This window comes from Companilactobacillus bobalius, from assembly GCF_009764355.1.
Window position 1 is genome coordinate 1 of record NZ_LNUA01000060.1, and the last position, 168,418, is coordinate 168,418.

Below are 168,418 nucleotides of genomic sequence, written 5' to 3' on the forward strand. Positions count from 1 at the left end.
GGCTCTTTGTCAAATCGTATTGATGAATAGTTTTTGTATAGAAGGCAACCTCATGTAGGTTGTCTTTTTTTATGCGCAAATGAGTCTTATTCTCTTAAGAAAATGGTCAAGATTTCTGAAGCCATAACTGATATGTTTGAGTTTTTTTATCTTTCCAATGGTCCCTTCAAGAGGACCATTGGAGTACGGCATTGTGCAACTATTCTTTACATAATTTAAATTCTTACGTAACGTTGAAATAGATGTATCCATAGCGGTATTATTCTTTTTATATCCATAGATGGTTTCTTTGAGTAATGATATATCGTGTTCATGTATCGCTTTCTGAATACCTTGATAAATATCATAAGTATTTTTAAAAACTGGTAGATTGTCAGTGGCTATATCAATAACGTTTCGCGTTGTAGTATATTCGTTGATTCCAAAAATATATTTTACTTTCTTGTCGTCTACATCTGCCTCAGGCAGATGATAGAGACGCCAATTAGACTTAAGTGCTTTATACAAACGGGAATGTTTATCATTTATTTTTTTAAGACAACTGATTCTAACTTGATCCAATGCCCGGCTACATAGCTGAACTATATGAAATCTATCAACTATTATTTGAGCATTGGGAAAAATTCTATGAATGACCGACTGATAATTAGCATTCAAATCAATAGAGACAGTCTTAACGGCTTGCCGTTCTGACAAGCTATAGTTATTTATAAAGTGTTCAATAACTGTTTTAGAGAGTCGATCATGAATCAGCTCAATTAGATGATGTGTTTGTGCATCAATAGCTATAAAAGTAAATATACCGTTAACTGAACGAAATTCATCAAAACACAGGTTTTTTGGAAGACAATCACATCTATTTGGTAATTTGGTATTGTCATATAAGACTCTGCTTACTGTATTTACTGATACTCCGATGATCTTAGCTATTGATGTTAAAGTAAAGGATTCCTTTGCCATAACGAATATTCTGTTTTGAACTTGTTTAGTCATAGTATGATTTTTGATTAATAAATCACTGTGGGCACCGCAGGTGCCACCACAGTTCTTACAAATATAACGTTGTTTATTGAGCATCAAATGATACTCAATACCGTTAAAACTGGCTAATCTAGCATTAGTTTTTCTTTTTCCATTTTTGACTAATGAATTTAAACCACATTGTGGACATCGATACAGTTTATAAGTTAAATCAGCGTTTACGATCTTTATATGCTTTATAACGCCACGATTTTTAATCGTAGCGTCCTTGACTGAAACATTACTTATATTATTGTCTTTTATATCGAGTGCACATAGTATAGAATTGTCTTGGGACATTATTGTTTTCTCCATGTTTGATTGGGTTTGGTCGCTTAAATCTTAACATGAGAACAGTGATGTTCTTTTTTTATTTTCTAGAGATTAAAAAACTGGTATTGATTATTCATCAATACCAGAAAGTATAGAACTATTAAAATATGCATATCGCCTATTAATTTAACTAATTACTTCTTTTTTTGTGATGCTTTCATAGTACTCATTAACTGGTTAAGTTTCTTTTGTGATGGTTTTTGTCCCATTTGAGCCATCATTTGCTTAATCATATCTGCACTGATTGGTGGATTGTCTTGGAAGTACTTCTTCATATACCATCTGGCAATAAAGAATCCACCAACTAAACCGATTAATAAGGCTAGAATACCAACGATTATTGTTGTTCCCATTTATGTTTCACCCTTTCCATACATCTATTAATATTACAAAAAAATCACTCTAATTGAAAGCACTAATCGTCACGTAAACCTTTTTTACGTTGAATTTCTCTAACTTTCTCCGGTGTGACTTCATTTCCTTGCTTATCAAACACTCGTGTCATTTCAAGTTGAGATCTAAAACTAGCACGGAAATTCTTCAAATATTCTTTTCTAAGTTCGGCTTGTTGATCTTCTTCTTCTTTGGTAATAGTTCCATCTTTAGCCTTATGAGCTAATTTATTAATTTTTTTGAGCAATTCTTCTTGTTCGTTCATAATTTTAACTCTCCCCATTATATCGAACACTTGTTTGAACTTGCATTCATATTTTGATACAATCTAATTAAGATATTAACAATGAGGTGTTCTAATGTCAAAAGCTGAAGGCTCTAAACAGTCACAAATTTTACAATGTATTTATGATTATTTAGACGAGCATGGATATCCGCCAACTGTCAGAGAAATCTGCGAAGCTGTAGACTTATCATCTACATCAACGGTACACGGTCATCTATCTCGTCTTGAGAAAAAAGGTTTCATTCAACGTGACCCTACTAAGCCTAGGGCAATCGAACTTACCGGTGCGGGTTTGAATTCCATCGGTATTAAGTCAAAACAAATTCCTATCCTCGGTACTGTTGCCGCTGGACAACCAATTACAGCTGAACGTAACCCTGATGGATATTTCCCAATTCCACCTGACTTAAATCGTGATTCTGGCGAATTATTTATGCTCGAAATTCACGGAGAAAGTATGATCAACTGTGGTATTTACGATGGCGACCATGTCATAGTACATGAACAAAACTTTGCTAACAATGGTGAGATCGTTATTGCCATGACTGAAGACATTGAAGCCACATGTAAGAGATTCTATCAAGAAAATGGACATTACCGCCTACAACCTGAAAACGATACAATGGATCCAATTATCTTAGATAACGTAGAGATACTTGGTAAAGTTGTTGGATTATATCGTTCACAAATTTTTTAAATCAATCACTCCTTTTGGGGTGATTTTTTTATTATTATCAGTAATTTCTTCTATAATAGAAAGTAATTTAACTACGAGGGAGAAATTATGACTGAATTCTATCTCATCCGCCATGGACAAACTAAAGCTAACGTGATGAAAATGAAACAAGGTAACATCAATACTGAAATGACTTACTTAAATGAACACGGTCAACAACAAGCCCAAACTTTGGCACAAAATTTTGACATTAGTTTTGCTGATCGTATTATCTGTAGTCCTTTAAAGCGTGCCCAACAGACAGCTGCCGTCTTAAATAAAGAAGCTAATCTACCAATCTCTTATGATAAAAGATTGGTGGAAATATCTTACGGTCAATGGGACGGACAAAAGAATGCCGACTTAAAAAAGATTCATCCTGATGCTTACAATAAATACTGGAATGACGTTCTACCTTTTTACACTAAGTATGCCACTGATGGAGAACGCTTTGAGGACGTTGTTAAACGGGTACACAGCTTTTTAGAAGACGCTCTAAGTAAATCCCCCAATGACAAGCTTATCTGCGTTACACACGGCTTTACTGTTAAAGCAGCAGCTTTAGACGTTCTGAAACCTCAAGATATGATGAGTATTCCCGAACCTCGAAATACTAGTGTCACTAAAATTGTCGCTACCCCAGAAGATCAGAAGTTTTATTTAGAATATTTTAACCAGATTTTTAACTAATTTGATTGCAAAAAAATAAACCATCATTGAATTATAAAATTCAACCTGATGGTTTATTTTTTGAAGTTTAGTTGCCATTAAATGTATTAAATTAGATGTCGCGACGACGTTCCTTAATACGAGCAGCCTTACCTGTACGAGCACGTAGGTAGTAAAGCTTGCTACGACGTACACGACCATGTCTGATAACTTCAACTTGTTCTACACGAGGTGTGTTCAATGGGAATGTTCTTTCAACACCAACACCATTACTCATCTTACGTACAGTGTATGTAGCACTGATACCTGAGCCATGTCTCTTAATTACAACACCTTCGAATAATTGAATACGTTCACGAGTACCTTCAACAACCTTAGCATGTACACGAATAGTGTCACCGCTACGGAAGTCAGGAATGTCAGAACGTAATTGTTCTTTTGTAATATCTTGAATTAATTCATTCATGAATAATTTCTCCCTAATTCGACACTCTTATATATCTCTGACATACAGCGGAATATCGTTAATATGTGTCCAAACACTCTTAATATGATACTTTATTTGGACGAACTTGTAAACTATATATTTTGACGAATTTTTCTGAGAATCTTCTCTTCCTCATCCGTCAGCTTTGCAGTTTCCAATAAATCTGGTCGACGTTCCAAGGTTTTTTTCAAGGCTTGAGTCAATCTCCAAAGACGAATCTTTTCGTGATCACCACTTGTCAAAACCTCTGGAACCTTCTTACCACGGAAATCAGCCGGTTTAGTATACTGTGGATACTCTAACAGACCATTTGAAAACGATTCTTCCTCAGCGGAGAATGAATTACCTAAAACTCCAGGTACAAAACGCAATGTTGCGTCAATCATACTCATAGTTGGTAATTCTCCACCGGTTAAAATATAGTCACCAATTGAAACTTCATCTGTAACTAGATCCTTAACACGCTCATCAAAACCTTCATAGTGTCCACAAATAAAAACTAATTGATCTTCTTTAGCAAAGTCACGTGCCATTTTTGTGTTGAAAGTTTTACCGGCTGGATCAAGTAAAACTACTCGTTTGCGACCCGGCTTTTTTGTTTCAACATAATTCATAGCATCATAAATTGGTTGAGCTTGTAAAAGCATACCTGCTCCACCACCGTAAGTTGTATCGTCAACATGATGTTGCTTATTTGTCGTATAATCACGAAAATCAACTACATCAATATTAACAAGTCCCTTTTCTTGAGCTTTACCAATCAAAGATTCATTTAAAGCCTGAAACATTCTTGGAAAAATGCTTAAAATTGTAATATCCATTAATCTATCAATCCATCCGGTATTTCGACTTCAACAACTTGTTTGTCGAGGTCAACATTCTTAACAACATCTTCAATATAAGGTAACAAGACTTCCTTATACTTAGTTCCTTTTACGACCCAAACATCATTTGGACCTAATTCCATAATCTCAGTAATCTTTCCAATTTCACCAAGGTCTTTGTCTACTACTTGCAAACCAATGATCTGCTTATAAAGAAATTCACCTTCATTTAATTCGGAAGTTAACTCACCACTAGCAAAAAGCTCTGATTTAACATACTTTTCAACATCGTTGATGTTGTCATATCCCTTTATTTTCAAAAGGATAAAATTCTTATGTTTACGAGCTGACTCTACCGTGAACTCTTCACTAGAATTATTCTTTTTAAAGACTAATTTTGAACCCGTTTTGAAACGATCTTCTGGAAAATCTGTAATTGGAACGACTTTTAATTCACCTTTAATACCATGCGTATTGACGATAGTACCAACTCGATATAATTTTTCGGTCATTTTTCCTCCGTGATAAATAAATAGGACCCTGACAAAACATCGTTTTATCTGGTCCCATCAAAATAACTATTTTGTAAACTTGCTTTCATGGAACTTTTGCATAATACCATGTTGTTTCAACAAGTGACGAACTGTATCTGAAGGTTGTGCACCTTTGTTCAACCATTCAACGATCTTGTCATCATCAAGTTTGATTTCTTCTGGTTGTGAGATTGGGTTGTAGTAACCAACTTGTTCGATAAAGCGGCCATCACGTGGTGAACGTGAATCTGCAACAACTAATCTATAAAATGGGCGTAACTTGCTACCCATACGTTTCATTCTAATTTTAACTGACATATGTTTGTTTCCTCCTAAATACTTAACTTTGTTAGTATACACAAAAAAGAGAGTGGTGTAAAGTTTTTTTCTTTACACCACTCTCTTTTTTATGTTTCTTACTTTTTTAATAACCAATGTTCTATGTTGAATAGTGGAAACGAGCTGCGTAGGCCAATTTCTTCCGGTTTGCTACAGTTCTGAAATTGCCCGCACAGTACGCGCGCGATTCCAGAGCTTAGGCAAATCCTCGGAAATTCCCAGGCCTACTGCGCTCTCTATGATTTGAATCGTTTAATCTTCTTTAAGCGTTTCTTCTTACGTTTCTTACTCTTACGGACCATTGAATGCATTGCCATCTTACCTAGACGTCCTTGCATACCATTGCCCATAAGTTGATCCATTCCGGCCATGTTACCTTTGCTCATTTTGTTCATCATGTCTCGTGACTGTTTGAACTGTTTGATCATTCGGTTAACATTTTGAATGCTTTGGCCTGATCCTTTAGCGATTCTTCTTCTTCTTGAAGGATTCAACAAATCGGGATCTTCTCGTTCTTTTGGTGTCATGGAATAAACTATTGCCTTTAAATGCGCAATATCTTTTTCACCAATATTGATATTGGCTAAAGCAGGATTATTGGCCATTCCTGGAATCATCTTCATGATTTCATCCAAAGGACCCATTTTTTGAATCTGATCCATTTGATCAATAAAATCGTTAAAGTCAAAACTATTCTCTCGAATCTTTTCGGCTACTTCTTTAGCTTGTTTCTCATCATAATCTGACTGAGCTTTCTCAATCAAGGTCAACATATCACCCATACCAAGGATACGGTTAGCCATACGATCAGGATGGAAAACATCTAATTGATCTAATTTTTCACCTTGTCCAATAAACTTAATTGGTTTACCAGTAACGGAACGAATTGAAAGTGCAGCACCACCACGGGTATCACCATCTAACTTAGTTAGAACAACACCAGTGATATCCAATTGCTCATCGAATCCGGCAGCTACTTTAGCAGCTACTTGACCAGTCATAGAATCGGCAACAAACAAAATTTCATCTGGATGAGCTAATTCTTTGATACGTGTCAATTCTTCCATCAATTGCTCATCGATTTCCAAACGTCCAGCTGTATCAATAATTACATAATCATTTTTGTTCTCGTCAGCAACTTTTAAACCATTACGAACAATATCAACAGGATCATGTTCTGTTCCTTCATCGTATACAGGCACATCCAATTGTTGTCCAATAGTCTTTAACTGTTCAACAGCGGCTGGACGATAAACATCCCCAGCAATAAAGAGTGGTCGAGCCTTTTTATCATTTTTAAGATAATTAGCTAATTTACCAGCTGTTGTAGTTTTACCAGCACCTTGCAAACCAACCATCATGATAATTGTTGGTATATGAGCCGATTTATTTAACGGAACAGCTTCTTGTCCCATTAACTTAGTTAACTCTTCATCAACAATTTTGATAACTTGTTGTGAAGGTGTCAAACTGTCCATTACTTCGGCACCTAAAGCACGTTCTCTGACTGTCTTAACGAAACTCTTAACAACGTCAAAGTTAACATCAGCTTCAAGTAAAGCCATACGTACTTCACGCATTACTTTACGAATATCTTCATCAGAAAGCTTTCCCTTACCCTTTAAGGTTGAGAAAACTTTTTGTAGACGTTCGCTTAATCCTTCAAAAGCCATATTCTTCTCCTATTAATTTTCATTTATTTTTAAAATTCTTTGTACTAAATCTAAAAGTTCTTTATCGTTGGAATATTTTTTTTCGACTAAGGTTTGCAAAGTATCAGCAATATCATCAATCTCAGTTGTCTTTTTAATTAATCCTAATTCCTGTTCAAAAGACTCCAATGAATTAACAGTACGATGTAAATTATCCAAAACTGCTTGTCGTGAAACTTCTAACTGTTCAGAAATTTCACTAAGTGAAAAATCTTCAACATAATAAAGTTCAACATAGCGGCTCTGTTTCTTAGTTAATAAAGAATGATAAAAATTATACAACAGATTCACGCGTGTGGTTTCATCTATCTTCATTTTATTTATTTGAAGCTCCAACAATTAGTTCCTTAAATAGTCCGTAAATGAACTTCTCAGGATCAAAGTCACGTAAATCGTCCATTTGTTCTCCCAAACCAACTAATTTCACAGGAATATGTAACTCATTACGGATAGCCAAAACAATTCCACCTTGAGAACTACCATCAAGTTTTGTCAAAACAATACCTGAAACAGCAGTGGTCTCATTAAACTGTTTAGCTTGACTTAAAGCATTTTGTCCAGTTGAACCATCCAACACCAACAATACCTCTTGTGGTGCATCTGGCAATTCACGAGTAATAACACGCTTGATTTTTTCCAACTCACGCATCAAGCCTTCTTTATTTTGCAAACGTCCAGCTGTATCAACTAATAAGATGTCAAAATCCTCTTCTACGGCCCTTTGGACAGCATCATAAACAACCGAAGCTGGATCAGTATGTGCTTTGCTTGCTTGAACAGGTACGTTAACACGTTTACCCCATTCTTGAAGTTGCTCAATCGCACCGGCTCTAAAAGTATCACCTGCAGCAAGTAAAACTTTTTTGCCTTCTTGTTGATATCTATGTGCTAATTTACCGATTGTAGTTGTTTTACCAGCACCATTAACACCAACGAATAGAAAGACAGTCGGTGTTTTATCAGTACTGAACTTCAAAGTATTATCTTCGTTCTTACCTTCTTCACCATACATATCAACTAATTTCTTAACAATAACGTTAGAAACATCAGAACGTTTCTTAGCATTCTCAAGTTTTACTTCTTCACGTAATTCGTCAGAAATACGCATTGCCGTTTCATAGCCAACATCTGATTCAATTAATAATTCTTCCAAATCATCGAAGAAATCTTCATCAACACTTCTAAAATTAGCTAAAAAACGATTAAAACGAGCACTGAAGGAATTACGACTCTTTTTCAAACCCTCATCATATTCTTTAACATCATCTTTTGGTTCGGATTCCGGTTCAGATTTATCTTCAGCATCTGATTCAACATCCTCTGATTCTTCAGATTTAGTCTCCTCTTCTACTTCAGTATCCTCAGAAATAGTTGCTTCCTCAGGTTGTGTCTCTTCTGTTTCAGGTTCTGACTCTACTTCTACTTCATTTTCAGTTGAGTCTACAGGTTCAGATTTCTTTGGTTCTACGGACTCCTTAACTTCTGGTATTTCTATTTGAGGCTCTTCTTGTTCAAGTTGAACTTCCTCAGGTTCTTTTTCAGCTTCCGTTTCCTTTGGTTCTGGCTCTAATTCTGAATCTGATTTTGGTTCAGGTTCTGATTCAGATTCTGGCTCTTGTTCTACCTTAACCTCTGGAGTGGATTCTTCAGTTTCCTTAGGTGTTTCCTCTGTTTTATCGGAATCATCAGAAGTTTTGCTGGATTCAACACTTTGGTCAGGTTCTTTTTCAGCTTCTGGAGCTTTTTCTTCTAATTTTTCATCTTTAGAATCGTCTTTTCCAGTAAAAGCTTTTTTAATACGATCAAATAATCCCATAATTAACTCCTTATTTTTTGACTTCGACAGACAACATACGTGATACACCAGATTCTTCCATGGTTACTCCATACAAACGGTTAACATTCATCATGGTTCCCTTACGGTGAGTAATCACAATAAATTCTGTATTGTCATCATATTGATTCAAGTAATTGGCAAAACGATAAACGTTAGCATCATCAAGTGAAGCTTCAACTTCATCCAAAATGCAGAATGGCACTGGTTTTACTTTGATAATGGCAAACAACAACGTAATAGCTGTTAGAGCCTTTTCACCACCGGATAACAAGCTTAAACGTTGGAACTTCTTCCCTGGTGGTTGAGCAATAATTTCAATTCCCGTTTCCAAAAGATTATCTGGCTCAGTTAGTACTAATTTAGCACGGCCACCAGCAAACATCTCTGGGAAAATGTCTTCAAAAGCATTTGCAACTTCATCAAACGTCTTTTTGAATCTAGTTGTTACTTCTTTATCCATTTCTGACATTGTATCTAATAATTGTGCTCGGGCCTTTAATAAATCGTTTTGTTGCTGTGTTAAAAATTCATATCTATCTTTTACTTTATCATATTCAGCGATGGCCGATAAATTAACAGTTCCTAACTCATCAATTCCCATCTTAAGTAAACGAGCTTCTTTTTGTAGTTGTTCTGGATCATAGTCGCCTTTATTCAATTCAACTAATGAAGCTTCATAGGTCAATTGATAATCTTGAGAGAGAATATCCAAGCGGCTATCAATTTCATTAGAAAGCTTTGTATTCTTGATTGCCAACGTCTCTTGTTGATCAGAGGCATTCTTTTGTAAGTCAAAATTACGTTGAGCCTTTGCATTCAACTGTGTAGACAATTCTTGTTGTTCCTGACGTTTAGCTTTCAAATCAGTCGCGTTATCTTGAAGTTCTGTGATTGTTTGTTTCAATTGATTGATCTTTTCTTTTACTTCTGAATTACTTAACTGTAATTTATCTTTTTCAGAATTCAAATCTTTCAATCGTTCTTCAACTTCTGTTACTTGTTGACTAAGACTAATAGTACTTTCTTTCAAATCGTTATTCTGAGCCAACTCACTCTCGTGTTTACTCTGAACAACCGCCAATTTAGTTTGCAAACTCTGTTCATTTTCATTGATTGAACTCAATTCACTATCAAAGTCAGCCAAGATTTGTTCTTTTTGTTTAATTTCATCCTGTACTTGAGAAATTTTATCCTTGATATCATTGGCTAATTGTACTTGTTTTTCCAAGTCAGAATTTAATTCTGATTCTTCAGTCCGATTCTTAGAAAGACTGTACTGCATAACATCCAAACGTTCTTTAAAATATTTCTCTTCATTTTGATAAGTTGACATTGAGTTTTCTAATTGATTCTTTTCCTGATTAAAGCTAGCTAATTTTTCATCAGCTGTCTTCTTTTCAGCATTTAAGCCAATCAATTTTTGACGTAAATCTTGAACAGTCTTTTGCTTTTGATCAAGTAAAATTTCCTTTTTAGACAATTCAGTCGTCAAGGCCGTCAAATCATCTTTTCTTGTCAAAATATTAGAATTAATTCTTCTTTGTTGACCACCAGTTAATGAACCACCCGCATTGACCACATTACCGTCTAAAGTAACGACACGATACTTACGACCTACCGCAGCTGAAATTCTAGTAGCTGCGTCAATATTCTCAGAAACTAATAGATTACCCAAAATATTCTTTACAATATTTTCAACTTTACCATCATATTCAATCAAGTCACTAGCGACCCCAACAAAACCTGCGATTGCTTGGGCTTTGTTCAAGTCATTAGCATAAATGCTGCGTGGTTTGATGATGTTTAAAGGCAAGAAAGTAGCTCGACCACCACGACTTTGACGTAGAAAGGCAATTGCTTGTTTAGCTGAGACTTCATCTTCAGTAACGATTGATTGCAATTGATTACTTACGACCGTCTCAACAGCCAATTGATATTCTTTAGGCACTGAAATCAACTCAGCGATGGCACCAACAATTCCGGTTAGCTTGGATTGATTGTTCAAGACATTTTTAGCACCTTCAAAGAAACCAGCATGTTCTTGTTCCATGTTCTCTAGAACTTTTTTACGTGCTTTGATTTCTTGAAGTCCTTCTAAGACATTTAGATAATTGCGATTCTCTTGCTTTCCAGTCTCAGTTACTTGGTCAATTTCCTTAGCTAAAGTCTGATCATGTTCAATTAAAGATTTATTATCGGTAACTAAAACCTTAACTTTAGCCTCTACTGCCTGACGTTTCTCTTTTGATTCAGTTAAATCATTATTAATCGACTGGATCTGTTGATTTTGATCACTGATTTGAGCTTGAATTCGATCCAACTGTTTCTGTGAGAAATTTTGTTCATTATTGTTAGAAACTTGTTCTTGCAATAAATCTACATATCGGTCACGAAGATCACTAATATTTTTTTCAATGTCAGCTGGCGTTTTCTGTTTTAATTGTTGAACATCTTCCAATTGCTTTTGAAAATCAGCAATCTGTGCTTCACAATCAGCTAACTTTTGATTAGAATCAGTTAATTTCTTCTCATTAATTTCTTTTTGTTTCTTTAAATCATCTAACTGTTTCTTTAAAGAAAGTTGGTTAGTCGAATTGAAACCACTACGTTCATCCGCTACGGCTACTTTACCGTTATACACTTCGAGTGTGCGGGTATTCTCAACCAATTTAGTCTGATTCTCATCAATTTTTTGCGTCAAATCATTGATAGCAGCATTGTTATCTTCAACTTGTTTATTCGCAATTTTTACTTCTTTAGCAATGTTTTGAGCACTTAACTTAACTTCACGCAATTCCTTATCAATTTGATGCTTTTGAGCCGACAAATTTCTAATTTCAATTGTTAAGATTTTTTGATAAATGCTGTCATACTTACTCTTTTGTTCTTGATAATCGCGAGCAATACTAGCTTGCTCTTTCAAGGGTTCAACTTGCTTAGATAGCTCAGAGACAATATCCGAAACACGATGTAAATTATCAGTTGTTTCGGACATTTTATTCTCAGCTTGTTGTTTCTTCTGTTTAAAAAGCGAAACACCCGCTGATTCTTCAATAATGGTTCTTCTTTCAACCGGTTTACTATTAAAAATAGCTTCAACACGACCTTGAGAAATAATGGAGAATGATTGTTTCCCCATCCCCGAATCCATAAATAATTCCGTAATATCACGTAAACGACACTGTTTATTGTTAATTAAAAATTCTGTATCACCATTTCTAAATAGACGACGACAAATAACAATTTCATCTTGTGACGATTTTAATTCGTGATTACGATTATCAAATTCTAAAACAACTTCCGCCCGATTCATTTGGGGACGTGTTGCACTACCAGCAAAAATCACATCGACCATTTTGTCTCCACGTAGGCTTTTTGCTGATTGTTCACCCATTACCCAACGAATGGCCTCTGTGATATTTGATTTTCCACTCCCGTTGGGTCCGACGATACCAGTGATTCCACTCGTAAAGTCAATCTTTGTCTTGTCAGCAAAAGATTTAAACCCATTGATCGTTAACGATTTTAATGGCATAAACTAAACTCCTACTATAATTCCTCTAATGCTCTTTTGGCTGCCATTTGTTCGGCGTGCTTCTTACTGTATCCAAGACCCTTGGACAAGATTTTACCATTAGCAATTAATTCTACTTTAAATTTCTTATCGTGATCTGGACCTTCTTCATCGATCACTTTATAATCAATTTCTACTTCACCAGATTGTTGTAATTTCTCCTGTAAATGAGTCTTAAAGTCTGTATCCTCGGAGAATTCACCTGAATCAATATGTGGATAAACAACTTTTTTCAAGAATTCATTTACAACTTCATTACCTTGGTCCAAATACAAGGCACCATTGAAGGCTTCAAAGATATCTTCCAACAATGTATGTCTTTGACGTGCGCCTTGTTTTTCTTCACCTTTACCAATCAAAAGGTACTTATCAATATTAATTTCTTTAGCAAAACGAGCAAAACTATCTGTTCTGACAATATCTGATCTTAATCTTGTTAATTTACCTTCAGGTAATTCAGGATACTTTTTGAACAAATAACGAGAAATATTAATTTCTAGAACGGCATCTCCTAAGAACTCCAAGCGTTCGTAGTCACCAATACCTAATTCCTTGTGTTCATTATCAAATGACGAATGTGTCATGGCTCTTTCAACGAGTCTTTTATCGTTAAACTTAATTCCGTATCTTTCATCTAAAAATTCTAAGAATTTCGGATCTAACATAACGTGTCCCCTTTCCAATAACATTAATTATACTAAACTTTTATCATAAATAATTATCTGGATAAAAAAATAAGACCACACGGCCTTATTTTTGATGTGAAGAAATGTAAGTAACTGCTTCACCGACTGTTGTAATCTTTTCAGCATCATCATCTGGAATTTCTGAACCAAAGGCATCTTCTAGTTCAAGTACAAATTCAACAAGGTCGATTGAATCAGCATCAAGATCCTTAGTAAAAGATGTTTCTTTAGTAATTGTTGATGGTTCAACTTCGAATTTATCAGTAATTAGTGAAACAATTTTGTCAAAAACTTCTTGTTCTGTCATGGAGTTTCTCCTTATTTTTCAGTACTCATTTTTTCAAAATACTTATTTGCTTTGTTAATTGTATCATTCTGTAGCATATCATTAATTTGCTTAACTGTATAAAAGACTGTCTTAGCATCTGCGGCACCGTGTGCTTTGATTACTGGTGACTTCAATCCAAGTAAGACTGCCCCACCAGCTTGAGATGTATCAAACATCTTCTTTAAACCCTTTAATGACGGCGAAACGATAGCTGCACCCATTTTAGTAAAAATACCATTGTTTAGCAAGGCATCTTTTAACTCGCTTAAAAGAATAGTAGCAGTTCCTTCAGTAGCCTTCAATGCAGCATTACCAGTAAAGCCATCAGTAACGATAACATCAGCTACACCAGCCAAAATATTGTTTGATTCAACATTACCAATAAAGTTAATACCTTCAGTATTCTTTAATAATTGATAAGCCTCTTTGTGTAAGGTATCGCCCTTATCGTATTCAGTACCATTATTTAACAAGGCAATTCTTGGTTTATCAATCTTTTTAACATCACGTGCATAGATTGAACCCATAACGGCCCATTGTTGTAAATAGCTAGGTTTTGCTTCGGCATTAGCACCAACATCAAGAATATTAACACCTAAAGAAGAATTAGTTACTGGTAAAGTTGGCATCAAGGCTGGACGATCAACTTGCTTGATTCTTCCAACAATAAAAATTCCTGCTGCCAACAATGCTCCGGTATTTCCTAGTGAAAATAGCGCATCATTCTCACCATCTTTAACTGACTTAGCAGCCAAAACCATTGAAGCATTCTTTTTAGAACGAATAGCTCTAACTGGTTCATCAGTTCCTAAAATTTCTTCATCCGTGTGAACAATAGAAATTCTTGTAGCATCTTTCAAATATTTCTTGATCTTTTCTTGATCACCATATAAAACGAATTCTAGATTATCCCATTCATCTCGTGCTTGTTCAATACCTTCAACAATTACTTGAGGAGCATTGTCCCCACCCATTGCATCTACAGCTATTTTCATTTTGTTTCCTCACTAATCAAAATTATTTAATTGGTCAAATTCATCATTTATAAATGATTTTAAAACCTTTGTTTCTGGACTATTCATCAGTTTTTCATCTTCAAAGAGACGCTTTGCCTCTTCTTGGGCCACTTCTAGAATATTGATGTCATTAACAGGATTACCAACTTTAAATTCTGGTAAACCTGACTGACGATTACCTAACATATCACCTGCGCCACGCATTTTCAAATCTTCTTCGGCTAGGACAAAACCGTCATTAGTTGAAGTTAGAATTTTCATCCGCTCTAAAGCTGTCTCGTTTTTAGGATCCGCAATCAAGATACAATACGATTGCTTCTCTCCACGACCAACACGACCACGAAGCTGATGCAACTGTGATAAACCAAAACGGTTAGCATCATAGATAACCATCACTGAAGCATTCGGCACATCGACTCCAACTTCAATAACCGTCGTTGAAACTAGAACATCAATTTTTTTATCACTGAAATCATTCATAACTGATTCCTTTTGATCATTGGGCATTTGTCCGTGTAACAGCCCGATCTTGTACTTCTTACCAAAGAGTTCTGTAAATTTATCATAAATCAACTCAGCATTTTTCAAGTCCATCTTCTCTGACTCAGAAATCAACGGAGTGACTACGTACACTTGGGCGCCTGTGGATAACTCTTTGTCGACAAATTGGTACATCTGTTCAATCTTCTGACTTCTGATCCAATAGGTTTCAATCTTTTTACGTCCAGCAGGCAATTGATCGATTCGTGAAACATCCATATCACCATATGTCGTAATTGCCAAGGTTCTTGGTATTGGTGTAGCTGTCATTGCCAAGACATCAGGATTTTCACCCTTTTGACGCATGGCCTTTCGTTGATTAACTCCAAAACGGTGTTGCTCATCAATTACGATTAAGCCCAAATTTTTATAATCAACGCCCTCTTGAATCAAAGCATGGGTTCCCACAATAATATTAGTTTTGCCATCAGCAATATCACTAGTAATAAAATCATGTTCTTTTTTTGTCTGTGACCCCGTCAATAAAGCTGTCCGAATCTTCAATGGTGCTAACAATTTACTAATTTTATCAAAATGTTGTTGAGCCAAAATTTCCGTTGGTGCCATGATGGCAGCTTGGTATCCCGCTGTTACTGAAGCCAGCATAGCAATAACCGAGACAATCGTCTTCCCAGATCCAACATCCCCTTGCAAAAGACGATTCATGTGATGATCTGAATCCATATCACTCAATATTTCTTTGACAACTCGATCTTGTGCTGACGTTAAAGTAAACGGTAAATCTTTAATAAATTTTTCAATAAATGTCTTATCATAACCTTCAATTATTCCGATATTTCTTTGGTTATCATTTAATTTGATGCTCTGCAAACCACATTGGAATAAGAAAAATTCACGAAATTTTGCGCTACGTCTGGCCTCATCACTCTGTTCTGCATCTTTAGGAAAATGAACTCCGGCTACAATCTGTTCATCATCCAACAGTTTATATTTTTCTCGCAAGAATTCTGGCACCACGGTATCAATCTGATCATGATATTTCTCAAAAGCTAATTTTATCAAATTAATCAATGTCTTCTGATGGATATTTTTATTTACTGAATAAACTGAGTCGATCGAATCATCATTATTCACATCAATCACTTTAACACCTGTCAAAGCGCGTCGATTCTGATTCCATTTACCATAAACTGCTACATCGCTACCAGTTTCAAATTTATCTTTTAACCATGGTTGATTAAAGAATGTTACCATAATCGATTCATTTTCAACCAAGAGCCGCACATTCAAACGATTTTTTTTGTAACCAAAGCGGAAGACAACCGGATCACTAGCAACAACACCTTTTAAAAGAATTTTCTCTTGATCCGTGGCTTCATCTAACGACTTGGCTTCCATATCCTCATATCGAAAAGGAAAATAAAATAACAAATCATAGACATTTTCGATTCCTAACGATTGTAAAGATTCTAAGCGTTTAGGACCTACGCCAGGTAATGTTGCCAACGATACTTTCCTAAGATCCATAAATTTCCCCTTTCTCTAACAGAATTAAAAGAGGCATGACAAAACAAACGTTTTATCAGTGCCTCCTTTATTTTTATTCAACCGAAATTAAATATGGATAAACTGGTTGGTCACCTTGGTGAATCTCGGTTTCAAGATCAGCGTACTTATCATCTAAGTAATCAGCGACTTTTTGAGCATCTTCAGTATTTCCATCTTTACCAACCAAAATAGTAATTACTTCACTATCTTCATCGATCATCTTGTCGAGCATCTTTTCAGTACCGGCAATAATATCAGCATCATCAACTAAAATCTTACCGTCAACAATTCCCATATAATGACCCTTGGTAATCTTTAAGCCATCAATCTCAGTATCACGAATAGCTTGAGTAATTTGACCACTCTTAACTGTATCTAAGGAGTCTTCCATGTTTTCTTTGTTATCTTCCAAATCAGATTCAGGATTAAACGATAGCATTGCTGTCATTCCTTGTGAAATCGTCTTTGTAGCAACAATGGCTACCGGAATATCCACTAGATCGACCGCTTGTTTGGCTGCCATAATGATATTTCCATTATTAGGCAAAACAAGTGCACGTTTAGCATTGGATTTATTGATTGCGTCAACAATATCATTTGTTGATGGATTCATTGTTTGTCCACCACTGATAATATTTGTTACACCCAAACTTTCAAATAATTTGGTCAAACCTTCACCTGAAGAAACAGCAATAACAGCATAATCAAGTTGCTTTACTTCTTCCTTAGGTGCTTCAGCATTTTCAAATGGTTCATCTTCCTCAACGATTGTTTCATGTTGAAGTCTCATGTTATCAATTTTGATTTTTGATAAAGAACCAAATTTACGACCAGCTTCCCAAACTTTATAAGGGTAGTTGGTATGAACATGGACTTTAATCACTTCATCATCAGATACACAAATTAGTGAATCACCAATTGTATCTAAATAGCTACGTAATTTTTCATTATCGAATTTTTCGTCAGAAGTAGGATTATCACCTAACTCGACCATCATTTCAGTACAATAACCATTTTCAATATCATCAGTGTTGAATTGACCTTGAGCTGTTTGATGATGACTAGCATTAACCATCTCGCTCATATCTTTTTCATCAGGGACATATTCTTCATCATTGCTTGTTTGACCGCTGAGGCCTTCTAAGAAGCCCTCATAGATGAATACTAGTCCTTGACCACCGGAATCAACCACACCAACTTCCTTCAATACAGGAAGCAATGATGGTGTCTTCTCTAGTCCGACCTTAGCACCCGCAACGACTGCTTGTAGAATTTCGATTGTATCATTAGTACTTTCGACTTTCTTCATAGCTGCTTCAGCACCATATCTGGCAACAGTCAAAATTGTTCCTTCAACTGGTTTCATAACAGCTTTATAGGCTGTCTTTACGCCATCATCGAAAGCCTTAGCTAAATCCATAGCCGTCAAAGAATCTTTATTTTCAATACTCTTTGAGAAACCACGGAAAATCTGTGAAGTAATAACACCGGAATTACCACGTGCACCCATCAAAAGACCCTTTGCAAGAGCTTTGCCGAGCACACCGACATTTTCACTCTCTGATTCATTAACAGCTTTAAAACCACTTTGAATTGTCAAACTCATATTAGTTCCGGTATCGCCATCAGGAACCGGAAAGACATTCAACGAATTTACAAACTTAGCATTTTTTTCAAGTCTGTGCGATGCAACACGCACCATATCTGAAAATTCTTTTTTTGTAATTAATTCTTTGCTCAAAAGTTTCCCCTCCAACCAGCTTTACCTATTCAATATCATCTAGAACTTTAATTCCTTGAACATAGATGTTAACAGTGCCGGCTGGTGTTCCTAGCATTGTTTCTAGGTTATATTTTACTTTTTCTTTTAAATTTCTTGCTACTTCGGATATTTTAATTCCATATCCAACGATTATATAGACATCAACGGCCAGTTTACCATCTTCTTGATGAATAACTATACCTCTAGAAAAATCTTCACGGTTTAAGATTGTATTCATACCATCACGCAATTGATTCTTGCTTGCCATACCTACGATACCGTAGATATCAGAAGCAGCTCCACCAACGATTGTTGCAACAGTATTTGTTGAAATTTCAATTTCACCATGTTTTGTTTTTATTGTAACTGCCATTTCTGGATCCTCCTATTCTTTGGACCTAAGCCATAATAAACATTAAAATTTTATCATAGCAACATTTCGAATTAAAGAAATAAACTATAATAAACTCTATTATTACACAATTAGTCTATTGATTTCATTTCTAGGTTATGGTAAATTAGTCAGGTGATATTTTAAAGAAAAACATGTAGCCAAAGGAGGTCGGTCCCATGGCAAAAGATATTATTACAGGCCGTAAAACAGTGTTCGGTAACAAACGTTCACACGCTCTTAACCAATCAAAACGTTCTTGGAAGCCAAACTTGCAAAAAGTTCGTATCATGGTTGATGGTAAGCCAAAACGTGTATGGGTTTCAGCTAGAGCATTGAAATCAGGAAAAGTTACTCGTGTATAATTATCACTTAATTATTTAAAAAGGACTAGCAATCTATATTGTTGGTCCTTTTTATTTTACTCTATTATAATAAATTTCTAAAATTCTTTTCTAAAGGGGGCCTATTAAAAATGAGTAAATTTATCATTGGCGATCAAGAAAATAAAGATGATCAATTGGCTCAAGCTATTGTGAACGCTAAGGACGGCGATGTAATTGAATTGCAACCTGGTACCTACTTTACAAGTGAGAGCCCCTTTATTTGTACAGTCAGACAAAATTTAACTTTTATCGGTAAATCTTCTAACAAAGATAATATTAAATTAAATTGTAGTTTTACCATTGGTGCTAAGAATATTATTATTTTTAAAAACTTAACCATTACTTTCCCTGCTGATGGTGAAAATACTTTATCTGCTTACGACGGTGCTGAAGTTTATACGGATAATGTCTGTATAAATCGTGAAACTTCTGATAATTGGGATACGATTTATGGTCAAAATGCTAGTTTCTCATTCAAAAACTCACAAATTTTGACTGGTATGAAGACAAAAGCAATTGGCCTATCACTCGATAATAGCCAAATTTTCGCTGACAATACTTCAATTCAATTTTTATTCCAAAGAAAATCAAAAGCATATTTGAGAAACTCAATCGTTACTCACGAATTTAAATTACGTCAACATTCAGAAACTTATTTCCGCAATTTAACTATGGTTTCGTACGTAGTTCCTCATAAAAATGACTTAACTGTCCATAGCGGATCTAAATTTCAAGGTCAAGATTTAGTTTTTACCAGCAATAAACCAAAGTTGCGAATCTTTAAAGGCGACTTTGAAGTTAATAATACTAACCCTGAGCCTGATCAATTGCATTTTAAATTTGATAACTCTTCTAAAGTATCAGTTGACGACAAAAAGCCATTCAATGAAGATCACCAAAACATTAAAAAAAAATAAATAAACATCTATGACTGAAAAAGTGATACGTAATTTGTATCATTTTTCTGACATAGATGTTTTTTATTGTAATTGATCCAAGCTATTGGCAAGATCTGCAATTAAATCCTTAGGATCCTCAATACCAACGGACAATCTGACTAATTGATGTGTTATACCCGCTTTTAATTGCTCCTCAGGCGATAATTCTGCATGTGTCATCTTATATGGCAATTCAATTAAACTCTCAACAGCGCCTAAACTAACGGCTAATTGAATCAATTTAGTCCCCTCAACGAATTTAGTAGAGTCCAAACCATCTTTCAATTCAAAAGAAACAATTCCACCAAAACCGTCTGCCTCGGCCTGAGCTATTTCGTGATCCTCACTACCTGCAATTCCTGGATAATAAATTTTAGCAATTTCTGAACGACTTTGTAAAAATTCAACAATCTTCTGAGCATTACTCAAATGACGATCCATTCTAACAGCTAAAGTTTGAATTCCTCGACGAACTAAATTGGAATCCTCTGGAGAAAGTGTCGAACCAATTGCATTCTGATTAAAATAAATTCTTTCTGCAATTTTGGCATTTTTTGCCACAACCATACCAGCAATAACATCTGAATGACCACTCAAATATTTAGTAGCTGAATGAATTACAATATCAGCCCCTAAATCTAATGGCCTTTGTAAGTATGGTGATAAGAACGTATTATCGACAATCGTTAAAAGATGGTGTCTCTTAGCAACTTCAGCCGTCTTCTTAACACTTGTTACATGTAATAACGGATTAGTAAAACTTTCAAAATAAATTGCTTTAGTATTTGACTTAATTGCGGCTTCAATTTCCTCAGGATTTTGAGTATCAACGGCAGTAAACTCTAAATTCCAACGCTTGAAAAATTCATTAATAATTCTAAAAGTCCCGCCATAGATTTCTTTGCCAATAATTAAATGATCCCCTGGTTTAAAAATTGCTAAAACTGCATGAATGGCAGCTGAACCCGAAGAAAAGGCAAACCCTCGATAACCATCTTCTAATTCTGCAACTTGCTGTTCTAAATAATTTCTGGTTGGATTTCCAGAACGAGCATAATCATATTTAACTTTAGCATCAACTGATGGATAAATATAAGTCGATGAATTGTAAACAGGTACATTAACAGCCCCTGTATTGTTATCTTTTTGTGGTGTTCCGTGAACTAATTTCGTATCAAATTCTGTCATAATTCCCCTCCAACATTTGATTTAGTCAGTGCAAAACAAGCCCTATCGTATCACTTCTAAGAAAATCTTTTAACTATAAATACTTTTATTATCAAAATATTTATTAAACTATAACAAAAGAGCAGACACTTACTAACAATAAGTGTCTGCTCTTTTGTTTAATCTTTACTTTGAATAATGGCAACGATGCCACTTTCAAAACCAAAATCAATGGTTTCATTCAAGAATTCATTGCTTGCCCAGCTAACCGGATGTCCGGCATTAAAATCTTTCAGCTTATATTTAGCATCATAGATATTTAAATGCGTTACAGGTCCTAAATTAACAAAGGCTATGTATTTCATTCCGTTCTCATGATAAATTTTGTAGCGGCCTGGTTTACAGAATCTGATCGTATTCGTAGCTGACTTGTAATACAACTTATCGTAAAAATCCAAAAATCTTGGATCGAATGGTAAAAACAAGTTAACTAAGAAATGATCAATTCGACCACCAGTTGCTCCATAAACATAATATTCTTGAGCATTATACTTCTCCCTAGCCGCTAAAAGACATAGCTCTGAATCCGTATCATCTTTTTCTGGTGGGAACTTTTTGAAATCAGCAATATTGTCTTTTAACAAGCGTTGTTCTTTCTTGTTAATCGAATCAAAATCACCAATGGCAATATCAGGAATAATGCCTTGTTCTAACAAATATAGACTACCGCGATCCGCTCCAACCCAAGGTCCAGGAATTCCTTTAATGCTCTTACTTAACTCATCTGGATACTCAGACTTGGGACCACCTAAAAGAATGTTTACTCGTTTCATTGTTTAGCATTCACTGCTAACGACTTCAAATTATCAACACGATCCTTGATGTCCTCATGACCATAAAGGTATGAGCCAGCAACAAAAATGTCGGCACCAGCATGGGCACATTGAGCAATAGTCTCATTATTGATCCCACCGTCAACTTCGATTAGAAAATCATCATCGGCAGCTGTTTGGCGTAGTTGATCCAAACGTTGAATCTTCTTAGTCATACCAGGAATGAATTTTTGACCACCAAACCCGGGGTTAACTGTCATAACCAAAATTTGATCAATAACTGGGAAAAGCTCTTTAACTGTTTCCAAAGGTGTTCCTGGATTAACAACTACTCCAGCTTTAACACCCAAGCTCTTAATCAAGTCAATTGAACGATAAATGTGTTGTGTACTTTCAGCATGAACCAGAATAGTATCAGCACCAGCATCAACGATTGGTTTGATATAAGCATCAGGATTATCGATCATCAAATGAACATCTAATGGCTTATCGGTTACTCTACGCATCCCTTCAACCACACTAGGGCTAAAGGACATATTAGGTACGAAGTGACCATCCATAATATCAATGTGGAACACATCTGCTCCAGCTTGTTCAGCTACTTTCACATCTCGTTCTAGATTCATAATATCTGCAGACAAAATTGAAGGTGCAATCTTTACTGTCATTTAAATCAACTCCTCAATATCTTTTTTTGTATGAATTAATTTCATTTAAAAAATACAGATAATTGTCATAACGACTCTGCATTATGTTACCTTCTGCCAACTCTTCCTTAACTTTACAGTTTGGTTCATTGACATGACGACAACCTCTGAATTGGCATTCAGGACTATATTCCAAGAACTCTGGGAATAAAGTAGGCAATTCTTCTGGAGCAATATTCATCAGATCAATTGATGAAAATCCAGGTGTATCAGCTACTAAACCATCAGCAATATCAAATAACGATACTTGTCTAGTTGTATGTTTTCCACGATTCAAAGTCTGAGAAATGGCAGCTGTTGCCAAACCTAATTCAGTATCGATATGATTCAGCAAAGTCGACTTACCAGCACCGGATTGGCCGGTAAAGACAGTCACCTTTCCAGCAAAAGTTGCCTCTAATTTAGCAACTTGTTGGTCATTGTAACTATCACGATCATCAAAAACCAAATAACCTGCTTGATGATAACCTTCCAAGGTTTTCTTTAGTGTTTGATACTGTTCATCACTTAAAAGATCCGATTTCGTCAAATAAATTACTGGTTCAATATCGTTATGTTCAATATTAACTAGAATTTTATCCAATAAGTTGCTTGAAAAATTTGGTTCTGCTGCTGAAGTAACCACAATAGCTTGGTCAATATTAGCTATTGGTGGTCGAACCAAACTATTTTCACGTGGCAAGATTTCCAGAATATAACCTAGATCACCTGTTGCATCAAAAGTTACTTTATCACCAACTAAAGGCTTGATCTTACGTTTACGAAAATTACCCCGTGCTCTAGTTCGAATTATCTCTTTACTTTCATCGTCAAAAACATCATAAAAACCACTGATTGATTTTATGATTCTTCCTGTTTTTTCCATAAATCACCTATTTAACTGAACCACCTAGAACGGTCTTGTTATCTCGTTCAACTACGTATGATCCAGTTTGTCCATCCTTTAAATTAAAACTCAATGTTACGGGAGTATCTTGTGTAATTGTCATTGTCTTATAGACTGTCCCAATACTGTGTGTGGCATCAGAAATATAAATTGTCACACTATTATTTCCGCCATTATCGTAAGGAATCGTAATATCCTTAGTTACAGTACTTGTTGACGATGAACTACTATCATTATCACTGTCACTACTGTCACTGTCATCCTTATCTGTACTTGTTGACTTATCAGGGTCTTTCCCTTTAGAGATAACAACTGCCAATGTACCACCTTGATTAATTGTACTATTAGCGGCTGGATTTTGACTAATCAAAAGACCGCTTTCAACATCATCTGAATACTGATAAGAAGTATTTAAACTCAGTCCGGTTTCACTGGCATAATCTTGAATGCTCTTCAAATTATATCCATCAAGATCACGTACTTTAACCATCTTAGGTTTAACCGTCTTAATTTTAGCTAAAGTCAAAGTTAAAGATTTATTCTTTGTAACAACTTTTTTACCTTTAGGAATGCTTTGCTTTAAAATCGTTCCAGCCACATATTCGTTTGTAGCCTTGTATTCAATCTTAACCTTGAAGCCTCGTTTCTTCAGATTATCAGAAACGTCTTCATACTGTTTACCCACCAATTTTGGCATCTTGTAGTACGTAGCTCCCAGGCTAACGACCAAATTGACTTGTGCGCCATTCTTCAATTTCAAACCCTTAGCTGGGATTGATTTGATGACATGCCCTGCTTCAACATCGTCATCATTTTCCCTAGATAGATCTCCAACTTGGAGATTAGAGCTCTTTAACATGACATTTGCCTGCTTAACGGTCAAATTATACAAATCTGGCACCGTTGTTTCTTGATTACTCTTGATGACCATTGCAATGATAAACAAAATCAAAATCAATGGAACAAGTGATGCTAACAAGATTATTTTTCTTTTTTTACTTAATTTTTTTGTCTGGTGTTTAGGGACCGGTGCATCGTCAGCAGTGTCATTCAAAGGTTCCATCACACGTGTTTCTTCTAAATTATTAATTGGGGTCGGTATAAATTTTGGTTCATCAGCACGTTCAGGCATCAAACAAGTATTCAGATCATCGCACATTTCTCTAACAGATTGATAACGTTGATCTGGATCCTTTGCTGTAGCTTTCAAAACGGCGTTCTCCAGTGGTTGCGGAATATCAGGGTCAATCTTACGTAAATCCGGCATATCTTCTTTAGAATGCTTCAGAGCGACCGTTACCGCTGTATCTCCTGTGAAGGGAACATGTTTAGTCAATAACTCGAACAAAATGATCCCTAAAGCGTAAATATCCGACAAAACTGTAGCTGAACGACCTTTTATCTGTTCCGGCGACATGTAATGTACTGAACCCAAGAGTGAATTAGTTCTGGTAATCGAACGTTCACTTAAAGCTAAGGCTATTCCAAAATCAGAAACTTTAACTTGTATTGGGTCCTTAGATTCATCAACCAAAATATTTTCTGGTTTTAAATCACGATGAATAATTCCATGTTCATGTGCATCTGAAACAGCCATACAGATCTGTTTCATAATATCGACAACTTCATGATAAGGAATTGGGAAATGTGTTCTTATATACTTCTTAAGATTCGGACCATCAACATACTCTATAACAATATATTGAACGCCCTTGTCATTTCCGACATCTAGGACATTTACGATATTAGGATTGGAGAGTCCACTAGTTGCTTTAGCTTCACGAGCAAATCTTCTTTTGACAGATTCATCATCTTGAAGATCATATCTCAAAGCTTTTACGGCAACCTTTCGATTTAAAAGCGTGTCATTAGCCAAATAAACATTGGCCATTCCACCTTCGCCAAGTGTACCTAGAATCTCATAACGACCATCTACTAGGTAACCCTTCTCCATTTAATGCTTACCTCCGTCTTCATTTGTAGAAAAGAGCAAGGCGGTAATGTTATCTCTTCCCCCGGCGGTATTAGCTTTATCAATTAAAAGATGACACTTAGCCTCTAAGCTTAATTCTTGAGCCAAAATATCCCTAATTTCATTCTCAGGAACCATATTAGTTAATCCATCTGTACACAACAAAATAATTGAATCAGGTACTAGATCAAAATCTTTCACCCGTGGTTGAACAGTCTGCGAAACACCCAAAGTTTGAGTAATGATGTTCTTCTGTGGATGATTCTCAGCCTCTTCAGGACTAATTTGACCAGTTTCTAACAATTCATGAACTAGTGAGTGATCTACACTCAATTGTTTTAATTCATCATTTGTATAAATATAACATCGTGAATCACCAACATTGACGACCATCATTTTCTTATCAATAAAGAAAACACCAACCATAGTTGTTCCCATACCATTCAAATCATCAAATTGATTAGAAACGGAAACAATTCGATCATTTTCCTTACTTAATTCCCTAATGATCCATTCACGTAATTCAGTAATATTATCGACTTCGGACTCTTCAAAATTATGTCCCAAATGTGAGACTGCCATATCTGAAGCGACATCACCGCCACGGTGTCCGCCCATACCATCAGCTACGATGCCAAAAACAATATTTTTTTTATTCTTGAAAACATTGACGTAATCTTGATTATTTTCTCTGAGTTTTCCAACATCAGTTAATAACGCATACTTCATTAGTCTCAACCTTACCTCTTTAGTTTTTTCTAACAAACGCTGCTATAAAGAATCCATCTGTGAAGTAATCACTTGGGAAGATTTTTAACATTCCATGAGTCATTGATCCATCCAAAGCGGGATCATGTTTAACTGGAATTAAATCAAAGTTCAAATGTTTATCGAGGAATTTCTTTACGACTAGTTCATTTTCTTCATCATCAAAAGTACAAGTACTGAAAACTAATTTCCCGTTAACTTCTAGTAAATCTACCATGCTATCGAGAATTTCTAATTGAACACGTTGCAAGTTATTTAAATCTTCTTCTTTACGGAAGTATCTTAACTCTGGTTTTCTACGGATCAAGCCAAGTCCAGAACATGGGGCATCAACTAAAATACGATCAAATTTAGTATTCAAAACATCCTTAGCTTTACGAGCATCAACTGCTCCAGTGCTGATAAGGTCGCCATAACCCATTCTTTCACCATTTTCACGAACTAATTTAGTCTTGTGTTTGTGAATATCTAAGGCAAAGACTTCCCCGTCTTTTAAGTAACTAGCAATATGAGTTGTTTTACCACCAGGAGCTGAACAAGCATCTAATACTTTACTGTCAGGTTGAACATCAAGTGCTGGAGCAACCAACATTGAACTTTCATCTTGGATAGTATACAAGCCATCACGGAATTCTTGTGTGTTAACTAAATTACCACTCTTACAGATTAAACCAACTGAAGAAATCTTGCTGGGATGAACATCGAAGCCTTGTTTATCCAAAGCTTCCTGCAAATCCTTAACCGTTGTCTTATTAGTATTCACACGAATAGAAACGTGTGATGGTTGATTAATTGAACTGAGGATTTCCTTAGTCTTATCAAGTCCTTGTTGATCAATGAAGAGGTCAACTAACCAACGAGGAATGCTGTTACGTAAACTCAAATCATAGACAGAATTACTCTTAGGCAATTCCTTATAACCATGTCGTTGATAATTTCTTAAAACCGCATTAACCAAATTACCGGCCCCACGACCAGCTTTTTGTTTAGCAATCTCGGTTGATTCGTTTAAAACAGCATGATCAGGAATTTTATCTAAAAAGTGCAATTGATACACGGCACTCATCAATAAAAGATCTAGCCACAATTCAACTTTTTTATCTTGCAAATATGGCTTCAATTCATATTCCAAAACATATTTATTTTGAATAACACCATAAACAATATTGGTCATTAAACGACTGTCAGCATCTGACATATCAGAATCTTTCAATAAATTACTGATTTCAATATTTGAGTATGCTTTATTTTGGAAAACTTTTGTTAAAGCAATTACTGCTAATTCACGTGGATTATTTTTCATCTATTACTTGTTGTCCTTTTTCTAGATCTTTGCCCAAACCATTCATATAGTTGGCAATATCCATAATTTTTTTACCGGCTGGTTGAATCTTTTTGATTGAAACGCCTTGTCCATCACCAGCAACAATAACCAAGCGTTTTTTACCTAAGTCATAAACACTACCTACAGGTAAATCAGAATTGATTTCTTCAACTTCTGTCTTATAAAGCTTAGTTCTTTGACCGTTAAGCATCATCCAAGCACCTGGATCGGGACTCAATGCTCTAATTTGATTAAAAACAGTCTCAGCTGGCTGTGTGAAGTCAATGTGTTCTTGTTCTTTAGAAATATTTGGTGAGAAAACTACCTTATCAGGGTCTTGTTGAATAGGTTGAATGTCGCCACTCAAAATCTTAGGAATAGTATCAAGCAATAACTCACGACCAACAATAGCTAATTTTTCAAACAAACTACCGTTATCATCGTCTCTTTCAATTGGTAACTTCTCTTGGCTGATGATATCACCAGCATCCATTCCTTTAACCATATACATGATGGTAATTCCTGTCTCTTTATCGCCATTAAGCAATGACCATTGAATTGGGGCACCACCACGATACTTAGGTAACAAGGAGCCATGTACATTAATAGCCGCTACTTTAGCTGAATTCAAGAAAGAAGTTGGTAAAAATTGACCATAAGCTGCTGTGATTATCAAATCAGCTTGCAATGCTTTTAATTCTTCAACTTCTGGACTTCCTGGTAACTTAGCTGGTTGATAGAGCTTAATATTCTCTTCTTCAGCAATTAACTTTACTGGGCTCTTTTGCAACTTTTGCTTACGACCAACTGGCTTATCCGGTTGAGTCACTGCAGCAATTACATCATAGCCTTCTTTTAGAAGTCCCTTTAAAACTGTTGCAGAAAATTCTGGTGTTCCTAAAAATATAACTTTTGTCATTCAATCACCTTTAATCTATATGTTGTGGTTCATTATCAATCGCAATCGTAAAACCCTTTTTTGCATCTGCCTGAGTCTCGTTTAAAATTTCTAATAATTTTTGATGCAATTGAGGTTCATGTTTATATTTTACAATAATTTGATAATAATATTTGTTTTGTTTACGTGAAATCATCGTTGGACTAGGTCCTAATAAGATAGCATCCTTTGATAACGACGTTTCTAGCTGTTTTTTGAGCCAATAACTTTGTTTTAAAGTTTGTCCTTCATCTTTGTTCGCGACACTGATTAGAGTCGTAAAGTAATATGGCGTGTAGTTAGATTGATGTCTGATGTACATCTCTTGTTTAAAGAAAGTTTCATAATCCTGCTCAGCTGCATCTTTAATTGCATAATGATCTGGATTAAAAGTTTGAATCACGACATGACCAGTTTTATCGGCTCGACCTGCACGACCACTAACTTGGGTTAATAATTGGAAAGTTCGTTCACTAGCCCTAAAATCAGCCAAGCTCAATGTTGTATCAGCATTGATTACCCCAACTAAAGTGACATCGGGAAAATCTAATCCTTTGGCAATCATCTGTGTTCCCAGTAATATATCAGCCTGATGTTGGCCAAATTTTTGCAAAATCTTGGCGTGTGAACCCTTACGACGTGTGGTATCAACATCCATTCTTAAAACACGTGCTTCGGGAAATAGTGTATTTAATTGTTGTTCAATATTTTGGGTTCCAGTTCCATAGAAGCCGATTTTCTTACTTTTACAATTAGGGCAATATTTTGGTACAGGTTCTTCATGTCCGCAATAATGACATTTCATCTTACCTAGATCTTTATGATATGTCAGTGAAACATCACAATTAGGACATTTCAAAACAAATCCACACTCCCGACACATCATGAAAGAGGAATAACCCCGACGATTCAATAGCACAATTGCTTGTTCATGTCTTTGAAGAGTCGTCTGTAAGCTTTCTTTTAAGGCTGGTGAAAAATCACCTTTAGTTGCGGAATTTTCCGCATCCCTCATATCCACAATTTGTACATGAGGTAAATTTTGATTATTAATTCGTTTTTTCATCCGAATCAGTCTATATACACCTTTTTCAGCCCGTGCACGTGATTCTAACGATGGAGTTGCACTTCCTAAAACAACTGGGCAATGATTCATTTGTGCCCGCCACAAAGCCACATCACGAGCATTATAACGAGGATTATCATCCTGTTTATAACTGGCTTCGTGTTCCTCATCAATAATGATTAAACCAATTTTATTTAACGGTGCAAAGACGGCACTTCTAGCTCCAACAACCACTTTAACATCATGATTTTCAATTCGAGTCCACTCGTCATATCGCTCACCACTCGATAAGCCACTATGTAACACAGCGACTTGATTACCAAAACGTCCAACCACTCGATTGACCATTTGTGGCGTCAAAGAAATTTCTGGTACAAGCATCAAAGCTGTTTTATTCTGTTGCAAAGCTTTCTCAATTGTCTGTAAATAAACTTCGGTCTTACCACTACCCGTGACACCTTCAACTAAAAAAGTTTGTGGCGTTTCGCTTTGAATAGCATCACCGATTTCAGACACTGCGACTTGTTGTTCTTCTGTTAATTTGAGTTTGGTTGTCTTTTCAGGATCTATTCCAACTGGTTTACGTAACTTAGTGACCTCAGTTATTTGTAATAATTGATTCTTTTCAGCTGTCTTAATAGCTGAACGAGAAATTCCAAATTCTTTTTGCAAAACATTCAACTCGACTGGCAGTTCTTCCAAATGATGTGCCAAAAAATCTAATAATTTGATCTGTGATTTAGCATTAGCACGTAATTTACTTTTAGCCTCATGTAATTGAATAACATTTAGACTTGTCGTCACTGCTTGACGTTTAATCTGTAGTGCCTGATTCTCAACAACATATTGAATATCAATCTTATTATTTTGACGTAATTTATTAATTAATCTAATTGTGGCATCATCTAGTTGGTTAGTAATTTCCAATGTTTCCTTACCATCTAAGAGTGTCTGAACCTCTGTATCCTCTTTATCTAAGGGAATAACATATTGCTTATACTTTGCTCTCATGACACTAGGAAGCATTGTTTGTAGACATGAAATTTGAAATGAGTATGTTCGATCGGCCAACCAGTATGATAATTGCAACATCTCATCTGATAAAACCGGCTTCAAATCAATCACTCTTGAAATGGGTTTTAATTTACCTTGAAAGTCACTTGTTGCCTTGACCTGCATAACAAAACCTTGAATTTTTCTTTTTCCACGACCAAAAGGTACTTCAACTCGCATTCCTGGTACAACAACTTCTGCCAAAGAATCAGGTATCAAATATTCAAATGGTCGATTAGTTTGCATAGTAGGTACATCCACAATTATCTCTGCTACTGCCATAAAAACCACCCAATAAATAGATTTTTAAAAAGATTTTTTAAATAAAAAAGCCTCCACTAATTCAACAATCAGTGAAGGAATGGTTTATTTGTCTTCTTCTTTTTTCTCTTCTTCAATCTTTTCAGCTTCTTTTTCAAGAAGAATTGAATTAGGATCAATTTCGATTTTGTCGTCAGCAATCTCTTCAAGTGCACGGCCAACAGTTCTTGGTGATTCATATTTGTTCAATAATTCAATATCACCATTCTCTAATTGGTGAGCACGCTTTGCGGCTAGAACTGCCAATGAGTATCGAGAATCAACTCGATCTAAAAGTTTATCAATTGATGGATAAATAATCATATTATCAATCTCCTATTATCTTTTTGTATTTATCAATTACGCGTGGCACTCTTAAGTGTTCGGCTCTAATTATACCTTCAATTTTTTCGACTGCATTAGGTATTTTATCATTTACGACGGCATAGTCATAGCTTGTCATCATTTCAATTTCCCTTTTAGCCTGAACCATACGTTTGTCAATTGTCTTCTCATCATCTGTACCACGATGAGTAATACGATCTCGTAAACTAGTTAAATCAGGTGGTGTAAGGAAGATAAAGACACCATCAGGCATCTTTTCACGAACCTGCATTGCACCATTCACTTCAATTTCCAACAAGACATCAATCCCAGCATCTAGCTTTTGATTAACGTACTTTAATGGTGTTCCATAGTAATGATCGACATACTTAGCATATTCAAGCATGCCACCATTGTTTATTTCTTCTTCAAATTCTTCATTTGTTCGGAAATAGTAATCGACTCCATCGACCTCTCCAGGACGCATTTGACGAGTAGTCATCGAAACAGAATAATCAAATTTGATTGATGAATTCTTAAGCATAGCTTTTCTAACAGTTCCTTTACCTACTCCAGATGGACCTGATAAAACGATTAACATTCCCCTTGTTGACATAATTAAGTTATCCCTACTATCTATATAATATGGTATCTATCATGCAATAAAATCATTCAATTTTCAAGGTTTTCCGACTTGTCAATATAAAAATTTCCAAAGAAATAAAAAAATAGAGTTGCTCTTTCGAACAAAGGTTCGTATAATAAAGACACAAACAAGTGTTCGGGGGTTTAAAAATGCAAGCAAAACAAGCATACAATCATTTCACTACAAATCTAATCAACCATACCGCTAATTTTATTAATAATAACTTTGATTTTAATATTGAAAGTAATCAGAATCTTCAAATTAAACAAATGCCTTTTATGCAAATAGAACTTTTCGCAGAACAGAGTTTTCAAAGACATTATTCTGTCGTTATTACAATGTTAAACGATGAACAGTTCCAAGGCAAATTTATTTCACAAGTTAATAAAAATAAATATGTATTTAAGATGAATTCAACCTTCTTTAAAATTGCAACGCTCGATCAAATCAAGTCAATCAACCTAGTCTAATCTTTGTTGCTCTCCTTGAGCCAATTCCAACAACTCTTGAGCATGCTTCCTAGTCAAATCAGTTACCTTAGTCCCAGCCAACATTAAAGAAATAGCTTCAATCCTTTGGAGATCGTTAAGTATAGAAACTTTTGTTTCTGTTTTATCCTTAACGGTCTCTTTTTTGATTTCAAATTGAATATCACTCATAGCTGCAACTTGTGGCAAGTGCGTAATACAGAGAACTTGCAAAAATTGTGAAACCTTATAAATTTTATCACCAATGGCCTGTGCAACTCGACCACTGACACCTGTATCAATTTCATCAAAAACAATTGTCTCTACATTCATTTTTTCAGCAATAATAGCTTCAAAAGCTAAAATAACACGAGATAATTCACCACCTGAAGCAACCTTAACCAGCGGTTTATAATCTTCACCGATATTTGTTTTCAAGTTGAATTGAATTTGATCAATTCCTTTAGGTGATAAATTATCATCATCCAATGATTTAAAAGCAACACCAAATTTAGCATTGGGCATATATAAATCTTTTAATTGACGATTGATTGATTTTTCCAAAGCTGTGGCAGTTTTGTGACGTTGCTTAGATAAATCCTTACCTAAATTAAGTAACTTGGTTTGATACTGAGTAATTTCATCTGCCAATTTGGCTTCAGTATCATCATCAATATCAATCTTAGACAATTCATCATGAGCACTCTTACCAAACTCAATAACTTCATCTAAGGTAGGACCATACTTCTTTTTTAAATTATCTAAAGTAATCAAACGTTTTTGAATTTCATCCAAACGATTCTCATCAAAATCAAGATTCTCCAACTGATCAGCAATCATGGCAGCATTGTCCTGTAATTGATAATAGGCTCCGTTGATAGAATCATAGAGTTCCTTATAAGAAGAATCATAGTCCATGATTTCCTCTAAATTATCACGTACATTTCCTAAAGTATCCACGACACCAACATTATTCTCAGATAAGCCTCGATAACTATCTTGAAGAGATGAACTGATTTTTTCAAAGTTAGATAATTGATTTTTCTCATCTTCTAACTTATCATCTTCACCTGCTTGTAATTGAGCACTATCAATATCCTCAATTTGAAACTTAAGCATATCAATTCTTTGCACTAAATTTTGAGAATTTTTTTGAATAGTTCTTAATCGACTACGTTTGGCTTGATATTCTTCAAATAGTTGAGCATATTTCACTAAATCACCTTGAAAGTCGTCATCGGCAAATCGATCCAAAATGTTGATGTGATTATCTTCATCTAATAGCTCTTGTTGTTGATTTTGACCGTGAATCTCAACTAAAAATTTACCAACTTGTCGTAAAACATTTGTTTTCACCAATTCATTGTTGATACGACAAACATTCCGTCCCTTACGGTTGATCTCTCGTTTAATAATAATTTGATTATCATCATGAGCAATTCCATATTCAGCCAGAATAGCAAAAATAGGACTACTTGCTTTTACCTCAAATAGTCCTTGCACATTTAATTGCTCTTGTCCCGTTCTAATAAAATCAATTGACGATCTACTTCCAACTAATAAACCTAAAGCATCAATAATAATTGACTTACCAGCTCCGGTTTCACCAGTTAAAGCAGTCATCCCACTTTTAAAATCAATCTGTAGCTTATTAATAATCGCAAAGTTATTGATTATTAGTTTTTTTAGCATTATCTCACCTATTTATTAAGATTTGCGTAAGCTGCTTCCATCGTATTCTCAACAGAAACATTATCTAAAATTTCACCAGGTTGTTCTTCTTGAGGCTTTTGAATGTGCATCAAGAATTCAATATTACCTTCTCCACCCTTGATAGGTGAATAATCTAAACCAGAAACAATGAATCCAGCCTCTTTAGCAAAATTAGTAATCTTCTCTAAGACCATCTTATGAACTTTGTGATCACGGACAATCCCATGCTTACCAACATTTTCGGGACCAGCTTCAAATTGTGGTTTGATTAAGCAAACTGCATCTGAACCTGGCAAAATGATGTTAAACATTGGTGGCAAAATTAATTCCAGAGAAATAAAGGAAACATCTGTCATTGCAAAACTAGGTAAACCTTCATGAAAATCTTCTGGCTTACTATAGCGGAAATTAACTCGCTCCATAACAACTACACGTTCATCTTTTCTCAGTTTCCAAGCCAATTGATTGTAACCAACATCTAGCGCGTAAACCTTTTGTGCGCCATTTTGTAAAGCTACGTCTGTGAAGCCACCTGTTGATGAACCGATATCCAAACAGATCCGATCGGTCAAATCAATGTCAAAAGACTTCAAAGCTTTTTCAAGCTTGTAGCCACCACGACTGACATATTTGCTATGAGCATTCTTAGCTAGATGGAAAACAGTATCTGGATCAACTTTTTCCCCCGGCTTATCAAAGCGCAAATTGTCTTGATTATAAACTTCCCCAGCCATAACCGAGCGTTTAGCTTGTTCTCTGGATTCAAATAAATTTTGTTCAACTAATAAAACATCAATTCTTTTTTTTGCCAATATGTGTCACCTATTCTTTGAAATAATCTAAGAAGCTTACCAATAAATTCTTGTCAAACTCGTTTTCTTTTAAAACTGCATTCAAAGCATCTTTAACTAAGTCTTTCAACTTAGCTTCTGTTGCTTCTTTGCCAATCAAATTAGGGAAAGTATTCTTATTACTATCCTCACCATCGTCAGCATCATTCAAATCATCTTTCAACTGAAAAGCCAAACCGATATCATTCGCATATTGAACTAAATTCTTCGATAGCTCATGACCGGCACAAAAGGCTCCAGTTGTTACAGCTGCAGTAATTAGATCAGCTGTTTTTTCTCTGTGTAGAGTTGTTAATTCATCTTCAGTTAAAATCTTACTTTCCATGGTGATATCAGTCATTTGACCAGCTACCATTCCCATAGGACCAGCATTATGAGCCAAAATTCTTACAGCAGCCATACGCTTATCGGTACTTAAACTTGATTTAGCAATCCAATAGAAGGCTTGCGTTAACAAACCATCCCCGGCCAAAACGGCAGGACCTACACCAAATTGCTTATGATTCGACAATTTACCACGACGGTAATCACTATCATCCATTTCAGGCAAATCATCATGAATCAACGAATAAGTATGTACTAATTCAATTGCACCAGCAATATCGTAAAATTGTGAAAGCTTGTCTAACTTGATACCGCTAGAATAAGCAACTGCCAAAAAAAGCATTGGACGAACCCTTTTACCACCGGCATCTAACGAATAAAGCATGGCATCTCTTAAAGTAGTTTGTTTTATTTCAGACTTTAATTTGTCATCTAAAAATTTATTAAAATCCGGCAAGACTTGATCGCAAAAATCAGAGAATTCTTTTATTTCCATAATTATTTTTGATCCTTATCTTGATCTTGTTTGATATTAATTTCCTCGCCATCTTTTGTCATGACTTTGGTTACAGTTTCTTCAGCATCACTCAAAGTTTTTTCAAGTTCCTTACTTAAAGTAACACCTGTCTTGAATTTTTCCATTGCCTCTTCTAGAGGAACGTTTCCTGCCTCAAGATTAGTTACAATTGCTTCTAAATCAGCAAGATTTTCTTCAAATGATTTTTTCTTTTCAGCCATTTCCGTCCTCGCTTACTTCTTTGGTTATTAACTTGACGTTACCATTTTTAACTTTTAGGTCAACCTCTTGATCCACTTGATAATCAGTCACATTTTTTAATACTTTACCTGATTTACTAGTAGGAATGGCATAACCACGGCTCAAAGTCTTCAGTGGACTCAACGAATCCAATGTAGCAACCTCACTATTAAATACATTACGGTTTTTATTGATAATTTTATTCACATTATTAATCAAAATTTGATACAACCGATTAACCTGATTGGCGTAACTATAGATTTGATCTCTAGGTGATGCTTGTACCAATCGATTAGCATATTGAATCAATTCTGTTTTTGACCTGCTCAATGAATTAGAGAAATTCTGATGTAATTTATCCTGCAGATAATCAACTTTTTGTAAATACACTTCGTAGATTCGCTCTGGATGTTGCAAAAAGACATTCTGAGACAAAGAATCAACCTTATCCTTGTAATTACCTATAATCTTAGTTTGTGCATTATACAGTCTTGTATTGAGATCTTGCAGATGCAATAAGACATCCCTCAACACAGGTGTGGCCAATTCAGCCGCAGCTGTTGGTGTAGCCGCTCTTAAATCAGCAACTAGATCAGCGATAGTTGTATCAGTTTCATGACCAACTGAACTAATCACAGGAATCTTACTTTGAACAATGGCTTGTGCAACCACTTCCTCATTGAATGGCCATAGATCTTCAATCGATCCACCACCACGCCCAATGATGATAGTGTCGTAGTTGCCATTTTCATTGATTCGTTTCAGTTGCTTAACAATCGTCGGAGCAGCTTCTTGACCTTGAACTTGAGCTGGATACAAAACTATTTGCACAATTGGGTACCTTCGAGCAACGGTTGTCATAATATCATGAATAACCGCACCTGATTGACTGGTTACCACTGCTATTCGTTTAGGAAATTGTGGTATAGGCTTTTTAGGTAAATCAAAGACACCTTGTGCCGCTAGCTTTTTCTTCAATTGCTCAAAAGCTAAGTACAAAGCTCCTAATCCATCGGGTTCCATCGATTCAACATAAATCTGATAAGAACCACTAGGTTCATAAAGTGAAATTCGACCTTTGACAAGAACTTTCATTCCTTCTTCTGGTTGAAATTTAACTTTACTAAAATTTGATTTAAACATGATAGCTGAAATCTTGGCTTTATCATCTTTCAAAGAAAAATATTGATGAGCATTGGGACGTATTCTAAAGTTAGAAATTTCTCCCATCAAATAGACGTGTCCCAAATAAGGGTCCACGTCAAATTTTCTTTTCAGATATTGAGTTAAAGCTGTTACAGTTAAATATTGCTCATTATCCATTTGCCCTGCCTTCGGCTAATTCAATCACTTGATCTACTAATGCAGTAATTGTCATTGGGCCAACCCCACCAGGTACTGGTGTGATCATTGAAACGTGATCTTTAACATCGTCAAAATCAACGTCCCCACAAAGCTTGCCATTCTCATCGCGGTCCATTCCGACATCGATAACAATTGCTTGGTCTTTGACATAATCTTTTTTAATAAATTTAGCTTGTCCAATGGCAACTACTAGCACATCAGCCTTACTTGTTATTTCTTTTAGGTTCTTAGTATGTGAATGCGTGATCGTTACAGTGGCATTACGATCCAACATCAAAGCAGCAGTAGGTTTACCCACAATATTGCTACGTCCAACGATAACAACATCTTTACCATCAAGGTCAACATTGTAATAGTCTAACATCATTAAAATACCGGAAGCTGTGGCTGGTTTTGTTAGTGGTGTACCAATCCATAAGTTTCCAACACTAATTGGTGTAAAACCATCAACATCCTTAGCTGGACTGATAGCTTCAATAACTTTATCTTCATCGATATGATCTGGAACTGGTAATTGAACGATAAATCCATCAATAGCTGGATCATTATTTAATTCATCAATTTTATTTAGCAACTCTTGTTCCGTAACGGTGGCATCGAAATGGATGAGTTGAAAATCAATTCCTAATTTTTCAGCACGACGTTTCTTATTACGAACATAAACTGCACTGGCACTGTTGTCACCAACTAAGATAACAGCTAGACCAGGAGTTACACCCTTTTCTTTCAAAACTTGAACACGCTTTATCATTGTTTCATCTAATGCTGTTGCTACTTTTTTACCTTCTAATAAATTCACACTAATCACCATAAAAAGGCTGGCAAAAAATCACCAGCCTTACCCTTCTACAAAATTAGATAAAATACCATTAACGAAGGACTTTGAGTCCTTGTCACCAAAATCGCCAGCCATTTCAATTGCTTCATCAATAGCTACTTTTCTGGGTACTTCTAAACTATTTTCCATTTCAAATAATCCCACACGTAAAATCGAGCGGTCAATTCTGGATAGACGCTGAACAGTCCACTTATTCTTTAAGTGTTCTGAAATTTCTTTGTCAAGATCATCTTGGTGTTCTACAACACCTGAAACTAGAAACGTCAAATAATCTGGCACTGCCTCTGATGTTAAATCGCATAATTGCATGGTAGAAGAAATAGCATCTTGAGGAGTATCCTGAGTCGTTTCAATAGAAAATAGTGATTGAACTGCGAGTTCTCTGATCTTATGTCTACTTATCACTAGTTTTATTCCTTTTTATCAGTTGTTACACGTTCTATTTCGCCGCTATCTTTTTTAGCGATCAAACCTACAACATGTACGTTAATTTCACTTAAGTCTAAATCGGTCATGAATTCGAGTTGTTCAATGGCTGATTTTTGGATCTCCAAGGATACTTTTGGAATCGATACGCCATATTCCAAATATACATAAACATCCGCAGATATTTGATCGTCATTGAACGACACATCAACGCCCTTACCATGATTGATTCTGCCAAAAAGTGAATCTATTCGACTAGAAATAGTGCCACGCATTTCGTAAACACCTTCAACTTGGTTTGTAGCAATCCCAAGAAGGATCTCAATAACTTGATGTGATATTTCAACATTACCGTTTATTTTTCCACTATCTTGTTGTAGAGAAACATATTTTTGTTCAGCCATAAACTTATCTCCATAATCAGTTATTAATTAGCACGTGAAATGTAAGTACCATCTTGTGTATTGATAGTTAGCATATCACCTTCGTTAACGAAGAATGGTACTTGCACAACTAAGCCTGTTTCCATAGTAGCTGGTTTTGAACCACCAGATTGTGTATCACCCTTAATTGAAGCCTCGGTTTCAACAACCTTAAGATCAACTGTATTAGGTACATCAACACCAAGTGTTTCACCATTATACATAACTACGCTGACTTCCATGTTTTCTTTCAAAAACTTAAGCTCATCTCTAATTTCGTCGCCTGGCAATGAAAGTTGTTCATAAGTTGTAGTATCCATGAAGACGTAGTTGTCACCTTCTGCATATAGATATTGCATCTTTTTGTTTTCGATGTTAGCTTTTTCAACCTTAGCAGTTGATCTGAATGTCATTTCTTGAACGGCACCAGTTCTTAAATTCTTTAACTTTGAACGAACAAAGGCACTACCCTTACCTGGCTTAACATGCTGAAATTCTACAACACGCCAGATACCATCTTTTACTTCGATTGTTAATCCATTTTTAAATTCATTTACTGAAATTGACATTTCTTTCTCCCTTGGTTCCTAAATTTTGCCAATAGAACACTATACATTATCTTACCAATATTTCGGTGTTAATGGCAATAACTCATACTTATTATATAAAAAAAAGAGGAACATTGTCCTCTTTTTTTCTCAATATATTAGTATACTGAAACTTTTCTCTTGTCTCTGCCAAGTCTTTCGAACTTAACAACGCCATCTTTAAGTGCGAACAATGTATCATCATTTCCACGGCCAACATTAGCACCTGGGTGAATCTTTGTTCCACGTTGTCTATAAATAATTGCACCAGCAGTGATAGCTTGACCATCAGCACGCTTTGCACCTAGTCTACGACCAGCTGAGTTACGGCCATTAGTTGTTGATCCACCACCCTTATGGTGAGAGAAAAATTGTAAATTCATCTTAAGCATGAAATTTACCTCCTAATCAAGATCTATATTATTTTTTTGCACTTGAACTTCAATATTTTTAGAATAACTACCTTCAATATCTTTCAATATCCAAAATAAATTATCTAATAATAAGGCAGTGTCATGTGAAACTGCTTTATCGAATTGGCAGCCAAGATGACCACCATTAACTTCATCCATGACGACCTGAGGACTGGCCCCAGTAAGTTTTTCCAGATTGTTGATTGTTCCAATTGTCACTGCTGAAACAGCAGCACAAACCAAATCTTGACCATAAGGTCCCGAATCAGCATGTCCTTTAATTAAAAAGGAATCAATCTGTTCATCTGAATTCTGGTGAAAACTCGCTCTTATCATGATTAAGCCTTGATACTATCGATAAGTACCTTTGTATATGGTTGACGGTGACCTGTCTTTTTGTGTGAATGCTTCTTAGGTTTGTACTTGTAAGTAACAACTTTCTTTTCCTTACCTTGTTTCTCAACCTTACCAGAAACACTAGCGCCTTCAACTACTGGGCTACCAACTTTAACAGTTTTGCCATCAGAAACTAAGATTACATCATCAAATGTAACTGCGTCTCCTTCTTTGACATCAAGCTTTTCAACATAAATTGAAGCATTTTCTTCAACTTTATATTGCTTACCACCAGTTTTAATAATTGCGTACATAAACGTACACTCCCTTCTAAGACTCGCCAACTAGGTGCACTAAGCTTAAACCTAGTTTTGAGCGGTTGTAGATGCAATAGTGATTGCAACTAATAAAATATAGCAAATTTCACATACTTTTTCAACTCTCTGCCACGATTTTTTTCTTCATTTTCCATTTATCACTGAAATAAATATAGCTCAAACCAATAAAACTAAATAAATTGATTAACAAAGAAATTATAGCCAAAACAGTATAGTGAGCATGGACTTCAATAATATTTTTATTTGGATCCGTCTGCAACAGTAATGTTTGACGATTGGAACGAGTGATTTTAGGTTGTTCATTATTAATAGTAACTTTATACCCATCGTACTTTTGAATCGGAATATCCATCGTTACTGATTTAGGATTGTAATATTGCAACCAATATTCATTTCCTTTGGCATTAAACTGCACCTGACTGCTACGACCATCAATCAAGAAATGATTTTTACTATCTGAAGCTTTATCATGATAATTCACAGCCAAATTCTTATAGTCAATTTTTTGAGCAAATTCAATTTTATTATGTGGATGTAATTGATTTGCTTGACTAAATGTTAGATAACCAAAATCGCCAATAGCTAATAGTAGAATCAGCAACTGTAAAATAGCTGGTCCTTCTTGGAAAAGCAATAAAACTACTCGAATTAAAATAATGATAGCAAACAGATCCAGAATCGTTATCATAGCAAACAGCAAACGACTTGTATCAAAAGCTAATCTTGGACGAATAACTAATAAAGTTGCTAAAGCAAAACTCTCCAAAATCATAATTTTATAACTGAAAGAACTCTTTAAGAAAATTATGATCAAAACTAGACCTAATAAAATTGCCAGAATTAAAACAAGATACCAATTATTTTTTGCTAGGAACTCTTGGTTGAGCCAAGACCAGTAATCAAATTGAGGACGCTTCTGTTGCACTATTTTCTCGGACCACTGATTCTCCAATAACGGTCCCCAATAACCAACCGTCAATAGTCCTGTTACTGATCCAGCTTTAATTAAATTCAACAGAGTTTTTCCCCAATATGTCCAATTATGTGAAAGCTTTGAAAAAATCATCAACGGTAATATTGGTAACAAAGTTAGAATAACTGCAACCGCCATATATGGACTTGTCCAGATAATTAACGTCATCCCTAAAGTTAATGTCAACCAATCTTGAAATTTACCATTAAAAATTTGAAATGCTCCATAATAGACCATCGGTAAAAAGATTAAGACTAAATAGTTTTCAATCCTCTGTTCATCAAAAACCAACAAGAAACGATTAAAAGACAATGTATAGATTACGGCAAACAGTAATGCTTCCAAGGTATCGTTAGAAAACTTTTTCATATAGTAATAAGAACTAGTTAAGGTCAGATAGGTAACCAATGCAAAAATAACTACAAAGCCAATAATGACGTTTTGATTTAAAAATAATAATCCTGGCAGTATTGTCAGCCAAGGACTATAAAAATTAATCAGACTGCCCGTATGACCCCAATAATCAAAATTGATTGGTGAAGTAAAAATATTAGACAGACTTTTAATATGCGCAATATTGAAAATCAATTCATTAGTCACTGATGCGTGTTTTAAAAATAGAAATGTATAAAAAATAGTTATTATTAGAAAAATAATTCCAATGATTATTCTTCTCCATGAACGACTCGACATAATTAGCCCCTTAAAAAATGACTTACCAAATAATTATACTAAAAAAGGACTGTGAAGACTCTATTCTTCACAATCCTTTTACAATATTCAGTTTTAATATATTGGCAATGTTGCCATGACTACATGCCCGATGACCAAAAAGAAAAATAGTGTTGCCAAAACTAGTTTACCTCTACTAAGTTTCAATCTTCTGATCAAGCTTGTTATTAGTATAAGAGCAATGATTAGCCCTACACCAATTAAAATCCCCATTAAATTACTAATAATCGCCTGCTGCGTTAAAAATGCTGCAACAACATCAATTAAAATGAAAGCAATTGTAATAACAAATGAAAACTTTCTTTTCAAATCGCCCACCTCTAAAATCCTAAGCACCGCAAAAAGATGCTTAAACTTAAGCACAACATCTATAGTATAAAAGTGAGATATATTAATTGCAATATATTTTTTATGATACAAATTACAATATTTATTTATAACTATAGTTTGTACGATTGCCAAGGCAAATCATTAGGGCTCCGACGGCTTATTACAGAGATACTTTTAAGATCATCTGGATCTAATTCAAGAACCAATCGATCATCATCATAAGCGGGCCATTCAAATTTAATTTCTTCATCGTAAGGTTTGCCATTATTAATAAATTCTTTCAACAAACGAAGCATGTGCAATTGATTCTTACGATAGTCAATTTTCAAATCAGCAGTTGGTGTATTCAAATAGCGTACAATTCCACCATGTTTTCCTTCATCAACTTTGGCATAATTACAATAAACTTCTGCATCACTATTCTTAATCAACAAATCTGCCAATTTCCTTGCAGGTAAAGCATACATTGCGTTGCCTAGCATTTGGATCAATTCCTCTTTAGAGTAATCCTTACCTAATAGTTCTTGTTTCAAGGCTTCAATATTCTCACCAAACAGATCTGGCAAAACATTTTCTTCAATCTGAGTCGAATCCATATCTTCAAAGAATTTCAATTCGTTGCTGCCAGCTGAAATAATCGTTTTAAAATTAGTTCTCTTTACACGTTGAATTAGTTTATCTTGCCAATCAGCAGAAATTAAATCGTCATCGATCACAGGACCAAACCAGTTAGTTGCAAAATGTCCTTGTAAAGCTGTCTTCTGAGCTAACTGTAAACCATCGTCAGTCAAATTGAATAAATCTTTACTTGTTTTAATTTTGTTAGTTCGACAAATATTATCTATTACTTTTTGAGCGGTCTCTAAATCGCGTATAGTCTGTACGCCACCAGAGAACATAATAACTTTCTTAATACGATCCAGCATTTTAGAATTGGATGCCATCAAAGCAGAAATTGATTTTGCTCCAGCAGACAATCCTATCAAATTAATATTATCGACATCGCCACCAAAACTGCGTGCATTATCTATAACCCATTGGATTGCCATTAATTGATCAGATAAGCCGACATTAGTGTCACCACCGTCAACTTTCCCCCAACCAAATAAACCTAATCGATAATTAGGAACAACATGCACTACTTCTTGATGATCCAGCCAGGACATCTGCTTTTGATAATTTCCACCTGTTGTAAATCCTCCGCCATATAATTCAATGACGATCGGATAATGCCCATCGACATCCGGTGTACAAATATCCAAATTCAAACAATTTTCACCAAAATTAATTTTACTATCATTTTGTTCCAAAGCCTCATCTTGCATTGGCTGTGTACCATTATGTACAGCATATTGGAGTTTATTGATTTCTTGTTTACCAAATTTGGCAATCGAAAATTCTTCAGCTCGCTTGAATCTTCGACCGTAACCAAAAGGAATTCCTAGAAAGTCCACATGCTGATGATCAGCGATTCCGTGGAAAGTACCAGTTGTTGTTTTTATAATCTTTTTCATCAAATAAACCCCCAGTGAACAAAATATCGGTTTAGTTAATATTCTAAACTAATAATATTAATGTACAAGAATTTCATGAAACCATTTTTACAAGAAAGTTATATAAATTTATTCATAATTTGCCTTGTTTAGTTAATAAAGCTTGTATATAATTTCAAGGATACGTTTTTAGAGGGAGAGTAATTTATGGTATTAACAGATGCACAAAAACGTGCCAATGAAAAATGGCATAAGAATCATCGTGAACGTGCAAACTATATTGCTATGCGTTCATCCGCAAGAAGTTTTATTCGTAAAAAGTCTACCTTGGAAGACTTAAAAGAACTCCAGGACATCATTGAGGGACGTCGTAAAGAGTTAGCTCAATCCCTAAATAATCAATTTTAAAAATTGTATGCCCTTGCATTTGAAAATTACAAAAATATTTTTCAAAATAAGGCATAAATTTATCTTAATTTTATTTTTTCTGATATAATTTGGCTAAGGACAAAGTTAAAGGAAGCCTTGTCCTATAAGCGTTCTGTCCAGATGCTGATGACATTAAAAGCTGTGATTATTTCGGAGATGAAAATCATGAAATTGATAACATGGATCAAGTCATTATTAAAAGCCGAAAAAAACGAAGCTTCTACTCAAGATAGAGAGGTACTCTCCGAACTTGAAGCTGAAAACAAACCCTTCTTGTTTGGTAAGTAATGTTATTCAGTAAATTATTATTAGGGATGGTTCACTTATTATTAAGTGGACCTTTTATTTTGCTCTTTTTTCGAATATTTAGTCAGAATTTTATTGACATCAAGACATCACTTTCACTATAATAGTACGAGTGATGTCACAGTGGCTCAGTTGGATAGAGCAACGGTCTTCTAAACCGTAGGTCGTGAGTTCGAATCTCACCTGTGACATTTTTTTATACATTAAAAGCTGTTAGGAGTAAAATCCTAATGGCTTTTTTAATATCTATTTACCAAATTAAACGATATTTTGTGATAAAAAAATTCAAATTAATTATTGCAACTCAAATCACTTTTCTCTATAATAGTATAAGTGATGTCACAGTGGCTCAGTTGGATAGAGCAACGGTCTTCTAAACCGTAGGTCGTGAGTTCGAATCTCACCTGTGACATTTTTTTATACGCTAAAAGCCGTTAGGAATAATCCTAGCGGCTTTTTTTATGCTGGAACGACCATTACATCTGTATCGACAATACCAAACTGACGCCGCATTTGGGCCTCAATCTCTTCGCCTAAACGGTAACTGTCTTTCACTTCCATATGAGCATCAACAGCAATAATCACATCCATAGTAACCATATTGCCACTATAATGAGCATTTATATCCTCTACCTTTTTTATCTGAGGATTATTCTCAATAACTTTCCGAAATTGCATTTCGGCTTTCGGATCAAAATAATCAGCCAAATTTAAACTGCTCTCTTTAAAAATCTTGATGCCAGCTACCAAAATAAAAATACCGACAATGATACTGGCCACGCCATCAAGCCATGATATCTTAAATAACAAGGCCCCACCGATCGCTACCATAGTTCCCAAACTGGTCAAAGCATCACTTAAACTATCTTGAGAGGCTGCTGTCAAAGCTGCATTCTGTAGTTTTAAACCAGCAGACCGATTCATCCACCAAACAACTATCATAATTACCATTGCAACACCCGCTCCTAATAGAGTGATTGGTTGAGGTACTTCTTGTAATTTCGGATGCATTAGACTCTTGAATCCACCATAAATAACGTTCAGCGAAATAGCAATCATAACTATTCCGGTAATCAGAGTAAAGACTGTTTCATAATGAAATCGTGTCAGTTGCAATCGTTGACCATTGTTTTGAATATCCTCTGGCAAAGGTTGTCCCATTAAATCGTCATCGTCAATATCTCGAGCAATAAAAATTCCTACTAATAATAAGACAGCTGATATAATTCCAGCTAAATTATTCAAAGCATCAGCACGTAAAGTCTGTGAATGTCCAATCTCTGCCAAATAAAATTCAATTATAGAAATTGCTAAATATGCCCCTACATTAAATAATAAATGATGTTGAGCACTGCGTAATTTATTCAATTCTCGATGTTGAATCTTATGCCATTCTTTCGTTTCTTTTTGAAGATGTTGTTTTTTTTCTTGCATGATAATGCCTCACTGAATAGACCCTTTTACTAAATAATCCTAGCGCTTTAACTTTAAAATCACAAAAAAAGAGCCCCTTCAATATCGAAGAGGCTCTCCCTTTTATCGTTGAGGATAGAATGCAACTTTCGTTGCTCATTTAATATATCATCTATCAACCAGAAATTCTCCATTTTAAAATTCCCGTAAAGAAATTGTATTATTAATTACAAATTCTGTAATAAATGATTCATATTAACTCAAAGCTATGCGCTCAACTTCAATAATTTGTTCATAGCTTCTTCAATTGACTTACCGCATGCAGAAACCCGAGTGTTTTTCTTATCAAATACGGTAAACAACTGATGCTTAGTATCTAAAGTAACTTTATATCTCATATTGCTTACCTCCAATTATTTGAATACTAATTATACACTCCTAAACAAAAAATACAATCAAAACGATTTAATTATTATAACCATACTTATTTTACTTAAAGAATAATTCTTTACATGCATTAGCAATAGCAATCTTAACATGTTCAAATGTTAAGCCACCTTGGATATAAATAATATAAGGTGCACGCATTGGTCCATCACAAGAGAATTCAATACTTGCTCCAGAAACAAAAGTTCCGGCGGCCATAACGACTTTATCCTCATAACCTGACATTTCACTAGGTACAGGCAAAACATTGGAATCGATTGGTGAGAATTTTTGAACCATTTCGGCAAATTTAACCATCTTATCCGGATCGTTAAATTCAATAGTTTGAATCAAATCTGTCCGGTCATCATTCCACTTAGGTGATACATTCAAACCTAATTTTTCAAAAATACCTGCTTCAAAAATGGCACCCTTAATAGCATTACCAGTTACTCTTGGAGCTAGGAAGAAACCTTGGAACATTTCTGACAAACGACCAACTGTAGGACCCTCAGAAGCGCCAATTCCAGGAGCTGTGAGACGATAACTTGCTAATTCAACTAAATCCTTTTTACCAACGATATAGCCACCAACTTTGGCCAAACCACCACCAGCATTCTTGATTAATGAACCAGCCATAATATCAGCACCTACTTCGGTAGGTTCAATTGTTTCGGAAAATTCACCATAGCAATTGTCAACAAAGATAATTGCATCAGAAACAGTCTTAACTTGCTTGATAATTTCAGCAATTTCTTTAACTGTCAAACTCTTACGTACGGAATACCCACGAGATCTTTGAATAGCAATAACTCTAGGATTTTGTTCTTTTATCTTCTTCTTCATCAAATCGAAGTTGACCTTGTCGCCATCCATTTCAACGTAATCGAAACCAATCTTATAATCAATCAATGAACCCTTTTTATTACCAGCAGTTCCAATAACCTCTTGCATAGTGTCATATGGTTCGCCTGTAACATAAAGTAAATTATCTCCTGGACGAAGCATACCAAAGAGTGCTGTTGCCAATGTATGTGTACCTGAAACAAATTGTGGACGTACTAAAGCCGCTTCAGTTTTAAAAACGTCACAATAAACAGCTTCTAATTGGTCACGACCACGATCGTCATCCCCATAACCAGTCGTACCTAGCAAACTACTTTCATCAATACTTTCTTTTCTAAAGGCCTCTAAAACTTTATTTTGATTATCCAAAACTTGCTCATCAATTTCAGCCAACTTTGGAGCAATCATCTCATCAGTCTCTTTGATAACCTCTTTTAATTTATCTGGAAATGCTGCGTTCCATTTAGTCATTGTGCCCTCCTACAAATTTTATGATATTTTTCTCGATTGTTTTTTGATAATTATTATCATCACTAATATTATACCAATCTACATCCATTTGATTGCGGAAATATGTAAATTGTCGCTTGGCAAAATGACGAGAATTCTTTTTAACTTCATCTAGACAACTATCTAAAGGAGTATTTTGTTCAAAATAGGGAAATAGCTCCTTGTAGCCAATAGCGTTCTTTGCCTGGACAAATGTCTCACGATGCTTAAAAACGTACTCAGCCTCATCTAATAGTCCCATTTCTACCATTTTATCAACACGCTGATTAATCCGTTCATATAACTTAGGACGATCATCGGTTAAACCTATTAAATAAAAGTTAGCCCATTTATTACCATTGTTTTGATCTGTTATTGATTTTCCAGTAGTACGAATTACTTCAATTGCTCGTATTAGTCTTCGAGAATTCTCAATATCAATTTTTCGATAAGCAATCGGATCTTCTGACTTCAAAATTGATTGCAACCTACCCACTCCATCATTCTTTTCGATTTCGAGTAACTCTTGACGTACTTTGTCGTCCCCCGTAGAATTTCCACCTAAATTAAGATTATTTATCAACGAACTCAAATAAAAACCTGTTCCGCCAACAACGAATGGAATTTTTCCTTGTTCATTCAAATCTGTAATTATCTTTTTGGCACGTTCTTGAAAATTTTTAACTGTATAACGTTGATCTGGATCACAAATATCAACCAAATGGTGTGGCACGGCTTTTAATTCGGCAGGCGAATCCTTGGCAGTACCAATATCCAAATGACGATATATTTGCATCGAATCACCAGAAATTATTTCACTATGAAACTCTTGAGCTAATTTTAGACCCAACGCACTTTTTCCCACAGCCGTTGGACCGACAATTGCTATAACTTTTTTCAAAAAATTACCCCACTTAATATAGTCTTTTATAGATATTTTAAAGGAAATAAGCCATAATGAGAACTAAAGACAGGAGGAATTATATTATGGCAAAAAATCAAAAACACTTTCGTTTTGTTAAAGGCTTTCTTGTTGGTTCATTAACAACAGCAACAGCCGTTTATGGTGCACTACATGCATTCAAGAAAAAGGTTATCGAACCTGAAAATGAAGAAAACGAACGAGTAGAAGAAAACCGCAGACGTGCTAACCGTAAGAGCCTTCAAGCACACCAAGGTTAATTATTAATTTCAAATAATAAAAAATGCTGTGTCAGAATTTTTTCTGCACAGCATTTTTTTATAGTTTAGTAGTCTTTTTAGTTTGACCTTCCCAATCGGAAAAGCGATCCTCTAACCACTTAACGTCAGTAAAGCCCCATTTTTTTGTTAACTTGATAGCAGCACGAACACAAATATTCTTACTATCTGCATATAAATATACAGGAAGATCTGGTCTCAATTCGCCCTCATTATATTTTAATTGTGTATAAGGAAGACTTCTAGCACCAAGGATATGTTTTGCATCGAATGCATTTTTTTCTCTCAAATCAACAATTTGAGCTTTTCTCATTGTCTTTTCAAAGGTTTTTTGATCAACTGAGCCACCCATTTGTCTGCCTTTATACCAATAATAAAGCCATGAGCCGACCCAATAGATGATAAATCCTATTACAATAACGTACAAAACTGCATTTAATACTTGCATTAACACAAACCCCTAACCAACTTTAATCAATGAAGCTGCACCGATAACACCTGCACCATTACCAAGACTAGCAAGTCTTAGTTCAGTTGAGTCCTTGATTGTAGCAAATTCATTCTTACGCATAGCTTTGTCCACTTTGTTTAGAAGGAATTCTCCAGCAGCAGAAACACCACCACCGATAACTACATACTTAGGATTCAAGGTGTTAGCAATATTACCTAGAACAAATCCAAGTGAATCACAAACATAATCAGCAACGATCAATGCTAGATCATCATCTTTTTTAGCCAAATCGAATACATCTTTAGCAGAGATATCTTGACCATCATCAAGCATAGCTTTCAATTCTGAATCTCCAGCATATTCTGAAGCACGATCTCTAGCAACACGAACGATACCAGTAGCAGAGGCAATTGTTTCCAAACAACCTCTCTTACCACATGTACACATGAAACCATTAGGATCAACAGTAACGTGACCGATTTCACCTGCTGCACCATTAGCACCTTGTAGTAATTGACCATTAGCGATGATACCACCACCAACACCAGTACCAAGTGTTACAAAAACAACATCTTTAGCGTTGTTACCAGCACCTTGCCATCTTTCACCAAGTGCTGCAACGTTAGCATCATTTTCAATAGTTACAGGAAGACCTGTTCCTTTTTCGATGTCACGTACTGGATAAACTTCATTAGTCCAGTTAAGGTTGTAAGCACCTTTGATTGTTCCTTTTTCATGATCAATAGTACCAGGTGAACCCAAACCAATTCCATCAAATTGGTCGGCACTCATACCGTACATATCAAGATGATGATTAATTGAATCAATAATATCAGGAATAATTAATTGTCCGTCAGATAGAATATTTGTTTCAATACTCCATTTTTGTTGAATCTCACCTTTTTCAGTAAGAATAGCAAATTTAATTGTTGTACCACCAAGGTCAACACCGATTAACTTTTTGTCTGTCACTTTGATCTGTCCTTTTCTTTTTCTTCTTCTATTCTATGCTCCCGTTTTAAGACCAATTGAGCATTGATGAAGGTCTTTTTGTCGATCATTTGACTCTCATATAAACGCTTAACCTCAATAAACATAAGCTCTATATCCCACATTCTTTTACCAACGTGAACAAAAGTGCCATATCTTTTCAGAAGTTGCTGAACGTCATAAAGAGTTCTAAAACTCATCTCATCCATAAACTATCATACCTTTTGTATACATAAAGTAAGAAATTACGACTAAAACAACCAGAGATAATATTCTAAAAATCATCTTAGGACGTTGTATACCAGGCAAACCTAAAGTATAACCTAAGAACAATCCCCCAAGTGCACCACCAAGGTGCCCCCAAATATTAATACTAGGCATTAATAAGTCCAAAAGTAAGTTAACGACAATCAAACCTAGAAAACTCTTACCAATTTCAGTCATAAATCTATTTTCACGATATATGAATCCCAAAGCTAGAAAAGCCGCAAAGAGACCAAAAATCGAAGTACTAGCACCCACTGAAATTGTATTATCGCTTCCAAAAGCAAAACTTGCTAAATTACCAGTGATACCACTCAAAAGGTAAATTGTTAAAAAGCGCCAATGACCTATCATGGGCTCTAATATTTGACCAACATATAATAGTGTAAACCCATTCATGAAAATATGGAAGACACTTAAGTGTAAAAATATTGGTGTAATCAAACGCCACCAGTCACCAGTTTGAATACTTACATTCGTCATGGCACCCATTGTCATCAAAGTATTGCTATTCTGTGAGCCTCCAGCTAGAACTTCAACCAGATAAACTCCAATAGTTAATACCAAGAGTGTCCATGTCACATACGCATTACTCTGTCGATTAAACATTTTGTTGATCCTTATCCGTCTTGGCTAAAATAATTTTATCTACTGGCTTATCTAGTACATAAATTGGCCATTGAGCCTCTTCATAATATTGCTGTGAAGATGCTAAAGAGATGGTTTTAGTTGGATACTTGGCTAGATATCTATCAAAATATCCTGCGCCGAATCCTAAACGATTATGCCTATCTTTTGAAAAGGCTAAACCTGGAACGATTAGAAGATCAGGAGGATCCATTAAATTATTTTCATAATTCTTTGGTTCACGAACTCCAAAAGGACTTTCTTCGATTTCAGTGTCTTTCGTATACTTAACAAAAGTCATTGAATGATCGGCAAAAGTCTTTGGAATATAAACTTCCTTGCCCATTTCCCAACATTGATTAATGATTGGGAACGTTGGAATTTCATCATTCATACTTAAAGTAATTCCAATACTTGGTGCATTTTGAAAATCTAAATCATTAAAAAGCTGAAAATAAATATTATTGATTTCTTTTTGTGCTTTGTCAGACTTCATGAAAGTACTAACTAAATCAATTTGCTTTTTTCTAAAGCTTACTTTATCCAACTAATCACTCCCAATCCTAGTAAAAAAAAACAACAGGGATTTTAACCTGTTGTTTATTTTGTTTCACGATGCAATGTAACAGTACGTTCGCGTGGACAATATTTCTTAAGTTCAAGGCGATCAGGGTTGTTACGTTTGCTCTTGTTTGTTAGATATGTACGTTCATGACATGAAGTACATTCCATTGTTATGTTTACTCTCATCTTTGGAACATCCTTTCATAAATACTTAACTAAATTCAACTAATTAAATATATCATTTTTCACGGTATTTTAAAAGGTCAAATCAGGATTTATTTCTGTCCTGTCATCTTATAGTAATCCGTATATATCTGTTTTGCAAGTAATTGTGGGTATGATCCACTTTCACTAGTTAAATTAGGGAACACAATAGCCATCGCAATATTAGGATCACTATAAGGTCCAAAACTAACTAAACTAGTAGTAATTGTTTCAGGGGGGTCACTGCTTGGATTATCAGGATCATAGTAGAATGACTGAGCAGTACCAGTTTTAGCAGCTACAGCTGGCTTAATATCGGCCAAACGAGTAGCAGTAGTCCAGTACCCACTACCATGAACAGCAGCGTACATACCTCTCTTAACAACGTCTAATTCATCATTAGTGAATCCGACTTTGTTCAAGACCTTAGGTTGTGTAACTGAAGTCAAAGCACCCTTAGTACCATCATCTTTAGTCTTTTGAATTGATTGTACAATGTATGGTTTCATTCTATATCCACCATTAGCAATAGTTGAAATGTACTGAGCCATTTCAATTAAAGTATAAGCATCGTAGTTTCCATAAGATAAATCCAGTGCAGAACCTGTCTTCAATTCGCCAGAGCTATTCAGTGTAGCACCTTCGATACCAGTTGTTTCACCTGAAATATCAATACCAGTTTTTACACCTAATCCGAATTGATTGAAATAACCTCTCAACTTAGAGAAGATATCTGAATCCATTTTAATATAGGAATTTGGCGTATATTTAGCATTAGCCTCTTTCATTGCCAAAGCCATCATGTACTCATTAGATGAGAATTGAAGGGCTTGTACGGCACTCAAGCTACTGAAAGTACCAATTGGGTAAACAGACTTCTTAACTGGAGTACCAGGCAAGTAAATTGGTTCATCGGCCAAAGTATTGTTAGATGGTGAAATAACTCCATCCATCATAGCACCCAAAACAGTTGCACCCTTAACAGCAGAACCCATTACGAAGGTACGATTGATGACACCTAGAGCATCTTCACTAGTTTTACCGGTCTTAGGATTATTGTGAACCCCAGCCATAGCCAAAATAGATCCAGTCTTAGGATTCATAGCAACAACATAAGCCCCATCAGAATATTGAGTAATACCGGCTGCCTTAGCAGCACTATATTGTGTATTTAAAGCATCCTGTACTTTCTTTTGGAAAGATGAATCAATAGTCAAATTAAGATTTCCACCTTTTTGACCTTTGTAAACAACTTTACTCTTCTTAATTTGGTTATTAGAGCCTACTTGTACTTCACGTTTACTCTTAGTACCAGAAAGAATTGATTCGTAACTCTTTTCCAAATAACTTGTACCAACACGGTCATTACGGGAATAACCAGATGCCAACATAGTATTTAACTCATCATCAGGAATACCTTGTTGTTCAGTCGAAACACCACCAATAATACTTTCGATAGATGTTCCCTGTGGATAATCACGTTCCCAGTTACTACCAATACTAATTCCAGGCAATTCTGTTAAATGTTCACTAACTTCCGCAATCTCTTTAGCAGTTAAATCTTTATCTTTTAAAAAGACTGTTGAAAGTGAATAAGCTGAACTCATTTTCTTAAATAAAGTGGCCCTTTGAAGGTCTTTATCATTCAAATGAATACCTTGTTGTTCAACGTATTTAACTTCATTTGCATAAATTTTAGTAGATGTTAATGCATCACCACTCGAATTAACACGGTATGATTTAGGCATTTGCTTAATAACCTTGGCTGATTTACCTGGTGCTGAAAGAATATAATCAGCTTTATCACGGCTAGTTAAATTAGTTTTCTCAACGGTTAAATATTTAGTTAGTCTGTTAACGATTTGATAGATATCCGTTGACTTAACGCTACCACTCTTTGTATAAGTAATAGCATTTTGTGTTGAGTTACCTACCAATAGTCTACCTTTAGAATCATAAATCATTCCTCGAGGTACACTGCCTGTCATTACTGTCTTGTCTGTTCGGTTAACTTCGGCTTGAAATTTACCACCATAAACGATTTGTAAATATGCAAGTTGTCCAACTAACATAGCAAATAGAACAAAGACAATAAAAAAAAGCAGGTTTAGACGAAATGGAATAGTAGACTTCGCTTGACTACCTGTTCTTTTCTTTAATATATCAAGTATTCTTCTCATATTATCCTTCAAAAAAGCGAATAGTTATTCATTAGATTTAAAAATATATTTAGGTCCATCCAGTTTAGGATCATATTCAACTAACAAATCATATCTGGCAAAAAACCAAGTATCACTGTCAGTAATAAAATATGTGATTCCATCAACTATAGTACTAGATTCCGGATCAACCGGTTTTTCTTTTCGCATAGCAATTGAAAAACCATCATGAACCATTGTCTTACCATACACTTTACCATAGAAATGGATTCCATCCCCAGGAACCAAATCAAGTTCCTCGCGGAACCACTTAGAAGCCTCATCAGTTATTTCAATTTTCATTATTGTCACCTCAATATTTTATAAGGTAAACATACCAGAAAACGTCTTCACTAAGCAACTTCTACGGACTTAACAGTCAAATCATAACTGCCAACAGGAGTATCAACAGTAACAACATCACCTGTATGCTTACCTAATAGGGCCTTAGCAATTGGTGAGTCATTTGAAATTTTACCACTGTCAGGATCTGATTCAGCAGCACCAACGATTGTGTAAACGTCAGGTTCTTCACCATCCTCTTGAACGGTAACTTTTTTACCAATAGAAATTTCATCACTAGCAACCTCATCAGTATCGATAACATTAGCATATTGTAGCATTTCGATAATTTGTGAAATACGTGATTCAACAACACTTTGTTCATCTTTAGCAGAAGTGTATTCAGAGTTTTCAGATAGATCACCAAAACTTCTAGCAATCTTAATTCTATTGATTACTTCTGGACGTTTAACTTTCTTTAAATTTTCCAATTCTTCTTCAAGCTTTTTCTTACCTTCAGCTGTCATAGGGTAACTTTTATCTGCCATTTTATAACTTCCTCATTTCTAAAAAATCATTTATTAATATTCTAATTTTAAAATGTCATCTAATCAACCATGATTAGATGACATTTTTTAATTCACTATAATACTACTGGTTAAGAGCAGCAACTTTACTATCGTGCTCTTCACGTGTACGTGAATAATATACCTTACCGCTCTTCAAATCTGCAACAAAGTAGAGATAATTTTGATCTCTGTCAGTTGGATTTAAAACAGCCTCTATTGATTGAATACTTGGAGTATTGAATGGTCCAGGACCATAACCAGTATTCTTGTACAAGTTATATGGTGAGTTCACTTTAACATCTTTATATGTAAGTTTTGTCTTATGTGTATTCAAAGCATACATAACAGAAATATCAGATTGTATAGGCATATCGACATCTAAACGGTTAAAGAAGACACCAGCAATCTTTCCACGATCTGTCTTTGTAACACCTTCACGTTCAACCAATGATGCTAAGGTTAGAACCTCTTGAACAGAATAACCCTTCTCTTTAATTGTTGAGAAGTATGGCTGTAGCATATCATTATCCTTTTCAACCATTTGACCAACTAACTGTTTCAAACTCAATCCTTTATAAACACTGTATGTAGCTGGGAACAAATAACCTTCAAGATGATATCTAACATTCTTTCTGGACATTGTTGAATTTAGCAATTGTGGATATTTCTTTTGAAGCTGTTTCATGAATTTTTCATCTTTCATCAACTTCAAGAAATCTTTTTTCGTAAAGCTAGTACTCTTTTGAATTTGATCACCAATTTGATCAATTGTAACACCTTCACGAACTAGCACACTATCTTTAGCTGTTCCAGTTGGTTGAGCACTTCCACCCTTTTGTAATTGCTTAACAATAGAATTCATATCCATTGATTGCTTGAACGTATAATATCCGGCTTGAAAATCATTATAGTTTTGAGCCTTTATATAAAAATTAAAGACCGTTGCACTCTTGATGATTTTGTCCTTTTCAAGTGTTTTTGCAATTTCTTTGCTTGATGAACCAACAGGAATATTAACGACAATATCATCTTTACTATTCGCATTGTATGGTTGCAATGAACTGTTTACATAATTGAAGCCAATAATGGCAACGACAACTGCTAAAACAGCAATCACGCCGACAATCCAATAAGCTATATGATTAGCTACAGATCGTTCCTCAGCACGAGTTTTCATTTTATCAGTTGATTCTTGATTTAATGCTTCTTTTTTTTCGTCCTTCTGGCTCAAGACACAGCCTCCCGAGTTAATTTATTAGAATTATACCATTAGTTTTGGAATAATTATCTAATTTCCACATTAAATTTTTCAACTAAACTATCTTTAACCAATGAAAATGCCTTTTCAACTTCTTCATCAGTCAAGGTGCCATTTGGATTCAAAAACTCTAGATGGTAAGCCAATGACTTATAGTTTGTCTTAATATTCTTGCCTTCATAAACATCAAAAATCGTTACATCATTCAAATATTTACCACCATTTTCATAAATATCTGAAATAATTTGAGCATTTTCAACATCGCTCTTAACTAAAATAGCTAAATCACGACTAACGCTTGGATATTTTGGAGCACTTTGAGATTTAATACTCTTCTCGTTTAGTTCAAAGAGAGCGTCAATATTCAATTCAAAAACAAATGTTTCATCAACATTATGGTCTTTTTGATACTTAGGATGTAATTTACCAATCAAACCTACTACTTGACCATTAGCCAAAATTTGGGCTGTTTGACCTGGATGCATATTTGAATAATCTGCGGTAGCTTCATATTCAAATTTAGCATCAGCATTAGTAAATGATAATACTTCGTCAACAATTCCTTTGAGATAATAGAAATCAACTTTTTGAGCCTTAGTATTCCAAGAATCATTTATCACATTGCCACTGATAGCACCTGAAAGGTATTCAATTTCATTAGGACGAGCTTGACCTTTTGGACGAGCAAAGATACGGGCCTGTTCAAAAATACTTAGATCATTATTATTTCTAGCTTGATTGTAGGCAATATTACGAACTAAACCAGGAATCAAACTATTTCTCAAATATTCATGATCTTCAGTCATTGGATGTAACAACTTAGTATATTCAGTATTTGCTGTATTAAAGTCATCAACTTCTTTTTTGCTTAGTAATGAGAAATTAATAACTTCGTCCATTCCCTCGCCAAGTAAAACGTCACGTAATTTATTACTGAATTCACGTTTTTGACTGTAGCCACCGCGTGTTTCCATACCGGCTGGTAAAGTATTAGGCAAGTTTTCATATCCGTAAATACGGTTAACTTCTTCTACAAGATCGGCTTCAATTGCCATATCCCAACGACGAGTTGGAATAGTAACAGTGATTTTGTCGCCATCAACTTTAACAGTAAAGCCTAAACGATTCAAAATACCTACCATTTCATCAGTTGATAATTCTAAGCCCATCAAATGATTGATATGAGAAACACTACCTTCAATAACAGTTGGTTTAGCTTCTGTATAATTACCAACAATCTCTTTAGAGATTTCTTCTGCGGCACTAGTTTCATCAACCAATTGTGTGGCACGAACTAAGGCTTCAGAAACAATACCATTATCAACACCCTTTTCGAAACGGTTTGAGGCATCATCACGTAGATCATGTCTTTGAGCTGTCTTACGAATGCTGGCTCCATCAAATACACCGGCCTCTAGTAAAATATTTTTAGAATTTTCATCTACTTGAGCAACTGTACCATTGACAATTCCAGCAACACCAAGAATATCTTCGCCAGCTGTAATGATCAAATCGTTGTGATTCAAAACTTTATCTTCATCAGCTAATTTTAGTTTGTCACCATCATGAGCCTTTTTGATAACCAATTTCTTTTCAGTCAATTTATCTAAATCATAAACTTGAATAGGTTGACCATATTCAATCATAACGTAATTAGCAGCATCAATTACACTGTTAACTGGACGAATACCTTGATTCCAAAGTCTTCTTTGCATCCAAAGTGGACTCTTGCCAACCTTAACGTCTTTTAACTCACGTAGTAAGTAATCAGGTACTAAAGATTTCTCTTCAACTTCTACATCGACATCATTTAAATCTTTGATCTTATCAGCATTCAATTCTGGCTTTTTGAAACTAGGCTTCTCATCATAAGTAGCACCAATTTCCCAAGCAGCCCCACGCATACCCAAAGTATCAGCACGGTTAGGTGTGATATCGATATCAACCATTTGATCTTTCAAGCCTAATAGATCATATACAGCAGTACCTGGTTTTTGTGGTTCATCGAAAACATAAATACCATTTTCAAATTCCTCAGGCATATATTTAGCAGGTACTCCTACTTCATCCAAACCACAGATCATCCCATTTGACTCTTGACCACGTAATTTACCACGTTTAATTCTGATACCATCTGGTAAGTGCGCACCGTGTGTTGCTACGATCACATATTGATCTACAGCTACATTAGGAGCACCACAGACAATTTGAATATCCTCATCTTCACCAACATCAACCATACAAACTTTCAAATGATCTGAATCAGGATGTGGTTTAACGCTTGTAACGTGACCTACAACTAAACCTGTTAGCTCTGTTCCCAATTCAACAGGACTTGATTCAATACCAGTTAGAGAAATTTTGTTAGCCATTTCTTCAACAGTATGTGTAACAGGAATATAATCTTTTAACCAATTAACAGAAATTTTCATTATCTTAATTTACTCCTTTGAATTGTTCTAGGAATCTAACATCGTTTAAATAGAAATCACGGATATCGTTAATTCCATATTTGAGCATAGCAAAACGTTCAGGTCCAAGACCAAAAGCCATACCACTGTACTCGTTAGGATCAATTCCAGACATCTTCAAAACATTAGGATGAGTTAGTCCGGCACCTAAGACTTCAATCCAGCCAGTATACTTACAGATACGACAACCTTTTCCATCACAGTTGAAACATGAAACATCAACCTCAACAGAAGGTTCCGTGAATGGGAAGTAACTTGGACGGAAACGAATTTCACGTTGTGCGCCGAAGACGTGACGACATAAAGCTTCCAAAGTACCCTTTAAATCGGCCATACTAATATTCTTATCAACTACTAAACCTTCAATTTGATGGAATTGATGTGAATGAGTAGCATCATCATCATCACGACGGTAAACAACGCCTGGTGAGATCATCTTCAAAGGACCCTTAGTAAAGTCATGAGCTTCCATGTCACGGCCTTCTTGAGCCGAAGTTTGAGTTCTCATTAATAGTTCATCTGACAAGTAGAATGTATCTTGCATATCACGAGCAGGATGATCCTTAGGGATGTTTAATCTTTCAAAATTATAGTGATCTTCTTCAACTTCATAACCGGGAGCAACTTCATAACCTAAACCAATGAAGAATTGTTCAATATCTTCAATTGTTTGATTCAAGATATGCTTAGTTCCCTGAACTTGTTTAGCAGCTGGTAAAGTAACATCAATTTTTTCTTCTTCAAGTTGATGTGCTACTAATTTTTCATTCAATTCAGTCATTTTTTCTTCAATGGCTTGTTGAATATCATTCTTAACATTGTTAGCTAATGTACCAATTTCAGGACGTTGTTCAGCTGGAACGTCTTTCATCCCACGTAAGGCTTTAGTGATTGGGCCTTTCTTTCCTAATAGGTTGACTCTTAGGTCATTTAACTCTTGAAGTCTTTGTGCACGCTTGGCTTCATCAATACCATTTTCTCTTAAGCTTTTGAGCTTATCATCTAATGACATAGTTTTCCTCCTGCATTACCCTTTTATTGTTATTTTAAATAATGTTTGTAATTTCTTTAATGAACTTTCTGCATAAAAAAAGTCCCCATCCCAAATAAGGGACGAGGACTCGCGGTACCACCCTAGTTCATGTCTAATACATGCACTCAAAGGTTATAAAGTAACCAACTCATAAACTCAGAAAGTGAATTCACTCTTTCATTCATCAAGTCTTCTCAGTCAACGACTCTTCCTGTTATGAAATTCCAAGCTACTATTTTTCATCAAAGTTTAAACTATTTTCATATGACTAATTATACAAAAACCAAAAAGTTTCGCAAGTCTTTAAAGTGTTTGTAATCCGTACATCAATACTCCAGCTGCTACAGCCACATTTAATGACTCGGCTTTTCCTAGGATTGGAATATAAATGTTCTCGTCACAGGCATTAAGGACATCTTGTGTTACTCCGTGAGCCTCATTACCCATAACCAAAGCATAATTATCAATTTTTTCTAGTTCATTGTAAGGCTTAGCTTGTTCATTAACTTCAGAACCATAAATTGTTAGTTCTGATTCTTTAGCTAAATCAATAGCCTTATGAATATCCATACGATAGATTGGCAAATGGAATTGGCTTCCTTGCATTGAGCGTTGAACTTTTGGTTGATAAAAATCAGCTGAGTCTAAGCTAGTGATAATACCATCATATCCGGCAGCATCAGCCGTTCTAACGATTGTTCCCACATTACCAGGATCTTGAACATCATCTAGCATAACCCATTGTCCAGTAAGTTCTGATAAAGATTCAGTATTATTTACTTTAAGGACAGCAAAAATTCCTTGTGGAGTCTTTGTTTCAGATAACTCTTTAGCTACATCCTCTGAAACAGTCACAGCGATATCATGGTATTTCTTAACCAAACGATCCTCTGCATACTTCTCGGTAACTAACACTTGAACAAAATCTTGTTCATATTCATCGGCTTCACGTACTAAGTGAAAACCTTCTACCATGTAAGTTCCTGTTTTTCTAATGTACTTTGTTGATGCTAATTTCTTTAGTTGCTTGATTTCATCATTTTTTTTAGATTCAATATATTTCATATGTGTCTCATCCCTCTTGTTCTATAATATAAATATTAACACATAAGATGATGTGAGGTGATTAGTTGTGAAACATCTTTCTATTAATGTTGACGGTTTAGTACAGGGCGTGGGCTTTCGCTACTCAACTTTACAGGTTGCAGTTGAACTAGGCGTAACTGGAACCGTTCGAAATGAACTTGACGGTTCTGTGTCTATTGAAGCCGAAGCACCACAAAAAGAACTTTATATTTTTTTAAATCGTGTTAAATCTTCACCATCACCCTTTGGAAAAGTTAGAAAATTGGACTATACTTTTTCTGACGACTTACAACATTACAAAAAATTTACTGTGATTGGTTGAAACGTCAAATGAGTTAACGTATATTACAGTATATACGACTAAAAGGGTGGTTTATTAATTGAATAAAAAATACGTCAAATATCTATCAGTACTTTCGTTAGTTTTAGTACTGACACTAGTTTTGACGGGGTGTGCTCAGCAAACAGCTGCGAACCTGCACGCTCCTACTAGTGGGCCCTACGGAATTGTTTACAAATGGATTGGAACTCCATTCCAAAAGTTAATCCTAAAGACGGCTCAAACTATTGGTGGTAAGAATGCCTATGCATGGGGTATCGTTATTATTTCCTTTATCGTTCGTCTAGTGTTGGTTCCTTTATCATTGAATCAACAATATAAGTCAACAACTCAACAGGAAAAAATGCGTGCCGTTCAACCTCAATTGAAGATGGTACAAGCTGCACAAAAGAAAGCTAAAGATCCAGCTGCACAACAAAAAATTAGTGCTTTAATGATGGATGTTTATAAACAAAATAATCTTAGTTTGACCGGTGGTATGGGTTGTTTGCCACTATTGCTTCAAATGCCTATCTTAATGGGTATTTATCAAGCTGTGCAATATTCTAAGGAAATTGCTTCAGCTACCTTCTTAAATATTCCACTTGGTAAACCAAGTATTGTCATTGCCATTATTGCTACATTGTTCTACGTTATCCAAAGTTGGATGTCATTACAAATTGTTCCACCAGAACAAAGAAAACAAATGCAAACAATGATGATGGTCAGTCCATTGATGACTTTCTTTTTCTCAATCTTCTTATCTGCTGCACTTGCTCTTTACTTCTTGGTCGGTGGTGTCGTTATTGTTATTCAACAATTGATTACTAACTACATCGTAACCCCAAGAATTAGAAAACAAACTGATGCTGATTTAGCCAAGCATCCAGTTAAAGTTGTGGTTACTCAAGAAATGCTTGATAGTATCTTAAACGGTGGAGCTGCTCCTAGTTCCCCTGCAGGTGGTGCTCAACAGGCTGAAGAAAAAGAATTACACAAAAACATCCGTGAATTAAATAAGGGTAAACAAAATCGTAATAAGAAATAGACAAAAAAGAGGTTGTAAATTCTAAATGAATTTACAACCTCTTTTTTTACTCTATAGATTTGGCTTAGCATGCATTACTGTTCCATTTGGATAAACTGTCCAATCATCACCAGATGATCCATCGTTATCGCTTGAATGAATCCAATAAACAGATTGACCATTGCTATCAGTATAAGTCTTTGCTGTACCGCCGTTTTGATCAACGACTACGGCATATTTCTTATCAGAATTACCATCGTGACTTTTAACCATATTCATTGCCTGATCAGAACTAACAGTTCCAACTGATGAAGAGTCATCATTACTGTCAGTTTTATTATCAGTACTATTGCTACTATCAGTATTTGTATTTGTTGAATCATTAGCATTCGTATTCGTAGTATTAGTATCGGTATCAGTACTGTTCTTCTTAGAATCTTCAGTTTCAGAACTAGTTGATTTCGTTACTCGGTTAGCTGCCTTAGCCGCTTTATTAGCCTGTTTATATGAATTTTCCAAACTACTATTAGTTAAATTAGATGAACGGGAACTTAACTTGGCTGTCTCACTATAAGCTAATTCATTATCTGAATTTTTATAAACAAACAAACCAACTGTCTGAAATTCACTCAATTCAACATCTTCAAATAAATTCTTTACAGTCTTAGTACTGTTAGAATCAATAGTGCTATCACCATCTTTGTCAGCTCTTACTTTATCGCTTTTCGTATGCATCAGGATAAAATCAGAATTGATAAAGCTTATATTCTTATTAGTACGATTAATAATTTTTAAATCCACTGATACTGGATCTTGACTACTTCTAGTAAATAAAAATGTTAATTCATTTCTCTCTGATTGAGATAAGCTTGTGTAGTCTACTGTCTTTTCTGTAGTTTCCGTGGCCTTGACGTCAGAAGTTGATTTATCTGCGTCAGCCTTATTCGCACAACCGGCACTAATTAGTAGTAAACACATCACGCCAATTAACAGTGCTTTCTTACTCAAAATATCTTCCTCCCCTTGGATGGTATCTTAATAATATACTTTTAGATCAAACTTGGGAAATAACCTGCAAAATGAAAACAGACATTTACTAAAGATTGTATTCTCTAGTAAATGTCTGTTTATTTATAATTACTCACCTTTAGATGTTTCATCTTCAGCAGGAGCTTCTTGAATAAGTGGCAATTCAATCTTGAAAACTGTTCCTGAACCGACAACACTTTCTACTTCCAAACTACCATGATAGATTTCAATCAATCTCTTGGCGATAGAAAGCCCTAATCCGTTCCCTCCACGTTTTCTAGAGCGAGCCTTGTCAACTCTATAGAATCTGTTAAAAATACGTTTAAGGTCTTTTTTTGCGATTCCTAAGCCATAATCTTGAACCACAACTTCTAGCAAAGCTGAGTTAGTTGAAGCTGCAAAATTTATTTCCTTCCGATCAGCGGAATATTTGAAAGCATTATCCAGTAAAATAACCAACACTTGCTCCAAATGATTACGATAAATTTTAACCTTGCTACCCTCACGAATATCGTCGTCAAAATTAATAACAAAATCGGGATGCAACATTTTAAAATCATTATAAACTTGGGTAAACAATGGTTTAACTTCTGTCGTTTGTTCCAAATAGGCACTATCGATTTGTTCAACTCTAGTTAAATCAAGCATCTCTTGAATTAAGGACTGCATACGTTTCAATTCCTGCAATGAAGAATTAATTGAGTCATTCAAAACTTGAGGATCATCTTTTCCCCAACGTTGCAACATACTCAAATGTCCCTCCAAAACAGCCACTGGTGTTCTCAATTCATGCGAAACATCTTCCACAAATTCCTTTTGTTGATTCGTGTAAGCTTGCATTCGATCTAACATCTTATTGATATTAACTGTTAAATCGTAAACTTCATCATTTCTTTTACGTAGCTTAATTCTGGAATCAGAATCAGGTTTTTTGTTTAAATCATCAATCGTTTTATTGATTCGCTTCAAGTCGTTCAAAACCATAGTTACTGCAAAATAGCTCAAAAGAACTCCAATAACGAAAACAACAATACCACCGATCAACAATTTATTTGTAAAAGAATGAATCTCATTTACAGATGCAACATTTTGGACAGTTCGCATAGCTAAGACACCTACAAAAATGTAGGCCATTAAAATAACTATCGAAATCAATGCTGTCCACTTGAATCTAATGGAAATCCTCATCGTCTCATCACGTATCCTTTACCACGAACGGTTGAAATATAACTTGGTGCACCTGAACGATCGATTTTATTACGTAGATACTTAATATAAACATCCACAACGTTAGTCTCAGTTGAAGAACCAGTTCCCCATACGCGCTCTAATAAGTCATCACGGCTCAAAACAGTTCCAACGTTTTCCATCAAAACACTCAACAAATCATATTCACGACGTGTTAAATCAATAACTTCACCATTACGCTTCAAAGTTTGTGTTGTCTTATCAATTACCAAATTCTTATACTTAAGAACTTGATCATTATTTCTAGTTACATCGATATCTAAATCGATACGTCTTAACAAAGCACGAATTCTTGCAAGTAATTCTTCAATAGCAAAAGGCTTAACGATATAATCATCGGCACCATGATCTAATCCTGATACACGATCAATAATTGAGTCTCTTGCTGTCATCATAATAATTGGTGTGTTCTTTTCTTGGCGAACACGACGACAAACTTCAATACCATTTAATTCAGGCAACATTAGATCTAGTAAGATCAAATCCCAGTCTTCAGACAATGCTGCTTCAAGGCCAGTTCTACCGTCACGTTCAACAGTTACTTCATAGTTTTCATGTTGAAGTTCGAGTTGAACAAATTTTGCCATGTTCTCTTCGTCTTCAATAACAAGTATTTTAGCCATATATTTCTCCCATACATAAATATTAAATTGTCTTTAATTATAGCTTAATCATTAATTTGAATATGCCAGATTCTTGGCAATGCACTAATGATTTTAACATATAGCAAAAATTAAAAGAAGACAAGCTTTTATTTTTATTTTTTTAGAAAAATAAAAAAGAGACAATAATTAGCCTCAATTTTAATAATTTAATTTACTAATCATAGAAATATAAATAATGAGAACAGGTTAAGATTGTGGATTTATTAAATGAGATTCCAACTTTCCCATTTCCTCCGATAAGTACTGACGATCAAGTATTTTTACAAAAGGATAATAAATAATCATTCCTAAAATAATTTCAAATAATTGTAATACTGATCCTCGCCAACTACCAGTCGTTAACCAACCAGAAATCAAAGGTGGCGTTGTCCACGGCAACATGACCCCATTAGTATATGGCACCAAATGCAATGAAAAGCAGAAACTAGAAATTAATACATTGGTAACTGGAGTTATAACGAAGGGAATCATTATTACTGGGTTCAACACTACCGGTAATCCATAAATAAATGGTTCCCCAATTCCAAACATGCTTGGTATGACAGTTAACCTGCTCAAACCTTTAATTCTCTTTGATTTACCAACGATCAGCATTATCAAAATCAATGACAAAATACTGCCTCCGCCACCATATGTAGAAAAATCTTCAATAAATTGCTCTGTATAGATGTGTGGCAAGGGATGTCCACTTTGAAAAGCCTTTAAGTTATCCTGTGTTAGCACAAAGAAAATTGGTGACCAAACACTGTTCACAACTGATGGACCATTGATACCCAAACACCACAAAATAGATGCTAAGAAAATATATAACAAAACTGAAAAAATAGAATTTCCAACATTTTTAAGTGGTAATTGTAATAGTGAATAAAAGAAATTATAAGCCGTTCCTAATTTAGTCAAACTAAAAATAATTCGTATAAGAAAGAAAAACAGAATTACAAAGCCACTTGGTAACAGTGCTTCAAATGATTGATTAACCATATCCGGAACACCTTGTGGCATTTTAATAGTCCAATTACGATTTTGAGCAAATCTAAATAATTCCACGCTAATGAGGGCGGTAAACATTCCTAAGAAGATACCGTTTGGGCCTAAATAAAGTGTTCTAACAGCACTAATTGAACTAGTAGCGCTAACTCTAACCGTCATTGGTGTCAAAATTAGAAAGGACACTAAACTAACCATACTTGCATGGATCGGAATCAAATTGCGGTTTTTACCATAAGCATATGATATTCCTAAACATGACAATAGTCCGGTAAAGTTAAAAACTGAACCGGTCGCAGCATCAAACCAGTTGGTCCATTGTGATCCAAATATTTTAATCCAAAAATCAGTCCATCCCGGTATTGGAAAGTTTCCAAATAATAAGAATAAAGACGTAATTAAGATTAATGGCGTTACAATCAAAAAACCATCCCGCAACGATTTCAAAACAACATTATTTGATAATTTATCAGCTAAAGGTAATAGCTTAGCTTCTATTCTTTTTGGCACAAAATCCTCTCCCCTTTAAAAATCCCCATTTTCAAAGTATAAGAAAGTATTTAAACTCTAGCAAGTTCAGTTTTTTTAAATAAAAAAGCCCTAGACAATTAATCGTTATTTACACAACGAATTATGTCTAAGGACATTTTTATATTAATTTAATTATTGTTCTTCATACCATGTGTAGTGGAATACGCCTGGCTTGTCATTTCTCTCATAAGTATGAGCACCGAAGTAATCTCTTTGAGCTTGGATCAAGTTTGCAGGAAGAACTTCTGAACGATATTGATCGTAGTATGAAATTGCGGCCATGAAACCTGAAACAGGAATTCCTGCTTGAACAGCAAAGCTTACAACGTCACGAACATCTGATTGATATTCTTCAACGATACCCTTGAAGTAATCGTCCAACAATAAGTTATCAAGTTTTGGTTCTTTATCGTAAGCATCAGTAATCTTTTGTAGGAATTGTGCACGAATGATACAACCAGCACGCCAGATTTGAGCAATCTTACCATATTGTAGATCCCATTCATAGTGATCTGAAGCAGCCTTCATTTGAGCAAATCCTTGAGCATAACTGATCAACTTACTGAAGTACAAAGCCTTACGGATCTTTTCAACTAATTCGTCCATATCTTTAACAATTGGCTTTGTAGCAGGTGCGGGAAGAACCTTACTTGCCTTAACACGTTCATCTTTGTAAGCAGAAACGTAACGTGAGTAAACTGATTCAGTAATCAATGATTGTGGAACACCTAATTCTAGAGCACTTTGTGAACTCCACTTACCAGTACCTTTGTTACCAGCTTTATCCATGATCTTGTTGACAATGTAGTCATCTGAGCCTTCATCATCTTTTCTAGTCAAGATTTGTGATGTGATATCGATCAAGTAACTTGAAAGTTCACCCTTGTTCCAGTCTTGGAAGACTTCGGCAATCTTATTAACATCATTGTTAAATAAGTGCTTCAACAAGTTGTAACTTTCTGAGATCAATTCCATATCACCATATTCGATACCATTATGAACCATCTTTACATAGTGACCAGCACCATTAGGTCCGATGTATGTAACACAAGGAGCACCATCTTCGTCAGCTTTAGCTGAAATTTGTTCCAAAATAGGAGCAACTAAATCATAAGCTTCTTTTTGGCCACCGGGCATCAATGAAGGTCCTTGAAGAGCACCCAATTCACCACCGGAAACACCCATTCCGATAAAGTTGATTCCTGATTTATCCAAAAGTTCATTACGTTTCATAGTATCTTCGAAGAATGTATTACCACCATCGATCAATACATCACCCTTATCTAGTAAAGGCAATAATTGATTGATAACAGCATCAGTACCAGCACCAGCCTTAACCATCATCAAAATACGACGTGGTTTTTCTAGTGAGTTTACAAAATCCTCGATTGTATAACTTGGTACCAATTTCTTTTCAGGATGTTCCTCAACAACTGCTTTTGTCTTTGAACCAGTACGGTTGTAGATAGCAACTTCATATCCACGGCTCTCAATGTTAAGGGCAAGATTCTTACCCATAACAGCCATACCAATAACACCAATTTGTGGTTTTGCCATTATAATAATTACCTCCGATTTTTGTTAACACATATTAATCTTAACAAAAAAACAAAAAAGGAGTATATAAAAGAACTTTTTTAGCGATTTTTTTGTAAAAAAACGTAATCAGATTTATATATGTTATTTTCAATTCCTAATAAAAGCAAATAAAAAAGAGCAGTAACAATACTACTCCTTCGTGTCATCATTAAATAAATTCTTTAATTTAGCGAATTCAGGGTTAACGTGTTCTTCTTCATGTTGTTTCTTATACTCTTCTTCAGAAATAACATTCCAATTTTTACCTGATGGCATAACATCCTCTTCTTCTTCCTTCTTAGTTAAAATCTTTGAAGGAATACTCAACAAGATATTATCTACGATTGACTCGTAAACGTTAATGGTAGGATTATCATCATCAATAGGAATAACGACATTGTAATCTTCCAATTCCTCTTCATCTACATCATCAATGTTGTAAGCTTCGTTAATTCGGATATTCACTGGTAAGTCTACTGGTAATAGACTTCTAGTTGAAGGAACCTTTAACGTTGTCTCCACTTTAATATCTGAAATAACTAGACCGTGGTCATTAAATAACTGACCCTCAACTTCTACGGGAGAAATTTCTAACACATCCTCTGAACGTGTTTGCATCTCCTTAGTTAAATCAAGTGTTTCTTTAAATGTAAAAGGTTTGTCCTTATAGCGACGAACTTCTTGCACATCCCAATTTAGCATTAATTTACCCCTTTCATATAAGGTATTTTTCCAAAATTTTGTTCTTCCTCAGTTATGAGCTGACGGATTTCATCTGCTCGTATCTCTAAGTTTAATTGCTTTTGTTCCTTTTTACCAACACGTGTAATCAGATCGACATTGCTCTTTTTTAAGCCTTTTAAATAGTTCCTACCACATTCATTAAATCCTAATATTCTCAAATAAGGATTATTATAAACATTATTAATTTCCGATTCTTTTACATTTAACAGCGTATACATCATTAGTCGTCTGATTCGAGCCATAGTATACCGTTTTGATTTCACACGTTCAACTAATTCTGTGAAATTATGACTCTGCTTTATTTCCTTCTTTAATTTATATTCCAACCCTTCAACCATTTGATAATTGGAGTGCAACTCCTCTACTGAATGACTGAGAATTTGAAATTTTAAATAAGGAAAATAATCATCCCAGCTCACGATCTTTTGTTCATCAAAAGCTTTTTCAGTTGCCGATGGAACTAATTCTGTGAATGATAGTTTTTGAGCCCTACGCCGTCTAATCTCCGTTGCACTAAACATACTTGAATCGCGTTGAATCGTATTGACATGTATTGGATAGCCTTGTTCAATCAATTGAGTTACGTAATTTATACCTAAAAGCTGGTTAGGCAATTTAGCAATATCAATCCCTAAAGTTTGATAATACTGAGTTAAATTTTCAGCTGAACTCAAATGATAATTCTGTTGAAACTCAGTCCTAGAATGAATTATCTTTTTCGCTAACTCGTCAAAATCTAATTTTTGTTCAGTACCAAAAACTAGTTCATTGACTCCTAACAGCTGCAATAATTTCATCGAACCCTGAGCAAAATATTGTGCTGGCTCCACTGCATATGCGAATGGCAACTCAACAACAAGATCAACACCATTATCGATGGCAATCTGGGCTCGACTCCATTTATCTAAAACAGCAAAATCACCCCGTTGGACGAAATTACCAGACATTACGGCAATTAAAACATCGGGGTGATATTCTTGTTTGATTTTATCTATAAATAATTTATGACCATTGTGAAACGGATTAAATTCCGCAACGAAACCATAGACTTTTGTCATAGAATCCTCTATTTTTCTGCAGCAAAGAACCAACGAGTTGAATTATCTTTGATCTCTGATTGACCAAATTCTGCCGTAACTTGGACGTTCTTAAAGCCGATGTCCTTAAGAATCATCTCAAAAGTCTCAACAGGATATGTTCTTTCCTTATGAAGTTCAGTGTTAACCGAATAGCCTTGAATCTTTTCATTCCAATTAAAGAATGTCAATTCATGTTCGATACTGTGAGGATATTCTCCTTCATAACTATTCCACATAAAAGCTGAATCTTCAGCTCGATGATTAAACATATAACCTGGAAAAACTTCATCCATTTGATATAAAGAATGGGCGTCAAACAAATACTTACCACCTTCATTAAGGTGTTCGTAAGCTTGATTAAAAGCTACTGCTAGTTCATCTTCATCTTTTAAATAACAAATTGAATCATCAAAACAAGTAATAACATCAAATTTATCAAAATCAAATAAATCCATCATATTGCTTTGAACAAATGGAATATTCTTTTTGGCTTTGGTTGCTTTTTCCGCTGCAATTTTTAACATTTCTTCAGATAGATCAGTTCCCGTAACTTGGAAACGATCAGCCAATTGGATTGTTAAATCACCTGTACCACAAGCAACATCTAGCAAAGATTTAGCTTTATCTGAGACTTGTTGTTCTACATATTGTGCCCACTTAGCATACAGTGAATCATCCATTAGTTCACTGTAAACACGTGCAAATGAGTTATAAATCATTATTCAGTTACCAAATTGGAAATATCTACTTCGGGAGCATCTGACCAAAGTTTTTCCAAATTGTAGAATTCACGTTTTTCGGCTGTGAAAACGTGAATAATAACATCATGAAGATCAATCAATACCCATTCAGAGTTACGATTTCCTTCAACGTGACTTACATTAATGTCATTTTCGCCAGCTTTGTCCAAAACTGATTGAACAATAGCATCAACTTGACGTTGAGAACCGGCATCCATAATAACAAAATAATCAGCCACAATACTTACACCACTGATATTCAAAACTTTAATATCGTTAGCGTGTTTTTCATCTGCTGCCTTAACAGCGATTTCCATTATATTCTTTGAGTCCAAACTATAATTCTCCTTTTGCGATCCAGTAGTTATAATTTACAAATGTTTCTGGGTATACTACTCTATTGCGGTCAATCAAGTATGCCAGTGAGTGCTTCAATTCAAAAGTTACTCCAGCATCTAATGATTTTTTAGCATATTGTCTAGCTTCATCGATTCCTGGGAAACTTCTCTTAGGTTCAATGAAATCACCAATAAATACACATTTATCAACTGTAGTCATGGTTGTATGACCAACTGTGTGTCTTCTGATAGCATTCAGGACATCTTCATCATAAATACCCAATTCATCTTTAACAATTTCAGCGCCAACGATTCCGTGCCAAATAGCATTGTTAAATTTTAATAACTCTGGATCCATATTCTTCTCTTTAATAACACTAATAAATTCTTCATCACTGCGCTCTTTAGCATAGTCATGTAACAAACCAGCTAAACCTGCACGTTCGACGTCGCCACCATTTTCAGCAGCTAGTCCGCGACTTACTTTTTCTACTCGTAAACAATGGTTATAGCGAAAGTCGCTTAAAGTATCACGCATTCGCTCCAGAATCTTGTCTCGATCGATTCCTGGCATAACTTCATCATAATTAAATTCAGTCATTATAAAGCCCCCTGTCATTTATATACCAAGCAACATCATCAGGTACCAAATACTTTATTGTTTGACCCTTTCTGACTCGCTCACGTATCATACTTGAACTAATTTCTAATTCAGGCGTGTTTACCCAAAGTATAGGGTACTTTGACTTTTTCTCAAAGCCTTTGCGACATACTCCTACAAAATGTACCATCTGTCTCAATTCTTCAATGTGAGACCACTTAGGCAAATTCTCCACCATATCTCCACCAATAATAAAGTAATACTCAGTATTAGGATTATATTCTTTCAATAGCTTAATGGTTTCATAAGTATAGCTCACTCCACCACGATGAATATCAGTTAAGTCTAGGTCAAAATGCATATTATCTCTAATAGCCAATTTGATCATATTGATACGATCATCACTATTGATGGTAGGAATGGTCTTTTGTACTCCACGATGAGGTGGAACTTTGTCAGGCAAAAATAACACTTTATCCAAACACAATTGTTCGTAAACTTGTTCGGCAATAACTAAATGTCCCAAATGAATGGGATTAAAAGTTCCACCTAAGATTCCAACATGCTTTTTGGGCAAATTACTATGAAATTCTAATTTTGCTTTAGTTAATAATTGTTTTTGAGTATCCATTTTCATCACTTAAATTACATATTTTCTAATTCAATAGAATATTTACGGTTTTTAATTTTAGGTGCTTTCTTGTAAAAGACTAATTTAGAACCAATTGTTTGTACATGAACGATTTGTTCGTCAAATTCATTCAAAGCATCAATCAAATCTTGGGGTTCCACCATTGTATTTTGTAGTAATGAAACTTTAATTATTTCATCTTTGTTAATCAAAAGTTCTAATTGATTTAAAAGATTTTCACTGATACCATCACGACCAACTTGAATAGCTGGTTTCATGGTAGCGGCTTGACTTCTTAAATAACGATTCTTTTTTCCTTTAATTATCATATGTTTCTCCTTAAATAATTGCATTCCGAATTGAGACACGGACACCATCTGGAACGTAGGCCTTAACCTTGCTTCCGGCAGGAATTGTAACCCAACCTAAACCATAGATAACAATATCAGATTTCTCATGTGCAGAGAAAATTTGTTGCTTCATTTTAGGGAAAGATTCAATTTCTGTAGGTGGAGCTAAAATATCACCTAAATGTTTTTGATAGAACTCATCCGCATTAATTGTCTTAGTTCTATGAAGTGGCAATCCTTGATTGACATAGAAAGTAACATTCGTCTTATAATCTAAGAAATCGAATCTAGCTAAGCCAGCCACAAAAATTGTTTGTCCATCACGAAGTTGGAAAGTAACTGGACGCAATGGCTTCTTTGGTGTGATAGTCTTTAAATCTTTGGCATTCAAATAATGTGCTAATTGATAATTGTGAATAATACCTGGTGTATCAACTAGATTGTGGCCATCATCCAAAGGAATATCAATTCTATCAAGCGTTGTACCTGGAAATCTTGATGTCGTGATCAAATTCTTAACGTCTGAATTAGAACTGATAATACGGTTAATCAAAGTTGATTTACCAGTATTGGTTGTTCCTACAACATAAACATCTTTGCCATCACGATATTTTTCAATCATATCCATCAATTCATCAATATTAATTCCCTTAACAGCTGAAACTAAAATTTGGTCAGTTGACTTGATTCCATTTTCCTTACTCTTTTGTTGTAACCAGTTCAATAGACGATTCTTATTAACTGATTTTGGCAATAGATCAACCTTATTACCAACGACAATAATTTTTTTATCACCAACAAATCTTTGTAAACCGGGAATGACACTACCCTCATAGTCAAAAATATCGACTACGTTTACTACTAGTGCATCTTTTTCTGAAATAGAGTCCAACAACTTCAAGAAATCATCGTCTGAGACATCAACATCCGTAATTTCATTATAATTACGTAGTCTAAAACATCTCTTACACAATAATTCTTTAGAATCGTCTTCTATATATTTCTTTAAAGTTGATTCTTGCACATAGCCAGGTTTGTCTTTATCTTCGGTCTGAAGTCTGGCACCACAACCTATACAATACAACTTATCATCAATTTCTGTCATTTAATGAATCCTTCCAGTATAAATTCTTATCACGCTTTTGCATAGCTTTTAAAATTGGACGTTCAAAAAATCTATTCACACGAGTCTTTTTAGCATCAGTCTTTACTAAAGGCTTTACTAAAACTGTTTTCAACCCGGCCATATTTCCTGCTAAAACGTCAGTCATCACCTGATCCCCGACAAATAAAACGTTGGCAGGATTAATTTTTTCACTTCTAATATGATTAATAATTACGAATGGTAATGGTTTAACCGCACGAGCAACAATACTTACAGGTAATTCATGAACAGCTTTTTCAACACGTTCATAGCTATTGTTCGAAACAATCATAACCTCAATATCATTTTTAGACATCTGATTGAGCCATTTTCGTAATGAGAGGTCATATTTATTACTATTCCATGGCAAAAGTGTGTTATCAAGATCTGTCATAATCGTAGTAATTCCTAATTGTTTAAGATCATCAATCTCAATATCAGTAATTTTATCAAGCATAATATATGGTTTAAACATTTTTAATCCTCATTATCTGCTAATTAGTAAAAAAACGTAATTTGGGTTATCCAAATTACGTTTGTTTTAACAATTAAGCTAAAGCTTTCTTAGCTGTATCTACTAAACTTGTGAATGCCTTTGGATCTTCAATAGCAACTTGGGCCAACATCTTACGGTTGATGTCGACATTAGCTAACTTCAAACCATGCATTAATTTGCTGTAGCTGATTTCATTCATTCTTGCAGCAGCATTGATTCTAGCAATCCATAACTTACGGAAGTCGCGCTTAACTTGGCGACGATCACGGAATGCATAACGGTATGAAACCATGATTTGAGTATGTGCTGCTTTAAAAGTGATATGTTTTGAACCACGATATCCCTTAGCTAATTTTAAAACCTTTTTACGACGTTTGCGAGTTACTGTTCCACCTTTTACACGTGGCATAATGACTCCTCCTTTAATTTACAAAAATAAATATTTAAGTGATTAGCTAATTAATATGTAGCTAACATTTGTTTGATACGTTTCATATCACTTGAACTAACCATACCTGGTTTAGCTAATTGACGACGTTGCTTCTTAGTCTTACCGTGGAAACGGTGACTTGTATAAGCATGCATTCTCTTCCAACCACCATTAGCAGTTTTCTTAAATCTCTTTGCTGATGCGCGGTGTGTCTTTTGTTTAGGCATTGAAAATCCCTCCACTATTTCTTCTTTTTGTTATCTTTTGCGTTAATTGGATCAAGCATTAAAAACATACTACGACCGTCCATCTTAGGTCTAGTTGTTACCGTAGAAACATCCTTAGTCTGTTCAGCGACACGGTCTAAGACTTCCTTACCTATCTCTTTATGAGTAATTGCTCTACCCTTAAAGCGAAGAGAAACTTTGACCTTATCACCTTTAGCTAAGAACTTGCGAGCGTTGTTAAGTTTTGTATTGAAGTCGTTTGCCTCAATAGTTGGACTTAAACGCACTTCTTTAAGACTAACAGTTTTTTGTTTTTTACGTGCTTCACGATCTTTCTTTTGAAGATCAAACTTATATTTACCATAATCCATAATTCTGGCAACGGGTGGTTTAGCACCTGGTGACATTAGAACTAGGTCCATATTAGCTGCTTCGGCTAATCTTCTAGCTTCTGCGGTTGGTTTAACACCAACTTGATCCCCATTTTCAGCGATCAATCTAACTTCTTTCGCACGTATTTGATCATTTAATAATAATTCTCTTGCTATGAGTAGTCACCTCCGGAGTAATTTGGCCCACAAAAAAAGCGGGCTGCACAAGCATGCCCACTATATTATCTACGTAATCGTATTAACCTAGAGGCGAATGCATAGGTGAGAAGCGGGCGCTTCTGCTTAATCTCAACAGTTATAAACTATAACAATATAAACGCGACATGTCAATAAACATCGATAAATTTGTTATAGAAAAGCTGAAAAAGTTCAATACAAGTAATTTATCACGTTATCTTAGCTAACACAAGTTTTTAAACTTATATTAGATCATATTTGACTAAGCTATCGACTGCTGACAAAACAGCTTGTTGGTTATCGGAAATTGGTGTCCAACCTAAAACATCTTTAGGTTGTTGATTGCTGACTTTACGATTCATATGCATCATCAATTTACCTTCCCTAGCCCTAGAATTAAATATTGCTGCAACATCAATAAGCCAATTGGGTATAGTTTTATCCGTAACCTTATCTTTTAAAGATTTACGTTGAGTTTTTATCAGTTCAGCTATCTCTTCCATTGAGATTTGTCCATCTGCACTAGCAATAAATCTTTTGAATTTGGCCTCAGGTGTTTCCATAGCCCTGATTTCAATATCTACAACATCCCTAACATCCACTACGTTCAAAGGTAAATCGGGAATCCTTTTAGTTGTATCGGCTACGAGATTCTTTAATAAATCAAAACTGCCTGATACATGTCGATCTAACGATGGACCAAAAATTGCAACTGGATTGACTGTTACAAACTCCAAATTCACTTCTGGTTGATTAACATATTTCCAGGCCGCTTGTTCAGCTAATAATTTAGACTTTTCATAAATTGATAATCCTTTTTCTTCAGGATCAGTCCAATCAGCTTCGGTAGTTAGCCCTTGTTTTTTACTAAAACCGACCGCCCCAAAATTAGATGTCATTACAACTCGTTTCACTTTACTAGCATTAGCAGCCTTCAAAATTCTTAAAGTACCATCCAATGCCGGTTTTATAGCATCTGATTCATTCTTGATTTTGCCAAAGAAAACTGGTGAGGCAACACTAAAAACATATTCTCGATCCTGCATAGCTTCTAACCAATTATTGTCATTGGATAAATCAGCTTCAATAAAAGACAAATTCTGTAAATTTTTAACCCCATAGGATTCTAAGATCTTCATTATGCGAGCTTGACCGCTTTTCTTTCGAGTAGTTGTTCTAACGTCATAACCATCATTTAACAATTGCATAACTAATCTTAAACCTAAGAATCCCGTACCACCTGTGACTAAAACTTTTTTCATAAAGGAACTTCCTTGTACTTATTTTATTAATTGATTATCATCACTTTAAACCCTAAACTATGGTTTAGAGCAAGCACATAAAGGAGATTCCATGAAAAAAACTTATTCTATTAAAGAAGTAGCTGATTACTTTCACTTACCAATTTCAACTATCCGTTACTATGACAAAAAAGGATTGCTTCCCTTTGTCTCAAAAAATGAAGCTGGTTATCGAGTTTTTTCGGAATCCGACTTTGGTTTCATTAAAACTATTTGTTGTTTAAAAAATACTGGTATGCCTATTAAAGACATCAGAACCTACATTGATCTTTGTATGCAAGGAACTGCTTCAATTCAACAACGCAGAGAGTTACTACAGCAACATAAGAAAAATGTTTTGAAACAACAACAAGTGTTGCATGACAATCTAAAAGAAATCACTACCAAAATTCAACGCTATGCTAGTGAGGATTCAGTTAACATCATCAAAGGGCAAATCAATTTTGTTCAAGATGAAAAGAAGAGTCTAAACCTTGAGAACCCTTTTAAATAATTAAGTATAACTTTGGATAAACAGTTCAAGACGCTCTTTAATTTAGTTAACATATTTAAACAAAATTAAAGAGTGATTTTTATGGTAGAAGTTAAAAATTCTACGGAACTTATTCAGGCTCTTACTGCAAAAGATACATTATTGTTCTAACTGATCGCCGTTCCATCTTTAATACTAATTACGAAACCGATCTTAGTTCATTCAACTGTGAAAAGCTTGAATTAAATGGTTAATCTTCCTTCCTATTTAAATCTAAATTAAAAAAATATCAATATCATTGCTACTGACACTTAGGAAGAGCTTGGCAGTATTAAAATAAGGTCTAGAAATCAATTTCTGATTTCTAGACCTTATTATTTTATTCAGGATCAACTTCTAATTTTGTCATTCTTTTTGATTTCTTATCAACCTTTTGTCCATCAAAATTCCACTTATTCTTCAAGTAGAAGTATATTGGAACACCTATAGCGGTAACACTAATTCCAATAATTGTAGTAACAAATTCTGTCAACAAAGTACATACCAGAATAAATACTCCCCCTAAAATAGCAATGATAGGAATAATTGGATATAGCGGCACTTTATAAGGTCTTTCCAATTCTGGTTGAGTATGACGTAATTTAATAACTGCAATAAAAGCCATAACATAAAATACCCAAATTACAAAAATCAGCATATTAGTAATGGCATCAAATTCACCGGTTAACATCATCAAACAAGCGATAACTAATTGAATTGCGCCAGCAGCCCATGGAATCCCCGCTTTATTTAGTTTAGCAAAGGTATCACCAAATGGTAATTTGTGTTCTTTACCCATAATATATGGAATACGCATACTTGTCATTGTATAACCGTTTAGACCACCATAAACTGAAATCAAAATTCCAATTGTAACCAATTTGCTACCCATATTACCAAAAATCATTGTAGATGCATCAGATGCGGCGTTAAGATTACCGGCAATTTGATTAATTGGTAACACATACATAAAGACTGCATTGACAAGAACGTAAACTAACATGATAACTGCGATTCCTAAAGAAATGGCTTTTGGTAAATCTTTACGAGGATTCTTCATTTCTCCAGAAATATTACCTACATGAATCCAGCCATCATATGCAAACATAGTTGCTAACAATCCATTTCCCATTGCTGTAATTAAATTACGATGTGGACCCGCCACAACTGGGAATAATGATAATTCAACTGGTCCCTTATGCATGAAACCAAACAATACAATCAAGGCCAATGGAATCAATTTTGCCACTAAAGAGATAGATGTAACTCGTCCTCCCACTTTAGCACTGATCCAGTTAAGTGAGGTTACTGATAAAGCACTCAAAATTGCCACTGGAACTATCCATGAATTAGAGAGTGTAAATAAATGTGTGAATTGTGTACCAAAAGCAATTGATATAGCCGCTATATTAGCAGGGAAATAAATAATAGCTTGCGCCCAACCGGCCATAAATCCCCAAAAACCACCATAACTGTGTTCAATATACTTAGTTAATCCACCCGTTTCAGGATAGGCAGCGGCCAATTCAGCTCCCGTTAAACCGGCACAAATAGTGATGAAACCTCCTAATAACCATACAAGCATAGTTAAACTGGTTGACCCCGTATAGTTAGTAACAGCTGACGCTTTAAAAAATACTCCCGTTCCAATTACGCTCCCGGTTACAGTAGCAAAAGCGGGGAAAAAACCAATTGTTTTTTTCAATTTGGTATCTTGATCGCCCATAATCTTATACCTCCACGTAAAAAAAGATATTTTTTAAAAAAGAAAAGATGTTGCATTCAAATGCAGCATCTTTTCAGGTTTCAAATTAATTTTTAACCAATGCCTCCGTCGGCTTTAACTGGTTTCAAGAATTGATCAATAATTTGTGAAACACGATTAAGGTCAACATTACCACCAGATACCATAGCAACAGTCTTCTTATTCTTGAGCCATCTGTCATCGATCTTATGTGATTCAAGAGCTGCTACTGGAAGTGCACCAGCACCTTCTGCTACAACCTTGGTTCTCTGTAATAGATCTTTCATGGCATGAGCAATTTCATCTTCGTTTACTAAGACGATTTCATCTACTAATTCACTAACGATTGGGAATGTGATATCTCCAGGTACAGCTACATCTGTTCCGTCTGCCAATGTGAAATCATCATGATGCTTAGTAATTTGACCAGCTTTAACTGATGCATACATACCATGAACATTTTCTGATTGAACTCCGACGATATGAATATTAGGATTAAATGATTTCAATGCAGTAGCCATTCCGGAAATTAATCCGCCACCACCGACAGGAATAATAACAGTATCTACATCCCAAATATCATCAAGAATTTCCAAACCAATTGTTCCTTGTCCAGCAATAACATATTTATCATTGAATGGATCAACAATGGTCTTTCCTTCTCTTTCAGCACGTTCGAACATCCATTGATGTGCATCATCAAAAGTTGCACCATGAATATCTACTTCAGCACCATATCCTCTTGTAGCGTCACGTTTCATTTGAGGAGCTTCATCAGGCATAACGACTGTTGTGTCAATTCCTAATAGGTGTCCTGTCAAAGCTACACCTTGAGCATGATTACCAGCTGATGCAGTAATTACTCCTCGATTCAATTCCTCCTGTGATAAATGATTAATTTTATTATTGGCACCTCTGAATTTGAACGATCCTGTTAGTTGCATATTTTCTAGTTTTAAGTAAACGTCCCCACCAACAACATTACGGCTCAAAAACATGGATTGAACTAGAGGGGTCTTACGAGCATATTTTCCAACAATTGCCTTTGCTTCTTCAATATCATGAATATCAACAATATTATCAATGCCTACACCTTTTAGCATGATCCGTACCTCACCCATCTTTAATTTTTATCTATATTTAATCAATATTTAGTTAACTGATTCTTCATCAACTGACAATTTTGTATAAGGTAAATCAAGTGAATCTGCCAATCCTTTATTAGTTACCTTACCTTCAAAGAGGTTAACCCCTGATGCTAAAGCTTCATCTGTCTTGATGGCTTCGTTAATACCTTTGTCAGCAATTTCTAGTAAGTAACTCAAATTACCTTTTGCCAAGGCCATTGTTGCTGTACGTGGTACTGCTCCTGGTTGATTAGGAACTGCATAATGGATAATTCCATCTTTTACAAAGATTGGATCATCAATAGTTGTTGGATGATCAATTGTTTCAACAGTTCCACCTTGATCAATAGCTACATCAACTAGAACACTTCCTGGCTTCATTGATTTAACCATATATTCCTTAACCAACTTAGGTGGTCTTGAACCTGGAATCAAAATTGTTGAAATAAAGATATCAGCATCTTTAATTTCCTTGGCTAAGTTTTCTTCATTTGATTTAACAACTCTGAATTTCTTACCTGCAAATTTATCTTGTAAGAACTTAATTCTTTCATCATTCAATTCAATAATTACAACTGAGCATCCCATGTTTAAAGCTAATGTAGCAGCGTTTACAGCGGCATTACCACCACCAAAGATTACGACGTTACCACCATCGATTCCAGGAATACCCGGTAGAAGAATTCCTTGGCCTTGATGTTGTGCCTCAAGATAATAGGCACCCATAATAACTGATCTACGGCCGGCAATTGCACTCATTGGTGCCAACAATTCCAATTTCCCATCTTTGACAATTGTTTCACCACCAATTGCAGTTGTACCAGCTTTCATCATTGCCTCAACAGTTGGCTTTGATGATGCCAAATGTTGAAATCCCCAAACAATTTTACCTTTTGAGAAATACTTATATTCTTCAGGATCAGGTTCTTTAACCTTGATGATCAATTCAGCTTTCCAGCCATCTTCATGACTAACTAATTTACCACCAGCATCGACATACTCTTCGTTTGTAAAGCCTGCCCCAATACCTGCATCTTTTTCAACAAGTACTTCATTACCAGCTTCAACCATCTTACGAACATTTTCTGGAGTTGCCGCTACACGACCTTCTCCTTCTTTTTGTTCCTTAATTACAGCGATTTGCATATTCACACTCTCCTTTTGTGAAAACGATAACTATTTCCTTACAAGCGCATGATAACGCTTACATTCTGGGGTATCAACCTGTTTTTTTACTTCACAAACTCAAAGATTGTGATAACCACTGCTAAGATTGAGAAAATTTTATCAAAAAAAAATTTAATTTCACAAATTATCATATTTTTTAAAATTTTTGATTCATATATTGTTTATATAGTGAATACAATTGTTCATTTTAAATGAACACTCAACACGATTTTGTCCAAAAAAAATACACTCAATCATTTTCATGATTGAATGTATTTAATTTTTAAAATGTTATTTTGCTAAAGGATATTAATTAATTCTTGTCAGCAGATTTATCAGTAACATCTTTACGACTAAAGTTAGCAATATCAGCAACAACTGAACTTACGAACATCTTAGCATTTTCTGAAGCTGAATCATCTTCACCATATTTTCTTACAGAAACAGTGGCGTTCTTAGCTTCTTCATCACCAATAACTACTGTATATGGTATCTTCATTGTTTGAGAATCACGAATCTTGTAACCCATCTTTTCGTCACGGTCATCGATTTCAGCACGGATATTCTTAGCACGTAATTCTGAAAGAACTTCGTTAGCATATTCTGTATGAAGTTTTTGGTTAACAGGGATAATACGTACTTGTGTAGGAGCCAACCATGTTGGGAAAGCACCCTTGTAAATTTCAATTAGATAAGCAATGAATCTTTCCATAGTTGAAACAATACCACGGTGAATCATAACTGGTCTGTGATCTTCACCATCTGAACCAACATATGTTAGTTGGAACTTCTCTGGTTGCATGAAGTCTAATTGAATTGTTGACAATGTTTCTTCATTACCAAGAGCTGTCTTTGTTTGTACATCAAGCTTTGGACCATAGAATGCAGCTTCACCTTCAGCTTCATAGTACTTCAAGCCAAGATCATCCATAGCAGCCTTAAGCATTGATTGTGATCTGTTCCACATTTCATCATCATCGAAGTACTTCTCTGTATTAGCAGGGTCACGATAACTTAGACGGAATGTGTAATCATTGATATCAAAGTCTTTGTAAACTTCAACCATCAATTGTAGTGTACGTTTGAATTCTTCTTGGATTTGGTCAAGAGCAACGAATGTGTGACCATCATTTAGAGTCATTTCACGAACACGTTGTAAGCCTGACAAAGCACCAGATTTTTCATATCTGTGCATCATACCAAGTTCAGCAATACGAAGTGGTAGATCCCTGTATGAACGGTTGTGATGCTTGTAAATTTGAATATGTGAAGGACAGTTCATTGGACGTAGTTCAAGCATTTCGCCATCACCCATATCCATTGGTGGGAACATGTCTTCACGGTAATGTGCCCAGTGACCTGAAGTCTTATAAGCATTTAAGTTCATAAGAATAGGTGTGTAAACGTGTTGGTAACCCCAAGCAACTTCCTTATCAACAATATATCTTTCGATGACACGACGGATTGTAGCACCATTTGGCATCCAGTATGGAAGACCAGCACCAACTTCTGGGTCAACGAAGAACAAGTCTAAATCACGGCCAATTGTTCTGTGATCACGTTCTTTGATTTCGGCACGACGTTTAAGGTCAGCTTCTAGTCCATCTTCCTTGTAGAAGGCTGTAGCATAAATTCTTTGAAGCATTGGGTTACTTGACTTACCTTGCCAATAAGCACCAGCAACTGAAAGTAATTCAAAGTGTTTCAAAGCCTTTAGATTTGTAAGTACAGCATCATAACCAAAGTCAACAAATCCATCTAATGTGTAAACAGGGATTTGAACAGATTCAATAGCACTGATCAATGAAGATTTGTATGGATCATCTTTGAACATTTCAACAAGCTTGTCTTTATCCATCATAGATCTTTCAATCTTGTCGTTGTTCTTGATAATCTTGTTCATCAAAGCTTTGATTTCTTTCAATTCATCAACACTGATTTGTCCTTCTTTGCTGTCAGTATCAACATAGAAACCATCATCGTTTGCTTGTTTTTCACCGAAGTGAAGATCCTTCTTGAAACTCTTAGCAGCAGCACTGAATACCAAAGCTGCAGTATTTCTCAAGACCTTTAGAGCATCTTCCTTATCTTCTCCAGAGATAATTTCGATTTTAGCATCTTGTTTGATAGGACGTTCAAGATCAACTAAAGTATCATTAAGCTTACCAGCAACAGCTTTCTTACCCAATGATGTGCTAATTGATTTAGCAACATCTAAAGTAGTTGTGCCTTCGTCAAACTCCTTAACTGAATCGTCTGGGAATGTTAACTTGATTTTTGACATATACTTTTCCTCCTAATATTTAGATAACAAAAAATGCGTCTCTGAAGTATAGACATATCCTAAGACATGTACATACTTCAGGGACGCATTTCTACGCGGTTCCACCCACTTTAAAACTGTATAACAAATAAACAGTTTTCACTCTATGGTTATAAAGTAACCGGCAATTATACAGTTTTATGTGAAAGTGGTAACTCCAGTAATGGGTAAGCTTCCAGTGACCGTACCCTCCCTGAATAGAACCGAAGTGTTATCTTTCATGGCTTTATTGAAACATTAATTTTTAGATAATGCAAGCTATTTTTTAAATCTTCTATTTTCGCCGGTCACAATTACTTCTCGAGATAAATATTTAACTCGTTCCATAATACGCTTAGCCTTAACAGGTTCTTCTTCTCCACGTTGGTTTACAGCTAGATGTTGTTCTAATTCTTTCATCGAAAAATTAGATGAAAAGAACGTTGGTAAATTCTCTTGCATTCGATATTGTAAAATAACACCTAATACTTCATCACGAATCCAACTAGACATCGTATCAGCTCCAATATCATCCAACATCAGAATATCGGCACCTTTAATTTTATTAACTTTTGCCAACACATTATTTTGACCAATAGAATCCTTCATTTCAACTGCAAAGGTTGGAAAATGCATTAAGGTCGTATGAACATCATGTTTAAAGAGTTCATTAGCAATGGCTCCTAAAAGATATGTTTTACCTACTCCAAAATCACCGGCCAAATATAGGCCAGGTGTAAAACTATCTTGATGTAAATAATTATCAATGAAATCCAAGGCTTTGGCTAGAGCATCTTGTCTACCTTCGCCATCGTAATCATCCAACTTGGCACGACGAATATCTGGAGCCATATCCATTAAAACAAACCCTGATTCGTACTGACTTCGCTTCTCTCGGTTTTGAGTACGCTCATTAGGATAATAGGCCACTTCAATATTATGATTGTTAACAATCAATTTAGGATAATATCCACGTGTCAATTCACTCGTATGTCGCTTGTTATTATAAAATTCATAAATGCTAGCTGCACTAGTAGAGATTGCATTAGGATTGATTCTATCGCTATTCTCCTTCAAAAATCTCTGCACATCGGGATCGTTCAAAGCACTATTAAGAAGACGGCGATAGTCCTCCGTCAAATTCTTTGAATTCAAATATTCTGCTAATCTACTACCTAAATTTTCCATACTTAATTATCCTTATTTCTTAATCTCTTCAAACGATTCTGAAGATCATCCTGTTCATTTTTTTGATTCTTTTGTGCAGGAACCTTAGCCTTCACTTTGCTCCAGTCAGTTGCTTGTTCAACTTTACGATTCTTATTGTTATAACGACGTTTAGGATTACGACTCTTAGTTTGAAAATCATTAATTCGTTTCAGAGCCTGTTCCGGCGTCTTGACATCATTTTGCTGCCAATCATTAGCCATAGTTTCCATTAATGGCAAAGTCAAAGTAGGTGAAGTTTGCAAAATATAGTACACCATAATATTTAATACAGCTGGAGACAAGTAGGTTTTTGTCGCCATATTTCTCAATGCATTGGTTTCCACTGTACCAGTAAAGCCACCACTTTTTTGCTTTTGAGCAGCCAAAAAATCAGCCGGACGCAGTGAACGAGCCTGTTTCAACAACAATTGATCAGCCCGATTTAATTGCCCATCAGTCTGCTCAGTTGGTTCAGATTCCGTGTTAGCTTGCTGCTTAACTGAGATATTAGCGTTCTTTTCAAAACGGTCTTGTACCGCCTTTTTCAGACGTGCAGGATCAATTTTATTATTGACAATATCACAAGTCTTACCAATCAAATCAATCAACGTAATCTCGTCTAAACCATAAAACGCATGAAGATTTAAAATCAATTCCTGATTCTCTAACAAATTATCAGGATGAATTCTAAATAATTGTTGGATACGATCCGAAATTAACTCCCAATCTAATTGGGGAATCTCTTCTTCATTCAACGACGGCTTTTTATTATCTGTATTATTTACTTTAAAACTATCTTGAGTATTCTTTACTTCTGTTGGCGTATTGATCAAATCACTATTGCTTAACTGGAAGACTTCCAAAAAATCTTTCGTTATCTCATGTGAATTTTGCAAGATCAAATCTGAATGCGCATATTTATCGGCCAATAAATGATATTTACTCTCACCAACTTGCTCATAAAGAAAAATACTCATCAAGTCATCTTTAAAAAACTCATCTGGTGATAAGGGTTCAAAAAGTTGATAGATATAATAAGGTCCTAAACTATCTTTCTTTTGATAGGTCCTAATTAAGCCTAGAGCCTCCGTCTTGATTCGTGCTTCATAAAATCGTTTCAAATCAATACCAAGTAAACTCATCAATTCAGCATGGCTTTTTCTTTGTGTGACGACCTCTTTATTAGGTAATTTTTCCCACAGCAGCAAGTACAAACTGAAAGCCTCAGTACCTAAAATGGGCAAGTATAAGTCAGTCAAAACATGACGATCATCATCATTCAAATGACCACTTGGCAAACACCAATAACCTACTAAAGGTGTAAATTTATCTGATTCAAAATTACTCACGGACACTAATACTCCCCTTACTTCTTATCAATTTTTTTACCGTTAGACATCATTTCTTGGACTTCTTCCATGAATCCATTCATATCTTTAAATTCACGATAAACACTGGCAAAACGAATATAAGTTACGTCATCTACTTTGGATAGAATTCTCATAACATGTTCACCAATTAATTGTGAGCGAACTTCACTTTCACCAGTTGATCTAATTTCGTTTTCTACTTTATCGACGATACTATTCATTTGATCCATTGTTACAGGACGTTTTTCAGCAGCACGAACTAATCCACGTAATAACTTTTCACGGCTGAATTCCTCTCTGTTGCCATTCTTTTTGATAACCAACAATGGCGATTTTTCCAATCTTTCAAACGTTGTGAATCGCGTTCCACAGTATTCACATTCACGTCTTCTTCTAATGGCGCGTCCTTCATCACTGGGACGACTGTCAATAACTTTTGATGAATCATGATGACAATGCGGACAAATCAAAATTCCAGCCTCTTTTCCAAATTAAAGTTGTGGTATTAACCGACTAAACTCATCCTGAAGATGTGCTAAATCTTCCGAATTATCAATCACAAAGTCAGCACGCTCTTTTTTCTCGTACATCGACATCTGTGAATTGATCTGTTCCAAAGCAACTTCTTTACTTAAAGCATTACGTCTCATCAATCGATGCAATTGGATTTGTGGTTCGACATAGACACTGATCACACCATCAAAGTAATTCTGATAATTGCCTTCAAACAGTAATGGTATTTCAAAAATAGAGATTGTTTTATCTGTTGATCTTTTAACTTCAGCAACCGTTTGTAAAATTTCTTTTTTTATCAAAGGTCTCGTTATTTTATCCAATTTATCTAATTCATCCCTATCGCCAAAAACAATAGAACTCAACTTTCGACGATTAAGATTACCATCCGGCAATAAAATTTGTTCACCGAATTGTTGGGTAATTTGCTTTAAGCCTACAGTTCCGACCTTAACCACATCTCGAGCAACATAATCGGCATCGTATACAATGAATTTATTATGTCTAAATAAATTTAAAACGGTTGATTTACCGGAGGCAATTCCTCCAGTCAAACCATAAATCTTACTCATTTTACTACCTGGCACTTTGGGCAAAAATGCGTACCGCGACCTCCGACCTTAATCTTTTTTATCTCGGTTCCGCATCTTGGACAAGGCGTTCCTTCTTTTCCATAAACTTTTAAATTATTTTGCATAGTACCCTTGTGACCTGTAGCATCCACATAGGTTCTAATTGATGAACCACCAGCAGCAATTCCTTTATCCATCTCTTGGTTAGAGGCTTCAATAATTTTTTGAATATCTTCATCACTAAGATGATTGGATGGTGTCTCAGGGTGTAATTTAACTTTCCAAAGAACCTCATCAACATAGATATTACCTAGACCACTCATAACACTTTGATCCAACAAAACGGTCTTAATGTCTTTGTGATGACGCATAATTCTTGGCTTTAAATTTTGAAAAGTGAATTCAGCCGACAGCGGCTCTGGTCCCAATTTTTTTAGTGATTTATTGTCTGATAAATCATCAGTATTCCACAACTGCATTCGACCAAATTTACGAACATCATTATAAATCATCTTTTGCCCATTATCCAAAGTAAAGATAGCATGTGAATGCTTATCAATTGCACTTGGATCAGCAGAAATCCGATACTTACCTTCCATTCTCAAATGACTAATAATTGTATAACCATTATTCAAATGAATCAATAGAAATTTTGCTCGACGACCGATATCACTGATAGTTGCCCCTGTAACAAATTCAACAAATTGATCCACATCACCAGTAATCAAATCAGGATAACGAATTTCAACATGAGTTATCTTTCTACCCTTTACTTGAGCAATCAAACTACGTCTAACTGTCTCTACTTCTGGCATTTCTGGCATTTTATCACCTACTATTATTTAGCTTCGTACCAAGTTTTTCCATGAGCTGTTTCAACTTTCAAAGGTACATCAAGTTTAACCGCTGAATCCATAACACTCGGAACTAGTTTTTCTAAGGTTGCAATTTCTGAAGCTGGGGCTTCAAAAATCATTTCATCATGTACTTGTAAAAGCAAATTAGCTTGTAAATTTTCTTTCTTTAACATCTTTTGCATATTTATCATGGCAACTTTGATAATATCAGCGGCACTACCTTGAATTGGTGTATTCATAGCTGTTCGTTGAGCAAAGTTTCTAACGTTGAAGTTCTTTGAATGAATATCTGGAAGATAACGACGACGATGCATAATTGTTTCAACATAGCCATTTTCACGGGCATATTTAACAATATCATCCATATATTTCTTAACCCCTGGATACTGTTCAAAGTAAGATTCAATGAATGCAGCAGCCTGTTTACGACTAATACCGATATTCTGTGATAAACCGTAATCACTAATTCCATAAACAATCCCAAAGTTGGTAGCTTTAGCTTGGCGACGCATATTTGGTGTCACTTCATCAGTACTATTCAAGCCAAAGATTCTCATTGCTGTATGAGCATGAATATCGTAATCTTCGTTAAAAGCTTCTTGCATATGTTCATCCCCAGAAATATGGGCTAACACACGTAATTCAACTTGTGAATAATCGGCTGAAAAGATTTCCCAATCTTTATGTTGTGGTACAAAGGCCTTCCGAATTTGTTTTCCCTCATCAATACGAATAGGAATATTTTGCAAATTAGGTTCAATTGATGATAGACGACCTGTTTGAGTCAACGTTTGTAGATAAATAGTATGAATCTTATTATCCGGCTGAACAAATTTCTGTAAACCAACAACATATGTCGACTGGATCTTAGAAATCTGACGATAATCCAATACTTTCTGTACTACTGGTGACTTATCCTTCAATTTTTCCAAAACATCAACTGAAGTGGAATAACCAGTCTTAGTCTTCTTAATTACTGGCAATTTCAAATCTTCAAATAGGACAACGCCTAATTGTTTTGGAGAATTGATATTAAACTCTTTACCAGCTTCTTCATAAATTGCCTTTTCAATTTCAGCTAAACGTGTAGCAAAACTATTTTCCATTTCCTTTAATTTGGAAACTTCAACTGTAATTCCCTTAATCTCCATTTCAGCCAAAACAATCGACAATGGTAATTCAATCTCATCATAGAGACTATCCTGATCATTGTCTTTTAATTCTTTCAACATTTGAGCTTTCAAATTATCGATAACTTGAGCCTTTTGGGCTAAGAAATTCAATAAGAGTTTTTCATCTTCAGAAACAGCTTTTTTAACGCCTTTACCGTAAAATTCTTCTTCAGTTGGTAAATTAACATTGTAATTCTTAGCCACTAGACCAATATCCTGCTTGTTATCATTTGAATCTAACAAATAAGATACCAATAACATATCAAAACTGATTCCGGCTAAATCACAACCATAACGATGTAGCAAAGCAATTGTGCGCTTATTATCAAATAAATACTTTTCTTTTGTCTTATCAGCTAACCAATTCTTCAAAGATTCATTCTCTAAAATAGCAAAGTCGGTTGTCCCATAGAAATCTTTGCCATCAGAAATCAATATACCAATAATTGGCGCTGTATGATAATTTTCACCAAAACCTTCAACAATCAACGTGTGAGCTTTAGAATCACTAACAATTGTTTTAATAGCATCATCATCCAAAGGCTTCACAGCTATGTCAGCTAAATCCTCGGCAGTATTCTCTTGGGGTACATCCATTCGACTTAAGAACGTTTTGAAATTCATCTTTTGATAAAATTGCATCAATTGTTCTTCATCGTCACCATGATATTCCAAATCACTCAATTTAATTTCCACGGGCGCATCCAAATCAATCGTGGCTAATTTCTTACTCAAGAAAGCTTTATCTTTATCATTGATCAAATGTTCTTTTAACTTGCTCTTCTTCATTTCATCAACGTGATCGTAAATACCTTCAACACTGCCATATTCATTAATCAACTTGATAGCTGTCTTCTCACCAACTTTTTCAACACCAGGATAATGATCAGAGTTGTCACCCATCAAGCCTTTCATATCAATAATTTGATTAGGTGTAATACCCAATTTCTCTTGAACGTGTTCAGGTGTGTAACTTTCAGTTTCAGTCACACCCTTTACATTAACTTTTACAGTCACTTTATCAGTGGCTAATTGTGTTAAATCACGGTCACCAGTAATAATAGTGACATCCATGCCATCTTTTTCAGCTTTGTGAGACATAGTTCCAATAATGTCATCGGCCTCATAATCCGGCAATTCATAAGTTTTGATACCACGATAATTAAGCATCTCTTGAATCAACGGTAATTGTTCCATCAATTCTTGGGGTGTTTTAGCACGAGTACCTTTGTATTCATCAAACATTTTCGTTCTAAAAGTAGTTTTCCCAGCATCAAACGCTACTAGCGCGTGTGTTGGTTTTTCATCTTTTAGAATAATTTCCAACATATTGTTGAAAGCATACAAAGCATTAGTATGTATTCCCTCACCGTTGACAAATTTATCTAAAACATTATGCATTGCGAAGAAGGCTCTAAACGAAACACTATTTCCATCTATTAAAAGTAACTTTTTATTTTTTGACATATATTCTCCAATAAAACTGAAATTAACTATCTCTATTTTAACAAATACCAACCTGTTGTAACAGTTTCCGAACAACTAAAAAAGCCCAGATTACAATCCAATCAAGGCTTTTACTTAGTTATTCTTCTTTTCATATCTAAAATAGACATAAATCACTGATATCAGTACCGATAATGATAAAACAGTTAAAACAATAAAGTCAATTTTTGTTCCTAAAATTGTATTATAAACTGTATTTTTTGTACCACTAGTTAGAGCAGCTGCTGAAATCACAACTGATAAAACATTGGTTCCTAATGAACCGGCATATTGTTGCATCATGCTAAATAATGAATTTTGATCTGACTTCTTAGGACCTTGGACCTGCATACTACCATCTGATAGTGAAGTACCAAAACCGAAGTTAAATCCAATTCTTAAAATAAGATAGATTAAAGTAATACTGGTTAAAGTTAAACTTTCACTCTTGAACCAAAACAGTGCTGAACCAATCGTTATCAAACTGCCACTGAATAACAGTGGTATCAAAGCACCTTTCTTATCATACAAATAGCCTGCAAATGGACCAACAACGGCCCCTAAAAGAGAACCTGGTAACAACATTAAACCAGCTTGGGCTGAATCTACTTTCAAAGCCGTTTGTGCAAAAATGGGTAATACAAATGACAAACCAATATTAATGAATTGCAAACTAAAATAACTGAATAATCTGAGTCTCAAAACTGGTAATTTTAAAATCGAAAAATCAATTAGTTGACGACTGCTTCGACGATTATACCAACTAAAAATTCCGATAACAGCAATTGAAATTATCAGCCATCCTATAAAGTTTAGAGATGTCCAACCGTGTACTCCGGCCTGATCGAAAGTAAATAAAATCATTGAAAAAATGATGGCTAAACCAATAACACTACCGTAATCAAATGAAATTCCCTTAGTTCCGGGAGCCTTCCCTTGTATTGAAAAATAACCTATCAAAAATAAGATGACAATCAATGGAATCACACCAACAAAGATTTCACGCCACGTCCAGACACGATTGATAATTCCACCATACATTGGCCCTAAAGCTGGAGCCAAAGAAATAACTACCCCAGCTAGACCAGTATAGAGACCCAATTTTGACTGTGGTACTTCTAGGAAAATCAAATTGAACATCAATGGTGTCGACAATCCTGTTGCTACCGCCTGTAAAAGACGTCCTGACATCAGAATTGGAAAATTAGGCGCTGCCATACAAATAATCGAGCCTATTAAACAAAGCGTCGCCGCAAATACAAAAATCCTTCTTGGATTAAATTTTTTCAAAATATAGGCCGTTGTACTCATTACTACCGTCGTCAACAACAAATACCCTGTTGTTAACCACTGAACGGTTCCTAGACTGACATTCAACACTTTGGTCAATGTGGGAAAGGTAACATTCATCGAGGTTTCAATCAAAATACCTGTAAACGACAATAAACCAACTGCGAAAATTGATAACTTAACTCTTGTAGAAACAACATCTTTCACGTTTTTACCTCTTTTCATAAAAAAAGACCATGACAATATGCTCTGTCATAGCCTTTGTTAATTTAAATATTATTGTTGATTAGGATTTAAAGTACTCAATAGTTGTTCATAAGCTGTTTCATACTTTTGAACATCCCCAGCACCCATGAATATCATAACTGTATTATGGTATTCCAATAATGGAGACATGTTATCAAGTGTTAGAACTTTACCACCCTTATGAATCTTGTCGCCAAGATCCTTACTTGTAATATCACCATGGGCTTCACGAATGGAACCAAAGATGTTAGTCAAGTAAACTTCATCAGCCATATCCAATGACTTAGCAAAGTCATCCATTAAAGCTAATGTTCTTGTATAAGTATGTGGTTGGAAGACAGCAACAATCTTCTTGTCAGGATACTTTTGTCTAGCAGCATCAATTGTAGCTTTAATTTCCTGTGGATGGTGAGCATAGTCATCGATGATAACTTGGTCTGCCACTTTCTTTTCACTAAAGCGTCTCTTAACACCACTAAATGTTTGTAGCTCACGATTGATCAAGGCATGATCAAGTTTTTCCATATGACCTACACCAATAACGGCCAATGAGTTCAAGACATTGTGTTCACCAAACAATGGAACTTGGAAGTTACCAATGTTCTCACCATCAATAGAAACATCAAATGATGATCCTTTGACAGTACGTTGAATGTTTGTAGCACGAATGTAATCTGATTCATCTAATCCGTAAGTATAGATTGGTGTGTCAGCTTTGATTGACTTAGCATGTTTATCTTCACCCCAGATGAAGATACCCTTCTTAGTCTTTCTAGCTTCTGATTCAAAGGCATCAACAACGTCATTGATTCCACCAAAAAAGTAATCAGGATGATCAAAATCAATATTTGTGATGATTAAGTAATCTGGTGAATATGCCAAGAAATGACGACGATATTCATCGGCTTCAAAGACGAAGAATTTAGCATCTTTGATACCTTTACCAGTACCATCACCGATCAAGTATGAAGTCTTAGCAATACCACTTAAAGTATGTGCCAAAAGGCCAGTTGTACTTGTTTTACCATGTGATCCGGCAATACCAATTGAAGTATAGTCAGAAACTAATGTACCAACTAATTCAGGATATGTAACTACTTTTAAATGCATATCATTAGCTTTTTTAATTTCTACTTGATCATTGCTAAAAGCGTTTCCCTTAACGATCGTTAAACCTTCGTGAATGTTATTTTCATCGAAAGGTAAAATTTTAATTCCAGCTTGTTCAAGACCACGTTGTGTAAATGTATATTTATCAATATCTGATCCTTGAACTTCGTATCCTAAATCTTTCAAGATAAGTGCTAAAGCACTCATTCCTGTTCCTTTAATTCCAACAAAATGATAAACTGTCTTTTCCATAATAGCTCCTAATTGAACAATTTCTTTGCTTCTTCAAAATCAAATGCTTGACCAGCTGTACCATGATCAAGTACTAGAATACCACGTTTTTGTGGTGCATTTGGAATACCCAATTCTCTAGCTGAGCAAATCATTCCAAAGCTATCTACTCCACGCAATTCACCGGGCCAAATTTCTTTTCCGGTAGGCATAACTGCACCTGGTAATGCAACTACGACTAATTGCCCTTGATCTACATTTGGTGCACCACAAACGATTTGAACAGGCTTATCCAAGCCCACATCAGTTTGTGTAATATGCAAATGATCTGAGTCAGGATGAGCTTTCATTTCATCAACATGTCCGATTACGAACTTAGGACTCTTATCTGCTACTAACTTATCAGAAAAACCTGCTTGAGCAAGTGCGTCATTTAGAACGTTAACTTGTTCATCATCTAGGAATAATTGACCGGAGTCATTTTGAATTCCTAACTTTTCTCCGAGGCCAAAGAAATTAAAACCAATGGCTTCATCATTTTCTTCATTAAAAATACGTACAACATTATCTTTTTGGGCAGTTTCTTGAGTGATACCAGCATCATTAGCTAGCTCAACAATAAGAACATCCCCTAAAACATCTGGATTATAAAAGCTTAATAGCAAGTTTTTCCCCTCACTTGATTAATTATTTGTTAATTACACTGTTAATAAAGGTCTCAACTTCTTCTTTAGTTTTGCGATCTTTATTTACTAGTCTACCAATTTCTTTACCATTTTCAATAACAACAAAGCTAGGAATACCCATAATTTCCAATTCTTGAGCAACTTCCATGTTATTATCACGGTTAAAGCTGATCCAAGTAAAGTCTGAATATTCTTCTTCTAGTTCTGGAAGTTTTGGTTCGATAAATTTGCAATCTGGGCACCAATCAGCGTGGAAAAATAGAACATATTTTCCTTCTTTAGTAGCTTCGTGCCAGTCTTTTACGTTATAGTCTTCAATTGTTTTCATAACTAATTCACCTCTGTCAATAAGATACTTTTTATTTATTAAACGGTCAATTAAATGTTCTTGAGCATTCGAATGATATATAATAGTGGTAATATATCATTAAATCGAAATCAAGGAGTGATTTTTTATGAGTAAAAAAGGTATCGGTTCACTAATCGTTGCTGGTTCTGTACTTGTAGCTGGAACAGCTGCTACAGTTTTAGTAAAACACCATCTAGATAGCGAAAAAATAATTGATAAAGTTAAGTCCGTCTTGGGCGAAGATAGCAAAGTAATCGGTTCATGGGTAGAACCCTTTTACCAACGTGTTGACGTAAATGGTCATTCCACATGGGGAATCGTTGGTGGTGTTACAACCATGGACGAATTTGACGTTGCCCAATATCACTTCATTGCCGACGCCATTACTGGTGAGTTACTTAATATTAAAAAAGTACAATAATAATCGATAATTAATTTTCAAATTGGGCTTTCAGGTAATTAATCCTGAAGCCTTTTTTTGAGAACTTTTCTTCATACTCAGTTTCGATATTCTTAGCATTTAGAACTTCATCATTATGTAGGTCTAATGAAAGTTCGTCAAATTTCATGCCAAAGTTATTCATGCTAACTAATGAGTATTCGAATAATCCTTGATTATCAGTCTTGAATTGTAGATAACCATCATCTTTCAAAATATACTGATATTGTTTCAAGAAAGATTTGTAAGTCAAACGGCGCTTTTCATGACGTGTCTTGGGCCATGGATCAGAAAAGTTTAAATAAACACCGTCAACCTCATTTTCAGCAAATAAATCTGATAAATCAGCACCATTAGCTAATAATAGTTGCAAGTTGGGTAATTTTAACTCAACTTGCTTTTTTAGTACCAAAGCAATGGCACCTTCTTGTACTTCCATTGCAATATAATTATTTTGTGGATTCTGTTGAGCCAATTCAGTTATGAATTTACCCTTTCCAGAACCAACTTCAATGAACAAAGGCTGTTTCTTTTCGAAACGGTCTTGCCACTTTCCAGGCATATTTTCTGGTTGCACAGCAATAAGGTCAAGATTGTCATTAATCATATCCTTGGCCCAAGGTTTGTTTCTTAATCGCATAAATCAAAATTCTCCATTAATTTAAATATTTTTTCAGTTGTCTTGGCATATAGAAATAATTTACAAATACTAGTACCAAAGCTCCAGCAACAATAATTATAAGTCCATTCATACTCAATCCAAACTTATAAATAATAGCTAAAGCACTGACGATCCATTGAATGCTTAAAATTATTGTACTTAATTTTGTAAAAGAAGCAATCTTATCTTTACTACTTACTGGATACAAACGTTGCATTAAGTTCTGCATAACCTCTTTGAAATATGGTTTTAACTGGAATCCAACTAGATAGATGAATAACATTTCAACAATCAAAGAGATATAGAAATTATCGATCAAACAAAGCATAATCGCTTGAATAATTGTCAAACGCAAGAAAAGACCGATATACTCATTATTTCTAACAAAACCACGTGCAAACAAATACAAATAAGTATTAGAACTCCTTGGCTTAATAAAGTTAAAGAGTCCATCTAACCACTTACGACGCTTAATTTTACTATTAACTCCAGGTACATCTGTAAATAAGTTGTAAAAACGTTTGATGCGAAACATTCGTTGATTCTCAGTTTCAATTGCATATTTCCACTGTAATTGTCCACTTGTTTCCAAAGGCTTTACGCGCATGTTCAAGAATAAGTAATAAATCACCCCAACAATTACCATAACAGCACTTAAGAAATAAGTTGAAGCAATCAAAGAAATAACTAAAAGAACATTTGAAACTAGACGCATGTTCAAACTGCCAAAATGATCTTGACCGTATAACGCCATTAAATTGACGTTTAAAGATCCTAATTTGAAAACAATTAGACCAATTGCAATCAAAACAATATCAATGATTTTCATTCCTGCTGCCCTTGAAGCAAAAGCTGACAATAAAAAGTTAACTAAAGCTAAAGTTACGATTGGAATAAAAACACTATAATTTTTAGCAGCCTTGAAATACTTATAAAATTCTTTTTCCTTAACTAGTAAAAATGTACTATCTGGCTCTTCCAATAAAGTAGCAATTCCACCCACTTGCGTTGCTAAAAATAACAATAGGATAACGATTGGTTTGCCTATGACTAGTTGATGGTGAATTGTTCCCAAAAGATTAGAATACCAAAATCCTAAAGCACCTATCAAGACAATAAATGCAAGGACAAAATTATCATTAAAAATAAGTCTTAAATATTTAAATTGATCGAGTTGATGTCTTCTCAACCTTTCTTGCCATAAGTTTGTCATTAGAGATCCTCATGCGACATCTTGATATAAATGTCATCAAGATTACTATCCTGTTGCATATTGAACTTAGCTTTGAGTTGATCTAACGTTCCATCAGCTCTAACTTGACCATGGTTGATCAAAACAAATTTATCCGCATGATTTTGAACGGTTGCCAGGACGTGTGTTGACATCAAAACAGAACATCCTGCCCTTTTTTTAGCTTCAACAATATTCAAAAGATCGTTGACCGCCAATGGGTCCAAACCGGTAAAAGGTTCATCGATAATGAATAAACTGGCATCAGTCATAAAGGCACAGACAATCATAACTTTCTGTTTCATACCTTTAGAGAAGTTTTGTGGGAACCAATCCAACTTGTTATCCAAACGGAAAGTTTTTAATAACTCAGTTGCATTAGCCCAAGTTTTATCATGATCCAAACCATACGCCATAATTGTTAAATCAATATGCTCTCTTAAGGTCAATTCAGGATATAAAATTGGCATTTCAGGAACATATGCAATCTTCTTCCGATATTTTTCAACATCATCATGCAGACTGATACCATCTATTAGGATTTGTCCTCCTCGTGGGGTTAACAAACCGATAATGTGTTTGATTGTTGTTGATTTACCGGCACCATTTAAACCAATTAAACCAACGACTTGACCACTTTCAACATTAAAGGTCTCTTTTTTTAAAACTGATACTTGACCGTATCCTCCGGTCAGTTCTTTTACTTCTAAAGTCATGGATTAAACCACCTATTATCTGTTTTTAATAATGTTAATATGATAGCATTGTAGTAAATATATTGCTGTTTTTGAAAGGAGTTTTTTACATGGATGATTGTGTTTTTTGCAAAATTATTAACGGAGATATTCCTAGTACTAAAATCTACGAAGATGATGATGTACTAGCATTCTTCGATATTTCACAAGTTACACCGGGCCACACTCTTGTAGTGCCTAAGAAACATGTTAAAGATATCTTTGCCTATGACGAAGATTTGGCTGAACGTGTTTTCAAGAAGGTTCCTATGATTGCACGTGCTATCAAAGCATCAAATCCCAAGATCATTGGTATGAATATCTGCCAAAACAATGGTGAGATTGCTTACCAAAGTGTTATGCACTCACATATCCATTTAGTTCCTCGTTATTCTAAAGACGATGCCTTTTCAATGCACTGGGGTGATAACACTGGTCTAGCTAGTGCTGAAGAATTACAAACTCGTGCTGACAAGATCAAGGAAAACTTGGAGGATTAAAATGAAATTTCTTACTGGATTCGTAGTTGGTACCATTTCTGGAGTTGCACTTCATTTTGTCCAATCAAAAGATGCGCTATCTAGTGTCAATGATACCAAGATATTTCAGAATATAAAAGATTTTAAGGATATATTAACTGACTTACAGAAAAATGCTGCAGTAGTTCCAGAAGTAGTTTCCGGTATTCAAGCAGATTTATCTAACTACTCAGAAAGTATCAAACCAGATGTAGAAGAACTTCAGGAATCTATCGCCGAAATGAAATCAAACCTCGACGAGTTAAACAAAGATTGAAGTTAATTATGAAGTTTTTGTGATTTTTTCATAAAATGATAAACTATTAACGAGTTTTTATGGTAGTCTTTTCAACTGTAGATATATTTATTTAATTAAGGATGTGTAAAGATGAATAAACGATTAACTAAATGGATCTTGGCGCTTGCTGGTCTATTTATGATAACTGTAGTTGCTGCTGGATGTTCAAGTAACAAGACTGTTGCTACACTTAAGGGCGGAAGAATTACCCAAGAAGAATACTACAAGGAAATGAAGAGTTCTTCTCAAGGTAAACAAACACTTCAATCAATGATTATCACAAAAGCCTTTGAGGATCAATATGGTAAGGACGTATCAACAAAACAAGTCGACAAGGAATACAACAAATACAAGAGTCAATATGGTTCTTCATTTAGTTCAATTCTTCAACAAAACGGTATGACAACTGCCCAATTCAAGAAGAATATTCGTACAAATCTTCTTACAAGGGTTGCTTTGAAGAAGAACAAGAAAGTTACAAACAAAGATCTTCAAAAAGAATGGAAGAATTACCAACCTAAGATTACTGTTGCTCATATCTTAGTAGCTAAGAAATCAACTGCTGAAGAAGTTATTACTAAACTTCAAGACGGTGGCGACTTCACTAAGCTTGCTAAAGAATACTCAACAGATTCTGCTACAAAGAACAAAGGTGGTAAGTTAGCAGCCTTTGATAACGATACAACAAGTATTGATTCAGACTTTAAGACAGCTGCATACAAGCTAAACAAAGTCGGTGATTACACAACAACACCTGTTAAGACAAGTTATGGTTACAGTGTTATCAAGCTTCTTAAGAAACCTGCTAAGGGTAACATGAAGGATCACGAAGCTGAACTTAAATCTAAGATTTATGCTTCATGGCTACAAGATTCAACAACAATGCAAAAAGTTATTTCTAAGGTATTGAAGAATGCTGATGTTTCTATCAAGGATAGCGATTTGAAAGATGTTCTTTCAGGTTACGTATCATCATCTTCAACATCAAGCAAAAAATAATTAATTGAAAAGAACTCTGGATATAACATCCAAAGTTCTTTTTTTTTGAGGAAAAATATGGATTACATTGAATACATTGATAATTTTAAGTTGGAACCTAATCAAAGTTTTATAAGTAACGTCAAACGCTTCTATCAAGAAACTGAAACCATATCTACCTTCCATCACGGTCAGATGGTCGCCAAAGAAGCTGTCAGCCTTTCAAAAAAACATTCTGAGCAAACTTTACCAGGCAGGACTTCTGCACGATGTCAGCGCATTTATTCCCCAAAATAAACGTCTGTCAATTTCTGAAAAACTACACATTTCTATTTTAAAAGAGGAACGCCAAGTCCCTCTTCTATTACACCAGAAACTCTCAGCCTATATTGCGCAAGAATGTTTTCAAATTAAAGATCCTTTGATTTTGAATGCTATCGAATGTCACACCACTTTGAAAAAGAATTTTAACAATTTTGATTTGATTATTTTTTTAGCTGATAAAATTGCTTGGGACCAATCAGGTACCCCACCTTATTTGAAGGACTTAAACAATGCCTTACAGGATTCACCACGAAAAGCGGCGTTAGTTTATATTGATTATTTATTATCACACAATCCATTGATAATACATCCTTGGCTATTGGCGGCTCAAAAACAACTAATCATATAAGAAAAGCAGTACCAATTGAATTCAGTCACAGATATGACTTGTTCAATTGGTACTGCTTTTTATTACTAACTATGTTTATAAAATGAACGATTATCTAATCCAAAGATTCTTTCAGAGAACTTACCTTCTTCAGTTTTATCTAAAGCCTTAGTAATCATATTGATAGAAGCATCCATCATATCTATATTATGTAAAACTTCAGCCTCCAATATCTTAGGACGCTCAGGTGATCCATATTCAAGCAAGCCATGATGTGACAAAATCATATGTCTCAAAAGAATCATATCTTCACTTTCAAGACTAATGTCAAGATCTGTTGCCGCCTTGACGATTTCTTCATCAACAATAGTAATATGACCCAACATATTGCCTTCAAAGGTATATTCAATATCCAAGCTACCTGTTAATTCAATAATTTTGCCAAAATCATGTAAGCAAGCTCCAGCTATCAATAGAGCTCGATTAATTTGTGGATAGAGATCAGAAATTTTTTCTGCCATGCGTACCATACTCAAAGTGTGAAAAGCTAAACCACCTTGAAAATCATGATGATTACTCTTAGCGGCAGCACTAGTAAAGAATTGATCATGATACTTTTTAAATAAATACCTAACGATTCTATTCCAGGCACCATTAGTAATTTGTAAAAAGACATCCTCAAATTCATTTTCCATATCAGCACGTTTCATAGGTGCCGTTTGGACGAATTGCGACATATCTACAGTATCAGCATCCAGAAGACCTAGACGAGTAATGTTAACTTGTGGTTTCCCTTGATACAAATCACGACGACCTTCTAATTGAACAATGGCACCAATATGGTACTTCTTAGCATCATCTTCACTAGCATCCCAATACTTACCAGGAATTTGTCCTGACTTATCTTCGAAAACTAATGATAGAAAATTCTTGCCATTTTTGGCTAATCTAAAGTCGGAACGTTTAATAATAACTTCCAAACTCATTGTTTCTCCATTGTTAAAATCAATAATATGTTTACTCACTAGGCTTCCCCCTTCAATTTTAAGATATGATCCTGTGGCAACGAACTAGGCTCATTGGCAGTTACATAAATTACTTGGTTATCTTTAGCAATTTTTTGAATCAATTCAAAAACATTCTCTGTTCTTGAGATATCAAAATCAACAAATGCATCATCAATTAGAATTGGCAATTTAATTAGGTCAGCTATCTCTGTAACAAAAGCCAAACGTAAAGAAATATACAATTGAACTGTTGTTGCCTGTGATAATTCGTGAACATCAAAGCGGTTTTTAGATTGGCTAAAAACTGCAATATCATTATCGTGAAAATCTATCTTAACATAATTATTATTTGTCAATAAAGCAAAGTACTGTGTAGCTTTTTGCATCATCTTAGGATAACGATTCTCAGTAGCAATATTTAACATTTCTCGAATCCATTTACTTGCTAAGGTTTTAGACAACCATTCATCATAATTTTCAATGATATCAACTTTGTTCTGAGCCAACTGATCAACCACTCGTTGATATTGGGTATTATCCAAAACTTGTTGCATCTGTTCCTTCAATGAACCAATTTGGCGACTTAGCTCATTATTCTTATCAGTCAAAGCTTCTTTTCTCATAACCACTTGTTGTAATTCTTTAATCAATTCATCATGATTGGAATATTGTTGTAATCGTTTTAAGTCATCACCTAAAAAGGCCTTGTCTTGTTTAATTTGATTAATAACTTTTTGATTCTTAACTTGAGCCGTATGCATTTGAACAAAACGTTCTACACTTACCAATTGATACTTATCAACGATTTGCGATATTTCTGCATTTATTTCCTGCAAACGTTGATTCCGATTATCAGTAATTTCTTGAGTTTCTGACTGGTTCTGTTCATTCAAGTCAGCTCGCGCCTTTATTTGATCCAATCTTGTAAAGTACTTTTCGATCTGCTCATTATAATTATCATTTTTATATGACTTATCTAAAATGTTTAACTCTAACAAAATGTCATGCCATTTATTTAAATCAACTTCAATTGCTTTAATACCATCGCTCAAACTAGTTTGAGTCGAGCGATAATTGGCTAACTGAATAACTGTACTTTGAATATTAACAATACTTTCCCGATTTAGAGATTGATAACCCTTTTGTTTGAGAAAATCATAATTAACCATATTTTGAGTGGATTTAAGATTATGACTTTGATAAAAGTACCAACCACCACAGCCAATTGCTAAAATAGCAAAAATAACTTTTAACGGATTACCTGTCACCACAGCCAAAATTATAGCAATACCACAAATCAGCAATGGTAAACTGTTGGTCTTTACATGTTGTTGCGGATTAATTTGGTCCAACTCTTCACTTGATAATGGCCGCATATCTTCCGATAATTGTGGATTATTTTGAAATAATTGATCAACTTGTGTATCTACTTTCAACAATTTAGATTTCATATCATCGCGATGAAACTGCAAGTTTTGTAATTCGAATTTCTGATTGCGAATGTAATCCATACGTTTCTGATTAGCTCTATAATTGATTAACATTTGTTTTTCAACATTATTCAATTGCGCCACACGATTTGTTGTTGTCGTCTCTTGCAATGTGCTTAATTCTTGATTGTCAGTTAAGAATTTTTCCCAATCTTCATTACTAATTTGAACATTATTGCCAATTGGTTGTTTATTTTTCTCTAATTCTTCAAAGCGTTCCCACTTCTTATCTAAATTACGTAAGAAATTTTCCCGTTCACTAACTTGTTTCAATAATTCAGCATTACTGTCAAATTCAATTTGAGTCTGCTTAGATTGATCCTTAACCTTCTGATAAGCAACTTGCTGGTTTTCAAACTCCGCTTTTTCCTCAATTAAGTCATCACGTTCTTTGAGCTTAGCAATTAAAGGTTGTTTTTGACCTCGACGCTTATAGATATTCTCCGCTGAGATTGTCATTTGATCGGCTGTAGCTAACCATTCTTTACTTCCCACAGCACCAACAGACATGATCTCTGTTTCTAACTGATTCTCATCTAATCCATAAATGGAAAAAATGTTTTTATCGTCAAAAACATGAGTATGTTCAAAATCATCTTTAGTAAAACTACCGATAATTTCTTTTAACATGGATTCAGGGACTTGTTGCTCATCATGGAAAAGGGTCAATTCTCCATCACCTTTACCATCAACTCTACGAATAGTCCAACTACTATTATCGTCAGCTTTAAATACTAATTCACCACCATATTGACTGCTCGTCTTAGGCTTATATTGTAAATACTTGTTATCCCCTCTAGCTGATGCAAAGCCAAAGAGAATACTTTTTATAAAATTTAAGAGGGTCGTTTTACCGGCTTCATTGGAACCAAAAATAACTTGATAATCTTGTTGAAAGTCAAATTCCTGGTCGACCCATTTACCAAAACCATATATTTTTGCTTTAACTAGTTTCACGATTACTCTCCAGTATATTTTTGATTAATTGTATTTTTAGTCAGTCTAACAATACGTTTTAGAAAATCTGGCTGATTAATATGCTCTCGAATAACATCCGAACTGTAAAGTCTACTATCTAAATCCTTGATATCATCTAAGTTAATAGACTTTTGTTCTGCCTCATCCCAATATTTTTGATCAATTGCGGCCAATTGAGGATTACTATTATATTTCAAATAAATCTTATAAAGAGTACCTGGCATTGCTAGATTTTGTAGTTGTTGTTTTAACTCATTACGATTAATTGTCTTAACAACATCCGCATCCAAATTCTGAGCGTTTTCAATTGTTAAGGTCAATAATACATTAGGCTTATCCAAAAATTGTTGTATCTTTTGAATCAATGAGTCTACTGTATCATCTGCAGTAACACTTAAACTGGCTTTTTCCCACGTATAAATACTACTCTGAACAAATTCTAATTGTGTAGCACCATTCTCAACTGAAACAAGATAAAAGCCTTTAGGAGTTGTTTCGTTTTGATTGCGACCTTGAATATCGCCTGGATAAACGATCATTGGCTTTTTATTCAAAACCTGGCGCTTATGAATATGACCTAAAGCCCAGTAATCATATCCTTTTTTCAATAAATCATTGATTTTAAAGGGAGCATAATTATCATCACCAACACCTGCATGCAAGATGCCAATTTGATAATCTACGCCCTCGCGTTCAGGATAATCTTGAACGAGATTTTTATTAATGTGTTGTTGATAGTAGCTGAATCCAGCAACGCCAACCTTTTGACCATCTTTAGTGGTCAAAGTTTTTTCTGTGGGTTCTTGACCAAAAACTGTCACATTATCAGGAAAGTCGATAACTGAAAAATTACTGCGATAATAATCATGATTACCGTAGACCATCAAGACTTCAATACCAGCTTGCTTTAACTTTTCAAATTCAGATTTTAAAAACATCTGTGCTTTTAAAGAACTGTCCGTATCATCAAAAATATCTCCCGCTAATATGACAAAATCGACTTCTTGTTCTAAGGCAACTCGAAAAAGCTTTCGAGCTGCTTCATAAGTTGAAGCCTTTAATTTAGCTTGTAATTCTTTTGAAAAATCACTTATACCCACAAATGGTGTGTCTAAATGCAAATCAGCTGCATGCAAAAACTTCATTCTAAAACTCCCCCGTAAAAGAAAAGGACTTGAGCAAAATACCTAAGCCCTAAGTCCTTATTATTTATCTTGATAAATTTCGGCGATTGGTTTTGAAATGATTTTGTTCAATTCATCCATCATCGAATTCATCTTTTGCTCTTTTTCCATTAAGTTTTGAATTTCACTGTAATTTGAAAGTTGATCTGTTAATTCACGCATTGAGTTGATATCATCATCCGTGATTTCTTGGCCTTGCATTTGTTTTTGTTGAAGTTCAAATTGTTTGTTTTGAACCTTATCAAAAAGCTTGTATGCTAGGTCGTTAGCCTTAACAGCTTCAAAAGCAAGTTTTAATTCGGAAACTTCTGTTGTCTTTCTTAAATCTTGTTCAAGTTGATTGGCACTATCATAAATGTTCATACAGTCCTCCTATTGACCAAAAAAGTTCTTAATATCATTATACCATTCTGTAGCTTTATTTTTAACGTTGTTTACGCCATCTTCAATAGATTTTGTAATATCTTTATTTCCAGAATCATCTTTATCCGCTTGAGCCAAATTGGCAGCATCCTTCACTCCAAAATCAGTACCCTTTGTTTCTGGTAAAATGTTTTCCATCTCATTTTTGAATAAAGCTGCTAGACCATTTTCACTTGTACCTGGTATGAAATGATTTTGATCTGTCTTGTCGAAACCGATCCAACTAGCAACGACTACATCTGGAGTATAACCAATCATCCATTGATCCTTTGTACCGTCGTAGCCCCATGAACGGGGAACTTCGGTACTGCCGGTCTTACCTGCTATTTGATAACCTGAAGGTTTGGCAGCTTTACCAGTTCCCTCATTGTAAACACCAAGCATCATACTTGTCATCTCTTTAGCAGTATTCTTACTAATGATCTGTTTAGTTGAATTATTAGTATTATCGACAATCACAGTTCCGGTTGAATCAACAATTTTAGTAATAAAGTGTGTATTAGCTAGTTTACCTTCATTGGCAAAAGCAGTATAGGCACGAGCCATTTGCATTGGTGAAACACCATTCTCCAAACCACCCAAAGCTAAAGCCAAATTTTGATCATTCTTGTGAATCTTAATTCCAAAATTTTCAACAGAGCTAACACCTTTTTTCACACCAATCTTATCCAATAAAGCTACCGCAGGAACATTTTCACTTTGGATCAAAGCTTTATACATTGGAATTGATTTTTGATATAAACCATCAGCATTAGTTGGCGTATATTTATTTTTACCAAAACTAGTGATTTCATCAGGTAATTCTGAATCATAACTATAGCCATTCTCAATTGCCGGTGTATAAACGGCTAAAGGTTTAATAGTAGAACCTGGCTGTTGTTGCATCTGTGTTGCACGATTATAGCCTCTAAAGGTATGATCGCCACGCCCACCAATAACAGCTAAGACACCACCGGTTTTAGGATCTAAAGCAATTGAAGCACCTTGAATCTTAGTACCATCACTAGCATTAGCTGGGAAGAGATAACTATTACTGAATGAATCCTGCATATTTGTTTGCATCTTTTGATCTAGGGTCGTGTAAATTTTATATCCCTTATTCAAAATATCGTCTTCTTTGAGACCATATTTATTTACAGCCTCAGATATAACAGCATCAAAGAAATATGGATATTTATAAGAACTGCTTTCTGCATAATTATCATTTAAGTAAATTGGTGTATTCTTGTAATATGTAGCTTGTGATGAAGTTAATTTCTTATTTTCAACCATTAAATCCAAAACCAAATTACGTCTAGCTTTCGAATTAGACATACTATCAATCGGATTATAGCTATTAGGAGCTTTTAAGATACCTGCCAAAACAGCACATTCAGCCGGATTTAATTCGGAAGCATTCTTACCAAAATACTTTTCAGAAGCGTCTTGAACCCCCCAAACTCCATTACCAAAATAGGCGTTGTTTAAATACATCGTCAGAATTTCTTTTTTAGAATAAACATGATTAATTTCGATTGATAAAAATAATTCTTCCCCCTTACGAGAAAGTGTCTGCTTCTGTGTTAAAAGTGAATTCTTTGCCAATTGTTGTGTTAGAGTACTACCACCACCGCTAATGCCATGATGTATCAAATAACCTAACGCGGCACGTGCGTAACCTTTAATACTAAAACCAGGGTTAGTCCAGAAAGTACGATCCTCAGTAGAAATTACCGCATTCTGAATATTTTTAGAAATTTTATCGTAACTAACATATGTTCCTTTATTCGCATATAGCTCCCCTGCATCGTCACCATCTTTATCCAAGACTGTCGTTTTAGTCTGCAACGACGACTGCAAGTTTTGTACATTTGAAGTTTTAGCTTTATAAGTCCAAAAACTACTTAAAACTAGTATTGCTGTTAAAACCAATAAGATAATCCAACGGGTAATTTGGAATCTTTTCCAATACTTTTTAATAAAAGACCAAGCAACTAGTAATTTCGGTTTGAGCCAATCCCAAAACCTATTTTCATTATTCATTGTTTAAATACCTCTGTATAAGAACAAATTTTATCACATTATCGACATATTTTTTAATTTACTCATCATTATTTAAGGAGAACCCTTTCAATGTATCAGAAGAAAATCACTTATTATTCAAAACATTACGAAAAATTAACCCTAAGACAACTTCTTAAAAAGTGGTTAATTCCTAAAAAATGGCAACATTTATTCCGCATACAACATGATGTTTTAATTAACGATATCTACCAGTCTTTCAATACCATCGTCAATGACAACGATGTAATTACTTTGAACTTTAACTTCGAGCCTAGAACCGAACAACACTATTTACCTGGTCATGATCCAGTCGATGTTGCTTATGAAGATGATGATATTATTGTCGTTAATAAGCAAGCTGGTAAAAAAACACACCCTAATCTCAAAACTGAAGATGATTCCCTAATGAATGATGTAGAAAATTACTTGCAAAATGCTCATCCCTACATGGTTCATCGTATCGATATGGAAACCTCTGGTTTAGTTTTAATTGCTAAAACGCCCTATTTAGTACCAATCTTCAACCGTCAGTTAAGCAGCAAGACGTTACATCGTCAGTACCTAGCTGTCGTTAAATTAAATCTTCCAATCCCTAATTCCGGTACAATAGATTTGCCTATTGGACAAGATCCCAATGATGTTCGCAAACGTATGATAACTGATGATGGATTAAGGGCTATCACCGAATATGAAGTAATCGAAAAAAATAATAATTTTGCCCTACTCAAGCTCAATTTGCAAACCGGCCGGACTCATCAATTACGGGTTCACTTATCACATATGGGTTGGCCTATTGTCAACGATCCCCTCTACAACTCAGATTCTAAAAATGGTAAACTATTATTGTTTGCTGATAAATTAACTTTTGAGGAACCTTTCACAGGCAATTCAAAAATAATTGAGGCAAAATTATCGAAAGATATGTATAATTTAATATGTGCTTATTTTAAGCAACCAAAAAGCTCATCTAATCCCGACAATTAGATGAGCTCTCTTTTTGTCCAAAAAAGTTTAGGAGTGAAATAACTTTTTTGGTTGGACTGTACTAAAGGATGGACATAATCATTTTTATAATCGCCCCGACAGCAATTAATAAAATATATCCCACCACCAGCTTAGTAACAGCTTTAATTACTAAAGGATATGTCTTTGTCTTTATCTGTTCTTTTAGATAAGGACGTAGATCATCCCATATATTTGGATAAAGCAGTACGAGTAACAGTGTAATGTAAGGTACTACTTTGAGAATTGCCAAAATGGGAATTAGCAGGAAGGCTAAGGCCCAACTAGCTTTGAACAAACTCATAGCATTAGTTCTACCAATCTTGTAGACCAATGTGTGACGACCATTTTTTATATCTGCTTCTAGATCAGAAGTTCCATTGCTGAGCTCTGCACAGAAAAAGGCAAAGGTATTTGGCAAACTTACCAAAATAACAGAAATGGCTGTACTAGAATCAAATTTACCAGTTTCGGCTAACCCTAAGTAAGAGTACGTCACCGGAATCAGTTGGGTAATGGCAATAGCTACCACTGCTTCTCCAAACATTGTGGAGTTAAGTGGCTTGGGACCCGCTGAATACAATAGTCCAATTCCGATACCGACAATACCGAGAACTAAAGTTATCCAACCCGTCTTATAAATTAAGAATGCCCCAATCAATAATGGAAAAATGGCCAAACCGTACATCCATTTTTTAACTATTGCCAATGATTCACGATTAATTCCAATCGTACTAATTTTGCTACGATACTCTTCACTAGTTGAATTACGATAATCCATATAATTATTATGAAAATTAATAAATAAATGAATAAAGAAAACAGCTATGAAACCTAAAATACCGTATACGAAATTGTAAGTTCCATAATTTAGATAGGCAAAGACTATTGCTAATATCAACCACGCTATATCTAGTGTGGTCGTTTTTATCTCTGATAGTTCGCTAAAGAGTTTTCTATCCAAAATTAATTCACCCTACATTTCTTCCGGAGCCTTAACACCAAGAAGTGCTAATGACATTTGTAATACTGTTGAAACTGATTTGACTAAAGCAAGTCTTGCTTTCAATCCTTCATCGTCAGCCAAAATTCTGCTGTGTGCATAGTATTGGTTGAAACTCTTAGCAAGCTTCAAAACATATTTAGCAATAACTGAAGGTTCGTATTCCTTAGCAGCACGTTTTACTACTTCTGGGAAATCTTGAAGCATCTTGATAGTATCCCAAGCTTGATCATCAGCAATAGCTAAATCTTTTGCATCAGAGTAATCAACATTAGCTTTTCTCAAAATACTTAAAGCACGAGCATTTGTGTATTGAACATAAGGACCAGTTTCACCTTCAAAACGAACAACTTCTTCCAAATTGAAGTCAAAACTATCACGACGATCATTCTTCAAATCATGGAAAACAACCGCACCAACACCAACAGCTTCAGCTACGGCATCTTTATCTTTCAAATCTGGATTCTTTTCTTCAATTTGTTTCTTGGCAAGATCAACCGCATCATTTAGAACATTATCTAGCAAGATAACATTACCTTTACGAGTTGAAAGTTTCTTACCACCAGTTGTAATCAAGCCAAATGGAATATAAACAATATCGTCGGCCCAGTCATAACCCATTTTCTTAAGTACAATCTTAAGTTTTGTAAAATGCTCTGCTTGTTCACTACCAACAACATAAAGTGATTTAACAAAATCAAAAGTATCCTTACGATACTTAGCAGCAGCCAAGTCACGAGTAATGTAAAGTGTGGCACCATCAGTCTTCTTGATCAAAGCTGGTGATAAATCATATTGTGACAAGTCAACAATTTCGGCACCGCGACTCTCTTCAAGCAAACCTTTTTCTTCAAGAGTATCAACAATAGCATCCATCTTATCGTTGTAGAAAGATTCACCAGTAAAGTGATCAAACTGAACATCTAGACGATTGTAGATTGTTTGGAATTCTTTCAATGATAATTCTTTGAACCATGACCAAAGAGCAAGAGCTTCTTTGTCACCGTCTTCCATCTTCTTGAACCAAGCACGAGCTTCATCATCAAGTTCAGGTTTTTCTTCAGCTTCTTTATGGAAGCGAACGTAATACTTCAATAGATTATTGATAGGATCAGCTTCAACTTCTTCAACTGAACCCCACATCTTATAACCAACGATCAACTTACCAAATTGTGTTCCCCAGTCACCCAAGTGATTGATCTTAACAGGGTTATAGTTCAATTTAGCAATAATTTTAGCAATTGAATTACCAATTACAGTTGAACGTAAATGACCCATTGACATAGGTTTAGCAATGTTAGGTGATGACATATCGATTGGTACGTTACGTCCCTTACCTTCATCAGCGTTACCATAATTTTCTTTATCATTTAAAATTTCATTTAAGACAGAATTTGAGAAAGCTTTCTTATCTAAGAAGAAGTTAATATAGGCTCCAGTATTAACAACCTTCTCAAAACCAGTTGTTTCAATCTTGCCCACTAAATCCTCAGCAATCATATTTGGTGCTTTATGTAAGGACTTAGCCAAAATAAATGTTGGAAAAGCATAGTCACCAAGATCTGATGTTTTAGGCTTCTCAATTAATTTTGTAACTTGTTCCTCTGTAATTTCGTCAGGTAAAACTTTGACTAAAGCGTCAACTACTTGTTTTTTAAAATCCATATTTTCCTCCTATTAGATAAAAAAAACGCCTCTTCCAATAATATATCCTTATTGAAAGAGACGAGATTTCCCGCGGTACCACTCTAATTGATTAATATCCACTCATTAATTAACATATTCAATTTACATTTTTATTAAGAAAGGATGCGACTTAGTCATTGAAATAGTCAACTTACACCAAAATTTGACCTCGCTTGAAAACAATTAACTAATTAGTCCCTCTTTTGCAAAAACATGATAGCACATAAAATTACCAATAACAATAATTATTATGAATAATATCACATCATTTGATACAAAAAAACGTTGATCTGAAACGACCAACACTTCAAAACTTGTATAAAGCGAACTACGAGAATCGAACTCGCGACACTAGCTTGGGAAGCTGGTATTTTACCATTAAACTAAGTTCGCATGTCACAACTAGTTAATTATACAACATAATATTCCAAAAAGATAAGTTTTATTTAAAATTATCTTGAAAGTTTACAATATAAATTGCTTTTTACATTTCGTTACCATAGAATCAACAGTGATAGTAGATTTATATCAACATATTGTGCATCAAGGAGAAGATTATAATGAAAAAAACATTGGTTACTTTATTAGCCGCTGTTTCATTAATGGGTGGATTTGCCACAGTGGCTACTGGTTGTTCAAATACCAAAAGTACTCAACAAGTAGATCAACACTCTGCAAAGAAGATTACAAAAGATGAAATCAAGGGTCATGATTACGTCGGAGTAAGTAGTGACAACAAGGATGAATACATCACCTTCTTTACTGGCAAAGACAAAAAGAAAGTTCAATTTGTTCGTGTAAATAAAGATGGTTCACAAAAAGTAATCACTGACTTTAAAAAAGCCAAGATTGTTATGAACAAAAAGAATCCTAAGAAATTCAAAATTGATGGTTTCAGAATTATGATGGAACCCGATTTTGATTGGACTTTCGTTAAAGTTGGTAAAACAACAATCAAAACTTCTACTAACAAAAAATGGAAATTATATAACGGAACTCACAAACAAGCTGTGAAAGCCGTACAAAAGAACGCTAAATAGATATATTCAAAAAAGCTGATGGAAAATCCGAAAGGATTCTCTGTCAGCTTTTTTTCACTATACAATTTGTAAATTATGCTTTAAAAACAAAAGAAATGATCCGCGGTTTCAAACTGTGGATCATTTCTTGATTAATAACTAAATTTTATTACGTTAAAATTATGCAGTCTTTAATTTGCTAACTGCCTCTTCAATTGTTTTACCGTTTGCAAAAACTTTTGTATTTGTATCTACAACGGTAAACATTTGAGATTTAGTATTCAAGCTTACTTGATATTTCATTTGTCTACCTCCTAAATAATTTGTTGTTAACTCAACGGATGAAATAAGTATATTACTAATTTTATAAAAAGCAAGCCCTTACATTTATTATTTTTCGTTCAAAAATTTCCCTTATCGGTAGAATTTTTCCTAGAATCTCGATATAATTGAGTCAATAAATAAGGAGAAGATGCAAAATGAAGAACATGTCCAAAAAAGAATATCCGTCGTGGTACCCTCGTAAACGAGGGCATAACACAGTAGAGTTTAATAAACCTGATAAATGGTATGAATGGTCGGCCATTCTTGATATTATCTTTTTTGCGATTTTTTTACTTATAATAAATCACTAACATACAAATATATTTGACACTCAGAAATGAGTGCCTTTTTTATTTATATCATTAGTTCTAGTTCTAATTTTCTAAAAATTGAATACAATTTGTCTTTAATGGAAATTAATCTTTTCATGTAAAGTTTTAGAACACAACATAATTTTTTTGTTCAAAAAAGCCCAAGATAGTAATCATCTTTGATGACCACAACCTTGGGTTATTTTGGTATCTTATTCTCTTTATACGTCATATTGTGTTTCATGAATACCAGCATTCATCAAATCATAAGGCGTCTTCATAGTTGACGAATCCCATGAGGCAATCCCCACAATCATAGAAATAGCCATTGTTGAAAGTGAATCATTAGCCTTAACGTTTTTTTCAAAGCCTTCTTTAATTCGACTAGTAGCAATTCCGGCTCCTTTATCATCTGTATATAATAAAATTGCCCAAGTCGGATCATCACTGTTCAATAGATACGTAATATCGTTGGTACGCGTTTTTTCCTTAATAGAGTCAGTAGTTAATTTAAGCAATAATTTTGTTTGATTAGGGCTCATCATCCTTCTTAAATCATTAAAATAACGAATTTTAATAATAGCCGTTGTAACTGGAATATCAAAACGACGATTAGTTTCCGCAAATACCGCTATATCTTCAATATACGCTACTGTTGTTCTCAAATTCGTCTGCTCATCAAATGCTCCACGTTCAATTAAAGCCGTTCTCAGCTCTCCATTAGACTTTTGAAGGGCTACTTGGTTTTTAGTCATTGAATAAAGTGCCAATGATAAAAATATCGGTATAACCATCCAAAAACTCAACTGCCAAGGAATCCGTGCGGTTTCACTGACATATTGATAAACCATAATGATGGCCTGAATCGCAATGAAAACAATATTAGAAATCAAGCTAGGCAAAATGCCAAAGAAGTAAGTGATCATCAATAACATAACTGTACAGAATAAATAAATTACATTTAACAATATATTACCGGTCAGTGCCATAAGAATCGCCGTGGCACTAAATAAAGAAAGAAAAATTAATAAACCGACATCTTGTAGAAGTGAACTTTTTTCATCATCATTATTGTTTTCCGCCATGCTTACTTCCTCCGTTCAAATGACCTTGCTTTCTAGCAGTCAGAATAACCCCTACTCCAATTAGAATTATTACAATCAAAGCTAATCCCAAATATAGGATCAATTGAGAGTTTTTACTGAAAGTACGTTTATTTTCAAGAGACTTATCAATAGCTTTGTTCTTCTTAAAACGATATCCATAATGGGCATTATTCATATCAACAACTATCGCATCTCCAGTAAACTGTTGAATATTCTTTTGAAAGTTGATCTGTGTTGAAGCTAGATAAACATCTTTAGCATTGCTTCCTGTAACAACTAACATTCCACGTTTGTCATTATATGGTGAACGCATCAATTGAGCCGTTCCAATATTTTTCCCATAATCTTTTTCAATACTTAATTTTTCATTAGAAACAATTCGATTAAAGCTCTTCGAATACTTGAAATAAAGATTAGGATTCAATTTTTTAATCATTGGATTATTTTGAGGTGTACCCAACACAATCACATTACTATTCTTCAAAATACTCTGACTTGGCATTGATTCATAAAATTGAATTTTCCCTGTATTGCTCTTTGCAAAATTGCCAATCAAATTAAAAATATTAGTTAATGTCTTAAAATCATCCGTGTTCAAATTCTTAGGAGCTACCACCGCTATATCATCATAAGTTTCATTATTGATAAACAACGTCGGATAGTTGGTAAATAGCAGATCATTGCTTCGTTGTGACTTCACTAACATTTTTGAATCTGGACTGACTTGTGCCCATGGCGTATTACTATTGTCAGAAGTATCTTGATCTTTCATTTCAAGGTCAAAAGCTGCTCTGACAGTAAAACTACTTCCTAGTGACAATCCACGTGGTAATTTAACAGTCAGCGTATCGTTATTAGCATGAACGGCACTCAATTTCTTACTACCGATCACGGTATTGTTAACGTAAAGTGTTACTAATGATCGATTAAAATTCAAATTCTTACTGTAATTGAAATGTAGTGTTATTTGCGATCCATCGGCGTTTGACCGGTCATTAGGAAGCTGCACTAAATAGCTAGTCTCCTTATGACCAGCACCTTCTATTCGATCGGCTGACGTCGTCAGATAATGTGTGCCGTTGTCATGTAAGGATGAAGTATAAGTATCCGTCGTTTCTTCAACATCCTCACTATCCTTATCAGTTTCTTTCATTAACTCTTCATTAGCAACGAAACGGGCTGCTTTTTCTAACAGCGTCCCCGATTTAGCCGTAACAATCAAATAATGTTTGCCATCAGTATAGTATGTTTTAATAAGAGCCCTATTTTTCAATTGATTAGGATCAATCTGTTTTTTCAATTCATCTGGCAAATGATTATATTTAGCAACCACTAGCATGTAGTCGTTCTTAGCCGCGTTCAACTCTGACGCTTTGACAACCGGAATCTGATCATTTTCAGTCGTAATAATTCGAGATTCACCTGATAAAGCAATCATACTAGCAGTTAATTCTTTAGCTGTTGGATTATCGGCTGTAGCTATTTTAGACCTCTGATAAGCAATCGTATCTTGACCTGAAAAATGAGCATAGAAAGAACTTAATGTATTCTCTGCTTCTTTAAGTTGATACTCAAAATTTATATTTGAACCATTACCAATGGTTAACCAGTTTGCTGGTGTCTGTTGCAATTGATAATTTTTATCTGGCATTTGATCCAAAATCTGGCCATTAATAGTCAAGCGATTACTGCCGCTGACTAGATCTAATGGCACAGTTATCTTTTCAGTTTGAAAGCCTGTTTTATCCTTAGGTCTAAAAGAATAGAATTTTACACCATTCAAAGAGACAGTAATATCAGATGCCTGACGATTAGCTAACTGTGAAATTTGATAATTGAAATTGAAAGTAACTTTTTTCAAATCCCAATAATCCATCTTCGTAAAGTACATATTAGCTTCAACTGATTTACCAGAAAGCGTCGTTATACTATTTTGAAATTGCTGCGTGTAAGTCTGATTGTCCGCCGCCTGTACTGAAGTTGGTTGTAACAAAGTTATTGCGGCAATAAAAATGGCAATCAAAGTCGCCAAGCTATTTATAACGTTTCGTTTTATACCATTTTGCTTGCTTATGAAAGACTTGTTCACGAATATACCCCACCATTCCGTAAGCGGCTACTGCTAGCCACATTTGACTATAGACTAAATACATAAAAATAATTAATAACAGATTACTAAAAGTTAATTCTCCCCGCTCAGTTGTTATCGTTACAAAGGTACTGATAACAAACATCAAAACGGCAAATAACCAAAGATAATTACTGAAACCTTGTAAATTCGAATGAACGATTCCAGCCACTGATAAAACAAAAATTGAATCAGACAAAACTAAAGATGTCATCAACAAGAAATAAATCGTCAAAAAATATAAAAGATCAAAACGAATTGGACGCCCTTTCTTCTGAAAAAGCAACTTAGCATTTTTGATAATAACGTATATATTTCCTTTTACCCAACGGGTACGCTGATGGAACCAGACATCCAAAGTTTGAGGTTCCTGTTCCCAAGTAACTGCTCGTGGTTGAAATTTAATTCTGTAACCCATTTGATAAACTCGAAAACTAATTTCGGTATCCTCAGCCAAAGCTTTAACATCCCAACCACCAACTTTTTCAATCACACTACGACGAATAACATAATTAGTTCCTGGAATCGTACATAGATGGAATAATTGTTGGCGTCCCGCTTGGGCCATCCATTGGAATGAAAGAGTTTCAATATTGATAAAACGTGTCAACAATGTCGCACTCTTATTCCGCGTTCTAAATTTGCCAATTACGGCCGCTAATTTATCATCTGATAACAGTTCTGCTACTAGAATTCGTAAGGCACCGTGCTCGGGTGTATTATCAGCATCATAGATTGAAATAATGCTTCCTTTAGCGCTCTTTAGACCAATATTTAAGGCATTAGACTTACCTTTACCCCCAGTAACCTTATCAGTATTGATGACCTTTAAACGTGCTTCGCCAAATTGATCCTGTAAATTTTTCAGCAAATCAGCTGAGTTATCACTGGAATTATCATTAATAACAATGACTTCATATCTATCCTGTGGATAATCAAAACTCAACAAAGACAAAACAGTTTTAACAATAACAATGCCCTCGTTATGAGCTGGCACCAATATCGATACGAATGGCACTTGTTCTGGTAATTGAGGATCAGGTTTTGTAACGTGTCGTAAATACCATGTATATCCAGCAACAGTCAAAATCAAATTAACTACTAAAGTTCCCCAAATTGAAATAACCGCAATCATCAGAAAAAAATCTAAGACTGAAATAACTATCCCTCCTATCGTTTAAATCGATTCCAATAAACTCTTTGTCCAATAAAAATAAAAATCAAAAGAATTACCATGATAATGACAAAGAAAACGGCCAAAATATTACCTTGGACTTTAAAGTAATTCTTAAATAGTGAATTAGATTTACCATCTGAGAATTGTTTATTCAAATTCAAATTGGTATTCCGAATATCTTCTAACTTACCATTAACTAAATAATCACCATGATTATATTTTAAACTAGTGGTTTCAGTATTGATTTCTGAACTAAAACCTTCTTCTACTGGATTGTACCAACTTAAATGAAGATTTTTAATTTCATTCTCTACATGTTCCAGTTCCTTTTGTGAATACGGCATACTAATTGTTAATGCCGTTGGAATTACAAATGTCGTCGAATTATTCTTTTTCACATTATTGAGCGAAGTTGCCGGCATAGCAAAGAAACTCTGTTTAGCAACCTGTGAATTATTATCCTGATCAATATACGTAACCTTAGTGCCATCTTGCATCAACAACCAGTGATCCGCATACTTTAACGAATTGTTCCGTAAAATTTTATCTTGATTCCAAAAACCAGCCGAACTTATTCCAACTGGAAAGACCTGTTGCCGAGCTAAACTGACAATATACGTCAAAAACTTCTGATTAAGCAATTGACCATCAGTATCCACTCCACTACTTACTTCAGGTGTTTGTAAAAATATGATTCCACCACGATTTTCAATATTTCTCAAAACCGCTGTGAACCGATCGAAAGCTTTCATTTCAGTATTTTCACTCACAGAAGTAGTACTTATGGCAAAGGGAATTTCCATTCTGTAACAAAACTTGCTCAATTCATCCAAAGTTTGTAAATTCGTATATGGGGTTACATTTGTTATCGTCAACAACGGTCGAAACTTTCCCACTCGATTAAATAGTTGAGCAATCATCTGAGTCTGAACAATCAAGCTTAAACCTTTATTTGTAAAAAATGGCAAATAGCCTTGCTTACCATTGATATAACCAAAAGGATAACTTTTTTGATCCGACTGTTGAGTTGACAGCGTTCCTACTTGTTCTGCTCCTTCAGCCTGCTGTGTAATAACGGTAATGCTTTGACTAAACGGCAATAACTCGTGATTAGTATCATTTTTTAAAATAAATTGCTGTTGATAAACTTTCTGAACCTTAATCCCTAATTGATTAGTTTCCGTTTGCGTGAGGTTCTCACCAATATATAGTTTTATACCTGAAAACTTATCCCGATCATTAATAAAGTCTTGATTAATTAATCCAACTTGACGCCAATTAATCATCGTAATAACGCCTAAATATTTCTCATTCAAAGTATTTTTTTTATAATCTGCCTGCGGAATAGTCTTAACTTGTAAACCCATACTAGTTAGACTTCGTTGTAACGCATCAATATTTTTTTTATCATTTTTTACATCATTTTGCGAATCATAAACCAATAAGACTCGATTATTATTCGAAGTTGCCCCTACCGTGTGAGTAAAATTAACCAGTGAGAACAAAATCAACATTAAGGACATTACTAAAGAAAACTTAATTCTTTTATTCACTGACTTCATCCCCCTCAGTATTCCACAATGTGTGATTCATTAAATCAGAAATAAACATCAATAAAGACATATTCAGACTGATCGGCACTAAGAACAAATGCTTGGCTAGGTCAGCATCACCATCACCAACAATAGAAACGATCGGTACAAAGACAACAACTGTCATCAATCCAAATATTAAAAAGAATCGTAAAATTCCCATATAACGTTTGGCCTTAATATCTAAATAGAAGCCGACACTATATACAGCAATAAACCCGACTGCTAACAAACAATCAAAAGCGTATTTACCAGGGAAAAAAGCCCCCAACAGTGAACTATATACCGTGAAGTATTTAACCTGCTCTCCTGGTTTATGACCTGAATTTCTGACAAAATCACCTACAGCACGCGGCTGAACCGCCGTTACGTCCTTAGCTGCCACATCCAACAAATTATTAAACTGTTTTAAATTACCGGCATAATATCGAATAATCCAAGCAAAACCAGTTTTATCCATTAGATGTTTTTTAACATATTTGCTACTAGGATCTAGTGTTGCATAATTTTTAGAATAATAATTTTCATTTCTCATAAGTGCAAATTGTCCATCAACCCCACCATGTTCAATTTTCTTAGTAGGGTCACTCGTTTCCAACAATGTTCCGTGTGAAAATGTTTGAAAGGTGTTAGCACCAACAATTTCTGATCCAATAGACTTGTAGATTCCTATACCTGATATAAGCACTAAAATAATTCCCAGAGCTGTAGCCATTCTTCTAGCCTTAAAATGTGGTAAAAACATGATACCAATTGCCACTACACCAAAACTTAAGGCTAATGGAGCATTTTGCTGCTTATTAGTAATCAGCAAGATAGTCGAAATGAAAAATAAAAAAGTCATTGGCCATCTTCTCGAATAAACATTTCGTGGCAAAGAAAGAATTGAAATATAGCGTGTAGGCCGAGTCAGCAAAAATGAAGACGATCAAAAGTGCCATCACGTAACTCTTAACTTTACGATAAGGACGGACAAAAGCATTAGTTAAAAGATAAATTCCACCCAAATAAAATAAGTAATAGACTAATCCCATAAATCTAATATCAAAAATGGTTCTACTGTAGAATATTTTATTCAGTAACAAAGCTAATTGAATAAATAATGTCTGTGACGATAATACCGATACATTGTTCTCATTGAAATACTGCATAATGCCAAACTTGGTTATCACAAAATCACTGTACTGACTGTAACTAGTTGGCAAACGGTAAATACCGTTACTCAAAATAGAACGATAAAAATCTCCATTATCAGCTAACCCATGAATCGGTGGTATAAATAACAAAATACCGCTAATGATAGCCGCTAAAATTGTTGCCAACAACGCTGGAGAGACAAATTTCGAAAATTTATTCAAACAGTTGTATATAAATTTTTTCAAATACTCACCCTCAATATTTTGCTGCTAATAACGTTGTTAAATTATTGTACGAATAAGCCTCATTCTGATGTTCAATTCCGATACCACCATAAATAGCGGATTTTTTATTTTTCACTTGATATTTCCAAGTTAATTTCATAGCCTTCTGATACATCGCCTTGTTACCTTGTTTAGCAAAAATCATAGCTGCCAAAGCATAACTACCAGCTGAGTGAGAACGACTAACTACATTTCCATTAATGGAATAACTATTATATAGCGTGTTGCGATTTACTTGATCTTGTAACCAATTTAAAGAAACCTGTTTCAACTTACCTATTTCTGACAAGTGAAGTAACGTCTCTAAAGCCTCCGAAGTATTCAAGTCACTATTGCTATAAGTCTTACTACGCCAATTATAGCTAGAAGCATATAGAGGAAAGGCGTCACCTAAATATCCATTTTGAACAACCGCTAACTGCTTTTTGTACATTTTCTTATTCTGCTCAGAAGTTGATTCAAAATACTTTAATGTCGAAAAATCATAGTAAGCTAGCGAACCATCATCGCTAGCCTTCTTTGTCTTAACATCATAGAAACTAGCAATTTTCCCATTGCTCATTGTATTCTTTTGCAACGACATAAATCTTCGTGCGGCTTCATTTTTAAAGGTTTTATTTCCAGTTTGATCAGCATACATTTGTAAGGCTCGAATGATTCTTAAATCATCTAAAGTAGCATTAACATCGAACTTTTTATTAGTCGTGGGTGTATAACGATAACTAAACTGAGATTTTTGATCAAAAGTTTTTTTAGTTGCCTGGTAAAATTCTCTGAATTTTTTATATTGATGTGTATAAGCTAAATATTCCAACCACATACCTGATGATTCTGAAAGTAGTTCATGACCACGTGCAACACTTTTTTTGTAAGATTGTTTCTTGTAATTTGTAAAAATACCTTTTTTAGTCATCATTTTATTTTCAATGAAATGGCGTAGATTTTTTTCATTAGAAATATAGTTACCATAATGGGATCTTTTACTAAAGTTACTGTCACCATTAGGTACTGAGACTTTGTTTTCTTGACTACTACATCCCGTCAAAATGAAAATTGTTAAAATCAACAGAACTGCTTGTAATTTCTTTTTCAAGACTTTCCCCCATTTAATACTAAGTTAATACTTTTAACATCTTTTTTGTATATCTTTTTACTATCATATTTAATTATCTACGATATTTGACGCTATGCCAATTCTTTTAGTATAAATTTATTATGGATTTGAATATTTTTTATTTTTGAAATATTATATTTTCGAAATATCTCTTTTCATCTCTGATATAATCGAATTTAAGGAGGCGCTCTCATGGCTTTGAACATTAATTTAATTAACGGCAAGAATATCCCTATAAATGAAGATACTTATTTGGTGGCTTGGAAATATCAATCATCACTAATGGCAAGCAATGCTGACCACTACTACTTGGATTGTATTTTTAAAGGTGGTTTCGAAGACGGTAAGGTTACTGAAGATGATGAAGAAAATAAGCTTGAAGGTTTAATTAGTGCTGCCGATTGGTTAACAATTGGCAAAGGCAATAATAATTCCATTAAAACTACCGCCATTCTAAGCATTACTAGAGATTAATAGCAATAAAAAAGGTCCCAGCTTACGCTGAGACCTTTTCTGCTCTCTGGGGGGAAAGCAGTAATCAGAATTTTGATTACGCTAAATCTTAACATTAAAAAAAACTGATTTCCAGAAAAACCTATGTAAATAAAAAATTAATTATCCATAGATTGACTAGCTTTTGAAGCTGCTTCCAAAGTATCACAAAAATCTTCTAATCCATCTTCAGAACCCGCCGCACAGGCAGCTTCAAAGTACTTAACTTTATGATCAAGCTTTTCCAAATACTTTTCAGACTGAGCGATTTGACGCATTACTTCATCACGTTGTTTTTTAAACATGGCTAATCTTTGTTCTAAAGTTACATTACCTTCCATCGACATATTAACGAATTCTCGAATTTCTTTCAACGACATTCCTGTCTCTTTAAGACATGAAATAAGATCAACAAAATCCATATCATTTTCAGTAAATTCACGACGACCATTGTCATCACGATGAACAAAGGGCATTAGTCCTTCTTTATCATAGTATCGCAAGGTATAGCTTGAAAGGCCGGTTTTTTCGGCCACTTGTCCAATTGAATAAGCCATTTGAATATTCCCTTCAATATAAATTATTACCTTAAGTATAACCGTATAGTTCATACTTTTATATTACTTTAATAATGAAATAAAAAACTGCAAGTCCACTCATAGTGAACCTGCAGCCTAGATGAAGTGAAACATCACTCCATTTTTATTCGTAATTTAATATTGTGACATGTAAGTATCTCTTTCCCATTGGGAAACTGTTTGTTGATATCTTGCCCATTCGGCATTCTTAGCAGCAAACAAACTATTTGTTAGATCCTTACCAAGTGATTGTTGAACGTATTCATCTTTACGCAAAGCCTTAAGAGCATTGTGTAATGTTGAAGGTAAATCAATGATACCTTCTTCACGACGTTCCTCATCAGACATGTGATAAATATTATCCTTAACTTCTGGCATTAATTCGTAGTTTTGATCAATACCATCTAGTCCAGCATCAAGGATACATGCAATTGCCAAGTATGGATTTGTTGTTGGGTCCACACTTCTAATTTCGATACGTTTTGATTTACCCGAGGCAGCAGGTACTCGAATCAATGGTGAACGGTTCTTACTTGCCCAAGCAATATATGTTGGAGCTTCAAAACCTGGAACTAAACGTTTATATGAGTTAACAGTTGGGTTATTAATAGCGGTTAAAGCACGAGCATGTTTCAAAACACCACTCATAAATTCTTTAGCTGTATCAGATAACATATCATCAGGATCATCAAAGATATTGTTATCACCCTTGAATAATGACATGTTGATATGCATACCTGAACCATTAATACCTTGAACTGGTTTTGGCATAAATGTTGCGTATAAGTTGTTCTTTCTAGCAATTGTCTTAACTACTAGTTTGAATGTTTCAATACTATCTGCAGCTGACAAAGCATCTTGATACTTAAAATCAATTTCTTGTTGTCCAGGGGCAACTTCGTGGTGACTTGCTTCAACTTCAAAGCCCATCTTTTCAAGAACAAGCACAATATCCTTACGAACATTAACACCTAAGTCAACAGGTGAAAAGTCAAAATAACTACCATCATCGTTTAAATGTAAGGTTGGATTACCTTGTTCGTCACGATTGAATAGGAAGAATTCAGGTTCTGAACCAATATTGAAATTAGTGTAACCCATCTTTTCCATTTTCTTAATTACACGTTTAAGGTTAACACGAGGATCACCTTCGAACGGTGTGCCATCTGATTTGTAAATATCACAGATCAAACGAGCTACTTTACCATGTTCTTCTCCCCATGGGAAAACCAACCATGTTGATAGATCTGGGTGTAGTAACATATCACTTTCTTCAATACGAGTAAATCCATCAATTGATGAACCATCAAAAGTAATCTTGTTTGCCAACACTTTATCCAATTGAGAAACAGGAACTTCAACATTTTTGATGATACCGTTAATATCTGTAAACATTAAACAAATAAATTCAACGTTTTCATCATTTACCATTTTTGTAATATCTTCTGCAGTATAATGTTGCATTTTTAGCCACTCCTATTGTATATACCAATTTTTTGTAGACTTTTAATAAACGTTATTAATATAAGGTTTCATTAACAATATGATGATAATACCAATTACATGTTTCAGTGTCAAATATTTATCGCTATATTATTAAAAAAACTAATCAATAATAAGATATACAAATTCTTTTGTATATCAAGATTCTATCACATAATTTAATTTTGCCGAAGAATATATTTGACTTCTGAGTATGAACCAGTTAAATTATAGATACGAACGAAATCAAATATAAAAATAATAATCGTTCGTAATTAATGGAGTGAATAATAAATGCAAGTTTTTGACTATGAAGATATTCAACTAATACCGAACAAATGTATCGTGGACAGTCGCTCAGAATGTGACACAAGTATACAATTTGGACCTAAAACTTTTAAGATTCCAGTAGTACCAGCCAATATGCAAACTATCTTAGATGAAAATTTGGCTGAAAAACTAGCTGAAAATGGTTATTTTTACATCATGCACCGTTTTGAACCAGCAACTAGAATTGATTTTATAAAAGATATGCAACAAAAAAGACTCTTTACTTCTATTAGTGTTGGTATCAAAGAAGATGAATTCAAGTTCATTGACCAACTAAAGGCTCAGAACTTAACTCCTGATTATATTACAATTGACGTTGCACACGGTCATAGTGATCGTGTCATTAAAATGATTAAATACATCAAGCAAAACATTCCAGACAGTTTCCTTATTGCCGGTAATGTCGGTACCCCAGAAGCTGTGCGTGAACTGGAAAATGCTGGAGCTGACGCTACTAAAGTTGGTATTGGGCCTGGTAAAGTTTGTATCACTAAATTAAAAACTGGCTTCGGTACTGGTGGCTGGCAATTAGCTGCTATCAGACTATGCGCTAAAGCTGCTAGCAAACCCATCATTGCTGATGGTGGTGTTAGAAACGACGGTGACATCGCCAAATCAATTCGTTTTGGAGCAAGTATGGTAATGATCGGTTCCCTACTTGCTGGACACGAAGAATCTCCTGGTAAGGTCATCGAAAAAGACGGCCAAAAGTACAAAGCTTACTTTGGATCAGCATCCCAATATCAAAAGGGCGAATATAAAAACGTTGAAGGTAAAAGAATGCTTGTTCCTTATAAAGGTAAGGTAATGGATACTTTAACCGAAATGCAACAAGATCTTCAATCTTCAATTTCTTACGGTGGTGGCAAAGATCTCTTATCACTACGTAAAGTGGATTACGTCATCGTAAAGAACTCAATTTATAATGGTGATGTCTATTAAAATATATCAATATACAAAAAAAGAGGCTGACGACTGGGTGTTCGTCAGCTTCTTTTTTATGAATGGGATAGTTCATGTTCAATTTGACAAGAAAGTTGTCCATCAAACAACTTTCAACTTATCAAATTTATCATTACTGTAACACATTCTATGTTAATTAAACAGTATGAAAACTTTTTAATTTTAAAGATTAATTCTAATTTGATTAATTATTAATTTGTCGAGCGTTAAATTTATGAATTCCATTGTTTCTCTCTTCGAAACCTTCTGTTTTACTAACAATATATCTGGGACGATCATTAACTTGGTCCAAAACTCTACCCAGGTAGCTTCCTAATATACCAATGGATAACATCAACAATCCTAAACTAAATAGTAAGATTGTTACCCCAACAGAAGCAGCATTATAATTTCGACTGGCTATTAAATAACCTAGATAAAAAACACTACTTGCTAAAGGTACAACGGAAAAAATATTAACGAATTGTAGTGGTTTCATCGAAAACGATGTGATTCCATCTAATGCTAATTTAATCATCTTAGAAAGCGGATATTTGGTTTCTCCAGCAATCCTTTCTTGACGATGATATTTCACACTAGTTTGTTTAAAACCAATCCAAGTCACCTGTCCTCTGACGAATGGATCTTTCTCATGTAATTTCATCAATTGGTTAACAGCCTTACGATCCATTAGACGGAAATCACCGGTATCCAAAGGCATATCTATCGTAGCTAATTTTCTGAAAGTCCTATAAAACATCTTAGCAGTGAATTTTTTGAAAATAGTCTCACCATCACGTTGCATTCTTTTACCATAGACGATTTCATACCCTTCATGCCATTTTTCAATCATTTGGGGAATGACTTCGGGAGGATCTTGTAAATCCGCATCCATAACAACGACCGCATCACCTTTGGCATAATTCAGACCAGCTGTGATAGCTATTTGATGACCAAAGTTACGTGAAAATTCTACTAATTTAATACTATTATTTTGAGCCAAGGCTCGTTTGATAATAGGAACTGACTTATCTTTTGAACCATCATCAACAAAAATCAGTTCATACCGTTCTTCTTGTTGCTCAATATAATTAAGTAACGTATCAATGGTTACTTGAATACCGGCCTCTTCATTGAAAACTGGTAATACTATCGATATTAATTGATTCATCGTCAATCATTCCTTTCTAAGCTTATTTATAAATGCTGGATAAATCATATAAGGTACCTGATTGACCAGGGCCACCCATACCGCCGCCCATTGATGGGCTACTTGATTTACCAGATTTCTTCATCTTCTTTAATTGTTTCTTAGTTAATTTCTTCTTACCAGTTGGTTTCTTCATGCCATTTGGTGCACTACCTTTGCCGTTAGGTGCAGCGTTACCTTTTGTACCTGATGGTTTTTTACTTGGTTTAGAACCACTTGGTGGAGTTGAACTCTTTTGTCCAGAAGGTGCTTTACCACTAGGCATCCCACCTTGATTTGAACCTGGATTACCACTATTAGAACTTGGAGCTTTGGCAGATGAACTCTTAGTTTTCGAAGACACTGTTACTGAACTATTTGCTACTTGGTTATTATTAGAACTACTTAATTTAACCTTCTTAGCATGCTTCTTGATCCAACTGACAATTTCATTATTAGAACCACCAGTTTTACCACCAGAATAGTAATACTTCAACTTGCCTTCTTTGACTAACTTCTTAAATTGCTTCAATGTGATAGCTTTATCAGTTCCGTTGAAACCGCCCATTGCCATAACAGCTTTACCTGTTGCAATGATATAAGGGGCAGCAGTACTAGAATCATCAGTTGCAAAAAGATATTCGGCATTACCTTGATGTTTTTCTAAATACTTAAGCAAAGTTGAATCAGTTTGGGAATTACCCATACCGCCACCACCGCCGGCAGAAGATAGCAACGATGGACCTGCACTAGGAATACCATCACTTGAGCCAGCTAAGGTTGGAGTCAATGACCAATAACTAGGTGCCAACATAATTAAAATTAAAGCAATCGTTGGCCAAATACGTTTATTCTTCAATTTAATAGCAATCCAAGGAAGAACGAACAATGGAATCGAAACAATAATTCCGGCAATCAACAAGACCCATGCCAAGGTTGGATAATAATCTGTTAAATACCAAGCTTGTAAAATACTTGTTGAAAGAATTGCCAGTGGCAAAAGCATTGCCCAAAGCGACTTCTCGCGCCACTGTTGAATCATCGTAAAAGTTCCGATTCCGGCTAAAACCGCAATTGCTGGAGCTAGCATGATTGTATAGTAAGGATGGAAGAAACTAGCAACTGAGAAGAATCCGGCCACAGGAACTAACCAACCTACCCAAAGCCAAAGTTCTTTTCTTTGGGCATTGAGTGAATACCATTTTTTCATTTTCGAACCACGGTAGTAAGCAAAACTAGAGATTAGACCAAATAATGCTATTAACAACAACCAACTGATTTGTGGTCCTAATTCTTTTTGGAATAGTCTAAATGGTCCAGCAGTACCAATATTGAAAGCACCACCGCCGGCGCCACCAGTACCTGCACCGCCACCTTTTTGACTATTTCCTCCAGGTTGGCCTTGTCCTTTACCACCTGATGGTATCTTAGGTGCACCATTTGACTTACCTGACTTAGATGGTGGATTTCCCATCTTAGAACTGTTTTTACTCTTAGATCCACTTGGTGGCGTCGGTTGTTTTGAACCAGATTTCTTACTGCTTCCACTTGGTGGAGTCATTGACTTACTACTCTTCTTAGAACTAGACATACCTGGGAAGGCACCACCAGTACCAGTTGTTTGTCCTAATAATCTTTGAGTTCCGTTATAACCGAAGGCTAATTCCAAGGCAGAATTGGTCTCTGAACCACCTTCATAAGGACGACTATTTGAATTAGTCATGTCGACTGACAAGGGCCAAATCAACGTGAAAACAGCTAAGAAAACTGTTGCTATGGATAAATGAACTAACTTCTTTTTCCATTTAACATCACTAGCGATCCAATAGTACAAATATAGTGCGGGTAGAATCATAAAGGCTTGTAACATTTTAATATTGAAAGAAAATCCAATTAAAGCAAAGCCAATCCAAACATAACGCTGTTGTTTGCTTTGAACGGCTTTTTGAACGAACCAAACTGATAGTAACAAGAAGAATACCAATGTAGCATCCATATTGTTAGTTCTCGAATCCGCTACAACAATTGGTGTCAATGTCATGATCAATGCGGCCAAACGAGCTGGAACTTTACCAAAACGTTTTTGGACCATGTTGTAAATCAAATATACTGAACCAATCCCGAATAGAATTGACGGTAAAACAACACTCCATCCATGAACTCCAAAAATTTTGGCACTAATGGTCATAAACCATAATGCTACTGGCGGTTTATCAACGGTTATAAAACCGGCCGGATCAAAACTGGCATACCAGAAATTCTTGAAACTCTTTGTCATACTGACAATTGCTGTTGTATAGAAATTATTAGCTTCACCTGCTTCCCAGATATTCCAGGCATACAGGAAGGCTGCTAAAATTAAAATAGCAATCAACCAATAGTCATACTTAATATTTCTCAATTTATGTAGAAAACTATTATGTTCATTTTTTTGAACACGACTAGATTCTTTTGATTCCATCATCTATCTTCTCCTATCTCTAAAAAGCTATATTGATTAAAAAACAAATGACTGAATAAACTAGAATCGATAATAAAATCGGTTGTAAATTTTTCATCTGTTCAATTCCTTTCTTAACGACAGGAACAAGATTAGACAAACTAACTTAAATTAAGCTTAAATTAAAATTTATGTTTTATACTTATTGGTAGAATTTGTAAAAGGAGATTTTTATGTCAAATAATATTAGAATTTTAGTAGTGGAAGATGACGAGAACTTAGCAAGTAACATTGCCACCTTCTTATCAGATTTTTCTGAAGTTAACATTGAAAGTGACGGTTTAAGTGGGAGGTTTGCCGCTACTGAAAATGTTTACGATCTAATTATTTTAGATATCATGTTGCCTGAAATGAATGGTTACGATGTGTTAAAGAACATCAGAACTGACGGCATCAACACCCCTGTTTTAATTTTAACTGCCAAGGCTGAATTGGATGATAAAGTTCACGGCTTCAATTTGGGAGCAGACGATTACTTAACTAAACCGTTTCATCGTGAAGAATTATTAGTGAGAGTTAAAGCTTTGTTAAAAAGAAGCGGTGTTTTAACTGATGATTCCATCATTAAAATTAATAATTTAGAAGTGAATTTAAATAATCATGAAATTTTAGCCAATCAGCAAAAAATCGAATTAAATGGTAAAGAATATGATTTACTAGTTTATTTATTGCAAAACAAAAATACTATTTTAACCAAAGATCAAATTTTTGAACGTATTTGGGGCTTTGACTCTGATACTTCAATTACAGTCGTCGAAGTTTATATGAGTAATTTACGTAAAAAATTGCGTCCTTCAGGCAACGACAACTTAATCAAAACTATTAGAAATGTTGGGTATATTTTCCAAGATGAAAATGAAATCTAAACAAAGTACTATTACTCGTCGACAACAATTCAAATTATTTCTTTCAATCATGGCCGCCTTTGCTATTCTTTTTTTAACTTTGGGATTAATTATCTTTAATCTCTTCCAATCCTCTACTTATAAAAGTATTGATAAAGATATCAAGATTGAAATGGCTTCCGTCAAAAAACAACCCACTATGAAACAGGACGATTCTCAAATGGGACCTCATGGTCCAAATGATCATTTTGAGGACAAAAAAAAGGAACCCAGTCCTAAGGCTCCCTTCCAAGCTTCAATCTTAGTTTTTAACAATAATGGTAAACTATTAAATAAATCCAGTTTAGGAAATCGGTATTCTATACTAAAAAACATAAAATTAAATAAAAAAGCTCTTAATAAAAAGCAAACTTTACTTGTTAAAAATATGAATTTCCGTTCAATATTAATAAAAGTCTCAAAAAATAATAATAATCCAATGTATGCTGGTCATTATGTTTTGATCATGCAAAATATTGATACGCAAATACAAGCTATGACGAATTTTATTAAAATCTTGTCCCTTACCTTCTTCATTTTCTGGGTAATTGCTTTAGTAGTTTCTTATTTTCTAGCTCGTATCAATATGTTACCTATTGTTAAATCCTGGAAACAACAGACTGAATTCGTTAATGATGCTGCCCACGAATTAAGAACACCTTTAACAATCATTCAGGGTAAATTAGAGTATATGTTGACTCGACCAAATAAAAAGATCATTGACGAAGCTGAATCAATTTCAGTTTCACTCGATGAAGTTAGTCGTCTAAACAATTTGACCAATAATTTGTTAGATTTGGCAAGATTTGATCAGGCCACAACAGAACTGCACTTCGAATATACTCAACCAGAATTCTTTCTTAAAGATCCGATCGAACCTTTCAAAGATATTATTAATTCACAGTCCAAAGTCTTTCAAATCAATCTTTATCACCATCCCACACTCTATTTGGATCGTGATAAAATCAAACAATTATTAATTATTCTCTTAGACAACGCCACTAAGTACACACCTAAAAACGGAACCATCAGGATCTATGATCAAATTGAAGGCTCCAAATATCAATTCATCGTTTCTGATACTGGTGTTGGTATTAGTGACGCTGACAAACAAAGAGTCTTTCATCGCTTTTATAGAGTTGATAAATCACGTAACCAAAGGAGTGGTGGTCACGGACTAGGATTAGCAATTGCTAAACAGATCGTAGAAAATCACCATGGTAGAATTTTTATTCAAGACAACCTTCCACACGGCAGCGAGTTTGTCGTTGAGTTACCAATCAAAAAAAATCATTAAAACAATGTTTCCTTCATTACCTATTCCAAGCAGTATCTATTTAGAGGCGTAATTACATACGTCCATTCTAAATAGATACTGCTATTTTGTTTTAAAAGTTTATCACTTTTTTTATTTTTCATATAAGTGCCTCTCAGAAATGTGTATTTTATTAATATTTTTAATATCTTTTTTAATATTTTGCACTTCATTTCACAAAAAACTAACTCTATTAATTTGAATCATAAAAAAATTATTCAGATGATAAGATATCAAAATCATGTTTGAGGGAGTGCTGCTTATATGAAAATTAAAAACATGCCTTTACTATGCTTATTATCCTTTTTAAGCATTCTTTTCCTATGCTTTAAACCTACTACCACGGTTAAGGCTGCACCAATGACTGATGCTGACGTTGCAGAACAATATCAACATAAGGAAAATACCGAACTAATCATCAGTTATGTCCTAGAAGAAAAGAAAGAGTTGATATTGAAGACAGATGTCAAAGATATGCTTGATATCAACGCTTTAAAAGAAGAACTTGGTGAATCTAATGTAACAGTCGATAACGAAAAATTAGAAACTACCGTTACTTTGAATAAACCTAACACCAATTCGTTCAAACTTTTCGTCAATAATAAAAAACCATTCCAATTATCTGTATTAAAGTCTAATGGTGAAAATATTTTTGATTATGAATTAAATCAACCTGAAAAGTATTCTGGTGAAACACCTGAGGTTGACGATGCTGCAGATGATGCTAACGAAGCTGGTTGGACATTTGCAGAACATCTTCGTGTCAGTGAAGGTCCCATTAAAGAATACTCTGATGGAACCAGCACTCGCCCCTATCTTTATTTTGGGGATTATAACTACGCCATCCGTCGTGCCTCTGTCAGTGATTCCTATGAACCTAGTGGTAAATCTCGTGTAAATAGTTTAACTGCTGCTGGTTCTGCTGTTCTTTACGCCGAAAAAGGTAGCCGTATTTTGGATGGCCCTACTGCTCCAGGTAATCACATTTTTACTGATCATTACGGTGATAATCAAAAAGGAGACTATGACTCACCCGATATCATCAACATGGGACTTTCCCCATTAGGAATAGAAGACCGTCCCAACGGATCACCTAGAACTTTTATTTCTAATGATTTATTTAACTATGTTGTATCATCGGATGGTGTCGGTGTTCCCGGTACTTCTGGTCCTAACAAGCTAGGTCAAAGTTACTCTATGCTAGATACACCAAAATTTTATTATCGAACTAATCCACAAACAGGCTTGGAAGAACAAAAAATGGTTTTCAAACAAAAAGCCTACTTTGTCGATAAAAAACATCGTCCTAACCCTGAAATCACTACCACTATTAAACTTAGTTTCAATAAAATGGGACGTGTCGTTACCAATATTAAATTTAAAAATACCGGTAAAGAACTCTTTAAAAATTTCATTGGTTTCTCTAACCATGATCTATCATTAAATGAAGACAATAAAGAAGTTACCGATGCTAAGGGCCGTCGAATTGGTAACTATTTAAAATTACGTACTTTAGGTAATGGCCGTGGTATGTACATGCAATCGGAAGACAGCCGCGTACGTACTAGTTATTTCACAAATCAAACTAATGGACCTGACGCCTGGGCTGCTCGCTCTTCAAGTAGTTCTTATATGGCTACCAAAGGTTACAGTTATAATCCAGGTTTAATTGGTGTTGTTGCTCTTAGAGAAAGATATTATCCATGGAAAATTGGAAAACCTAAAGATTCAGGTTTTCCATTATATACTCCTACCAAATATCACAATAAAAAGACGAAACATTTTACCTCTCCTTACGTGCCTAAGCACTTATTTAATGCTTTCAATGATCAATACGATGCTGGTGACTCCAATAGAACCGATGCTGCTGGTGGAAGATTGGGAGCTGCAGAGGATGAAAGTACCTGGGACGCTGGTTTAACCATGAGAACTGCTCCACAAGATTTATCCGTTGGTAAAACAGTTGAAATGGAATATACATCTCAGATTGACGTTAGAGGAAAAACTTTTAGTCCTGTTATTCAGTTAGATTTAAATGGTACTGATGATAATCCTCAGATCTTACCAATCAGTCAAAATGAATTACCTCTAACTGGTATGTGGTATGACTTTGATAGTACTGATGTAACAATGTACTATTCTGTTGATAGTGAAGATCCCGAAGATTTTAAAGTACTTTTTGATGCTAAACAATCTGCCAAAGAAGCTACTGTCGGTACGCATCACGAAATCAGAAATCAAAAGATTCCTCTTAACGAATTCAAAGAAAACAAGCATAAGCTTCGTTTTTATATGAAAGATAAAGAAGGCAATATTTCTAATATTAAAGAACACGTTATTAAATTCAAAAAACCTGCAACTGTCGAACCACAAATCAGTGTTGTCTCCCCTGGTTCTTCCAAAAAAGAACCTTACAATCCAATGATGCACAAAATGACACTTGAAGGATATTGGAATGATAAAGATAGCAAGCAAATCAAAAGTATTTCTTATATAATCGATGACGGTGAAGAAAAAATACTTAGCGAAGATTTAGATAATCCTCAACTAGGCGAATCTAACCCTTGGAAAATCGAAGATCTGGACATTAAAAATTGTAATGATTTTGACGTTCATACACTTGAAATGCGAATAGTTGATACAGAGGATCACATTGGAAACGACTTCTTCTACTTCCGTCATGTCGCTGGTAGTCTGATTCTAACGGCTCCTGAAAAAATTGATTTTGGTACTATTTCCGTCTCACCAACTACTGAAAGTATGGCTGAGCCAAAAATTGATGAGGGAAACGTTATTCTAGACGACTATCGCGAAAAGGATTCTAATCCAATTGCTATCAGCCTTTCGATGAGTAAATTTTACCAAGAAGAAGAAGATAACCATAACGATCAGAATAATGGTGATGACTCTGGTTCTACTGGTGACCCCGATAGAAGAAGTGATGAACCTGATCGAAAATACCTTCTTCATGACGTTTACTGGAAAAATAAGAAAGTTAACAGTTGGAATATTATTATCGGTAAGTCTACCGGTAAAACCGGAGACGAATGGGAATATACAACCGATTTTACTAAACGAATTTTAAAGAATCTCAAAATTGGTTTCCGCACCGGAACTACTGGTTCCCCTAATGGTAATTATGTCAGTCATTGGACTTGGCAAACTGTTGATTCAATTAAATAGCAAAAAAAGATGACAAAATATGCAATCTAATTTTGTCATCTTTTACTATATACGATATCATTTAGTTAACATTTATATTTTGAGGTGTCATTATGGACAAAGAAAAAATACATGACTATTGGTTTAAATTTTTGAGAGATAAGAATTCGCTCTATTATCCCTTGGGTGATATCACGATCTTTGGTGGTGATCCAGATAAGTTAGCTCATTTGGTTTACGATGGTACTAAAACAGCTACTACTTCATCATATGACCTCTACACTGCTGATGAGTACTTGCCTCAAGTTGGTGACTACAACATCATTCTCGACGGAAATGAAGAACCTCTCTGTATCACTGAAACGCTTGTCACCGAAGTTGTTCCTTTTAAATATGTCAGTGCTGAACATGCCTATCACGAAGGTGAAGGCAATCGCACTCTAGACTATTGGCGAGAAGTTCATGAGGATTTCTTTAAAAAAGAATATCAGGAAGCCGGAAAAGAATTTAACGATGAAATTCCTTGCTTGTGCGAAGTATTTAAACGTATCTACTAAAAAACATATCTCTAACCTTAATTGGTTATGAGATATGTTTTTTAGTTTTCATGATGATTTTTTTCTTCTAGAGAATCAGAAATCTTCTTTAAATACATAACGACTTCCTCATCTTTGTTGTCCTCTTCAGCCTCTTCTTCATCTTCACGTGTCTTGATTATCTTATTCATCACTTTAACAATTAAAAAGACTACGAATGCAATGATCAAGAAATTGATGATCGACTCAATAAATGTTCCATACTTGAACGTTGCGTCCCCCACTTTAAAGACTAAATTGCTCAAATCAACCTTGCCCAAGAATAAACCAATCAAAGGATTGATCAAGTTACTTACAAGGGATTGAACAATAGCTGTAAAGGCAGCACCCATAATTACACCAACAGCCAAGTCCAAAACATTGCCTCGACTGATAAAATCTTTGAATTCTTTTATCATATTATGATCTCCTAAAATCTTTATACTATCTATAATTATGGGGTTTTTCGGGTCATTTTTGCAAATTTTTTAACAAACTAATATATACAAAAGGTATATTTTCAAAATTTATCAATCTCATTTCTAAATTTCTATATGCAACCTTATAATGTAGTTATAATTTTCTATAAAGGTCGTGATTAAATGAATTACTTTGACATGTATAAAATGATTTTAGAAATTATTGCTGAACAGAACCCTAAAGATTTTCAAGAATTACTTGATGATTCGCAAAAGTATCCCCTTATTAAAGGGTACATTGCCAGTGACAACAATAATCAGATTTTAATCCGTGATATGCAAGATACAACCATTAGTATGATTAATGATGGTCTAATTTCGGGTATTATTAGTCCCTTAAAGTACGTTACTTTGATAAAATTAAACGGTTTAACAATCTCCGGCTTTCAATATTTGAAAAGATTGAAAAATGATCTCAATAAAAATGAAATTAATACTCTCCTAAAACAAAGTGATTTACCATTAACACCAAGCAATCTCACCAAAATGATTTCTAAAATTATTTTTAGCTAAGCCTAATGTATCGACATTTGTAAACTAAGTTATTAATTGACACCATTTTTAATAAGAGCTATTCTTACATTGTAATGATTCTTATTAAGAAAAACGGAGGTTATTTTTATGTCAAAGACTAAAGTTGTTATCGTTGGTGCATCACATGGTGGTCATCAATCTATTCTGGAATTATTAAAGCGTTATGATGACGTTGATATTAAATTGTTTGAAGCAGGTGATTTTGTCTCCTTTATGTCCTGTGGTATGGAACTATATCTGGAAAACAGTGTTACTGATGTCCATGATGTTCGCAATTTTAAACCAGATGACTTTTCAGCCAATGAAAATGTCCAAATCTTAAATAATCACGAAGTTACAAAGATCAATGCTGATAAAAAAGTTATTACTGTTATCAATTCAAAGGATAACAGTACTCAAGAATACCCTTATGATAAATTAATTCTAAGTTCCGGTGTCACTCCTAAGTCACTCCCTATTCCTGGAAATGACCTCAAAAATGTCTTTCTAATGCGTGGCTTTGATTGGGCTACACAAATCAAGTCCAAACTAGAAGATAAGAATGTTAAAAATATCACTGTTGTAGGTGCTGGTTATATTGGTATTGAAGCTGCTGAAGCTAGTGTCAAGGCTGGCAAGAATGTCACATTGCTTGATGTGATTGATCGCCCATTGGGAACTTATCTTGATAAAGAAATGACAGATATCCTTGAAAAACATCTCGAAGACAAGGGTGTTAAAGTCGTCACAGGTGCTAAAATTCAAGAATATGTAGGTACTGATGCCGTTACTGGTGTTAAAACTAATCAAGCTGAATATCCTAGTGATTTGGTCATTCAAGCTGCTGGTGTAAAACCTAATACAGATTGGCTCAAAGGTACAATCGATTTGGATGATCGTGGCTGGATCAAGACAAATGAATATCTTCAAACCAACCAAAAGGACATCTACGCTATTGGTGATGCTACATTAGCCTACTCAATTCCTGCAAATAACCACGTACCAATTGCTTTAGCCACTGTAGCGCGTCGTGAAGCAAGATACGTTGTAAAACATCTATTTGAAAAGAAACCTGCCCTTCCATTTGGTGGTGTAGTTGGCTCATCAGCTTTAAGTGTCTTTGATTATCACTTTGCTGAAAGTGGACTTAACAGCTTTACTGCTCAACGTTCTAACGTTGAAGTTAAGAGTTCCTTCTATCAAGGTAGCCTCAGACCCGCTTATGTTCCTGCAGGTAAAGATAATCCTACCGTTTCTGTTCAATTATTCTTCAATCCAACTTCACACGTTCTTTTAGGTGGTGCCATTCTTTCAACATATGACATTACAGCTCAAGGTAATGTTCTAGCATTAGCCATCCAACATAAATTAACTGTTGAAGATTTAGCCGATGCTGACTTCTTCTTCCAACCAGGATTCGACAGACAATGGAGTATCTTAAACGTTGCTGCTCAGCATGCATTGGGTGAAAAAGATTTTTAAAATAATTATTGAAAAAGTGTTCACAAATCGTGAACACTTTTTTTGTTATTCCCTGATTTTGGGCAAAATAAAAAAGAACTAAATCCTTTATTATCAAGGGTATTAGCTCTTTTTGAAGTTTTATGAAATTATCAAAATGCCACTGACAAGAGTCGAACTTGCACCTAGAAACCTAGACAGCGACCTGAACGCTGCGCGTCTGCCAATTCCGCCACAGTGGCAAAATATATATTTAACTTCTGATATATATTACAATTAAAATGATACTACAATTGGAGGTACTTGTAATGGAAAAAATTAATAAGAATGTCTTAAATCACGTGATTACTCAACGAAATCCACAATCATATAAGGGTAATTACGGTAAGATCCTTATTATTGCCGGCTCAACACATTTTGGTGGTGCAGCCATTCTTTGCAGTAGCGCTGCCATTCACAGCGGTGCTGGTTTAGTAACTTTAGCCACCACTCCAGAAAAATTTACCGCTGTTAATGTACAAATCCCCGAGGCCATGACTATCGATTACAGTCAAAAAAATGAATTAGCTCAGGCTATTAAAAGTAATGATGTCATTGCCATCGGCCCAGGTCTTGGTACTTCATCAATTGCCAAAGGCGTAGTTAAGGCAGCATTGAATTTAACTACCGAAAACCAAACATTGATTCTTGATGCATCAGCTTTAACAATTATTGCTGAACAGCAGCTTGCTTTGGAAACAAAAGCCAATATTATTATGACACCACATCAAGGTGAATGGCAGCGTCTCTCTCATTTGCCAATTCATGAACAAAATGAAAAAAATAATCGTGAACAACTTCAAAAATTAAATCCAAATGCTGTTTTAATTTTGAAAAAACACTTATCTGAAATATATTATCAAAATCAAACTTTCCAAATCCAAGCCGGCAACCCTGGTATGGCTACTGGTGGTATGGGCGATACTTTGACCGGTATTATGGCAGGATTTGTTGGTCAATTCGGTTATTCTCTCGAAACTGTTTCAGCTGCCCTATTAATACATAGTTTAATTGCTGATAAACTTTATAAGGAAAATTACGTTGTTCTGCCTTCGAAAATAATTACTAAGTTACCAAAGTACATGAAAAAATTCAGTCAAACTAAATAACATAAAAAAGCATGCTAATCTGGAAGGATTGGCATGCTTTTGATTTTATTTAATATTAAAAATTCTTCTGATACCTTCTACTTTTGAACCGAGTATCTTATCAGCTAACGACGTCTTTAAAACTAAGTAACCGTAGATTACTCCACCTAGACCAGCCTCTAAAACTAGAACAACCACACTGATAATTCGGTCTGAGTTACCAACAAAGTGGAAAACAACCCAGTTAACAAACATGACCGAAATAAACATGATCAATGAAAATAAAATAATTCCACTAATACGTCGTGAAAGTCTTCCAGTTTGGAACGGATAGCTCAAATGCAATTCTCTTAACATTAACCAAGAAACTACTGCCATACCAATACTTGTCGCAACTAGTGGACCAAATTCATGAAAAATACCAATCATTGGTAACTGCGCTACCACTTTAACAATAAAGCCATAAATAAAGTATTTAATAGCCAGTTTGTTACGATATAACGCTTGTAACACAGCTGAAAGAACTGTGAAAAGTCCTAATAAGATAGAAATCACTGATGAAAATTGTAACATCAAGACACCCAAGGCATCATAACGATAAAAAGTCGTCCAAAGTGGTTGAGCTACGGCGTACATCCCTAATGAGGCCGGAATCATAATGAAAAAGAATAATTCCAAAGTATTAGAAATTTGATCTTCAATCTTTGATTTATCACCCTTAGAATACAATCCTGACAAAATAGGAACTGCCGTCACAGCCATTGCTGATGATAAGGACACAATAATCATAATTAACTTATTAGCTTGGAAACCAAAGAGTGAGTAATAATTATCTAACTGTGCTCCAGTAGCATTAACGAACATCCTCATAAATTGATTAAAGGTAGATTGGTCAAATAAGTTAAAGAATGTAATACCTGCATCCAAAATGATGAACGGTACAGCTTGTTCAAAAATTTCACGCGTGAAATTTCTTTCATTTAGATTTTCAACAGGTTTGCTGTTCCTAGAAAGTCGCCTCAGTTTTGGTAATTTCTTTAAGATTGCTAGAACTAAAATGGCAATAGCCACTGCCGCTCCAATAAAAGCAGCAAAGGTTGACTGAACAACCGCATTAATATAACTACCCTTGTTAACCACCATAATAAGATATGTAGCAACTAACATGTAGATTACTCGGGCAATCTGTTCAATAAATTGCGAAATAGCCGACGGCGCCATATCTGAGTACCCTTGTAAGTATCCTCTCAAGATACTTAATACCGGAATAATCAAAACTGCTACCGCTAATGATTTAATGACAGGGATACTTCTGGGATCACCATCAGTAAATAATGTTGCTAAAACCGGTGCCCCAAAGAACATCACTGCTCCAAAGATAACACCCATGAACGTCATAATCTTGAGTCCATGTTTAAATAATTTATTTCCGGTTGAATATTCATCTAAGGCATTATAATGTGAAATTTGCTTTGAAATAGCCCCCGGAATACCAGCCGTTGAAACAATTAAAAACAGACTGTAAATATTGTATCCTTTAGCAAATAAAGCATTCGCCGCTGGATAATCAGAACCCATCCATGCCATCCATGGAATAATATAAATTGCACCTAAAATACGAGAAAAAATACTTCCAGCCGTCATCCAAGCTGAACCCTTCAACATTGTATCTTGTGAAGATGATTCCGGATCCATCACTGGCATTACTTCTTCCTCATTATGGCTTTTATTTCCGCCCAAAACTTGCACCACCTTAAAAACTATCCATTTAATTATAGCAAAATTCTTATCCTAAAAATTTTAAATTACGCTTAATTTATTAAAAAAGCAAATTAATTTTCCAAACTTCCTGAAAATTTCAGACATTTTTACAAATTACTCGCTATTATATACCACCTAATTAATGATAGAATGTAATTCGTTGGGTATTTAGGCAAAAATTATTATTCATTTACACAAAAAGTAGTTTCACGCAATTATTCATTTAATACAAGTATCAGCCCTCACCCTTTAATGTCCAATTTAGCTTATTACTCAACCTAAAAGAGGTTCCGGAAATTTTCCGGAACCTCTTTTTGATTACTATTTAACTACGATATTAACAATCTTGTTAGGAATAACAATTACTTTGACAACCTTCTTGCCATCAGTAAATTTCTTAACTTTTTCATCAGCAAGTGCTAATTCTTCTAGCTTATCTTTAGCTGTGCCGTTAGCAACTTCTATCTTATCTCTAAGTTTTCCATTAACTTGAACAATGATTTCAACTGTATCTGAAACTAATTTACTTTCATCATAAGTTGGCCATGCAGCATATGAAATTGATTCAGAATGGCCTAGCTTATTCCAAATTTCTTCCATCATATGAGGAGCGATTGGTGCTAATAGTTTAACCAATCCTTCAGCATAATCCTTAGGCATCGTATCAACCTTATGTGCTTCATTAACAAAGACCATCATTTGAGAAATGGCTGTGTTGAAATGCAATGCATCATAGTCTTCTGTAACTTTCTTAACTGTTTCATTGTAAACCTTGTCTAATTTACCGTCATTTTCATCAGTTAGGAAATCATCACGCAATGTGCTGTAATCATCATCATTGATAAAGAGATTCCAAACACGATCCAAGAACTTGGATGAACCGGAAAGTCCATTTTCAGACCAAGCAATTGAGGCATCCAAAGGACCCATGAACATTTCATAAGTTCTCAATGTGTCGGCACCATATTGTTCAACAACATCATCTGGGTTAACTACGTTCCCCTTTGACTTGGACATCTTTTCATGACCTTTACCTAAGATCATTCCTTGGTTAAATAACTTTTGGAATGGTTCCTTAGTTGGGACAACCCCCAAATCATACAATACCTTATGCCAGAATCTTGCATACAATAGATGCAATACGGCATGTTCGGCACCACCAATATATAGATCAACTGGTAACCATTGCTTCAATAGATCGTAGTCAGCTAATGCTTTATCATTATGTGGATCAATATATCTCAAGTAGTACCATGATGAACCAGCCCACTGTGGCATTGTATTAGTTTCACGACGACCCTTACGACCGTTCTTATCAACAACGTTTACCCAATCAGTTAGGTTAGCTAGTGGACTTTCACCAGTACCTGATGGTTTGATATCACTATCTTCTGGTAATTTAAGTGGCAACTCATCTTCAGGAACAAGTGAAGTTGTACCATCTTCCCAATGAATAACAGGAATTGGTTCACCCCAGTATCTTTGACGTGAGAATACCCAATCACGTAGACGATAGTTAACCTTCTTTTTACCAATACCCTTTTCTTCTAGATACTCAACCATACGATTAATGGCATCTTCTTTATTCAAGCCATCTAGGAAGTCAGAGTTAATATGCTTACCGTCGCCAGTAATTGCTCCATCTTCAAGATTACCTTCAATAACTTGCTTCATTGGTAAATTAAATTTCTTTGCAAAAGCAAAGTCACGATCATCATGAGCAGGAACGGCCATAACAGCTCCCGTACCATATGTAACAAGCACATAATCAGAAATCCAAACAGGAATCTTATCACCATTTACAGGATTAATAGCATATGCACCAGTGAAGACACCAGTCTTTTCATCATTCAAATCAGTTCTGTCAAGATCAGACTTGTGTGAAACTTCTTCCTTATAAGCATCAACAGCTGCTTTTTGTTCTGGAGTAGTAATTTCATCAACAAGTTCATGTTCAGGTGCCAAAACCATATATTGAACACCAAAGGCAGTATCTGGTCTAGTAGTAAAGATATTTACTTTCTTATCATGATCTACTAATGGGAAGGTAATTTGAGCACCAACTGAACGACCAATCCAGTTTCTTTGCATTTCCTTGATACTTTCAGGCCAATCAATATCATCCAAGTCATCAATTAATCTGTCAGCATAAGCTGTGATTTTTAGCATCCATTGACGCATTGGTTTTCTAATAACTGGGAAACCACCACGTTCTGTCTTACCATCAATAATTTCCTCGTTAGCAACAACAGTTCCTAAATCTGGTGACCAGTTAACAGGAACTTCTGCTTCATAAGCCAAACCTTTTTTATACATTTGTTCAAAAATCCATTGTGTCCATTTATAGAACTTAGGGTCTGTTGTTTGAACTTCACGGTCCCAATCATATGAGAAACCTAATGAATTAATTTGACGTTTGAAGTTTTGGATATTTTTTTCAGTGAAATCTGCTGGATTGTGACCAGTATTCAAAGCATATTGTTCAGCTGGTAGTCCAAAAGCATCAAAGCCCATTGGATGCAAGACGTTATAACCTTGAGCACGTTTCATTCTTGAAATAATATCTGTTGCCGTATATCCTTCAGGATGACCTACATGAAGTCCTTGGCCTGATGGATATGGGAACATATCTAAAGCATAAAAGTTCTTCTTATTTGGATCAGTTGTAGTCTTGAAAGTTTCGTGTTCCTTCCAATACTTTTGCCATTTCTTTTCAACGGTATTGTGATTGTACATATTTTTCCTCCTATACAAAAAAAGTCCTATGATTAATATAATCATAGGACGAGTTATCGCGTTACCACCTAAGTTCCGTACTCAAATAAGTACGACTCTCAAAATCCTTAACGAGGATCAAGCGCAGTCACTTACTTAAGTTCGGTAACTATTATTAGTGGACGAGTTCGAAAATAAAAATCTACGCATTCACATCCCCATGCGCTTTCTGTGAAGAATTTTTATAATCTACTACTTCCGTTGCTTTATATCTTATACCAATAATGTTTGTCCGACAACCAATAAATCTGAATTAAGATTATTTAATTTCTTAATATTATCAATTGTTGTTCCGGCCTGTGATGCAATAGAGTCAATCGTATCACCATTTTGAACGGTTACTGATTTATTAGTTTGACTATCAGTATCACTATTAGAATTATTATCACTGTAATCATTTTGAACATTAATAGCTGTTGAATCTGAATCTGAATTATCAGATGGAACATACTTCTTTACTCCACTACGTTCATCCTGAACAATCACTGGAGCCTGCTTACTACCATAAGCATCACCAACATTGCCAACATCACTATCTTTGTCAGTCGTAGCCTTATTAGCAGTATTAACCATATTACCGTTATTTGCGTTGGCCGTATTAGTAGTCGTTGTTTGACTATCAGCAGTAGTAGCCTGACTAACAATCAAAGTCTTGCCTGGATAAATATAATTGTCAGTTTTAAGATTATTCATATTCATTAAATCATCAACTGAAATATTAAATTTGGCGGCAATTGTTTGCAAAGTATCATCCTGAGCAACTGTATAAGTCTTAGCACTAGCATCATCAAATTGAGTCAAATTGTACTTTTCAATCATACTATTTAGCTTAGACGCATAAGTCGTATCGGTGGCATAACGGCCAGTCAAAAACTTAGTGGCATCTTTATATGAATTGGTATTACTCTTCCAAGCACCAGCATACAATTGTGAATTACCAGTTGTTCCACCTCTCAAAAGTGACACATAATCTTCAAGTGATTCCTTATATGATGGATATTTTCTGAAGTTGGAATTAATTGAATAAAGACTACCAGTTCCATCATCTTCTTGTGTACCCATATTAACTGATGCACCGTTGTACTCACCCTTGATACCAAATAAATTATAGTTAGGAGCGCTAGCTAAACCACTAGTCCCCCAACCACTTTCAATCATGGCTTGAGCAATCATAACTGATGCATAAAGGTCGTTGTTTGAGGCAAGCTTCCGAGCAGAATTACCAATATAATCAATAAATTCTTGATCTCCTACACCTTTAGAGCTAACTGGAGTGGTTGTAACAGCTGAGTTTTGAGATAACAAATTGTTTACCGACAAAGCTTCAGCTTTAACAGATATTGGAGCAGACACATTGGCAATTTCGGCTACCGCAGCACCAACAAACATACTAGAACCTAATATGGTCATGTTCTTGCGCAAGTTTGTATTCTTGCTTCTTTTATTATTTAATCTAGTCAATCGACTATCTTCAATTTTTCTTTCACGACGTGTAATAACCATAAGTATTTTGCTCTCCTCAAAATCTTTATACTATATATTATATTTCTTAACAAAATCTTAAACAATAGAGAGACCAAAAATTATGAAAATATCTAAAAAAATATCCCTTTTATTAATCATTTTAGTAATATTTTTTACCTTCTGGAGTATAAATGTAGCTTTAAAAAGTACAATTATTACTAAATTTGATACCAATCTCATCCAACAAATCTACCATCATAATCAATTCTCACTAAGCATTTTCAAGCCAATTACCAATCTTGGTGACACTTTTCCCACTATACTGATTGCTGCAATATTTTTTATCCTATTAGTGATTAAGAAATATTACTACGCCGCTATCTACTTAGTTTTGAATAAGGTCGTCGTTGCCTTACTCAATAGTCTAATAAAAAACATAATAGAACGACCTCGACCAAGTCATTACCATTATGTTTATGCTGGTGGTTATAGTTTTCCAAGTGGTCATTCAGCAAGCTCATTTGCATTATACATATCGCTATTAATTATTAGTGTTCACATTTTCAAACAACTAAAAATCAAAGCAATCATCAGCATAATGACAATCATTATGGTATTACTAGTTGGCTATAGCAGAATCTTTTTGGGTGTACATTATCCTAGTGATGTTCTAGGCGGTTATACACTTGCAGCTATAATCGTAACTTTTAACACTTTATTGTTCAGAGCCAAGGATCTTTCGATTCTTCAACTCAAAGGCATTAAGAATTAAACCCAATACTAATAATACAAGAGATGCCACATAGATATTGTGCAATCCTGAAAAAAGAATTTGTCGCATTTTGGGCAAAAGTTGATGTGGTAAGGAATTTGCCGTTTGTGGGTCGATCAGCTTATTCATCATATCAACTGAAATATTCTTATTTTCCGCTGCACCACGAGCTAAAGCAGTATTCAAGATAATTCCGTACACAGAAACCATCATGGATTGACCAATAGTTCTCAATAAAGTATTGAAACTAGTGGCAACTCCAACATTTTCGGGATCAACAACAGTTTGAGCTGTAACCGTCGTGGTAGTGATTGTTAAACCAAATCCTAACCCAGCTACTGCAGCTAAACCACAGAAATAGATAAATGGTGTTGTTGGACCTGCCATCAAAAGCAATCCATTAGCAATAGCTAAGAAAAATAAACTGATGTAAATGACACGATTGGGTGCCATTTTTTTTATCAAAGTTCCAGCCCAGAATGATCCAAAAATCCAAATAATTGAACTAGGTGTAACAGCAAATCCACCCATTGATGGACTCAAACCAAGGATTCCTTGCATCCATGTAGGAATATAGGCTTCAAAACCAATCAAGAAGCCACTGACAATCAATGCTAATAAGTTTTGAATAACAAAAGTTTTATTCTTGAATAATTCTAACGGCAAAATCGGATCAGCAACGTGCTTCTCAACGTGAATAAATAAGAAAATGGATATAATTGAAACAGCTGTTAAACCAATTGGTAAAAAGATATTGCTACTACCAATATTTTGTAAAGCTAACATTAATGGCAATAAAGTCAAAATTAATAGGATAGTGCCTACGTAATCGATTCGTAATTTCTCATGTTCTCGTTTTTCTTCTTTAAAGAAGATCCAAATCAAACTCATCGTTAACAAGCCAACTGGTAAATTGATTAAAAATACCCAGTGCCAACTCAATTTTTCAACGATAAAACCACCTAGTAAAGGAGCAATAATGGCGGCAATTCCCCAAGCTGATCCATTGAATCCTAATATCTTAGCACGTTTATCTAAAGGATAGATATCAGCAATAATTGTAAAAGTTAATGGTTGAATAGCTCCTGAGCCAATTCCTTGGACCACACGTGCTAAAATTAAGGTCAACATTGAATTTGACATTGCACATAGCGTTGATCCAATAACAAATAAAACTAAGCCAATCATTAATACTGGTTTTCTACCAATTATATCGGATAATTTACCATAAATTGGTGTTGCTACGGCCGTCATTAATAAATATATTGAGAAAACCCAGTTCATTAAACTAACTCCATGTAAACTCCCAATAATAGTCGGCATAGCCGTTGAAACAATTGTACCCTCTATTGCAGTCATGAATGTGGCAATAAACACGGCAATCGTGACAATTGCAACATTCGATTGATTCTTTTGTGTCATTTAATTAATTCCTCCCATAAAAAAAGAGACCCTCCCTAAAGTTAAACTTTAAAGAACGCCTCTGCTAATCATCGATTAAATTTTCAAGAAACTCTTAATATCATCAACTTTATCAAGTTTTTCCCATGGCAAATCGATATCTGTACGTCCGAAGTGACCATAAGCAGCCGTCTTCTTATAAATTGGTCTTTGTAGATCAAGCATCTTAATAATACCTAGTGGACGTAAGTCAAAGAACTTATTGATAACTTCTTCAATTTGTTCTTCTGAAAAGTCACTAGTACCAAATGTATCAACATGAATTGATACAGGTCTGGCAACACCAATAGCATATGCAATTTGAATTTCAACCTTTTCAGCTACACCTGCTGCAACAAGGTTCTTTGCGATATATCTTGCAGCATAACTTGCTGAACGGTCAACTTTAGTAGCATCTTTACCAGAGAAAGCACCACCACCATGACGAGCAAAACCACCGTAAGTATCAACGATGACTTTACGTCCTGTAAGTCCGGAGTCTCCTTCTGGTCCACCGATAACAAAACGGCCAGTAGGATTGATCAAAATCTTAGTCTTGTCATCAATCATATTAGCTGGTACAACTTCGTCAATAACATATTTCTTAATATCTTTTTTGACTTGGTCTAAGCTAGCTTCAGCTTTGTGTTGTGTACTGATAACAATCGTATCAACACGAACTGGATGATCATTACCATCGTATTCAATTGTTACTTGTGATTTAGCATCTGGCATCAAGTAATCAATTGTACCGTTCTTTCTAACCTCAGCTGTTTTTCTCATTAACTTGTGAGCTAGAGAAATTGGTAAAGGCATGAATTCTTTAGTTTCATTTGTAGCGAATCCAAAGACGAAACCTTGATCACCGGCACCAATTTGGTCCAATGGATCAGCATCTTGGTGATTGTCACGTTGTTCAAGCGCGTCATCAACACCTTGTGCAATATCAGGAGATTGTTCATCTAGTGCTACCAATACGGCGCAACTATTACCATCAAATCCTGGGTTAGAACCATCATAACCGATATCGGTAATGGTCTTACGAACAACGCTTTGAATATCAACATATGCGGAAGTTGATATTTCACCAACAACTAGGACTAAACCTGTTGTAACAGTTGTTTCGCATGCAACACGTGCATCTTTATCCTTTGCTAAAATAGCATCGAGAATTGCATCACTTATTTGATCAGCAACTTTATCTGGATGTCCTTCTGAAACTGATTCAGAAGTAAATAAATAATTTTTTGACATAATTTTCTTTCCACCTTTTCGGTTACAGGGCCTCTCCTCGCAAAAAAAGGATCCCATCAGGAACCTTTTAATAGGTTAACACAAAATTAGCCAGTTTTCATAGTAAATCAGCGATTGACGTTAAACTTTTCTTACATTAATATGATTTTATAAGTATAAGGAGCTTCACATGAACAATTTAAAATCTAAAAAATTATTAGCATCCCTTATTGAATTTATTAGTTATCATATTTTTCCATTTATATTTATTTTTGTACACAACTTGAACAACTATACTATTCATGGCTTCCTGATTATCATGATTGCAATGGTGGCTCTTTATAAGGAATATATTATCACTTTAAACCCGAATAAATACTTCCACTTACTATATAGTGGCATTTATCTTCTCTTGGCGATACTTTCGATGCATTCGCTCAATAAATTCGTTATTATTTTGGTTTTCGTGCAATTAGTCTTCCTATATATGCTCAAGTATTTACCAGACAATTATCAGAATATTGCTTCATTAATTGAGGATTTCATCGTACCTAGTTTTATGTCCATAGCACTGGCATTTACCTATATGCATTTCATTTCCATCAATTTTGTAGTGCCACTACTATTGATCAACCTAGCTTGCGTTTTGATAGATTATTTTGAAGGAACTAAATACGATTATCTACAATTGATTGTCTTTTCTATATTGTCATTCATGCTCTTCATTTTAAATTATATCAGTATCTGGACAGCTCTCATCATTGTTATCTTTGTTGTGATTATGGCTCTCTTGAAAAAGTATCAGAAATTTTCACAGCCAAATCTTTTCTATCGTATAATCGGAAATTTGATTTTAATTATCTAAATTAAGTCAATTTTGTACTTATCCTTAAAAAAGATATTTAAACCATCTTATATTCATAGGATGGCTTTTTTTGATACAAAAAAACATCTAACAAAGTTAGATGTTTAAAAGTTTTTGGTATGGAGGATACAGGGATCGAACCTGTGACCTCCTGCTTGTAAGGCAGATGCTCTCCCAGCTGAGCTAATCCTCCAAAATGACCCGTACGAGATTTGAACTCATGTTACCGCCGTGAAAGGGCGGTGTCTTAACCACTTGACCAACGGGTCATAAATATTTATTTGTTTATTGCTCTCTCAAGCACAAGAAATATAATACAATAATAATAAAGACGTTGCAAGAGGTTTTTTTAACTTTTTTGAAAAATTGGGAGGAATTTGAATTTTGGATATACAAAAGTACTTTGAAAGCGCAAAAACAATGGATTTAGCTCAAGATATGTTAGGACATACTTTTACTTATGAATCTGATCAGGGAAAATTTTCAGGTTTAATCGTGGAAACAGAAGCCTACCTAGGCCCAATCGATATGGCCGCTCACAGTTATAATGGTCGTCACACTAAAGCTAACGATCCACTCTATCAATCTGGTGGGACTATCTATATTTATTCAATTCATAGTTGGCTAGATATGGATATCAGTATTCAAAAAGCTGGAACACCGAATGGTATCTTAATCCGTGGGTTACAACCATTAGAGGGAATTGACTTGATGGAAAAGAATCGTAGTAAAACTGGTTTCGATGTCAGCAATGGACCTGCCAAGTGGATGGCAGCTTTTGGCATTAAAGATAAGTCCTTATCTGGAACGGTCTTAAATGAACACAACTTTAATTTCTCCGCAAAAAAAGTCCAGACTCCTCAAGAAATTCTTGCCACACCAAGAATCGGTGTGAAGAATAAGGAACCTTGGACTTCAAAAAATATGCGTTTTATCGTAAAGGGAAATCCTTACGTATCTAAATTACCAAAACGAGAAATGAATTTAGACACATACGGTTGGTTATAATTTATCACTTCTAGCACGAAGAGCGTACAAAATAGCTACTGTATCGACTACTTCTTGAAGCATTGCCCCAATAATGGTTGGAATTAAACCAAATCCAGCTACTATCATTAAAGCGACACAAATGAAAATTCCGATTAATACTGCTTCTTTAGCAACCTTCATCGTATCGTGGGCTATTTTAACAGCTGTCGTTACTTTGCTAAGATCATCTTGCAAAATGACCGCATCAGCTGACTCACTGGCGGCATTAGCTCCTTTGTACCCCATTGCTATTCCGACATCGGCTAAAGCTAAGGCAGGAGCGTCATTAACACCATCCCCAACCATTACAGTAGGATGATACTCTTTACCTAAACTTCTAATAATCTTTACCTTATCAGCTGGCAAACTAGATGGGAATGCCTTTGTAATACCCACTTCTGAAGCAACCAATTCGGTTGCCTCTTTTTTGTCTCCTGAAATCATTAAAATATTACTAATGCCAAAATCTTTTAATCCTTGAATCGTTGTTTTAGCTTCTGGTCTAATTTGATCCAACAAGCTGTACACACCTGCGTAGTCTCCATCTATTGAGACATAAACACCTGATCCACTCACGGAATCTACTTTTTCATCAGTTACAAACTCAGCTTGACCAACCTTAACTTCAATATCACCAATCTTACCCACAATTCCTTCAGCCGTTGTTTCTTTCAAATCCGTTACCGGTAATAATTCCAAATTATGCTTTAAAGTAAAGTCGACAATAGCCTTAGCCATAACATGACTTGAATTCTGTTCCAAAGATGCAGCATAGACCATAACTTGATCTTTGCCGAAACCATTGACTGATTTGAAACCATTAACAATTAATCTTCCCTCAGTAATGGTACCTGTTTTATCAAAAGCCACTGTTCTAGCAGAATTCAATTTTTCTAGGGCCGTTCCTGACTTAACGATAATTCCATTTCTACTTGTCCGACTCATTCCAGAAACAAAAGCAATCGGTGCAGCCAAAATCAATGGACACGGTGATGCCACTACTAGGACTTGAGCAATTCTAATCGGATCTTTAGAAATGTACCATGCAATCCCCGCAATTACATAAGCAATCAATGTAAAAGGAACTGCATAACGATCAGCCAATCTAACAAAGTGTGCTGGATGTGTTTCAGATTCTTTAACTAACTTAACAATGGCTTGATACTCCGAGTCAGCAGCCACTTTTTCGGCTTTAATTTTAAAAGGATTCTCTCCATTGATCGAACCAGACATAACATGTGAATCTTTACCAATCGTTACAGGAACTGATTCACCAGTCAAAGATGATTCATCCACTTCCGAAGTCCCGTCAAACACTACTCCATCAACTGGAACTTGCTCTTTAGGACGAATCAGTAACTCATCACCGATTTTAACATCATCAATATCAATATCCTTAACTGTTTGATCAACAATCAAGTGTGCTTGTGAAGGAGTATTATCTAAGAGTGATTTCAATTCACTTTTTGCTTTATTGGCCGCATACTCCTCTAAGGAATCTCCACCTGTGAGCATTAGTAGAACAATCCATCCAGCCCAGTATTGGCCCAATACAATTGTCGCTACAATTGCAGTAATCGCTAATAAATCAATTCCGAAGTTACCCGATTTTATTACCTTTACCATATCGATAAACATGATTAAAGCCAACAATAAGCCTAAAATACTGATTATCAATTGGGCATAGCTAGGCAAATGAAAGATAAATTCCAATACTGCCGCAATAACACCAATTGCCAGTGTTGCATATAATTTAATTTTATCGGAATTCATAAAATCACGTCCTCCCTTGAAATACTTTTCATTAACATAATTATACAATTTTACAAATTATAAAAATAGTATTTAGGGACATAATTTAGAATCATTCTCATTTAGATTCGTTTATCATACTATAAATTTCATCATCATTTATCATAACGGCGTTATGACAATGCATCTCAAAAGGCCTACCTAGATACTAGGTAGACCTTTTATAAATTTATTATTCTTTTTCATGTGCAAAGTAAAACGTAGTTGCTGCATAAATAAAGACAACTGCGGTTATGAAGATGTGTACTCCATACAAAACTGAATTAGTTGGGCCATCAGTTACGTGATTATTAAAGAACCCTAATGCATTTATTTTTGCAAAATAACTAATAAAGTAAATAGTCGTCATATAAACTAATTGTTGTGACACGTTACCTATACAGGAAAGTTGATATTTGATTAAGAAGGCTCTTTCAGAATCCAAATCAGGATGATTATAAAGAGCATCATTTAAAATACGATTATCAGTTCCCACAAAGATAGCACAGAGAAATAACCCGACAAAATAAGTAAAGTTAAATAGCGATAATACTAAACCAATTAGAAGTAATGGATATCTAAATGATTGATATTTCTTTAGAATGACAGGCCCCAATTCAAAACCAATTAAATAAATCGCATAAATCAGCATTAAAGAATTAAATCCAAATCTAACGGTACTATCAAACACCGCGTAAAGCATAACGTAGTTCATGATTACTCCACGATTAATAGCTACTAAGCTTACGGGAAAAATCTTTTTATGGATGTCAATTTGATAATATGCCAAGAAAAGAAATAGCATAATTGCCACTATACTGATGATCAGATCAAATGTCTGAGAAACAGCCTTTAACCTAGTATAACGAATGATGAAGACTAGCATAACTAAACTAGCTAAAACAATTAGGCTAAATAGTGAATTAACACGAAATTTCTGTTTAGTTTCAATTCCTTGGTAAAAGGTCAAACGATGAGTAATGTTCATCCCACCTACCATGGCAGCGAAGAATAGAAAAGCTAGTAAGACAAAGGATAAACTTAACATCTTAGTTTGGGTTGCAATCAATTGAACAACAACCAATAATATTAAAGTCAAAATAACCGATAATGTATGCATCCGATTAAACTTGAACTCTTTATCCATTTTGCCTCGCGATCTAACTGTTAAATAGTACGGCCAGATCCAACTTGAAGCCAATCCTAATAGAATTCCCCCAATTATTCCAAAGACAGGATTACCTGCACCTAAAATACACAATGATCCTATGACTCCAAAAAGACTGGACATAGCAAGCATAGTTGAAGCTGGTAGTGTAATAAAGGTAGTCAATAACATTCCCAAAGCTCTAAATGTATATAACATTAAGAACGGCAATGCATAGACAAATATATTTTTATTCTGATTGTACAAAGTTAAACAAAAAAAATACGGTATCGCAACTCCAGCATTGGCCAATAGGTCCAAAACACCTTCGTTAAAAACGTTCGTTATTCGTTTCATTATTTTCTCACCCTAATATTAATTGTCTTTGAATATTTTAACAGAAATATCCAAAAAAAAATGGAACACAGCCTAAAATCTGCATTCCATTTTAAATTAACTAATTATGGACTAAATTATCGGCAACTAAACGTTCAGCAATTTGTACTGTATTCCAAGCTGCACCCTTTAAAAGATTATCAGAAACAACCCACATATTGAAGGCACCTTCATTTTCCAAATCTGGACGAATACGTCCAACATAAGTATCACGCTTACCTACCGCGTTGATTGGTTGTGGATAAATTTGATGTTTAGGATCATCTTCCAAAACTGCTCCTTGTGCTTGTCTGATCAACTCTTGAATCTTTTCAGTTGTAGCAGACTTATCCTCAACTTCGATATAAATTGATTCACCATGACTAATTGGAACCGGTACTCTGACGCAAGTAGCTGTGACTTTGATCTCGGGTGAGTCCATATCGCCAAGCATAATTTTCTTAGTCTCATGAATCATTTTCCACTCTTCATGAGAGTATAAATTATCCTCTAAAACGTCAATTTGTGGTAAAAGATTGAAGGCCAATGGATAGTGTTTTTCGTCACCTTTTGTAGGAAAAATATCGGCATGCATATCCTTACCATCCAAATAATCTTGTGCCTCTGAATATAATTCATTCAAAGCGCTTTGACCGGCACCACTAGCAGCTTGATAAGTTGAAACAATAATTTGTTTTAAACCAAAAGCTTTTCTAATTGGTTCTAGTGCCACCATCATTTGAATAGTTGAACAATTTGGATTAGCAATAATCCCATGATGATTATAAAGTGCAGCTTCATTTACCTCAGGAACGACCAAAGGAACATCCTCTTCCATTCGAAAAGCACTAGTATTATCTACACAAACAGCACCACGTTTTACAGCCTCAGGTAATAATTTTTTAGATACTGATCCACCAGCTGATGCTAAAACAATATCAACACCCTCAAATGATTCCGGTTTGGCTTCCTCAACCGTTACGTCCTGTCCCTTAAATTGTAATTTCTTACCTGCAGAACGATATGACGCTAATAATTTTATCTTATTAACCGGAATAGTTGATTGCTCTAATTGTTGAATTAAACGTGTTCCGACGGCACCTGTGGCACCTAAAATTGCTACTGTATATCCATCACTCATAAATCTTCATCCCTTAAATCAATTTTTTAAATTCTCCGTAAAAATTCTTAATCGTTTCATAGCTTCTTTAATATCATCCATTGAAGATGCGTATGACATTCTAAAGTGACCTTCGCCACCTTCACCAAAAGCTGTCCCTGGCGTTACACCAACTTTTCCTTCTTCAGCCAACTTATTGGCAAATTCAATTGCGGTTAAATTAAATTCAGCCGGAATTTTCGAGAAAGTATAAAATGCACCTTCAGGCAAGTTTGTTTTATAACCAATATCATTTAATTGATCAACAATATAATCACGACGTTCTTGATAAATCTTTTTCATTGGAATAGGGTCATCAATTCCATTCGTCAAGGCTTCCTTAGCAGCATATTGGGCCGGATTGGAAGGAGCCGTTACAACGAAGGCATGCATTTTTGCAGCATTCGTAACGAAGCCCTTAGGAGCTGCAATATAACCGATTCGATAACCCGTCATAGCATGTGATTTAGATAAGCCATTGATCAAAATAGTTTTTCCAGGCATTAACTTAGCTAGAGAAATATGCTTTTCTCCATATGTCAATTCAGCATAGATCTCATCCGAAATAACATACATTTCCTTATCTTTAACGACATCAACAATTTCTTGTAGTTCATCTTTGGAATAAACAAAACCGGTTGGATTACCAGGGAAATTCAAGATTAAAGCTTTTACTTCATCGGCTCCTTCCTTGGCGATAACCTCACGTAATTTTTTACCAGTTAAACGGAAACCATCATCAGTGGTATTCACTTGAACTGGAATTCCTCCTAGAATTTTTACAATTGGTATATAAAGCGCAAAGGTTGGTGTAGGAATCAATACCTTATCACCAGGATTAATAATGGCTGCTAAAGAATCAAAGATAGCCTCAGTAGCTCCAATTGTTACAACAATTTCTGTTTCAGGGTCATAATCGACTTCAAAACGTTTATTTAAATAATCAGAAATAGCTACTCTTAAACCAATGATGCCCTTTTGGGCTGAATAATGGGAATCGTTGTCTTTAATACTTTCAATAGCAGCTGTTTTAACGTGCTCAGGAACATTGAAATCAGGTTCACCTAATGTTAATTTGATTAATCCAGGGATTTTAGCAAATTTTTCAGCGAAAATCCGAATTTGAGAAATTCCCATTGGTTCTATAGTTTCGTTGACAACATTTTTTACTGTTGAATCTAATTCTGGCATTCTATGACACTCCTTAAATTATAATAATTTAATTCTATAACAAACTGTATTCATTTAATTAATTATTTTGTAATAATATTAAATAATTTGTTCCAAACCAATAACTAAATGATTACTTTTCATCACTTCGTGAATTGCCAGCTTAACACCTGTCATGAACGATTCTCGATCAGTAGTACTCTGAGATATAGTTAAAGTTTCGCCAACTCCACCAAATATAACCTCTTCGTCTGCAACAAAACCTGGTAATCTGAGTGCATGAATCTTAATACCGTGATAATCCCCGCCACGAGTATCAAGTGGATCTTTACTGCTATGTTGTTTCTGATCATGTCCTCTAGCTTCATAAATCAATCTAGCTGTATTTAAGGCTGTCCCTGAAGGTGCATCAATTTTATCCTCATGATGCTTTTCAACAATTTCTGATTCAGCAAAATATTTGGCAGCTACTTGAGCAAATTTCATCATCAAAACAGCTGATAAACCAAAGTTCGAGGCAATAATTCCGCCTAAGTTCTTATTATCAGCCAAACGTTTTAACTCATCTGTCTGCTCTTCACTCATACCACTTGTTCCAATAATTGGACGAATATCATGCTCAATCGCAAATTTAGTATTCTCAAACACTGCACTAGGTATTGAAAAATCAATCCAAATATCGGCTACAACATTAATATCAGTAAGTTCGTTATAAATTTTAACGTCTTCATTTAAACCATAAGTCTGTGGATTCAGGTCAGTCACACTTGGATTGAATCCAGCGACTAATTTCATGTCTTTACTTTGATCAACCATACTAACTGCCTTTTGACCCATCGATCCATTAAACCCTGAAACAATAACTCTTATCATAAAAAGACTCCTAAAGATTCAATTTTTCAAACAAAACAGCTTTTTCCGCTTCATTCAACGACACAATTGGCAAGCGACAGCCACCAACTTTATAACCTAATTTATTAAGAGCCGCTTTAACGGGTGAAGGCGAAGAATACATGAATAACGCAGCCATTTTGGGTGTTAATTGACGTTGAATTTTACCGGCTGTCTTATAATCACCGGCATCCAATTTCTGATACATTTCAGTCATTTCATCACCGTAGAGATGTGAAGCTACCGAAATAACTCCATTGGCTCCAATTACCTTGGCAAATAAGGCTTGTGCATCTTCACCACTATAAACATTAAAATCATCAGTTGTATGTTCAACAATGTATTCCAAGTCCTCCATTGTATTACACTGCTTAACTCCACTAATATTATTGTTCTGAGATAACTTAACGACTGTTTCCTTCTCCATCAACACACCCGTTCTTCCAGGAATGTTATAAATCATAATTGGTAAAGGAGAGTTTTTAGCAATAGCTTCAAAATGAGCTATCATCCCTCGTTGATTAGGTTTGTTGTAGTAAGGAACCACAACTAATGCCATGTCGATACCTTGAATCTTCGCCAACTTATTAATAAAATCGATTGTTTGAGCAGTATTATTACTACCAGCTCCAGCAATGATTGGTACACGTCCATCAACTATTTCCGTAAAATTACGATATAAATCTAACTTCTCATTTTCCGTTAACGTAGGTGTCTCGCCGGTCGTTCCTCCAATAACGAATCCCTTAGAACCGGTTGCTAACAAATGCTCCGTTAACTTTTTTAAAGCTTTATAATCTATTTTTAATTCTTCATCAAATGGCGTAATGATAGCCGTCATTAAATCAACATCTGTAAACATTTATGCTTCCTCCGAATTCATTCGATAATTCAAGAAACCTACTATAGCATCGACACCTTTTTTAATAGCGTCTTCCTTGGGAAGAAAATCATGTGAATGTAATGCTCCTGAACTCTCTACCCCTAGCCAAAACATTGTGCCCGGAATCTTATTTAATAAATATCCAAAATCTTCTCCCGTCATTTTAGGCTCAGTTTCAACAAAATCAACTGACGGTTGGTTTTGCATATATTTGATAAATTTCTTTGTTAGTTGTGGGTCATTTTCTACGGGAAAATAACCACCTTGGTTGTATTCCACCGTGATTTGACAATTGAATGACTTCTGCAAACCACTAGCAATCTCAGTTATTCTTTGACGAATAAATTCAATCATTTCTTGAGTTAAACCACGAATTGTTCCTTCCAAACGAGCTTGTCCAGCAATCACATTGCGGATTACTCCAGCTTGCATCTTGCCGAATGTTATCACGCCACATTTCGTAGGATCAATATTGCGAGAAATGACTGTCTGAACTTGATTAATAAAATTAGCAGCAATTACTATAGCATCATTGGCTAAATGAGGATAAGCCGCATGACCGCTTTTACCAGTGATAATGATATTTACTTCTGTTGTCCCAGCAAACAATGTACCGTTACAACATCCTATAACGCCTGATTTCAATTGTGGATTATCGTGTAAACCATAGAATTCATCAACCTTAAACTGACCGCTAAAAGCTCCTATATCATAAGCAACTTTTCCACCACTTTTACTTTCTTCAGCCGGTTGAAAGAAGAAAATCAAATTGTCCTTGGGTTGATTGATACTAAAATAATTTAAAATTCCTAAAGCTACAGTCATATGAATATCATGACCACAAGCATGCATTACATGTGGATGCTTTGAGGCATAACTCAATCCATTCACTTCATCGACAGGTAAGGCATCCATATCACATCGATAACCGATATTTCTTTGAGGATTGCTGCCCTTGACCAACACCAACAGAGCAGTTGGTAATTCTGGTAGCTCTTTAATTTCCAAATCGGTCTGAGGAAAACTTGCAATCACTTGTTTCACGTAATCATGTGTCTGATGCTCATCCATCGCTAACTCTGGAATCATATGTAAATGTCGTCTGATCTTAATTAATTCGTCACTAGTCAAAGTCATCTCTATAACTCCCTTAGATTACTCTCAATTTGAGTTTTATCAGTTGTCTTTTGATCTTTGATTTTCAATACTTTGGCTGGTACACCGGCCATTACACTATTAGGTGCTACGTCTTTAGTAACAACTGCTCCAGCACCAATAACAGCACCATCACCGACTTGCACACCTTCTAAGACAACAGCATTGGCACCAACGATAACATTATCACCGATTCGAACTGGTTGGGCAGAAGCCGGTTCAATCACTCCCGCTAAAACCGCATTGGCTCCGATATGTGAGTTTTTACCAACAATTGCACGGCCGCCAAGAACGGCTCCCATATCAATCATTGATTTCTCACCAATCTCAGCACCGATATTAATCACTGCTCCCATCATGATTACCGCATTAGCACCAATCTCAACTTGATCACGAATAATGGCTCCTGGCTCAATTCTGGCATTGATATGCTTAATATCTAACATTGGTACGGCTGAGTTTTGTGCCACTGTCTCAGCATAAAAATCAGTTAAATGATTATCCTTTAAGATTGGTTCAATTACTTGGTAATCACCAATAATGATTGCTAAATCATTAGTTTTAAAAACTTTAACCTCCCTCGGAAAATTAATTTGAGAAATATCCCCTTGTAAATAAATTTTCACTGGCGTAACTTTCTTAGCATTTCCTATATAATTGATAATTTCTGTTGCGTCCATCTTTGTCATATTTTTCTCCTAATAATTACCATCTAGTTTAATTAAATCTTCATAAGTTTCTCTTTTAACTACTAATTTGGCCTGTCCTTTTTCAACAAAAACAACTGCCGGTCTGGGATTACGATTGTAGTTCATAGCCATTGAATAACCATAAGCTCCAGTATCAAGAACTGCTAAAACATCCCCAACTTCCGTTTGTGGAAGTTTTTGATGCTTGATTAAGATATCACCTGATTCACAATATTTTCCTGAAATATGGACCGTTTCAACATCTGTTTGATTCATTTTATTAGCTACGACTGCTTCGTATTTAGCTTGATACAAAGCTGGACGAATATTATCACCCATACCACCATCAACCGATACATAAGATTCCAATCCAGGAATATCTTTTCTTGAACCTATTTTATAAAGCGTATATCCAGCCGGTCCCACAATTGAACGTCCTGGTTCAATCCAAATTTCTGGAACTTCTTTGCAATCCTGTTTTAATTCCTGACCGATGACTGAAATAAAATCACTTGCGGTGATAGGATCATCATCTTCGTTATAACTAATCCCAAAACCACCACCTAAATTGATTACCTGAGGCCAATAATTAAATTCACTTTGAAAATCTTTAGAAATTTCAATCATCTTTTGAGCCAACATTTTAAATCCTTCAGTACCAAAAATCTGTGAACCAATATGAGCATGATATCCCAACAATTTCATCTGTGGATTATCCAAAACTAATTTCAAAGCTTTTTTGGCCTGCCCAGACTTAACGTCGAATCCAAACTTACTATCAGTTTGACCAGTCTGATCATACTTATGTGTATGAGCTGAGATTCCTGGGGTTAAACGTAACATTACTTGGATAGTCTCTTGAGATTCTTTCAAAACTTGTTGTAAAAGTTCGATTTCATGAAAATTATCTAACATGATAACTCCGACATGATTTTTTACCGCCATCTGTAATTCCATCAAAGATTTATTGTTGCCATGAAAACTTATCTTGTCACTCGGAAAGCCAGCAGCTAAGGCTGTATACAATTCTCCACCCGAAACGACATCCACATGCACATTTTCTTGCTTCATAACTTGATAAATAGCTTTGACGGCAAAAGCCTTGCTAGCATAACTAATTTGATAATTTAAATGTTCTTTTTCAAAAGCAGATCTAAATTTTTTTATTTGATTACGAACCTTGGAAATATCAAAAACATAAAGTGGCGTTCCATATTCTTTAACTAATTCCACACTATCAACGCCATCAATCATTAAATGTCCATTCTTGCTTGTTAATTCATCTATAATCATTTTCAAAACTCCTTTATCAAACAAAAAAAGATCTCTTTGCTTAATAACAAAGAGACCTTTTCGATCCACCTTAAATTTGTCATAAGCTCAACGTGATATTAAATCACGACAGTTCGTATTCTCTTATTAATACGCCCCAGTTCATCAGATCCTGTAAAATCTGACACTTCGGCAACTTCCCCTTTCAATGAGTTCAAAGTCATTACAGTGACTCCCTCATTTACTCATGTCGATTGCGACCTCTTTTATTGGTATTAAGATTATAACAATACTCATTATTCGTCAAGTAATATTAAAAAATAACTGTTTTTTCTAACTTTATCGTGTTTCTTCTTGTCATGACAGCTAAAAATGATACACTCATCATTAAAAACTATTTAATTTTAGGGGTGTATTTCATGAAAGTTATCAAGTTTGGTGGTAGTTCCTTGGCCACTGGAGAACAATTTGAGAAAGTTATTAAGATTATTAAAGACGATATTGAACGTAAGGTTATCGTAACTTCTGCACCTGGAAAAAGATTTTCTGATGACACTAAAGTTACTGATCTATTAATTCAATATGCCAATGCTGTCATTAATCAAGATGACTATCAAAAGATTGAAAATAATATCATTTCCAGATATCAAGAAATCAGTGATCACTTCAAACTTGATGATTCAGTAATCAAACTTCTAAAATCCAAACTAGATAAATTGGCTCAAGATAAGTTTACTGACAACGAACATTTAATGGCTGCATTTAAAGCTCACGGTGAATTTTTAAATGCTATCTTATTGACACAAGTCCTTAACGCTCAAAATATTAAAGCGACTTTTATCGATCCTAAAGATGCTGGTATCAGAGTTCATGGTCAACCCAACGATGCGGATATTTCATCTGAAACTTACAGCAATTTGGAACGACTTCAATTGCCCAAAGACTCAAGAGTCGTTTTCCCAGGATTCTTCGGATACAGTGCTGATGGTTCAATTTATACCTTCTCCCGTGGAGGATCAGATATTACTGGTGCTATTCTTAGCCGCGGATTGAATGCTGATCTATACGAAAACTTTACTGACGTTGATGCAATTTACGTTGCCAACAATCACATCGTCGATCATCCACAAGCAATAAAAAAGATGTCCTATCGTGAAATGAGAGAGTTATCTTATGCTGGTTTTTCCGTTTTTCAAGATGAAGCCATCATTCCGGCTGTTAAAGGACAGGTTCCTGTAAATATTAAGAATACTAATAATCCACAAGCAGATGGAACAATGATTGTTCCTGAACAATTCATCTTTGACCCTTCTAATCAAATTACCGGTATTGCTTGCTCTAAAAGATTCTCAGCACTCTATTTACACCGTTATCTTTTAAATAAAGAAGTTGGTTTTACTCTGAAACTTTTAAAGATTTTTTATAAATATAATATTTCTTATGAGCATATGCCTTCCGGAATTGACGATTTAACTGTTATCTTTGATCGTAGCAAACTAGATAAAGATACTATTCAAAAACTCTGTCGTGATGTTAAAGAAACTCTTCAACCGGATTACTTAGAGTGGATCGATGACTATGCCATTATCATGGTAGTCGGTGAAGGAATTGCTCACAATATCGGTACTATCGGTAAAGTGATTGATTCTCTAACTCAAAATAATATCGCCATTCACATGATTAACCAAGGTGCTTCCCGTATATCTATCATGATTGGGACTCGTGCTTCAGATGCTGATAATGCTGTACAACAAATTTATAAAACTTTTTTTGATTAAGTGAGGTTCAAAAACATGGTTAAACTATTAAAAGTTCATGGTTCAGAGAATCAATTTTTTATCTTGGACCAAACAATTCTAGATAACAAATTAAATGATAATGAAGTAAAGAATCTAGCAATTAATCTTTGTAAAAACATTTTAGACGGTGCCGACGGACTTTTAGTCATTGACACCAGCGATGACTGTCTCGGTAAAATGCGCGTTATCAACGCCGACGGTAGTGAAGCCAAAATGTGTGGTAACGGATTACGAACGGTCAGTCGTTACCTATCAGAAAAATATCAATTAGATTATTTCAAAATTGAAACCTTAGAATCTAATTTATCGGTCAAAAAGGCCCCCGATTTTTATTCCGGAGTACCTGCTTTCAGCGTTGAGATATCTCCTATTTCATTTAATAAGGTAGATCTTCCCTTTGCTTACAAAAATCTTACCGAAATGGTAAATACCGAAATACCTGAGTTCGTGTCAGGAGAAAAATTTTCAGCTGTTGCTGTACCGAATCCACATCTTATCAGCTTTGTCTCTGAAATCGAACATGATACACTTAACAATCTTGGTCAAAAATTGAATTCCATAAATGAATATTTTCCCGAAGGGGTCAATGTCAGTTTTGCTAAAATATTAGACACCAATAAATTATTCGTACAAACCTTTGAACGTGGTGTTGGCTTTACTAATGCCTGCGGAACCGGTATGTCAGCGACAAGTTTAGTATTTGCCCTATTGTATCCAGATCAGTTCGATTCCAACAGAGACATTACGGTTTATAATCCTGGTGGTATGGTTAAAACCAATATCGAATTGAATTCAACCAAAGAACTAAGTAAGATCCATCTAATTGGCAATGCTACTTTTACGCATACCATTGAAATCTCTGAAGAGAATTTACATTTAAATCAACTAGATAATTTAAAGATTGAAGATACCGATGAGGAGAAAGATTATCAAGATTTTGTAAAAAGTATTAAAGGATAAAAAAAAAGACTTATGATAAAAATATCATAAGTCTTTTTTATTCGTTATGCGCCTAGTAGGAGTCGAACCTACAACCTTCTGATTCGTAGTCAGACACTCTATCCAATTGCGCTATAGGCGCGTAATAAATCAACAAAAATAAGTATATCATATATCCCTACGATTTGTATATATTTATTTAAAAATAATTTACAATCCCGTTGATTCAATATATTGAAAAATATTAGTAGAAAACAAAAAGATCATTACATCAACTGATATAATGATCTTTCTATTGGTATAATATTTTTTGAATTTGTCCTGACGGAGAGTAAGGGGTTCGAACCCTTGATACAGGTCAATACCCGTATACATGATTTCCAATCATGCTCCTTCAACCACTCGGACAACTCTCCAAGTAAAAAAAAACTCCGGATGTCAGACTCGAACTGACGACACCCTGATTAACAGTCAGATGCTCTACCAACTGAGCTAATCCGGAATAATAACAGCGTAGCAACTATCTATCCTCGCGGGTAGTTTCCCACCAACTACTTTCGACGTGGAGAAGCTTAACTTCTGTGTTCGGAATGGGAACAGGTGTATCCTTCTCGCTATCGCCACCACACTATTGTTGCTCGTACCTTCAAAACTAGATATTAAGATTATGAATTAAATTAAAACACTTCAAACTGCTGTAAACTCTTACTCGGTTAAGTCCTCGATCTATTAGTACTGCTCAGCTCCATGTATCGCTACACTTCCACCCGCAGCCTATCTACGTCATATTCTCTAACGGATCTTACTTCCATAAAGGAATGGGAAATCTCATCTCGAGGGGGGCTTCACACTTAGATGCTTTCAGCGTTTATCCCGTCCATACGTAGCTACCCAGCGATGCGCCTGGCGGCACAACTGGTACACCAGAGGTATGTCCATCCCGGTCCTCTCGTACTAAGGACAGCTCCTCTCAAATTTCCTACGCCCGCGACGGATAGGGACCGAACTGTCTCACGACGTTCTGAACCCAGCTCGCGTACCGCTTTAATGGGCGAACAGCCCAACCCTTGGGACCGACTACAGCCCCAGGATGCGATGAGCCGACATCGAGGTGCCAAACCTCCCCGTCGATGTGAACTCTTGGGGGAGATAAGCCTGTTATCCCCAGGGTAGCTTTTATCCGTTGAGCGATGGCCCTTCCATATGGTACCACCGGATCACTAAGTCCGACTTTCGTCCCTGCTCGACTTGTCAGTCTCGCAGTCAAGCTCGCTTATGCCTTTACATTCTACGAATGATTTCCAACCATTCTGAGCGAACCTTTGAGCGCCTCCGTTACATTTTAGGAGGCGACCGCCCCAGTCAAACTGCCCACCAGACACTGTCCCTCACCACGCTAAGTGATGTAGGTTAGAGTTTTCATATAACAAGGGTAGTATCCCACCAATGCCTCCTTCGAAACTAGCGTTCCGAAATCAACGGCTCCTACCTATCCTGTACATGTCACACAAAAACTCAATATCAAGCTACAGTAAAGCTCCATGGGGTCTTTCCGTCCTGTCGCGGGTAACCCGCATCTTCACGGGTATTATAATTTCACCGAGTCTCTCGTTGAGACAGTGCCCAAATCATTACGCCTTTCGTGCGGGTCGGAACTTACCCGACAAGGAATTTCGCTACCTTAGGACCGTTATAGTTACGGCCGCCGTTTACTGGGGCTTCAATTCTCAGCTTCGCAAAAGCTAACTGATCCTCTTAACCTTCCAGCACCGGGCAGGCGTCAGCCCATATACGTCATCTTACGATTTAGCATAGACCTGTGTTTTTGATAAACAGTTGTTTGGGCCTATTCACTGCGGCTGGCTGTTACACCAGCACCCCTTCTCCCGAAGTTACGGGGTCATTTTGCCGAGTTCCTTAACGAGAGTTCACTCGCTGACCTTAGGATACTCTCCTCGACTACCTGTGTCGGTTTGCGGTACGGGTAGTTTATTTCTAACTAGGAACTTTTCTTGGCAGTGTGAGTTATTGTGCTTCGTTACTAAAATTTCACTCCCCATCACAGCTTGTCCTTAAAGATATAAGCATTTGACTCATATCAAGACTTACTGCTTGGACACGCATATCCATCAGCGTGCACACATCATCCTCCTGCGTCCTTCCATCGTTCAAACAAAATAAACTAGTACAGGAATATCAACCTGTTATCCATCGATTACGCCTTTCGGCCTCATCTTAGGCCCCGACTAACCCTGGGAGGACGAGCCTTCCCCAGGAAACCTTAGTCTTACGGCCGACCAGATTCTCACTGGTCTTTCGTTACTCATACCGGCATTCTCACTTCTAATCACTCCACCACTCCTCACGGTATGGCTTCAATGCAATTACAACGCTCTCCTACCACGTGTCTTACGACACATCCACAGTTTCGGTATCATGCTTAGCCCCGGTACATTTTCGGCGCAGAATCACTCGACTAGTGAGCTATTACGCACTCTTTGAATGAATGGCTGCTTCTAAGCCAACATCCTAGTTGTCTATGCGTTTCCACATCCTTTTCCACTTAGCATGAATTTTGGGACCTTAACTGGTGATCTGGGCTGTTTCCCTTTCGACGGTGGATCTTATCACTCATCGTCTGACTCCCGAGTAAAGATCAATGGTATTCGGAGTTTATCTGAATTCAGTAACCCAAGACGGGCCCCTAGTCCAAACAGTGCTCTACCTCCACGATCCTAAACCTCGAGGCTAACCCTAAAGCTATTTCGGAGAGAACCAGCTATCTCCAAGTTCGTTTGGAATTTCACCGCTATCCACATCTCATCTCAGCATTTTTCAACATACACGAGTTCGGTCCTCCAATGCGTTTTACCGCATCTTCAACCTGGACATGGATAGGTCACTTGGTTTCGGGTCTACATCAACATACTTAGTCGCCCTATTCAGACTCGCTTTCGCTACGGCTCCGACTTTTCATCTTAACCTTGCATGTTAACGTAACTCGCCGGTTCATTCTACAAAAGGCACGCCATCATCCATAAACGGACTCTGACTACTTGTAGGCACACGGTTTCAGGATCTATTTCACTCCCCTTCCGGGGTACTTTTCACCTTTCCCTCACGGTACTGGTTCACTATCGGTCACTAGGGAGTATTTAGCCTTGGGAGATGGTCCTCCCGGATTCCGACGGAGTTTCTCGTGTTCCGCCGTACTCAGGATACTGAATGGAGTGGATCAGATTTCGTTTACGAGGCTTTCACTCTCTTTGGCCAAGTTTTCCAACTTGTTCGACTATCATAACCTTTTGTTCTCACAACATCAGTCCTACAACCCTAAAGAGCAAGCTCTTTAGTTTGGGCTATTCCCGTTTCGCTCGCCGCTACTCAGGGAATCGAATTTTCTTTCTCTTCCTGCAACTACTTAGATGTTTCAGTTCATTGCGTGTTCCTCTTGACTGCTATGTATTCACAGACAAGTAAATATCCATTACGATATTTGGGTTCCCCCATTCGGAAATCCCCGGATCAAAGCTTACTTACAGCTCCCCGAGGCGTATCGTCGTTAGTTACGTCCTTCATCGGCTCCTAGTGCCTAGGCATCCACCGTGCGCCCTTTATAACTTAACCTAAATTAAATTACAAAAAGTAATTTAAAACAATTTGCCATGATTTTCATCACAGCTGGCAATCAAAAGATTGCCGCGCAGTTTTCGGTGTTTCTTTAATTCATTAATTCTTAATATCCAGTTTTCAAGGTACGAGTATGACATCTCTGTCAATGGAGGTTAACGGGATCGAACCGATGACCTCCTGCTTGCAAAGCAGGTGCTCTCCCAGCTGAGCTAAACCCCCATAGTACTTATTCAATTATAACAGAGAAAATGGGCCTAAATGGACTTGAACCATCGACCTCACGCTTATCAGGCGTGCGCTCTAAACCAGCTGAGCTATAGGCCCGAAAGCGCCAGGTAGACCTCTCAAAACTAAACAAAGTTTTAACAATTGTGTATTTCCGTTGGTACCAAAGTACCATATCCTTAGAAAGGAGGTGATCCAGCCGCAGGTTCTCCTACGGCTACCTTGTTACGACTTCACCCTAATCATTTGTCCCACCTTAGGCGGCTAGTTCCCCGAAGGGTTACCCCACCGACTTTGGGTGTTACAAACTCTCATGGTGTGACGGGCGGTGTGTACAAGGCCCGGGAACGTATTCACCGCGGCATGCTGATCCGCGATTACTAGCGATTCCAGCTTCATGTAGGCGAGTTGCAGCCTACAATCCGAACTGAGATCGGTTTTAAGTGATTTGCTTGCCCTCGCGAGTTCGCAGCACGTTGTACCGACCATTGTAGCACGTGTGTAGCCCAGGTCATAAGGGGCATGATGATTTGACGTCGTCCCCACCTTCCTCCGGTTTATCACCGGCAGTCTCACCAGAGTGCCCAACTAAATGCTGGCAACTGATAATAAGGGTTGCGCTCGTTGCGGGACTTAACCCAACATCTCACGACACGAGCTGACGACAACCATGCACCACCTGTATCCATGTCCCCG

160 protein-coding genes, 11 tRNA genes, 3 rRNA genes, 2 pseudogenes, 2 riboswitches and 2 other annotated features are annotated in these 168,418 nt (G+C 35.3%); of the genes and pseudogenes, 36 read left to right on the plus strand and 140 right to left on the minus strand.

Annotated elements, in window-relative coordinates; genetic code table 11:
- Positions 1-69 precede the first annotated feature (69 nt).
- From ATN92_RS13475 to ATN92_RS13485, 3 genes are all read right to left on the minus strand, one after another.
- Positions 70-1,320, minus strand: a complete 1,251-nt coding sequence (locus ATN92_RS13475; protein ID WP_056950777.1) for an ISL3 family transposase — start codon at positions 1,318-1,320, stop codon at positions 70-72.
- Between the two features lie 167 nt (positions 1,321-1,487).
- Positions 1,488-1,706, minus strand: coding sequence for a YneF family protein (locus ATN92_RS13480; RefSeq protein ID WP_056951281.1), 219 nt, complete (start codon positions 1,704-1,706; stop codon positions 1,488-1,490).
- Between the two features lie 62 nt (positions 1,707-1,768).
- Entirely contained in the window at positions 1,769-2,011 is a 243-nt protein-coding gene (locus tag ATN92_RS13485; RefSeq protein WP_025085678.1) for a DUF896 domain-containing protein, read from the minus strand.
- Positions 2,012-2,105: 94 nt separating this feature from the next.
- Between ATN92_RS13485 and lexA the strand changes: the two genes are divergently transcribed.
- Positions 2,106-2,729 carry a transcriptional repressor LexA gene (gene lexA, locus ATN92_RS13490; RefSeq protein ID WP_025085679.1) on the plus strand — a complete coding sequence of 208 codons (624 nt, stop codon included), beginning with the start codon at positions 2,106-2,108 and terminating at the stop codon, positions 2,727-2,729.
- A gap of 87 nt (positions 2,730-2,816) precedes the next feature.
- The gene (locus ATN92_RS13495) at positions 2,817-3,437 is read left to right on the plus strand and encodes a histidine phosphatase family protein (RefSeq protein ID WP_056951284.1); all 621 of its coding nucleotides are present in this window, start codon (positions 2,817-2,819) and stop codon (positions 3,435-3,437) included.
- A gap of 91 nt (positions 3,438-3,528) precedes the next feature.
- Here the strand turns inward: ATN92_RS13495 and rplS are convergent, their stop codons facing one another.
- From rplS to ATN92_RS13565, 14 genes are all read right to left on the minus strand, one after another.
- On the minus strand, positions 3,529-3,882 hold the full coding sequence (gene rplS / locus ATN92_RS13500) for a 50S ribosomal protein L19 (protein ID WP_054641949.1): 354 nt from the start codon (positions 3,880-3,882) through the stop codon (positions 3,529-3,531).
- Between the two features lie 113 nt (positions 3,883-3,995).
- Positions 3,996-4,724, minus strand: a complete 729-nt coding sequence (gene trmD, locus ATN92_RS13505) for a tRNA (guanosine(37)-N1)-methyltransferase TrmD (protein WP_056951286.1) — start codon at positions 4,722-4,724, stop codon at positions 3,996-3,998.
- Positions 4,724-5,239 carry a ribosome maturation factor RimM gene (gene rimM / locus ATN92_RS13510; RefSeq protein ID WP_056951288.1) on the minus strand — a complete coding sequence of 172 codons (516 nt, stop codon included), beginning with the start codon at positions 5,237-5,239 and terminating at the stop codon, positions 4,724-4,726. The genes trmD and rimM overlap by 1 nt, the downstream gene beginning before the upstream one ends.
- Before the next feature lie 66 nt (positions 5,240-5,305).
- A complete protein-coding gene (rpsP, locus tag ATN92_RS13515; RefSeq protein WP_010019451.1) occupies positions 5,306-5,578 on the minus strand; it encodes a 30S ribosomal protein S16 in 273 nt (90 codons plus the stop codon).
- Positions 5,579-5,835: 257 nt separating this feature from the next.
- Positions 5,836-7,272, minus strand: coding sequence for a signal recognition particle protein (gene ffh / locus ATN92_RS13520; RefSeq protein WP_054641952.1), 1,437 nt, complete (start codon positions 7,270-7,272; stop codon positions 5,836-5,838).
- 12 nt (positions 7,273-7,284) lie between these two features.
- Positions 7,285-7,626, minus strand: a complete 342-nt coding sequence (gene ylxM / locus ATN92_RS13525; protein WP_056951289.1) for a YlxM family DNA-binding protein — start codon at positions 7,624-7,626, stop codon at positions 7,285-7,287.
- A 1-nt stretch (position 7,627) separates the two neighbouring features.
- Positions 7,628-9,127, minus strand: a complete 1,500-nt coding sequence (gene ftsY, locus ATN92_RS13530) for a signal recognition particle-docking protein FtsY (RefSeq protein ID WP_056951291.1) — start codon at positions 9,125-9,127, stop codon at positions 7,628-7,630.
- 10 nt (positions 9,128-9,137) lie between these two features.
- Positions 9,138-12,683 carry a chromosome segregation protein SMC gene (gene smc / locus ATN92_RS13535; protein ID WP_056951293.1) on the minus strand — a complete coding sequence of 1,182 codons (3,546 nt, stop codon included), beginning with the start codon at positions 12,681-12,683 and terminating at the stop codon, positions 9,138-9,140.
- Positions 12,684-12,697: 14 nt separating this feature from the next.
- Entirely contained in the window at positions 12,698-13,387 is a 690-nt protein-coding gene (gene rnc, locus ATN92_RS13540; protein WP_054641954.1) for a ribonuclease III, read from the minus strand.
- Between the two features lie 85 nt (positions 13,388-13,472).
- Positions 13,473-13,715: an acyl carrier protein gene (gene acpP / locus ATN92_RS13545; protein WP_025085698.1), complete on the minus strand. Its 243-nt coding sequence runs from the start codon at positions 13,713-13,715 to the stop codon at positions 13,473-13,475.
- Positions 13,716-13,726: 11 nt separating this feature from the next.
- Positions 13,727-14,731: a phosphate acyltransferase PlsX gene (plsX, locus tag ATN92_RS13550; RefSeq protein WP_056951295.1), complete on the minus strand. Its 1,005-nt coding sequence runs from the start codon at positions 14,729-14,731 to the stop codon at positions 13,727-13,729.
- Between the two features lie 12 nt (positions 14,732-14,743).
- Complete coding sequence (gene recG / locus ATN92_RS13555) at positions 14,744-16,780, minus strand: ATP-dependent DNA helicase RecG (RefSeq protein ID WP_056951297.1); 2,037 nt, start codon at positions 16,778-16,780, stop codon at positions 14,744-14,746.
- 73 nt (positions 16,781-16,853) lie between these two features.
- Positions 16,854-18,542: a DAK2 domain-containing protein gene (locus tag ATN92_RS13560; RefSeq protein ID WP_087721298.1), complete on the minus strand. Its 1,689-nt coding sequence runs from the start codon at positions 18,540-18,542 to the stop codon at positions 16,854-16,856.
- Positions 18,543-18,567: 25 nt separating this feature from the next.
- A complete protein-coding gene (locus ATN92_RS13565) occupies positions 18,568-18,936 on the minus strand; it encodes an Asp23/Gls24 family envelope stress response protein (protein ID WP_025085695.1) in 369 nt (122 codons plus the stop codon).
- A gap of 197 nt (positions 18,937-19,133) precedes the next feature.
- On the opposite strand from ATN92_RS13565, the gene rpmB reads away from it, so the two are divergent.
- Positions 19,134-19,319, plus strand: a complete 186-nt coding sequence (rpmB, locus tag ATN92_RS13570; RefSeq protein WP_010019437.1) for a 50S ribosomal protein L28 — start codon at positions 19,134-19,136, stop codon at positions 19,317-19,319.
- A gap of 110 nt (positions 19,320-19,429) precedes the next feature.
- Positions 19,430-20,257 carry a polysaccharide lyase domain-containing protein gene (locus ATN92_RS13575; protein ID WP_056951299.1) on the plus strand — a complete coding sequence of 276 codons (828 nt, stop codon included), beginning with the start codon at positions 19,430-19,432 and terminating at the stop codon, positions 20,255-20,257.
- Between the two features lie 63 nt (positions 20,258-20,320).
- On the opposite strand, the gene ATN92_RS13580 is transcribed toward ATN92_RS13575, so the two are convergent.
- From ATN92_RS13580 to gmk, 11 genes are all read right to left on the minus strand, one after another.
- Complete coding sequence (locus ATN92_RS13580) at positions 20,321-21,466, minus strand: trans-sulfuration enzyme family protein (protein ID WP_056951301.1); 1,146 nt, start codon at positions 21,464-21,466, stop codon at positions 20,321-20,323.
- A gap of 158 nt (positions 21,467-21,624) precedes the next feature.
- A complete protein-coding gene (locus tag ATN92_RS13585; protein ID WP_056951303.1) occupies positions 21,625-22,278 on the minus strand; it encodes a thiamine diphosphokinase in 654 nt (217 codons plus the stop codon).
- Positions 22,275-22,946: a ribulose-phosphate 3-epimerase gene (gene rpe / locus ATN92_RS13590; RefSeq protein ID WP_056951305.1), complete on the minus strand. Its 672-nt coding sequence runs from the start codon at positions 22,944-22,946 to the stop codon at positions 22,275-22,277. Before rpe ends, ATN92_RS13585 begins: the two co-directional genes overlap by 4 nt.
- A gap of 13 nt (positions 22,947-22,959) precedes the next feature.
- Positions 22,960-23,850 carry a ribosome small subunit-dependent GTPase A gene (gene rsgA, locus ATN92_RS13595; RefSeq protein ID WP_056951307.1) on the minus strand — a complete coding sequence of 297 codons (891 nt, stop codon included), beginning with the start codon at positions 23,848-23,850 and terminating at the stop codon, positions 22,960-22,962.
- A 7-nt stretch (positions 23,851-23,857) separates the two neighbouring features.
- A complete protein-coding gene (gene pknB / locus ATN92_RS13600) occupies positions 23,858-25,825 on the minus strand; it encodes a Stk1 family PASTA domain-containing Ser/Thr kinase (RefSeq protein ID WP_056951309.1) in 1,968 nt (655 codons plus the stop codon).
- The gene (locus ATN92_RS13605) at positions 25,826-26,572 is read right to left on the minus strand and encodes a Stp1/IreP family PP2C-type Ser/Thr phosphatase (protein WP_056951311.1); all 747 of its coding nucleotides are present in this window, start codon (positions 26,570-26,572) and stop codon (positions 25,826-25,828) included.
- Positions 26,573-26,591: 19 nt separating this feature from the next.
- Positions 26,592-27,914 carry a 16S rRNA (cytosine(967)-C(5))-methyltransferase RsmB gene (gene rsmB, locus ATN92_RS13610; RefSeq protein WP_056951313.1) on the minus strand — a complete coding sequence of 441 codons (1,323 nt, stop codon included), beginning with the start codon at positions 27,912-27,914 and terminating at the stop codon, positions 26,592-26,594.
- Complete coding sequence (fmt, locus tag ATN92_RS13615) at positions 27,904-28,854, minus strand: methionyl-tRNA formyltransferase (RefSeq protein WP_056951315.1); 951 nt, start codon at positions 28,852-28,854, stop codon at positions 27,904-27,906. The genes rsmB and fmt overlap by 11 nt, the downstream gene beginning before the upstream one ends.
- 10 nt (positions 28,855-28,864) lie before the next feature.
- Positions 28,865-31,273 (minus strand): primosomal protein N', encoded by a 2,409-nt coding sequence (gene priA, locus ATN92_RS13620; protein WP_056951317.1) that lies wholly within the window; start codon positions 31,271-31,273, stop codon positions 28,865-28,867.
- Between the two features lie 84 nt (positions 31,274-31,357).
- Positions 31,358-31,615 carry a DNA-directed RNA polymerase subunit omega gene (rpoZ, locus tag ATN92_RS13625; RefSeq protein WP_025085468.1) on the minus strand — a complete coding sequence of 86 codons (258 nt, stop codon included), beginning with the start codon at positions 31,613-31,615 and terminating at the stop codon, positions 31,358-31,360.
- Positions 31,616-31,619: 4 nt separating this feature from the next.
- Positions 31,620-32,231 carry a guanylate kinase gene (gene gmk, locus ATN92_RS13630; protein ID WP_056951319.1) on the minus strand — a complete coding sequence of 204 codons (612 nt, stop codon included), beginning with the start codon at positions 32,229-32,231 and terminating at the stop codon, positions 31,620-31,622.
- A 179-nt stretch (positions 32,232-32,410) separates the two neighbouring features.
- Here gmk and ATN92_RS13635 point away from each other — a divergent pair, with 179 nt between their 5' ends.
- The gene (locus ATN92_RS13635; RefSeq protein ID WP_056951321.1) at positions 32,411-32,731 is read left to right on the plus strand and encodes a hypothetical protein; all 321 of its coding nucleotides are present in this window, start codon (positions 32,411-32,413) and stop codon (positions 32,729-32,731) included.
- Here the strand turns inward: ATN92_RS13635 and recN are convergent.
- From recN to ATN92_RS13710, 15 genes are all read right to left on the minus strand, one after another.
- Positions 32,723-34,420 (minus strand): DNA repair protein RecN, encoded by a 1,698-nt coding sequence (gene recN, locus ATN92_RS13640; protein ID WP_056951324.1) that lies wholly within the window; start codon positions 34,418-34,420, stop codon positions 32,723-32,725. The two genes, ATN92_RS13635 and recN, sit on opposite strands and share 9 nt — an antisense overlap.
- An 8-nt stretch (positions 34,421-34,428) precedes the next feature.
- Positions 34,429-35,253, minus strand: a complete 825-nt coding sequence (locus ATN92_RS13645) for a TlyA family RNA methyltransferase (protein WP_056951326.1) — start codon at positions 35,251-35,253, stop codon at positions 34,429-34,431.
- A gap of 10 nt (positions 35,254-35,263) precedes the next feature.
- Positions 35,264-36,112 carry a polyprenyl synthetase family protein gene (locus ATN92_RS13650; protein ID WP_056951328.1) on the minus strand — a complete coding sequence of 283 codons (849 nt, stop codon included), beginning with the start codon at positions 36,110-36,112 and terminating at the stop codon, positions 35,264-35,266.
- Positions 36,113-36,114: 2 nt separating this feature from the next.
- Complete coding sequence (locus ATN92_RS13655; RefSeq protein ID WP_025085473.1) at positions 36,115-36,354, minus strand: exodeoxyribonuclease VII small subunit; 240 nt, start codon at positions 36,352-36,354, stop codon at positions 36,115-36,117.
- Positions 36,347-37,696, minus strand: coding sequence for an exodeoxyribonuclease VII large subunit (gene xseA, locus ATN92_RS13660; RefSeq protein WP_056951330.1), 1,350 nt, complete (start codon positions 37,694-37,696; stop codon positions 36,347-36,349). Before xseA ends, ATN92_RS13655 begins: the two co-directional genes overlap by 8 nt.
- A complete protein-coding gene (locus ATN92_RS13665; protein WP_056951511.1) occupies positions 37,689-38,537 on the minus strand; it encodes a bifunctional 5,10-methylenetetrahydrofolate dehydrogenase/5,10-methenyltetrahydrofolate cyclohydrolase in 849 nt (282 codons plus the stop codon). Before ATN92_RS13665 ends, xseA begins: the two co-directional genes overlap by 8 nt.
- Positions 38,538-38,576: 39 nt before the next feature.
- On the minus strand, positions 38,577-38,981 hold the full coding sequence (gene nusB, locus ATN92_RS13670) for a transcription antitermination factor NusB (protein WP_054641974.1): 405 nt from the start codon (positions 38,979-38,981) through the stop codon (positions 38,577-38,579).
- A 5-nt stretch (positions 38,982-38,986) separates the two neighbouring features.
- Positions 38,987-39,406 carry an Asp23/Gls24 family envelope stress response protein gene (locus ATN92_RS13675; RefSeq protein ID WP_025085477.1) on the minus strand — a complete coding sequence of 140 codons (420 nt, stop codon included), beginning with the start codon at positions 39,404-39,406 and terminating at the stop codon, positions 38,987-38,989.
- A 23-nt stretch (positions 39,407-39,429) separates the two neighbouring features.
- Positions 39,430-39,993 (minus strand): elongation factor P, encoded by a 564-nt coding sequence (gene efp / locus ATN92_RS13680; protein ID WP_054641975.1) that lies wholly within the window; start codon positions 39,991-39,993, stop codon positions 39,430-39,432.
- A gap of 137 nt (positions 39,994-40,130) precedes the next feature.
- Positions 40,131-40,403 carry a 50S ribosomal protein L27 gene (rpmA, locus tag ATN92_RS13685; RefSeq protein ID WP_025085479.1) on the minus strand — a complete coding sequence of 91 codons (273 nt, stop codon included), beginning with the start codon at positions 40,401-40,403 and terminating at the stop codon, positions 40,131-40,133.
- A gap of 12 nt (positions 40,404-40,415) precedes the next feature.
- Positions 40,416-40,760 (minus strand): ribosomal-processing cysteine protease Prp, encoded by a 345-nt coding sequence (locus ATN92_RS13690; protein WP_054641976.1) that lies wholly within the window; start codon positions 40,758-40,760, stop codon positions 40,416-40,418.
- 2 nt (positions 40,761-40,762) lie between these two features.
- On the minus strand, positions 40,763-41,074 hold the full coding sequence (gene rplU, locus ATN92_RS13695; protein ID WP_025085481.1) for a 50S ribosomal protein L21: 312 nt from the start codon (positions 41,072-41,074) through the stop codon (positions 40,763-40,765).
- 9 nt (positions 41,075-41,083) lie between these two features.
- Positions 41,084-41,151, minus strand: a sequence feature (ribosomal protein L21 leader region).
- Between the two features lie 44 nt (positions 41,152-41,195).
- The gene (locus ATN92_RS13700; protein ID WP_056951332.1) at positions 41,196-42,764 is read right to left on the minus strand and encodes a hypothetical protein; all 1,569 of its coding nucleotides are present in this window, start codon (positions 42,762-42,764) and stop codon (positions 41,196-41,198) included.
- Between the two features lie 93 nt (positions 42,765-42,857).
- The gene (locus tag ATN92_RS18640; protein WP_056951334.1) at positions 42,858-43,265 is read right to left on the minus strand and encodes a hypothetical protein; all 408 of its coding nucleotides are present in this window, start codon (positions 43,263-43,265) and stop codon (positions 42,858-42,860) included.
- Positions 43,244-44,647, minus strand: coding sequence for a carboxylesterase family protein (locus ATN92_RS13710; RefSeq protein ID WP_056951336.1), 1,404 nt, complete (start codon positions 44,645-44,647; stop codon positions 43,244-43,246). The genes ATN92_RS18640 and ATN92_RS13710 overlap by 22 nt, the downstream gene beginning before the upstream one ends.
- A 186-nt stretch (positions 44,648-44,833) precedes the next feature.
- Here ATN92_RS13710 and ATN92_RS13715 point away from each other — a divergent pair, with 186 nt between their 5' ends.
- From ATN92_RS13715 to ATN92_RS13725, 4 genes are all read left to right on the plus strand, one after another.
- Entirely contained in the window at positions 44,834-45,034 is a 201-nt protein-coding gene (locus ATN92_RS13715; protein WP_054641980.1) for a hypothetical protein, read from the plus strand.
- A 186-nt stretch (positions 45,035-45,220) separates the two neighbouring features.
- The gene (locus tag ATN92_RS19220) at positions 45,221-45,343 is read left to right on the plus strand and encodes a hypothetical protein (protein ID WP_256970564.1); all 123 of its coding nucleotides are present in this window, start codon (positions 45,221-45,223) and stop codon (positions 45,341-45,343) included.
- A gap of 135 nt (positions 45,344-45,478) precedes the next feature.
- Positions 45,479-45,552 (plus strand) — tRNA-Arg (locus ATN92_RS13720).
- 147 nt (positions 45,553-45,699) lie between these two features.
- Positions 45,700-45,773: transfer RNA gene (locus ATN92_RS13725), tRNA-Arg, on the plus strand.
- A 47-nt stretch (positions 45,774-45,820) separates the two neighbouring features.
- On the opposite strand, the gene ATN92_RS13730 is transcribed toward ATN92_RS13725, so the two are convergent.
- From ATN92_RS13730 to miaA, 4 genes are all read right to left on the minus strand, one after another.
- A complete protein-coding gene (locus ATN92_RS13730) occupies positions 45,821-46,795 on the minus strand; it encodes a cation diffusion facilitator family transporter (protein ID WP_056951338.1) in 975 nt (324 codons plus the stop codon).
- A 245-nt stretch (positions 46,796-47,040) separates the two neighbouring features.
- Complete coding sequence (locus ATN92_RS19225) at positions 47,041-47,172, minus strand: hypothetical protein (protein WP_256970471.1); 132 nt, start codon at positions 47,170-47,172, stop codon at positions 47,041-47,043.
- A 91-nt stretch (positions 47,173-47,263) separates the two neighbouring features.
- Positions 47,264-48,517, minus strand: a complete 1,254-nt coding sequence (locus ATN92_RS13735) for a methionine gamma-lyase family protein (protein ID WP_056951340.1) — start codon at positions 48,515-48,517, stop codon at positions 47,264-47,266.
- Positions 48,510-49,436, minus strand: a complete 927-nt coding sequence (gene miaA / locus ATN92_RS13740) for a tRNA (adenosine(37)-N6)-dimethylallyltransferase MiaA (RefSeq protein ID WP_056951342.1) — start codon at positions 49,434-49,436, stop codon at positions 48,510-48,512. The genes ATN92_RS13735 and miaA overlap by 8 nt, the downstream gene beginning before the upstream one ends.
- A gap of 86 nt (positions 49,437-49,522) precedes the next feature.
- Between miaA and ATN92_RS13745 the strand changes: the two genes are divergently transcribed.
- A complete protein-coding gene (locus ATN92_RS13745) occupies positions 49,523-49,717 on the plus strand; it encodes a DUF3042 family protein (RefSeq protein ID WP_025084520.1) in 195 nt (64 codons plus the stop codon).
- 58 nt (positions 49,718-49,775) lie between these two features.
- Here ATN92_RS13745 and ATN92_RS13750 read toward each other — a convergent pair whose 3' ends face one another.
- The 13 genes from ATN92_RS13750 to ATN92_RS13810 form a co-directional block, all read right to left on the minus strand.
- Positions 49,776-50,183 (minus strand): rhodanese-like domain-containing protein, encoded by a 408-nt coding sequence (locus ATN92_RS13750; RefSeq protein WP_054641982.1) that lies wholly within the window; start codon positions 50,181-50,183, stop codon positions 49,776-49,778.
- A gap of 12 nt (positions 50,184-50,195) precedes the next feature.
- Positions 50,196-51,158 carry an ROK family glucokinase gene (locus ATN92_RS13755; protein ID WP_025084518.1) on the minus strand — a complete coding sequence of 321 codons (963 nt, stop codon included), beginning with the start codon at positions 51,156-51,158 and terminating at the stop codon, positions 50,196-50,198.
- Positions 51,155-51,385, minus strand: coding sequence for a YqgQ family protein (locus ATN92_RS13760; RefSeq protein WP_025084517.1), 231 nt, complete (start codon positions 51,383-51,385; stop codon positions 51,155-51,157). The genes ATN92_RS13755 and ATN92_RS13760 overlap by 4 nt, the downstream gene beginning before the upstream one ends.
- Positions 51,378-52,049 carry a rhomboid family intramembrane serine protease gene (locus ATN92_RS13765; RefSeq protein ID WP_056951344.1) on the minus strand — a complete coding sequence of 224 codons (672 nt, stop codon included), beginning with the start codon at positions 52,047-52,049 and terminating at the stop codon, positions 51,378-51,380. Before ATN92_RS13765 ends, ATN92_RS13760 begins: the two co-directional genes overlap by 8 nt.
- The gene (locus ATN92_RS13770; protein WP_056951346.1) at positions 52,042-52,614 is read right to left on the minus strand and encodes a 5-formyltetrahydrofolate cyclo-ligase; all 573 of its coding nucleotides are present in this window, start codon (positions 52,612-52,614) and stop codon (positions 52,042-52,044) included. The genes ATN92_RS13765 and ATN92_RS13770 overlap by 8 nt, the downstream gene beginning before the upstream one ends.
- 53 nt (positions 52,615-52,667) lie before the next feature.
- On the minus strand, positions 52,668-52,817 hold the full coding sequence (gene rpmG, locus ATN92_RS13775) for a 50S ribosomal protein L33 (protein WP_075887565.1): 150 nt from the start codon (positions 52,815-52,817) through the stop codon (positions 52,668-52,670).
- 89 nt (positions 52,818-52,906) lie between these two features.
- Entirely contained in the window at positions 52,907-55,015 is a 2,109-nt protein-coding gene (locus ATN92_RS13780; RefSeq protein WP_056951348.1) for a peptidoglycan D,D-transpeptidase FtsI family protein, read from the minus strand.
- A gap of 24 nt (positions 55,016-55,039) precedes the next feature.
- The gene (locus ATN92_RS13785; protein ID WP_056951350.1) at positions 55,040-55,336 is read right to left on the minus strand and encodes a HesB/YadR/YfhF family protein; all 297 of its coding nucleotides are present in this window, start codon (positions 55,334-55,336) and stop codon (positions 55,040-55,042) included.
- Between the two features lie 50 nt (positions 55,337-55,386).
- The gene (gene greA / locus ATN92_RS13790; RefSeq protein WP_054641987.1) at positions 55,387-55,863 is read right to left on the minus strand and encodes a transcription elongation factor GreA; all 477 of its coding nucleotides are present in this window, start codon (positions 55,861-55,863) and stop codon (positions 55,387-55,389) included.
- A gap of 103 nt (positions 55,864-55,966) precedes the next feature.
- Complete coding sequence (gene mltG, locus ATN92_RS13795) at positions 55,967-57,061, minus strand: endolytic transglycosylase MltG (RefSeq protein ID WP_056951514.1); 1,095 nt, start codon at positions 57,059-57,061, stop codon at positions 55,967-55,969.
- A gap of 107 nt (positions 57,062-57,168) precedes the next feature.
- Positions 57,169-59,574, minus strand: coding sequence for a phenylalanine--tRNA ligase subunit beta (gene pheT / locus ATN92_RS13800; RefSeq protein ID WP_056951352.1), 2,406 nt, complete (start codon positions 59,572-59,574; stop codon positions 57,169-57,171).
- A gap of 4 nt (positions 59,575-59,578) precedes the next feature.
- A complete protein-coding gene (gene pheS / locus ATN92_RS13805) occupies positions 59,579-60,625 on the minus strand; it encodes a phenylalanine--tRNA ligase subunit alpha (RefSeq protein WP_056951353.1) in 1,047 nt (348 codons plus the stop codon).
- Positions 60,626-60,949: 324 nt separating this feature from the next.
- A complete protein-coding gene (locus ATN92_RS13810; protein WP_056951355.1) occupies positions 60,950-61,711 on the minus strand; it encodes a TrmH family RNA methyltransferase in 762 nt (253 codons plus the stop codon).
- A gap of 67 nt (positions 61,712-61,778) precedes the next feature.
- Between ATN92_RS13810 and ATN92_RS13815 the strand changes: the two genes are divergently transcribed.
- Positions 61,779-62,054 carry an acylphosphatase gene (locus ATN92_RS13815; RefSeq protein ID WP_056951357.1) on the plus strand — a complete coding sequence of 92 codons (276 nt, stop codon included), beginning with the start codon at positions 61,779-61,781 and terminating at the stop codon, positions 62,052-62,054.
- Positions 62,055-62,112: 58 nt separating this feature from the next.
- Positions 62,113-63,099, plus strand: coding sequence for a membrane protein insertase YidC (gene yidC, locus ATN92_RS13820; RefSeq protein WP_056951359.1), 987 nt, complete (start codon positions 62,113-62,115; stop codon positions 63,097-63,099).
- Between the two features lie 51 nt (positions 63,100-63,150).
- Here yidC and ATN92_RS13825 read toward each other — a convergent pair whose 3' ends face one another.
- The 18 genes from ATN92_RS13825 to ATN92_RS13910 form a co-directional block, all read right to left on the minus strand.
- Positions 63,151-64,086, minus strand: a complete 936-nt coding sequence (locus ATN92_RS13825; RefSeq protein ID WP_056951361.1) for a hypothetical protein — start codon at positions 64,084-64,086, stop codon at positions 63,151-63,153.
- 129 nt (positions 64,087-64,215) lie between these two features.
- On the minus strand, positions 64,216-65,262 hold the full coding sequence (locus tag ATN92_RS13830) for a sensor histidine kinase (RefSeq protein WP_234032604.1): 1,047 nt from the start codon (positions 65,260-65,262) through the stop codon (positions 64,216-64,218).
- A gap of 29 nt (positions 65,263-65,291) precedes the next feature.
- Positions 65,292-65,978 carry a response regulator transcription factor gene (locus tag ATN92_RS13835; protein ID WP_056951365.1) on the minus strand — a complete coding sequence of 229 codons (687 nt, stop codon included), beginning with the start codon at positions 65,976-65,978 and terminating at the stop codon, positions 65,292-65,294.
- A 228-nt stretch (positions 65,979-66,206) separates the two neighbouring features.
- A complete protein-coding gene (locus ATN92_RS13840) occupies positions 66,207-67,517 on the minus strand; it encodes a PTS sugar transporter subunit IIC (protein WP_056951367.1) in 1,311 nt (436 codons plus the stop codon).
- A gap of 153 nt (positions 67,518-67,670) precedes the next feature.
- The gene (gene gnd, locus ATN92_RS13845; RefSeq protein ID WP_056951370.1) at positions 67,671-69,095 is read right to left on the minus strand and encodes an NADP-dependent phosphogluconate dehydrogenase; all 1,425 of its coding nucleotides are present in this window, start codon (positions 69,093-69,095) and stop codon (positions 67,671-67,673) included.
- 171 nt (positions 69,096-69,266) lie between these two features.
- On the minus strand, positions 69,267-69,818 hold the full coding sequence (locus ATN92_RS13850) for a YceD family protein (RefSeq protein WP_056951372.1): 552 nt from the start codon (positions 69,816-69,818) through the stop codon (positions 69,267-69,269).
- Complete coding sequence (locus ATN92_RS13855) at positions 69,818-70,918, minus strand: nucleotidyltransferase (protein WP_056951374.1); 1,101 nt, start codon at positions 70,916-70,918, stop codon at positions 69,818-69,820. The genes ATN92_RS13850 and ATN92_RS13855 overlap by 1 nt, the downstream gene beginning before the upstream one ends.
- Before the next feature lie 8 nt (positions 70,919-70,926).
- Positions 70,927-71,658 carry a class I SAM-dependent DNA methyltransferase gene (locus ATN92_RS13860; protein ID WP_056951376.1) on the minus strand — a complete coding sequence of 244 codons (732 nt, stop codon included), beginning with the start codon at positions 71,656-71,658 and terminating at the stop codon, positions 70,927-70,929.
- Positions 71,658-72,014, minus strand: a complete 357-nt coding sequence (gene rsfS, locus ATN92_RS13865; protein WP_056951378.1) for a ribosome silencing factor — start codon at positions 72,012-72,014, stop codon at positions 71,658-71,660. Before rsfS ends, ATN92_RS13860 begins: the two co-directional genes overlap by 1 nt.
- 1 nt (position 72,015) lies before the next feature.
- Positions 72,016-72,618, minus strand: a complete 603-nt coding sequence (yqeK, locus tag ATN92_RS13870) for a bis(5'-nucleosyl)-tetraphosphatase (symmetrical) YqeK (protein ID WP_056951380.1) — start codon at positions 72,616-72,618, stop codon at positions 72,016-72,018.
- On the minus strand, positions 72,611-73,249 hold the full coding sequence (locus tag ATN92_RS13875; RefSeq protein ID WP_025084498.1) for a nicotinate-nucleotide adenylyltransferase: 639 nt from the start codon (positions 73,247-73,249) through the stop codon (positions 72,611-72,613). Before ATN92_RS13875 ends, yqeK begins: the two co-directional genes overlap by 8 nt.
- Before the next feature lie 14 nt (positions 73,250-73,263).
- A complete protein-coding gene (locus ATN92_RS13880; RefSeq protein ID WP_025084497.1) occupies positions 73,264-73,578 on the minus strand; it encodes a YhbY family RNA-binding protein in 315 nt (104 codons plus the stop codon).
- 10 nt (positions 73,579-73,588) lie between these two features.
- Entirely contained in the window at positions 73,589-74,704 is a 1,116-nt protein-coding gene (gene yqeH, locus ATN92_RS13885) for a ribosome biogenesis GTPase YqeH (protein ID WP_056951382.1), read from the minus strand.
- A complete protein-coding gene (locus ATN92_RS13890; protein ID WP_025084495.1) occupies positions 74,691-75,218 on the minus strand; it encodes a YqeG family HAD IIIA-type phosphatase in 528 nt (175 codons plus the stop codon). The genes yqeH and ATN92_RS13890 overlap by 14 nt, the downstream gene beginning before the upstream one ends.
- A gap of 73 nt (positions 75,219-75,291) precedes the next feature.
- Entirely contained in the window at positions 75,292-75,648 is a 357-nt protein-coding gene (rplT, locus tag ATN92_RS13895) for a 50S ribosomal protein L20 (RefSeq protein ID WP_025084494.1), read from the minus strand.
- 50 nt (positions 75,649-75,698) lie between these two features.
- Entirely contained in the window at positions 75,699-75,896 is a 198-nt protein-coding gene (rpmI, locus tag ATN92_RS13900) for a 50S ribosomal protein L35 (RefSeq protein ID WP_025084493.1), read from the minus strand.
- A 14-nt stretch (positions 75,897-75,910) separates the two neighbouring features.
- Positions 75,911-76,444, minus strand: coding sequence for a translation initiation factor IF-3 (infC, locus tag ATN92_RS13905; protein ID WP_056951383.1), 534 nt, complete (start codon positions 76,442-76,444; stop codon positions 75,911-75,913).
- A gap of 263 nt (positions 76,445-76,707) precedes the next feature.
- The gene (locus ATN92_RS13910; RefSeq protein WP_056951384.1) at positions 76,708-77,727 is read right to left on the minus strand and encodes an NAD-dependent epimerase/dehydratase family protein; all 1,020 of its coding nucleotides are present in this window, start codon (positions 77,725-77,727) and stop codon (positions 76,708-76,710) included.
- A 91-nt stretch (positions 77,728-77,818) separates the two neighbouring features.
- On the opposite strand from ATN92_RS13910, the gene ATN92_RS13915 reads away from it, so the two are divergent.
- Positions 77,819-78,259, plus strand: coding sequence for a MerR family transcriptional regulator (locus ATN92_RS13915; protein WP_056951386.1), 441 nt, complete (start codon positions 77,819-77,821; stop codon positions 78,257-78,259).
- A gap of 358 nt (positions 78,260-78,617) precedes the next feature.
- Here the strand turns inward: ATN92_RS13915 and ATN92_RS13920 are convergent, their stop codons facing one another.
- The 14 genes from ATN92_RS13920 to ATN92_RS13985 form a co-directional block, all read right to left on the minus strand.
- Positions 78,618-80,003, minus strand: coding sequence for an APC family permease (locus ATN92_RS13920; protein ID WP_056951389.1), 1,386 nt, complete (start codon positions 80,001-80,003; stop codon positions 78,618-78,620).
- Positions 80,004-80,095: 92 nt separating this feature from the next.
- Positions 80,096-81,124: a bifunctional threonine ammonia-lyase/L-serine ammonia-lyase TdcB gene (gene tdcB / locus ATN92_RS13925; protein ID WP_087721297.1), complete on the minus strand. Its 1,029-nt coding sequence runs from the start codon at positions 81,122-81,124 to the stop codon at positions 80,096-80,098.
- A 48-nt stretch (positions 81,125-81,172) separates the two neighbouring features.
- Complete coding sequence (gene ald, locus ATN92_RS13930; protein ID WP_056951391.1) at positions 81,173-82,294, minus strand: alanine dehydrogenase; 1,122 nt, start codon at positions 82,292-82,294, stop codon at positions 81,173-81,175.
- A gap of 334 nt (positions 82,295-82,628) precedes the next feature.
- Complete coding sequence (thrS, locus tag ATN92_RS13935) at positions 82,629-84,599, minus strand: threonine--tRNA ligase (RefSeq protein WP_056951392.1); 1,971 nt, start codon at positions 84,597-84,599, stop codon at positions 82,629-82,631.
- A 297-nt stretch (positions 84,600-84,896) separates the two neighbouring features.
- A complete protein-coding gene (gene dnaI / locus ATN92_RS13940; protein ID WP_025084486.1) occupies positions 84,897-85,805 on the minus strand; it encodes a primosomal protein DnaI in 909 nt (302 codons plus the stop codon).
- 2 nt (positions 85,806-85,807) lie between these two features.
- Positions 85,808-87,175: a DnaD domain protein gene (locus tag ATN92_RS13945; protein WP_143444269.1), complete on the minus strand. Its 1,368-nt coding sequence runs from the start codon at positions 87,173-87,175 to the stop codon at positions 85,808-85,810.
- Between the two features lie 17 nt (positions 87,176-87,192).
- Positions 87,193-87,666, minus strand: coding sequence for a transcriptional regulator NrdR (gene nrdR, locus ATN92_RS13950; protein WP_025084483.1), 474 nt, complete (start codon positions 87,664-87,666; stop codon positions 87,193-87,195).
- Positions 87,667-87,687: 21 nt separating this feature from the next.
- Positions 87,688-88,281 carry a dephospho-CoA kinase gene (gene coaE, locus ATN92_RS13955; protein WP_056951395.1) on the minus strand — a complete coding sequence of 198 codons (594 nt, stop codon included), beginning with the start codon at positions 88,279-88,281 and terminating at the stop codon, positions 87,688-87,690.
- Positions 88,278-89,105, minus strand: a complete 828-nt coding sequence (gene mutM, locus ATN92_RS13960; RefSeq protein WP_056951397.1) for a DNA-formamidopyrimidine glycosylase — start codon at positions 89,103-89,105, stop codon at positions 88,278-88,280. Before mutM ends, coaE begins: the two co-directional genes overlap by 4 nt.
- A gap of 14 nt (positions 89,106-89,119) precedes the next feature.
- Positions 89,120-91,777 carry a DNA polymerase I gene (gene polA, locus ATN92_RS13965; protein WP_056951399.1) on the minus strand — a complete coding sequence of 886 codons (2,658 nt, stop codon included), beginning with the start codon at positions 91,775-91,777 and terminating at the stop codon, positions 89,120-89,122.
- A 114-nt stretch (positions 91,778-91,891) separates the two neighbouring features.
- Positions 91,892-93,292, minus strand: a complete 1,401-nt coding sequence (locus ATN92_RS13970; RefSeq protein ID WP_234032605.1) for an MFS transporter — start codon at positions 93,290-93,292, stop codon at positions 91,892-91,894.
- A 69-nt stretch (positions 93,293-93,361) separates the two neighbouring features.
- On the minus strand, positions 93,362-94,693 hold the full coding sequence (murC, locus tag ATN92_RS13975; RefSeq protein ID WP_056951403.1) for a UDP-N-acetylmuramate--L-alanine ligase: 1,332 nt from the start codon (positions 94,691-94,693) through the stop codon (positions 93,362-93,364).
- A gap of 8 nt (positions 94,694-94,701) precedes the next feature.
- Positions 94,702-95,337 carry a YtpR family tRNA-binding protein gene (ytpR, locus tag ATN92_RS13980; protein WP_056951405.1) on the minus strand — a complete coding sequence of 212 codons (636 nt, stop codon included), beginning with the start codon at positions 95,335-95,337 and terminating at the stop codon, positions 94,702-94,704.
- Between the two features lie 22 nt (positions 95,338-95,359).
- On the minus strand, positions 95,360-95,686 hold the full coding sequence (locus ATN92_RS13985; protein ID WP_056951407.1) for a thioredoxin family protein: 327 nt from the start codon (positions 95,684-95,686) through the stop codon (positions 95,360-95,362).
- A 127-nt stretch (positions 95,687-95,813) separates the two neighbouring features.
- Between ATN92_RS13985 and ATN92_RS13990 the strand changes: the two genes are divergently transcribed.
- Entirely contained in the window at positions 95,814-96,128 is a 315-nt protein-coding gene (locus tag ATN92_RS13990; protein ID WP_056951409.1) for a hypothetical protein, read from the plus strand.
- Between the two features lie 10 nt (positions 96,129-96,138).
- Here the strand turns inward: ATN92_RS13990 and trmB are convergent, their stop codons facing one another.
- From trmB to ATN92_RS14005, 3 genes are read right to left on the minus strand one after another with little or no spacing between them, the layout of a single operon-like run.
- On the minus strand, positions 96,139-96,786 hold the full coding sequence (gene trmB, locus ATN92_RS13995) for a tRNA (guanosine(46)-N7)-methyltransferase TrmB (RefSeq protein ID WP_056951411.1): 648 nt from the start codon (positions 96,784-96,786) through the stop codon (positions 96,139-96,141).
- Between the two features lie 16 nt (positions 96,787-96,802).
- Positions 96,803-98,020 (minus strand): ABC transporter permease, encoded by a 1,218-nt coding sequence (locus ATN92_RS14000; RefSeq protein ID WP_056951413.1) that lies wholly within the window; start codon positions 98,018-98,020, stop codon positions 96,803-96,805.
- Complete coding sequence (locus ATN92_RS14005; RefSeq protein ID WP_056951416.1) at positions 98,020-98,754, minus strand: ABC transporter ATP-binding protein; 735 nt, start codon at positions 98,752-98,754, stop codon at positions 98,020-98,022. The genes ATN92_RS14000 and ATN92_RS14005 overlap by 1 nt, the downstream gene beginning before the upstream one ends.
- 89 nt (positions 98,755-98,843) lie before the next feature.
- Here ATN92_RS14005 and ATN92_RS14010 point away from each other — a divergent pair, with 89 nt between their 5' ends.
- The 6 genes and pseudogenes from ATN92_RS14010 to ATN92_RS18900 all read left to right on the plus strand — a co-directional run bounded on the left by ATN92_RS14010 (position 98,844) and on the right by ATN92_RS18900 (position 101,239).
- Positions 98,844-99,272, plus strand: coding sequence for an HIT family protein (locus ATN92_RS14010; RefSeq protein ID WP_056951418.1), 429 nt, complete (start codon positions 98,844-98,846; stop codon positions 99,270-99,272).
- Position 99,273: 1 nt separating this feature from the next.
- Positions 99,274-99,567 (plus strand): hypothetical protein, encoded by a 294-nt coding sequence (locus ATN92_RS14015; RefSeq protein WP_056951420.1) that lies wholly within the window; start codon positions 99,274-99,276, stop codon positions 99,565-99,567.
- A gap of 111 nt (positions 99,568-99,678) precedes the next feature.
- A complete protein-coding gene (locus ATN92_RS14020; RefSeq protein WP_056951422.1) occupies positions 99,679-100,587 on the plus strand; it encodes a peptidylprolyl isomerase PrsA in 909 nt (302 codons plus the stop codon).
- 57 nt (positions 100,588-100,644) lie between these two features.
- Positions 100,645-100,863: a hypothetical protein gene (locus ATN92_RS18895; protein ID WP_056951424.1), complete on the plus strand. Its 219-nt coding sequence runs from the start codon at positions 100,645-100,647 to the stop codon at positions 100,861-100,863.
- Positions 100,850-101,020, plus strand: a pseudogene (locus ATN92_RS19680) (bis(5'-nucleosyl)-tetraphosphatase (symmetrical) YqeK); the annotation flags it as partial. The gene ATN92_RS18895 and the pseudogene ATN92_RS19680, both read left to right, overlap by 14 nt.
- The gene (locus tag ATN92_RS18900) at positions 101,021-101,239 is read left to right on the plus strand and encodes a hypothetical protein (RefSeq protein WP_234032606.1); all 219 of its coding nucleotides are present in this window, start codon (positions 101,021-101,023) and stop codon (positions 101,237-101,239) included. It begins immediately after the preceding pseudogene.
- A gap of 65 nt (positions 101,240-101,304) precedes the next feature.
- On the opposite strand, the gene ATN92_RS14030 is transcribed toward ATN92_RS18900, so the two are convergent.
- Genes ATN92_RS14030 through ATN92_RS14050 form a run of 5 tightly spaced genes read right to left on the minus strand, consistent with a single transcriptional unit; the run spans position 101,305 to position 108,322 of the window.
- Positions 101,305-102,243, minus strand: coding sequence for a 3'-5' exoribonuclease YhaM family protein (locus tag ATN92_RS14030; RefSeq protein ID WP_173585299.1), 939 nt, complete (start codon positions 102,241-102,243; stop codon positions 101,305-101,307).
- Positions 102,243-104,672 carry an AAA family ATPase gene (locus tag ATN92_RS14035; RefSeq protein WP_056951429.1) on the minus strand — a complete coding sequence of 810 codons (2,430 nt, stop codon included), beginning with the start codon at positions 104,670-104,672 and terminating at the stop codon, positions 102,243-102,245. Before ATN92_RS14035 ends, ATN92_RS14030 begins: the two co-directional genes overlap by 1 nt.
- Before the next feature lie 2 nt (positions 104,673-104,674).
- The gene (locus tag ATN92_RS14040) at positions 104,675-105,838 is read right to left on the minus strand and encodes a metallophosphoesterase family protein (protein WP_056951431.1); all 1,164 of its coding nucleotides are present in this window, start codon (positions 105,836-105,838) and stop codon (positions 104,675-104,677) included.
- 60 nt (positions 105,839-105,898) lie between these two features.
- On the minus strand, positions 105,899-106,240 hold the full coding sequence (locus ATN92_RS14045; protein ID WP_056951434.1) for a YlbF family regulator: 342 nt from the start codon (positions 106,238-106,240) through the stop codon (positions 105,899-105,901).
- Between the two features lie 9 nt (positions 106,241-106,249).
- Positions 106,250-108,322 carry a PBP1A family penicillin-binding protein gene (locus tag ATN92_RS14050; protein WP_056951436.1) on the minus strand — a complete coding sequence of 691 codons (2,073 nt, stop codon included), beginning with the start codon at positions 108,320-108,322 and terminating at the stop codon, positions 106,250-106,252.
- A gap of 90 nt (positions 108,323-108,412) precedes the next feature.
- Here ATN92_RS14050 and ATN92_RS14055 point away from each other — a divergent pair, with 90 nt between their 5' ends.
- Entirely contained in the window at positions 108,413-109,327 is a 915-nt protein-coding gene (locus ATN92_RS14055; protein WP_082604489.1) for an RluA family pseudouridine synthase, read from the plus strand.
- A gap of 61 nt (positions 109,328-109,388) precedes the next feature.
- On the opposite strand, the gene ATN92_RS14060 is transcribed toward ATN92_RS14055, so the two are convergent.
- From ATN92_RS14060 to ATN92_RS14070, 3 genes are all read right to left on the minus strand, one after another.
- On the minus strand, positions 109,389-110,309 hold the full coding sequence (locus ATN92_RS14060; protein WP_056951438.1) for a prenyltransferase: 921 nt from the start codon (positions 110,307-110,309) through the stop codon (positions 109,389-109,391).
- 12 nt (positions 110,310-110,321) lie between these two features.
- Positions 110,322-112,013, minus strand: coding sequence for an arginine--tRNA ligase (gene argS / locus ATN92_RS14065; protein ID WP_056951439.1), 1,692 nt, complete (start codon positions 112,011-112,013; stop codon positions 110,322-110,324).
- Between the two features lie 343 nt (positions 112,014-112,356).
- Positions 112,357-112,427: transfer RNA gene (locus ATN92_RS14070), tRNA-Gly, on the minus strand.
- Between the two features lie 167 nt (positions 112,428-112,594).
- Here ATN92_RS14070 and ATN92_RS14075 point away from each other — a divergent pair.
- Positions 112,595-113,074: a hypothetical protein gene (locus tag ATN92_RS14075; RefSeq protein ID WP_056951441.1), complete on the plus strand. Its 480-nt coding sequence runs from the start codon at positions 112,595-112,597 to the stop codon at positions 113,072-113,074.
- A 159-nt stretch (positions 113,075-113,233) separates the two neighbouring features.
- Here ATN92_RS14075 and ATN92_RS19230 read toward each other — a convergent pair whose 3' ends face one another.
- The 7 genes and pseudogenes from ATN92_RS19230 to ATN92_RS14105 form a co-directional block, all read right to left on the minus strand.
- On the minus strand, positions 113,234-113,356 hold the full coding sequence (locus tag ATN92_RS19230) for a hypothetical protein (RefSeq protein WP_256970563.1): 123 nt from the start codon (positions 113,354-113,356) through the stop codon (positions 113,234-113,236).
- 553 nt (positions 113,357-113,909) lie between these two features.
- The gene (locus ATN92_RS14080; RefSeq protein WP_056951443.1) at positions 113,910-114,773 is read right to left on the minus strand and encodes a hypothetical protein; all 864 of its coding nucleotides are present in this window, start codon (positions 114,771-114,773) and stop codon (positions 113,910-113,912) included.
- Positions 114,757-116,889: a cellulose biosynthesis cyclic di-GMP-binding regulatory protein BcsB gene (locus ATN92_RS14085; RefSeq protein ID WP_087721296.1), complete on the minus strand. Its 2,133-nt coding sequence runs from the start codon at positions 116,887-116,889 to the stop codon at positions 114,757-114,759. Before ATN92_RS14085 ends, ATN92_RS14080 begins: the two co-directional genes overlap by 17 nt.
- The gene (locus ATN92_RS14090; RefSeq protein WP_056951446.1) at positions 116,828-118,057 is read right to left on the minus strand and encodes a glycosyltransferase family 2 protein; all 1,230 of its coding nucleotides are present in this window, start codon (positions 118,055-118,057) and stop codon (positions 116,828-116,830) included. Before ATN92_RS14090 ends, ATN92_RS14085 begins: the two co-directional genes overlap by 62 nt.
- Before the next feature lie 35 nt (positions 118,058-118,092).
- On the minus strand, positions 118,093-119,652 hold the full coding sequence (locus ATN92_RS14095; protein WP_056951448.1) for a polysaccharide deacetylase family protein: 1,560 nt from the start codon (positions 119,650-119,652) through the stop codon (positions 118,093-118,095).
- Positions 119,645-121,073: pseudogene (gene wsfD, locus ATN92_RS19930) on the minus strand (glycan biosynthesis hexose transferase WsfD). The gene ATN92_RS14095 and the pseudogene wsfD overlap by 8 nt, the downstream one beginning before the upstream one ends.
- A 10-nt stretch (positions 121,074-121,083) precedes the next feature.
- A complete protein-coding gene (locus tag ATN92_RS14105) occupies positions 121,084-122,205 on the minus strand; it encodes a hypothetical protein (RefSeq protein WP_234032610.1) in 1,122 nt (373 codons plus the stop codon).
- A 213-nt stretch (positions 122,206-122,418) separates the two neighbouring features.
- Between ATN92_RS14105 and ATN92_RS14110 the strand changes: the two genes are divergently transcribed.
- Positions 122,419-122,700: a hypothetical protein gene (locus ATN92_RS14110; RefSeq protein WP_056951451.1), complete on the plus strand. Its 282-nt coding sequence runs from the start codon at positions 122,419-122,421 to the stop codon at positions 122,698-122,700.
- Between the two features lie 137 nt (positions 122,701-122,837).
- Here the strand turns inward: ATN92_RS14110 and ATN92_RS14115 are convergent, their stop codons facing one another.
- Both ATN92_RS14115 and glnA read right to left on the minus strand, forming a co-directional pair.
- On the minus strand, positions 122,838-123,275 hold the full coding sequence (locus ATN92_RS14115; RefSeq protein WP_056951453.1) for a MerR family transcriptional regulator: 438 nt from the start codon (positions 123,273-123,275) through the stop codon (positions 122,838-122,840).
- Between the two features lie 156 nt (positions 123,276-123,431).
- Positions 123,432-124,760, minus strand: coding sequence for a type I glutamate--ammonia ligase (gene glnA / locus ATN92_RS14120; protein ID WP_056951455.1), 1,329 nt, complete (start codon positions 124,758-124,760; stop codon positions 123,432-123,434).
- A 312-nt stretch (positions 124,761-125,072) separates the two neighbouring features.
- On the opposite strand from glnA, the gene ATN92_RS14125 reads away from it, so the two are divergent.
- Entirely contained in the window at positions 125,073-126,050 is a 978-nt protein-coding gene (locus ATN92_RS14125) for a GMP reductase (RefSeq protein WP_056951457.1), read from the plus strand.
- 205 nt (positions 126,051-126,255) lie between these two features.
- On the opposite strand, the gene ATN92_RS14130 is transcribed toward ATN92_RS14125, so the two are convergent.
- Both ATN92_RS14130 and ATN92_RS14135 read right to left on the minus strand, forming a co-directional pair.
- Positions 126,256-127,221 (minus strand): glycosyltransferase family 2 protein, encoded by a 966-nt coding sequence (locus tag ATN92_RS14130; protein ID WP_056951459.1) that lies wholly within the window; start codon positions 127,219-127,221, stop codon positions 126,256-126,258.
- Positions 127,222-127,243: 22 nt separating this feature from the next.
- Positions 127,244-129,700 (minus strand): glycosyltransferase family 39 protein, encoded by a 2,457-nt coding sequence (locus ATN92_RS14135; protein WP_411762973.1) that lies wholly within the window; start codon positions 129,698-129,700, stop codon positions 127,244-127,246.
- 212 nt (positions 129,701-129,912) lie between these two features.
- Between ATN92_RS14135 and ATN92_RS14140 the strand changes: the two genes are divergently transcribed.
- The 4 genes from ATN92_RS14140 (at position 129,913) to ATN92_RS14155 (ending at position 135,657) form a co-directional block, all read left to right on the plus strand.
- Entirely contained in the window at positions 129,913-130,605 is a 693-nt protein-coding gene (locus tag ATN92_RS14140; RefSeq protein ID WP_056951461.1) for a response regulator transcription factor, read from the plus strand.
- Positions 130,595-131,920 carry a sensor histidine kinase gene (locus ATN92_RS14145; protein ID WP_056951531.1) on the plus strand — a complete coding sequence of 442 codons (1,326 nt, stop codon included), beginning with the start codon at positions 130,595-130,597 and terminating at the stop codon, positions 131,918-131,920. Before ATN92_RS14140 ends, ATN92_RS14145 begins: the two co-directional genes overlap by 11 nt.
- Positions 131,921-132,202: 282 nt before the next feature.
- Positions 132,203-135,121: a hypothetical protein gene (locus tag ATN92_RS14150; RefSeq protein WP_143444267.1), complete on the plus strand. Its 2,919-nt coding sequence runs from the start codon at positions 132,203-132,205 to the stop codon at positions 135,119-135,121.
- Between the two features lie 92 nt (positions 135,122-135,213).
- Positions 135,214-135,657 (plus strand): ASCH domain-containing protein, encoded by a 444-nt coding sequence (locus ATN92_RS14155; RefSeq protein ID WP_056951465.1) that lies wholly within the window; start codon positions 135,214-135,216, stop codon positions 135,655-135,657.
- A 41-nt stretch (positions 135,658-135,698) separates the two neighbouring features.
- On the opposite strand, the gene mscL is transcribed toward ATN92_RS14155, so the two are convergent.
- Positions 135,699-136,094, minus strand: coding sequence for a large-conductance mechanosensitive channel protein MscL (gene mscL / locus ATN92_RS14160; RefSeq protein ID WP_056951467.1), 396 nt, complete (start codon positions 136,092-136,094; stop codon positions 135,699-135,701).
- 183 nt (positions 136,095-136,277) lie between these two features.
- On the opposite strand from mscL, the gene ATN92_RS14165 reads away from it, so the two are divergent.
- Both ATN92_RS14165 and ATN92_RS14170 read left to right on the plus strand, forming a co-directional pair.
- A complete protein-coding gene (locus ATN92_RS14165; protein ID WP_056951469.1) occupies positions 136,278-136,667 on the plus strand; it encodes a hypothetical protein in 390 nt (129 codons plus the stop codon).
- 108 nt (positions 136,668-136,775) lie between these two features.
- The gene (locus ATN92_RS14170; RefSeq protein ID WP_056951471.1) at positions 136,776-138,149 is read left to right on the plus strand and encodes an FAD-dependent oxidoreductase; all 1,374 of its coding nucleotides are present in this window, start codon (positions 136,776-136,778) and stop codon (positions 138,147-138,149) included.
- Between the two features lie 137 nt (positions 138,150-138,286).
- On the opposite strand, the gene ATN92_RS14175 is transcribed toward ATN92_RS14170, so the two are convergent.
- Positions 138,287-138,370 (minus strand) — tRNA-Leu (locus ATN92_RS14175).
- Between the two features lie 66 nt (positions 138,371-138,436).
- Between ATN92_RS14175 and ATN92_RS14180 the strand changes: the two genes are divergently transcribed.
- The gene (locus ATN92_RS14180) at positions 138,437-139,276 is read left to right on the plus strand and encodes an NAD(P)H-hydrate dehydratase (RefSeq protein WP_056951472.1); all 840 of its coding nucleotides are present in this window, start codon (positions 138,437-138,439) and stop codon (positions 139,274-139,276) included.
- 45 nt (positions 139,277-139,321) lie between these two features.
- Here ATN92_RS14180 and ATN92_RS14185 read toward each other — a convergent pair whose 3' ends face one another.
- From ATN92_RS14185 to ATN92_RS19435, 3 genes are all read right to left on the minus strand, one after another.
- Complete coding sequence (locus ATN92_RS14185; protein WP_411762974.1) at positions 139,322-140,959, minus strand: putative polysaccharide biosynthesis protein; 1,638 nt, start codon at positions 140,957-140,959, stop codon at positions 139,322-139,324.
- A 378-nt stretch (positions 140,960-141,337) separates the two neighbouring features.
- A complete protein-coding gene (leuS, locus tag ATN92_RS14190) occupies positions 141,338-143,752 on the minus strand; it encodes a leucine--tRNA ligase (RefSeq protein ID WP_056951474.1) in 2,415 nt (804 codons plus the stop codon).
- A 41-nt stretch (positions 143,753-143,793) separates the two neighbouring features.
- Positions 143,794-144,006 (minus strand) — a binding site (T-box leader).
- Positions 144,005-145,294: a glucosaminidase domain-containing protein gene (locus ATN92_RS19435; RefSeq protein ID WP_056951476.1), complete on the minus strand. Its 1,290-nt coding sequence runs from the start codon at positions 145,292-145,294 to the stop codon at positions 144,005-144,007. (Overlaps the previous feature by 2 nt.)
- A gap of 82 nt (positions 145,295-145,376) precedes the next feature.
- Between ATN92_RS19435 and ATN92_RS14200 the strand changes: the two genes are divergently transcribed.
- Positions 145,377-146,027 (plus strand): phosphatase PAP2 family protein, encoded by a 651-nt coding sequence (locus ATN92_RS14200; protein WP_056951477.1) that lies wholly within the window; start codon positions 145,377-145,379, stop codon positions 146,025-146,027.
- Here ATN92_RS14200 and ATN92_RS14205 read toward each other — a convergent pair.
- Together ATN92_RS14205 and metK are read right to left on the minus strand one after the other, a co-directional pair.
- A complete protein-coding gene (locus ATN92_RS14205; protein WP_056951479.1) occupies positions 145,971-147,449 on the minus strand; it encodes an MDR family MFS transporter in 1,479 nt (492 codons plus the stop codon). The genes ATN92_RS14200 and ATN92_RS14205 overlap by 57 nt on opposite strands.
- A 75-nt stretch (positions 147,450-147,524) precedes the next feature.
- Positions 147,525-148,721: a methionine adenosyltransferase gene (gene metK, locus ATN92_RS14210; RefSeq protein WP_056951482.1), complete on the minus strand. Its 1,197-nt coding sequence runs from the start codon at positions 148,719-148,721 to the stop codon at positions 147,525-147,527.
- Positions 148,719-148,797, minus strand: a riboswitch (SMK box riboswitch). It overlaps the preceding gene by 3 nt.
- Positions 148,798-148,890: 93 nt before the next feature.
- On the opposite strand from metK, the gene ATN92_RS14215 reads away from it, so the two are divergent.
- Entirely contained in the window at positions 148,891-149,565 is a 675-nt protein-coding gene (locus ATN92_RS14215) for a hypothetical protein (RefSeq protein WP_056951484.1), read from the plus strand.
- Positions 149,566-149,685: 120 nt separating this feature from the next.
- Here ATN92_RS14215 and ATN92_RS14220 read toward each other — a convergent pair.
- Positions 149,686-149,758, minus strand: a tRNA-Val gene (locus ATN92_RS14220).
- A 4-nt stretch (positions 149,759-149,762) separates the two neighbouring features.
- Positions 149,763-149,834, minus strand: a tRNA-Glu gene (locus ATN92_RS14225).
- Between the two features lie 115 nt (positions 149,835-149,949).
- Between ATN92_RS14225 and ATN92_RS14230 the strand changes: the two genes are divergently transcribed.
- Positions 149,950-150,573, plus strand: coding sequence for a DNA-3-methyladenine glycosylase (locus tag ATN92_RS14230; RefSeq protein ID WP_082604493.1), 624 nt, complete (start codon positions 149,950-149,952; stop codon positions 150,571-150,573).
- On the opposite strand, the gene ATN92_RS14235 is transcribed toward ATN92_RS14230, so the two are convergent.
- From ATN92_RS14235 to lysA, 9 genes are all read right to left on the minus strand, one after another.
- Positions 150,568-152,367 (minus strand): heavy metal translocating P-type ATPase, encoded by a 1,800-nt coding sequence (locus ATN92_RS14235; protein ID WP_056951486.1) that lies wholly within the window; start codon positions 152,365-152,367, stop codon positions 150,568-150,570. The genes ATN92_RS14230 and ATN92_RS14235 overlap by 6 nt on opposite strands.
- Positions 152,368-152,578: 211 nt before the next feature.
- Positions 152,579-153,889, minus strand: a complete 1,311-nt coding sequence (locus ATN92_RS14240; RefSeq protein WP_056951488.1) for a hypothetical protein — start codon at positions 153,887-153,889, stop codon at positions 152,579-152,581.
- A gap of 100 nt (positions 153,890-153,989) precedes the next feature.
- Positions 153,990-155,048, minus strand: coding sequence for an aspartate-semialdehyde dehydrogenase (locus ATN92_RS14245; RefSeq protein WP_056951490.1), 1,059 nt, complete (start codon positions 155,046-155,048; stop codon positions 153,990-153,992).
- Positions 155,049-155,066: 18 nt separating this feature from the next.
- Positions 155,067-156,257 carry an aminotransferase class I/II-fold pyridoxal phosphate-dependent enzyme gene (locus ATN92_RS14250; protein WP_056951492.1) on the minus strand — a complete coding sequence of 397 codons (1,191 nt, stop codon included), beginning with the start codon at positions 156,255-156,257 and terminating at the stop codon, positions 155,067-155,069.
- Positions 156,258-156,335: 78 nt separating this feature from the next.
- On the minus strand, positions 156,336-157,109 hold the full coding sequence (gene dapB / locus ATN92_RS14255; protein ID WP_056951494.1) for a 4-hydroxy-tetrahydrodipicolinate reductase: 774 nt from the start codon (positions 157,107-157,109) through the stop codon (positions 156,336-156,338).
- Positions 157,110-157,119: 10 nt separating this feature from the next.
- A complete protein-coding gene (gene dapA, locus ATN92_RS14260) occupies positions 157,120-157,989 on the minus strand; it encodes a 4-hydroxy-tetrahydrodipicolinate synthase (RefSeq protein WP_056951496.1) in 870 nt (289 codons plus the stop codon).
- Complete coding sequence (locus ATN92_RS14265) at positions 157,990-159,147, minus strand: N-acetyldiaminopimelate deacetylase (RefSeq protein WP_056951498.1); 1,158 nt, start codon at positions 159,145-159,147, stop codon at positions 157,990-157,992.
- 2 nt (positions 159,148-159,149) lie between these two features.
- Positions 159,150-159,854, minus strand: coding sequence for a 2,3,4,5-tetrahydropyridine-2,6-dicarboxylate N-acetyltransferase (dapD, locus tag ATN92_RS14270; RefSeq protein WP_056951500.1), 705 nt, complete (start codon positions 159,852-159,854; stop codon positions 159,150-159,152).
- Positions 159,855-159,863: 9 nt separating this feature from the next.
- Complete coding sequence (gene lysA / locus ATN92_RS14275) at positions 159,864-161,147, minus strand: diaminopimelate decarboxylase (protein ID WP_056951537.1); 1,284 nt, start codon at positions 161,145-161,147, stop codon at positions 159,864-159,866.
- A gap of 75 nt (positions 161,148-161,222) precedes the next feature.
- A riboswitch (Lysine riboswitch) is annotated at positions 161,223-161,400 on the minus strand.
- A gap of 145 nt (positions 161,401-161,545) precedes the next feature.
- Between lysA and ATN92_RS14280 the strand changes: the two genes are divergently transcribed.
- Positions 161,546-162,904, plus strand: a complete 1,359-nt coding sequence (locus tag ATN92_RS14280; protein WP_056951502.1) for an aspartate kinase — start codon at positions 161,546-161,548, stop codon at positions 162,902-162,904.
- A gap of 15 nt (positions 162,905-162,919) precedes the next feature.
- Positions 162,920-163,885: a diaminopimelate epimerase gene (gene dapF / locus ATN92_RS14285; RefSeq protein WP_056951507.1), complete on the plus strand. Its 966-nt coding sequence runs from the start codon at positions 162,920-162,922 to the stop codon at positions 163,883-163,885.
- A 47-nt stretch (positions 163,886-163,932) separates the two neighbouring features.
- Here dapF and ATN92_RS14290 read toward each other — a convergent pair.
- The 8 genes from ATN92_RS14290 to ATN92_RS14325 form a co-directional block, all read right to left on the minus strand.
- Positions 163,933-164,006: transfer RNA gene (locus ATN92_RS14290), tRNA-Arg, on the minus strand.
- 183 nt (positions 164,007-164,189) lie between these two features.
- Positions 164,190-164,280: transfer RNA gene (locus ATN92_RS14295), tRNA-Ser, on the minus strand.
- A gap of 13 nt (positions 164,281-164,293) precedes the next feature.
- Positions 164,294-164,366 (minus strand) — tRNA-Asn (locus ATN92_RS14300).
- Positions 164,367-164,375: 9 nt separating this feature from the next.
- Positions 164,376-164,492, minus strand: a 5S ribosomal RNA gene (rrf, locus tag ATN92_RS14305).
- A gap of 81 nt (positions 164,493-164,573) precedes the next feature.
- Positions 164,574-167,491, minus strand: a 23S ribosomal RNA gene (locus tag ATN92_RS14310).
- Positions 167,492-167,643: 152 nt separating this feature from the next.
- Positions 167,644-167,716 (minus strand) — tRNA-Ala (locus tag ATN92_RS14315).
- Positions 167,717-167,746: 30 nt separating this feature from the next.
- Positions 167,747-167,821: transfer RNA gene (locus ATN92_RS14320), tRNA-Ile, on the minus strand.
- Between the two features lie 84 nt (positions 167,822-167,905).
- Positions 167,906-168,418 (minus strand): 16S ribosomal RNA (locus tag ATN92_RS14325); the annotation flags it as partial.

Bases quoted from the DNA above. Each gene is read 5' to 3' on its own strand.
- yqeK (WP_056951380.1), bottom strand. From the start codon at position 72,618: ATGACTGAATTTAATTATGATGAAGTTATGCCAGGAATCGATCGAGAC.
- ylxM (WP_056951289.1), bottom strand. From the start codon at position 7,626: ATGAAGATAGATGAAACCACACGCGTGAATCTGTTGTATAATTTTTAT.
- ATN92_RS14000 (WP_056951413.1), bottom strand. From the start codon at position 98,020: ATGACAAACTTATGGCAAGAAAGGTTGAGAAGACATCAACTCGATCAA.
- ATN92_RS13985 (WP_056951407.1), bottom strand. From the start codon at position 95,686: ATGAAAACAATTGAAGACTATAACGTAAAAGACTGGCACGAAGCTACT.
- plsX (WP_056951295.1), bottom strand. From the start codon at position 14,731: ATGAAAATAGCTGTAGATGCAATGGGTGGGGACAATGCTCCTCAAGTA.
- ATN92_RS13875 (WP_025084498.1), bottom strand. From the start codon at position 73,249: ATGGATACTCAAAAACAATTATTAACTAAAGCAAAATTAGAATTTCAT.
- ftsY (WP_056951291.1), bottom strand. From the start codon at position 9,127: ATGGGATTATTTGATCGTATTAAAAAAGCTTTTACTGGAAAAGACGAT.
- ATN92_RS14055 (WP_082604489.1), top strand. From the start codon at position 108,413: ATGTATCAGAAGAAAATCACTTATTATTCAAAACATTACGAAAAATTA.
- ATN92_RS14155 (WP_056951465.1), top strand. From the start codon at position 135,214: ATGGACAAAGAAAAAATACATGACTATTGGTTTAAATTTTTGAGAGAT.
- ATN92_RS13780 (WP_056951348.1), bottom strand. From the start codon at position 55,015: ATGAGAAGAATACTTGATATATTAAAGAAAAGAACAGGTAGTCAAGCG.
- tdcB (WP_087721297.1), bottom strand. From the start codon at position 81,124: ATGCTAAAAGGTGTAGGCATTGATAATATTGTTGATATTCATGATATT.
- rplS (WP_054641949.1), bottom strand. From the start codon at position 3,882: ATGAATGAATTAATTCAAGATATTACAAAAGAACAATTACGTTCTGAC.
- dapF (WP_056951507.1), top strand. From the start codon at position 162,920: ATGGTTAAACTATTAAAAGTTCATGGTTCAGAGAATCAATTTTTTATC.
- ATN92_RS13880 (WP_025084497.1), bottom strand. From the start codon at position 73,578: ATGATAATTAAAGGAAAAAAGAATCGTTATTTAAGAAGTCAAGCCGCT.
- rpe (WP_056951305.1), bottom strand. From the start codon at position 22,946: ATGACAGTAAAGATTGCACCTTCAATTTTGTCTGCAGATATTATGAAT.
- ATN92_RS13850 (WP_056951372.1), bottom strand. From the start codon at position 69,818: ATGCTAAATTGGGATGTGCAAGAAGTTCGTCGCTATAAGGACAAACCT.
- rpoZ (WP_025085468.1), bottom strand. From the start codon at position 31,615: ATGATTATTTATCCATCAATTGATAAACTTTTAGATCGAGTTGATTCT.
- ATN92_RS14280 (WP_056951502.1), top strand. From the start codon at position 161,546: ATGAAAGTTATCAAGTTTGGTGGTAGTTCCTTGGCCACTGGAGAACAA.
- ATN92_RS14015 (WP_056951420.1), top strand. From the start codon at position 99,274: ATGAAATTTCTTACTGGATTCGTAGTTGGTACCATTTCTGGAGTTGCA.
- ATN92_RS14140 (WP_056951461.1), top strand. From the start codon at position 129,913: ATGTCAAATAATATTAGAATTTTAGTAGTGGAAGATGACGAGAACTTA.
- ATN92_RS14185 (WP_411762974.1), bottom strand. From the start codon at position 140,959: ATGCCAGTGATGGATCCGGAATCATCTTCACAAGATACAATGTTGAAG.
- ATN92_RS14265 (WP_056951498.1), bottom strand. From the start codon at position 159,147: ATGACTTTGACTAGTGACGAATTAATTAAGATCAGACGACATTTACAT.
- ATN92_RS14215 (WP_056951484.1), top strand. From the start codon at position 148,891: ATGAACAATTTAAAATCTAAAAAATTATTAGCATCCCTTATTGAATTT.
- rpsP (WP_010019451.1), bottom strand. From the start codon at position 5,578: ATGTCAGTTAAAATTAGAATGAAACGTATGGGTAGCAAGTTACGCCCA.
- ATN92_RS13690 (WP_054641976.1), bottom strand. From the start codon at position 40,760: ATGATAAGAGCGAGTTTTCACCAGAATTCAGATGAACAGATTGATTCC.
- ATN92_RS13760 (WP_025084517.1), bottom strand. From the start codon at position 51,385: ATGGATGAGATGAGTTTTAGAACTCTTTATGACGTTCAGCAACTTCTG.
- ATN92_RS14180 (WP_056951472.1), top strand. From the start codon at position 138,437: ATGGAAAAAATTAATAAGAATGTCTTAAATCACGTGATTACTCAACGA.
- ATN92_RS14145 (WP_056951531.1), top strand. From the start codon at position 130,595: ATGAAATCTAAACAAAGTACTATTACTCGTCGACAACAATTCAAATTA.
- ATN92_RS14205 (WP_056951479.1), bottom strand. From the start codon at position 147,449: ATGACACAAAAGAATCAATCGAATGTTGCAATTGTCACGATTGCCGTG.
- ATN92_RS13605 (WP_056951311.1), bottom strand. From the start codon at position 26,572: ATGAAGTATGCGTTATTAACTGATGTTGGAAAACTCAGAGAAAATAAT.
- ATN92_RS14090 (WP_056951446.1), bottom strand. From the start codon at position 118,057: ATGATTGCGGTTATTTCAATTTGGGGAACTTTAGTAGTTAATTTGATT.
- rimM (WP_056951288.1), bottom strand. From the start codon at position 5,239: ATGACCGAAAAATTATATCGAGTTGGTACTATCGTCAATACGCATGGT.
- ATN92_RS13810 (WP_056951355.1), bottom strand. From the start codon at position 61,711: ATGAAATATATTGAATCTAAAAAAAATGATGAAATCAAGCAACTAAAG.
- fmt (WP_056951315.1), bottom strand. From the start codon at position 28,854: ATGACAAAAGTTATATTTTTAGGAACACCAGAATTTTCTGCAACAGTT.
- ATN92_RS13990 (WP_056951409.1), top strand. From the start codon at position 95,814: ATGAGTAAAAAAGGTATCGGTTCACTAATCGTTGCTGGTTCTGTACTT.
- efp (WP_054641975.1), bottom strand. From the start codon at position 39,993: ATGTCAATTTCAGTAAATGAATTTAAAAATGGATTAACAATCGAAGTA.
- ATN92_RS13915 (WP_056951386.1), top strand. From the start codon at position 77,819: ATGAAAAAAACTTATTCTATTAAAGAAGTAGCTGATTACTTTCACTTA.
- dapA (WP_056951496.1), bottom strand. From the start codon at position 157,989: ATGTTTACAGATGTTGATTTAATGACGGCTATCATTACGCCATTTGAT.
- xseA (WP_056951330.1), bottom strand. From the start codon at position 37,696: ATGGATAATGAGCAATATTTAACTGTAACAGCTTTAACTCAATATCTG.
- recN (WP_056951324.1), bottom strand. From the start codon at position 34,420: ATGCTAAAAAAACTAATAATCAATAACTTTGCGATTATTAATAAGCTA.
- coaE (WP_056951395.1), bottom strand. From the start codon at position 88,281: ATGAGTAAGATTTATGGTTTGACTGGAGGAATTGCCTCCGGTAAATCA.
- ATN92_RS13730 (WP_056951338.1), bottom strand. From the start codon at position 46,795: ATGCAAGAAAAAAAACAACATCTTCAAAAAGAAACGAAAGAATGGCAT.
- dapD (WP_056951500.1), bottom strand. From the start codon at position 159,854: ATGACAAAGATGGACGCAACAGAAATTATCAATTATATAGGAAATGCT.
- ATN92_RS18895 (WP_056951424.1), top strand. From the start codon at position 100,645: ATGGATTACATTGAATACATTGATAATTTTAAGTTGGAACCTAATCAA.
- ald (WP_056951391.1), bottom strand. From the start codon at position 82,294: ATGCAAATCGCTGTAATTAAGGAACAAAAAGAAGGAGAAGGTCGTGTA.
- mltG (WP_056951514.1), bottom strand. From the start codon at position 57,061: ATGAAAACTCGTGCTGAGGAACGATCTGTAGCTAATCATATAGCTTAT.
- rpmG (WP_075887565.1), bottom strand. From the start codon at position 52,817: ATGAGAGTAAACATAACAATGGAATGTACTTCATGTCATGAACGTACA.
- metK (WP_056951482.1), bottom strand. From the start codon at position 148,721: ATGTCAAAAAATTATTTATTTACTTCTGAATCAGTTTCAGAAGGACAT.
- ATN92_RS13715 (WP_054641980.1), top strand. From the start codon at position 44,834: ATGGTATTAACAGATGCACAAAAACGTGCCAATGAAAAATGGCATAAG.
- acpP (WP_025085698.1), bottom strand. From the start codon at position 13,715: ATGACAGAACAAGAAGTTTTTGACAAAATTGTTTCACTAATTACTGAT.
- ATN92_RS14050 (WP_056951436.1), bottom strand. From the start codon at position 108,322: ATGAATAATGAAAATAGGTTTTGGGATTGGCTCAAACCGAAATTACTA.
- glnA (WP_056951455.1), bottom strand. From the start codon at position 124,760: ATGCAACATTATACTGCAGAAGATATTACAAAAATGGTAAATGATGAA.
- rplT (WP_025084494.1), bottom strand. From the start codon at position 75,648: ATGCCACGTGTAAAAGGTGGAACAGTAACTCGCAAACGTCGTAAAAAG.
- pknB (WP_056951309.1), bottom strand. From the start codon at position 25,825: ATGGAGAAGGGTTACCTAGTAGATGGTCGTTATGAGATTCTAGGTACA.
- ATN92_RS13485 (WP_025085678.1), bottom strand. From the start codon at position 2,011: ATGAACGAACAAGAAGAATTGCTCAAAAAAATTAATAAATTAGCTCAT.
- murC (WP_056951403.1), bottom strand. From the start codon at position 94,693: ATGGAAAAGACAGTTTATCATTTTGTTGGAATTAAAGGAACAGGAATG.
- ATN92_RS14170 (WP_056951471.1), top strand. From the start codon at position 136,776: ATGTCAAAGACTAAAGTTGTTATCGTTGGTGCATCACATGGTGGTCAT.
- ATN92_RS13475 (WP_056950777.1), bottom strand. From the start codon at position 1,320: ATGTCCCAAGACAATTCTATACTATGTGCACTCGATATAAAAGACAAT.
- ffh (WP_054641952.1), bottom strand. From the start codon at position 7,272: ATGGCTTTTGAAGGATTAAGCGAACGTCTACAAAAAGTTTTCTCAACC.
- ATN92_RS13495 (WP_056951284.1), top strand. From the start codon at position 2,817: ATGACTGAATTCTATCTCATCCGCCATGGACAAACTAAAGCTAACGTG.
- ATN92_RS14250 (WP_056951492.1), bottom strand. From the start codon at position 156,257: ATGCCAGAATTAGATTCAACAGTAAAAAATGTTGTCAACGAAACTATA.
- dapB (WP_056951494.1), bottom strand. From the start codon at position 157,109: ATGATAAGAGTTATTGTTTCAGGGTTTAATGGATCGATGGGTCAAAAG.
- ATN92_RS13890 (WP_025084495.1), bottom strand. From the start codon at position 75,218: ATGTTTAAACCATATATTATGCTTGATAAAATTACTGATATTGAGATT.
- rpmA (WP_025085479.1), bottom strand. From the start codon at position 40,403: ATGCTTAAGATGAATTTACAATTTTTCTCTCACCATAAGGGTGGTGGA.
- ATN92_RS13910 (WP_056951384.1), bottom strand. From the start codon at position 77,727: ATGAAAAAAGTTTTAGTCACAGGTGGTACGGGATTCTTAGGTTTAAGA.
- ATN92_RS14245 (WP_056951490.1), bottom strand. From the start codon at position 155,048: ATGAGTGATGGATATACAGTAGCAATTTTAGGTGCCACAGGTGCCGTC.
- polA (WP_056951399.1), bottom strand. From the start codon at position 91,777: ATGTCAAAAAATAAAAAGTTACTTTTAATAGATGGAAATAGTGTTTCG.
- ATN92_RS19225 (WP_256970471.1), bottom strand. From the start codon at position 47,172: ATGAGATATAAAGTTACTTTAGATACTAAGCATCAGTTGTTTACCGTA.
- ATN92_RS14110 (WP_056951451.1), top strand. From the start codon at position 122,419: ATGGCTTTGAACATTAATTTAATTAACGGCAAGAATATCCCTATAAAT.
- ATN92_RS14115 (WP_056951453.1), bottom strand. From the start codon at position 123,275: ATGGCTTATTCAATTGGACAAGTGGCCGAAAAAACCGGCCTTTCAAGC.
- ATN92_RS13765 (WP_056951344.1), bottom strand. From the start codon at position 52,049: ATGTTTAATCGACAGAGTAATGCGTATGTGACATGGACACTCTTGGTA.
- rplU (WP_025085481.1), bottom strand. From the start codon at position 41,074: ATGTACGCAATTATTAAAACTGGTGGTAAGCAATATAAAGTTGAAGAA.
- rsgA (WP_056951307.1), bottom strand. From the start codon at position 23,850: ATGGAAAAAACAGGAAGAATCATAAAATCAATCAGTGGTTTTTATGAT.
- ATN92_RS13655 (WP_025085473.1), bottom strand. From the start codon at position 36,354: ATGGCTGAAAAGAAAAAATCATTTGAAGAAAATCTTGCTGATTTAGAA.
- ATN92_RS14075 (WP_056951441.1), top strand. From the start codon at position 112,595: ATGAAAAAAACATTGGTTACTTTATTAGCCGCTGTTTCATTAATGGGT.
- argS (WP_056951439.1), bottom strand. From the start codon at position 112,013: ATGGATTTTAAAAAACAAGTAGTTGACGCTTTAGTCAAAGTTTTACCT.
- ATN92_RS14150 (WP_143444267.1), top strand. From the start codon at position 132,203: ATGAAAATTAAAAACATGCCTTTACTATGCTTATTATCCTTTTTAAGC.
- dnaI (WP_025084486.1), bottom strand. From the start codon at position 85,805: ATGGAAAATTTAGGTAGTAGATTAGCAGAATATTTGAATTCAAAGAAT.
- ATN92_RS14125 (WP_056951457.1), top strand. From the start codon at position 125,073: ATGCAAGTTTTTGACTATGAAGATATTCAACTAATACCGAACAAATGT.
- ATN92_RS14235 (WP_056951486.1), bottom strand. From the start codon at position 152,367: ATGAATTCCGATAAAATTAAATTATATGCAACACTGGCAATTGGTGTT.
- mscL (WP_056951467.1), bottom strand. From the start codon at position 136,094: ATGATAAAAGAATTCAAAGATTTTATCAGTCGAGGCAATGTTTTGGAC.
- ATN92_RS13580 (WP_056951301.1), bottom strand. From the start codon at position 21,466: ATGACAGAATTTGATACGAAATTAGTTCACGGAACACCACAAAAAGAT.
- ATN92_RS14130 (WP_056951459.1), bottom strand. From the start codon at position 127,221: ATGAATCAATTAATATCGATAGTATTACCAGTTTTCAATGAAGAGGCC.
- ATN92_RS14080 (WP_056951443.1), bottom strand. From the start codon at position 114,773: ATGGCGGAAAACAATAATGATGATGAAAAAAGTTCACTTCTACAAGAT.
- ATN92_RS14040 (WP_056951431.1), bottom strand. From the start codon at position 105,838: ATGAAGTTTTTGCATGCAGCTGATTTGCATTTAGACACACCATTTGTG.
- smc (WP_056951293.1), bottom strand. From the start codon at position 12,683: ATGCCATTAAAATCGTTAACGATCAATGGGTTTAAATCTTTTGCTGAC.
- mutM (WP_056951397.1), bottom strand. From the start codon at position 89,105: ATGCCAGAAATGCCAGAAGTAGAGACAGTTAGACGTAGTTTGATTGCT.
- rsmB (WP_056951313.1), bottom strand. From the start codon at position 27,914: ATGAAAAATAATCCACGTGAATTAGCAGTAATTGCTTTAACAAAAGTT.
- recG (WP_056951297.1), bottom strand. From the start codon at position 16,780: ATGGATCTTAGGAAAGTATCGTTGGCAACATTACCTGGCGTAGGTCCT.
- leuS (WP_056951474.1), bottom strand. From the start codon at position 143,752: ATGTACAATCACAATACCGTTGAAAAGAAATGGCAAAAGTATTGGAAG.
- priA (WP_056951317.1), bottom strand. From the start codon at position 31,273: ATGGCAGTAGCAGAGATAATTGTGGATGTACCTACTATGCAAACTAAT.
- ATN92_RS14165 (WP_056951469.1), top strand. From the start codon at position 136,278: ATGAATTACTTTGACATGTATAAAATGATTTTAGAAATTATTGCTGAA.
- ATN92_RS13585 (WP_056951303.1), bottom strand. From the start codon at position 22,278: ATGAAACGAGTAAACATTCTTTTAGGTGGTCCCAAGTCTGAGTATCCA.
- ATN92_RS19230 (WP_256970563.1), bottom strand. From the start codon at position 113,356: ATGAAATATCAAGTAAGCTTGAATACTAAATCTCAAATGTTTACCGTT.
- ATN92_RS13635 (WP_056951321.1), top strand. From the start codon at position 32,411: ATGCAAGCAAAACAAGCATACAATCATTTCACTACAAATCTAATCAAC.
- rnc (WP_054641954.1), bottom strand. From the start codon at position 13,387: ATGTTAGATCCGAAATTCTTAGAATTTTTAGATGAAAGATACGGAATT.
- lexA (WP_025085679.1), top strand. From the start codon at position 2,106: ATGTCAAAAGCTGAAGGCTCTAAACAGTCACAAATTTTACAATGTATT.
- ATN92_RS13745 (WP_025084520.1), top strand. From the start codon at position 49,523: ATGGCAAAAAATCAAAAACACTTTCGTTTTGTTAAAGGCTTTCTTGTT.
- ATN92_RS13835 (WP_056951365.1), bottom strand. From the start codon at position 65,978: ATGGCTAAAATACTTGTTATTGAAGACGAAGAGAACATGGCAAAATTT.
- greA (WP_054641987.1), bottom strand. From the start codon at position 55,863: ATGGCAGATAAAAGTTACCCTATGACAGCTGAAGGTAAGAAAAAGCTT.
- ATN92_RS13785 (WP_056951350.1), bottom strand. From the start codon at position 55,336: ATGAAAATTGAAATAACTGATGAGGCTTCTAAGTGGTTCCGCGAGGAA.
- ATN92_RS13710 (WP_056951336.1), bottom strand. From the start codon at position 44,647: ATGAAAAAGATTATAAAAACAACAACTGGTACTTTCCACGGAATCGCT.
- ATN92_RS14005 (WP_056951416.1), bottom strand. From the start codon at position 98,754: ATGACTTTAGAAGTAAAAGAACTGACCGGAGGATACGGTCAAGTATCA.
- ATN92_RS19435 (WP_056951476.1), bottom strand. From the start codon at position 145,294: ATGGTTATTACACGTCGTGAAAGAAAAATTGAAGATAGTCGATTGACT.
- ATN92_RS13750 (WP_054641982.1), bottom strand. From the start codon at position 50,183: ATGCAAGTATTAAATGCAGTTTTGTACGTTATTGTAATAGGATTTATC.
- ATN92_RS14020 (WP_056951422.1), top strand. From the start codon at position 99,679: ATGAATAAACGATTAACTAAATGGATCTTGGCGCTTGCTGGTCTATTT.
- trmD (WP_056951286.1), bottom strand. From the start codon at position 4,724: ATGGATATTACAATTTTAAGCATTTTTCCAAGAATGTTTCAGGCTTTA.
- ATN92_RS13565 (WP_025085695.1), bottom strand. From the start codon at position 18,936: ATGGCAGTTACAATAAAAACAAAACATGGTGAAATTGAAATTTCAACA.
- ATN92_RS13920 (WP_056951389.1), bottom strand. From the start codon at position 80,003: ATGGGCGATCAAGATACCAAATTGAAAAAAACAATTGGTTTTTTCCCC.
- pheT (WP_056951352.1), bottom strand. From the start codon at position 59,574: ATGAAAATTTCTGTTAATTGGTTAAAAGATTATATTCCTGTTACACAT.
- pheS (WP_056951353.1), bottom strand. From the start codon at position 60,625: ATGTCATTAGATGATAAGCTCAAAAGCTTAAGAGAAAATGGTATTGAT.
- lysA (WP_056951537.1), bottom strand. From the start codon at position 161,147: ATGATTATAGATGAATTAACAAGCAAGAATGGACATTTAATGATTGAT.
- ATN92_RS13575 (WP_056951299.1), top strand. From the start codon at position 19,430: ATGAGTAAATTTATCATTGGCGATCAAGAAAATAAAGATGATCAATTG.
- ATN92_RS14010 (WP_056951418.1), top strand. From the start codon at position 98,844: ATGGATGATTGTGTTTTTTGCAAAATTATTAACGGAGATATTCCTAGT.
- ATN92_RS13735 (WP_056951340.1), bottom strand. From the start codon at position 48,517: ATGACTAAATGGAACGCAGCATTTCCAGATAAATTAAAAGAGGTTATC.
- gmk (WP_056951319.1), bottom strand. From the start codon at position 32,231: ATGTCAACAAGGGGAATGTTAATCGTTTTATCAGGTCCATCTGGAGTA.
- ATN92_RS19220 (WP_256970564.1), top strand. From the start codon at position 45,221: ATGAAATTGATAACATGGATCAAGTCATTATTAAAAGCCGAAAAAAAC.
- ATN92_RS14045 (WP_056951434.1), bottom strand. From the start codon at position 106,240: ATGAACATTTATGATAGTGCCAATCAACTTGAACAAGATTTAAGAAAG.
- rpmI (WP_025084493.1), bottom strand. From the start codon at position 75,896: ATGCCTAAACAAAAGACACACCGCGCATCAGCAAAGAGATTTAAGAAA.
- gnd (WP_056951370.1), bottom strand. From the start codon at position 69,095: ATGGCAAAACCACAAATTGGTGTTATTGGTATGGCTGTTATGGGTAAG.
- thrS (WP_056951392.1), bottom strand. From the start codon at position 84,599: ATGTCAAAAATCAAGTTAACATTCCCAGACGATTCAGTTAAGGAGTTT.
- ATN92_RS14240 (WP_056951488.1), bottom strand. From the start codon at position 153,889: ATGAAACGAATAACGAACGTTTTTAACGAAGGTGTTTTGGACCTATTG.
- ATN92_RS13700 (WP_056951332.1), bottom strand. From the start codon at position 42,764: ATGTCGAGTCGTTCATGGAGAAGAATAATCATTGGAATTATTTTTCTA.
- ATN92_RS13675 (WP_025085477.1), bottom strand. From the start codon at position 39,406: ATGGCTGAACAAAAATATGTTTCTCTACAACAAGATAGTGGAAAAATA.
- ATN92_RS13855 (WP_056951374.1), bottom strand. From the start codon at position 70,918: ATGACAAAAGTCTATGGTTTCGTTGCGGAATTTAATCCGTTTCACAAT.
- ATN92_RS14200 (WP_056951477.1), top strand. From the start codon at position 145,377: ATGAAAATATCTAAAAAAATATCCCTTTTATTAATCATTTTAGTAATA.
- rpmB (WP_010019437.1), top strand. From the start codon at position 19,134: ATGGCAAAAGATATTATTACAGGCCGTAAAACAGTGTTCGGTAACAAA.
- ATN92_RS13860 (WP_056951376.1), bottom strand. From the start codon at position 71,658: ATGATTTATAACTCATTTGCACGTGTTTACAGTGAACTAATGGATGAT.
- ATN92_RS14135 (WP_411762973.1), bottom strand. From the start codon at position 129,700: ATGGAATCAAAAGAATCTAGTCGTGTTCAAAAAAATGAACATAATAGT.
- yqeH (WP_056951382.1), bottom strand. From the start codon at position 74,704: ATGACAGAAATTGATGATAAGTTGTATTGTATAGGTTGTGGTGCCAGA.
- trmB (WP_056951411.1), bottom strand. From the start codon at position 96,786: ATGCGATTAAGAAACAAACCTTGGGCCAAGGATATGATTAATGACAAT.
- ATN92_RS13480 (WP_056951281.1), bottom strand. From the start codon at position 1,706: ATGGGAACAACAATAATCGTTGGTATTCTAGCCTTATTAATCGGTTTA.
- ATN92_RS13650 (WP_056951328.1), bottom strand. From the start codon at position 36,112: ATGGAAATAAAAGAATTCTCTGATTTTTGCGATCAAGTCTTGCCGGAT.